The following is a 217,681-nucleotide window of genomic DNA, read 5'->3' on the forward strand; positions in this document are numbered from 1 at the left end:
CCACCAATGTCACGCCATCAGCAGGGTCTGCGCTGCGCTAGGCGGATGGCTCCGCGCAGACCCTGCTGCTATAAATGGTGTCATTTCTATCTAGCGGAGATAGTGTCTTTTCTAAGCAGCTCAAACATTACGACTTTCAAAAATGCGTAAAACCTGTGGTCCTCACTCTGGAAATTACCACGCCTTCCAACCCCTTAAGCCTTTATATCGATCGTCGCGATCAGCCCGCCATCCTCGGCATTGCGCAATCGCACCGACGCCTCGAAACTCAACGCCAGCGCCCGCGCGATGGTCAGCCCGATGCCGGTCCCATGCCGTCCGCCCGGCTGGCTGCTCACGCCCCGCGTAAAGGGTTCGAACATCTGATCCAGCTGATCGACCGGGATGCCCGGACCATGATCGCGCACATGGATCAGCATCCTGCCTCCCACCCGCGCGCAACTCATGTCCGCGCTGCCGCCATAGCGGACGGCGTTGTCGACCAGATTGGCGATGCACCGGGTCAGCGCGTTGGGCTTGACCCGCACCGTCCCGCCGCACCCCGACAGGAACCGCACCGGTGCGCCCAGTTCCTCGGCATCCTCGGCCATGCTGGCCAGCAGGGAGTCGATGTCGAGCGCAGACCATTCCTCCCGCGCCTCGGTGCTGCTCGCCAGGTCCAGCCCTTCGCGCACCAGCCGTTGCATCGCTTCATGATCCTGGATCAGGCGCGACCGCAACTCGACATTCTCGACCAGTTCGAGCCGCAACCGCAACCGCGTCAGCGGCGTTTGCAGATCATGGCTGATCGCCGCAAGCAACTGCGTGCGTTCGGCAAAGCCCGCCCGCGCCCGCCGCTGCATCAGGTTGAAAGTGGACAGTGCCGCCCGCACTTCCTCCGGCCCGCTTTCCGGTATCTCTTCAGGATCGAGCGATACCGAAAACGCCTCCGCCGCCCGCTCCAGCCGCCGCAGCGGCTTCGACACGAACCGCGCGACCAATATGGCGAGACCCGCTGACGCTGCGACGATGACGATCAGGTAAAGCGGGTTGAACAATGTGCTCGACGGCTTGACCATGCGCGGGAAGGTCAGCGCCATCGCCCGCCTTTGCCCGTGACGATCCGTAAAGCGTACGACCCAGCAGTCCGGCCGTGGCGCCCCCACCAAACCGGCCGCCTTTTCCCTGTCAAATCTGTTTGGGAAGCACAGGCCCACCGGCACCTGCCCCGCTTCCGGCTGCGCGCCCATACCGAAACGTTCGGTCAATATTGCCTGAACGGCGGAATCGGGATCGCTCAATGCCACACCGTCGGGCGCTGGCCCTGCGCCCATGATCGCGTGCGTGGCCATCATCTTTTCGATGCGGCGGGGATCGCGATGAAAACGGTCGGCGATATCCACGGCGCTGGCGACGACTCGCTGACGCCGGACCCGTTCGAAATCATGGCGCCGCGTCTGTTCGGCCACGAGCAGGGCGATGATCGCGGCGGTCGACATGCCCAGCGTCAGGATGACGAAAATCTGCCCCGCCATCGACCGCGAAAAAGCGCGTACCCGATCGACCCCGCGCGCGATCATGAATAAGCCACGCTGCTTGCCAGAACATAGCCTTCGCCCCGCACTGTCAGGATCAACTCGCTGCCCCCCGGCGCATCGGCCAGCTTCTGCCGCAATCGGCTGACCTGAAGATCAATCGAACGATCAAAGGCGGCAGTAGCGCGGCGTTCGGGCAGCAGGGCTTCGCGGCCCAGCACGACATTGGGTTCATCAATGAATCGGCACAGCAGCCGATATTCGGCCGACGACAGCATGACCAGCCGGTCGTCCGGGGCCAGTAAGCGCCGCTGGACCAGATCCAGCCGCCATGGCCCGAAATGGGCGTAGCGCGTCGCACCCGCGCGACCGCCGCCACGTATGACGGTCTCACTGCGCGACCGTCGCAGCAGGTTGCGAATGCGCACCAGCAACTCGCGTGGTTCGAACGGCTTGGTCAGATAATCGTCCGCACCCAGTTCCAGCCCCAGAACCCGGTCGATGGCGCTGCCCCGCGCCGTCACCATGATGATCTGTACCTCGGTGCCGTCTGCCCGTAATTCACGACACAGGGTCAGTCCGTCGCCATCGGGCAGGTTGAGGTCGAGGACGATGAGATCCACCGCCGTCGCACTCAATATCTGCCGCAACTCCCCCAGCGTCGACGCAGACAGCAGGTGATAATTTTCCTGCGCCAACTGCCCGACGATCAGTTCGCGAATATCCGCGTCGTCATCCACCACTACGATGGTTGCGGCGCTGGACGGCGTGGGTTGGGAAGAGGCTGGATCGGGCATGAAACACCCTTTTAGCGGTAGGAACGCAAAGAGTCTGCCTCCCTTGGCAGCATGTTACAGGGTGATACAAAGCGATACGAAGCCGGGTCATGCGGACAGATAGTTGGCCTAGAATGTTGTCGGCATTGCCGCGAAGAGGAAGACGTCGGCAGCCCCCTTGCCGACGCCAAGTGGAGTCCATGCGACGCGCGCTCGATCCTTCCCGGATCGATCGGCAAAGCCGGTCCCGCCGTCAGCGCACGTCCCCCCTCCCCCGTGCGCCTGGTCGGTTTCCTCTGTAATGCCACGCCGCGCGTCGCATGGCTCCGCTTGGTAAACTGCATCTGCCCGGACGAGCCTGCCAAGGAATGCGTATCGCCATGACCCCGCCCTCTTCTTTCTCGCCTGCCTCCTTCGGGCGATCGAGCGTCCGTTTGACGGGCGTCGCTGCGCTGGCGCTGAGTCTGTTGATCGCGGGATGCGGTGAAAAGAAGCCCCCGCAAAAGGGACCGGTCGAGATTGGCGTCGTCACGCTCATGACGCAGGACGTGACGGTCGCCAGCGAACTGCCGGGCCGCACGGTATCGACCCTGATGTCGGAAGTGCGTCCGCAGGTGGCGGGCATCATCCAGAAGCGGCTGTTCACGGAAGGCCAGATGGTGACCGCTGGCCAGCCGCTCTACCAGATCGACCAGCGCCTGTACCAGGCATCGCGCGACGAGGCGGCGGCCAACCTTGCCAATGCGCAGGCGACGGCGGTCGCTGCGCAGGCCAAGGCGAAACGCTATCAGACACTGGTGGACAGCGAAGCCGTCAGTGCGCAGGATCGCGACGACGTGATCGCTACCGCCCGTCAGGCCAGCGCCGCCGTGCAGCAAGCCCGCGCCAGCCTTCAGACCAGCAACGTCAATCTGCAATTCACGCTGGTTCGCGCACCGATCAGCGGACGGATCGGCCGCACTCTCTTCACGCCCGGCGCGCTGGTGACCGCCAGCCAGACCGATCCGCTGACGACGATCCAGCGGCTCGACCCCATCTATGTCGATATCACCCAATCCAGCACGCAGATCATGGCTCTGCGCCGATCGCTGGCGGCGGGCAAGACGCTGGCGGCCAGCGCGACCATCCGCCTGAAACTCGACGATGGCAGCGATTATCCGCAGGCAGGCCGGATCGAGTTCGCCGAACCCATCGTCGATGTCAACAGCGGCACGGTAACCTTGCGTGCGCAATTCCCCAATCCTGACGGACTGTTGATGCCCGGCATGTTCGTACGTGTCGTCGCCCCGCAGGCGGTCGTTCCGCGCGCCATCCTGGCCCCGCAGCAAGGCATCAACCGCGATCCCAAGGGTGACGCCACCGCGCTCGTCCTGAACAAAGGGAACAAGGTCGAACGGCGGATCGTGACGGCGGGTCAGGCGATCGGCGACAAATGGCTGATCACCGCAGGGCTGAAAGCTGGCGACAGGCTGATCGTGGAGGGCACTGACAAGGTGAAGCCCAACGACGTCGTAAAGCCCGTCGCGATTCCGGCCACGAAGTAGGAGCGCCGCCTTGCTCAGTCGCTTTTTCATCGACCGGCCGATTTTCGCCTGGGTCATCGCTATCGGCATCATGCTCGCAGGCGCTGGAGCAATGCGGTCGTTGCCGATCGCGCAATATCCCGACATCGCGCCCCCTTCCGTCGGGATCAGCGCAACCTATCCCGGCGCGGCGGCCGATACCGTTGAGACCAGCGTCACACAGGTGATCGAGCAGCAGCTCACCGGCATCGACGGGCTGATGTATTTCTCTTCATCCTCGTCGGCGACCGGGCAGTCGCGGATCACCGTCACGTTTGAGAAAGGGACCGATCCCGACACGGCGCAGGTACAGGTGCAGAACCGCGTGCAACAGGCGCTCACTCGCCTGCCCAACGCGGTGCAGCAACAAGGGCTGTCCGTCACCAAATCGCAAACCGACTTCCTGATGCTCGTGGGCCTTTACGACGACACCGACACGGCGACGCAGGCCGACATATCGGATTATCTGGTTAACAATTTCCAGGATTCGATCGCCCGCATCGATGGTATCGGTGCGACCCAGATATTCGGGTCGCAATATGCGATGCGCATCTGGCTGGACCCGTATAAACTGGCCACCGTCAAGCTCATGCCGTCCGACGTCCAAAGTGCGATCTCGGCGCAAAATGTCGAAGTATCTGCCGGTCAGATCGGTGCCGATCCTGCCCCGAAGGGGCAACAGATCAACGCCACGGTCACGGCCCGCGCCCGGCTCCAGACGCCCGAACAGTTCCGCAACATCGTCGTCAAGACGCAGAGTGATGGGTCGATCGTCCATCTGTCTGATGTCGCACGCGTCGAACTGGGGAATGAAAGCTACACCACTGCGGCGCGCCTGAACGGCCATCCCGCGTCTGGCATGGCGCTGCAACTGTCGCCCGGTGCCGATGCGCTGAAAACCGCCGAACTGGTCAAGGCGCGGGTGGCCGAACTGTCGTCAAACCTGCCTCATGGCTACAAGGTCGTCTATCCCCGCGACACCACCCCCTTCATCAAACTGTCGGTGGAGGAGGTCATCAAGACGCTGATCGAGGCGGTCGTCCTGGTCGTCATCGTTATGTTCCTGTTCCTGCAAAGCTGGCGCGCCACGCTGGTGCCCGCGGTCGCCGTGCCGGTGGTGTTGATGGGGACGTTTGGCGTGCTGGCGCTGTTTGGCTATTCCATCAATACGCTGACCCTGTTCGGCATGGTCTTGTCGATCGGCCTGTTGGTGGATGACGCCATCGTCGTGGTCGAAAATGTCGAACGCATCATGGAGGAGGAAGGGCTTTCCCCGCGCGATGCGACGATCAAGTCCATGCAGGAGATTGGCAGCGCTCTGGTAGGCATCGCGCTGGTCCTGTCCGCCGTTCTGTTGCCCATGGCCTTTTTCGGCGGCTCCACCGGCGTCATCTACCGCCAGTTTTCGATCACCATCGTATCGTCCATGCTGCTGTCCGTGCTGGTCGCGCTGATCCTCTCGCCCGCTCTGTGCGCGACGATCCTCAAACCGATTGCCGAAGAACAGCGCACCAGGGGCTGGTCGGGCAAGTTCAACCGCTGGTTCGAACGGCTGACCAATGGCTATATCCGCCGCACCGAAACGGTGCTGAACCGGCGTAAATTCTATTGGATCGGCTATGTCGCGATCCTGGCCATATTGGTCCTCCTGTTCGTGCGCCTCCCCTCCTCCTTCCTGCCGGTGGAGGATCAGGGACAGGTGATGGTGCAGATAACGCTGCCCGCCGGCGCGAAATCCAGCCGCACGGCCGCCGCGACCGACCGGGTGCAGAATTATTTCCTGACCGATGAAAAGGATAACGTCTCCTTCGCCTTCATCATGGTCGGCTTCAGTTTTCAGGGTTCGGGCGAAAATACCGCGCAGGGCTTCATCAACCTTGCGCCATGGGATGATCGCAAGGGCGCGGATAACAGCGCCAACGGCATCGTGGGACGCGCAACCAAACAGCTTTCGGCCATCCGCGACGCGCAGGTTCTGGCGATGACGCCGCCTGCGATTCGTGGCCTTGGCCAGTCGAACGGATTCACCTTCGAACTGCTCAACAGCGGTGGCCTCAGCCGTGAGCGCTTCCTGGAACTGCGCAATCAACTGATCGCCGCCGCTCAAAAGGATTCGACACTCGCAGGCGTTCGCGCCGCCACGCTGGAGGACACGCCGCAGCTCAAGGTTGACATCGACTCCGAAAAGCTGGCGGTATTGGGCCTGACCCAAAGCGATGTGGACAATGTGCTGACATCCGCCTGGGGCAGCCGATACGTCAATGATTTCGTCGATCGCGGACGGGTCAAGCGCGTCTATATGCAGGCCGACGCCCCCTATCGCGCGCTCCCGACTGATCTCGACAACTGGATGGTCCGGTCCGGCAGCACGGGCGCGATGGTGCCATTTTCCGCCTTTGCCACGACGCATTGGACGATGGGACCAACGACATTGTCCCGCTTCAATGGCCAGTCCTCCTATGAAATTCAGGGACAGGCCGGGGCAGGCGCAAGTTCGGGCGACGCGATGGACCGGATCGTCGCCCTGCAGAAGCAACTGCCCGCAGGAACCACCTACGCCTGGAGCGGCCTGTCCTATCAGGAACAATTGTCTGGCGGACAAGCGCCGCTGCTCTACGGCCTGTCGATACTGGTCGTGTTCCTGTGCCTCGCCGCTCTTTATGAAAGCTGGTCGATTCCGCTGGCGGTGTTGCTGGTCATTCCCCTGGGTCTGGTCGGTGCGGTCATCGCCGTCTGGGCGCGCGGATTGGAAAATAACATCTATTTTCAGGTTGGCTTGCTGACCACCATGGGCCTTGCGGCCAAGAATGCGATCCTGATCGTGGAGTTTGCGGAACTCGCGCACAGAGAGGGCAAGGATGCCATGTCCGCAGCACTGGAAGCTGCAAAACTGCGGTTCCGCCCAATCCTGATGACCAGCCTCGCCTTTATCGCTGGCGTTATCCCGCTCGCCATCGCCACGGGCGCTGGCGCGCAAAGCCGGGTCGCGATCGGCACGGCGGTGGTCGGTGGTATGTTGACCGCGACATTACTGGCCATTTTCCTCGTGCCGCTCTTCTTCGTCACGATCGCCCGTCTGTTCGGCAACGACAAGGGTGACGAGGCCGAACCCGTCGAGCCGGGCACTGGAGTGCTTGCATGACCCGCTCAATTCCACCGCTGACGGCCGCAATCCTGCTGACCGGCTGCAACATGGCCCCGACCTACGTGCGCCCTGCCCCTCCGGTCCCCGCGACGCTGCCGACGGGTGAAGCCTATGCACCAGCCACCCCGGTCGCGATGCCAGGCCTGCCATGGACCACATTGGTCAGCGACACGCGCCTGCGCACCGTCATCGAACGCGCGCTGGCCAACAACCGCGACCTGCGCGCGGCGCTGGCCAATGTGCAGGCGGCCCGCGCGCAATATCGTGTCCAGCGTGCCGCCCAGTTGCCAACCATAACCGGCGACGCATCGGCCAGCTTTGCGCGACAGGACGACACCCGCCGCAACAGCTACAGCGCGGATGTCGGTTTCAGCGCATTTGAAATCGACCTGTTCGGGCGCCTGCGCAACCTCAGTCAATCAGCGCTGGAATCCTATCTCGCAACGGAAGAAGGCGCGCGATCGACGCGGATCGCCCTGATCGCGGAAACCGCGAATGCCTATGCGACGCTGGCGGCGGATCAGGAATTGCTTGCCGTGGCGCGCGACACGCTGGCGAACGCACAGCGGACCCTGGCCTTGAACAATTCGCTCAACGGCGCTGGCCTGTCCGGCAAGCTGGACGTGTATCAGGCGCAGACGATAGTCGAACAGGCCGCGTCCGACGTCGCAGCCAACGTGACGCAGGTCGCGCAGGATCGCAATGCCATCGACCTGCTGGTCGGCGCCCCGGTGGAAGCCGCATTGCTGCCGATATCGCTGAACGCTCTGGCCGCTGGCATTGGCAAGGCACCCGTCGGCCTGTCATCGGACATGCTGCTGCTGCGCCCCGACGTGTTGCAGGCCGAACATCAACTCAAAGCCGCCAATGCGGATATCGGCGCAGCCCGCGCGGCGATGTTTCCCCGCATCAGCCTGACCTCGGCGATCGGACTGGCCAGTTCGGCGTTATCTTCCCTATTCACCGGCAATGGCTTTGCCTGGTCCGCCTCTCCCTCGGCCAGCCTGCCGATTTTCGGTGGCCCGGCACGCGGCAATCTGGAATTTAGCAAGGCGCAACGCGACCTGTACGTCGCACAATATGAAAAGGCGGTGCAGACCGCGTTTCGCGAAGTTGCAGACGCGCTCGCCCGCGAAGGGACCATTGATGCGCAAAGTCAGGCGCAGGCGCGATTGCTGATTGCCAGCCAGCGGGCCTATGATCTGGCGCAGCAGCGCTATCGGTCAGGCATCGATACATTTCTGACCGCCCTGACCAGCCAGCGCTCGCTCTATTCCGCCCGGCAATCCGCGATCGCGACTCAGCTAGCGCTCGTCAGCAACCGGGTTTCACTCTACCGCGCCATCGCCGCCGATCAGTAGGATTTTGCGCACTATCTCTTGCGCAAAAGCCCCTCTTCTCTCCCGGCGCAAATATGATAGGATGAGTGAATAATAAGAGGAGAGGATGCCATGCTGTTTTTCATGCGATGGCTGGATTGGCTATGCGAAGCCTTTGCGGCAGGGGTGCAGGATGAGACGCGGATCAATCAATTGCTGCTGATCGTGCGCCGTCACGATCAGGAACCCTGACGCCTTTCCCGGCTCCAGCCTGACTTAAGGCTTTTTGCGTTCCGAGATGTTCAGCCTCTTGGCCGTGCTGAGCGTCTGAATGATGAACAACAGCACCAGCAGCGCCGCGATGATGCCGACGAACAGGTCAAAGCCCGACACTGCGCCGAAATAACCCGGTTTTGACCCCAGCATCATCATTGCCAGCGTCATGCCGATCAACAGCAGGCGCAGTTCGGTGGGGCCAGCCGAAAGATAGGATAATTTGAACTCCCCCATGACCCGCGCGGCCAGGTAGGCGTGGATCGACAACAGCAGATAGCCCGCCAATGCCACCAGCGCCACGTCCATGCGGATGTAGGGGCTGGCCCCCATCCCCGCCAGGATCAGCAATGTGGCCAGACCGTCGCAGCTATGGTCCAGGAAATAGCCATAGGATGGCCGTTCGATATGGCGAAAACGCGCAAGGCTGCCATCCATCGAGTCGCCGAACCATTGCATGCCATAACCGGCGATCGCCAGCCACAGCCAGCCAACGTGCAGGCCGCTGGCAGCATAGCCTGCAAAAATCGCCGCTGCGCCGACCATGCCAACGCCAGTCAGCAGATCCGGCGTGACCCAGGCAGGCATTCGGGCGCACAACCAATTGAGGAGTTTGCGTTCCGAAGCGGCAAGCACGTTCTGCTGGATGCGGTCGATCGGTGGTGAAGATGGGCCAGAGGGCAATGTCATGGCGTCTTATGACGAAATCATGACTAATAGACAATCGTCCGTTGGATCATGTCGTCGATAAAGATATTGCATTGCACCGGCTTGCCCGCGCAAAGCGCCCGATGGCAGCGCGACGGGCGGGAGTATCGGAATTGACCAAGCAACCGCCACAGCAGGTGCGCGACATCGTCGATCGGATCGAGCAGCGCCCTGCCAATCCTATCAGGCGAGCGCGCATGATGGTCGAACAGGAAGTGCCGGTCTCGCGCCGTGGCCCCGGATGGGACCGACACTGGCGTGAACTGGAGGCTTATCTCGATGAAGGCTGCGAATGGCGCGGCAGGCCTGCTGAATCCTCCGCTGACGAAGATTAAAAAAAAGGGCCGGTCGAATGACCAGCCCTGAAAAGTTTAGGAGAGGATGCCTGAAAGGCACGCTCCTTCTGACCGGGATTGCATGATGCTGCAAGTGCGAACGAAGTCGTTGCAGTTGCAAATATTGCATCCGTAGCAAAAGGCTACGCATCCCTAAGGGAAATTCTCACGCAACGATCTGACTTTTTTCGTTGGTGTCGCTTAAACCAGTTCGATCGCCATAGCCGTCGCTTCTCCGCCGCCGATGCAGAGGCTTGCGACGCCGCGCTTCAGGCCACGTGCCTCCAGCGCGGCGATCAACGTTGCCACGATCCTTGCGCCTGATGCGCCGATAGGATGACCCAGCGCCGTCGCCCCTCCATTGACGTTCAACTTGTCTGCCGGGATGCCCAGTTCCTGCGCTGCAATCATCGCGACGACGGCAAAGGCTTCGTTGACCTCGAACAGATCGACATCCTCCACCGCCCATCCCGCCTTGGCCAGCACCTTTCGCATCGCGGGAACTGGCGCGGTCGCAAATTTGGCTGGTTCATGCGCATGGGCCGCCGTCGCTACCACCTTTGCCACAACCTGCATCCCACGATCCGCCGCGATGCTGGCGCGCGTCATCACCAGCGCGGCCGCACCGTCGGAAATGGACGATGCGTTCGCCGCCGTGATCGTACCATCCTTGACGAAGGCAGGTTTCAGAGTCGGTATCTTATCTGGCCGGGCCTTGCCCGGCTGTTCGTCGGTATCCACAATCGTGTCGCCGCTTCGGCCTTTGACGGTTACCGGCGTAATTTCACGAACGAACGCGCCACTGCTGATCGCCGCATTGGCCCGCTCCAGCGATCGTATCGCATAGTCATCCTGATCGGCCCTGCTGAACTGATACTCGCGCACCGCGTCCTCGGCGAATACGCCCATCGCCTTGCCCGGTTCATAGGCATCCTCCAGCCCGTCCATCATCATCGTGTCGATGATGCGATCATGGCCGATCCGCGCGCCCGACCTGTGCTTGGGCAGCGCGTAGGGCGCGTTGGTCATGCTCTCCATCCCGCCTGCAATCACGACATCCGCCGTGCCAGCGACCAGCGACTCATGCGCCATGATCGCGGCCTGCATGCCTGATCCGCACATCTTGTTGACCGTAGTCGCTTCGGTATTGAGGCCAAGTCCCGCACCAATCGCCACCTGCCGCGCAGGCGCTTGCCCCAATCCGGCTGGCAGCACGCACCCCATATAGATGCGATCCACACCCTGCGGGTCCACGCCAGCACGCTCGACCGCCGCCCTTACCGCCGCCGCGCCAAGCTGCGTCGCTGTCATCCCCGACAATATTCCCTGAAACCCGCCCATCGGCGTGCGGGCGTAGCTGGCGATAACCACTGGGTCGTCCTGCATCATATTCTCCCTGTCCATCGGCGCTATATCAGCGTTCCCGGCGCGCATATCAACTGCACGCGTCCGACCGGGGGGGGCTGGACACATCGCGCGTCCGCACTATATACTGACCGGTATGGAAATAGCACCCGCTCCTGCAAGAGGTCGCCCGCGCGAGTTCGACCCTGAAGAAGCCCTGGCCGCCGCGCTGGAGGTTTTCTGGCGGCGCGGCTATGAAGGCGCGTCCCTGGCCGAACTGACTGAAGCCATGGGCATCACCAAACCCAGCCTATACGCCTGTTTCGGCAACAAGGAATCCCTGTTCCGCAAAGCGCTCGACCTCTATGAGCGCGACAAGCTATGCTATGTCCAATCCGCGATGCAAGCGCCCACAGCCAAGGGCGTTGCTGAACGTCTGCTGCGTGGCGCGCTCGCGATCCAGACCGGTGGCAAGGATCCGCTTGGCTGCATGGGCGTCATTTCCTCAGTCGGCGGCACTGCCCATGCCGAATGTATCCGCGACGAAATCCTGCTGCGCCGCGCCTCGTCCGACCGCGCCATGGTCGAGCGGCTGGAGCGCGCCAGGCAGGAGGGCGACCTGCCCCCCGGTGTCGAGCCGCAGGCGCTGGCCTGTTATCTTTCCACCGTCATGCAGGGCATGGCCGTTCAGGCAGGCGCGGGCGTTCCGGCCGAACGCCTGACCCAGCTGATCGACACGACCCTTGCCATGTGGCCAGGAAAATAATCGCCCTTTTCTCATGCTTTGTTTCGGTATTGATAAAAAAATACCGACCGGTATGAAATAGCTGTTGACGCATCGCAGCATTGCTTTACATACCGATGGGTAGTTAATTCTGCGGGGTTCCCCCAAGGGAGGTTTAATGCATCTTCATCTCAAGATCGGCCGTCACTGACGGTCGCAACGCGATAGCCTGCGTATAAGCGGCCTCGCTCATCGACATTGCCAACGCACGAAGCCATGCGGCGCAGCCTGTGCCGCAGCCGCTTTCATTCGTCTCGACATCAGTCGGACCGGCGGTTCGGCGGCACATTTGCCTGCGCCGTCCACCCGGTCATGCCTTAAAGACAGGGGTTATATCATGGTCTATCTTCCATGGAACGACATGGCCGAAGGGGGCGCCGCTGGCGTCGCGGCCACCATCGCAATCGACGCCGAAGCCGATTTCACCGCCCTCGAATGGCAGGTGATCCACCTCGCCCGGCAGGACGCGCTTGCCTCGCTGCACGCGCGCGGCCGCTGGGCCTGGCTCTACCGCCTGTTCAACGGTGAACGATCCACACCCGAACTGGCCAGCGACCGTCTGGAAATCCTGCGCCAGGTCGCTGTGGAGGCCTGGTATCGTGGATACGCCCTGCATCCCGCCCGCATCGCCGCCTTCCTCTCCAGCGGCTTCACCGACAACCATCTCGAACGTCTGCTCGCTACCATCAGCGCCGTGCGCGGCAGCCCGAAGGCCCGGAGTTTCGCATGAACATGCTCGCCCCCATCCCCACCGACAGCGGCCACGCCCTGTCCCCGACGCCCATTTCCCGGCGCAAGCGTCAGAGCGGCATCGCACTGATCGCCATCGTCGTGCTGGGCGGCATCGGCTGGAAAATGCTTGACCACCCACAGGCACAGGCCGCTGCCGCCCCGATCGCCGCCGTCGGCGTGTCAGCGCCGCTGATGCGCGCCGTCACTCAGTGGGACGATTATGCCGGTCGCTTCGCCCCCAGCCAGAGCGTGGACATCCGCCCGCGCGTATCGGGCGCCGTCACCGCTATCCATTTCCACGACGGCGACATGGTGCGGCAGGGGCAATTGCTCTTCACCATCGACCAGCGCCCGTTTCAGGCCGCCTTCGCCGAAGCCCGCGCCAATGTCGCCAGCGCCCGCAGCGCGCTCCTTCTCGCTCAGAACGACTATGCCCGTGTCCAGCGCCTGACCGGCGACGAAGCCGTATCCGCCAGTGAAGTCGATATGCTGCGCTCCCGCCTGCAAGCCGCGCAGGCATCGCTGGCCGGTGCGCAGGCGCGCGAACGGCAACGCGGCCTCGACGTCGAATTTACCCATATCCGCGCGCCGATCTCCGGCCGCGTATCGGATCGCCGCGTCGATATCGGCAATTTGGTGTCATCGGCCGATGGCTCTGGCGCGACCCTGCTCACCACGGTCAACCGCGTCGATCCCATCTACTTCACCTTCGACGCGTCCGAAGCGCTCTATCTCAAGTCGCAGCGGGACAAGGCAGCAGGTGGCGCCGTCGAAGTCCGCTTGCAGGATGAAGCCGATTATCGATGGAAGGGGAAACTCGACTTCACCGATAACGGCCTCGATCCCCGGTCCGGCACCATCCGCGTGCGCGCTATCTTCGACAATCCCGGCCAGTTCCTCACCCCCGGCCTTTTCGGCAACATGCGCCTCGCCAATGGCGGCAAGGTCAATGCCCTGCTGGTCCCGGATGAAGCGATCCAGTCGGATCAGGCGCGCAAGACCGTGCTGGTCGTGGGCAAGGATGACAGCGTGACCGCCAAGCCAGTCGAACTCGGCCCGCTGGTCGATGGCCTGCGCATTATCCGTTCGGGCCTCTCGCCACAGGATCGGGTCATCGTCTCCAATCTTCAGGCCGCCATGCCCGGCGCAAAAGTCGCCACCCGCCCCGCCCGCATCGCCCCCCTGCCCGCGCAAGTCACGGCCACCGACGCTGCGGCCCCCGCCGCCGCACAAGCCACCTTCGCAGGCCAGTAAGTTGCTTCCCTCCCTTTCAAGGGAGGGGCCGGGGGTGGGTGCGCGCCGAATAAAGCCGCGCCAGTAGGAAACGCCCCATCCCAACCCCTCCCATAAAAGAGGAGGGGCCACCAATCCCATCCCGCAATCCGCCCCCACCGGATTGCGCACCCTTTGCCACGCCATCCAGGAAGCTCCATCCGATGCGCCTCTCCCGCTTCTTTATCGACCGGCCGATCTTCGCCGCCGTCATCGCGGTGGTCATCACCGTGGTCGGCGCGATCGCCTTTTTCGGCCTGCCCGTGTCCCAATATCCCGACATCGTGCCACCCACCGTCACCGTGTCCGCCCAATACCCCGGCGCATCGGCTGAAACAGTGGCGTCCACCGTCGCCGCGCCGATCGAACAGGAAATCAACGGCGTCGATGACATGCTTTATCAAAGCAGCCAGTCGACCGGCGACGGCAAAGTCGTCGTCACCGTAACGTTCAAAGTCGGCACCGACCTCGACGCCGCACAGGTGCTGGTGCAAAATCGCGTCGCCGTCGCCACCCCCCGCCTGCCGGAGGAGGTGCAGCGCCTGGGTGTCGTCACGCGCAAGACGACGCCCGAATTTCTGATGGTCGTGAACCTGCAATCACCCGACGGTTCGCTCGGCCGCGATTATCTGTCCAACTATGCCCTGACGCAGGTGCGTGACCGGCTGGCGCGCCTCGACGGCGTTGGCGACGTGCAACTGTTCGGATCGCGCGACTATGCGATGCGCATCTGGATCGACCCGGATCGCGCCGCTGCGCGCGACCTGACGGCAGGCGAAATCGTCGCCGCCCTGCGCGCCCAGAATGTGCAGGTGTCGGCAGGCTCCATTGGCCAACCGCCCTATGATCGGGGCGAAGCCTTCCAGCTTGGCGTGGAAATGCAGGGCCGCCTCACCGAACCCCAGCAATTCGCCGATATCGTCATTCGCACCGACGCCGACGGCCGTCAGGTCCGCGTGTCCGATGTCGCCCGCGTGGAACTGGGCGCGCAGGATTATGGCATCAACACCTACCTGTCGAACAAGCCTACCGTGGTCATCGCGGTCATGCAGCGCCCCGGTTCCAATGCGCTCGACGCGGCGGAAAAGGTGAAGGCGGAAATGGACCAACTGTCCACCCGCTTCCCCAAGGGGCTGGAATATAGCGTCATCTATAACCCCACCGAATTTATCAGCCAGTCGATCGACGCGGTGTATCAAACCCTGATCGAAGCGGTGCTGCTCGTCGTCCTCGTCATCCTCGTCTTCCTGCAAAACTGGCGCGCCGCCATCATCCCGATCATCGCCATCCCCGTCTCGCTCATCGGCACGGCGGCGATCCTGGCCGGGCTTGGCTATTCTCTCAACGCACTGTCGCTGTTCGGCATGGTGCTCGCGATCGGCATCGTGGTCGATGACGCCATCGTCGTCGTCGAAAATGTCGAACGCAATATCGAACAGGGCATGTCCCCGCTCGAAGCCGCGCGCACGTCCATGGACGAAGTGTCGACCGCGCTGGTCGCGATCGTGCTGGTGCTATGCGCCGTGTTCGTGCCGACGCTGTTCATCACCGGCATTTCCGGTGCATTCTACCAACAGTTCGCCGTCACCATTTCCACCGCGACGATCATCTCCCTCATTCTCTCGCTCACCCTATCGCCTGCCGCCGCCGCTTTGCTGCTCAAGGCCAAGCATGGCCCGCGCGACCGCAGCGGCGATCCGCGCTGGCGGCAATGGGCGGGCGGCGCGGCGGATCGCTTCAATCACGGCTTTGATCGGATGAGCGCAGCCTATGGCCGCCTGACCCGCTTCCTCGTCGCTCGACCCAAAAAGATGCTGCTGACCTATGCAGGCCTGATCGCGGCAACCATCGCCCTCTTCTGGGTCACGCCCAGCGGCTTCATCCCCGCGCAGGATCAGGGCTATTTTCTGGCCGTCATCCAACTGCCATCGGGCGCATCGCTCGAACGCACGGACAAGGTGACGCGTGACGTCGCGCAGAAAATTCTGCCGATCAAGGGGTTGCGCGGGGCGGTCATGTTCGCCGGACTCCACGGCCCTTCACAAACGCAGGCACCCAACAGCGCCGCCATCTACTTCCCCTTCAACAGCTTCGCTGATCGCAAGAAGGAAGGCGCGACCTATGCCGGCATCATGGCGCAGGCCAATCAGGCGGTTGCCGGTTATGACAAGGCGCGCATCCTGATCGTGCCGCCCCCGCTCATCCAGGGCATCGGCTCCGCTGGCGGATACAGAATGATGGTGCAGGATCGCGAAGATCGTGGCTATGATGCGCTTAATAAGGTCGGGCAGGATTTCATTGCCAAGGCGAACCAGACGCCCGGTCTGGCGCAGATCTACACCCTGTTCGATGTCGGCACGCCGCGCATCTATGCCGACGTGGACCGGCGCAAGGCCGACCTGCTGGGCGTCCCGCCACAGCGTGTTTTCGAAGCGATGCAGGTCTATCTCGGCTCTGCCTTCGTCAATGATTTCAATCTGTTGGGACGCACTTATCGCGTAACGGCACAGGCGGATGCCAATCATCGCGGATCGGTGGCCGACATCGCAAATCTCAAGACCCGCTCGAACAGCGGCCAGATGGTGCCGATCGGTTCCGTCTCGACCTTCCGCGACAAGACCGGACCCTATCGCGTCGTTCGCTACAATCTGCTGCCTGCCGTCGAAATCGACGGTGACACCGCACCGGGCTATTCCTCGGGTCAGTCGCTGGCGACGATGGAAAAGCTCGCCGCCGATACATTACCATCGGGTTATGCCAGCGAATGGACCGGCGTCGCCTATCAGCAGGTGATGGCGGGCAACACCGCAGGCATCGTGTTCGGCATGGCGGTCTTCTTCGTCTTCCTCGTGCTCGCCGCCCAATATGAAAGCCTGACCCTGCCCCTGTCGATCATCCTGATCGTCCCCATGTGCCTGTTCGCCGCCATGCTGGGCGTCAACCTGCGCGGCATGGACAATAATATCCTCACGCAAATCGGTCTGGTCGTGCTGATCGCACTGGCGGCAAAAAACGCGATCCTCGTGGTCGAATTTGCCAAGCAGGCAGAAGAAGAACGCGGATTGTCCGCGATCGAGGCCGCCGTGGAAGCCGCACAAACCCGCCTGCGGCCGATCCTGATGACCAGCTTCGCCTTTATATTGGGCGCAGTACCTCTGGTGATCGCTCAGGGAGCAGGCGCTGAACTGCGACAGGCCTTAGGCACCGCCGTCTTCTTCGGCATGGCTGGCGTCACTGCATTCGGCCTGCTTTTCACCCCCACCTTCTACGTCGTGTGCCGCGCACTGGGCGATCGCTTCTCCCGCCGTCGTCCGGCGAGCGAAAGCTCCCCCGCGCTGCAACCCGCCGAATAGGACCATAGCATGACACGCAATCTCCTCGCTCTCCTCCTTGGCGCAACGGCCCTCACCGCCTGCGCCGCCGGGCCGGACTATCGCCCACCCGTAACCCCCACGACTGCGGCAGGCGCCTTCATCGGCGCGACTACGCCTGCTGTCAGCACGGCTCCTGCCGACGATCACTGGTGGCGGCTCTACAACGACCCACTGCTCGACGGACTGGTGACCGACGCCCTGCGCGCCAACACCGACATCCGCGTTGCAGTCGCCCGGCTGGAACGCGCCCGCGCCATGGTGCGCGGTACTCGCGCCAACCGCCTGCCCAGCACGACGCTCGGCGGTTCGCCTACCTATGGCCGCGTATCGGAAGGCCAGACCCTGCCGGGCATGGACAGGGATAACTGGACCATCGATGCGGGATTGGATGTAGCCTATGAACTCGACCTGTTCGGCCGGGTAAAGCGCGGCATAGAGGCCGCAAGGGGCGACGCGAACGCTGCCGCCGCCGACGCCGATGCTGTTCGGGTCGCGGTGGTCTCCGACACCGTCCGCGCCTATGTCGATGCCACCACATCTGCAAAACGTCTGGTAGTGACTCAGGAAACAGTGGATCTGCTCGACCGATCAATCCGCATCACCGGCGCGCGATTTGACGCTGGCCGGTCGGATCGTCTGGACGTCATCCGCGTCACCAGCCTGCGCGATCAGCAAAAGGCATTGATCCCCTCACTCACGGCAGATCGCAATGCCGCCCTGCTGCGCCTCGCCACACTCACCGGGCGCACCCCACACGACTTGCCGACACAGGTCGCGGCGCAGACGGTGACGCCGGATCTTGCTCAGCCGATCCCGGTCGGCGATGGCCGCGCCCTCCTCGCGAGGCGACCCGACGTGCGCGCGGCGGAACGGCGACTAGCGGCAGATACCGCACGAATCGGCGTGGCAACCGCTGATCTCTATCCCCGCATCACGCTGGGCGGATCGATCGGCACCACGGCGATCGGCGGCGGCAATATTTTGGGTGGTGGACCGCTCAACTTCCTGCTGGGGCCGCTCATCAACTGGGCCTTCCCCAATCAGGAGGCGAACCGCGCCCGTATCGCGGCGGCGCAGGCCGATGGCGCTGCTTCGCTGGCGACGTTCGACGGCACGGTGCTGGTGGCGCTGGAAGAAACGGAAAGGGCGCTGTCAAACTACGCTAATGCGCTGGATCGCCGCCAGCTACTCAGGTCAGCACGAGACGAGGCAGCACGCGCGGCGCGCATCAGCCTGGCCCGTCAACGGGAAGGAAGAATAGATTTCCTGACCGTGCTGGACGCCCTACGCAGTCAAGCCGCAGCACAGGCGGATCTGGCCAGTGCGGATCGGGCCGTCGCTTTTGCGCAGGTCGATCTGTTCCGGGCTTTAGGTGGGCGATGGGATAGCGCCTGACCCTGAGGGTCCCGGCAAACGGTCCGTCGCATCGCAAGAAACACAGGCGACCGGCGCTGCTCGAAAGTAGCGCCGGTCCGTGCCGGATCAGCCGTTCAGCTTGTCCTTGATCGCCTTGGCAGGCGTGAAGGCAATCTTCTTGGCAGCCGCGATCTGGATGGTCGCGCCTGTTGCGGGGTTGCGGCCTTCGCGGGCCGGGGTGTCCTTGACCTTGAACTTGCCAAAGCCGTTCAGCGACACTTCTTCGCCCTTTGCAGCGGCGTCGGCGATGGCAGCGAACACGCCATCGACGATCTTGCGGGCATCTGCCTTGGAGATGTCGTGGGCCGAGGCTACGCTGTCGGCCAGATCGCTATTGTTCATGAAGAGCCTTTCTCATGCGGTTATTGTTTTGCACGCATAACCAACGATGCGGCGCGGGTCTATATCTCCCGTGCATCTTCCTATAACGTTAAAAGCCAGTAGAACAGTGGTTTCGCACCTGCCTACAGCCTGCCACGCATCATCCCTATCACCTCGTCGAGAAAATCGACCGTCGCGCGCACCCGTGGCAACCGCTGAAGATCGGACGGCATGACCAGCCAGTAACTGCGCCACACCTCAACATCGTCGGCCAGCAAACGCACCAGCCGCGGATCCTGTCCGGCGGCAAAGATGTGCAACATCCCGATCCCCATGCCCGCCGCGACCGCCGCCTGCTGCGCCGCTGCGGATGACGAGCGAAAGGCGATCGTAGCGCCGGGCATGATCTGATCCAGCGCGATCATTTCAGGAAAACCGGCCAGTTCCTCGATATAGGAAATGAAGCGATGGTGCGTCAGTTCGGCCTGCGTCCCCGGCATTCCATGCCGTTCGATATAATCATGCGAAGCATAAAGCCCCAGCCGATAATCGGTCAGCTTGCGCGCCACTAACCGGCCCTTTGGCGGCATCGTCAGCATGACGGCGATATCCGCCTCCCGCTTGGCCAGGCTGTTGGATCTGCTCTCCGTCGCCAGTTCCAGCGTCAGGCCGGGATGGCGCGCATGCAGTTGCGTTACATGGGGCGCGATAAGGTAAGTGCCGAACATTTCCGTCGTCGCCAGCCGCACGAACCCTTCGACCGCACTATCCTGCACGGCGACGCTGGCCGCCGCCGCCATTAATTCGCTCTCAATCCGTTCGGCATGGGGCTGGAGTGCGAAGGCAGCGGGCGTCGGCGTCACGCCGCGCGGCGACCGGTCGAAGAGCCGCGCACCCAATATCGCCTCCAGCGCGGTCAGTCGGCGTGCGACCGTACTATGGTCCATATCCGCTCGCCGTCCTGCCGCGACCATGTTGCCTTCACGCAGGATCGCAAGGAATAGCTGGAGGTCGGCGGAATTGAGCATGGGCATGCCTACAAAGCTGATGTGCGCGCCTACACCTATCGTCGCCAAGCTACCCTGTCTATAAAGCGTCCCATACCCGGCAATTGGGAGAGGATGACGACATGCGTTCAATCAGCCATTTCATTCATGGAAAAGCCGCGCCGCTCGCAGGCGCGCGCTTGGCCGACATACTCGATCCATCGACAGGCGCGGTGCAGGCGCAGGTGGAACTCGCCACCCCTGCCCATCTTGAAACCGCGATGGAATCCGCCCGCTCCGCCCAACCCGCTTGGGCGGCGATGAACCCGCAACGCCGCGCCCGCGTCATGTTCCGGTACAAGGAACTGATCGAAGCCAACATGGACCAACTGGCCGCCCTGCTTTCGTCCGAACACGGCAAGGTGATCGCCGATGCGAAGGGCGATATCCAGCGCGGTCTGGAAGTCGTGGAGTTCGCCTGCGGTATCCCGCACTTGCTGAAGGGCGAATATACGCAGAACGCTGGTCCGGGCATCGACGTCTATTCCATGCGCCAGCCGCTGGGTATCGTTGCTGGCATCACGCCGTTCAACTTCCCTGCGATGATTCCCCTGTGGATGAGTGCGATGGCCATCGCCTGCGGTAACGCCTTCATCCTCAAACCATCGGAGCGCGATCCATCCGTGCCGGTGCGTCTGGCCGAACTGGCGCTGGAGGCAGGCCTGCCAGCGGGCATCCTTAACGTCGTGCATGGCGACAAGGAAATCGTCGATGCTATCCTCGACCATCCCGACATCAAGGCGGTCAGCTTCGTTGGCTCGTCCGACATTGCCAATTACGTCTATCAAAGGGCTGCCGCCAACGGCAAGCGTGCGCAGTGCATGGGCGGCGCGAAGAACCACGGCATTATCTTGCCCGACGCGGATATGGACCAGGCCGTCGCGGATATCGTTGGCGCGGCCTACGGATCGGCGGGCGAACGATGCATGGCACTGCCGGTCGTGACGCCGGTCGGCAAAGAAACGGCGGAAATCTTTCGCACCAAACTGATCGCGGCGATCGAAACGCTACGTCCCGGCATCCCTTCGGATCCCGATGCGCAATATGGCCCGCTTGTCACTGGCCAGCACAAGGCGCGGGTTGAAAGCTACATCCAGATGGCCGCTGACGAAGGCGCAGAAATCGTCGTCGATGGCCGCGGCTTTCAGCTCCAGGGCTATGAGGATGGCTTCTACCTTGCCCCGACGCTGATCGATCATGTCACGCCGCAGATGAAAAGCTATCAGGACGAGATTTTCGGTCCGGTGCTTCAGATCCTGCGCGCCGAAACATTCGAAGAAGCGCTCAGTTATCCGTCCAATCATCAATATGGCAACGGCGTCGCCATCTTCACCCGCAATGGCGACTATGCGCGCAATTTCGCGGCGCAAGTCGAAGTCGGCATGGTCGGTATCAACGTGCCCATCCCCGTGCCAGTCGCCTATCACAGCTTTGGCGGCTGGAAACGGTCCGGCTTCGGTGACCTCGACCAATATGGCATGGACGGCGTGCGCTTCTACACCCGCACCAAGAAGATTACGCAGCGCTGGCCATCGGGCGGCGCAGTGATCGACCAGAGCTTCGTCATTCCCACGATGAAATAGACTTGAGGGAGACCTTTTCCTCTCTAAGGGGCCGCGATTGATGAGTTGATCGCGGCCCTGATGCTTTTCGGGGGTTTGCATATCGGGGTGCGCTCGCTCTAAGGAGGGGCACACCCCAAAGAGTATCCGCATGTCCCCCCTTCGCGATCGCGCTTCTGCCTCTGTCCTCTACGCCCTTCTTGCGCTGCTATTGGTGCTGCCTTTCGTCGCCGACCTGATTTTTCCGCTCGGCACGGCGGTTTGGGTGGCGTATCTTTTACCCGTCGTCCTCGCCTATTTGGCTGGGCGTCCGCAGACACCGCTGGTCGTCGCTGCGCTCGTAACCCTGCTGACGATCGCCGGTTTTACGATGGCGCCTGCGGGCATCGATCCCGCGGTCGCTGCGATGAACCGGATACTGGGTGCAGGCGTCACATGGATATTGGCGGGTGTTGGCTTCTTCTTCATCCGCAACCGCAATGCCATTCGACGGGAGGAGTGGTTGCAGGCCGGGCAAGTCGGCCTGAGCGACGCAGTTGGCGGGGAGCAGCCGCTAGATCAACTCAGCCGCAACGCCTTGGCCTTTCTCACCGACTATATGGGTGCCAGTGTCGGTGCATTTTTCATCCGTACCGACGATGGTTTTTACCGTCATGCCAGTTATGGCGTACCGACCGATGCTGGGGTGCCGGACCGGTTTGGTCCCAACGACGGGCTGCTTGCAGAAGCCGCACGCGATGGACGCAGCCGATTGCTGGAGACCGTGCCCGAAGGCTATCTTTATTATGGATCGGGCCTTGGCCGGAGCAAACCGCATCAGCTGCTGATCGCCACGGCCAGTGCGGACGGCATGGTCAACGCTGTAATTGAACTGGGTCTGGACGCGGGCGACGCGACACTGGCGCAGGAACTGCTGGCGCGCGTCGGCACTCAGCTGGGCGTCACCATCCGGTCGGGCAAATATCGCGCACGCCTGCGTGAACTGCTGGAGGAAACCCAGCAGCAGGCCGAAGAGCTTCAGGCGCAGAGCGAGGAGCTGCTTGCGAATAATGATGAACTGGAAACCCAGAGCCGTCAGTTGCAGGACACCGCCGCCCGGCTGGAAGTGCAGCAAGGCGAACTGGAACAGAGCAATGCCCAGCTGGAGGAACAGGCGCGGCAGCTGGAAATCCAGCGCGACGACCTGACCCGCGCGCAGACTTCGCTCCAGCACCAGGCAAGCGATCTGGAGCAGGCAAGCCGTTACAAGTCGGAATTTCTTGCCAATATGAGCCATGAGCTGCGCACGCCGCTCAACTCACTGCTCATCATGGCGCGCCTTTTGGCAGAAAACCGCGCGGGCAACCTGTCCGCCGAGCAGGTCCGTCATGCCGAAACGATCGAAACCTCCGGCAACGACCTGCTGACCCTGATCAACGACATTCTCGACATTTCGAAGATCGAGGCGGGCAAACTGGAACTGCAACCCCGCCGCGTGGCGATCGCGCCGATGTTCGACAAGCTGAAAGCGATCTTCGGCGCGTCCACACAGGCCAAGCGGCTCGCTTTCGAGATCGAGACCCACGCAGACACGACGCATATCGAAACCGACCCCCAGCGAGTCGAACAGGTACTCAAGAACTTCCTGTCCAACGCGATAAAATTCACCGATCGTGGTACAATAGCCCTGTCTGCCGCTCCCCATGTCGATGGCCGCATAGCCTTCACCGTGCGCGACACCGGCGTCGGAATCCCCGAAGAGCAGCAGCAAGTGATCTTCGAAGCTTTTCGTCAGGCAGACGGGACGGTCAGCCGGAAATATGGCGGCACTGGCCTTGGCCTTTCTATCTCGCGCGAACTGGCCCGACTGCTAGGCGGTGAAGTGATGGTGGAAAGCGTCGCGGGCGAAGGCAGCGCTTTCTCGCTGGTCCTGCCGCAGACTTTCGATGCAACGCTTGCCTCGCAGCCGGCCGTTGCGCCCGCCGAGCCGACCCGATCGCGTCCGTCCAACCCGACCCCGCCCCGATTGCGCACCGCCATCGCTGCGCAAGACGATCGCGAAAGCCTGGCTGGCGATGCGCGTATCATCCTGATCGTGGAAGACGATCCAATCTTCGCAGGCATTTTGTGCGACATTGCCCATGAACAGGGATTCCAATGCCTGATCGCCGGGACCGCCGATGAAGGCGCTCTGATGGCGCGGCAATATGTGCCGCACGCAGTCATTCTTGATATGAACCTGCCCGATCATACCGGACTGTCGGTATTGGACCGGATCAAGCGGGACGTGCGCACGCGCCACATCCCCGTCCATGTCGTGTCGGTCGATGACGACAGCCGCGCTGCCATGTCCAGCGGCGCCATCGGTTATCTGTTCAAACCGGTACGGCGCGAGCAACTGGTCGATATGCTCGAAGGACTGGAAGCACGCATGGCGCAACGGATGCGTCGTGTGCTGGTGGTGGAGGATGATGCACAACAGGCGCAAAGCATCAAGCTGCTACTCGCTTCGCGCGACGTGGAGACACTGGAGGCTCATTCCGCCGCCCAATGTTTCGATATGCTGGGGCGTGAGACGTTTGACTGCATGGTGCTGGACCTTAACCTGCCTGACGCATCCGGCCTGGACTTGCTTGAGTGGCTGAGCGTCGATGAAAGCGTCGGTTTCCCGCCGGTCATCGTCTACACCGGGCGCGACCTGTCGCCCGACGAGGAATTGCGTCTGCGCAAATATTCCAAGTCGATCATCGTGAAGGGCGCGAAATCGCCCGAACGGCTGCTGGATGAAGTCACGCTGTTCCTGCACCAGATTGTTTCCGAACTGCCCGAACCGCAGCAACAGCTGATTGCCAGGTCAATCAACCGCGATGAGGCGCTGGCCGGTCGCAATATCTTGGTCGTAGAAGACGATATTCGGAACGTTTATGCCCTGACGAGCATTTTTGAACCCCATGGGGTTCATGTTCGTATCGCTCGCAATGGTCGGGAAGCGCTGTCCGCGCTCGACGAATCGGCGCGCTCGCTCGCTGCGCCTGTCGATCTTGTATTGATGGACGTGATGATGCCGGAGATGGACGGGCTGACGGCTACACGGGAAATCCGCGCCCAACCTTGGGGCAAATCAATGCCGATCATCGCACTGACTGCCAAGGCGATGGCGCGCGATCAGCAGGATTGCCTGAACGCTGGCGCGAACGACTATCTGGCCAAGCCGCTGGACGTCGATAAACTGCTTAGCTTGGTACGCGTATGGATGCCGCGCTGATGGAAGATATCGTCTTCGCCGCGCATGAAGAGATCGAGCTGGATTTGCTGCTGGAAGCGGTCTGGCGGCATTATCATTATGACTTTCGCAGCTATTCGCGCGGATCGCTGAGACGACGAATGGTTCGCGCGCAACAGCATTTTGGGTGTGGCAGCCTGTCGGAACTGCAACATCGGATGCTGCGCGACGCCGGCGCCTTTACCGAACTGATGGGCTTCCTGACGATACAGGTAAGCGAAATGTTTCGCGACCCGGCCTATTTTCGCTCTTTGCGGGAAAAGGTCATCCCGCATCTGCGGACCTACCCCTCGCTGAAAATCTGGATCGCAGGCTGTGCCAATGGGGAGGAATTTTATTCGCTGGCCATCCTGTTCCGGGAAGAGGGGCTGGAGGATCGCACGATATTCTATTGCACAGACATCAGCCCCGCCGCGTTAGAGCGGGCGCAGGCTGGCATCTATAGCCAGGATCACATCGCCCACTTCACCGACAATCACCGACAGTCTGGCGGCAAGACGTCCCTGTCTGATTATTACACCGCAGCCTATGGAGCAGCCGTGTTCGACAAGTCGCTGCGTCGCCGTGCCGTGTTTGCCGAACATAATCTGGCCAGCGATGAGGTATTTTCCGAGGTGCATCTGGTGTCCAGCCGTAACGTGCTGATCTATTTCGATCGCGACCTGCAGGATCGAGCGCTTGGCCTGTTCGGGCAATCGCTGGTGCGCGGCGGCTTCCTGGGACTTGGCTCGCGTGAAACGTTGCGCTTTTCATCCCATGCAGACGGCTTTGCTGATTTCGACGCGAGCGAAAAAATTTTCCGGCGCAACAGCTGCTCGCTCGTGGAGGCAAGCCATGCAGCCTGAGCCGATTAAAATTCTGGCCGTCGATGATGTGCCGGAAAATCTCTATGCCCTTGAAGCGCTGCTGCGCCGGGAGGACGTGGAACTGTTGCAGGCGCGGTCGGGGATCGAAGCGCTCGAACTGCTGCTGGTCCACGACGTCGCGCTGGCGCTGCTGGACGTGCAGATGCCGGGTATGGACGGATTTGAGCTGGCCGAACTGATGCGTGGGACCGACCGCACCCGCCGCGTGCCTATCATCTTTTTGACCGCCGTAGCGACTGATGAACGGCGGCGATTCCGCGGCTATGAAACCGGCGCTGTCGATTATCTGCTCAAGCCCGTGGAAGCACAGATCGTCCGCAGCAAGGTCGATATTTTTGTCGAACTGGCGCGGCAGCGGCAGGAACTGGCGCGCCAGCGCGACGATCACGCTGCCGCTCTGGCGCGATTGACCGCGCATAGCGATAACTCTCCACTCGCGCTGGTCGAACTGGATGCGCAGCAGCATATCATTTCCTGGTCGAAAGGCGCGGAGCGGATCTTCGGGTGGCGTTCGGTTGAGGTCGAAGGCTTCGGCGCGAGCGAGGTCAAATGGCTCGACGCCGATCAGTCGATGGATTTCGCCACGCTGATGAACGACATGATTTGCGGCACCCTGCCCCGCGCCACGCGAACGTTGCGCTTCCACACCGCCGAAGGGATGGCGCTCGATTGTGAATGCTACTGCTCCGCGCTGCGCGACACGGCGGAGCGGCTGATTTCCATCAACCTGCAAATTCTGGATATTACCGATCGCAAACGGGCCGAGGATATGCAGAAGCTGCTGATCGGCGAACTCAACCATCGGGTGAAAAATACGCTGGCGTCGGTGCAGGCGATCGCAACCCAGACGCTGCGCCATTCTGCCGGTCCTTCGGACTTTGCGCCGACCTTCATCGGGCGCATCCATGCCCTTGCCAGCGCCCATTCTCTGTTGAGCGGGGCGACATGGCAAGTGGCCAGCCTGCGCGAACTGATCGAAGGGCAATTGTCGATCGGCGCAGTGGATGCGGACCGCTTCGCCTTTGTCGGCCCCGCTCTCGACCTGCCGCCCGAACCGGCGCTGCATCTTGCCCTCGTGCTGCATGAACTGGTGACAAACGCTCATAAATATGGCGCGCTGTCGGCGCCGAACGGTCGGGTCCGGCTGGAATGGCAAGTGGTGGATGACCGGCTGGTGCTTGAGTGGAGCGAACATGGTGGTGTGCCTGTTGCACCGCCGTCCCGACGTGGGTTCGGTACAGCGCTCATCGAACGAAGCCTTCGGGCTGATGGCGGTAGCGCGCAGCCCCATTATACGGATGAGGGCATGGGCTGGACGCTGACCCTGCCCTATCTATCCGGCTCGCGCCATCGCGGGCCTCGGATACGGCCCAAGGTCACGTCGCGCGCCACGCCTGCGGCAAGCGAGATTTCCGCTCTGACCGGTAAGCGTATCCTTCTGATCGAGGACGAACCGCTCATAGCCTTTGAACTGGCGGCGATATTGGAGGATGCGGGCGTGACGCTGGTCGGCCCGGCCCCCACTGTGGCCAGCGCACTGGAAATGATCGCCGCAATGGATGTCGATGGTGCACTGCTCGATGGCAATCTTCAGGGTGATACGGTCGATCCCGTTGCCGTAGCGCTCACCCGCCGCAGCATTCCATTCTTGTTCGTGACTGGTTATGGCAGCGAAAACCTGCCCATTGGGTTTGAGCATGTCGGGATTGTAGGTAAGCCTTTCGATACGCATCATTTGCTGGCCGCCGTCAGTGCGATGTGGGACAGCACGCCGTCCCACATCAGCGATGCGGACAGTTCACGGACTGCCTGATTCCAGCACGTCCCGAATTTTGCGCGCCAGTCCGGCATAGGTGAACGGCTTGGCGATCAACTCCACCCCCGGCTCCAGTCGACCGCCCTGGTCGATGGCGTTACGGGTATAGCCGCTGGTGTAGAGCACCCGCAGCGCAGGTTGCGCCACCCGTGCCCGATCCGCCAGTTCGCTGCCCGACATGCCGGGCATCACGACGTCGGTGAACAGCAGGTCGATCGGCACATCCTGCCTTTCCAGCAGGCGCAGTGCGGACATGCCGTCATGCGCCTCCAGCACGCGGTAGCCGATTTCGCGCAGCGTCTCCACGGTATAGGCGCGCACGTCATCGTCATCCTCGACTACCAAAATAGTCTCCGTACGAGGCAGGACTTCGGTGGCGGCAATGCTGGCTGCTTCGACATCCAGTTCGTCCTGTATCGCGACCTTGGGTAGGTAGAGGCGAACATGAGTCCCGACGCCCAACTCGGAGCAGATGAGGACATGGCCGCCTGATTGTTTGACGAAACCATAGACCTGGCTGAGGCCAAGACCGGTGCCTTTGCCCACCTCCTTGGTGGTGAAGAAGGGTTCGAATACACGCGCCAAAGTCTCGCGGCTCATCCCTTCTCCCGTGTCCGACACGGTAATCACGACATAGTCGCCCGGCACCAGTTCGAACTCGGCAGCAGCTTCCTTGGCATCGACGGTGGCGTTGGCCGTTTCCACCGTCAACCGACCACCGCCGGGCATCGCGTCACGCGCGTTGACGGCGAGGTTGAGGATGGTGTTTTCCAACTGGTTGGGGTCTGCCTCCGCCCGCCACAGGTCCGGCGCGGCTACCACGTCCAAAGCAATCGTTTCCCCCAGCGCGCGACCGATCAGGTCTGACATGCCCGCCACCAGCACGCCTGCATCAATCGCCTTGGGAGCGAGTGGCTGGCGGCGTGAAAAGGCGAGTAGGCGCTGCGTCAGCGCGGCGGCGCGCTCTGCGCCCTTTTGCGCATTGTCGAGCGAACGGGCGATCCGGCTGGTTTCCCCTGCTTCCAATGCACGGCGCGCGATGTCCGTGCTACCCATGATAATGGTCAACAGGTTGTTGAAGTCATGCGCGATGCCGCCGGTCAATTGACCGACCGCTTCCATCTTCTGCGACTGGCGCAACGCCTCCTCCGCTTCCAGCAACTGACGGGTGCGTTCTTCCACCCGCTGTTCCAGACTGGCGTTGAGGTCGGCCAGCGCCAGTACGGCGCGCACCCGCTCCACATGCGCCCATGACCGTTCGGCAACTGCATTGATGAGCCGCAGTTCCGCCTCGCCCCACATATAAGGCACATGATGGTGGATCGCCATCAGCGCAGTCAGTCGCCCCGCCTTGACCAGCGGTATGCAGATGGTCGCGGCAATCCCCATCGCCTGAAAAATGGCCGATTCATGCGGCGCAATCTCGGTCGCATTGTCGTTGAGGATTAGCGGTTGGCCTGCGCGCAGCCGTTCCACGGCCAGCACACCGAAATCGGTCAGGCGATAGTGGCCCACAATCGATGGCGATCCAGGAGCGGCCCAGTCGCCACGAATCGTAAAGCCGTTCGCATCGCTGTCCATGTCGGCATAGGCGCAGTTGGAAATATCCAGATGCGTCACAACCATGCGCGTCGTGATGGCCATGATCTCGTCCGGGCTGGTGGCCAGCGAAATCTGGCGCGTCAGGTCGTCCAGGAATAGCAGGCGGCTTTCATTGGCCTGGATCGTTTCTTCCTGCCGCCGCCGTTCGGTCACGTCAGTATGGATGCCGACCCATTCGGAAATGCCGCCCGCCCCATCCATCATCGGCACGGCGCGGATGGAATAGCGCCGCCACTGGCCATCGGCGCAGCGCACACGATGTTCGAACATGAACATCTGGCGCTGTTCCACCGCCCGTTGCCAGGCGTCGATCGTTGCCTGGGCATCGTCGGGGTGGACCGCATCGGCCCATCCATAGCCCTGATAATCGGCCTCACTCTGACCCGTCAGCGCGGCCCACCCCGGCTGCGGACCGTGCATGTGCCCGTCCGCGCTGTTGGTCCAGACATGACCGTCGATCGCTGCCACGGCGGCGCGGAAACGATCGTTGCTGACGGATAATGCCTGTTCGCGCTCATGCCGTTCGGTCAGGTCGAGCATCGCGCCGATCATTCGCGACGCCTGCCCTTCCGCGTCACGGATGATGAAGCCGCGATCCAGCACCGGGGCATAGCGGCCATCGGCGCAGAGGAAGCGATATTCGGCGGTCCATTTGACGCCACCGCCATCGATCGCGGCATGGATGCTGCGGTCGATCCGGTCGCGGTCGTCGGGATGGATATGCCCGATCCACCACGCGCCATCGGGACCGACCGTGGCGAGTTCGTGGCCATAAGCGCTGTGGATGGCGGCGTTCCACTGCACGGCGTCGGTGGCGAAATTCCAGTCCCAGATCGCGTCGTTGGTCGCGCGTCCGACCAGCAGATAGCGTTCCTCTATCCCGCGCAGCGCCTGCGCCTGCGCTTCACTTTGCCGGATCGTCTTGCGCAGTTCGAGCAGGGTCATCACCTGCCGCGCGAGCACTTCGAGCACCAGTCGCTGATGTTCGGTGATGCCATCGGGACGGGGTGAGCGGTCCAGCACGCATACGGTGCCGATCGGCAAGCCCTGCGGACTGCGCAGCAATGCCCCGGCGTAGAAGCGCAGGCCATTGTTCGGCGTCACCAGCGGGTTGCAGACGAAACGCGGGTCGTCGCGCGTGTCGGGCACGACCATCAGTTCGTCCTGAAGGATCGCATGCGCGCAGATCGACACGTCGATCGGCAGTTCGCGCGCGCCGATGCCGACTTCCGCCTTGAACCATTGGCGGTTACCCGCGATCAAGTTGACGACGGAAATCGGCGCGCCGAAGGTTTCGGACGCAAGCCGCACGATATCCTCGAAATCCGCCTCCGTCGGGGTATCGAGAATGGCGTAGCTGTCCAGCGCCGCGAGCCGGTCGCTTTCCGACCAGGGACGGCCAATGGGCGCTGAAGGGGAATCTGAATGCATCACCCCCGATTAGCAGCGCGGGACGGACGCATCACGATAATCTTTGCACGCTTCGTCGTTATTTGGTCGCTTTGCGATCAGGGCATATATCGGGCGGCGGTGGGACAGGAAGCAGTTTGACGGCTGAACCGATTGTGCCAAAAGCGGCACGAGGATGATCGACGGCCCGCGCCAATGGCCGCACAGGAAGAAACAGACACTTTATGAGCTTTGCCATTCCCGTCGCGGAACAGACGTTCCTGCTGGACCATGTTGCCGACCTGCCAGCGCTGATCGCGTCAGGACGATGGCCCGACCTGTCGGCGGATGTCGTCGCGGCGATCGTGGAGGGTGGCGCGGCTTTTGCGGAGAGCGAATATGCGCCGCTCAACCGGATCGGCGACAGCCAGGGCGCACAGTGGCATGACGGCAAGGTCATGATGCCCGCTGGCTTTCGCGATGCCTATCAGGCGTTCGTCGCCAATGGATGGGGCACATTGTCCGGCGCGGTGGAGCATGGCGGACAGGGGTTGCCCGCGACACTGGCGCTGGTGATGATGGAAAATCTGGGCACGGCCAATATGGGCTTTTCCCTGATCAACATGCTGACGCCCGGCGCGGTCGAGGCGCTCAGCGCGCATGGCAGTGCGGACCAGCAGGCGCGGTGGTTGCCCAAGCTGATTACGGGCGAATGGTCGGGCACGATGAACCTGACGGAATCGCAGGCGGGGTCCGATGTGGGCGCTCTGATTTCCAGAGTGAGGACCACAGATAATGGACTTTATGCAATTAAGGGGCAGAAGATATTCATTACCTTTGGCGACCATGACCTGACCGACAATATCGTCCATCTGGTGTTGGCGCGCACCCCCGGCGCACCAGCCGGGCCAAAAGGTATCTCTTTGTTTTTAGTGCCTAAATTCTGGCCGGATGCGGATGGAAATCCTACGCAGGACAATGACGTGCGGTGCGTGTCGATCGAGCATAAGCTGGGCATCCATGCGTCGCCCACCTGCGTCATGGTATTTGGCGATGAAGACCGGTGTCTGGGCGAACTGGTGGGCGCGGAGAATGGCGGACTGGCCGCGATGTTCACGATGATGAACAATGCGCGGCTGAACGTCGCAAGCCAGGGCGTGCAGATCGGCGAGCGGGCGATGCAGCAGGCCGTCGCCTTTGCCGCCGAGCGCGTCCAGTCGGCCCGCGCGGACGGATCGTCAGGCCGCAGCCCTGTGCCAATCATCGAGCATCCCGATGTGCAACGCATGCTGTTGCGCATGAAGGCGCTGGTGCAGGCGGCGCGCGCGCTGACCTATTATGCAGCGGGGCAGATCGACCGAGGGCATCAGGGCGACGCGCAAGCGGCCAGCCGCGCCGCGCTGCTGATCCCGCTAGCAAAAGCCTATTGCACCGACATCGGATGCGAGGTCGCGTCGATCGGCATTCAGGTGCATGGCGGGGTCGGCTATGTCGAGGAAACCGGCGCGGCGCAGCATCTGCGCGACGCGCGCATCGCCCCGATCTACGAAGGCACCAACGGGATTCAGGCGATCGATTTCGTGTCGCGCAAGCTGATGGCGGACAATGGCGCGGCGATGGCGGCGTTGATCGCCGACATACGTGCCGATCGGGCTGTGACGCCCACGCTGCTGGCGCTGGCGGATGCGGTCGAGGCCTGCGTTGCCAAGGCGCTGGCAGCCGAGACCAATGCGCGGCTTTCGGTCGCCTATCCGCTGCTGACGATGAGCGCGGTGATGGTCTGCGGCTGGCTTATGGCGCGCCAGACGTCTGCTGCGCAGGCACAGGCGGAGGCAGGCGATAGTGCGCCTTTCCTGCGGATGAAGCAGGCGGTGGCGGCATTCTATCTGGACCTGATCGTGCCCGAAGCGGCAGGATTGCAGGCGGCAGCGACGGCGCGCGCACAACCCTATAGCGCGCTGACCAGCGAGGATCTGCTATTGTGAGGGAACGATTGCGCGCATGCGGCGTCCATCGCCCATGACAGCACCCACAATCATCGACATTCCCCATCAATTAGGTCGCGAGGAAGCCAAGCGGCGCATGGCGGCGGGCGTCGGCAAGCTGGCGTCGCATATACCCGGCGGCGCGGCGAGGGTCACATCGTCCTGGCCGAGCGCCGACCGATTGGCGCTGACCGTGGCGACGATGGGCGTGGAAGTGCCCTGCACGGTCGATGCCGAAGACAGCCGGTTGCGCGTAACGCTTCAGTTGCCGGGGATGCTGGGCCTGATGGCGGGGCCGATCGCAGGGATCGTGCAAAAGCAGGGCGAGCGATTGATGCTGGAAGACAAGAGCGCCGATAAGACGGCTTAGCCGAGGCGTCCGGCGTGCGATTTCCATTTACCGGCTTTGAACGGGATGCGATAATCGGCGTGTTAGACGGAAAAGGCGACACTGGTGGAAGTGGAAGTCAGTGCAGAGGCGAAAGATAAGCGCCTCAACCGGATGGTGGCGATCACGGTCGTCATCCTGTCGGTCTTTACCGGGGTTTGTAACATCAAGGACGGTAATCTGGTCCAGGCGATGCAGCAGGCCCAATCGGATTCGGTCGATAGCTGGAACGAGTATCAGGCGACCAAGACCAAATTGCATATCGCCCAGACGGCGCGCGAGCAGATTGCCGTTTTCGTCAATGGCGAGAGGGCGGCGCAGGCCCAGGCGGTCGAGCACAAGCTGGATGGCGAAATCGCGAAATATCAGGGGGAAATCCCCAAGCTGCTTCGGCAGGCGAAGGGCTATTCCGACCAATATGATGCCCTTAACGTGCATGACGATCAGTTCGATGCGAGCGAGGCTTTGATTTCGACGGCTATCTCACTGGCGGCGGTCGCCGCGCTTTGCGAAAGCGCGTGGCTGCTGTCGGCTAGCTGGATTTTCGGGGCGTTCGGGATGTTTCTGGGCGTCTGCGGTTTTGCGCGCTGGGCCTTTCACCCCGATATATTGAGCAACTTTCTGGGGTAAGCGTCAGGTGATCCGCCAGATCGCGCAGAGCAGGCCGACGATGACTGCTGGCGCGAGTGCGAGGTAGAGACGGCGGCGCGGAACCGCAGCGCCACCCATGATGTCCGCGATCAGAAATGCGGCTGCGATGGCGGTGCCCGTGACCGTCCAGAGGTGATAGCGCAGTTCGGACGATACGCTGAAGACCAGATAGCCCATCCCATATGCGAAGGTCGAAGCGGTCAGCGGGACGATCAGCCAGCGTGAAGGCAGCGTGGATGACGGGGCCGATGACAGGGCCAGCAGGCCGCCGGACAAGGCGATCCACCAGATCGGCCAGCCCAGCGGGCTATGCGTGCTCCCGTTCGCCAAATGGGTAATAGTCCGCAATCCGGCGTTGGAAGGAACGACGAAGCCCCAGTCATTGTCGATGGCCCTGTCCGGGGCCGGTCCCTGCACTTCGTCGTGGACGAGGAAGCGGGTGTTGATGTTGAAATGGGCAAGCCGGTGCTGCGCATAGGCAATGGGATGAGCGATGATCGCGCGCGCTAGCAGAACGTAGGCGTTGACGCCTGTCTCGGTGACTTTGGCGTCGATCCGGTCGAAACTGATCGGGCAAGGCGGATCGGCCCAGGATGAGTAGAAGTCCCATTTTTCCGGACGATAGCAGCATGCATTGACGGCAACGGGATTGGCGACGCCGATCGCGGGGAACATATCGACGCCGCTGTGCAGGGTGATACCGCCCAGGTCGAAGATGACCAGCGAGAGACGGACGTCGCTGTCGTCGGCGCCGATCGCTTTATTGGCGAGCGGCATGGATGCCATGACCGCGATAGTCGCGATCACGGACGTCATCGCCATGCGGAGCGGGGATCGCCGCCAGTGGATCGGTAACAGCGCGACCAGCAGCGGCACCGTCGCGAGAAACGCATTGAAGCGCAGCAGTCCGGCGCAGAACAGCAGCAGCATAGCGATGAGCCGGACGCCCCAGCGCCGGTCCGGGCCGCTCCATGCGTAAAGGCCGACTGCGGTGAGCAGCAGTCCCTGCATCAGGCAATCCTTGAGCACCGCGCCCATGATCGCGAGCGGAAAGGGCATCACGGCGCAAAGGGCGACGAGGATAGCCGCCCTGCGTCGGCGCAGGCGGATCGCGCTGGCGATGAGAAGGGCGTAGCCCGTCCAGTAGAGGCCAAGCTGGATCAGGTACATGGGTGCGGCACCGGGATGGATGCGAATCAATTGCCGCCACAGCCACGCCATCGCCGGGGGATGCCAGTCGTCGTAAACGCCCGACAAGGCCTGCTCATATTGGTTGATAGCGTCCCAGGTGATGATGCCGGGCCAATAGGATGATCCCTGTATGAGGGCGGCGGCCAGCATGAGGATGGCGATGACCGCCAGCATGCGCCATGACGTCGATAGGGGTTGGGGTCGGGGTTGGGCAGGAGGCGCTTTTGTCACTGTGCGCAATTAGCCGACCATGACGATAGTGGATAGACAAATGAACGCAGGGCGCAGGCCGCCCGGCTTTTCATCGCGCCAGTGCCACAGTCACGACGGCCTGCAATCCACCCAGCCTGCTTTCCTGCAACTCCAGCCTGCCGCCGTGCAGGGTGACAAGATCGCGCACGATGGCGAGGCCAAAGCCATGGCCGCCAAGACCTTCGTCGAGGCGTACGCCGGATGTCATGGCCGCTTCGCGCTGGTCGGGCGGGATGCCGGGGCCGTCGTCATCTATGGCGATGGCGACATGGTCAGCCTGCACTATCATGGTCACGGTGACGATGGTTCGAGCGTGTCGCGCCGCATTGTCGAGCAGGTTGCCGATGATTTCGGTGAGGTCATGGGCATCGACTGCGACCATGAGGTCGACTGCTATGTCAGCGTCGATCGTGACGTCGCGGTGCAGTGTGCCGATCGTTGCGGTGAGGTCGGCGATAACGGGGGCGGCGCGGGTCGTCGCACGGCGACCGATGGCTGCTGTCCGGGCGCGGGCCAGATGGTGGCGGATAACGCCGTCGATCCGCTGCACCTGCGCCGACGCAGATGGATCATGCCCGACCGTCAGCGCCAGCGTCGCGACGGGCGTCTTGAGCGCATGGGCGAGGTTTGCGGCGGAGGCGCGGGCAGACGTCAGCGCAGCGGCGCTGTCGGTGGCCAAGGCGTTGAGTTCGATCGCCAAGGGTCTGAGTTCGGCGGGCTGATCTTCGTCCACTGCGCCACGCGTGCCATTGCGGATGCCCGCCACCTGATCCCGCAGGGCCAACACCGGGCGTAGTCCGAGGCGGAGTTGCACAAGGGCCGCGATCGCGAAGATGATGGCCAGCACCAGTATGACCGTCAGTAGCGGTATGAGCGCAGATCGGATCGGGCGCGCGACGACATCAGCAGGCGCGGCGGCGGATAGCGTAACGGAGCCAGCGGACGTGTCGATCGTGACACGGCGCGCGTGGATCGGGCCTTGCCCATCCGTGCCTTCCAAGGGTGTGGGGGACTGGCGATCGGGCGGTGCGCCCGGTGGGTGCGGTGGCGCGGGGGTCAGTGTTGGGAAATCCGCTGACCCTGTCGCCCCTTGCGGCCCGGCGATCTGCCAGCGCCAACCCGGACCGCCACCCAGCACGGCCAGCCGCTGTTCGAGGCGCGTCCGGTCGACCGAGCCATCGTCGCGCACCGCGCTGGCCATGACGGCGAGCTGCGCGTCGAGACGCTGGTCAAGACCTTGCGTCACGAAGCGTTCGAGGATGCCCAGCATTGCCCAGCCAGCGATGGCAAGCGCAACAAGCGTGGCGAGTGCGGCCATCGCCAGCATCCGCGCGCGCAGCGACCAGCGCGTCATGCGTTGGCCCCGCATTGGAGGCGATAGCCGCGTCCACGCACGGTTTCGATCAGGTGCGCGCCGATTTTGCGACGCAGGCGACCGATGATGACTTCCAGACTGTTGGAATCGACGTCCGCATCCCCTTCATAGACATGATCGAGCAGATCGAGCCGTTCCACCACCACGTCCCGCCGCAGGGTGAGTAGCGAGAGGACGCGCCATTCGAAGGCGGTGAGCCTGAGCGGCAGTCCATCCAGTTCGAATTGTCCGGTCTGGCTTTCGAAGACCAGCGGGCCGCAGGCGATCCGCGATTGCGCATGGCCCGCCGCGCGGCGGACGAGCGCGCGCAGGCGCATCATCAGTTCCTCGACGCGGAATGGTTTGATGAGATAATCGTCCGCGCCTGCCTTGAACGCGGACACTTTGTCGGCCCATGCATCGCGCGCGGTCAGGACCAGAACGGGCATGTCGCGTCCGGCTTCACGCCAGGCAGTCAGCACCTTACCGCCATCCTGCCCCGGCAGGCCGAGGTCGAGCACGGCGGCGTCATAGGGTTCGGTATCGCCCAGATGCTGAGCATCGATGCCGTCGCGCACCAGATCGACCGCGCAATTTTCCGACCGCAGCGCGCGGGCGATGGCTTCGCCCAGATCATGATCGTCTTCCACCAGCAATATGCGCATCCGTTCGCTCCTAGCTTCCCCAGCTAAACCGAAACTGAACCGACAGGTTCAGCGGGGGTCGGGCACGACTCGCTAGGGTGATGCCATCGACAATCAAGGAGAATGACTATGGTCGAGTGGAAACGCCCTACAATAGAAGTATCGCGGCGGACGCGCATCATCACCGGGGCGGCGGCCCTGCTGGCGCTGGGCGCAGCAGGTGGCGCAGGGGCGGTGTCGCTGACACGACCCACCGTAGAGATGGCGCCGACCGTGCCGACCGCGATCGCGCGGCTGGCGCAGACGAGCGGTATCGTCACCGTGAAGGGGCGCGTGGCGGAAGTGTACGGCGACCGCTTCGTGATGCAGGATGGTAGCGGGCGCATATTGGTCGACGCTGGGCGGGGATCGTCGGGCGCGATCAGCACGGGTAGTGGGGTGATGGTGCAGGGTCGTTATGATCAGGGGCAGTTGCGTGCATCCTATCTGGTCGATCCGCAGGGGCAGATCGAGGAGGTCGGCGGACGGCCGCCCCATGGTGGTCCCGGTGGTCCGCGAGGTCCGCGTGGCGACGGCCCGCCGCCTCCTCCTCCACCGCCGCCCGCTGCTGGTCCGGCTGAAGCAGCTCCACCTCCGCCTCCGCCACCCCCGGCGCCGGGTGGGAATGGAGCCGTTCCCCCGCCGCCACCGCCGCCCGCTGCCGACGGCACGCCGTCACCTGCGCCCGTCGCCACGACGCGACGCTGAACGAAAAGACCGCCGCGCCTTACAGGGGGCGCGGCGGTTTGCGTGCTTCAGATATCGGGAAGACGCTGGTCGGCGATGCCCCAGCCTGCCAGTGCGCGCGACGATGCGCGTTCCAGCAGAGTGTCCGCATCCTTGAGTGTGAAGATGTTTGCGCGATCGATGTCACGCAGTTCGTCCCAGCTGACTGGAGCGGCAACCGGGGCAGTGTCGCGTGCGCGCACGCTGTAGGGCAGGATTGCGGTGGCGCCGCGCTGGTTGCGTAGCCAGTCGATGAAGATTTTTCCCTTGCGCTTCGCCTTTGCCATGGTGGCGACGAACCGATCCGGTTCATTCTGTGCCAGCGCCGTGGCGAAACGGTTGGCGAAATCCTTTACCTGCGGCCATTGCGCGTCGGGCGTGAGTGGCACGACGACATGAACGCCCTTTCCCCCCGACAGCATCGCAAAGCTGACCAGGCCCACATCCTCCAGCATCTGATGAATGTCGATAGCGGCGCTTCGCACGGCGGCAAAGTCCAGTCCTTCGTCGGGGTCGAGATCGAAGATCAGCCGATCGGGGCGCTCGACATCCGCGACGCGGCTGCCCCAGCCATGAAATTCGATGCTGCCCATCTGGACGCAGGCCACCAGCCCGTCAATGTCGCGGACATATAGATAGTCGGCATCGCTGCCATCCTTTTCACGGATAGGGACATGCGCGACATGATCGCCAAAACTGCCACTGTCATGTTTCTGGAAGAAGCATTTTTTGGCGCGCCCCTGCGGACATCGGACCAGGCTGATGGGACGATCGATCACCCAAGGCAGCATGATAGTGCCGATCTGCGCATAATAGTCAGCCAGCGCGCCCTTCGTGATGTTGGATTCAGGAAAGAGCAGTCTGTCGCGATTGCTGACGACGACGTCGCTTTCCACCGGAGTTGGAACGGCGATGGCTGCTTCAGGCTTTACCATATCGGCGGCCTTATCCTCACGCAGGCCCAGAAAGCTGGCGTGGCGCAGCACATGGTCACTGGTAAATTCGGCATAGGCGATTTCGGCGACGAGTTTGGGCCTGACCCATGTCGCGTCCCGAACCTGCGCGTCCGGCGCGTCGAGCGGGGCTGTCTGGCGCTCCAGACGCTTGAGCTTTTGCAGCAGCATGGCGATGGTATCACCATCGAAGCCCGTGCCGACCTTTCCCGCATAGGTTAAAGTCCCGTCGCGATACTGGCCCAGCAGCAGGCTTTTCAACGCACGCCCGCGCGCGGCGCTCGGCAGCCAGCCGACGATGACGAATTCCTCCCGGCGCGTGCATTTGACCTTGAGCCAGTTCTTCGTCCGCTTGCCGCGATAGGGCGCATCGGCCCGCTTGGCGATGATGCCCTCCTGCCCCGCCTCGCACATAGCCCGGAACAGTTTTTCGCCCGCTCCCGTCACATGATCGGCCACGTGAATGATGTCCGTACCATTGCCGAGCAGCGCAGCCAGACGCTGCTTGCGCTCGATATTGGTGAGCGCCGTCACGTCCTGACCATTGGCTTCGAGCAGGTCGAAGGCGAAAAGATGGAGGTCGCCTGTCCGTTCACCCTTTAATATTTTTTGCAGTGTCGAAAAATCGGGATTGCCGCGATCGTCCATCGCCACGATTTCGCCATCGATCAAGGCTGGTGGCAGATCCATGCCCTCCGCACTAAGCGCGATGGCGGAAAAACGGTCGGTCCAGTCCAGCCCGGTTCGGGTGAATATCCGCGCCTTGTCCCCTGCCACACTCAAAAGGCAGCGATAGCCGTCATATTTGATTTCATGCAGCCAGCCATTACCGGTCGGAACATCATCGACCAGCGTGGCAAGTTGTGGATCACGGAAAGCTGGCGGCTGGGCGTTACGCTGTCTGGTCGCCCTGCTGGACCGTGGCGTGCTGGACGGTCGAGCGGAAGCAGCCTGCTGCATCGCCTGATCGAAGGCCTTGCCCCGTTTGCCCTTCAACGAGATCGGGGGGGCATCGGCCGTGATCTGCGCCATAGTGCGGCCAGTCTGGACACTGGTCAGCGCGCGCTCGACCAGAGCGTCCCCGGTGCCAGCATGGTCGTCGGCAATCTTGCGCAGCAGCCAGTTTTCGCGCTTTTCCTTTCCTCGCGGTTTCAGGCGGATCAAAAGCCAGTCGCCCTTCATCCGCTCCCCCTGCAATGTGAAATGGAGGTGGCCCTTGTCGAGATCGCTTGCGCTCTTGCCCGCAATCGGCGCCCATGTCCCTTCGTCCCATAGCATGACCGTGCCGCCGCCATATTCGCCCTTGGGAATGACCCCCTCGAACGTGGCATAGGACAGGGGATGGTCTTCGGTCCTTACCGCAAGGCGTTTGTCTTCGGGATCCGGGCTGGGGCCGCGCGTCACCGCCCAGCTTTTGAGAACACCATCGATTTCCAGCCGGAAATCATAATGGAGTCGCGTTGCGTCGTGCTTCTGGACAATGAAGCGATTGCCCTTTCCCGCTGCCGTCCTGCCATGCGGTTCCTTCGTTTTGGCAAAGTCCCTCTTGCGATTATAGTCCGCCAGTGGATCGACGCGGGCCATGGATCAGGCCTGCTTCCGGGCGGAGGCTTTCCTGGCGGGGGCTTTTTTCGTCGGCTTTTTCGCGGCAGGGTTATCGGCGCCACCAGTGCCGACCGATTTTTTAAGCGCCGCCATCAGATCGATAACGTTGCTACCCTTCTTTGCCGGCTCGCTGTCATCGTCTTCGATGATCTTGCCGCCTTTGGCCTTTTTCTTTTTCTCGATCAGCCGTTCCAGCGCATCGACATAACGGTCGTGGAACGCGTCCGCCTTGAACGGCTTGCTCTTCTTTTCGATCAGCGCTTCGGCCAGTTCCAGCAAGTCCGCGTCCGGTTCTCCGTCATCTATGTCGCGGAAATAGCCCTGGGCGCGGTTGACCTCGTCAGCATAACGCAACGTTTCAAGGATCAGGCCGCGCCCGCATGGCTTTAAGGATATGATATATTCGCGGCCGCGCATTGCCAATTGGCCAAGGCCCACCTTCCTGGTGCGTCGCAAGGCTTCGCGGAGGACGACAAAGGCCTCTTCCGCCAGATCGTCGGCAGGAACGACATAATAGGGACGTTCATAATAGAGAACGTCGATTTCACCGGCATCGACGAATTGCGTCAATTCCAGGGTCTTCTTACTCTCCAGCTTAACAGATTCAATTTCATCCTGCGCAAGCAGGACATGCTTGCCCTTTTCATATTCATAGCCTTTGACGATGTCGTCGGCATCGACTTCGCCAAGACCGGGCACAACTTTTTTATAGCGGATACGTTTGCCGGTCGGTTCATGTATCTGGTGAAAGGCGATTTGTGCGCCGCTTTTCGTCGCGGCATAGATTTCTACCGGGATCGACACCAGCGCCAGCCTGATCTGTCCCTGCCAATATGCGCGCGCCGCCACGTCATGTCTCCTTCGATAATATGCAGTAAACGACGGGATTTACACGACAGTTCCGGGACCGTTCCTGGCGTGTCCAGTCCGACGGGCGGGGCGTTTGGAATTTCTCTGCGTCGGGCATCGATGACGCCGGATATAAATGCGTCGGGCAGCGTTTATTTGCCGCAGCAAGGTTCACGCGGACCGGGGTGCGGGGTCAAAGAAATATGTTGTAAATCCAGTATTTTATTTTTATCGTCCGCAGTAGCCACAGCGTTAACTTTCGCACTGCTCATTTGTTTTGGGTGCGCAGTAACTGAAACGCGATGGCGGTCGTTGGGGGAATTATTACAAAGATGCAGTCATAGATATTTTAATCTATTTTGTTATCTGGTGATGCTTTCCTAGTGAAAGATGTCCGAAAATTTCCTGTATAATGGTAAACCAATTATTGCCTGACGATGCCGATCTCGACAATCACATCACCGTTGGTGGTATCCTCAATTCACGATTGACGCGGGCCGAACTGACTGTGTTGATGTGCGAAGATACGCGCCGTGCGCGAAGTGGCGAATTGCCTGAGCCGCGCGTAGTCGTGTCTTCCAACGGGCTGGTCATTGCCAAATATCATCAGGATACTGCATTCAAGCGTTCGATAGACGGCGCGGATATTGTCGATGTCGATGGCATGCCCCTCGTCTTTGCGACACGTTTATTATGCAAGACGCCATTGCGGGAACGCGTCGCGACCACCGATTTCGTGAAAGACGCGAGCGAAATGGCCGCGAAAGAGGGCATCCGCTTCTATTTCCTCGGCGCGCAGGGCGATGTTGCCCAAATCGCAGCCAGAAATTTACAGAGGGCTTACCCCGGTCTTCAGATTGTCGGGACGCGGAACGGTTATTTCTCGCTGGAGGAAGAGGCCGCGCTTTGCGATGAGATTGTCCAATCCGGCGCGGACATATTGTGGCTGGGTCTTGGCAGTCCCAAGCAGGAGGCATTTGCCCTTCGCAATCGCCACCGGCTCGCCGGGCTGGCCTGGATCCGCACTTGCGGTGGGCTGTTCGATTTTTATTCCGAGCGGTTGCCGCGCGCCCCGCAATGGATGCAGGGCGTCGGGCTGGAATGGCTGTTCCGGGTATTGCAGGAACCCAAGCGGCTTGGGGGACGATATATGCTGACCAACCCGGTCGCGCTATATCACCTCATGACCAAGACGCACGACTGAAACGATTGGCCGCGATCCAGCGGCGCTGGCCTATGGCTCAATATTATTCCATGATTCGGTGCTGCAGGGAGCGATCAATGCTCATCCCCGGAAAGCAGTGTGAAAAGCCGAGGTCGCCATCCGTTATGATTGGGATGAGGCCGATGCCGGTGTTCCGATGCGAGTCCAACGCATCGGATCTTGCGGGGATTGGGCGCGAAGCCAGACATAGGGCGTCTTCGACCAGCGCACGACGTCGGGGGTAGCGCTGTCCAGCACATAGTCGCCATCGTTCAGGCGGGTGACCAGCACCGTGTGCAGACCAAACCGCGCCTTATATACGACAGCGAAGAACATTCGGTCTGGCGGGAAACCGGCATCGATCAGACGCATGCGCTTTTCGATCGCGAAATCCTCACAATCGCCGGGCGGACGCCCGATCTTGCCGGGCCGATCCCATTCTTCATCAACGCCCTTGCTGACAGAATCGGACACGCGCACGACCTGCCGGTTAACTTGCTTGTTAATGGCGCGAACCATGAGCGCTTCATCCCCGATATTCGCTGGCATCGCGATTTCGCGGGTCGAATATCGACCCAGGGACCGTGAGGCGGCACCCGTTGCCGCGGTGCCCAGCCCCGTGCTGCGATCCAGCGGCATGCCGATGACGGGTGCCGAAGCATAAGCGGGACTGTTGATAGCCGCGCTTGTTGCCGATGTCGCGAACGTTGCGGGGCTGGATAGGGCACAAGGTTGCAGGCGATCTTCATTTTCGCTCCACAGCTCGGTGGATCGCTTGGTGGGCGCTGTCGAAAAGCCGTGCAGGGATGCGGCGCCTGGGCCACAGTCAGTGACTTGCATGGCGACTGCCCGGCTTGACGCGCCAGCAGGTGAAATACCCGCGCGACACAGAAGCTGATCCCGCAGGCACATGGCGATGAACCCGGCCGGCGCGTCGGCAACCTCTCCGTTCGGCACGAAATAGTCGGGCGCGGGGGCCGCAAGGGCCATGCCTGGCGATATTGTCAGGCAGACGGCCATGAATGCCAGCAGCCGTTGATACGAACGCTTCATCGTTATCGTTTCCCAGTGCCCCGAGGAAACAATCGCATCAAACTACCAATATTTTGCGCCCAGCTATGGTTGAGATTCCGTGAATCGGCAGGCTTTGCTTTGCCTGTCCTTCTTTTATGCTAGTCGGGGAGCATGACACACGCCCACGGCTCATCGCGATCGGAACCACAGGGCATGTCTGAGCAACCGCTTTTGCCGGATTATGTGTTGGCCGTGATACTTTCGCTCGGCATGGCGGTGCGCGGTTTCGACAGTACGGCCGGACAGGCGATGTCGTGCATTGCCAACGCCGCCATGCTCGTCTGGCTATTGCATCGCGCCGCACTGGACATGGATTTCTGGCGAAGGGCCAGCCCTGTGCTGGCGCTCATATTCACTGCAATGGGCTGGGGCTTGCTGGCGTCGCTCCAGTTCGACGGAAGCTTGCCCGACTATGTGCCGGGCAAGCTCCTTTCCCTGTTGTCCGGGCTTGCGGCGCTGTTGTGCGGAGCGATCATCGGCCACAGGTCTCACCGGCTCAAAGGCATATTGGACTGGCTGCTGCTGATCAACTGCCTGATCCTGCTGGGAGGGCTGGTGGTGCGACAGATCGGCACCGACGGCATGTTAAGCTATTGGACGATCGAGCGGGAGGACCGTTTTACGGGGCTGATCGGCAACGCGAATGTTACTGCAGCAATGGCGGGATGCTTTGCGATCATCGCCTTCGCCCGGCTGACCGATTTGCGAGGCGCGCCGGTTTGGGCCGGGGACTGGCGACCTGGGCATATTATCAATCTGCCTATGTTCGTCATCAGCTTTGGCGTCGTCATGCTGACAGCGGCGCGATTGACGGCTGTTTTGCTGGGGATCATTTTGACCCTGTTTGCACTCCACTGGCTCCTGCGCAGGACAATATTTGTCTATACCCGGCTGACCGCCATCATCGCGGGGATTACGATCGCCACGCTCATTCTGGCTTTTGCCGGGATATTGTTCGAACGCTTTGGGGTGCTGGGCACCGCCTATCAGAACCGGGTCATGAACTGGTCGCATCTGGCAGGGGTGGTGAGCGAAAGCCCGACCTATGGCTATGGGCTGGGCGCTTTTTCGACGATCAATGCGCATTCCCTGTCAACGCCGCGCTACGCTCAGGCCAACTGGACATTGAATTCTGCGCATAATATTATTTTGCAGCTCATGCTTCAGGGCGGATGGCCCTATCTGGTGGCTATCTGCGGCGCGGCGGCGCTGATCGTGAAGCAAACTATATCGGCGTTGCGCAATCACTGGTCTCGCGATGAAGCAATCATAGCGGCCATCCTGTGCCTCATCATGGGCAATGCGATGATCGACGTCGTGCTCGACATGCCCGCACCGGTGACAATATTCCTGTTTTTGTCCGGCCTGCTATGGGGCCGTGCGTTGCAGGGGCCGAAAGTCGATGTCGCCCTGTCGCGCCGCCATCCAATGCACGACATAGGCACGATAGGCGGGTGACTGGCGGGCGAGTGTCAGGACAGAATCCAACATGACCGGGCTGGACCGCGCCAGCCATACAGCTTCATTCAACACCCTATCCTGCGTCAGATCGTTCAGGTCATTCCAATATGCAAAGCCATAGGCGATCCGCCACGCCCCGGCCCGACTGAGATAAGGGGCATCGCGATAGCTACGATTGAGCGACTCGCGGACTTTGGTCGCGCGAGGGCCAAGGCGCATGCTTTGCGCAAAAGCTCTGGTCGACCAAAACTCCCCCCAATAAGGCCGCGTGTTGCCGATCGACTGGAGGCGAGCCAAAGCGCTATCGAGCAGGGCTGTGCGTTCTTGGGTATCGTCCAAGGTAAACTGAGCCGCACGCGAGAGGGCCAGCGCATCGGCAAGCCTGGCGCGTGGCGGGGCGTCGAGTGCCATGTCACGCACGGATATGTTCGGCGCAGCGCCAGACGCGATCGCGGCGTTCAGGCGAACGAGCCGATCCTCAGCCTTCGCAACAGTGGCTTCCTGAGAAAGCACATGCAGCGATAAGGCCATAGCCAAAGCACAGACAGCCGTCGCGCCCCACATCATGCGTCGTGAAGCGCGATCCCCGCCCTGCCCGCGACTGGAGCGCGGTCGATTATCCCGCTTCGTAATAGCCCGCATATTTTTTGGAGTAATATTTGCCACCAATGGCTTCGGAATTGGTGTCGACCATCGTGAACATGACGCCCACGACATTCGCCCCGTCACTTTGAAGCGAGGTGAGAGCCAAGGAGGCCGCCTGCGCAGGCGTGGAATTCCAGCGCAATACCATGGCCACCGCATCGGCCATGACTGCGATGAAGCGACCGTCAGCCAACCCCAGAATCGGCGGCAGATCGAGCACGATCAGCTCATAGCGTCCACGCAGTCCGGCAAGCAGCCGTTCCATGCGCCCGTCGCCAAACAGATTGCCCGAACTGAAATGGGTTTCACGAACCAGCAGATGATCGAGATTATCGACGTCCCCCGGATTGATCGCCTGTTCCACCGACGCTTCGCCCTGAAGCACTTCGACGAGACCGGGACCAGTGCTGGGATTGCGCACCGATTCACGCATGACGGCCCGGCGAACGTCGCAGTCGATCAACAGCGTTTTCTGCCCGTTCATTGCCAGCGTGCGGGCAAAAGCCACGGCGGTCGTCGTCTTGCCTTCACTCGGCATCGCAGAGGTGATTGCGATGACCTTGATCTGCTTGCCAGATTTGACACCCAGTATCGATGCCCGCGCTATACGCAGCGATTCAGCGAAGAGCGAGGTTGGTTTCTCCATCAGAATGTCGGCCGGGAGAGCAGATTTCTCCCGTGGAATGGCCGCAAGCATGGGAAGGCCCAGCTTGTCTTCAAGATCGCTGGATGATTTGATGCCCGAAACCATCAACTCCTGGACCGTGATCGTTCCGGTGCCTGCCGCAAGGGCGACAAGGAAGCCAAGCGCCAGCAGGATCGGCTTGTTGGGCGAAGTCGGCGCCAAGGGCGGCTTAGCGGCATCTACTACTTCCGCCGAAGAGATGGAGTTGCTGGCGGCCTGACTGGATTCCTGCAATGCCTGTGACAGCTTCTCATATTGCGTGCGCTTGCTTTCGATGTCGGCTTCCAGACCCTTGGCCAAAACGCCCGAACGGGCGTTGGCGGCCTGACTGCTGCCCAGACGATCCATGTCGGACTGAAGGCTGCCCACGCGGGCGGCCGCGGCGGCGGCATTGGCGCGCAGCGAGGCGGTGATACGATCCGTCTCTGCCTTCAACTGAGCGTCGATTTCCGCAAGCTGACCACGAACACGAAGGGTTTCGGGGTGACGTTCGCCATAGCGGGCCATGACTTCGCCCATATTCTGCAACAGGGTGGCGCGCTGCGCACGAAGATTGCCGATCACGGGCGAGGCGAGCACGCCGGCAACTGTATCGGAACCGCCCCGTGCAGACTGGCCGTTGGCAGCGGCCAGAGTCGCTGATGCGGCGGCAGATTCGGAGCGCGCTTGCGCCAAAGCGCTGGATAGCGGTGCAATCTGTTGATCGACGATGGTCAGGGTGCTGGCACCGCTGGACGCGATCGTGCCTGCAAGGCCCGAAGCCGCCTGATAATTGGCAAGTTGGGCTTCGGATGCGCGGATTTCATCCGCAAGCTTCGTCACCTGTGCCTGAAGGAAAGATGCCTTGGTCGCAGCGGTGTCGGACTTCGACCCAACCTTGGCGTAGATATAGGCCTGCGCAAAGGCGTTGGCGACATCGGCGGCCTTCTGCCGGTCCTTCGACGTAAATCCGACGTTGAGGATATAGCTCAGCTTGTCGCGATCCACGCTCACGCGTTGGAGGACATTATTGGCAACGGCAGTTTCGCGATCCGCCGCCGTCATGCCGGCAGCGGCGGGCTGGTCGAGACCCTTGTTAAATTCCTCGTCATTTCCAAGATTCAGCTTGCGCACGACGTCCCGCGCAATCCGTTCGGACTTGAGGAGCGTCACTTCGGTCTCGATCGCTTCCGGGCTGAGCGACTGGGCGGTCTGCTGCTGCTCGTTAGCCATCGGCGTCCGGCTGGGATCGATTCGGACATTCGCATAGGCGGTATATTTCGGCGTCATCATCAGCACGAGGACAACCGCGACTGCGAACACCAGCACTGTGACGACGGCCAGGGTCAGCCAGCGCTGGCGCACCACATCCCGTGCGCGCGTGATGAGACCGGCAAATCCATCTTCTTCAGCTTCGGATTCGTGAGAGATTTTCATGTGTTACCGATTGCCCTTAAATGCTGAAGCGAAGAATCTACCCAGACCTACCGCCGGAATATAATGCCGATCTGAGCACGGAGATCGTCAAGCTTTCCCCCAAAATCCGTGCTCGAGTCACGTTTATTATAGGTGACCTGCCCGTTGAGCGACACGAAACGCGACGATAGATACCGCGCATTTGCTGCAATGCGGTAGTAATTATTTACGGTCGAATCATCCACATATTTCTGACGGCCATATTCGGCGCTGGAGCCGACGATGAGATTGTTCAGCAATTCGTGATCCACACGCATCTGGACGCGGTTCTGGAAGAATGCACCGATATTACCCACGCTTGAATCTTCAATCGTGCGGCTAAGCGTCAGTCCAAATGTCGTCAGGACACTGGGGAAATATTCGACCACAGCTTCAGCAGATAGGCCATGCGTGTCCCGAAACACGGGAGATTTATAGTTACGGTCTATATAGCCGACGCCGACCTTGCCGCGCATGAAGCCTGCAAGATCGAAATTCACGCCGCCGATAGCCCGCCAGCCCACAGAATCGCGGTTTTGAGTACCATCGAACAAGGTGCGACTATATTTGGTTTCGCCATAACCTGCCTGGCCATAGAGCGAGATACTGGGCGATAAGGCGTGCTGATATTCGCCCGTGCCGCGCGTGATCACGCGGTCGCGATCCGCCTGACTGACGTCACCTGTACTCAGGTTAATGTCGGCAAAGGTGAAGGCCGTGCGGTCAATCGCCAGAATGGCACGGCTTTGCCCGGAGCGATATTGGGCGCGGCCCGAGAAATAGCTGCGGTTATAGCTGGAAAGCACTGCGAGCGTTGAATCGATCGCGCCAGAATCGAAGGATTCGAAAATCTTGGCATAATGTGCTTCGCCGGTCAGGGAGAAGCTGTCGCCGATATCCTTGCGGCCAAGCGCACGAAGATTGAACGATGATTCGTTGCGGCGATCCTGTTTGAAGAAGCGGCGAAGCATGCCGGTGCCGGAAAGCTGCACCATGTCCTGCGACCAGTCCGACCGGGCCAATATGCTGGGCGCCAGATAGGCATAGCCATCACTCTTCTTATCCGCTGAAGACAGATAAACGTTGCTTGTCGCGCCAAGTCCGGTTTCGGCCTGCGGCAGGATGAGAAAACCGCCACGCCGAATACCAAGCTGGTCATAATCGGGCCGGGGCCGTTCCAGAACGCTGACGTTCCTGTCGCGGTCGTAATTTTCAGGGATCGCCGTATCGACCAGCACCGTGGTGTCCGAGGATTGGGCGTGGGCAAGCGTTGCTGCGAACGGCATGCTCGCGAGCAAGGTCGCCGTCGCCAGATGGAAACGACTCATCGCTGGATACTCGCTAAGGGAGTGAAAGACATGAGCGGCACAGGCACCGCTCCCGTTACAGATTGGGGGTCAGTTCGTGTAATTGGATGAGCCTCCGCCACCCGTGCTGACACCCGGCGCGGTGAAGCCACCACCGCCGCCGCCGCCGGTTCCAGCTCCGCTGCCATAGCCGCCGCCGCCAAGGGCGGCGGTGCCGCGCTTAAGCTTCTTGCCGAGCAATGCGATGCGAACGTTGGCAATCGCCGTGGCCAGCTTTTCTGAAGCGCCGACGCTCAATATATCGAGCGCCGCCGATATTGTGGGGTCATTATAAGCGCCCTGGCTGACATCGAACACGATGATGCCTTCATAATCTTCCGCCGAAGCGGTGTCAGGTTGCCCTGCGATATCGGCGCGGATCGCTGCGGCAAGTTTAGCCGCCGCTTCGGTGTCCACGGCAGAGTCGGCGGAAAAACTGGCAAGAGTCGCGGCGTCTGTGGCGTTTCCCGTCGTCTGGAAAGCCAGCGTCGGAGCGATCGTCCCCGCCAATAGCGGCACGACCATTACCATTGCAGCCCGATATATCCCTGGCATTTCCCTGTTTCCTCAACCCACATTGTTATCGCTAGCCCCCCGGCTTTATTGATCAAAAATATTTTTCGCCCAATCGGATCGTATCGCCCGGCCAGACACGCAGATCAGGACTGAGGCGATAAGCCTCCTCACTGCTGGAACCAGCCCGCCGGATATAGACAACCTTACGCTCTGCGCGTGGCGTAAACCCCTGAGCCACGGCGATGGCATTCAGCGCCGTCAGGCCGCTGGCGTAAGGATATTGGCCCGGCGTCTTGACTTCGCCCAGAATGAAAAACGGACGATAGCCAATGATTTCAAGGCTGACCTTGGGATCGCGCAGATAGCCATTGGCCAGTTGCTTTTGAATATCGACGGCGACGTCGGACGATTTCTTGCCCACGACAGCCATATCACCGAGCAGCGGCAGGGACAGCGAGCCATCGGCGCTGACCGAGAAGTCACCAGACAATGTCGGTTCGTTGAAGACCGTCAGCTTGACCTTGTCCCCTGCACCCAGGCGATAATCTTCGACTCCGCCACTCATCGAGGAATAGCGCTCGCCCGTATCCACGACATTGGCCGGAGTCGTGGCGCACCCAGCGAGCGACAATCCAAGACAGACCAATAATCCCCACAAGCGCATTCGCAAATCTCCGAACATCTATTCAAAACAGGCTATAAACTGATTTTTCAGCATCTAGCTACAATAATACGGTAAACGCGCCGCGCATCGTATCAGAATGGCATGGATCATCGTTAACACGCCATTTTTTCCGTGCTGCAATACGAATCGTGCGGCAGCGACGGTTTTCTTTACACAGTATAAACCGCTGTGCAAAGGCGACCGACTCGGGCAATGGAGCCGTTCAGCGCGAGTTAACGGCCGATCGGGCAGTTGCATGCGGGAATATACGATCTGACTTGACGGTCGATATATTTTTATAATGTGATGCTGCAGTGCAATAATATGAAGCAGAGCTGCTTCAGGGAGACAGAGTTTAGTGGCGCTGGGTAGAGCAGCATTAATCACGAACAAGCCGCCGAGCACGCAGCGAGGCGAGCGCATTTACGTCGTTGGCGACGTGCATGGTCGTGTCGATCTCATGCGCGCCCTGTTTGAGCGGATCGAGAATCACCTGTCGGCCTTGCCGGGCAACCGCACGGTCCATCTGGTGCTGCTGGGCGATCTGATCGATCGTGGCCCCGATTCGGCGGGCGTGCTGCGTTTCCTATATAATGCCCAGAAACATACCGACATGCTCGTTATCCTGCGCGGCAATCATGAGGATATGATGTTGCGCGCCATCGAAGGCGAACCCGGCGTCATGCGGGCGTGGATGCGCATGGGTGGAGACGCGACGTTGCGCAGTTTTGGCATAGAACCGCCCGAGAGCGATGCCGACATCATGCCTGCGGCCCGTGCGCTGGCGACGGCGATCCCGCGCCCGATGCTCGATTGGCTGCGCAGCCTGCCATTGACGGCCCAGTCGGGCGATTATCTGTTCTGCCATGCTGGCATCCGCCCAGGCGTCGCGATCAAACGGCAATCGCGCGAAGACCTGCTCTGGATTCGTGAGGAATTTCTGAGCGATACGACCAATCATGGTGTGGTGGTCGTACATGGACATAGTATTGCGACCAAAGTCGAGATGCGCCCAAACCGGATCGGTATCGACACCGGTGCATATCGAACCGGGGTCCTGACCGCCCTGTATCTGGAAGACGCGGTGCGCGAAATCATTGCTGTAGGACCAGCGGACGCTGCGCCTGCCGTCCAGTCCAGCCACGGAGGCTGATGTGATCGCAGCGCTGCTGATGCTCGCCGAAGTGGCGAAGGGACCAATAGCTGGTCCGATGCCGGTGAAACCAGCACCGATTGGTTATCTTTCAGCCGGGGAGCTGGCGATTCGTTGCGCGGACGCTTCGCCCAGTTCTTCATCCTATTGTTTCGCTTTCATCGCTGGTGTGCATGACACCGTGCAAGCCTATGAATTATGGCTCAATCAACGGGAATTTTGTCCGCCACCGGGGACGGTTCAGGCCGACCTGCGGCGGGCATTCCTGACTTATACATCCGCCTATCCGCAAAGCCGCACAGGCGTAGCCGCGTCAGTGGTGGTGGTGGCATTGAAGGAAACCTATCCCTGTTGAGCGGCTGGTCTGACCGTATGATCGCCTGTATGGCGTCCGTCGGCAGGCGAGGCGAACAGACAAGGAAAAGCTGTGCGATGCCAGATAAGGGACGGCGTATCGCATGAAGGTGCATGTAACGGAGGCGGAAAAAGAAACTCGCCCTGCCAGGCACCGGCCCGCCATCAAGCCGGGACTGATCGTCGGGATCGTCGCTGTCCTGATCGTCGTGGGAGCGATCGTTGCGCTGGGGATGTCCGGCGGCGGCAGACATTCGGCCACCGTTTCAGCGCCGATCCGGGCTTCTTCGCTGGATTTCAATCCGGCATCGATCACTGCGACCGACCCGTCGCAGTTGCAACCGGTATCGGCCGAGGACGCAGAGGCGATCAACGCCGCCATCCCGATTTCGAAGCAGGCCAATCCGGCCGCCGCCGCCCTGTTTGTGCCGACCGCAAATATGAGCGACCTGTCGCGCAGTCTGGAATGCCTGACCACCGCTGTCTATTATGAAGCCGCCAGCGAGCCGATCGATGGCCAACGCGCCGTGGCGCAGGTCATCCTCAACCGCGTGCGTCACCCCTCCTTCCCTCATTCGGTGTGCGACGTCGTGTTTCAGGGTTCCGAACGCGTGACCGGATGCCAGTTCAGCTTCACCTGCGACGGGGCGATGGCACGACGACCTCTGGCCGCATTATGGAAACAGGCGCGGCTGGTCGCTGCCGATGCGCTGACGGGCACGGTCTATAAACCGGTGGGATGGGCCACCCATTATCATGCTGATTATGTGTCGCCCTATTGGGCGCCCACGCTGACCAAGCTGGCGGTGGTGGGACGACATATATTTTACCGGCTGCCTGGAGCGGCCGGTGGGCCGTCCAGCTTTTCCGTGCGCTATGCAGGCGGCGAGCCGGATATGGCGGCGATTATCGAGGCGGCGCTGGAGGCGACGGACGGGCTGGACGGCAATGTCGCTGGCGCGATCCCTACGATCGCGCCGCTGGCGGAGCGGCCGATCCTGAACCAGGCAGGCGACATCGTGGGCAAGTCGGTCAGCGTTGGTCCGGCTGCCTCCGCTCCAAAAACGCCTGAAGCTGCGCCCTCATCACCAGCGCCGGTCGCGCGGCGTTGGATATTGAGCCGGGAGCAGCCCCTGCCGCCCGCTAATGCTCCGGCGACTTCTGCACCGCCTGTAGTTGCGCCAACCCAGCGATGATATGAGAACGACGGCGTTGCGGAGAGCGCCACGGTTCGTCGCGTTTTTTCTTTAGAGTTAACGCCATTTTTACGTAGATTTGATGATGGTGGCATCAGGACGTCCGGCGGCGTCCGGGAGCCGAAATCATCATGTCCTCTGACCGCGATCACATCCGCGAAAATCCTGTGCGCACGGCGCTTGCCCGGTGCCGTCCGCATTTCGTGGCTGCGGCATTGTTCAGCGCGGCCAGCAGTCTGCTGCTGCTGACCCCTGCAATCTACATGATGCAGGTCTATGACCGCGTCATCCCGACAGGCGGGCTGGCGACGCTGGCTGCCGTCAGTCTGGTCGCGGCCTTTGCCCTTGCTCTGATGAGCGTGTTCGACTGGCTGCGCAGCCGCCTGCTAGTGCGTGCGGGCGCTTCGCTCGACGATGCGCTGGCGGGACCGACGCTGCACATGATTATGTCACAACCGGCGCTGGATCAGTTGCAGCGCGCCGAAGCGATGCGCTATCTCGACACGCTGCGGCAGGGCGTGTCCAGCCCGGCGATGAACGCGCTGTTCGATGCGCCATGGGCACCGATCTACATCATTGTCGCCTACCTGCTCCATCCTGCTCTTGGCGCGCTGGCGCTGGGCGCGTCGCTGACGATGATCGCGCTGGCCTGGTATAATGAGCGGCAAATCGGAAAGCCGCTGCGCACGGCAAACGAAGCCGCCAACGCTGCCTATGCGCGTCAGCTACAGATTTCCGCCCATGCGTCCGAAGTGCGTGCGCTGGGCATGGCCACCGCTTTGACGACGCGGCAACTAGGCGACCGCGCGCAGGTGAACCGGCTTCAGATGGAGGCGAGCTTTACCAGCGCGAATCAGGCGAGCTGGCTGAAATTCATTCGGCTTGCCCTGCAATCGGGCGCGCTCGCCGTGGGTGCGATCCTGGTGGTGGAGGGCAGCGTGTCGGGTGGCGCGGTGTTCGCCAGTTCGCTGCTGCTGTCGCGCGCCTTGCAACCGATCGAGCAATTGGTGGCGTCGTGGAAGTCGATCCTCCAGTCGCGCATCGCCTACGCCAAGCTGGGCGAATTGTTCATCGACGATCCCAAGCGCAGCTTCACCCGGCTGCCCAACCCGACCGGCGCGCTACTCGTGGAGCGGCTGACCGTCGCCAACCCTTCGAGCGGACGCGTGGCACTGGCGGAGGCCAGCTTTGCCCTGGCCGCTGGCGACGTGGTGGGCGTGGTGGGCCTGAGCGGAGCGGGCAAGTCGACACTGCTGCGCGCCATTGCAGGTGCCGTCGCAATCACGCGGGGCAATATCCGCATCGACGGCGCGTCGATCGCTGATTGGGATCCCGAGCAGCTTTCGCGGCATATCGGCTTCCTGCCGCAGAATTTCATCCTGTTCCCCGGAACGGTGCGGGACAATATCTCCCGCTTTCGTGCGTCATTGGGCGAGAATCCTGCCCGGTTGGACGAAGCCGTCGTAGCCGCTGCCCGGCAGATCGGCGCGCATGAGATGATCCTGCGCCTGCCCGATGGCTACGACACGCTGATCGGCACTGGCGGCATCGGCCTGTCGGCCGGGCAGACCCAGCGTATCGCCATTGCGCGTGCATTGTTCGGCGATCCTGCGCTGCTGTTGCTGGACGAGCCGACCGCGCATCTCGACACCCAGGCGCAGGGGGAGTTCATCAAGACGCTGGCCAGCCTGCGCATGCGCGGCGCGACGATCCTGTTCGCGACGCACAGCACGGATATGTTGGCCGCCGCCAGCAAGGTGCTGATCCTGAAAGACGGCCGGGCCGAACGGCTCAGCCCCATCGCCGAAGCGCTCGCCCCTACCCAGCCTGTTTCGCACACGCCCCAGAAAGCCCACTCATGAACGCCCTCCCCCAGTTCAGTCCGCCTTTCACGGCCATCGATGTTCCGGTTCCAGCGCATGACCCGCGCCGGGAAATTCGCATCGGCGCAGCGTTGATCGGCATTTTCTTCGTCGGCTTTGCTGGTTGGGCAGCAGTCGCGCGGCTCGACTCGGCGGTCCATGCAGGCGGCGTCGTGCGCGTCATGGGCAGTCGGCAGGCAGTACAGAGCCAGACCGGCGGCGTCGTTACCGCCATATACACACGCGAAGGCGCACGGGTGCGCGCAGGCGAGCCACTGGTCAATTTCGCCAGCGTGGATGTGCTGGCGCAGGAGCGCTCGCTCGCCAGCCGGGTCATCGGATTGCAGGCCGAGATCGCGCGGATCGAAGCCGATATGCAGCACCGAACAACGATCGTCGCGCCAGCCGCCTGGGCCACGCTCAATCCAGAGGAACATGTGATCGCCGACCGGGCGCTGGCGGGGGAACAGGCCAATCTGGTCGCCCGACGTGCGCTGATTGCTTCGGAACAGGCCGTTCTGCGGGAACGCCTGACTCAGGTCCGCAATCAGGTGGAGGGCTATCAGCGTCGCCGCAGTTCCAGCGTGCGGCAGGGTGCGATCAACGTCGATGAGCTGACCGGGGTCGATGAACTGTATAAAAAGGGATTTGCGACCAAGAGCCGTGTGCTGGCGCTGCAACGCTCCGCTGCGTCCATCGATGGCGATGTCGGCGCGATCGATGCGGAAATCGGACGACTGGGCGCATCGTCCGGGGAAACCCGCATGCAGATGTTGCAAATGCTGGATCAGCGGGACCGCGAAAATGCCGACCGGATGCGGTCGGCGCAAACCGAATTGCAGACCGTGCTGCCGCAATGGAAAGCGGCGCGGGAGCAGATGGCGCAGGCCGTCGCACGGGCGCCGGTGTCCGGCACGGTCATGGGGCTAGTCGCCAATACCGTCGGTGGCGTGTCGCCGCGTGGCGAAAAATTGATGGACATCATTCCCGACAAGCGTGCGTTGGAGATAGAGGCACGGATCGCATTGAACGACGCCAACGACCTGCGCGTCGGTCAGAAGGCGGATGTCCGCATCGGTGGAATGCGCGGGCGCGACCTGCCGCTGCTGCATGGCAAGGTCAGCCGGGTATCGGCAGACAGCGTGACCGATGAAAAGACTGGGCTATCCTACTTCACATCGACGGTCAGCATTCCCGAAGCTGAAATGAAGACATTGACGCGTATTTCGGGCATGGGCGACAGTATAAGGCCGGGCACACCGGTTGAGGTGATCGTGCCGCTGCAACGGCGGACGGCGCTGGAATATTGGCTCAGCCCGCTGCTGCATCGTTTCAGCCCCGCGATGGCGGAGCGATGATGCGGTTTGATCAGCGTGACATGCAAGAGACGGCGATGCAGATGCATGCTATGCAATCGCCCTTGTGCGGCATTTTGATACGCAAGTCGTTCTGATAGGGGAACGACATGTTTGCGGCTTATCATGGCATGATCGAAGAGGTTCTGGCAGTATCGGGCATGCCGGACAAGCTGGTGCATGTGCATGTCGGCCTGGCGATCTATGTCATAGCTCAGCTCATTCTCCCAACGCGCCGCGCTTCTTTTCAGGCGCTGGGGGTCTTGCTGGCCGCCGAACTGTTCAACGAAGTGATGGATCGCCTGTACAGCGGGTCATGGAACTGGCCCGATACCTGGACCGACTTCATCGCCACGATGTTCTGGCCGGTCGTGTTGGTACTTGTCGGGCGCCATCGCCGCAAACGATGGAACCGCGTCATGCAGGACCGGGCAGGCATAGAGAGCCTGCTGGCGCTACCATCGAACCACCATGATATCGAAGCCGAAGGACGAAGCGCGCGCCCGGCAGGACGCGCGCTCGCCTGACACGGATCAGAAGATGAAGTCGCTCGCGACGAGCGGTGCGCTCGATACGCTGTTCACCTTCATCATATAGTCGGCCTTGCCGTCGCCATCGATGTCCATATGGACCATCGTTACGTTACCGGTCTGCATCATCCACAGCGAACCGGCGCCATGGCTTTGGCCATCGGTGTAGAGTGTGAACGCGCCATCCCCTGCGACATTCACATTGGCGTCGATGTTGACCAGGCTGATCTTGTCACCCTGCGCATGGGAGAAGTCGGAAATGACATCCGCCGTTGCGGCCGTCCTGCCGGTGTCACCATCGTTGAACAGGAAGGTATCCGCCCCTGCCCCGCCAATCAGGGTATCAATACCCCGTCCGCCGATGAGGATGTCGTCGCCTGCGCCGCCGTTCAGCACATTGTTGCCCGCATTGCCGGTCAAAATATTGTTCAGGATGTTGCCGGTCAGGTTGAGCGCAGCCGTACCGTTGGAATCGACGGTCTGCATATTTTCGACGTCACCGCTGTTGGCGATCGAATAGCTGACGCTGGTCCTGACAGTATCTATACCCTCGCCCGCCAGCTCCTTTATGATGTCGCCAGCATTATCGACGAAATAGGTGTCGTCGCCCTTGGCACCGCGCATAAGGTCGGCGCCAGCACCGCCATCCAGAATGTTGTTCCCACCATTACCCCACAAGGTGTTGGCAAATTCGTTGCCGGTCAGGTTGAGCGATGCGTTTCCAACGCCCGAGCCGAACTGAAGCGTTTCGACTTCCTGCCCGGCAGCCAGCGTGTAGCTGCACAACGCCACGATCGTGTCTTTGCCGCCACCCACTGCCTCGATCACCTTATCGCCCGCGCTGTCCACGATATAGATATCGTTGCCCGCTCCACCAATCATGGTGTCGTTGCCCAACCCGCCGGTCAGCACGTTGTTGCCCGCATTGCCGACCAGAATATTATCCAGATTATTGCCGGTCAGTTCGAGCGGCGCTGTGCCGTTAGGATCGAGCGCACGGAGATTTTCGACAAAACCCATGCCCGACAAGGACAGGTTGATGCTGGTCAAGATCGTGTCGTTGCCCTCATTCTCCAGCTCCTTCACCACATCGCCGATATTATCGACGATATAGGTGTCATCGCCCTTTCCACCGCGCATAAGGTCAGCACCTGCGCCGCCGTCCAGGATGTTGTTCCCGTCATTGCCCCATAGCGTGTTGGCAAATTCGTTGCCGGTCAGGTTGATCGGCGCCTTGCCCGCGCCCGACCCGATCTGAAGCGTCTCGATCTCCTGTCCGGCCCCCAGCTTATAGCTGGCGAGCGTGATGACCGTATCCTTGCCGCCGCCGACAGCTTCGATCACCTGATCGTTGGCGCTATCGACGATATAATAGTCGTCGCCTGCACCACCGGTCATGATGTCGTCGCCCATACCACCGTCCAATATGTTGCTGCCCGCATTGCCGGTCAGAATATTGTTCAGTGCGTTGCCGGTCAGGTTGATCGCGGTCAGTCCGGTAGCGTTGGACGTGCGCATGTTTTCGACATTGGCGACCGCAGCAATCGAGTAGCTCACGCTAGTCACGATCGTGTCGTTGCCTTCGCCTGCCGCTTCGATCACGACATCGCTGACATTATCGACATAATAAATGTCGTCGCCAGCACCGCCCGACATGGTATCCGCACCAGCGCCCCCGTCGATGATGTTGTCGCCTGCATTACCGGTCAGCACGTTATTGAGCGCGTTACCCGTCAGCTTAAGCGGCGTTTTGATGGTGCGATCGGCCGCCTGAAGATTTTCGACATTCGCCACCGTCGCCAGCGAAAAATCGATCGTGGTGGCGATGGTGTCATTGCCCTCGCCCGCCGCTTCGATCACGACGTCGCCGACATTATCGACATAATAGGTGTCGTCGCCCTTGCCGCCGCGCATGGAGTCTGCCCCAGCGCCGCCGTCCAATATGTTGTTGCCGCCATTGCCGATCAGCGTGTTGGCAAATTCATTGCCCGTCAGATTGAGCGATGCACTGCCAGCCCCCGAGCCGAACTGGAGCGTTTCGACCTCTTGGCCCGCGGCCAGCGTGTAGCTGACCATGGAGACGATCGTGTCCTTGCCACCGCCGACGGCTTCGATCACCTGATCGTCGGCGCTGTTGACGATATAGGCATCGTCGCCTTTGCCGCCGATCATGATGTCGTCGCCAGCACCACCATCCAATATGTTGTTCCCGGCATTAGCGGTCAGGATGTTGTTCAGGCTGTTGCCGGTCAGGTTGAACGCACCCGTCCCATTGGCATCAGCCAGGGTCAGATTTTCGACGTTCATGATCGACGCCAGCGAATAGGTCATGTTGGTAATGATCGTGTCATTACCTTCGCCCGTCTGCTCCTTTACCACGTCGCTGGCATTATCGACATAATAGGTGTCGTCGCCTTTGCCGCCGTTCATGGTGTCCGCGCCAGCGCCGCCATCGAGGATATTGTTGCCGTCATTGCCGATCAGCGTGTTGACGAATTCATTGCCGGTCAGGTTCAGATTTTGCGCGGTCGCTTCGCCAACTGCCGTAACGCTCATATCCTTGAAATTGGCGGAGAATGTTTCCGAAGCCGCGCTGCGGTATATGCCTTCCTTAAGATAAGGTCCGACCTGATCATTGAAGCCCAGAGCGCCGGTATAGCTGACCAATGTCTTCCCATCGCGGACGACTTCAAGCGTACCGGTGCCCGAGGGATCCAGCTTGACCACGATCTTGAAGTCATACCACTGGCCGCGGTTGATGTCGGTCGCGTCGGTATATTGGATGATCGTGTTGATGTCGTCGGCCGTCGACAGGGCAGCGGCGGAATCGCGCGTCACGATCCGCATGCGATCGCCCACCATTTCCAGCGCGAACGCCGGGCTGTGACCGGCTTCTCCGGTGTCCAGCGTGGACGGCAATTGGATCAGCGTCATCCATTTGGCAGTGTTTTTGGCACCCGGATCGATCATTACGGAGAAGCTGATCTCGTAGCTTTCGCCATTGACCAGCTTTTGCGAGCTGTAGGATTCCGACCGTTCCCGCGAATAGTCGGAGCCTTCGCCCGACCAATGGTCGCCCGCGCGCACTTCGTAGCGGGTAACGTCACCTGTCGACTTGCTGCTCCAGGTCGCGCCCGAACTCTGGTTCTTGAAGTTAAGGTCCAGCTTTCCGGCGGTGGCCGCCAGACGCAGCGTTTCGATTTCCTGCCCGGCCGCCAGCGTATAGCTGACCGAGGAAATGATCGTATCGCGACCGCCGCCGACATCTTCCTTCACGACATCCTTGACGTTGTCGACATAATAGAGGTCGTCGCCTGCGCCGCCGATCATCGTGTCCGCGCCACCGCGCCCGTCGAGCGTGTTGGCCGCCGCGTTGCCGGTGATGACATTGGCAAGATCGTTGCCGACGCCGCCGATCGCCGCCGTGCCGGTCAACGTCAGTTTTTCTACATGGTCGGGCAATTTATAGGTAATGCTGGCCATCACGGTATCGACGCCTTCACCGGCCATTTCCACCACGATGTCCTTGGGGGAGGACACGATATAGGTGTCGCTGCCCTTGCCGCCGATCAACATGTCATCACCCGCGCCGCCGTCCAGGCGGTCGTCGCCGTCAAAGCCGTGGAGAGTGTTGTTGCCCGCATTGCCAAGCAGCGTGTCGTCGCCAGCGGTGCCATCCATCAGGTTGGTCTTGCCGTCGGTGACGCTCTTGAACTCGCCATCGACCGCAAATTCCTGCACGCCGTTCACCGTCCGGCTGACGGTTTCGCTGTTGGCGTAGGCGCGGACATAATCGACCTTGAGCGATCCGGTCAGATCCGACGCAGGCGTGCCGCCCCAGCCGCCCACGGCCAGATTGAGCATCATGAAGAATTCGCCATTCTTGTTGAGCAGATCAGGCGTTTTCTGGGTCGCGACGGCAGTGCCATCGACATACCAGGTCAGCGTTTCCTTGGTCCAGTTCAGGCCATAGGTATGCATGGCCGTGGGATCGAGGACGCGGAAAGTGTCTGTCGTGGTTACGCCCTTGCCATCAACGATGTCGTGGGCGCTCATGAGCAGATTGCCTGCATCCCCGCCGAGCGATTCAAACACGTCGATTTCGCCGCCCTTCAGGTTGGTGGGCAGCAGCCAGAATGCGGGCCAGAAGCCCTGCCCTTCCGGTAGCGAGGCGCGGACTTCGAAATAGCCATATTGTTGCGAGAAGGAACCTTCCGTCGAAATTACACCCGACGTGAAACCCTTATTGTTCAGATATTGCTTCGTTTCAGACGTAGTGGGTGTCGCGGTGATAGACAGGATGCCATCGTTGCTGACCGCAAAAGGATTGATGCCCAGAGCCTTGCCCGACGTGCCGGCATAGCTTGCATCGACGTAGATTTCGGACTCGCCTTCAAATCCGCGCGCCGATCCGCCAGCGAACTGGTAGAATGGCGTCCAGACACCGCCGTCATCCTTCAGCGTCAGCGACGAAAATTCATCGGCGAAGCTGAGGGATAGCTGTTGCTTGTCGATCGGGATCGCGAAGTCGTCGGACTTAAGGCTCGAAAGCGTCGTGTTGCGGATGACAAGCGATTCATTGTTCGAGAAGGTGAAGCGCACATCTGAACCGACCTGCGTCCCGCTCGCAATCAAATCCTTGAAGTTGTTGACCGCATAGCCTTGCAGACGAATGGTGTCGGACCCGGACGTAAAGTTGACAATCGCATCCGAGCCATTGCCAGCCCTGATCTGGAACGTGTCGGTGCCCGACCCGCCAACCAGCACGTCATCGCCCGCACCGCCATCCAGCAATATGCCGACCGAACCTGCAACGATAATATTGTCGAGTGCATTGCCGACACCGGCCGTGGCACCAGCGCTGTTGAGAAACAGATTTTCGACATTGGCCGCCAATGTCGTCACGCCCCAGCTATAGCTGTAAACCGTGTCGATACCCGCCCCTGCATCTTCGTTTATCGTGTAATTTGGCGTGTAAATATAGTAATGATCATCACCTTGACCACCGTTCATGGTGTCGCCATCGATGGCGTAGAATACATCATTCTGTTTCGTGCCGGTAATGACTTTCGCAGTGCTATGATCCGGCATCCAGTTGCCAGGGTTCTTGGACAAGGTGAGCTGAATACCTTTGGCGTTGGTGTACATGCGATGAAATTCCCCTGATGGTTGACACGGGAGTAACATCGACAATTTAAAGTTAGGCTGGTGTAGATGGTTGACAGGACGATAAGGATAAAATCTATTGCAGTTGCGAGATAAGACTTTGGTCGAAAATTGCGCGCCCTGACTGGGCCTAGCCGCGTCCCCTTTTGCGCCCGCCAAAAATCGCTTTCCTACATGCGCATCGCAAGCATAAGAACAAAAAGCGAACATGAGGAGGATGGAATATATGGCACCCAGTAATATCATCGACGCGCCAGCCGGTTTCGTGCCTGAACTGGCCGTGGCCTTCAAATCGCCCGACGGCACGGCGACGCTGGTGACGCAGACCAGCCCCCTGCCCATCGCGGTCGCTGCGTTGGCGAGCGCGCAATCGACACCATTGTCGGGGAGCAGCGCGACGTCGAGCAGCTTTGGCCCATTCACGCCACAACTGGGCCGAGCGATCTGGCTGACATTGTCGGGCGTGTGGGCAGGCACGGTGCAACTTTTGCGGTCGACCAATGGCGGCGTCACGCGATTGCCGCTGACCTTTGCGGACGGTTCGGTCAAGGCCATCGCGACTACCAATATCAACGCTCCGGTGGCGGAAGAAACGGTGCAGGGCGCGACCTATTATCTGTCCGCCACACTTTCCAGCGGTACGCTGGCTTATCGGGTGGAGCAATGAGCATGGATATTATCGCACAGGATCTTGCGGCACAGGCGCGCAGTTTCGCGACGACCGCCATGGCGGCGCTTATGGAAAAACGGTCTGCGCATCTCTCTCCCGCCAATATGACCGCGTGGAACCGCGCCAAGGCACGGGTACGCGCTGGAGTCGCCGATGCGACCGTCGCTTTCGTCGGCGACAGCACGACGGTGGGACATGGAGCGGGGGACGACCCGATCAACAATTTCAACAATGCGCGCAATCGATCCATGCCGTCACGAGCGGCCCAGCAATTGGTCGCAATGGGATTGCCCGCCAATGCCGAAGCGGTATTCGGCGGGGGCACGATCGACAGCGCATCGACCACCCTGACGAAGTTGCAACTCTACAATCCGCAGCTCAACATAGCATCGAGCGGTACGAGCAAATGGTTCACCGCGAACGAATATACGCTGGGGGGCCGAATGATGCGCAGCGCTGGCGTGGCCACGGACTTGTATTCGCTGACGCCATCGATGCCGTTCGATACGATGGACCTCTATTATGCGGGCGGCTTTGCAAGCACGACCTTCACCGTGGATGTCGGCGGCGAGGCGTTGCAGACATTCAGCACGACCGGTTCGGCGGGACTGACCAAGGCCACGGTCTCGACGGGCGCGGCGGCGGCAGTCAGCACCATCAACCTTAAGAACACAGGCGGCCAGATGTTCCGGCTGATCGGCATCATCCTGCGCAATACGCAGGTTCGGCAGGTGCAGATGCTCAACCTGGGCTGGGAAGGTGCGCGGACGGGGGACTGGGCTTCTGCATCGGGTAGCGCAGGCTATGCGCCGACCTCCGCAAATAGTTGGGCACCGGACAAGGCGCTGGCCAGCCTGGCTCCCGACCTGACAATCGTCAAGCTGGGCGCGAACGACGTGGCGGCTTCGATCCCGGTGGCGACATGCCAGGCCAACCTCCAGACGATCATCGCTGCGGCAAAGACGGGCGGCGGGTCCGTCATTCTGGTCACCCCGACACCGCAGAATCCGGCGACCCGCGATCCAGCTGGCCTGACGACCGCTTATAATGCCATGTTACACGACGTTGCAGGCAGCAATGGTTGCGGACTGATTGATCTTCATACGCGTTATATGTCCTGGGCGTCGGCCAATGGGCAGGGCTATTTTTCCGACGACGTACATTCCCTGCCCGTGGGTTATGCCAACGAAGGCGATATCGTCGCGCGCGCCTTGTTCGACAGCTAAGGCGAGGGGCGCGGCTCATCCATAGGCTTGCTCAGCATGTCGCGGCACGCGATCACGGCAGGGACGCTTCGGGTAACGGGCGTTCCTGCCGCAATCCCAGACGGACGGTGATGATCCGCCTGACGCGCTGGTCGAAAAACCTGTCGAGCATAAGGCCAAGCAGAATCAGGCCAACTACAAAGAGGATTGCAGCCACCAGCGGCGGGATCTGCAGCTTTTCAACGACCGGCGTGATGATGTCGATCAACGGACGGTGAATGGCATAGACCGGGTAGGACACCAGCCCCACGCGTGCAGACACGCCCATCAACCGGGGCGAAGGCCTGCTGGATGCGCCAACCGCCACCAGCACTGGTGACAGGATTAGAACGAAGACAATATCATAGATCGCGCGCCAGCCCGACGGCACCGGACAGATTAACAACAGCGTCACGATGGCCGCGAGCATGGGGACTGGCAGGGCAAAGGGACGCCATCGCTTGCGATAAATGAGCAGGCCCACTGCAAAGGAAAAGGCCGTTCGCGCTACGCCGCCTGCCAGTGTACCGATCGTCGCGCCAAGATCCGCCGATCCGTGACGCAGGCACAGAATTGCAAACCCCAGGCCGCCGATAACGGCAATCACGCCCAGCACACGCGCCGTCAGTTTCGGAAATGCGATTGCGTAAGCGGCATTGGCGATCAACTCCATGAAAAGCGACCAGGACGGCGCATTGAGTGGATACAGATTGCCGCCATGGCGCACCGGCCCAGGCACGAAAATCAGCGCCAGAAACGACGCCAAAGCCAGCACGCCAAAACTCATGGCATGGTCATTGTGGGTCAGGATCAACAAAAGCTGATGCAGAATACCCAGCGAAAGGCCAAGGACATACAGCGGCCAGAACCGAATTGCCCGCAACGTCACGAAACGTAAGGACGAAAGTCCCGCCGCGATGCGGGCGTCATAGCTGTGCGCAATGACGAATCCGCTCAGCGCAAAAAACATGTCGACGGCCAGATAGCCACCCGGCGCCCATTGCCCCTGCAACATGCGTTCGGAATGCAGGATGACGACAAGCAGCGCGGCAACACCACGCATGGCGTCCAGGGCGACATAACGCTCTGCCCTTCCCGCCGTCTCTGTCGCCATCATGTTATCCTCTTATCATCGCGTGAAGCCGCCGATAGCCTTTTCCCACCAATCTCAATGGCGCGGTTTTTACAAGTGCGAAGATGTTCATCGAACCGGCGTTGATTTCAGTTGCGATACGAGTTTGCATGCGCGAAGAGCAGCTCTCTCATTCGGGGACTTTTATGGCGCTTCTGGTTACCGGTGTTGCGGGGTTTATCGGGTCTTATGTCGCAAGACTGCTGCTCGCCCGAGGTGAGCATGTCATTGGCATCGACAATCTCGACCCCTATTACCCCGTGCAGATCAAACGCGACAGGCTGGCATGGATTGCCGGGTCGGCCGGTGGCGAGAATTTCCGGTTTCATGAGGTCGATTTTGCCGATGAACAGGCACTCGACGCCGCGCTGGCCGGGGAAGATATAGACCGGATTGTCCATGTCGGGGCACAGGCTGGCGTCCGCTACTCCCTGCAAAATCCGCGCGCCTACATCCGTTCCAATATTGCGGGCCATGTCAACATGCTGGAACTGGCGCGGGCGCGGCAGGTGAAGCATCTGGTCTACGCATCGTCGTCATCGGTTTATGGCGCGACCAAATCGCTGCCGTTCAGGGTGGAAGACCGGACCGACTGGCCGATATCCCTCTATGCCGCGACCAAAAGGTCGGACGAGCTTATGAGTGAAACCTACGCCCATCTTTTCCGTATTCCCCAGACCGGCCTGCGCTTCTTCACGGTCTATGGTCCATGGGGTCGCCCGGACATGGCGGTATGGCTGTTCACCGACGCCATCCTGAACGAACGACCGATCACGGTATTCAACGAAGGCCGGATGCAGCGCGACTTCACCTATATCGACGATATCGTAGCAGGCGTGATCGCGTGCCTGGACAATCCCCCACCCGACGACGGGCTGGAAAAGGCCGGAGGCAGTTTCTCGCCGCACCGTGTGTATAATATCGGCAATCATCGGTCAGAAGAACTCGATACGCTGATCTCCACAATCGAAGAGGCCTGCGGGCGCAAGGCAGTGCGCGATTACCAGCCGATGCAGCCGGGCGACGTACCGGCCACCTATGCGGATATCTCGGCCATTTCGGGCGATCTGGGCTTCAAGCCTTCGACACCCATAAGCGTTGGCATTCCGCGCTGGGTAGAATGGTATCGTCAATACACCGGCCTATAGCATCAGCGTCGGTAATCGCGGCCATTGTCAGCTATAGGATGGTCCGTGCTTTATTCACCGTGCAATTGGGCAATAGCGGGGCATTGGATGCGCATTGATCTTGTGCGGTGCAGCAATATTTGTCATCTTATCCTGATGGGCAACGGGACTTTTTGATTAATGACCTACCAGACAGCAGCATCGGGCAATGCGCCTGCACAAAGCGTCCCGGCATCAAGTGGCCGCATCGTCATGGTGGTCGGCGCGCGTGGGATTCCGGGTGTCGAGGGTGGTGCGGAGAAGAATGCGGAAATGCTGTTTCCTATCGCCGCCGCTGCGGGATACCGCGTCGTGCTGCTGGGACTTTCTGGCCTTATGAAGGACGGCAATTATCGCGGCGTGGAATTGCGCGCAGCGCCCAACCGGCGAATCTTCAATACCGACAAGCTATTTTATTATATCCACGCGCTGGGCGTTGCCCGGCGGTTGAAGCCCGACATCGTCCATCTTCAGGGATTGGGCGCATCCCTGTTCCTGCTGGCATATAAGGCGATGGGTGCAAAGACGGTGGTCCGTTACGGATCGGCGGACTATCTCGTATCGAAATGGGGCTGGATCGGACGCGCCGGCTTTCGCCTGGCCGAATTTCAGACGCGTTTCGCCGATGCCGTCATCGCTGTAGCACCTTCGCTCGCCAGCCGACTGGCCCGCAAAGGCATCGCATCCAACGTTCATATTATTGCCAACGCGCTGGACGAAGCCCAACCATCAGGCAACCATTATCCCGAGGCAGCCAAGGGCGATACGCCTTTCATCCTGGCCGTGGGGCGCGTTACTGCGCAAAAGAATGTCCACAGCATGATAGCTGGCTTCAACAGGTTTCGGGAGAATACAGGTTCGAACCACCGGTTGCTGATCGCAGGCGGGCTGGATGAAATACGCTATGTGGAAAGCCTTGCGCCGCTCATGACAGATCATGTGACGTTGCTGGGCCGCTGCTCGCGCGAGCAGCTCAATACGCTCTACAAGGATTGCGCGCTCTATATCAACGGTTCGGTGCATGAGGGCAGTTCCAACGCCGTTCTGGAAGCGGTCAGCCGGGAATGTCCGATCGTCCTGAGCGGAATACCCGAAAATCGGGATTTTCCGGTGGACGATCTGGTCTTCTTCGACCCGTTGGACCCGGACGCGATCGCGCGGACGATGGAAGCCGCGCTACGCGACCCCGACCATTATCGGGCCGATAGATCGCGTTTCATGAACTGGTCCAGCGTAGGAGCCAAAACGCTCGAAATCTATCGCAAGATTCTGGCCTGACCCGCCCCCTGTGCTGATCCGCCACACGCTGCTTTACCTGCCTGCGCAGGTGCTGGCGCCCGCCATCGCGCTCGTCACCATCCTTGTCTGGGCGTATCTTTTGCCGACCAGTGACGTCGGTATGGCAACGCTGGTCGTGGCGGCGCAGGAAATCAGCTATACAATCTTTTACCTGTGGTGGTCACACTTTGCGCTACGCCATCTGCCCCGTTTCAGGCGCGAGGGCGTGCATCATTTCCTTCAGACCGAAACACCCGCCATCGCCTTGGCAGTGCTGGTACAGATCGCGGTGTTCGCACCGCTCGCCTTTTTCTATTTTCCCGGCATTGGCGTCGGAACCGTCCTGTCCATCACGATCTACGTCGTCACGCGCTCGCTGCTCCGCTATTTCGCCGAACGTGCGCGGTCCGATACATGCATTGGTCTATATACGCTCATCCAGGTCGGCGGGCCTGCGATCGGTCTGGCGCTCAACTTCCTGCTTGTGCCGATTTATGGCGCGCATGCCAGCGTCGTTCTAGCCGGATTTTCGATTGGGCAGGCCATCGTCGTCCTGATCGGCATCATCAAGAGCGACTTCGGCCGCGAAGCCATCCGCCCACGCCGCGCCATCCTGCGCGAGGCGACCAGTTTTGGCGGCCCCATCGCGCTCGCCAACAGTCAGGCGATGATTGCGTTGAATGCACCGCGCTTCATCGTCGATTGGACACTGGGATTAGCGGCGGCTGGCCAGTTCGCGGTCAGCTATGGTCTGGGGATGCGCGCAGCCAGCTTTGCCACCATGCTGGTGACGGCCGGCGCTTTCCCGCTGGTCGTCAAACGGATGGAAACGGAGGGGCTAGCTGCTGCCTATGCGCAATTGCGGCAGAATATCCTGCTTGTCGCTACGGTGCTGCTGCCCGTGGGCTTTGGGCTGTTTGCGTTGACTCATTCGACGGTCGATACGATCTTGCCGCCGCAATTTCGCGAGACTGCCTATTGGGTACTACCGTTGGCGACGATAGGCGGCATGCTGCGTTCCATGCGCTTCGACACCACCGACCAGGTGTTCCAGATTCGATCCCGAACCCTGTTCATCAGCTTCCTGGGGGCATGCGATCTCGTCATATGCTGTATTCTGGCGTGGGTTGGCGCCATGCAGTTCGGCGCGACCGGCGCAGTTCTGGGGCCACTTTTTGCCGCGATCGTCAGCTTCATCGCCAGCCAGCTTCTTGCGCGGCTGGTGCTCGATTTTTCCTTTCCGACAGGCGACGTCCTGCGCGTCACATTGGCGGCTGCGGTCATGGCAGGCTTTGTGTCTCTGGTGCCCAACACTCACAAGCTGCCGATATTGATCGGCATCGTGATCGGAGGGGCGATCATCTATATCGTGGCACTGGCGGCTTTCCTGCCTGCTGGATACAGACAGCAGGTCTTCCGCATGATGGGCAAGTTCCGGCGCTCCTCCAAACCTGTCGGAGACTGATGTGGCCAGAGTCGTTTTTGTCGTCAATTCGCTGGCAGGCGGTGGAGCGGAACGCGCTGTCGTCAACATATTGGCGCAATCGCGCGCGATGACCGATCGCCACGACATTCACCTTGTCCTGCTGGACCGGGAGACGGAGGCGTATGCGCCGCCCGATTTCGTCACCGTGCATCGGCTCGACTGCGCGGGATCGCTCATCCGCTCGATCCGCATGCTTGGCGTAACATTGAAGGCTCTCAAACCTGCGGTCGTCGTCAGCGCCCTGTCCCGCGCCAACGTCGCTAATGTCGTCAATGGCGCGGTCCAACGGTATCGTACGATCCTGTGCGAACATAATTATACCAGCGGCAAGCATAAAGGTCTGTCGGGCCGGATCGCCAAGTTGCTGGTCCGTATCTTTTATCCACGGGCCGATGCGGTCATCGGCGTATCGCAAGGCATCAGGGAAGACCTGATCGCCCATTATGGCGTCCGGCGCGAACGGGTGACGGCGGTGGCCAATCCCATCGATGTCGATAACATTCGCCGCAATGGACAAGCCCCGCTCGGACTGGACATCGCGCAACCCTATCTGCTGGGAATGGGGCGTTTCGCGTCCCACAAGAATTTCGCCCTGCTGATCGAGGCCTTTGCCCAATCGCGCTTTACTGGATCGCTGCTGTTGCTAGGTCAGGGGCCGGAACAGGAACGGCTGGCCGCTCTCGCTGCGCAACTGGGCGTTGCCGATCGCTTGGCAATGCCCGGTTTCCTGTCCAACCCATTTCCAGCCGTCCGTCAGGCGAGCGCCTATATCCTGCCCTCCAATGGCGAAGGGCTGCCCACCGCGATCATAGAGGCGCTGGTGTTGGGCACCCCGGTCATCTCGACCAATTGCCGCACGGGGCCATCTGAAATTCTCGATGACCAAGTCGATATGCAAGTCAGCGGCGTTGTCGATGCGAAATTTGGCGTGCTGGTCCCCACCGAGGATGTCGCGGCCATGGCGCTGGCCATCGACCAGTTGACCGACCCCACCCGCTTAGCAGACATGCAGTCACGCGCGGCCAGCGGCGCGGCACGCTATAGTTTCGACGGGCCGGTCGCGGAATATTGGCGCCGCATAGAGGCTTTCGTGTGATCGATCTGCTCTAAGCAGGCATGATCGACAGTTTTCCTGGTCCAACAGCCGCTTTTAACGCCGCAACTGTCGTTTCCAACATGGCCTTGGGTCTGAACTCAATGTCGAACAAAGTGGGCCGTTGTTTGCCACCATTGGCTCGATTCCATTTGGGATTGTGAACAAGCCAATTGTAGCGATCCGTCAAATCCCAGAAAATGATGCCAAGGCAGGTGGGTTGCGCCAGAGCGACATCCAACAGATCGCGTACAAGGGATGCGGCGGCGATATCGCGTTGAGTGGGGCATTCCGGCAAGTCGCGATCGTCAACGTCGATTTCCGAAAGGAAGAAGGTCAGGCCGATCGAACGAAGATCCAGAATGAATTTTTCCAATCCGGCTTGATCGACCCTCCCGTTTCGAATGTGCCCTTCGATACCGACGCTGCTGATGTCCACGCCCCGCTTGCGAAGTCGCTCGACCAAAAGAAAGAGAGCGTCGCGCGTTTTGCGTTCATAACTCATTTCCATCTCGATCAGATTCTGATTGAGGTTGAGCCGGACCTTATCATCGGCGCTTCGCGTGGTTGCGAAAGCCAAATCGATATATTCTTCGCCAAGCTTGGGGAACCACGGGTTTTTGGGGCAGACGGTTCCGCATACGGGTTCGTTCATGACATTCCAGTCCAGAAACCGGCCCTTCCAATGCGTTGCCAGCCGTTGGACATGATCGACCAGCAACGATTCAGTATCCTGCCTGCTCAGGCTCGCGACACGATCGTAAAATCCTTTCGGCAGGCCGTTCCAGTCAAGCATCATATGACCCCGGAAGGGCGTGCCAAAATGTTTGCCGAAAGCGTAAACATCTTCCGCTCGACTGAAATCATACGGATCGTTGGGCAGGGGCTGTAGCTCGTGCCACATCAGTTCCGACGCATGCACGAACAGATTACATTCCTGCGCATTGATCGCGCGGTAACGTGCATCTTTGCGCAACGCATCGACTCCGATGCAGGAACCGAAAAACAAACCTTTGGATGATGCAATCCTGCGTGCCGTGCCCGGCGTATAATCAAAGGTGGCGGCGGGCGCGCAACTGTCGGCCGCCAACGCTGGAAAAGGCATGAGTCCCGCCGCAGCCGCGCCACCGATTAATTGGCGCCTGTTCAGATTCAGATCGAAAGACATAGCGGGTTATCCCATCGCCATTCGGGCATTGCTGCGGTTGATCCAACGTTTGCGGGCATAGGCCAGGAATGGCTTTTCGATCATCAGATGCACTGCGATCGATGCCGCTACTGTAATCGCCACCATCGCTACAAAGATAGGCAGATTGGGGATGTGCCGCAGCGCGCCAACCTTGGATATGCGAATGAGGACTGAGCCCAGCGGTGCATGGATGAGGTAAAGACAATAGGAGCAGCCACCCAGCAACTTCAACAGATCAGGTATCGGCAACCGCCCAACGCGTTCATATTGGGTTACACCAAATATGATGAGGGCGGAACACGCCATGAATATCGCGGGACTGGCGATGTCGCCAAGCGGGAGGATGCCTTCTTCCATATGACGGCCAATTTTCCATTCCAGCCACATCGCGATAATGAAGCCAAGCAGACCGACCACACCGAGCCAGCTTGCGCGTGGCACGTGCCACCGCTCGACGCACCACGCCGTCGCAACGCCGATGCCGAAACCCAGATTATAGATGTAGAAAAATGGCTTGATGAGCGGTCCTAGATCATTGGGGTGAAGCAAACCGATGATCAGGCAACCGATTTGCCAGGCGATGAACGTCGCTACGCCGATCCTCCTGTTCATAATAGCCAAGCCGAATATCGCGTAGAATATGAGTTCGTGCCGAAGCGACCAGGATTGCAGAACGATGATGTCGCCGGGGGTCGGAAGCAGCGCAGCATCAGGAATCAGATTGAACAAATCGAATTCACGTCCGCGGCCCAATGAAGGCATGATCAGGAACATCGTTAACATTGCCGCGAATATTGCCCAATATAGCGGATATATCCTGAAAAACCGCTTCAGCAAAAATGGGCGGAGTTTGTCTTTTATCCCCAGGTCAAGCCGGTGAACATGGAAGATGATGAAGCCGCTCAACACGAAAAAATAATCGACGCCCGCATGGCCGCCATGAAATGCCATATCGAGAATGTCGCCGTCGCGCAGGTTATGAAAGGCCAGAGAGAAATGGTAGCAGCAGACCAGCAAGGCCGCCATGAAACGACCCGCTTCCAGACCCAGAAGGTGAGTTTTTGCTCTTAGGGGCTGGTCTGACATTGCATTGCTCCAAACTCGCTCGAACCCGCAATATGCCGGGAAGATTTTAATTATGACGTCGCTTGAGATGCCAAGACAGTATCGAATACTGCCTCAGTTTCCCGCGCGGCCTTTTCCCAGGAAAATCGCTGGACATTGGTGATCGACCGTTCGGCCAGATCATCGCGCACCGCATCATTTCCTGCCACCAGCATGATGGCCTCCGCCACGCGCGAAGGATTGCGTGGATCGACGAACAAAGCACCCTCCCCCGCGACTTCGCGCAGCACCGGCAGGTCGGAACAGATGACTGGCGTACCGAAGGCCTGGGCCTCCAGCACGGGCAGGCAAAAGCCTTCCATCAGGGATGTGTTGATGAACATTCGCGCATGCGCATAGTAAGCGCTTAATTCCGCATCGCTCACCCCCTCGACCCGCACCATGTCGATGTCGGTCCGACCATCCAGCATCGCGGCCAGCGCGCCGCCCGGATCGCGACCGACCAGACAGACGGTCGGACATTCTCCTCGATCGGCAAGCAGTTTGAGTGCGTCCACTACGACCCGTACATTCTTATTGGGGCTGAGATTGGCGACCATCAGGGCATAGGGCCGTTCGATCGGGCGAACGGGCGAGACATTGGCGGGGCCGATCGGCGGGGCTTCATGCACGACGGATACGCGGGGCGGCGTTTCTCGATAAGCGGCGCGCACGTCTCGGGCGGTCGCGTCTGATACGGCGATGATGGCGGCGGCGCGGCGAAATGTGCGAGCGGTGAAATGATGCCACTGTAATCGTTGCGCCAGACTGTAGAGCGCGGGGCTGGTTACGCGATACATGTCGTGAATGACGACGACGCTGCGGTCGTAACCACCCCACATGGATGTCGGGCCGGTATGGAAAATCAGGTCGCTATTGGTTTGCCGCTTGAGCGCAGGCAGTCGGCGGGCCGCTTCGAAAAGTTCGAGCGTTTCGTTCTTCACCGCGCGGCGACCGATGATTTCGCACGGCAGGGACACGATCTGCGGTGGCAGGCGATCGATGTCCCAGTCAGTGACGAATACATAATCATGACGACCGTGCCGAACCAGCGCCTCTGCGATGGCAAAGGAATAGACGGTTATCCCGGTGATCTTGTTCGGCACCGCCGTATAATGATTGATCAGGATCCGGGCCAAGGTGACTTCACTCCATGTTCGGCTGACGGGGGATTTCAATCATTGTCGCGTTTTACCAAGATCGTCAGGGTCCGATATTGCTGGATCAGGAAGGGGCCAGTGGTGCGGGCGAATGCGCCTCTTCTCCTGTGGGAACGCGGAAGAACAAGGCGCTCCTGACCTGCTTCTGACAAAGCGCGAGCATCATTGTCAGCAATTGCGAAATCAGCATGGTTTTCGAGCCGAGGGACAGGGATCCGGCTGTGACCACGATGAACAGTAACGCCATGTAAAGAGCCGAGCGATCCAACCGGCGTGCTGTCAACATAAGCATCAGTGGCATGGTGACGGCATAGAAAGCTGCCAAAATGGCACCATAGATCATGATGAGGGCAATCCAGGCGATTTCGATTCCACGTTCGCTGTGAAAAAATGCCATGATGATCGTGCGCCGATTGGCATCTGCACCCCACAATAATTGCGCCGGGTCGAGCGCCGTCAGCATCTGGAAGGCCGCGTTGCGCGTCTCGGAACTCGCATTATCGTTGGAGAAACGTGCCAATGTCGCTTCGACAAAGGGAATAGGCAGGAATATCAGCGCGACGCCAGCGATCAGAATGGCAATCGGCAAGAAGCGTTGCAGCGGCCCGATCTTGTTCTGACTACGATCCTGCCGCACCACGACCGCACTGAAGATGAGGACGATCGTGGTAAAGACCAGCGCGGATCTCCCACCAAAGGCAAACATGGCCATGCCGTGCAGCAATATTTCGGGCACGCGCATCCAGACCGGCAAGGATTTCTTGCGCGCCGAAACCAGAAATACGATCATGATCCCGGTCAGCAGCGACGCGTCGAGCGGGTGGGATAGAAGCGCCGCCGCCCGTAACTCTTTGCCCTCCGCATCTATAAAGCTGGGGATGAAGCGATGGCCGGCCAGTCGTTCCGCTAGACCCATTAGCGAATTGAAGATGAAGAAGAAGCGAAGGCCCACGCCGATCCTGTCGAAATCGGTACGCGACAAACTTTGGGCAGCCACAAGGAGGAAGGCCGGCATGAGAAATGTGACCATCGCGGCGGACAACTCGCCCTGGGTCACACCGGTCGATGCAATCGCCACCGCCCTGGCGACGAGCAGGATGGCGCACAGCGTATAAGCCAGGAACCAGGGCTTGCGCATCTGTTGCCAATAGCGATCCTTGCCAGACAGCAAGGCGACCCCTGCAGCCAGGAATAGAATGAAAAAGGACGGATGGATTTTCGTGACGAAGGAACCGCCCGCCGACGTATAAGTCCAGCCGATCATATCGAGCATAGGTCCGCCAAGCAGGAAAAGCATGACGATGCCGGCGAGCGTAAGTTGGCGAACCACTGTAGACATGTTTACGCCTTAGCAACGACGTTGCGCCACGTCACGCCCGTTCAGAATAATTTGTGTGCGATGCAGCAAAACGGGCGGTGAGCCGTTGTTGGTGTGATGGGGTCACGTCGTTTGAAGACAGAACGGACCATCAAGTGAGATTTCGTGATACGACCATCAGTCACATCAGATGTCAGGCATCGCATTTTCAACGCAAGTAATCGTTCGAATCGCCCCTAAATCAGACGTTAACCAATTGGAACGATCCTACGATCGACTTGCTGCATTGATTGGCTTGGGGTATCGCCTATCAGATTGTAATCCAACACATTCACCGGATTGTTGCCCTTATTTTGCCAGGAGAATGAATTAAGTGCCGATCACGCCTGTGGAGCCAGGCCGTTCAACCTTAAAGACCGTTCTCGCTGTCGCATCTAAAGGAGGGCATTGGGAACAGCTATTGTTGATGAGGCCGACGCTCGATCAGTTTGATACCGTTTATGCGACGACCGGTGCGGGCTACGCAGCGCGCGACGGGCTAAACGTGCATGTGCTGCCCGATGCCAACCGCTTCAGTGGCATTGGCGTGGTGCAATGCTATTTGGCGGCACGAAAGCTGGTACAGACGGTCAGGCCTGACGTTGTGATCTCCACCGGTGCGATGCCAGGTCTGTTTTGCCTGATCGCGGCCCGGCGTATCGGCGCACGCACCATCTGGATCGACAGCATCGCCAATTCCGAAAACTCTTCGTTCAGCGGGAAGCTGGCGCGCTGGTGCGCGACACTTTGGCTGACACAGTGGGAACATCTCGCGAAGCCGGGAGGCCCGCACTACAGGGGCGCAGTGTTTTGATTCTGCTCACCGTCGGGACACAGCTTCCATTCGACCGGCTGATCAAAATCGTGGACGATGCCGCGCCTCAGGTGCAGGAAGACATCGTGGCCCAGATCGGCAAGGGGCGCTATATTCCCAAAAATCTCCGGTTCCAGGCATCTTTTGATCCGACCGCATTCGACGCGTTGCTCAAACAAGCGCGAGTCGTGGTCGGCCATGCGGGCATTGGCACCGTTCTGAAGGCGCAGGAATATAGGCTCCCCATCATCCTGTTCCCGCGCCGCGCCGCGTTCAAGGAACATCGCAACGAGCATCAGTTAGCGACCGCTTCCGTGCTGGAGGGTCGATCGGGCATCTACGTCGCCCATACTGGCGAGCAACTGGTCGATTTTCTGTCCCGTCCTCTGGAACCGCCCGTCCCTCAACTCATGCACCCCGACCGCACTCGGCTCAATCAGGCTTTGTTTGATTATATCATGCAGGCATAGCGCCGGATCGACAGGATCAGCTCTGTGCGCCATGATAACATGCGCGTGAACATATCCACATCACACGTTCTCGCGTCGGAGCTTTTGCAAATATGACGAAGCCTTCCATCGTATTTTTCGTGTCCCACGCGGCGGGTGGCATTCGGGAATTATGGTCCGATCTGGCAGCGGGATTTGCGGAGCGCGGGCATGCGGTCGAATTGGCCGGTCTCTATCCCCACGGACCGGACGACGTCGCAGATGAACAGCGCTGGACGTATATGCTGCCCAATCGACCGGGCGGACTGCTGGCCAAATTCGCCATGCTACGCAATCTCGCAGGATGGCTGCGCCGAACCCGGCCTGATGTCATCATCACGGCTATGCCAGCCGCCAACGTGCTCCTGCCGATCTTTGCAAAGTTGTTCAATCCCCGGACACGGCTGATCGTCACCCATCACAGTCCGGTCGGGACGCATAATCGCTTGCTTGACGCGATGGACGGGCTGACCGGGCGCTTGCCCAACGTCTGCGCGATTGTCGGCGTATCCGACGCGGTCACGCAGTCGCTGGCCGGAAAGGCCCAGGCTTATCGCGCCAAAAGTCTAACCATCCACAACGCCCTCCCCCGGCGCGTCGATGACATGCTGGCGAGGCTTGCGCCACGGGGACCGCGACAAGCATTGGGCAGGACGGTGATCGCTGCCGGGCGACTGGCGGAACAGAAAAATTACCCGATGCTGATCAATGCGGCGCCCGCCATGCCGGACGTTCGAGTGGAAATTCTGGGCAGCGGCCCGGACGAGGCCGCCCTTCGCAAGCTGATCGCACGGCACGGCGTGGCCAATCATGTTCATCTTTTGGGACATTGTGACAGGGCGAGCGCCCTGGCACGGGTTTCGAAGGCCGACATATTTGTTCAGGTAAGCCTGTTCGAGGGACACAGCCTCGCCTTGCTGGAAGCTGCGACGCTGGGCTTGCCATTGATCGTCTCCAATGTCCCCTCCCAGGTCGAAGGGATCACCGCCAGGGATGGCAGCGCCTGCGGCTTGGTCATTGATTTGGGCGATACAGACGGGCTGGCGCATGCCATCACTATGGTCCTCGATGACCCACAGCATTATGCGCTATGGTCATCCCGCGCTCTGATACTCGCGCAGGAAGCGAAATTCGACACGATGATGGCGCGCTATGACTCGCTGGCGACTTGTATCCCTGCGAAATCGAACTAAGCCGGAACCATGGCCCTAGACAGCAGCAGAAAAGACACGCGCTCCGCGCGGCCCGCCAGGAACGGCATAATGCAGGCGGCGCTGGCCGCGCTGTTGATCCTGACCATGCTCGGCCCGTTCATGACCTTCGCCAGCACGCAGACGACCGGCGAAGGCAGTCCCGTGCGACAGGTGGCCTATATATTGGTCTTCGGGCTGCTGATCTTCGGCACTCGGCCTTTCGATCATCCGCGCCGCCTGCTGGTAATACCGATGACGATGCTGCTGGCGCTGGGATGGTGCTGGCTCAGTATCGGGTGGGCGATCGATCCGGGGATCGCAGTGCGGCGCCTCATCCTGACGAGCGTGATCATATGGAGCCTGTTCATCGCGATAGACCAATTGGGCTATGAACGCCCGGTCAAGCTGCTGCGCAATTTGCTCATCGCCATATTGGTTGCCAACTTCATCACGGTTTTCCTGTTTCCCGACTTTGGCGTTCATCCGATGGACGAAATCGGCGACAAGCGGTTGATCGGCGACTGGCGCGGCGTGTTGATGCACAAGAATGTGGCGGGTGCCGTCTGTGCGATCACCATCATCACCTTTCTGTTCGACGCGGACCGCTATCCCAAGCTGTTGCGGGGCGCGGTCATCGCCGCCTCGCTCCTGTTTCTGATTCTTACACAATCTAAAACGTCGTTGGGCCTGCTCGGTTTCTGTATTGCCGTTGGCTTCCTGTTCGAGCGATATAATGCGAAATACCGCCTTTTCGTCATTTCCGCGCTTTGCATGGTCGGCATTGCTGGAATGTTGCTCCTCAATCTCTATCGCAATCCCCTGGCTATGCAGTTTTCCGACCCGGACGCCTTCACCGGACGTGCCTTCATATGGGAATCATTGCTAACCTTTGCCGCCGATCACCCTCTATTAGGCGCCGGTTTTGGATCATTCTGGAATATCGGCCCGGCAAGCCCGATATTTAAATATGGGAACGGCTGGGTCCAGCTAGTGACCACGGGACATAACGGATTTCTCGATCTGCTGGCGACGATCGGTCTGCCGGGCCTTGTCCTTGCCATGGTTGCCGCTTTCATTGCGCCGGTGGCCCGGCTTTTGACCAGGACGTCGATCAACCCGGCGCGCGGCGCCCTCGTACTTGCGATCATGCTATTCTGCTTCGGTCATAATTTCACCGAATCCAGCCTGCTGGATCGTGACAGCATCGTCGAGGTCGCCTTGATCTTCGCCATTGCCCTGATCCGCCCGCTGTCCTCGACCAGGGGCAGCCGTATGAGCAAGATATGGGGCGACCAGACGGGGTCGAGATCGGCCTGAACCGATTTCTGGACCGGAAGGAAGGACGAGAGGTGCAGCCAGCCGATGCCTTAGCGCAGCATGCCGCCAATCCGATCGTTACGATCGTCATTCCCGCCTATGCAGTAACAGGCCATCTGTCCGTTGCTGTCCGTTCTGTACTGGCACAGACAATGCCGGATTTCGAACTACTGGTGATTGACGATTGTTCGCCAGATTCGGTGAGCGATGAACTGGCGCAGGCAGGCGAGGATTCGCGCGTCCGGCTCATCCGCCACGATCGTAACGGTGGCGCCACCGCCGCGCGTAATACGGGACTGGCTCAGGCACGCGGACGGTTCGTGGCGTTCCTGGATGCCGACGACCAGTGGATGCCGGCCAAACTGGAACGCCAGTTGGACGCCATAATGGCCCGGCCAGATCCCGAACGCATATTCTGCGTGACCAGCACGATCGTGACCCTGCCGGAGGGGCGCCATATCGTGCGCCCGTCACGCGCCAAACGCACGGACGAGCGGCTGGACGAATTTATCTTCGTGACCGGCGGCTTTTGCCAGACGAGCAGCTTCCTCGTTGCCACCGCGCTCGCACGGCAGGTGGGATGGCGTGAACTGCCGACGGGCGAGGATCATATGTTCGCCATCGATTGCTGCGCTCTTGGCACGGACTATGTGCTGATCGCAGAACCGCTGACGATCTATAATAACGACCTGCGGCCGGGCCGCCTGAGCAACGACAAGACGCTCGCTACCGGCCAACGCTTTCTGATGGCCGTTGGCAACGCCCTTTCGCTCAAGGCGCGGCGTGGCTATGAGATACGCTATCTGGGGCCAGCGATCCTGCGTGAAACACCGTTGCAAGGTCTGGCGAAGATCGTTCGGGCCGTTGCAACCGGCGCGATGCCGCCTCGCTTTGCAGCATCCCTGCTTGTGCGAACCGTGATGCCGCATGATCTGTACCAGCGTATTCGCGCATCGATTCTGGGAAAGCGCCAGTCGAATGACCGATGATCTCCCCCGATCATCCCCTATCTGACGGAGATACAGCCCATGTATGACCTGACCCGCCGAACGTTCGTTGGCTCCGCTCTGGCCTGTGTGGCATGTAGCGACGGTTCTACTGCTAATCCGGTTGAGCGAGCGACCGTTCCCCTGCGCAGCGTCGCACCATTTCCGATCGGCTGCGCTCTGAACAGCGCGGACCTCAATGATCCGGGCCTGATGACGCTGTTCAAACGGAATTTTTCGCAAGTTACGGCTGGCTATGAAATGAAAATGGGGTTGATTGCCATGCGCAATGGCAGCTTCAACTATCAGCGCGGCGATATCATCGCGGATTTCGCGTCCCAGAATAAGATGGACCTGCATGGCCATACGCTCGTCTGGTATAAAAGCGAGCCGGACGCTTTCAAGAATCTGGCGGGCAATCCATCCGCCTTCGCCGATCTGTATAAGCGCTATATTGTCGAGACCGTCACTCATTATCGCCATCGCGCGCGCGGATGGGACGTCATCAACGAGCCTGTGATGCACAAGGGCGAAGGCATGCGCGACAGCCTGTGGAGCCGCATGCTGGGGCCGGACGATTATATGATCGAAGCGCTGGCCCATGCTGCGGAAGCTGCGCCGGAGATACCGCGTTTCATCAACGAATATAGTCTGGAAGAGCCGGGTAAGCGGCGTATTTTCATGGATATGATCGAACGATTGCTCAAGCGCGGCGCAAAGATCAGCGGTATCGGTACGCAGACGCACATCAAGATCGATCTGGCCAAGGGTGCATTGACGGATACGATAAAAGATCTGGCCAGCTTCGGCTTGCCGGTCCATGTGTCGGAACTGGATATTTCCTACGGCCATCGCCGTGTCGACACCCGGTCCGACGCTGACAGGCAAGCGCTCCAGGCGGAACGGGCCGCCGAACTGGTGCATGCTTATGTGAAGCTGCCCGCCAAGCAGCAATATGGCATGACCATATGGGGCGTGCGCGACAAGGATAGCTGGCTGCGGCATGCCCCGTTTCCGACGACGGGCGACGCACCGCTGCCTTTCGATGATGACGGTCATGCCAAACCGATGTTACGCGCAATGCTGGACGCATTTCGGGGCGTCGCGTAGTATCTGACAATGAAAGTAATGCGATGGTAAGTTCCGTTTCAGAGGCATATGACATGAACGGCCGGACCATGCTGCCACGATCGGATGACGAAGGCATTACGCCGGATTACGTTTACGATTTCGCGCCAGACGAACCCCCAAGTTATGAGATATGGTTTTGGGGCCTTTGCATATTCCTCCTGACCAGTCCTTTCGTCTATCAACTAACCGGGCTAGACCCTTCGCAACAAATCGCTCGTGACATGTCGACCATGCGTCGAACCGAAGGATCGGGCGTCTTGCTCTACGCCTTACGCATGTCCGTTGCGCTCGTTGCAGTCGCAAGCATTACGCCTTACTGGCGCATGGCGTTGCCGCGACTGAACCGTATGACGCCAATCCTGCTATTCATGGGCTGGGCTGCGACTTCACTGATTTGGACGGATACGTTCAGTTCATCCCTGAACGGCTTGCTAGCTCTGCTGCCTTTGATCGTGACGGGCTATTGCCTTGCCCTGCGTCTCCCGCCGCACCTTTTTGCTCGCAGCTTCGTCTACGCAGGCGCCATCATGGCAGCTTTCTCGTTACTTTACATTTTTGCGCTCCCGCATTTCGGCGTTCATCAGCAAAGTGATGCCGCGCAATCCGTTCATGCGGGCGCTTGGCGCGGCGTATATCCGCACAAGAATATTTTCGGTGGCATATGCGCGGCATATGCAACTATGACGTTGCTGTCTGGACGCACCGTTCTACCCTCCATGTTAATGCGTGGAGGACTGATAGCGCTTTTGCTGATCATGATCGTCCGAAGCCATTCGGCCACAGCACTGGCTATCGTCATCATCACCCCACCGGTACTTTGGGCGATCATTGGTCTCAATCTTGTCCAACGTACGATCGCAATCCTGATCTTCGTCCCCACCACAATCCTGGTTTATTCGCAACTGGAAGCGATTTTCGGGCTGTTTGGGCGAGACCTGACACTGACGGGTCGCACGTCGATCTGGGAAATAGCGCCCAGTGCGATCGCGAAGCGACCCCTGACGGGCTATGGTTACGCCTCGACAACCTATGGCGATTTCATGTTGGAACTCTGGCGACGATTCTCGCTGTTCGACCCCCATAATGGGTATCTCAATATCCTGCTTAGCACCGGCTTCGTCGGGATGATTCTATTCATTGGGACATTCATCACCGCCGCAATGACTGCCCGGCGTATGTTCGTGATCGGTGGGCCAACGCGTGCTGCGGCACTAACTGTCTTCGGTCTGACAACGGCGTGGCTGATCGCGATGTTCACCGAATCACAAGACAAGCCACTGGGCGCATTTGCAGGGCTGGCCTACACTTCGCTCGGCTTGCTGGTATATCGGCACAAGATAGCGACGGTCGCATCGACAGCTCCGCTTTCACAGGGCACGGTGCAAGAGTCGCAGTTTCACGGCAAATCCGACCCAGCGTAACGACATTGCCGACGGTTAACTCCGAATTTTCACCGACCCTTCTGCCGCAACGCCGTCCAGCCGATGATCATACAGCCATTGCCGATCCGCTACACCGTCGCGGACCCAGTGGCTGATAATATCGCCCCATTTCACCGGATTTTGCATCCGCAACCACGCTGTTCTGCCATTGAGCGAAAGCGCCGCGTAAAGGGCAGGATCGTCCAGCAATTCCGCGATCCGATCTGCCAGTTCCGCGGGACGGCGCGCTTTGTAAATCAGCGCGGTTTCACCGTTCACCAGATGCCCGGCGAACATCGGATGGTCGGACGCAATGATCGGCGTGCGGGCGCATAGCCCTTCATAAATGGTGAGCGGCAGGCCTTCGGGATAGCCATGGCGGCTGGGTACGATGATCGCCGACGCTTCGCGCATCATGTTGAATACCTGCGCATTGGTCACCAGCCCGACAAAATCGATGAGATCGGCTACCCCCCGCTTTTCCGCCAGAGCCTGAAACCGCGCCACCTTACCCGCGCCGACTATGCGCAGCCGCACTGGACGCCCGCGCCGTTTCAACTGCGCCACTGCCTCGATCGCGTCGCCCACGCCCTTGCTTGGTTGGATCGTCCCGACATAGAGCAGATCACCCGGCGCGGTTAAATCCAGCGTTCGCACGGATACGGCATCCGGGTGTCGGACATGCGGGAAGTCCCACGGCAATATCTTGTCCCGTGCCACGCCGATACGCACGAGCGAACGACAGGCGTTCACGCCGTGATTGGATATCCATTCCACGCCGGGGTGATTGAGCATTTTGGCAATGCGACCATATTTGCGCAGTCGGTTGAGCGGGTCGACATCAAATGAGTCGGCCAGTTGGCACATCACTCGCCGACGATCGCCGACCGCCCAGCGTATCAGCGGATTGAGCGGTCCCAGCACGACGACATGAGTGGGTTGCCATTCCGCCATCTGCGCGATGATGGCTTTCGCGCCCCAACGCGGATGCGCCGCTGCGCCCATTACCGTGACGCCGTTCGGCAGCTTTTCGACATAGCGCTCGCGCGTCGTGCAACACATCAACGCGACTTCGCCATGCACGAGCAGCCCTTCCAGGATACTCAGAACATAGCGGTGGCCGTAATAGGTTTCGGCACCGGTTTCGACCAGACGTTGATAGGCCTCGCGATAATCGCCGCCTGGCTGCACCAGCAGGATGCGCATTGTGCCGTTTCCCCGTTCGATCATGATTTCAGCGCAAGCCCTAACATATCCCATGGCGCGCCCAGCCCGAGCGCATGGCGCATTGCGATCCACACAGCCGACGCGCCAATCATGACCAGCGTGGCCAGCGCATCCTGCCTGAAAAAGGACAGGTTCATTCGCCGCTGGCCAATCGCCACGAACAAATAGCGGCCAAATTCGCTGGCGATCAACGCGCAGATCGCGCCCGCAAACCCGGCAACCCGATAACCAAACCATAAACCCAGGGCCAGGATCACGAAGCGCAGGACATTGGCTCCGCTTTCATAGGATGGCCGTCCCGACCCCATCAACAGCCCTTCGTTGAGGTTCGACAGGATCGAGATCCAGCTTGCGAACAGCAGCAGCGACAGCATCCAGCCCGCCTGCGCATAACGCGGATCATAGAGGATGGCGATCGGCCAGTCCGCCGACGCCGCGCCCAACCCCATGATCATCGCGCCAGCCAGAACCAGACGCAACCGCTGCGGCCCGATATTTGCCAGCAAGCTGTCATCGCCCTTCGACCGCGCCGCGGCCAGCATCGGGAAAATGATCTGATAGGTCAGCCTTCGCGCCATCAAGGCCGGAATATCGGCGATCGCGCGGGCCAGCCCATAGATGCCCAGCAACGCGAGCGGCGCGACCTTGCCCAGCGTCAGGCGATCCAGATTGCCCGCCGCGAACATCACCAGCGACGAAATCATGATCCAGCGACCGAAAATCATGATCTCCTTCACATAGCCGCGATCCAGCATCAACTTGTGGGGAGGGTGCGGCAAGCGGTAGCTGAGTGCCGATCGCGTCGCGATGGCGATCAGGGTGCCGAATACCATCGCCCAGACGCTCGGACTGATCAGCGCCAATGTAACTGCCGCGACGAAACCGGTAAATTCCGCCTTGAACTCGAACAGCGTCCGTTTCTTGACCTCCAGATTCTTCACTAGGGCGAAGATCGAGGTGGAATGGAGCGAATTGATAAGCGGCGCGAAGGCGATCGCCATGAATATACGCACATCGATGTCGTAAAAACGCGCAAATAGCGGCGAAAGCGCCATAAACAGCGCCGACAGCCCCACGCCGCGAATGATCTGCATCGTCCAGGCCGTGTTGAAGAAGCGTGGCTCCAGCCCTTCTTCATGTCGCACGATATTCTGCTCGATACCGACATCGGTCAACAGTTCGATACCCAGCCGCATCGCCTGCACCACGACCATGATGCCAAAAATATGTGGGTCGAGCAGCCGGGTAAGGACGACGTTAGACAGCAGCCGGAAGCCATAGGACGACACGAAGCTGCCCAGCGACCAGAACAGCCGATTCAGCATCGCCGACAGGTCGGATCGCGTGCGCGGAGGGGGCAGAGCCAGTGCCGCCTCCAGGCGGTCGTCTACAGCGGCTAATTCTTCTTCCGACGCCATAGGATCAGGCCGCGACGGCGCGGGTGCGTCTTGTCGAAATACGGACTTTCAGGAGCCGCAGGCAAGGCTGTTCGAACAACCGATAGAAGATGACCGAAGCGGCCGTGGCGCTGATGAAGGTCACGATCATGAACAGCGCCGGTGGAGGTGGATTGAACAGCCGCAGCATAATCCACAGGACGGCGTTCACTACGAACGTATGGCAAAGATAAAGGGCATAGGAGGCGTTGCCGAGCAACACCGGAAGCGAGCCGCCCATCATCCGTTCGCCCACACTGCCAAGCAGCAGAACTCCGCCAACGATCATCGCCGCAGGCAACCCAGCGAAAAGCGCGCGGGAAGGCACTTCGGTATCGATCGGCACCAACGCGATATAGAGCAGCGCCAAGGCGATTAGCCCGCCCCCCCATAAAGGCTGGTCCGATACCCTCCGGAAAACCAGGCTGAGCAAGACGCCATAGATAAATTCCGCAATCACTGGATGGGAATAGAAAGCGAGCGGCTGGGGCAGATGCCACATCTGTCCCGCCGCGACCAATATCCCGCCAGCGCAGCATAGGAGAGCCGCGCGCCAACGCGGCGGCAGCAACAGTGTCAGGGCAAAGGACAGATAGAAGAACATTTCATAATTGAGCGTCCACCCTTGCCCCAGCAACGGATAATAACGCCCATCATCGGGGCGCGGCCATGGGAGGAATGCGAATGACGCCGCAATATGCTCAACATCAAGGCGGGCGTGCTTCAGGAAGCTCGGAACGGCCAGCACCGCAATCAGCATCAGCGCTGTAAAAAACGCATAAGGCGGCCAGACACGTATGAACCGATTCAGGATGAATTTGCTCGTCACGCCGGGCGCGGACGGAAGCTCCAGCGACGCATGGGCAATAATGAACCCACTGATAACGAAAAATATATCGACGCCCATGCCCCATGGCAAACTGCCGAGCGCCGCCAACATATTCCGGCCGATATTGTGCTGGGCAAGCTCCATCAAGGAATGCCCGACCAGCACCGCTGCCGCCGCCACAAACCGCAGCGTTTGCAAACGCCTGATCATCGCGCGCCGTCATTCTGTCGATTGGCCATATATTTGTCGCCAACAAGCATGCGACCCATGACGATCATGTGTAATAGGCTTTCATGCTCTGGAAATAGGCGCTCGGATCGTTACGGCTCCATTGCGGCTGTTTATCCAGATCGACATGCGACAGCGCAGCGCCAACCAGTGGCGCTTCGGCGGCCTGCAGCAGTTGGACGGCGGTTTGCGCTGCGTCGGACGGCGTCTTGCCCCAGCGCACGATCAGGCACACCGCGTCGGCCTTTGCGGCGATACGCCGGGTTTCGGCAATCGCCAGAACGGGTGCCGTATCGATGACGATCAGGTCGAACCGGCGGCGCAGATCGGCCAGCATGGCATCCATCGACGCGCCACCGACATCATCGGATGGACGCAACGTCTGGCGCGACAACGGCAGCACGACCAGCCCGGATCGTTCGTCCTGCAACAAAACCGACTCCAGCGTCGCATCGCCGCTCAAGACCTCCAGCAACCCGGCTTCAGGCCGTTGCGTTGCAGCTAGACCTACGCCGCGACGCGTATCGCACTGAAGCAGCACGACTCGTTCGCCACCGATCGCCGCAACATGCGACAGGCATTCCGAAATCGTCGTCTTGCCCTCACCGGGCAGGGCAGATGCGATGACCACGACCTTCGCGTCTCCATCCGGTCCGGCGATCGCGGTGCGCAACATTCGCAGGCTTTCGGTAAAGGCGGAAAAAGGATTGTCGATGATCAGGTCGCGCGGCGACAAATGTCCTGACGCCGCCCGACCCAAAGCCGATTTGAAACTGGGAACGCTGGCCAGCAGGCGCAGTCCGGTTTCCTTGGCTATGCCATCAGGCGTGCGCAGCGTATTGTCCAATATCTCGCGGATCGCCACGGCCGCCACGGCTGCACCCAAAGCGGCCGTCACTGCGATCATCAGGAAGATGCTGAGCTTAGGCTCGCTCGGCCTCGTCGGGACGACGGCGTTGGACAGGACGCGCGCGTCGCTGCTTTCCAGCCCCTCCTGCGTGCTGGTCTGGCGATAACGGGCTAGATAGGTTTCATACAAAGTGCGCACGGCATCGGCATTGCGCTGCAATTCGTTCAGTTTGACGCTGGCGGTGCCATTCTGGGCCAGTCGCCCGCGCATTTGGTTAACCGACGCCTGCAATGAGGCCACCCGGCCTGCGGATGAACCGGCGTTGCCCTGCACGCCCGAAATGATGCGGTTCACTTCCGCGCTAATCTGTCGATCAATATCCGACAACTGGTTCTTGGCTGCCGCCAATGCAGGATATTTATCGCCATAGCGATCCTGCATCTGGGCGACATTGGCGCTGATTTCCGCACGCTGGCGACGAAGCTGAACGATGACGTCGGACGAGAGCGCCTGACTGCTGTCCTGCCCCGAATTGACACCACGCGATTGCGCCATGGCGGTCGATGCGGCGGACCGCTTTTCGGCCAGATCAGCCTGCGCCGTGGCCAGTTCGCTGGTCAGCCGATCCAATTCCTGCTGGGTACTGGTTTCGCTGGTAGAACTGTCCAGCAGGCCGTTGGCGTTGCGATATTGCTGCACCGCGGCTTCGGCAGCCAGCACCTGCCCGCGCAACTCGTTGATGCGCGCGCCTAGCCATTGCGTAGCCGATTGGGTCGTGTCCGTTTTGAACGCTAGTTGACTATCGAGATATTGCGTGACCAGCGCATTGGCGATCGCCGCCGACGTGCTCGCATCCCGCGAAGTGGCAGTAATGTCGATGGCGAAAGCCGTACCCGAACGGCTGATCTTGACGTTGCTCTGAAGCGCATCGGTGGCGGCCTGAATGGCACCCGGTCCCGAACCCAACAGCGCAGGCTTGACGAATTCAGGGTTGCGATTCAGGCCCAGGCTTTTGACCACGGCGAGCGCCAGGTCACGGGATCGGAGCACTTCGACCTGGGTATCAATGGCGAAGGTCGTCGGCTGATCCTCGGTCAACGCTTCGGTCCTTGCGTCCACGACGTTGGCGCGCTGGGTATTGATCGCGATCTGGGATGTGGCCGAATACATCGGCTTGCGCGTGGCATAGAAAGCCATCACCGCCACGACCACCACAGCCGCCACGATCAGCGCGATACGCATACGGCGGCGCAGGATCATCCAGAGCACTGACGGTTCGAAAGACGTCGCGTTGCTCCATTCCCCGGCCAGCCCCGATTGAGCGAAGGGACGACGCTGTAACTTAACCATTACGGCAAGACACTCCCATTAATTTCCACCGGCCACATCCGGTAATACGCTCATCATTCGTTCCTGCCGCCTTCGGCTGTCAAAACGCAATAGCCTAATGCCATGATAGCACGCTATAGCTGGTCCGCCTCTGTTCGGGAAGTTGCTTACTGCGCTGCACAAAACATCTCAATGGCGTGTGACCCGCGATGGGACGATCCGCGTTTTTATCGAGCGGGATGCCGCCAATGGTAGCATATGCATTTGTATCAGTGTGTTATGTGGGTAAAGCCTGATAGACGGCCGTGGTTCAAGGGATAGCGGGGCATGGCAGATAGCAGAAGGATGACGAACCGCGATACCGCCATGCACATAACAATGCCCGCAAGAGCCATGCTGACAGGGCGGCCCACGGTCCATATCATTCTGCACGAAGCGATCTCATGAGCGATACGTTCGTTCATCACAAAATCGCGGCGAACCCGAACATGTTTGCCTATCGACCCGATATCGACGGGTTACGGACGGTCGCGGTCACGTCCGTCGTGCTGTTTCATGCGGGCATTGGCGGGGTCGCGGGCGGCTTTACCGGGGTCGATATCTTCTTCGTCATCTCTGGATATCTGATCGGCGGGCATATTTTTGCCGAACTGGTCGCCGGGAAATTCTCCTTCGCCACTTTCTACACCCGTCGCGTCCGGCGCATCCTGCCAGCACTGTTTGCGATGTTGACGGCCTGCTACCTCGTCGGCGCACTGGTGATGACGCCGGAGGAATATCGCGAGCTTGGCAAGGAGGCCGTCGCCGCGATTTACGCGACGTCCAACATCCTGTTCTACACGGGAGGGGGATATTTCGCGCCCGCTGCGGATTTCAAGCCGCTGCTGATGACCTGGTCATTGGGCGTGGAAGAGCAGTTCTACATCCTTTTTCCATTCGTCATGATCGCCCTGCTGCGATTTCGCCGTGATCAGGCGCTGCCGATTCTTCTGGGGATCGCAGCACTGTCTTTCGTCGGGTCGATCATTCTACAGCATCGCGATCCGACCGCTGCTTTCTATCTGCTGCCCACGCGCGCATGGGAACTGGCCCTCGGCGCGGCACTGGCCCTGCGTGAACGACGCCCTGGATTCGTGCCACCCGCAGGTGCGGCGACACAGAGTTTCGCTATGGTCGGACTGGCGATGCTGGCCGCAGCCATCATCCTGTACCGGCCAGCATATGATTTCCCCGGATCGTTCGTGCTGCTGCCGACGCTCGGCACGGTAATTCTGATCGCGACGCGGACCAGCCTGGTCAACCGGTGGATGCTTTCACCCCGACCGATGCAATTTGTCGGCCGCGTCTCCTATAGCTGGTATCTGTGGCACTGGCCGCTCTTCTATCTCAACCGGATCGCAGCGGGAGAAGGTAGCGGTGTCAATCCCGTCATCCTCGTCCTTACCTCCCTGTTGCTCGGTATAGTGTCATGGCGCTTCATCGAGCAGCCTTTGCGCAGACGAGTGCTGAGCGATCGGGTTGTGCTCGTCCGCTATTTTTTCGCGGCGGGCGTGGTGGCGGGGGCCGGGGCGCTCCTCTATCTCGCGGACGGCATGCCCATGCGCCTCTCGCCGCAGGCGCGCAGTTTTGCCGCCGAGGCGCGGGAGGCCAAATCCAGCCGCTGCCTTGCCCCTTATGGCATGGCGGAACTGCGCAATCTCGATACATGCGTGCCCCTCGCGCCCGGCAAGCCCCGAATGCTGCTGGTCGGCGACAGCCATGCCAGTTCGATCGCGCCGGGCATCGCAGCAAGAGCGGCCGCGCAGGGCATGGCGTTCGGCCAACTCACCAAATCCTCCTGCCCGGCTCTCAACGGCTATGCCACCGACCCGGCGGATCGTCGGGCGCACAAGCCCGAATGTCTGGCGTGGCAGGCGCGATTGTTCGCCTATATCGCGGCGCAGCCTGACGTGGAGGTGGTGGCGCTCGCGGGTTTCTGGTCATCGGATCTCGACATGATCAGCGCCGATGGAAGCGCGACGCACCTGTCCACCGCGCTCGACGCTACTGTCCGCTGGCTTCAGGCGCATCGCAAGCAGGTGATCCTGATTCAGGACGTGCCGACATTGCGCTTCGATGGCTACGCCCGCGTGATCGGTGACATGATCCCGGCCCGCCGCGCACTGGCCGATGCGCTGGGCGGTTATCGGGGCGATGGCTTCGTCGCGCCGTCAAAGCAGGTGATCCCCGACCCTGCTCGTCCCATCGTCGCAGCGGTGGCCAAGGCGCGATCGACCATGCTGCTCGATCCGCACGCCCGGCTCTGCGCACCCGCAGGATGCGCGTATCGCGACAAGGCGCATCTCTATTATTTCGACTTTCAGCATCTGACCGCATCGGGCGCGCTGGTGGCGATGCGCTAAGACTGCTTGCGAGCGTCACCACATTGTTGCATCTGCGCGGGTGCTGAAAAAATGTCAGCAGGACATAGCTGATGACCAAACCGATTTTCTTCGATTCGACCGGACGACGCGGCATTTGGGCACGGCGCGCTGTCGCCGCGCTGTTGCTGGTCATCATCATAGGCGCGGTCGCGTTCGCGACCACATTGATCCGCGTGACGCCCGACGCTGATCTCGCTTTGCCCCTGCGACAGACGCATGCCGCCCATTTGACCCTGTCCTCCCGCCTGCGCCAGGATATCAAGAACTGGCTGCCCGTATTGAAGCGCCACCACAGCCAAAAGCCGCTGAACGTCGGCTTCTATGTCCCCGATGATGAGGCGAGCATCGCATCGCTGCGCCGTCATGTCGGTGAACTCAACTGGGTCGTGCCGGCGATGATCTCCGTGACAGGGCCGGGTCATAAAGTGCAGATCGTATCCGATCCCCATTTTGATCGCATGATCTCTGCCATGCGGCGTCCGCCCAAAATCCTGCCCATGGTCCAGAATATCGGTGGCAGTGGCAATTGGGATGGCGCAAACACCGCCCGGCTGTTTGCAAATACCGCCGCCAGCCAGCGCCTCGCCCAGTCGCTTGCCAATAGGATCACTGCGCAGCGCCAAGCCGGTGTCGTCCTCGACTTCGAATCGCTGCCGCCACAGGCGATGCCCGGCTATCTCCGCTTCATGCGCATGCTGCGCGCCACTTTGCCAGCAGGCGCCAAATTAGCCGTCACTGCCCCGGTCGGCGAAGAGGCATGGCCCCTGCCGGCATTGGCCAAGATCGCCGATCACGTCATCTTGATGGCTTATGACCAGCATTGGCAGGGCGGCGAAGCTGGGCCGATTGCGTCGCAGGACTGGTTCGTGCGGCAAGTGGAAAAGGGCCAGCAGCAGATCGGGCGGGACAAGATCATCGTTGCGCTCGGCAGCTACGGCTATGACTGGCATGGCGACGGCACGGACGCACTGTCCATCGAGGAAGCATGGCTTGCCGCCCATGACAGCGATGCGCCCGTGACTTTCGATCCTGTCAGCGGCAACGCTGGCTTTGCCTATGATGATGGCGACAAGCATCATCAGGTCTGGATGCTGGACGCAGCGACAAGCTGGAACCAGCTTCAGGCGCTCCATCGCCTCGGCATACAAAGCGTCGCGCTGTGGCGCCTCGGCAGTGAAGATCCCGGTTTTTGGACCGGCCTTTCCGCTTTCCGGTCAGGCACCCGCCCTGATCTCAGCCGCATCGCCAGTTCGCTCAATACCGATGTCGAAGGATCGGGCGAGATACTGCGCATCACCGCGACGCCGACCGATGGACGACGGGAAACCTTGTTCGACCGTCAAGGGATGATCGAACGCGAAACTTATCGTTTGCTGCCAACACCCTATCAGGTCCAGCGGACGGGCGCGCAGCCAAAGATGCTGGCGCTGACATTCGACGACGGTCCTGACGCGACCTGGACGCCCAAAATTCTCGACGTGCTGGAGCGCGCCGGCGTGCCTGCGACATTCTTCGTCATCGGCGAAAACGCGCTTCAGCATCCCCAGCTCTTGCGCCGCATGATGGCCCATGGCGATGAGATCGGCAATCACACCTATCTGCACCCCAATCTCGCCAACGCCTCAGCCACCGAAACCAATCTGGAACTCAACGCCACCCAACGACTGGTGCAAGCCTATGTCGGGCGCAGCATGCGGTTCTTCCGCGCGCCCTATTTCGGGGACGCCGAACCCACGACGGCAGATGAATTGCTGCCCGCGCTGGCAGCACAGCAGGCGGGCTACACTGTGGTCGGTTTGCATGTCGACCCCAATGACTGGCAACAGCCCGGCGTGGACGCCATCGTCCGCCAGGTGGTGGATCAGGTGCATGCGGCGACGCCGGATCGATCAGCCAACATCATCCTGCTCCATGACGGCGGCGGCAATCGGGAGCAGACCGTGGCCGCGCTGCCGCAGATCATCACGCGCCTGCGCGCCGAGGGATATAGCTTCGTGCCCGTGTCCCGGCTGGCTGGACTGTCCCCCGCTCAGGCGATGCCGCCGGTCAAGCCGGGCGACCTGATGGCCGTGCGCATCGATGTGGGCGTTTTCATCGTTCTTGCGATCGTGATGGGCCTGTTCGTCTGGATCTTCTATGTCGCCATCGCGCTGGGCATCGCGCGCGCCATATTGATGGCCGGGCTGGCCTGGTTCCAGTCGCGCAGAGATCGCGTGCCCCCGCCCGTCTACCAACCCAGCGTATCGGTCATCATCCCCGCCTATAATGAGGAGCGGGTGATCGAGGCATCGGTGCGGCTCGTCCTGGCCAGTGATTATCCCGATCTTCAGGTCATCGTCGCCGACGATGGTTCGAAGGACGGCACCAGCGCGATCGTGACGCAGGCCTTCGCCGACGACCCGCGCGTTACTCTGCTCACGCTCCACAATGGTGGCAAGGCCAGCGCCCTCAACCGGGCTTTGACGCATGCGAAGGGCGACGTCATCATCGCCCTCGACGCCGACACGCAGTTCGAAGCGCATACCATCCGCAGGCTCGCGCGCTGGTTTGCCGACCCTGCTATCGGCGCCGTCGCGGGTGACGCGCGCGTCGGCAATCGCGTCAATCTGGTCACGCGCTGGCAGGCGATCGAATATATCACTGCCCAAAATCTGGAGCGTAAGGCGCTGGCCGGATTCGATGCGATGACCGTCGTGCCCGGCGCTGTCGGGGCATGGCGTCGCGCGGCGCTGGACGATGTGGGCGGATACCCCGAAGATACGCTGGCGGAGGATCAGGATCTGACCATCGCTATCCAGCGCGCCGACTGGCGCGTAACCTATGATCCGCAGGCGGTCGCCTGGACCGAAGCACCCGAAGGTTTCCGCGCTCTTGCCAAACAGCGCTACCGCTGGGCATTCGGCACGCTGCAATGTCTGTGGAAACATGCCGCGATCCTGCGCCGTGGCCGTCCCACCGGACTGGCGCTCGTGGGACTACCACAGGCCTGGCTGTTCCAGATCGCCTTTGCCGCCATTTCGCCGCTCATCGATCTGGCCCTGCTGATCTCGATCGGCACCACGATCCTGCAAATCCAGCAGCATGGCTGGGCGCAAACCAGCGGCGATGTCGCAACGATGGCGATCTACTGGCTGGTCTTCACGGCGATCGACGTCGCCTGCGGATGGGTGGCCTACCGCCTCGACGGGCGCAAACTCCCCTATCCCGCGCATCTGCTGGTGGCGCAGCGCTTCGTCTACCGCCAGATCATGTATTGGGTGGTGATCCGCGCCATCGCGTCCGCGATCGGCGGATGGGTGGTCGGCTGGGGCAAGCTGGAACGTTCCGGCCGGGTCGCCGGGAACGAGTCAGCTACGACGTCGGCCCCAGAACGGTCCTGATCTTGCCTGCAAGCACATCGGCAACCGCACCGGCGTCGCGATGAAGCGGATGACCGCCAGGTAGGGCGACGCGCTCCACATTGGGCTGGCGCAGCAGCGGACAAAGACTGTTGGTCTCATCCCGGCCCTGAATGCACAGCGCAGGCACCCAGTCCAGTCGCCGTGCGGTGTCGATGGCCATCGCGTCCGGCGCATCCCATTCGAACGTCTCACCCGGCGATATGTCATAATAGACCGTGTCAGTCGGCACCACCAGAGCTGCCAGTGCGACCTTCTGGCGCAAGGCAGGCGACAGGGTGGTCAGACCCACATGCAGCATGTCGGCGCCATAAGACTGGCCGATCAGGATCAATCGTCGCGCGCCCGTAACCGCCGTCGCATGGGCCATGGCATCCGCGACGAAGCGGGTGATTTTAGCAGGGGTGCGGGCTTTACGAAAATGAACGAGCGAACTGACGCCGGTCACGGCATAGCCTTTGGCGGCAAGCCGTTCGGCGACTTGTGGCCCCATCCCGATCCTGAAACCCATGTCGCCAGACAGCAGCACGATCGCGACATCGGATCGCGGCTGATCGCGGACCTTCTGCGCGGGCAGGTCGAAATAGAGCTGGCCGCCAAACGCGCCGATGTAAGTCAGCCATATCGCAAACAGTCCAGTCGCGACTATCATGAAAGTCAGCAATCCTGCCACCAGTCGCCGGGGGCGTGCCACGCGCATCTTCATGCCAACCACCCCGCCCCTGTAGCAGCCATCATCAAATTCTCCTTCGACTCGCACCGATATTTCACTGTGCCACCATGACCTATGGTTATCCGCTAAGACATCGTTATGTGTGTGGCCGGGTCCAGGAATCGGGCGCGTGGGGAGTGGGTAATGGAGTTGCTGTCGAACCGTCGGCACCGGACTTTGGTGACGGTGTCGGTCGTGGTCGTCCTCGCCATATTGGGTTTCTGGGCGCTCGCGCATCTGCTGCGCGAAGTCCATTTGCAGGACATCCGCCTGTCCTTTTCCCAGATCGGACCGGCGCGATTCCTGATCGCCATCGGCCTGACGATCGTCAGCTATCTGGCGCTTACCCTGTACGATGTGCTGGCGCTACGCGTCATCGGCCGCCCCCTGCCCTATGCCACTGCGGCGCTGGCGTCCTTTACCAGCTATACGCTCAGCCATAATCTGGGCCTGTCAATGCTGACCGGCGGGTCGGCGCGATACCGTGTCTATAGCGCGGCAGGACTTGGTCTGGCCGACGTCGTGCGGGTCGTCGCGATAGCAGGCATGGCCTTCTGGGGCGGCGTCCTGGCGGTCGCGGGACTGATGCTGGCGATCGGGTCGGGGCAGATCGCGGTGGCGGGCGTTACCGCGCGGCCATGGGTGTGGCAGGCGACGGGCGTCGCGATGCTCGCCATCATCGCCGGGATCATCCTGCTGGGTGGGCGCAGGGGACGCAACCTGCGTATAGCGCGCTGGACCTTTCCGGTGCCGGGATACCGGCTTGCAATGACGCAGATCGCCGTTGCCGCGCTCGATCTGGCGGCGGCCAGCGCCGCGCTGTTCATCCTCGCCCCCGGCGTGATGATCCACGCCTGGCCTGCTTTCTTCGTTGGCTATGTGCTGGCGATCATAGCGGTGCTGATAACCCATGTGCCGGGCGGCGTCGGTGTGTTCGAAGCGGTGATGATCGCCGCCCTGCCTGCCACGCCACGGCCCGAACTGGTCGCGGCGCTGCTTGCCTATCGCCTGATCTATTATGTCATTCCGCTGCTGATTGCCGGGACCATCGTAGCGGCGCAGGAAGGACATCGGTGGCGACATCCCATTGGACGGACGTTGCGCGGCGCCCACGCCGTTGCATCGGGCATTGCGCCGACCATGGTGTCGGCACTGGTGTTCGTCGGCGGGATGGTGCTCCTGATCTCCGGCTCGCTGCCTGCGGTGCCTGGCCGCATGGCGATGCTTTACGACGTCCTGCCTCTGCCCTTTGTCGAATCATCCCATCTGGCGGCCAGCGTCGTCGGCGCGGCACTGCTGGTGCTGTCGTCCGGCCTGTACCGGCGGCTGGACGGTGCGTTCTGGCTGACGCGCATGTTGCTGCTCGCAGGCGCTGCCTTCTCTATCATGAAGGGCCTGGATTATGAGGAAGCGAGCGCCATGCTGTTGCTGGCCGCCTTGCTCCAATGGACAAAGGCGTCCTTCTACCGCCACACCCGGCTGACGCGCGAGATATTGTCGCCCGGCTGGCTGACCACTGTCACGGCCATGATCGGCCTGTCCATCTGGGTGGGCTTCTTCGCATTCAAGCATGTCGCCTATCGCAGCGATCTGTGGTGGCATTTTGGCGAGCATGGCGATGCATCGCGATTCCTGCGCGCCAGCGTCACCATCTCCGTGCTTCTGGTTGGCCTTGCAATCTGGCGACTGCTCAGCCCCGCGCCACCGTCCGACCATGGCGAAACGAGCCTGACCCCACCGGAAGGCGAAGCCATGGCGCTCACTGCCCGGACGGAGGCAAATCTTGCCTATACGGGGGACAAGCGGTTCCTGCGCTCGCCATCGGGACGCAGCTTCCTGATGTATCAGATCAGGGGGCATAGCTGGATCGTGATGGGCGATCCGGTCGGCGACATGGCGGAATGGAATGACCTGCTCTGGACCCTGCGCGAAGACGCAGACGCCGCGCAGGTCAGGATCCTCCTCTACCAGATCAGCCTTCAGGCCCTGCCCGCCGCCATCGACCTGGGCCTCCAGATCGTCAAATATGGCGAAGAAGCTCTGGTCGATCTCAAGACATTCTCGCTCGAAGGACCCGCCGCGAAATCGCTGCGCTACGCCGTGCGTCGGGCGGAACGGGACGGCGCGACATTCGAGATCATGGCCGCAGCCGACGTGCCTGCGATTCTGAGCGAGTTGCAGGGCATTTCCGATCGCTGGCTCAAGGAAAAGGGGCATAAGGAAAAAGGATTCAGCGTCGGCCGCTTCGATCCCGCCTATATTGCCCGTTTCGATTGCGCAGTGGTGCGGCAGGAGGGCCGGATCGTTGCCTTCGCCAATGTCTGGACCACGGCTTGCAAGACCGAGCTATCCATCGACCTGATGCGCCATGATGCCGACATGCCTTATGGCACCATGGACTATCTCTTCGTACAGTTGATGCTCTGGGGGGCAGATCAAGGCTATCGCTGGTTCACGCTTGGTCTGGCGCCACTTTCAGGTCTTGAGGCGCGCCGCCTCGCGCCCTTGTGGGTGCGTCTTGGCTCGCTCCTTTATCAGCATGGCGAATCTTTTTACGGCTTTGAAGGACTGCGCAGCTATAAGGACAAATTCTCACCCGTCTGGGAACCGCGCTTCATCGCCGGACCGCAGGGGCTTGGGCTGGGGCGCGCGCTGATCGATCTGCAGGCGCTGATCGGCGCGAAGCCATGATCGGGAAAGGCATGGAAAAAATGTGGCGGTGGCTGGCTCCCCTCGCTCTCCTCATCACCATCGTTCCGCTCATCGGCGCAAGCCAGAGCGCTGCCCCCCTTCCCCAAGCGCCAGCCGCATTATCCTATGCCTTTGCGACTTTGGGCACCGTGCATGTCTATCGCCCCGCGCGCGATCCGGCGGGCGTCGTGCTTTTCCTATCGGACAGCAACGGCATATCGGCGGCGGAGACGGGAATTGCCAAGGTCCTTGCCGGTAATGGCATGCTGGTCGCCCTGCTCTCGACACCCGACATGATGAAGGGACAGAAGGCAGCGGGCGGACGCTGCCTTAACCTCAACTATCCCCTGGTCGACCTGTCGAACGATGTGCAGCATCGCATGGGCGTCAAAGCCTATATGAAGCCACTGCTGATCGGCATGGGGGAAGGTGGCACGCTGGCTTATGCCACCCTGTCGCAATGGGCCAATGGCTCCTATACGGGCGCGATCTCCATCGGGTTTCAGCCAAGGGTGGCGACCGTCAAACCCTGGTGTACGGCACCGGGCTTTTCCGCCGAACGCGACAAGGACCAGATCGACTGGAAATTCGGCCCCAACCGCATGATCCGCCTGCCGTGGATCGTCATGAATCCAGCCGATGTCCCTGTCCGTCAAAGCAAGAGTATGGAGAATTTCGTAAAAGCCGTGCCGGGCGCGCGGCTGGTTTCCCTTCCATCTGACAATCCTCTGTGGCCCGATCCGGTCATGAAGGCGGCGCTGGCGATGCTGCCGCGCGCACCAAGCCGGGCGCAGACGGGACCACTGCCTATCCCTCCGATGCCCCTTTCCGTGATGCCCGTGTCGGCGCGTGCCGGGGGCGGCAACAACGACCTGATGGCGATCATCTATTCCGGCGACGGTGGTTGGGTGGGCATAGACCGCGACGTGGCGGACCAGCTGGTGGCCAAGGGCATACCCGTCGTGGGTGTCGACAGCCTTTCCTATTTCTGGACCGCCCGAACCCCCGATGGCGCCAGTCGCGACATGGGCGCCTTGATCAATGCGTTCAGCCGTCATTGGGGACGGTCCCGCGTGCTGCTGGTAGGTTACAGCTTTGGCGCGGACGCGATGCCCTATATGGTGGACCGGCTGGATCCGGCAACCCGCGCGAAAGTCGCCCGCATCTCCCTGCTCGGTCTGAGCAGCACGGCGGATTTCCAGTTCCATCTCAGCAGCTGGCTCAATGTCAGTTCCGACACGTCGCTGCCGACGATCCCGGCGATCCAGCGCCTGCGTGGCGTATCCATCCAGTGCGTTCGTGGAGAGGATGAGGATGACAGCGCCTGCGGCGATATTCCGGGCGGGCTGGCCCAGCAATATCTGGTGCCCGGCGGCCATCATTTCGGCCGCAACGCCCCTCTCCTGGCCAGCATCATCATGGGCCAGCATCGCCCCGGCACCATCTCCGAATGAGGGGCGATACTTTCCGATAAGCCCCGATCAGAAGGAACGCGATGTCTCAGCGTCGGGATGTCGGCCTGCTGCCAAGCTGGTCCAGTGCATCCGCATTGGCATGGCCCCAGGCATAAAGCAGTTCGATCGGCTCGACGAAACGCAAGCCCAGCGGCGTCAGCCGATATTCCACCGCAGGTGGAATGGTGCCCTGCACATGCCGCGTGACAAGGCCGCTGCCTTCCATGTCGCGCAACGTCTGGGTCAGCATCTTCTTGGAGATGCCCGGCAGGCTTCGATGCAGCACACCGATACGCGCGGCACCGTCCAGGCGAGCGTGCAGAACATGCACGATCATGCTCGTCCATTTCGTCGCAAACAGTTCCAGCACGCGGCGCGGCGCGCAATCCTCGCGCCAGTCATCGCTGATAAAATTCTGTTCCATGCTGGTTACCTGACAGTGCCTATGTCCCCTGAAGGTGCCGTCTAGCACCGGGACATCGCAATACCTAGCTGGGGACGAAGCAAACAGGAGTTTTCGCAATGAGTGGTACAGCGTTGGTAGTTGGAGCGAGCGGTATCGTAGGAAGTGCGACTGCCGCATTGCTGGTCGAGCAGGGATGGACGGTCAAAGGCCTTGCCCGCCGTCCGCCCGCTCAAGATGGCGTACTGCCGGTCGCCGCCGACCTTCAGGATGCGCAAGCCACCGCCGCTGCGCTGGCCGACGTGCATGCCGATGCCGTCTTCATCACCACCTGGCTTCGGCAGGATAGCGAGGCGGAAAATATCCGCGTCAATGCCGCCATGGTGCGTAACCTGCTGGATGGACTGCGCAGTTCGGGGAAGACGCCGCGCCACGTCGCACTGGTGACCGGTCTCAAACATTATCTCGGTCCGTTCGAAGCCTATGGCAAAGGCGTGCTGCCACAGACGCCATTTCGTGAGGAACAGGGCAGGCTCGACGTTGAGAATTTTTACTATGCCCAAGAGGATGAAGTCTTCGCCGCCGCGGCCCGTGACGGATTTACGTGGAGCGTGCATCGCCCGCATACGGTGATCGGCAAAGCGGTCGGGAACACGATGAACATGGGCACGACGCTGGCCGTCTATGCCACGCTATGCCGTGAAAAGGGGCGTCCATTCCGCTTCCCCGGCTCCGCAGCGCAGTGGAATGGCCTGACGGACATGACGGACGCAGGCATGCTGGCACGGCACCTGCTCTGGGCCACCCAAACGCCTGCGGCCGCCAATCAGGTGTTCAATATCGTCAATGGCGACGTTTTCCGCTGGAGTTGGATGTGGGGACGGATCGCCGCATGGTTCGGCCTGGACCCGGCCCCTTTCGATGGCAGCATCCAGCCACTCGAACAGCAGATGGCGAATGATGCGCCCCTGTGGCGCACCATCGCGGAGCGAGAGGGGCTGGTGGAGGAGGATCTGGGCCGTCTCGCATCCCCCTGGCACACCGATGCCGATCTGGGTCGGCCCATCGAGGTCATCACCGACATGTCCAGAAGCCGACGGTTGGGGTTTGCGGAATATCAGCCATCCGACGATGCATTCATCGCCCTGTTCGAACGGTTGCGCGCAGATCGCCTGATCCCCTGATCGCCACTTTCTTGTAACGGGATGAGTCAGCCCCATCTTGCGCATGTCATGAACCAGCGGAGACTATCATGCGCTTTACCGGACGCGAGTTGCGATCGAAGATCGACGAGGATGGAACGCTCTCGCTGTCGTTGGAACAGGTCGAGGTGGGCGATCCGGCGGACGACGAGATTGTCGTGCGTATCGAGGCGGCTCCGATAAACCCGAGCGACCTTGGCATGTTGCTGGGGCCAGCGGATGTGTCCACGCTGGCGACCCGCAACGGTGTGGGACTGACGTTTAGCGTGCCCGAAAGCCGACGCGCCGCCGTTGCGGGCAGGATCGGCCAGTCCGAACCCGTCGGCAATGAAGGGGCCGGTCTGGTCGTTGCCACGGGGAAGGATGCATCCTTTCTGGATGGCAAGCGGGTCGGGATGATCGGCGGGGCGATGTATGCCGACTATCGCGCGATCAAGGCACGCGACGTGATCCCGCTGCCCGACGGCGCCACCTCTGCGGATGGGGCGTCGATGTTCGTCAATCCGCTGACCGCGCTGGGTTTCGTGGAGACGGCACGGCGCGGCGGACATCAGGCGATCGTCCATACAGCGGCGGCATCCAACCTTGGGCAAATGCTGCAGAGGCTTTGCCTTGCCGATGGCATCCCGCTGGTCAACATCGTCCGATCGCAGGCGCAGGCTGATATCTTGCGCGGCATCGGCGCAACCCATGTCGTCAACAGTAAGGACGCTGATTTCGGCGCCCGACTGGCTCAGGCGATCGAGGAAACCGGCGCGACCGTTGCATTCGACGCGATCGGCGGCGGCACGTTGGGGAGCGAGATCGTGCAGGCCATGGAGCGCGCCGCGATCAACCGGATGACGGAATATAACCGCTATGGCTCCACGGTCCTGAAACAACTGTATATCTATGGCGCCCTTGATCCGTCGCCGACGATGTTGAACCGGATGGCGTTCGGCTTTCAGTGGGGTGTTTCGGGGTGGCTGCTTTTCCCCTTTCTGCAAAGCGCCGGGGCCGAGACGGTGCAGCGGATGCGGGCGCGGGTGGTGGAGGAACTGACGACGACATTTGCCAGTCGCTACACCCGTGTCATCGGGCTGGCCGAAGCGCTCGATCCCGATGTGCTGCGCGCTTATGAGCGCAAGGCGACGGGGGAAAAATTCCTGATCGACCCGACCAAGGGGTGAAAAAGCTGCGGTCAATTTCCAGAGTGAGCACCACAGCTTTTGCACGATGGTGATAAATCATGACCCCGGAAAGGTCGCGATTCATCGTCTATACTATTGATATATTTATATATTTTCTATATCTCGTCAGCGCGCCGGTTATTGGCCAGCGGTAGAGTTTTGTCTCACCAACCGAACGCATATCGTTCTCTGCGCACATCAGCGCCGCCGCGCAACGTGCCGCTGCCCGGAACAACCCCCGCCGCGACGATGCCCGTCGATACGCCATATGGGCCTAGCACGTCCAACTTGTGGCCCCGCGCGGCCAGATTATCCAGCACGGCCTGAGGCACTCTATTTTCCACTTCCAACACCCCCGGTTCATCTTTCTTGATCGCGAAGGAACCGTGGAAATGATTGGAATTGATGCGTGGCGCTTCTATCGCCGACTGTAGCGGTTGCCCAAAGGCAAGAACACGCAGCAATACGTTCATGATCTGCTGGTCCTGATTGTCGCCCCCCGGCGTACCGATCGCAAGGAAGGGCGCGCCGTTTTTCGTGACGATGGAGGGAGAGAGCGTCGTACGCGGTCTTTTCCCAGGTGCCAGAAGGTTTGGACTTTGCGGGTCGAGGTCAAATACGGTCAGGCGATTGCTCATCGGCACGCCAGTGTCCCCCGGAATATAGGCACCCCCCAGCATCCAGCCGGAGCTGGGCGTGCAACTGAACAGATTGCCGTGCCTGTCGACCACTTCGATCGCCGTAGTGTCGGCCGTTGGGCGCGGCGGAGCCTTGAGCATATGCGGTGTAAAGACGGGGGTGCTGCGCGCTTTCCCTTCATAGGCCCATGGATCGCCATAGCGATGATCGAGCGACGCCTTTGCTCCGATCAGCTTGGCGCGCTTGACGGCATAGGCTTTCGAAAGCAGCCCTTTCATAGGTACTGTCGCATGATCCGGATCGCCAAAATAGGCATTGCGATCATCGAAGGCGAGCTTGATCGATTCTGCAAGAATGTGAAGATAGTCCGCCGACCCCGGTTCCAGCGACGCAATCCCGGCGGCTTCGGCAATGTTGAGCGCCATCAGCATGGCCGGTCCCTGACTCCAGAAACCGCCTTTATGTACGTCATAGCCAAAGACGCTGGTTGTTGCAGATGGCTCTACCTTGCCCTTGTAACCAGCCAGGTCGCCATAGCGCATGAGGCCGCCGTCCCGTTCCATCGCCGCGCCGATGCGCCTGGCAATATCGTCTTTGTAGAAAGCGTCACGCCCAGCCTGAATCGCTGCCTTGCGATCCCTGGACCTGGCAAAGGCGGTGCCATCGGCATCGGCGATAATCCGCATGGTGCGCGCCAGATTGGGCTGGCGGAATATCTCACCCGTCCGGGGTGGCTGGCCGCCGGGATAATAAGCGGCATAGGCGTCTGCCCATTTCGACGTGGCCTTCTGCTGACTGACGAATATCTCCGCCAGAAAATTATACATGACAAACCCGTCGGCGAGTTCGATTGCAGGCTGCATCACCTGGTTCAACGTCATCGTGCCATTCAGTTGCAATGCAAGCGCCATCGCGTCCACCATCGCGGGAATGGTCCCGCCATTGGGACCATTGCCGGGGATGACGCCCGCAGCCTTGAACCTGTCAGGCGTTGCAAGCGCGGGGGCGGTCCCCTGCCCGTTCACCACCGACACTTTTTTCGTTTTTGCGTCATAGATGATCGTGGGGGCTTCGCCGCCAAAGCCGAAATGCGATATTTCGGTAACCGCTGCCGCGAACACTGCCGCCACGCCCGCATCGGTGGCATTGCCGCCTGCCAGCAATATCCGCGTTCCCGCCGCCACGGCATAATGTCGCCCTGCCGCGACGATACCGAAATTTCCGACTATCTCTGGACGCAGCGTCTCACCTGCACTCACGAGCCTTGTCGGCTCGATAGCCGGCTTAAGCGGCGCTGTGGCCTGCGCGATCGCCGCACCCTCTGCTCCGGCAGCAAATGCACCGCCGACTGCTAGCAAGCCTAGATCGCGACGAGACAATCGGTTTGTTGGCAAATCGCTCATGATATAAAGTCCCCTGTCATGCGCTCACCTGCGCGGACTAGTCACGGGCCATAGCTGCCCCAGTGATAGATCAACGACCAACAGCCCCAATTCCGCCACCGCAAAAGAAATTCATGAAAACTTCATATAAAAACCATGTCCGATAGCGGATATTGTGCCCTCGTTAGTTATAGTTGTTGAAGTACGCAGCGAAGCGGGGCGATGCGCACCTGATGTCGTGACCAGCAAGTCCGGTCCGATGATGCCCGCGATTGGGGAAGATGCCGACTTCCAGTTTGCGGGAGTTCGCTGATTTTAGACCTGGACGATCAACGATAGCGTACCACCGCCCGCCATTGGCGCGGGCGCACGGTCGCACATGTCCAGTTGTCCTGATGACAGCGATCTCGCTGACGAAAAGCCCCGACCTGGGGATAGGCTCGCCGATGTCAGCAGGGGAACAGCGTCATGAGGGTCAAAGTCGACAGCAAGCATCTATGGATATTCGCAGGAGCCAGTCTCTGCGCACTGATCGCAGGGAATGCGACCGCGCAGACGAGTAAAGATGTCGCTCCGCAGGCCGACGAACAGCCAATGGCGGAAATCGTCGTCATCGGTTCGCAGATCAAGGGTGCGGCCACGACGGGCGCTCTGCCGGTCAGCATCATAGGCGAGCAGCAGATCGAGGCGGTTGCTGCGGTTTCAGGCGCAGATCTCTACCGCTCCATCCCACAGTTGGGCGGCGTCACTTTCAATGAACAGGTGCTGGGCGGCGGCAACGCCAATGCCGCACGCGGCGACGTGTCCACCGTTTCGCTTCGGGGTTTAGGCCAGGGCAATACGCTGCTGCTGATCAACGGCCGCCGCACGGTTTTGCATCCGACATCGCAGGCAATCACGGGCGTCATCGATTCCGGCGTCCCAACCTTTGGATACAACGCGAATACCATTCCGGTGGGTAACATCATGCGTGTGGAAGTGTTGCGCGACGGCGCGGCGGCACTGTACGGATCGGATGCCGTCGCAGGCGTCGTCAACAATGTGCTCAATACCGACTATAAAGGCGCCAAGTTCGATGTCCAATATGGCGGCGCGGAAGGCACGAACCTGCGCGAACTGGCGGTCAACGGCCTGGTGGGCACGGACTTTGCCGAAGGTCGTGGCAATATCTCGCTCTTCGCCAGTTATGCGCGCAAGTCCAAACTCTATCTCGCCGATCAGGACTATACTGCCAGCGCTGATCGCCGACCCTATGTCGCTGGCACATCCTTCGCGAACGTCACCGCCTTCAATGGCACCAGCACCTCCACCCCTTGGGGCACATTCCGCGCGCTCGGCACGACGCCCAGCGCCAATGGTGTCGTCAGCTTCCTGAACCGAAGCATTGCCAGCGGTACGACGGCCTTTACCAACGCTTCGGGTCAGTTTCACATCCAGCCCAATGCAAATAGCGGCTGTCGTATTGGCTCCGGCACGCCCGGCATGTGCTATGACGACGGTAATGGCGTCACTGAAATGGCGACAGTGGATTCCAACCTGCGTTTTAATTCCCCTGCAACGTTCAACGATCTGACGACCCAGCCATCGGTTCGACGCATCAACCTTTTTGCCAATGCGCATTTCGATTTGAACGACAGTCTGACGCTGTTCGGCGAAGCAGGCTTCTATCGTGGCATCACGCATGCGACAATCGGCGCGCCAGGATCGCTGGCGAACATCCCGATCACGGTCGCCGCCAATGCCTATTGGAACCCGCTCGGACCGGTGGGATCGCCTAACCGGATAGCAGGTCTTTCTACAGCGGTCGTGCCGGCGACCGGCCTGCCTGTCCAGATCACCGCGCTCAGCTATGTCGATGTGGGTTCGCGCTCCGTCGACGTCACCAACTATCAATATCGGTTCCTAGGGGGACTGCGCGGCAATTTCGGCGACTGGGATTTCGACAGCGCGGCACTTTATACCTGGGCCACGGCCGCAGACACGCAGGAGAATTTTTCCAACACCCTGCTGCAGGCCGCGATCAACCGGACCACGCCTGACGCCTATAATCCATTCAACGGCGGCTGCATCGACACGCCGTCGACTGGCGACTGCACGCCCAATAGCCAGGCGACCATCGACAGCTTCATGATCGAAGCGACACGCAAAACCCGCACAAGCCTGGCGCTGGCCGACTTCAAGATTTCCAACAATGCGCTGCTGGATTTATGGGGTGGCAACAGTATCGGCATTGCCGCAGGCATCGAATTTCGCCGGGAAACCTATCACGACAACCGGTCTACCTATCAGGGGGGCATTGCGGGCGTCGATACGACCTATACCGATGCCGTTACCGGCATATTCTATGGATCTGATCTCGGCGGTGCCAGCCCGTCGCCAGACGTGCGCGGAAAACGAAACGTCAAGTCTGCCTATGCCGAACTTGCAATCCCGATTTTCAGCCCGGAGATGGAGGTTCCCTTCTTCCGCTCATTGGAGTTTCAGATCGCTGGACGATATGAGGATTATAGCGACGTCGGATCGGTCGCGAAGCCCAAGGTTTCAGGATCATGGGAATTGCTTCAGGGTATGCGGCTACGCGGATCCTGGTCACAAGGATTTCGCGCACCGAACCTGGAAGTTATCAACACATCTACACTCGATCGCGTCAATACAGGAACCGATTATGTCCTGTGCGAGGCCGACGTGCGGGCCGGACGTATCAATAATTTCTCGCAATGCGCGCGCAACATCTCTGTCCTACGCCGCAGCGGCGGCAATCCAAACCTGAAGCCTGAACAGTCCACAAGCTGGAGCTTTGGTGCAGCCTTCACCCCGCCGCTTGGCGAAGGATGGGGAAAAGTCACGTTCACGGTCGACCGCTGGAAGATCCAGCAGAAGAATGTCGTTGGTCTGCTCGACTATCAGAATGCGCTGAACCTCGATTATCTTCTGCGCACGCAGGGGACCACCAATCCAAACGTCGTGCGCCGCGCGCCTACGCAGACCGACATTGATCTTGCTGCCGGGACTGGCCTCGCGCCGGTCGGTGAACTTCTCTATGTCGTCGCCAATTTTCAGAACCTGTTGCCAGTAACAGTCCAGGGCATCGACTTTGGCTTCGACTATTATCTGGCCACCGACAGGATCGGCACCTTCTCGTTCAACGTCAACGCTTCACGCCTTATCAGCTATTATGTCGCTGCACCCGGCGCTGTGCAGCAGGTGATCGATGCGCAGGCCGCTGGCGATATCAGCGCGTCGGTGCCGGTGCAGGGCGGCGGGGATGTGATCGGGCGCGACGGACAGCCACGCTGGCGCATCTCGGCAACGCTCGACTGGACTTTGGGGCCAGTCAAGATTGGCGCCTTCACTCAGTTCATCGACGATGTCTATGAAAATGCAGTGTTCAACGCGAGCAATAGCAAGTTCGTGGTGAAGGGCCAGACGACGGTCAATCTCTACGCTCAATATACATTCAAAAATGATGGGCCGCTCAACGGCACATCGGTTCAGGTCGGCGCGCGCAACATCTTCGACAAGGATCCACCACTGTCGTCGGCTGGCTATCTTTCGAGCGTCTACACGCCACAGGCGCGCTATTGGTACACGAGCATTAAAAAGACCTTCTGAAATTGCGGGAGGGTGGCAAATGGCACCCTCCCCCTTCTTTCAAGACGACCAGAGGATGTCCATGTCCAATCCCGATCCCCAGCATCGCTTTGCACTCGATCGTCGCGAGATGCTGGCCGCTGGCCTTGCTGGAATAGCCATCGCCGCTGCACCGGTCCGCGCGCTTGCCCAATCCGGCGCGCAGGCGCCAGACGCACCCAGATCGGGCAGCAGCAATGTGGCTGCACATCGTGTCGAAGTGGCGATGCCGCATGGTGGCGTCACGGCGGGACACCCGCTTGCCGCCATGGCAGGCACGCGCATGCTGATCCAGGGCGGTACAGCCGCCGACGCGGTGGTCGCGGCGATGGCAGTCATGAATGTCGTCGAACCCTGGGCATCGAGCGCCGGTGGGAACGGCTTTGCGACCTGCCTCGACCGCAAGTCCGGGCAAGTCCACTCGCTCGCTTTTACTGGCGGCGCGCCTCGCCTGCTCGACCCGGATGGCGACCCTGCAGCGCTGGATCACGGGCCAAAGGCGTTGACGGTCCCCGGCGCGTTTGGCGGTTGGATCGCGCTCGCCCGCCGCTTCGGCACGCTGCCGCTGTCGACGCTGCTGGAACCGGCGATCGGCTATGCACGGGATGGTCATCCGCTCGATCCCTCCATCGCGACCTTCATCACTCGGGCGCAGAAAAGGCTGGCGCTCTATCCGACGAGCGCGGCCATCTTCCTGCCCGATGGCAAGCCGCCCCAGCCGCGATCAGTTTTTCGCAATCCCGATCTCGCCCGCACGCTCCAATCGCTCGCCGATGCCGAGACGCGCGCGCTCAAGGGCGGCGCGGATCGCGACCGCGCTCTTCAGGCGGCCCATAATTTTTTCTACACTGGTCCCATAGCGCAGGAATTTGCGCGTTTCTCGATCGAGACAGGCGGCTGGCTGCGGCTGGACGACCTTAAAGCCTATCAGCCGCACTGGGACACACCGGTGAGCACCAGTTATCGCGGCCTCGATGTCTATTCCAGCCCACTCACCTCACGCACGGGCCTTGAACTGTGCGAGCAATTGAACCTGGTCGAAGGGTTCGATCTGGCCGCATTGTCAGCGGACGATCCGCGCTTCACGCACCTGTTGATCGAGGCGATCAAGGTCGCCAAGGCAGACGTCTATAAATATGCCGCCGATCCACGCTTCGCCCACATCCCTGTCGAAGGCTTGCTGTCGAAACGCTTTGCGGCCGAACGGCGCAAGCTGATCGATCCGGCCAGAGCGGGCCTCTATCGCGAAGGCGGCAGCGCCGACATCTTTGCCCGGACGATGGTAGATCGGCAACGACAATGGGCGGCACTTGGCGATGAACGCACACGCGGTGGCGACACGACCAGCCTGTCGGCGGTTGATGCCGATGGGAATGCCATCGCAGTCACAACGACGGTCGGCGGCGGTTTTGGCACCTTCATGGTCATGGGCAAAACCGGCATCCTGTTCAACAACGGACTGCGCCTGGGTTCGACTGCTCCCTATGCAGGCCATCCCAACAAGGTCGCGCCGGGCAAGATTCCGTTGCTTGGCAATGGCCCAACGATCGTCCTCGACAAAGGGCGGCTAAAGCTCGTCTTTGGCTCTCCCGGCGGCGAAACGATCGGCCAGACCCAGTTTCAGTTCCTCGTCAATATCGTCGATCGGCACATGCCTATCCAGGCTGCGATTGAAGCGCCGCGCTTCGCGCTGGACGCGGAACCCAATTTCTACAAGCCAGGCGCCGCTATCACCGTGCAGGCGGAAGGGCGTTTCCCTCCAGTGGTGCTGCAAGGTCTGAGCGCCATGGGCCACCGGATCGACACGGTCGGTCCCTACGCCATCGGCAGCGTGCAGGGCATTTTGGTCGATCCGTCCGGCGCGCGCATGGCCGGCGCCGACCCGCGCCGCATGGGGTATGCCGTGGGATATTGACGCACTATTTGCCCGGCATGTTGGAATCGCTCCATGCCGGGTTCGACAGGAACAGCGCATGCGCTTGGTACATAGGATTTCAGGGGAAGCACGGCATGTATTCACCACTCAGGACGATCATCGGCGCGCTGCTGCTGGGTGGCGCTGCGCAGGCCCATGCTGCCCCCGCCAACCTGCCCCCACCCGGTGGCGAAAAGCCGATAGCCATCGACGTCCATGAAGGAACGTCGATGGCGGTCTCCGTCTCGCCGGACGGCAAATGGCTCGCCATGGATTTGCAGGGTAGTCTCTGGATCGTTCCGGCCAAGGGCGGAAAGGCGGTGCGAATCACCGATTATTTCAACGATGCGCGTCAGCCCGTCTGGGCACCGGACGGCAAATCGCTCGTCTATTTCGCCTATCGAGAGGGCGGCTATGATCTATGGACCATCAAGCCGGACGGCAGCGACGCACGCAAGTTGACGCAAGGTGCCTATGACGACCGGGAACCCGCTTTCTCTGCCGATGGCCGAATGCTTGCTTTCTCCTCCGATCGCAGCGGCAATTACGATATATGGACGCTGGACATCGCGTCTGGCGCGCTCATGCAGATAAGCAGCAATCCGCGGGAAGACAGGATGCCTACCTGGTCGCCCGATGGCGCGCGCATTGCCTATTCGGGCACGGACGGCGCAAAGACCGCGCTTTTCGCAACGACGCTATCGACTGGAACAGAGAGCCAACTAGCACAGGTCAAGGGCAAGGTTGACGCCCCGTCCTTCGGACCCAAGGGCGAACTGGCCTATGTCGTGCAGGATGCAACGGGCAGCCGTCTGGAGATTGACGGCGTGACTGTCAGCGCCACGGAGAATGTCTTCCCCTTCCGCATATCGTGGGGAAAGAGCGGCTATTATTATGTGTCCGACGGCAAGCTGCGCCACCGCATCGGCGCGAAGATGACCACGGTGCCGTTTACCGCGACATTGGAAGTCGTCAAACCCGTCTATACCCGCATGCGCCGCGACTGGGACAGCACTTCGCCGCGCAAGGCGCTGGGCATCGTGCATCCTACCATATCGCCCGACGGTAGCCGGATCGCTTTTGCCGCGCTAGGCGATCTTTATCTGATGTCGGCAAAGGGGGGAACGCCAGAAAATCTGACAAAGGACAGCGCGCTAGACGCCGATCCGGCCTGGTCGCCTGATGGGCAAAGCATTGCCTATACCTCCGACAAAAGCGGCGGCCTGCCCCAATTGTGGATCCGCGATCTCAAAAGCGGCAAGGATCGCAAACTTACTGACATCGATACGCAGCCGCTAGGCGCTGCATGGTCGCCGGACGGCAAGCGCATCGCCTATATCGACGTCGATGGCCGATGGGGCGTGGCTGGCGTGTGCATCATCGACGTCGCGACGGGCAAGATCACTCGCCTGCAAGGTTCGCTTGGCCAACCGGGAAGCCCCAGCTGGTCGGCAGACGGCAAATATGTCGCCATCAGCCTGTCCTATAAATATTCCAACAGTTTCCGCGAAGGCACCAATCAGGTGTACGTCATCCCCGCCGATGGTAAGGGTGAACCATTCTGGCAGATACCCGAAGCGAACATGTCGATGGACACGCGCGGCGGCGGCGGCCCGACCTGGTCGCCTGACGGTACGAAGATGGCGGCGATCTACGAAGGACTGCTGAAAATCTGGCCAGTCGCCGCCGACGGCAAACCGATGGGGCCGCCGCGCAGCTATAGTTCGGACATTGCTTATTTTCCGACATGGACGGCGGATTCCAAAACCATCCTCTACCAATCGTCCGACAGGATGAAGACCGTCGATTTGGAAACCGGCCTTGTCACCGATGTGCCGGTCGACCTGACCTACCGCCTCGCCAAGCCAACGGGGCGCGTCATCGTGCATGTCAGCAATCTGGTCGATTCCGTGCAGGACGTGACCCAGCATGACAAGGACATCGTGATAGAGGGCAATCGCATCGTCGCGATCCAGAACCATGATGCGGCACTGCATAGTTCGGGCAAGCTGGTCGATGGCACCGGCCTGACCGCCATCCCCGGTCTCATCGAACATCACAGCCATGTGCAGAAGGATTTCGGCGCTAACCAGCACAAGGCCTGGCTGGCCTATGGCATCACGACCGTGCGCGATCCGGGCGCGCAGGTCTATGATGGACTGGAGGATCGTGAGGCGAGCGAAGCGGGTGTCCGGATCGGCCCGCGTATCTATACCGGCAGTCCGTTGATGGAATGGCAGCGCGTCTATTATAAAATGGGCATTGCCGTCTCCAGCCCGGCACATCTGGAACGCGAGTTGGAACGGATCAGGCTCCTCAAATATGACCTGATGAAAAGCTATGTCCGCATGCCTGACCTCTATCAGCGGCGCATCGTTCAGGCGGCGCATGCAATGGGCATTCCCGTGTCAGGCCACGAAATCTACCCCGCCGCCTATACAGGCGTCGATGCCACCGAGCATCTGGGCGCGACCAGCCGGCGCGGCTATTCGCCCAAGCAAGGGCCGATGGGCATGGCGTACGAGGATGTGATCCAGCTTTTCGCGCGCAGCGGCCGGACGCTGACGCCGACCATGTTCGGATCGCTCACAGGCTATCTGGAACGTCACCCCGCCTATCGCGATGATCAGCGCGTCAATCTTTATCCCATTTGGGCGCAAAAGTCGGTGCGCGAGCAAGACCCAATGGCGACAATGATCCGCCCCTTGATGGCAGGGAGCCTAAAATCATTGAAAGCCATGTATGATGCAGGAACATTCGTGACGGCGGGGACCGACACTATCATCGCCACCAATCTTCACGCGGAAATCGCATCCTATGTCGATGCGGGTTTAACATCTTTCCAGGCGCTCCAGACCGCGACCGTCAATAGCGCCAACGCGCTGCTGCTCGACGCGGGAACTCTGGAAGTCGGTAAGCTCGCCGACATTGTCCTGCTCAACGGCGACCCGCGCGCCGACATCGCCAACACCTTTAAGGTTCAGAAAGTCATCACAAATGGCGTCGCTTACGACATTGCGGACCTGATGAAGCCGTGATGATAGCCTTATCCCTTTAGCTGGAATATTTTCATGAGCGAGGAGCAGCCGAACACCCACCTGTATCGACAGGCGTCGAAATGAAACCCCATCTTATTGCGATGGAATTTGGCGACTTGCCCTGACCATTCAAACTCCGTATCGCGAATCACTATCATTAGCGAATCTACGGGGGTTGTCTTGTCCATATTCCGCGCGACGCTGTTTGCGTCTGTTTCCTTCTGGGTGTCGGTGGCTTGCGCGCAGGAAGCGCCTGCGTCGGCACCGGATGGGGCCATAGGCGAAGGCGATCAGATCATCGTGACGGGCCGCGCCCAGCGCCTCTACCGCACCGAAACCACAACCGTCGGCAAAAGCGCCGAAGATCCGCTCGACATTCCGCAGGCGTTGCAGGTGATCAACAAGGATCTCTTTGCCGATCAGGGCGCGCGCGACGCGACCGACATCTATCGCAACATCTCCGGCGTCAGCTTCTTCAGCTATGCCGGCGTCACCTTCCGCGGGTTTCGCCAGGACCAGTCTTTCTACGATGGTATGCGGGGCAACCCGTTCATCGGCTTTTCCGTGCCCCAGCTTTTCAATATCGAACGGGTGGAAGTGTTGAAGGGACCGGCTGGTCTCTTCTTTGGACCAGGATCGCCCGGCGGCATCATCAATTATGTGTCGAAGGTGCCCGGCGACACCAGCGCCATGCGTCTGGTGGCGACGGCGGGCAATTATGACCGGCGTGGCATATCGGCCGAAGCGACCGGTCCGATCGACAAGGACGGAATCGTCACTTACCGCCTTGGCGGCTTTTACGAGGCGATGAACCCCTATCGCCGCAATACCAAGAATGTGTCGCTGATCGGTGACGGCGGCCTTGCCATCAAGACCAACGAAGGCGGCAAGCTGACGTTGCAGGCGACGGTCTACGACAATGATCTTCAGGCGAACCGCCTGCGGGGCGTATTGACCGACAATGACGGCAATTTCCTGACCGACATTCGATGGAATGCCAACGAACCCACCGATTTTCTGCATTTGAAGTCGCAAGCCTATCAGGCGCGCTATGCGACCGCGATCGGGGAGCGGGTCACGTTCGATGCGGGTGTCCGCTATTTCAAGGCGACCGAGACGCAGCAATATCATGAGCCGCGCGGATTGGTGGCTGGTAGCACCGATCTGGTCGCACGCGAGTTTCGTGACCAGATCCGCGATGTCGATGGCCTGTCCTTTTCCGCGAACCTGACGGCGCGGGTCGATCTGCTCGGCATGGAGCATAAATTCCAGACCGGGGCGGATTGGTATGACGAGACGAGCGTGCTTAATTCACGTATCCTGCGGGCGGGCGTGACACCGCTCAGCCTGAGCAATCCCGTCTATACCAACAGCGCCCGCGACGTGGCGCGGGCCGCTTTGCTGCCGTTCACCGTCACGGATACGCGCACGAAGCGTCAGGGTGCTTATCTGCAGGATCAGATCAGCCTGAGCGATGCCTTCATGCTGGTCGGAGGCGTGCGCTACGACAAGTTCGAGGATCGCGTGGTCAACGCTGCCTCCTATAAGGATGACGATATCACCTTCCGCACCGGCGCGATTTACAAGCCGCGCAAGGATGTGTCTGTCTATCTGAGCTGGTCGCAAAGTTTCGAGCCGCAGACGGCCGCAAGTCAAAATGGCGACGTGGGTGGTCCATTCGCACCCGTCACTGGCGACCAGTTCGAGGGCGGTATCAAGACCGACCTGTTCGACGGCCGGTTGCAGGCCAATCTGGCCGCCTACCGCATCGTGCGCAAGAATATCCTTCAGGCCGATACCAGCCTGCCGCCCGTCAACGGACAGGACCAGTTGCGCCCGATCGGCGAGGTGACGAGCAAGGGGTTCGAAATCGACCTGTCGACCGACATTACCGCCAACTGGGTGGCGCTGGTCAACTATGGCTATAACGACACGAAGATCACCGGCACGATTGCGGGACAGGCGATCACCAATGCCGTCGGCAATCGCTTTGCCAATGCGCCCAAGCATAAGGTCGGTTTCTGGACCCGCTATCAGGTGCCAGCGATCGACGCCGCCTTTGCGGTGGGCGGCGAACATGTGTCGAAACGCATCAGCCTGTCGGGGCAGACCGTGAAAACCTACACGATCTTCGACGCATCGATCACCAAGGGGCTTGGCTTTGCCGAACTGATGCTGCGGGTCGATAATATCTTCGACAAGGTCTATGCCGCATCGGGCTTTTCGGCGCAGAGCGGGCATTTTCCGGGCGAGCCGCGCACATTTCTGGCCGAACTCCGCTTCCAATTCTGACCATGGATCAGGTGCGCGCAAAAAAGGGCCGATCGCTCTGGTGGGTGGTGCACAGCTGGATAGGCCTGAAACTGTCGATCTTCCTGACCTTCATCCTGGCAACGGGCAGCTTCGCCGTGTTCGCGCATGAAATCGACTGGCTGGCGACGCCCGCCATGCGGGTATCGCCCCGGTCGGAGCCGGTCGCGTCATGGGGGGCGTTGGCGCAGGCCGCCGCCCGCGCTGCGCCCGATGCCCGGCTCCAGACGCTCTATGCGCCCATAGACCCCTGGTTCACGGTCGAGGCTTGGGTCAGTCGCGGCAAGGGCGCACCGGAGCGTGTCTATGTCGATCCATGGACGGCACAGGTTACCGGCAGGCATGGCTGGGCCAATGTCCACCGCTTCCTGCGGCAGGCCCATCGCCACCTGATGCTGCCAACGAAGATCGGCATACCGATCGTCTGCTCGCTTGCCCTGTTGCTCGCGGCGTCGCTGGTGTCGGGCATCGTCACCTACAAGAAATGGTGGCGCGGCTTTTTCCGAGCGCCGCGCGGTGGGGACGGGCGGCGGATGACGGGCGACCTGCATCGCCTGATGGGTTTGTGGAGCCTGTGGTTCGTGGCTCTGATCGCGCTCACAGGCCTGTGGTATCTGGTGGAGACATTGGGCGGGAACGCCAAGGTGCCCAAATTGCCGGAGGTGGCGGCTGGTCCGATGCCGACCGGTGTCGAGTTGGACCGGCTGGTTGCCATAGCGCGCCGCGCCGATCCTGCGCTCGATATTCGGGAAATCCGCTTCACGCCCGACAATGGCGTGATTTTCCTCGGCCAATCCTCCGCCTGGCTGGTGCGGGATCGCGCCAATGCAGTGGTTGTCGATCCGGCTACGTCGCGGGTCGTGGCGCGGCTGGACGGACGCACACTGAGCGCGCATCAGCGCATTTCCGAAATGGCCGATCCGCTGCATTTCGGCACGTTCGGCGGCCTGTGGACGAAGGCTATCTGGTTCCTGTTCGGCGCGCTGCTGACGGGAATGGCTGTCACCGGCACGATGATCTACGCGATGCGGCTGGCCAGATCGTCGCGATCCGACACTGGCGGCATGAAGATCGCCTGGCAGGGAATGGGTGCATGGGGATATATTGGCGTTGCCCTCATCCTGCTCACCCTGATCCTGACGCCGGGTGCGATTGGGGGAGCGAGTTGAAGGTTGAGTCGAGCAAATGGTCGCACTCCGCTTGACCACCGGATGCATTTGCTCAATCCTGCGAGGGTGAACGAAGTCATCGTCGATCCAGCCCCTTCCCGTTCCGGCCCTTCTGCGGTGCTCCCGGCGCGGCCTGAAGCGATCCGTCTCGATGCCGCCACGACGGCGGTAATCGTCGTGGATATGCAGAACGCCTATGCCAGCGAGGGCGGCTATGTGGACGAGGCTGGTTTCGATATCGGCTCGGCGGTCGGTGTGATTCCAAAGATTGCCGAAGTCGTCGATATGGCGCGCACAGCGGGTATGCCCGTGGTGTTTCTGCAGAATGGCTGGGATTCCCACTATGTCGAGGCAGGGACGGCGCTCTCGCCAAACTGGCATAAATCCAATGCGCTCAAGACCATGCGGGCACGTCCCGAGCTTGCCGGTAAGTTCCTGGCGCGCGGTGGATGGGACTATGACCTTGTGGATGGCTTGCATGTGCAGGAGGGCGACCTGCGCGTACACAAGCCGCGCTATTCCGCCTTCTTCAACTCGCAGCTCGATTCCGTGCTGCGGGCGCGCGGCATCCGCACGCTGATCTTCACCGGCATCGCCACCAATGTCTGTGTCGAATCGACCTTGCGCGACGGCTTCCACCTGGAATATTTCGGCGTGCTGCTGGAGGACGCCGTGCATCATCTGGGGCCGGACTTCATCCGCGAAGCCAGCCTCTACAATGTCGAGACATTCTTCGGCTGGGTAAGCAGTGTCGCCGATTTCCGCGCCGCTGTCGGCCAACTGCCCAAGAAGGAGGCCTGATGCCTTTCGAACCGATCAATCCGTCGCAGTTCCCCAAGCCCATCGCTCCCTATTCAGCCGGTGCCAGGGCGGGCAACACTGTGTATATCTCGGGCGTATTAGCGCTGGGAGAGGGCGGCGCAGTGCTGCATATCGGCGATGCCGCCGCGCAGACGCGTCATGTGCTGGACGTCATCAAAACCACGATCGAGGCTGCGGGCGGCACGATGGCGGACATCGCGATGAACCACATCTTCCTGGCCGACCTTAATGACTATGCCGCCTTCAATACGGTCTATGCCGAATATTTTCCGGGCGACAAACCTGCGCGCTACTGCATCAAGTGCGAACTGGTGAAGTCGGATTGCCTGGTCGAGATCGCCTCGGTCGCCCATCTTGGCTAAGGTGGCAGGGCTTTACTACGAGATCCATGGGAGCGCGGATGCGCCACCGCTGATATTGTCGAGCGGCCTTGGCGGTTCGGCGACCTACTGGGCGCCGAACCTGCCGGCGCTGGCTGCGCATTTCCGCGTCGTTGCCTATGACCATCGCGGCACTGGCCGCAGCGACCGCGCGCTTGCCGACACCCTATCGGTCGAGGATATGGCGAGCGACGTGATCGCACTGATGGATGCCATCGGCATCGCGCGCGCCCATTGTATCGGCCATGCGCTGGGCGGGGCCATCGGCGTCGAAACCGCCATCCGCACAGGGCGGATCGACCGGCTGGTCGTCATCAACGGCTGGCGTTCACTCTCGCCCCATACACGGCGCTGCTTCGCCACCCGCCTCGCGCTGCTGCATGGCGCAGGCGAGAGGGCCTTTCTCGAAGCGCAGCCGCTTTTCCTCTACCCACCCGACTGGATCGCCGATCACGACGAAGAGTTGGCGGCTGACCTCGAACAGCATCTCGCGGCATTCCCAGGCGTCGAGACGACGGCCCGGCGCATCGCCGCCGTACAGGCCTATACGCCCGATCCGGCGGGGCTGGCGGCGCTCGAAAAGCTGCTCGTCATCGCCACCCGCGACGACTTCCTCGTGCCATTCGCCACCGCGCTCGATCTCGCCCAGCCGGTTGCGCACGCCCGGACCGCCACGTTCAATTGGGGCGGTCATGCCTGCAACGTGACCGATCCAGACAATTTCAACAGCGTCGTTCTCGCATTCCTCAGGAGTTGAAGTCCATGCAGGTCGGCGTTTTCATTCCCATCAACAATAATGGCTGGCTCATCAGCGAAAATGCTCCGCAATATTTGCCGAGCTTCGATCTCAACAAGGAGATCGCCCTGCGCGCCGAGAAATACGGCCTCGATTTCCTGCTATCGATGATAAAACTGCGCGGCTTTGGTGGCAAAACGCAGTTTTGGGAATATGGTCTGGAAAGCTTTACACTGATGGCGGGACTCGCTGCAGTGACGGATAAGATCAAGATCTTCGCCACCTGCCCTACGCTGATCATTCCGCCCGCCTTCGCCGCGCGCATGGCCAATACCATCGACAGCATCAGTCATGGCCGTTTCGGGCTGAACCTTATCACCGGCTGGCAGCCGCCCGAATATACCCAGATGGGCCTTTGGCCGGGCGACGAGCATTTTCGCAATCGCTACGACGTGCTCGACGAATATGCCCGCATATTGCGCGAGTTGTGGGAAAGCGGGCGCTCCGACTTCAAGGGCCGATATTATCAGATGGACGATTGCCTCGTCCGGCCCCAACCGCAAGCGGACATGAAGATCATCTGCGCGGGATCGTCCGATGCGGGACTGGCGTTCTCGGCCAAGTGGGCGGACTATGCCTTCTGCCTTGGCAAGGGCGTCAACACGCCGACCGCTTTCGCTTCCAATAACGACCGGCTGGGGAATTTCACAGCGGAGACAGGCCGCGACGTCTCGGTCTTCGTCCTGATCATGATCATCGCTGCCGAGACGGACGAAGAAGCCATGGCCAAATGGCGGTGCTATAATGACGGCGTCGATCTCGAAGCCATCGCATGGCTGGTCGATCAGGGCGCCAGGGACACGGTCAACACCGACACCAACGTCCGCCAACTCGCCGCGCCGGAAGGGGCCGTGAACATCAACATGGGCACACTGGTCGGCAGCTACGAAAGCGTGGCGCGCATGCTCGACGAAATGGCGCAAGTGCCGAACACCGGTGGCGTGCTGCTGACCTTCGACGATTTCCTGGAAGGCGTGGAAGCGTTCGGAACACGCATACAGCCGCTGATGAAGAGCCGGGCCAGCATATCGCCACTTTGAGCGGGTTTCTCAATGGAAGCGGGGGTTCCACAGCGGGATGTACGACGGCGGCCAAAGGATGACGCCCAGCAGTCGTGACCACACGACAGACGATGCTCAGGCGGGTTGCAGAAAATCGGTGACGGCCTGCGCGAAGGCGTCCGGCTGTTCGACATTGGACAAATGCGCCGCGTCCAGCATGACGAGCCGTGCGCCAGCGATGCTGCGGGCCAGCGCTTCGCTATGGGCAGGCGGCGTGGCGGGGTCCAGCGTGCCGCCGATGACCAAAGTCGGTGCAGCGATCAACCCAACCATCCGACGCATGTCCATATCGCGGATCGCCGCGCAGGTGCCTGCATAGCCCTGCGGCGCATTGGCGAGCAGCATCTGCGCGATCGGCGCTATGGCGTCCGGGGCCGATGCGGCAAAGGCGGCGGTGAACCATCGATCGACCGACGCCTGCGCCAGCGGGGCCATGCCATGTTCGTTGACGGACTTGATGCGCGCGTCCCACCCGCCCGGCGGCCCCATATAGCTGGACGTATTGGCCAGGATCAGGCGGCGCAGACGGCCCGGCTCGCGAATGCCCAGCCACTGCCCGATCATCCCGCCCAGCGACAGGCCGCAAAAATCGACCTGTTCGATCCCCAGCGCATCTAGCAATTCGATCACGTCCCGGCCCAACCGGTCGATCGAATAGGCGCCCGTCGGCGCGCCCGATGTGCCATGGCCGCGCTGGTCGTAGCGCAACACCCTGAACTGGCGGGCCAGCGCCGCCATCTGTGGCTCCCACATCGCCATGGACGTGCCCAGCGAACTGGATAGCAGCAGGACCGGCAGGTCGGCTCCGCCATCGAACCTGTAGGCAATCCGGCAGCCATCGCCGGTCATGATCTCACTGTCCATCACACCCGCTCCACGATCAGGGCAATGCCCTGCCCCACGCCGATGCACATGAAGGCAAGGGCAAAGCGGCCACCGGTGCGCTGCAGTTCTTCGACCGCCGTCATCGTAATACGTGCGCCGGACATGCCGAGCGGATGGCCCAGCGCGATCGCGCCGCCATTGGGATTGACGCGCGGATCGCGAAAATCGACGCCCAGGTCGCGCAACGTCGCGATTGCCTGACTGGCAAAGGCTTCGTTGAGTTCGATCACATCCATCTGCGCGATGGACAGGCCCGTGCGTGCGAACAGCCGCCGGGCCGCCGCCACGGGACCAACGCCCATGACCCGTGGCGCGACGCCCGCCGACGCCATGGCCAATATGCGCGCGCGGGGCGTCAGCCCATGGGCCTTGGCTCCCGCTTCCGACGCGACCAGCAGCGCCGCCGCGCCATCGTTGAGACCCGAAGCATTGCCCGCCGTTACCGTGCCGTCCGGCGAGACGACTGGCTTCAGCTTCGCCAGCGCCTCCAGGCTCGTCGCGCGGGGGTGTTCGTCGGCGCTGAACAGGATCGGATCGCCCTTTTTCTGCGGGATCGACACCGGCACGATTTCGGCGGCCAGACGGCCCGACGCCTGCGCAGCGGCGGCCTTTTCCTGACTGGCGAGCGCGAAACTGTCCTGATCGGCACGGCTGATGCCCCATTCGACCGCCACATTTTCCCCGGTCTGCGGCATGCTGTCCACGCCATAGGCTGCCTTCATCGCCGGATTGACGAAGCGCCAGCCCAGCGTCGTATCCTCTATCTTCTGATCCCGGCCGAACGCGCCGCCTGCCTTGCCCAGCACATAGGGCGCACGGGTCATGCTCTCGACGCCGCCTGCGATGATGAGGTCTGCGTCGCCCGAACGGATCGCCTGCGCCGCAACGCCAATGGCGTTCAGGCCCGACCCGCACAGGCGGTTGATCGTCGTGCCCGGCACATCGGTCGGCAGACCCGCCAGCAGCGCCGCCATGCGCGCGACGTTGCGATTGTCCTCGCCCGCCTGATTGGCGCAGCCCAGGATCATGTCGTCCACCGCCGCCCAGTCCACGCCCGGATTGCGATCCATCAGGGCGCGGACGGGCAGCGCGGCCAGATCGTCGGCACGTATGGTCGACAGTGATCCGTTCAGACAACCAATGGGGGTGCGGATCGCGTCGCAGATGAAGGCGTCGATCATGCTGCGACCGCCGCGATGGCAAGCGGCGCGCCCGTTTTGGCGATCACATCGTCCACGCTGACGCCGGGGGCCGTTTCGATCAGCGTCAGGCCGCCTGCCCTGCGATCGACCGCGATCACGGCCAGATCGGTGATGATGAGGTCCACGACCGCCTTGCCGGTGAGCGGCAGGGAGCAGGTCGGCAATATCTTGGGCGTGCCGTTTTTCGACACATGGTCCATCACCACGATCACGCGCTTGACGCCCGCGACCAGATCCATCGCGCCACCCATGCCCTTCACCATCTTGCCCGGAATGGTCCAGTTGGCCAGATCGCCATTGGCGGCTACCTCCATCGCGCCCAGCACGGCCATGTCGATATGCCCGCCCCGGATCATCGCGAAACTGTCGGCGGACGAAAAGAAGCTGGACGTGGGCAAAGCCGTGATCGTCTGCTTCCCCGCGTTGATGAGATCGGGATCAGCTTCCCCCTCCAACGGAAAGGGGCCAATGCCCAGCATGCCGTTTTCCGACTGAAGCGTCACGTTCATGCCTTTGGGCACATGGTTCGCGACCAGCGTAGGAATACCGATGCCCAGATTCACATAATAGCCCTCGCGCAATTCCCGTGCTGCGCGCGCGGCTATCTCGTCGCGGGTCCAGGCCATCAGATGTCCTCCCTTTCGCGCGTGGTCAGCTTTTCGATCCGCTTCTCATTGATGGTCGACAGGACGATGCGGTCGACATAGATGCCCGGCGTGTGGATGCAGTCGGGGTCGAACGATCCGGCCTCCACAATCTCTTCCACCTCGACCACCGTCACCTTGCCCGCCGTCGCCATGTTGGGATTGAAATTGCGCGCGGTCTTGCGGAACATCAGGTTCCCGGCCGGGTCCGCCCGCCACGCCTTGATGATGGAAAGGTCCGCGCGCAGCCATGTCTCCCGCACATAATCCTCGCCCTCAAACGTCTCGACCGGCTTGCCGTCCGCCACAACAGTCCCGACGCCGGTTTTGGTATAAAAGGCCGGGATGCCTGCACCGCCCGCGCGGATCCGTTCGGCCAGCGTCCCTTGCGGACTGAGTTCCAGTTCGAGTTCCCCCGACAGATACTGGCTTTCGAACAGCTTATTCTCTCCGACATAAGAGGAGATCATTTTGCGGACCTGACGACTTTCCAGCAGCATCCACAGGCCAAAACCGTCCGCGCCGGCATTGTTGGAAATGACGGTCAGGTTGCGCACGCCCGCCGCCCTTATTTCGGGGATCAGGCTTTCGGGATTACCCGACAGGCCAAAGCCGCCCGACATGATCGACATGCCATCGACCAAAAGCCCTTCAAGCGCTGCGGCGGGTGTGGGGAAAATCTTGTCCATCGGGCGTTCAGACCGCCAATCGGGCGCGTGCGGAAAAGCGCTCATCATCTGACGCCGCCGCCCGCTGGAGGCGGAAGTCGAAACCGATATAGGCGCTTTCGCCCTGACGGTTGGGGACCGGCAACAAGCCTTCGCGCGTGCCGAATGCGAAATCGTCCGCCGCGAACGGATCATCGCCGAAATTGATCTGCGTCGTCAGCGTCCGATAGCCAGGCGCTTCCACAAAGAAATGCACATGAGCGGGGCGATTGCCATGACGGCCAAGCGCCTTCATCAGCCGATCGGTCGCGCCTTCGGGCGGCACGCTGTAGCCATGCGGCATCTTGGAATGAAAGGCATAGCGGCCATCGTCGCCCAGCTTGATGCGGCGGCGGTTGTTGAAGGGGGTTTGTTCGCAGGTCGGGTCGAAATGGGAATACCATCCCTTTGAATTGGCGTGCCAGACATGGACGATGGCGTCCTTGACCGCTTCGCCGTCAGGCCCGGTGATGATACCCGACATGTAAAGCATATCGGTATCGTCGGGGTCTTCGGACAGGTTGACATCGCCTTCGACCAGCGGCGCGCCTTCGACATAGAGTGGCCCTTCGATCGTGCGTGGCGTGCCGCCGGACATGCCGGCTTCGGCATCCTTGGCGTCCATGTAGAGATCGAGAAAATGCTCCAGCCCCGTGCCCGGCACGATCAGGCCATATTCGTCCGCCCCCTGCTGAAAGAAAGTGACTGCGCGCCAGAACTCGCTTTCGCTGACGTCATATTTGACGATGACCGTCATGATCGCTTCGAACAGGTCGCGCGCAATCCCTTTCAGCCGGGGATCGCCGCCCTCGGCGGTCAGGCCGCTGGCGCGATCCAGCAGGTCCTGGACGGGGACGCTCTTTACAAAATCGGGGGTCATGATCCTCTCCTTCGGGATATATATGTCGCCTGGCTCAGCGATCGTCGTCGTGGGTGGACGAAGGATGACGGCACAGGGCCATCACCCGTACATCCATGAATGGATAGAGCGGCAGCGTAGTGAGGATGTCGTGCAGTTCCGCATTGTCGGCGACGTCGAAGATGCTGATGTTGGAATATTGCCCGACCACGCGCCAGATATGCCGCCATGTTCCCGCACGCTGCAATTCCTGAAAGCGCGCCTTTTCAGCCACTTTGAGCGCTTCGAATTTGGCCGGATCATAGTCCCGTGGAACGTTGACATCCATTTCGACTTTAAAAAGCATCGGTCAGCCCGTCCGTGTTGCAGGGATGGAAATGGTGGCGCGCGCCGCGTCCCGGCGCAGAAAAGCGATGCGATCTTCGTCCAGCGCGATGCCCAGACCCGGCGTGTCCGGCACGCGCAGCGTGAAGTCCCGATAGACGAGCGGCTCCTCCAGTATCTCCTCGGTCAACAGGAGCGGGCCGAACAATTCCGTGCCGAACGCGATCTGGGGAAAGGTCGCAAAGACATGGGCGGATGCGACAGTGCCGACCGCCGCCTCCAACATCGTGCCGCCGTACAGCGCCACGCCCGCTGCATCAGCGATGCCCTGCACCTGTTTGGCGGCGAACAATCCGCCCGACTGTTCGATCTTGACCGCGAACACGTCCGCCGCCGCATGCACCGCATAGTCGTAGGCGCTGGCAGGGCCGGTCAACGCCTCGTCCGCCATGATGGGAATGCGCGCCCTGGCAGCCAGACGCGCCATGCCCTCGCGGTTGTGACGGATGATCGGCTGTTCCACCAGATCGCATCCAACGTCGGCGAGCATATCGATCCCCGCCCGCGCCGTCGTTTCGTCCCACGCCATGTTGACGTCCACGCGCACGCTCGCCCGGTCGCCCAGCGCCCGCTTGATCGCGCCGACATGGGCGACATCGTCGGCCACGGACCGCTTGCCGATCTTCAGCTTGAAGACATTGTGGCGACGGATCGCGATCATCTGCTCGGCTTCGGCGATGTCCTTGTCCGTATCGCCGCTGGCCAGCGTCCACAGCACGCCCAGCGCATCATGGACGCGCCCGCCCAGCAATTCGCTGACCGGCAGGCCCGTCCGCTTCCCCTGCGCATCGAGCAGCGCCGTTTCCACCGCGCATTTGGCGAAATAGTTGCCGACCACGAACTTCCCGATCCGCGCCATCGCTTCGGCCGGTCGCGACGCATCGCAGGCTTGCAGGATCGGCGCGAAATAGGTGTCGATGGTCAGCTTGATGCTTTCGGGGCTTTCCGGGCCATAGGACAGGCCGCCGATCGTCGTCGCTTCGCCAATGCCGATGATACCGTCAGCGCAATGCAGCCGCACGATACACAAAGTCTGGCATTCCATGGTCGTCATGGCCAGCACGTGCGGACGGATGGTGGGAACATCGACAATGACTGTCTCGATGCGGTCGATCACTACCATCACGGCTCCTTTTCCTGACCCCGTTTAGCCGCTTGCGTCCGCTGATAAAAAGACTTAGTCAATCTATACTATACTTGAGAGGTATCATGGAACTGCGCCACCTGCGCTATTTCGCCGCCGTCGCCAAGGAACGGAATTTCACCCGCGCGGCGGAAAAGCTGGGCGTTGCGCAACCACCGCTCAGCCGCCAGATCAACGACCTCGAACTGGAACTGGGCGTCATATTGTTCGATCGGTCGGTGCGCCCGATCATGCTGACGCAGGCAGGCCGGTTGCTGCTGGAAAAGGTGACGCAGATTCTGGGCAGCATCGACCAGATTGCCGGAATGATGGAAAATTTCGCCGCGACCCGGCAACGCCGCTTCGTCATCGGCGTGGTCGGATCGATCATGCACGGCGACCTGCCCGAAATGATCCGCCGTTTCCGCAGCCATATGCCCGACATGGATGTCGAACTGGTCGAACTCACGACGCTGGAACAGGTCATGGCGCTGAAGGCGGGTCGCATCGACGCGGGTCTGGGCCGGGTCCGTGTCGACGATCCGGCGATAGCGCGGCGGATATTGTGCAATGAAGCACTGATCGCCGCCCTGCCCTCGTCCGATCCACTGGCGCGCGACACCGCCCCGTTGCCCCTGACGGCGCTCGCCGGTCGATCGATGATCGTCTATCCGCGCGAACCGCGGCCCAGCTATGCCGATCAGGTGCTTGCGCTGTTCCACGAACAGGGCACATTGCCGGGCAGGGTGACAGAAGTGCGCGAAATCCAGACTGCCCTCGGCCTCGTCGCCGCCCATTCAGGCATAGCCATCGTCCCCCGATCGACGCAATATATCCAGCGCCACGACATCGTGTATCGCCCCCTGTCCGACGCGCAGGCCGTGTCCCCCATCATCCTGAGCCAAAGGCTGAACGACCTGACAGCTGAATCGGAAGCATTTCGCGCGATCGGGATGGAATTGTTCGGATAAGGGACGTGACATAAGACTGCCTGCCCTCCCCGAGGTCAGATAGCTGAAACGCGCGCCTGCTGTGCCGCACGGAATGTACAGAGATCCACCATCATCCGTGTATTGGCCATGTCGAACCCAACATGATCCGCCAGCTCAAGAACGGAATGGGCGATCGCCCCCAATTCGAGCGGGAGCCCATTGGCATAATCCTGCGCCATCGACGTGTAGACATGCCCGGCCTGCCGCCCCTTGGCCAGCATCTGTTCGAGCGAAAGCCGGGGTTCCACCTGATAGGCGCGGGCAAGACCGATGACCTCGCCAAGCACATTGGCGACGAGCCGGGCCAACCCTTCATCATGGAACTGATCGTGCAAAGTCGCATCGGCGACGACCGACAGCGGATTGGTCGCGATGTTGAGTGCGACCTTCGACCACATATCCCGTCGGATGTCAGGCACCAGATCAATCGATATGGGCGTGCCATCAAACAACGTGCGTAACTGTTCCGTCACAGCATCGTCCCACGCCGCGATCGGACCCATGACGATATGTTCACGCCCTTGCATGGAAGCGACGCCGTTCCGTGCGAGCGATGCGGTGAGATAGAGCACAGCCCCGACCACATGATGTGGATCGATCGCGGCGGAGACGTGCGCCTGCGGATCGACGGCACCGACCGATCGCGTCCCGTGCGGCTGGAAATACCACCAGGGGATGCCATTGACGAGGGGAACGACGACAGTGTCGGGGCCGATCCATGTGCCAAGATCGGGCAAGGCGGCGGGAATGGCCTGCCCCTTGAGCGCCAGAAAGACGATATCCTGCGGGGTGCCTTCCCAAGGAGCCGCAGTTGCAACGTCGTAGCGCAGCGTGTCGCCATCACCGTTCCGCAACAGCAGGCCGTCCACGCGCAGCCGGTCCAGCCGATCGCCACGCGCCACCAGGTGAAAGGGCTTTCCTGCTTGCGCCAGACGCGCCGCCACCACCGATCCGACCGCCCCTGCTCCAAAAATGACGATGCGGGGCGAAACCCGATCGCCTTCGCCAGATGCTGTCGTCATTGTGCGGGTGCGGCATCCGACGTGTCGGCATTATGGCTGAACGCCGCATCGAACCGGGTTGTGGGAAGCGGCCAGAGGAGCGAGCGGACGAAGCCCACCGCTTCCGCCGCGCCGTGAAGGCGATCCATCCCGGCATCTTCCCACTCGATCGAGATCGGCCCGGCATAGCCAATGGACCGCAGCGCGCGTAAACTATCCTCCCACGGCACGTCGCCGTGCCCCGTCGATACGAAATCCCAGCCGCGTCGCGGATCGCCCCAGCTCAGATGTGATCCCAATATGCCTGCCCGCCCGTTGCGGGGCCGCAAGCGCGTATCCTTGCAATCGACATGATAGATGCGGTCCCGAAAGTCCCAGATGAACCCGACGGGATCGATATTCTGCCACATCATGTGCGAAGGATCCCAGTTGAACCCGAACGCCTTGCGATGATCCAGCGCCTCCAGCGTGCGCACGCTGGACCAATAATCATAGGCGATCTCGCCGGGATGCACTTCATGGGCGAAGCGCACGCCTTCATCATCGAACACGTCCAATATAGGGTTCCAACGTGCGGCGAAATCTTCGTAGCCCGCATCGATCACGGAGTCCGGGACCGGAGGAAACATCGCGACATAGGGCCAGATTTTCGAGCCGGTAAACCCGACGACCGTATCGACGCCCAGCTTGCGCGCGACGCGGGCGGTCAGTTGCATTTCCTGCGCGGCGCGCTGGCGCACCCCTTCGCCCTCGCCATCGCCCCAGACACGCCCGCGCACGATCGCCTGATGGCGGAAATCGATGGGATCGTCGCACACCGCTTGTCCGGCCAGATGGTTGGAAATGGCATAGAGCTGCAATCCATGACGATCGAGAATGGCGCGGCGGCCATCGAGATAGGCGTCATCCTCCGCCGCGCGCCACACGTCCAGATGCTCGCCCGAACAGGCGATCTCCAGCCCGTCATAGCCCCATTGGGCGGCGAGCGCGGCGACCTCCTCCAGCGGAAGGTCGGCCCATTGCCCGGTGAACAGCGTGACAGGGGGGGAAGCCAGAACCATATTCGTCTCTTTCCAATTGCCGTGAATGGAGGGCCGATCAGGCTGCCGCGCCGTCCGCAGATGCGGCGACATCGACCCATCGTCCCGTAGCGGCCGCTTGCATCACCGCGTCGATGATGTCGGCGGATCGAGCGCCGTCAGCAAAGGTCGGCAGGCCGTCGCGCAGTTCGCCGCGCACGGCAGCGTACGTGTCGGCGACATAATTTTCGAAACATTGAGCATAGCCCTGCGCATGGCCGGGCGGCAGGCTGGACAGGCGGCGCTGGTCCGCCGAACCGCGCCCCGGATCACGCTGGACAATTTCGATCGACCCCTCCGATCCCAACCACATGGTTTCGGGCGTTTCCTGATCGAAGACGGCGGATTTGAACGCGCCGTCAAATTCGAACCACAACCGGTTCTTGCGCCCTGCCGATACCTGCGAAATGACGGCGGTGCCCAGCACGCCCGATTGCGTGCGAAACATGATCGTCGCGGCGTCTTCCGTATCGACCGTAATAAGCGGGCCTGCGCTGGCCCCGCTGCTGAAACTTTGTTGCGATGTCGCCGGGCGTTGCGGCACAGTGATCGTCGCTGCTGCGGCAACGGATGCGATCCGTTCGCCGGTCACAAACTCCATGAGGTCGCACCAGTGCGAGCCGATGTCAGCGAATGCGCGGGAAGGACCGCCCCGGCTGGAATCCACGCGCCAGCTGGTCGCGTGGGGCGATAACAGCCAATCCTGAAGATAGCTGCCGTGCAACAGTTGCCAGCGCCCGAACTCGCCATCCTGCGCCCGCGCCCTGATTTCCCGCACCAGCGGATGAAAGCGATAGACGAAGGGCACCGTCGCGATGCGTCCATGATCCTGCGCCAGCGTCATCAGCCGTCTGGCAGTCTGGCTATTGGTCGCCAGAGGCTTTTCACAGATGACATGCGCGCCGCTGGTGATGGCGGCTTCGACATGATCGGCGTGCAGATTATTGGGCGAGCAGACATGGACCACGTCGGGCGCAAGGGCTGCGAGCGCGTCCAGTGTTGCTATGGGTTGCGTATGCCACCTTTGCGCGGCCGCCAGGGAACGTTCGGGGGTGGACGCCATCGCGCCGACAACCTGCGCGCCTGCCAGCATGGCGGCACGGCGATGCACCTCGGCAATCATGCCGGTGCCCAATATCGCGACACGAAGCCCGCCCGGCGCGCTGCCGTCATTATTGCATATCATTTGTGCAACACTCTCCAAAAGCGGCCTTTCCAGTCCTGCCTATTTCAATCCGAGCAGATAGGTCACGATCTCGTCCGTCTTACGCGGATCGGTGTGACCGGCGAAACCCATTTTCGTGCCGGGGACTTTGCGCGACGGTGATTTCAAAAAATCGGTCAGGCTGGCACGGCTCCACACGATTCCGGATTTCTGCATGGCAGGCGAGTAGCTATAGCCCGGCAGAGTGCCAGCCCTGCGACCGGCGACCTTGAACAGGTTGGGACCAAGGGTGGACTTCTCGCCCGCCTTGATCTTGTGGCAGACCCCGCAGGTCGCAAACGAGACGGGCGGCTTGCCAGCCTGCGCCTGCGCAAATTGCGGCGATGCGACGGTGATAATGGCGGACGCGATCATGAGATATTTGCGCATAGTCATCTTTCCATAGTCAATAGTCCAGTTTGCAGCAGATCACAGCTTGATGGGCGGACGGCCCGTCACGATACAGTCGATCTGCCCGAATTCAGCGAAATCGGCGACGCAGGTCTGCCCCTGCTCCACAGGGTTCATCCCTGTCACCGCGCCGGTCGTGACGAACTGACCGGGTTGCAGCGGAAAACCCAGACGTGCCGTTTCCACCACCGCAAAGGCAAAGGCCGCCATCGGCCCGCCTGGCAGGGCGTCAGCGGTTCGGGAAACAGGATCGTTCGTCCCGACTCTGGTTTCACAAGCAAGAGACGATGGCGCGTGGATGCTGTCGAGCGGAACGGGCGCGCCGATGATCTGGCCGGCATTATTACCCAGATCCGCGATCGTCGCCAGCGAGCCTAAGGCAGGCAGATCGGCGATCGGGCTGGCCGCGACTTCTACGCCTGTGGTCGCATGGTCCACGACGATAACGCCATCATCATCATGGCCCGCAAACAGCATATATTCCGCTTCGAACATCGCCGATCCACCGCATAGGAGGCATAATCGACGGTCGTGCCGGGATCAGCACTACGCACGGCGGCCTGAAAAACCGGGCCGACGAAGCGATCCTGCCCGAAGCGCTGCGCCAGGTCGGGGCTTAATCGTCCGACCTTCCAGCCCGCGATCCTGTCGGGCCAAAGGGCAATGGCCAGCCGCTGGATAGCGTAGGCATCCTCCAGCGTCGCAGGCACCGTGCCGGGAAAGGTCGGGATGGCGCTGGCCTGCAGACGGGCCGTGACAAGCGCCTGCGCAATATGTTCGAAGGAAGCAGCCATATTCACGCAGCGGGCGCTGATGTCAGGCGGTGATAGCTGCGGCCGAAATAGACCAGCCCATGCCCTTCAGGTCCCATGCGAATATCTTCCACGCGGCAGAAGAACATAGTGTGCGTTCCTATTTCGCTGACCGACATCACGCTGCACGCCAGATTGCACAGCGCGCCCAGCAGGCCCGGCGTGCCGTTGGCCAACCGTTCCCATTGCGCATTTGCAAAACGCTCAGCCATGGACAGGCCCGACCGTGCGAAGAGGCCGGACAGTTCCTCATGTTCGCCATTGAGGACATTGACGCACAGCGCTCCGTTCTCTTCGATAGCTGCATGAATCCGCGAGTTGCGATTGATGCACACGGCCAGCGAGGCCGGTTCGTCGGTCAGGCTACACACTGCAGAGGCGGTCATGCCATGGCGACCACCCGGACCGTCAGTCGTGATGATGTTCACCGCAGCGCCGAGCCGGGCCATCGCGTCGCGGAAATCCGCTTTTCTGGTAACAGGCGCGCGACGCTTGTCCGATGCGCGGACAGAGGCGTGACCCCAACTGCCCTCATGCTGCTCGTCGATCAGGATATGGTGTTCGATCAAGGGGAAAGAGGATGCGGAAAAGACTTTGGGCCGTGTTGGGTGCGATGATTATGACGCCCGCCGTCTCAGCGCAAACACTGCCGCAGGACCAAGCGCTGCGGGCGCGCTATGCCCTGCCCGCGTCGCAGTTTGCCATAATTGACGGCGAGCCGATCCATTATGTGGATGAAGGCAAGGGGCCGACGATCCTGCTGCTCCATGGCTCCTTCGGTAGCCTGCTGCAATGGAACCGGTGGGCCGCGCGTTTGAAGATGCACTATCGCGTCGTTCGGATCGACCTGCCGCCTGCTGGCCTGTCCGGCCCTTCGCCGGACGCCAATTATACGGTGGAGCGCAAGATCGCGATCATCGAGGGGCTGCGGGCGCGGCTGGGTCTCGATCGCTTCCTGCTCGTATCGACATCCAGTTCAGGGATCGTCGGGGCCGCCTATGCTGCGCTACACTCAGAGCATCTCACGGGCCTCATCTACAGCAATGCGCCGGTCGGCAAGCTGGTGATGGACGCCAGCCAGTTTCCCGATGCGCTGAAGCAGGCCGTGGCGGAGGACGCCACGCACAAAGGCTATCACAAGCCGAACTATTGGCGGCAGATCATCCTCCATAATGTGGAGGACAAGCGGCGGGTGACGCCAAAGCTGGTGCGCGAATGGACCGATCTCAATAATCGTTACCTCACGATGCCGCCAATGCGCGTCGATAAAGGCGCGACGTCGCACGAACGCACGCCCGACGACTTGCCCAAAATCACGGCACCGACTCTGTTCCTGTGGAGCGCACAGGATCATGAAGCCAGTGTCGAGGGCGACGCCAGGCGAGGCATGGCGCTGCTGACAACCAAGGACAAGCAACTAGCCGTCATCCCCCGTTGCGGCCATATGCTGCCCATCGATTGCGACGATCGCGCACTGGATGGCGCAATGCCCTTCATCCGCCGCGTGACGAAGCGATCGCAATGACCTTGCTGGGTCGCCGCGATCTGCTGGCAGGCATCGCCATGACGGCCATGGCTGGGCAGGTCGCGCAGGCGGGCGGGAGCATGCATCTGGCCGAAGAGGCAGCGATCGAGCCGGATCTGCCGATCGTCGATCCCCATCATCACATCCGCGACTATCGTGGGGCGGATGCGGGCCGGGAACGCTATCTCGCGGCGGATTTCCTCTCGGACATCGCGCGGAGCGGACACCGGGTGGTCCAGACGATGTTCGTGGAATGCGGGATCATGTACCGTCCCGACGGCCCCGCCGAGCGGCGATCGATCGGCGAAACCGACTATGTCCGCCGCATGGCCGATGCAGTCGCGGCACGCCGTCCGCAAACATGCGCGATCGCTGCAGGGATGGTCGGCAAGGTGGACCTGCGCATCGGCGCGCGCGCCGATGCCGTGTTGCGCGCCCATGTCGAGGCGGGTGGCGGACGGTTGAAGGGGATACGCAACAGCATCGCGTGGGACGCCTATCCGCCGCTCGCGGCCATGGGTCTCAACCGGGATCTGCTGAACGACGCGGATTTCCTCGAAGGGTTCAAGGCGCTCGAACCGCTTGGCCTCAGCTTCGACATCTGGCTGTTTCATCCGCAAATCCCGTCGCTGACGGCGCTCGCACGGCGCTTTCCGGGCACGCGGATCATCCTCAATCATTGCGGCAATCCGCTGGGCATCGGTCCCCATGCAGCGCGCCAACGGGATGTGCGCAAGGCGTGGGACAGCGCGATGCGCGAACTGGCGACCTGTCCCAATGTCTGCCTAAAGCTGGGCGGCCTTGGTCCCTTCGGCCCCGTGCCGGACGAGGGCACTGAAGGGCATGGATCGGCCCGACTGGCGGCGCAGTGGCGGCCCTTCGTCGAACGCAGCATCGACCTCTTCGGCGTCCAGCGATGCATGTTCGAAAGCAACTGGCCCGCCAATGCGGGGATCGCCAGCTATGGCGCGACATGGAATGCGTTCAAGCGGATCGCGCGGGGGTCGTCGGCGGACGAGAAGGACTGGCTGTTTCGCCGGACCGCGCGGACCGTATATGCGCTGCCGGACGGGCCGGACAGCGGCGCGCGCTGACATACAGGCCCGGCGCTACTGGCTTCCCGACTGCGCGCGCTACCGCATGGCAGCGGCGAGTTCATGTTGCAGGCTATCGACAACGCCCTGAATCTTGGGGAGCAGGTGGCGGCGTTGCGGATAGACGGCCCATATCGGTTCGTCGTCCGGCTGAACATCGGTCAGGATCCGCACGAGCATGCCATGTTTGAGATAGGGCAGGATGTAGAAGTCGGGCAGCTGGCATATACCCAGCCCGGCAATGCACGCCTCCACCACCGCCTGACCGCTGTTGCAGCGAAAGCGGCCCTTGGGATGATAGGTTTGTTCGACGCCGCCTTCGGAAAAATGCCACGACCCGCTGGTCCCGCCGATACATTCATGGCGCGCCAGATCCGCCACCATTTGGGGCGTGCCCGCCTGCGCGAGATAGCTGGGCGCGGCGCATGTGTAGAGGGTGCGGGACGCGACCCGCGCCGCGATCAACCGGGGATCGACGACGATGCCCGTGCGTATCCCCAGATCATAGCCCTCCGCCACCAGATCCACGACCCGGTTGGACAGGTCGATCGTCACATTAAGTTTGGGATGCGGCATCGCAAAGCGCCGGATGATCGGCGCCACGAACCGTTCGCCCATCGCCGTGGAGCAGGTGACGCGCAGTTCTCCCTGCGGCTCGCCCTTTTCCCCGATCAGCGCGATCGCCTCGTCCCGTTCCTGCGCGATGCGTTCGCACCGTTCGAAGAACACCCGCCCGGTATCGGTCAGGCGCACCGTGCGCGTCGTGCGGTGAAACAGCTGCGCCTGAACCCGCTGTTCCAGTGCGATGATCGAACGGCTGACATGGGTCGGCGACATGCCGATCGCCTTGGCAGCGCGCGTGAACGAACCGGTCGTGGCGACCGCTATGAATTCGTCAATCCCGTCCCAATGCGACATATTATCCCTGCAAACGACCTGCTGCCTTGACCTATGCCCCTATTAGCCCCCCTCCGGCTTAATGGTCGAGCATATTCATGGACCCGTGGATGATCGTCAGAACGGGATATTGGCGATCCGCGCGACCATGCTGGTCACGCAGGACTGACGCCTCCCCTTCAGTAGTCGCCCGCCCGCATGGCTGTGGGGACGTCATATCCCCAGTCGGTATATTTACGCGCGATCACTTCGATCATCAGCGCGATTTCCGGCGATCGGTCGTCGGGTCGGTGGCTCATGATGATCGGCGACGTCGCAGGTTCGACCAGTTCGCGATACGCGACATCATGGCTGCGGGCGCGGCGCACGGATTCCGGCACGATCGCCATGCCTTCTTCCGCCGCGACCAGCCCGATCGCGATTTGCAACTCGCGTGCTTCGTGCGCGATGCGCGGTTCCAGTCCATGGTCGTGGAACAGCGAAATGACCTGATCGGCATAGCTGGGTCGCGGCATGCGCGGGTAGATGATCTGCGGCTCGGCGGCCAGTTCCCGCAGTGAAACCGGGCCGTCCAGCTGGGCCAGCGGATGGCCGATCGGAAATGCGGCAACAAGTTTTTCGTTACGCAGGACGATGCGGCGAACCGCAGTATCGTCCAGCCGGATACGCCCGAAGCCAATGTCGATCCGCCCATCCTTCAGCGCCGCGATCTGTTCGACCGTGCTGCTTTCCACCAGAATCAATTCGACCTGATCCGCCGCTTGCCGAAATCCCCGGATCAGTTCGGGCAGCCGCGCGTAAATGGTCGACGCGACGAAGCCGATGACGAGTTGGCGACGTTGGCTGACGGCCGCCGCCTTCACCATCATATCGACATCCTCCATCCGGGCCAGCAGCTGCAGGGCTTGCGCATAGAGCAGCTTGCCCACTTCGGTCAGCCGCAGCGGGCGGGTCGCGCGGTCGAGCAGCGGCGCGCCGACATGCGCCTCAAGCTGCTGGATGGCGCGGGACAGCGGGGGCTGCGCGACGTGAAGCCGGGCGGCGGCGCGATTGAAATTGCCCTCGTCCGCGACCGCGACGAAGTAACGAAGAAGGCGCAGATCCATCATCTCAATACCCTACAGGTATAGACCCATTACCGCAACGGTCTTTGCCATGCCGCATCGGCTGGCATAGCCCCGTGCGGAGCGTTCCGCCTCCAAACGGGCGGATCGACCGTCTTCGCCCCGCTTAGGTGGAGGCGAACCATATAATAGCCTGAGGAGACAGGATCATGCCCGACCATCTGATGCAGCGTGTCGCAACAGCCGTGGTCGATGATCGGGAAAATGGCCTGTTCCGCTGTCGGCGGGACGTGTTCACCGACCCGGACCTGTTCGCTCTGGAAATGAAATATATCTTTGAAAATAACTGGGTCTATCTGGCCCATGAAAGCCAGGTCGAACAGAAGAACGATTATTTCGCGACCTGGATCGGCCACACCCCGGTAATCCTGACACGGGCCAAAGATGGCGGCCTGAACTGCGTCGTCAACGCCTGCGCCCATCGCGGGGCCAAGCTGTGCCGTCGCAAGCGTGGCAACCAGCCGTTGTTCGTCTGCCCCTTCCATGGGTGGAGCTTCAAGACAGACGGCACGTTGTTGCGGGCGAAGGATGCGAGCACGGGCGCCTATCCCGACAGTTTCGATCATGACGGGTCGCACGACCTGACCAAAGTGCGGGTGGAAAGCTATCGCGGTTTCATCTTCGGCTCGCTCAATCATGACGTGCTGGACCTTGCCGATCATCTGGGCGAGGCGAAGGTCATTATCGACCAGATGGTGGACCAGGCACCCGACGGGCTGGAGGTGCTGGCGGGCAATTCGACCTATACCTTCCACGGCAACTGGAAGATGCAGATGGAAAATGGATGCGACGGCTATCATGTCAGCTCCGTCCACGAAAATTACCAGTCCACCATGGGGCGACGCGCGGAGGGCGGCACCAAGGCCGTCGACGCGAACGGCTGGTCGAAAGCGCCCGCCAGCGGCGTCTATGGTTTCGACCATGGCCATATCCTGCTGTGGACGCAGTTGTTGAACCCGCAGGTGCGGCCGGTCTGGTCCCTCAAGGACCAGCTTGTCGAACGGCTGGGCGCAGACCGCGCGAAGTTCATTCTGGAACAGACCCGCAATCTGGCGCTCTATCCCAACGTGTTTTTGATGGACCAGTTTTCGACCCAGATTCGCGTCGTGCGGCCGATCGACGTCCACACGACCGAAGTCACCATCTATTGCTACGCCCCAAAGGGGGAAAGTGCGGACATCCGCGCGCATCGAATCCGCCAATATGAGGATTTCTTCAACGTCACGGGCATGGGCACGCCCGACGATCTGGAGGAATTTCGCAGTTGCCAGTCGGCCTATGAAGGCGCGGGCGATCTGTGGAACGACCTTAGCCGTGGCGCGACCCGCTGGATCGCGGGGCCGGATGCCAATGCGACCGCGATGGGCATGAACCCGCTGTTGTCGAGCGAACGCAGCGAGGATGAAGGCCTGTTCGTGCGCCAGCATGAATTTTGGGCGCAGATACTGCTTGACGGCATGGCCAAGGACGCCAGCGCCAACCCGGTGATGGAGACCGCCCTGTGAGCCTGGCCCTCGACACGCAGCGCGCGGCGCTTACCTACAACGACATATGCACCTTCCTCTATCGCGAAGCGCGGCTGCTGGACGACCGCGCGCTTGACGAATGGCTGACATGCTATGCGGACGATTGCGAATATTGGATGCCCGCCTGGACCGACGATGACGCACTGACGACCGATCCGCATCGGGAAATTTCGCTGATCTATTATGGCAATCGCCAAGGGCTGGAGGATCGCGTCTATCGCCTTAAAACCGAACGCTCGTCGGCCAGCACGCCCGAAGCGCGTACGTCGCATTTCATCGCCAATGTCGAAATAATGGACACACGGCCCGAAGCGATCGACCTGCGTTACAACTGGCATACGTTGAGTCACCGTTACCAGCAGACGCAGCAGTTTTTCGGCACCAGCTTCGTAACGCTCGACACGACGGGCGCGACGCCCGCCATCCTGAAGAAGAAGATCGTTCTGAAGGATGATTATATTCATCAGGTGATCGACATCTATCATGTCTGAGGGGCGGGCGATGGTTTTTCAAGGACGGTTTGCAGGCAAGGTGATGGTCGTGACCGGCGCGGCGCAGGGCATAGGTGCTGGCGTCGCCGCCCGCGCGGCGGCCGAGGGGGCGAGCGTCGTCCTGGTCGATCGGGCGGACTGCGTGCGCGATGTCGAGCACGCGATCGTGGCGGCAGGTGGCAAGGCGGTGTCGGTGCAGTGCGACCTCGAAACCTATGACGGCGCGGCGCAGGCCATGGCCGCCGCATGCGCCGCCTTCGGACGCATCGACATACTCATCAACAATGTCGGCGGGGCGATCCGCATGCGGCCCTATGCGCAGTTCGAACCGGCGCAGATCGACGCGGAAATCCGGCGTTCGCTCATGCCCACGCTTTATGGCTGTCACGCGGTATTGCCCACGATGCTGGATCAGGGCGCGGGCACGATCGTCAACCTGTCGTCCAACGCCACGCGCGGCATCCGGCGCGTGCCCTATTCGGCGGCGAAGGGCGGAATCAATGGCCTGACACAGGCTTTGGCGATGGAATATGCGCAGGCCGGTATCCGCGTCGTGGCGACGGCACCGGGCGGCACGCAGGCGCCGCCGCGCCGCATCCCCCGCAATGCGCAAGGCGATACTGCGGAGGAACAGGCCTGGATGGCGCAGGCGGTGGAGCAGGTCACGTCGTCGGCCTTCATGAAGCGCTACGGCACGCTGGACGAACAGATCGCCCCCATCCTCTTCCTGGCGTCGGACGAGGCCAGCTATGTGACGGGATCGGTCCTGCCGGTCGCGGGGGGTGACACCGGCTGAGGCGGACCGGCTCGCTTTTGGACGCCGGGCCGACGGATCAAAGCGCCCGCATCCAGAAGCGCATGCGATGCGGCTCTTCCTCGGGCCTGCCGACTTCTTTCCACCCCATCTCGATTTCGAAGCGGGGGGCGAGCCGATATCCGCGCGCCTGCCAGAAGCTGGACAGATCGCGTGCATCCTTGGGCTTCATCGGATGATCGTCAGGTCGCGCGACGGCGCAAAACAGGCTGTGCGTTGCGCCAGCGGCGCGCGCGGCGGCCTCCCGCTCCTCAAAAAAGCGGTGGCCGATGCCAAGCCCGCGAAATTGCGGCAGCAGTACGGATTCGCCGAAATAGAAATATGCGCCAGGGTCGATCCCTGCGGCGACGAACGGCGCTTTCACGCTGTCCGACTGGCTTGCCAGCCGAGACGCCGTAGCCATGCCCACAGGGATGTGCCCAACCCGCGCGACGATCAGGACGGCTTCGGGATCGTTCAGAAATTCCGCTATATAACCAGCCTCATAATCGATGCTGCCGTCATAGAGATAGGGCCAACTGCGAAAGACCGTCATGCGCAGCGTCGCCAGTGCGCGCAGCGACATGTCGTCGCGACCGATGCGTTCGACGATGACCTGCGCGGCCGGATCCTCAAGGCTGGACGCGGCAGTCGTCATGCGATCTGGGCCAGCCAGTCGGCCAGATTATAATGATTACTGACCCGGACGATCTTGCTGTCCACAATTTCGAAAAACGCCCCGACGCGCAGCCGATATGTTTGGCCGCGCGCGGGCGGCAGGTCGCCATCGGTTGCAAGATAGCTTCCCTCCAGCCAGAATTCGGCCGCGCCGCGCTGCCCATCGGGCGACGCCATGAAGACCGGATCGATCACCTGTTCGCGATAGCGCTGGTTCATATGGTCGAGAAACGCGGCAAAGGCGGCCTTCCCCCTCCGCACCGATCCCTGTGAGGGTTCATGCACAATATCGTCCGCCAACAGATCGAGCATCGCGCCGCTATCGCTGCGATTGAACGCATCATAATAATTTTGCAGCAGTTTCACGTCCCTGTCCCTCTCCGTCTTCGGCTTTAAATCGCGCTTGAAAAACCCCGGTGGCGGCAGGGCGGCTTTGGCTCCTGCCCTGCCGCCGCCCTCGGCTTATTCCTGCGTAAAGCTATAAGCGCAGATCTTGTTACCCGCCGGATCGCGCAGATAGGCGGCATAGGCGCCGGGCAAATTGCCACGCGGCCCCGCTGCGCCTTCACAGGTGCCCCCGGCGGAAAGACCGGCAGCATGGAACGCGTCCACATCCGCCATCGTGGACGCGGCAAAGCCTATGGTCACGCCATTGCTGGACGGCGCATCGCCATTGATGGGCTTGAGCACAAGAAGCGCCGGTTTATCCTTGCCATACAGGACGATATTGTCTCCGAATGGGCCCATGTTCCTGATGCCCAGCGGCGCCAGCGCGGCGTCGTAAAAGGCCGTCGATAGCGACAGATCCGTCGCCCCCAAAGTGGTGTGGGAAAAAACGCCATCGCCAGAAATAATCGCCATAATCCGGTTTCCTTACGATTTTGTTCCATGTCAGGACGGGGCCACGCTGCGGCTGCTACGCCCGGCGCGCCTTCACCAAATCGTCTAGCATTAAGCCAAAGATGCGTTAATATAGTTATATTGAAATATACAATGTCATATGAGGCATAATAGGCAGGGCTTATTTGCTATTTCAGTATGATCGGCAAACCTGCCGCCACGAACACTGCGCTGTCGATGATGGCCGCCACGGCCTGATTGATATCGCCAGCCACGTCGCGAAAGCGGCGGGCCAGCGCATTGTCGGGCACGATTCCCAGCCCCACCTCGTTCGTCACCAATATGATCGTGCCCGGAGCCTGTGCGATGGCGCGGGTCACGCCAGCGATCGCCGCGCCGACATCCTGTTCGCGCAGCACCAGATTGGATGCCCACAGGGTCAGGCAATCGACCAGCAGAACGGTATCGGGGCTGCCATGCGCCATGATAGCGTCGGCGAGCGCCAGCGGCGCATCGACCGTGCGCCAGCGCGGCCCGCGCACGGCGCGATGCCGGGCGATGCGGTCTTCCATCTCGCTATCGAAGGCCTGGGCGGTGGCGATATAGATCAGGTCGCCCGGCAAGGATTCTGCCTGTGCCTGCGCAAAGCGGCTCTTGCCCGAGCGCGCGCCGCCAAGGACCAGAAGCGACTTTTCGAATTTATGGATCATGGGTCTGCCGATGCGTGAGATTTTAGTTGTCCTATAGCGCGCGATTGGCGAACGGCAGCATATGATCGACGAACGCGCACCGATGAATCTGGCGGAATGGACGGTCCATGGCGGCAGGCTGTCGGATGCGCGCAAAGCGTTTGCGACCGCGCAGCTGCCGTGGATCGACCTGTCGACCGGGATCAATCCCGACCCATGGCCGGGCGCGGCGGATGTTGCGATCGACTGGCGGCACCTGCCAGAAGCGGCGGCGCTGGAGGGGCTGGAGGCAAGCGCGGGGCGCTGTTTCGGGGCAGAGGGCAAGCATATTCTGGCGCTGCCCGGCACGGAGATGGGCCTGCGCACCCTTGGCGCGCTGCCTTTGCCGCCGCCGTTCCGCCATGTCAGCCCCGGCTACAGCACGCATGGGCAGGCTCTGCCCGATAGCCGCGCCATCGGGTTCGATCAATTGGCCATAGAGGCGGAGCGCGGCGGCACCATCCTGCTCGCCAATCCGGCGAACCCCGATGGGCGTTTGATCGAACCCGCCGACCTGATCGCCATCGCCGCGACGCTGGCGCGATCGGGTGGGTGGCTGGTCGTCGATGAAGCCTTTATCGATGCGCATGCGGACGCCAGCCTCATCCCCCATATGTCGGGAACTGGGCAGGTCATCGTGCTACGATCCTTCGGTAAGTTTTTCGGTCTGGCGGGCGTGCGGCTGGGGTTCGCGGTGGCTGCCCCCGCCATCATCGCGCAGTGGCGCATTGCGCTGGGCAGTTGGCCGGTCTCCGCAGCGGCCATCGCCATCGGGGCTGCGGCCTATGGCGATGCCGACTGGATCGCGGCGACGCGTATCCGGCTGCGCTTGCGGGCTGATGCGCTGGACGCGGTGCTGCGTCGGCATGGGCTGGAACCGCGTGGCGCATCGCCGCTGTTCCGGCTGGTCGAGTGCGATGCCGCGCGCCTGTTCGAATGGCTGGCGCGGCGCGGCATCCTGACGCGCCCGTTCGATTATGCGCCGCGCTGGCTGCGGCTGGGCGTGCCGTGCGACGCCGAAGGTCTTGCCCGGCTCGATCGCGCACTTGACGATGGTTGAACCGACGGCCCTTGTGGCGCTGGCACTGGATGCCGCGATCGGCTGGCCCGCCGGTCTCTATCGCCGGATCGGGCATCCGGTCGGCCTGTTCGCGCGCGTGATCGACGCCTGCGAGCGGTGGGGCAACCGGCCATCCCATAGCACCGCGCGGCGACAGGTGCAGGGCGTCGCGACGATGACGCTGCTGATTGGGATGGCGGGCGGCGGGGGGTGGCTGCTGCAATGGGGGCTGATCTGGGCGCTTGGCCCGTTCGGCTGGATCGGCGTGGCGCTGCTGGCCTTTCCCGCGCTGGCGCAGCGCAGCCTGTACGATCATGTCGCCCCGGTGGCCGGTGCATTGGAACGCGGCGACCTGCCCGCCGCGCGCCAGGCGGTCGCGATGATCGTGGGGCGAGACGTCGATACGCTGGACGAAGCAGGCGTGAGCCGCGCCGCGATCGAAAGCCTGTCGGAAAGTTTCTGCGACGGAGTGGTGGCCCCGCTCTTCTGGCTGCTCGCGCTCGGCCTGCCGGGCATCTGGGCCTATAAGGCGATCAATACCGCCGACAGCCTGATCGGCCACAGGGAGGAACGATGGCGCGCCTTTGGATGGGCGGCGGCGCGGATCGACGATGGGGCAAACCTTGTTCCGGCGCGGTTGGGTGGCGCGCTCATCTGTCTGGCGGGCGGCGGCTGGGCGATCATGATGCGCGACGCCCGCCTGCATGCATCGCCCAATGCGGGCTGGACCGAAGCAGCGATGGCAGGCGCGTTGGGGGTGAAGCTGGCCGGGCCGGTCAGCTATGACGGCGACAAGCATGACAAGCCATGGATCGGCACGGGTCGTAGCGATACCAACGCCAGCGATATTCGCCGGGCGCTGGCACTCTATCGCCGGGCCTGCCTTTTGTTGTGGATGTTGGCTGGCGCGATGCTGTTGCTTTAGATCAGCAAGGCGGCGAGCAGGCCCGTTTCGATCAGTTCGATCCCTGCGCCATGACAGTCCCCCGATATGCCGCCGACATGGCGTTTGAGCCACAGAACCCAGAGCAAGATGAGCAGCGGCGCCGCCATCATCGCCGGATAGAAGAGCGCGCTGGCTGTCAGCAGCAGCCCCCAGATAATGACGTGTCGGGGCGCGACGCCCTGTCGGAATTGCGCGCCCAATCCGGCATGGAGCGGCGGCAACCACAGCGTCCAAAGCAGCGGTCCGATCCGCGCGGCGAAGGGTATCAGGATCAATCCCAACAGATGACCGGTCTCGGCCAGCCCGTGCAGCAACACCAGCTTGGCGATCAGTTGCAGCACGATCGCCACCACGCCGAAGCTGCCGACATGCGGATCGGCCATCACCGCCAGGAACCTTGCCTTATCCTTATGTCCCGCGCCCCGTGCATCGGCCAGGTCGGACAGGCCGTCGAGATGCAGCCCCCCGGTTACGCCGACCCAGACCAGCAGCGCGCAGAGCGCAGCGGTCCAGCTATCAATACGCAATCCCAGCATGGCAGCGCCAGCAACCAGCGCGCCGATGACCAGCCCGGCGGCGGGAAACCAGCGCATCGACCGGGCGAAGTCGTCGCCCTCTAACTGAACCCGTGGCATGGGCAGGCGTGTGAGGAATTGCAGGGCGATGATCAGCCCCTTCATGCGCGCAGGCCCACGATCTGCGCAGTCGGTCGAGCGCCCGGCGCGCGCCAGATGCGCAGGGACAGCAGGCTGGCATAGGGCAGGTCGAGCGCCCACGCCTGACGCGCATCCAGCCCGCACAGATGCGCCGCCGCCGCCCGCATAGCCCCGGCATGGGTGACGACAATCGTCGTGCGCGCCGCCAGCATGTCGATCGCTTGGGCCACGCGATGCGTAAGCCCCGACCAGCTTTCCCCGTCCGGGGGCGGATGACCGTCGGGATCATCCCAGAATCGCGCCAGTGCGGCGCTGTCGATCTCCGCCGCAAGCAGCCCGTCCCACCCGCCAAAATCCAGTTCGCGCCAGCGGGCGTCCGTGGTGAGGGGCAAGCCAGTCGCTTGGCCGATCGCCTCCCCCGCCCGCCGCGCGCGCCACAGGTCGGAGGATAGCAGCACCTCCATCTGCACGCCGCGCGCACGATCGACGCAGGCGGCGATCCCGGCCTTCGTAGGCAGCGCATCGCTATGGCCGATCAACCGCCCGGCCCCCTCCGGCTCGCCATGACGCAACAGGTGCAGGAGGAAGTCGCTCACAGGCTCTGGGCCACGCCTGCCTGCGCGAAGGTCGCCATGCCATTGTGCGCAGCCAGCGCCGCAAGGATGACACCCACCGCCACCGCCGCGCCGCTGCCTTCGCCCAGCCGCATATCCAGACGCAGCAGGGGTTCAAGGCCGAGCCGATCGAGCAGCCGGGCATGGCCGGGTTCGGCGGAACAATGGCCGGCCAGACAATGATCGGTGATGGCCGGAACCGCCGCTGCCAATGGCGCCAGCGCTGCACAAGTGATGAACCCGTCTAGCACGACCGCTATCCCCAACCGACGCGCCTCCAGCACGGCCCCGCCGATGGCGGCGATTTCTCGCCCGCCCAAGCGGCGCAGAGTTTCGAACGGGCTGTGGGGCGCATCGGCATGGCGGGCGATCGCGCGATCGACCACGCCGATCTTGCGCGCCACTCCGGCAGCGTCCACGCCCGTCCCCGGCCCGACCCATGACGCAACGGTACTGCCAAAGGCCCGCGCACACAGCGCGGCGGCGGCGGTGGAATTGCCGATGCCCATTTCGCCCACGACCAACAGATGGAGGTCCGGATCGACCGCAGCAGCCCCGGCGGACAGTGCTGCTAGGCACTCCGCCTCACTCATGGCTGGCGCCAGCGTAAAGTCCGCCGTGGGCCGATCCAGATCGAGCGCCACCACTTTGAGGTCCAGCCCCGCCATGCCAGCCAGCGCGTTGATCGCCGCGCCGCCCGCTGCAAAATTGGCGACCATTGTCGCGGTCACGCTGGCCGGAAAGGCGCTGACGCCGTGGACCACGCAACCATGATTGCCCGCGAAGATGGCAGCGCGTGCGCGTTCGATCACCGGATGCGGCGTGCCTTGCCATCCTGCCATGAACAGGGCGATCTCCTCCAGCCGTCCCAGCGACCCGGCAGGTTTGGTGAGTTGGTCCTGCCGCGCGCGGGCTGCGGCGATCGCGGCCCTGTCCGGCGCGGACAGGTTGGCGAGCGCACAATCAAATGCAGCTACAGTGGGGAAGCGGCTCATTCCGCGACGAAGCCAGCCGGGGGCGTGCGGGTGATGAAATGCCCCTTCACCCCCTGCGGCCATTGTTTGAACGGCACCCGGCCATGATCACTGGCGACATATTCTATCGCATAGTCGAGGATCGCGGTCGCCGCGTCCTTGTCCGCAGCGAACCGGCCCAGCACATAGCCGACCTTCCCCGGCGCGCGCAGATGTACGGTGCAAAACTCCGCGCAGGCGAACAGGCAGGGCATTTCCTGCACGGCGATTCCCGCATAGCGCGCATCGCTTTCCCGCACCGCCCGTAACGCCGCGACCAGACGCGCGCCGCCGCGTGCGCCGCTGCCATCCTCCTTGTCGGTCGCGCTGTGGCGACATGTGTTGCACGCCACGACGGCGGGGCCGTCATCGACTGGGGTCAGCATGGCAGTTCGTCCTTTGATGTGGGTATTGCGATCAAAACTCGATTCCCGCCTGCGCCTTCACGCCAGAACGGAAGGGATGCTTGACCATCGTCATGTCGGTGACGAGATCGGCGGTATCGATCAGGGCGTCTGGCGCATTGCGGCCGGTCACGATGACATGCTTCATCGGGTCGCGCGCGCGCAGCACCGCCAGCACCTCGTCCAGCGGCAGATAGTCGTAACGCAGCACGATGTTCAGCTCGTCGGCCAGCACCATATGATAGGCCGGATCGGCGATCATCCGCCGCACTTCGTCCCATGCTGTCCGCGCCGCCGCGATATCGCGGGCGCGATCCTGCGTGTCCCAGGTGAAGCCCTCACCCATCTGCCTGAACTCGACATTGTCGGGGAAGGCGTCGAACACGGCCTTTTCACCAGTGGTCATCGCGCCCTTGACGAACTGGACCACGCCGACCTTCATCCCATGGCCGATCGCTCGCACGACCATGCCCAGCGCGGCGCTGGTCTTGCCTTTCCCCTTACCGGTGTGGACGATCAGCAGCCCCTTTTCCTGCGTCTTGTTCGCCATGATCCTGGCCTGCGCCGCCTGTTTCTTGCGCATTTTTTCGGTGTGGCGCGCTTCGTGGGCGCTCTGACTGTCGTCAGCCTGCATCGCTTTGGTCCTTTCGCATGAGATAGACGTCCATGATCCAGCCGTGCCGCGCGCGCAGCGCTGCGCGTTCCGCAGCGATGCGGGGTGCGACATCGGCCAACGGACCATGGATCAAGGCTTCCTGCGCCATGCCCAGATAGGCACCCCACCAGATGCTGATGCGATCGGGCGGCAGCGTGTCGAAGGCGCAACCGCCGTCGAGCATGACGACGACCGTATCCGCGCCCGGCGGCCATCCATGCGCGCGCAGCATCCGGCCCGTGGTGATGACGACCGGTCCCCCCAGCCGGTTGAGCGGGATCGCATGGGCGGCGGTCAGCGCCTGTATGCTGGTGATGCCGGGAATGACGCGCACGGCGACATCCATCCCCGCCTGCGCCAGCCGATCGGCGATCCGCAGGCTGCTGTCATAGAGTGACGGGTCGCCCCAGATGAGCAGCGCCACGCTGCCCCCGTCCGGCAGATGCACGGCGATCTGCGCCCGCCATAGCTCAGCGATGGCGGCGTGCCAGTCCTGCACCGCGCCCAGATAATCGGTGTCCCCGGCATCCCGCACCGGCAGGTCGAACTCCACCACCCGCACGGGCACGGTCAGCACTTGGCCGCATAGCGCGCGGCGCAGGTCGATGAGGTCGGATTTGGCGTCGCCCTTGCGCGGCAGCAGGATGAGGTCGGCGTGGTTCATCGCCCTCGCCGCCTGCGCCGTCAGATGATCGACATTGCCCGTGCCGATGCCGATGAGCGCCAGGTCGATCATGACGCAGGCGCGATCATGTGAAAGAAGCTGCCCGTTATAGGCCCGCGATGGGAGCCGGTCTCTGCCACCGGCACACCATCCGCATCGGTGACATGGGCCAGCGGCGCGTCGGTCTGCGCCACGATGGTCGAATAGTGAAATTCATGGCCCCGCAGTCGCGTCCCGGCGTCCAGCGCTGCGATGGGCGCCAGCAACTGCGCATGGCGATAGCCCAGATGCATCCGCCGCTGCGCATGACTGGTGACGAGGCCTAGCAGACCCGCCATCGCATGATGCTGACCCGCCTTGTCGATCAGCGCATCGCCCAGCACCATATAGCCGCCACATTCGCCATGGACGGGGCGGGATTGCGCATGGTGGCGCAGACCGTCGAGAAACGTCTGCGCACTGGCGATCCTGCCAGCGTGGAGTTCGGGATAGCCCCCCGGCAACCAGACCAGATCCGCGTCGGCGGCGGGCGCTTCGTCGGCCAGTGGGGAGAAGGGCAATATCTGCGCCCCGGCCCGCGCCCATCCCTCCAGCAGATGCGGGTAGAGGAATGAAAAGGCCGCGTCGCGCGCGATGGCGATCCGCTGGGCGGGTGGCGGCGGCAGTTTGCCTGCGTGATGATCCGCCACCTCGCCACGCGCCGCCGCGCGACGGATCGCAGGCAGATCGGCATGATCGCGCAGGAACGTCGCATAATCGGCAATCGCGCGATCCAGATCGGGATGCTCCATCGCCTGCACCAGCCCCAGATGCCGTTCGGGCAGGACCATGTCGCCCCGCCGGGGCAGCGCGCCCAGCACCGGGATGCCGACGCTCTCCAGCCCCCGCCGCACCAGCCGTTCGTGACGCGGGCTGGCGACACGGTTCAGGATGACGCCGGCGAAAGGCACGTCCGGGTCGAGTTGTCGGAAACCCAGCGCAGTGGCGGCGGCCGACTGCGCCTGCCCCGACACGTCGATCACCAATATGACTGGCCAGCCCATGCGGCGTGCAATGTCGGCGCTCGCGCCATTGCCGGTCGCCCCCCGGCTGGCCACGCCATCATACAGGCCCATCGACCCTTCGGCGATCACCATGTCCGCGCCTGCGCCCTCCCGCACGATGGCGTCGATCAGGCCGCCGTCCATCGCCCAGCTGTCGAGGTTGAACGAGGCGCGCCCGCTGGCAGCGCGGTGAAAGGCCGGGTCGATATAGTCCGGCCCGCTTTTGAACGGCTGCACCGCAACGCCATCCTGCGTCAGCGCACGCAGCAGCCCCAGCATCACCGTGGTCTTGCCCGTGCCGGACGCAGGCGCAGCGATCATCAGGCCCGGCGTGGTCATGCGCCCGGCTCCGCAAAGCGCGAGGTGGCATCGCTGGGGCGGAACCGGCGATCATAACCCGGCGCATAAAGGCTGCTCTCGCTGAAATCCGGCGCGCCCAGCACCCGGCCTACCAATATGAGCGCGGTGCGTTCCATGCTCCCCGCCACTCCATCCTCGATCGTCGCGAGAGTGCCACGGACGATGCGCTGGTCGGGCCAGCTGGCGCGCCACACCACCGCGACAGGGCAATCCGCGCCATAGTCAGGCATCAGATCGGCCACCACCTGCGCCAGATTGTGGATCGACAGATGAATGGCCAGCGTCGCCTGCGTGCGGGCGAAATGGGTCAGGCTTTCGGCGGGCGGCATGGTGCTGGCGCGCCCCGGCGTGCGGGTCAGCACGACAGATTGGGTCAGCACGGGTAGCGTCAGTTCGGCCTCCAGCGCAGCGGCGGCAGCGGCGAAGGCCGGGACGCCCGGCGTGATGGTGAAGGGGATGTCCATCGCGCGCAGGCGGCGCAGTTGCTCGCCCATCGCCGACCAGACCGACAGATCGCCCGAATGGAGCCGCGCGACGTCCTGCCCCGCTGCATGAGCAGTGGCGATTGCCGCCATGATCGCGTCCAGATCCATGGGCGCGGTATTGACGATCCGCGCGCCCGGTGGGCAATGCGCCAGCACTTCGGACGGGATCAGCGACCCGGCGTAGAGGCACACCGGACTGGCCGCGATCAGGTCGCGTCCGCGCAGGGTGAGCAGGTCTGGCGCGCCGGGTCCGGCACCGATGAAATGGACGGTCATTGGGGATATCCTTGGGCGATGGCGCAGGTCGCCATACGATCGGGTGAAATCTGGCGTGACAAGAGCAGGCGCGGTGGTGGGCGACCAGACAGCGTGGCAGCGGCTAGCGCGCAGGCTTCCGCCACACTGCCGACGCCCCGCGCCTTCAGGCTGGCGGGCGAGCATGTGTGCGTCGGGGCGGCGACCATCGCGGCAGGCGCGATGGCTGACAGCGGCAATCCCAATGCGTCGGCCAGCGGCCTCAGCGCCGCGATCTTATCCTGCGGCGTGGCCAGATGCGTGATGCGCGGCTGTCCGCGTTGCGCCAGATCGAACAGCCTGCGCAACGCATCCAGATCCGCGCCGCCACGAAAGCCAAAGCCCGCCACGATCATAGCGTGACGCTCCATTGCACGACCGGAAAGCGCGACCGCCATCCGCGCCGGTCGCCCAGCGGCGCGCAATCGGCCAGTTCGATGCGCAGCAGGCTACCGCCGCGCACGCCCTGCCAGTGCGCCAGCAAGGCTTCGGATTCGAGCGTGACGGCATTGGCGACCAGCCGCGTGCCTGCTGGCAAACGCGCCCAAAGACGCTGCAACAAGGCTTCGGACAGCCCACCCCCGACGAACACGACATCGGGCGAAGGGCCATCGGGCAAGGCATCAGGCGCTGCGCCAGTGCGTATGTCGAGCCTGTCCACGCCCAGTGCGACGGCATTGGTCCGTGCGCGGGCCGCGCGGCCCGGATCGGCCTCGATCGCGCAGGCCCGGTTGGCCGGATGCGCCAGCAGCCATTCGATGCCGATCGACCCTGATCCCGCCCCAATGTCCCACAAATATTCGCCCGGACGCGGCGCGAGTGCGGACAGGGTCAGCGCGCGGATCGGGCGCTTGGTGATCTGCCCATCATGATCGAACAGCTCGTCGGGCAACCCGCTGGTCGATGGCAGGGCATAGCCGTCGCCCGCCACGTCGATGCCGACCGCGACGGGGTGCTGGACATCGGCAAGATCGAAACCGTCCGCCGACAGGGTGCGCCGCCGTTCGCGCGGCCCGCCCAGCGCCTCCAGCACATGCAGGGCCGACGCCCCGAAACCATGGGCGGTGAGATAGCGGGCCAGTGCGCCGACCGTCTGCCCGTCCCGCATCAGCACCACTATGCGGCGACCCCGCGCCAGATGCGGGCGCAGCCGCCCCACTGGCGCGGCGTGCAAGCCAAGGCAGGCGATATCCTGAAGCGGCCAGCCCAGTCGCGCCGCCGCGAGCGTGAAGGTGGACGGCGCGGGATGCGCCACCCACTCGCCCGGCGCCAGCAACCGCGTAACGCTCGTCCCCGCACCGAACCAGAAGGGGTCGCCCGACGCCAGCATCACCACGCGCCGTCCGCGTTGCGCCAAAAGCTGCGCGATCCCGTCCGCGAACGGCACTGGCCATTCGATCGCAGGGCCATTAAGCGGGCCAAGCAGGGACAGGTGGCGGGCCGACCCCATGACCAGTTGCGCCCGCGCCAGTGCCGCGCGACTGTCGGCGGACAGGCCATCCGGCCCGTCTTCGCCGATCCCGACGATCGTCAACCAGGGCCATGAACCAGTGTCAGCCATGCACAACATCCTGCTGCTGGGCGGCACATCGCAAGCGAGCGCGCTGGCCCGCTTGCTGGCGGATCAGGGTATCGCGGCGACGCTCAGCTATGCCGGGCGCACGGACAAGCCGATGAGCCAGCCCATTGCCGTGCGCGTCGGTGGCTTTGGAGGCGTGGCCGGGCTGGTCGATTATCTGCTTGGCCATCGCGTCACCCATCTGATCGACGCCACCCACCCCTTTGCCGCGACGATGAGCGCCCATGCGGTCGAGGCCGCGCGCCTGACGGGCGTCGCGCATGTCACCCTGACGCGCCCGGCGTGGCGCGCTGAAGAAGGCGATCGCTGGACCCATGTGCCCGACATCGCAGGCGCGGTCGCAGCGCTGGCCGGTCCGCCGCGCCGCGTCATGCTGGCGCTGGGGCGGATGCATGTGGATGCCTTTGCCGCCCAGCCGCAGCATCACTATCTGCTGCGTTTCGTCGACGCGCCTTCTGAACCGCCCCGGCTCCCCCACCACAGCCTGATCGTCGATCGCGGGCCGTTTGCGCTCGAAGGCGACCGTGAATTGATGCAGGCCCACGCCATAGACCTTGTGGTCACCAAAAATGCAGGCGGCACGGGCGCGCAGGCCAAGATCATCGCCGCCCGCCAACTCAACCTGCCGGTGCTGATGATCGACCGCCCCGCCCTGCCCGCGCGCACCGAACTCCACGCGCCCGACGACGTGATGCACTGGCTCGATCATGCCGCCCCCTCCGTCGCCGATCGCGGCGTGTAGAGGATCGGCCCCGCCGTCCGCGCGATCATGCGCGTGCGGCTGGACCCCAATATCACCATGGTCCGCATGTCGGCCATGTCGGGCGTCGCCTCGCCCAGCGTAACGATCTGCAACTGCTCCTGCGGCGTCGATACAGCACGCGCGAACAGGATCGGGCGATCGTCCCCGCACAGCGCGCGCAACAGGTCCAGCGCGTGCGCGAACCCCTGCGGCCGTGCCTTCGACCGGGGATTATAGAAGGCCATGGCGAAATCCGCCTCCACCGCCAGCCGCAGCCGCTTTTCGATCAGCGCCCAGGGTTTGAGATTATCCGACAGGTTGATGGCGCAAAAATCATGGCCCAGCGGCGCACCCGCCCGCGCGCTTGCCGCCAGCATCGCCGTGATCCCCGGCAACACCCGGATGTCGAGATCACGCCAGCCAAGTGGCCCCGCTTCCAGCGCCTCAAACACCGCCGCCGCCATGGCGAACACGCCCGGATCGCCCGACGAGGCCACGACCACTCTCCGCCCCTGCGCCGCCATGTCCAGCGCATGAACTGCCCGATCCAGCTCCACCCGATTGTCACTCGCGTGCAACGTCAGCCCGGCGCGCGGCGCAATACGCGCGACATAGGGGATATAGCCCACGACATCACTCGCCTCCGCCAGTGCGGCGGTGACTTCCGGCGTGACAAGCCGCTCGTCCCCCGGCCCCAATCCGGCGATCGCCAGCCATCCGCTCATGGCCGCCTCCCCTGACCATGAATCAGCAGGATCGAGAAATAGGGCGTCACGCTCTCCGCATCGGCCAGCCGGGTCACGCGCTGTCCCGGCATGGCGGCATGTTCGACCAGCCAGGCGGCATCCTCCCGCCCGGCGGCCGCCACTGCGCGGCGCAGCTTGGGCAGGTTGCGCCCGATCTTCATCACCACCAGCGCATCGGTATCACGGATGCGCCGCGTCAGTTCCTCTTCCGGCAACGTGGCCATGGCGATGGTCAGGACGTCGTCCCCCCATGTGATCGGCACGCCCGTCGCGTTCCATGCGCCCGCCATGCCGGTGATCCCCGGCACAACCGCCACCGGCACGACGCCCGACAGGCGGCTGTGCAGATGCATGAAGGAGCCGTAGAAAAAGGGATCGCCTTCGCACAGGACGACGACATCTTCGCCCGCCTGCGCCAGCGCAGAAAGGCGCGCGGTACAGTCGGCGTAGAAGGCGGACAGGCAGGCGTTATAGCCCGGATCGGACAGCGGAATTTCGGTCGTGACCGGATATTCCATCGCAATCTCTATGGCATCGGGGCGCAGCATCCCGTCGGCAATGCGCCGCGCCTGTCCGGGCCGTCCGGCCTTACGGAAATAGGCGACATGGCGCGCCCCGCGCACCAGCCGGTCGGCGCGCACGCTGAGCAGATCAGGCGCACCGGGGCCAAGACCGACGCCATGGACGGTTCCGGGAAGCAAAGCATCGGTCATTCCGCGCGGCTCGCCAGCGCGTTGATCGCCGCGACCGTGATCGCGCTGCCACCCAGCCGCCCCTCAACGATGCAGCAGGGGACGGGCTGCACAGCCCACAGCGCATCCTTGGACTCGCGCGCGCCGACAAAGCCCACCGGACAACCGATGATCGCCGCCGGGCGCGGGCAATCAGGGTCTTCCAGCATGTTGAGCAGGTGAAACAGGGCCGTGGGCGCATTGCCGATCGCCACCACCGCACCGGACAGATGCGGCCGCCATAGTTCCAGCGCAGCGGCGGACCGAGTGTTGTCCATCGCCCGCGCCATGTCCGGCACCTGCGGATCGTTCAGCGTGCAGATGATCGGGTTCGCAGCGGGCAGGCGCACCCGCGTAATCCCCACCGACACCATCCGCGCGTCGCACAGCAAAGGTGCGCCAGCGCCAAGCGCGGCGCGGGCGACGGCCACGAAACCGGGCGAGAAACGGATATCGGCCGCCAACTCCACCAGCCCCGCCGCATGGATCATTCGCACCGCCACTGGCTCTTCGTCGGCGGTGAAGCGCGCAAGATCGGCTTCGGCCCGGATCGTCGCGAAGGACTGGCGATAGATGGCCGCGCCATTACGTTCATAGATATGAGGCATCAGGCGGCTCCAAAATGGGCGAGAACCCCGGCGCGGTCGAGCGCGGGACGAACAGGCGGCGCACCGGCGCGCGCATCGAGGGCGAGGTCGTACAGGCCATCGCGGCCCGTCAGGGTGACGGCGGCGGGTTGGGACCGGGCGCACCCTTTGGCGCATCCCGACACATGCAGGCCGCCGGTGACGTGCGGCGCGATCCGCCGCGCCAGATCGCGCGTCTCGACCGTGGCCTGCGGACAGGCTGGCATAGCGGGACAGGCATCGACACGCAGCAGCGGATCATTCAGGTCCGTCAGCAGGCTATCGTCTTCAAGATGGACCGGCACTTCCATCAGCAACATGCGCCATGGTGTTATGCGGATTCCTGCGCCTTCCGGCAGCATCGCCGCGAGCCTAGCCAGCAATGCCGCTTCGATGCGACCGAACGCCAAACCATAGCGCCGCTCAGCCCCCCACTTGGCAAGCAAATGCCCGTCCGGGGCCGTTTGAAGCGAACCTATCGCCCAATCAGGCAGCGGCGCGTCATGCCTCGCCATGCGTCCCACAACCACGCCACCACTATCCACAAACCATCGGGCCAGCGCGATCAGCGCGTCCACTTCCTCGCCGCGCCCGATCGCCACGCCGCACGATCGGCCATCAGCACGCAGCATCAGCCCGCCCGCCTCGCTCCGCTCGATCCGAAAATCGCCGGGCTGGTCGCGCAACATCGGTGCCGCACCAGCGTCGATGACGAAGCCGATCTTGCCGGGCAATGTGGCGGATAGTTCGCCCAGCCGGGCCTCCAACGTACCGGCGATGCGGCAATTATCGTCATCCTGCTGCCAGACCGGCGAGACCATGATGTTGCGCGCCCGTTCGCGCGCCGCATCCTCATCCACCAGATCAAGCGCCAGCAACCGCGCCAGCAACAGCGACCAGCCGCCTTCCGTCACGCCACGCAGTTGCAGATTGGCGCGGCGCGTCATGTCGATCTGGCCATTGCCATACAGGATCGCAGCGTCCGCCAGCCCCAACGCCTGATCGCGCGTCAGGCGACCGAGCCGGGGCTTGACTCGCACCAGCAGCCCGTCGCCCGCCATCATCGGACGCCAGGCATCGGGGCACCAGCCTTTGACGACGCCATCGCTCATGCCGCGTCCCCCAGACTGGCGAGGATCGAATTGCGACGCGTGGTCCACAATCCGGCAGCATGCAGCGCGGCAAAGCGCGCCTCCATCGCCGCCAGCGCTTGCGGATTGGCCTCTGCCAGAAACGCGCGCACGTCCCCCCGCCCCAGCGTCGCGTCATGATAAAGGTCGAACAGGTGGGGCGGCACCGTGCCGGACAGATGGGCAAAAGCACCCAGATGATCCAGCGTCGCGGCCAGTTCCGCCGCGCCGCGAAAGCCGTGCCGCATCATGCCCGCGACCCAACCGGGATGCGCGGCGCGGGCGCGCACGACGCGGGCGATCTCCTCCGTCAGCGTGCGCGCCACGGCACGCGCGGGATCGCGATTGTCGAGATGATAGAGCGCCGCCACGCCTCCGACCCGCGCCTTGGCGGCGGCAAAGCCTGCTTCATGCGCGGCATAATCGGCGGCCAGCAGCAGGTCGGTTTCCGGCAAATCCTGCAAGTGGACAAAAGCGTCCGCCCCCGCGATCCGCAAACGAAGCCCCGCCGGATCATGCACTGCATCAGGCGCATCGAGCGCATGATCGGACGCTGCCAGCCATGCCTCGCCCGCCGCAACGCGCGCTTCATGGGTATAAACCTCCCCCGCGTCGCCCATGCCAAGGCCATAGGCGCCGGGCTGCGGACCATAGACGCGCGGCGCAACGTCCTGCCCCGCGAAGGGATTCCAGTCGGTCGGCTCGTCCCGTCCGCACAACGCGCGCACCGCCTGCCCGAACAGGATCGGCAGCGTCGGAAAGGCATCGCGGAACAGGCCGGACACGCGCAAAGTCACGTCGATGCGCGGACGATCCAGCATCGCCAGCGGCAGGATTTCGACCCCCGTCACTCGCTCCGACGTCATGTCCCATAGCGGCTTGGCACCCAGCAGGTGCAGCGCCATGGCGAACTCCTCCCCCGCCGTGCGCATCGTCGCCGATCCCCACAGATCGACCACCAATCCACGCGGATAATCGCCCTGCTCCTGCAAGTGCCGCCGCACCAGTTCCTCCGCCAGCCGAACGCCCTGCGCATAGGCGGCGCGGGAAGGGACGGCGCGGGGATCGATGGCGTAAAGATTGCGACCGGTGGGCAGCACATCGGCGCGCCCGCGATAGGGGGAACCGGACGGTCCGGGGGCTACGCGTCGTCCATCGAGCGCCGCCAGCAGGCCCGCCCGCTCGCCCGCGCCATGGTCGCCCCGGCCAAAGACATGCAGGCCGTCGCCAAACTGGCTTTCCTTGATATCGCACACGAAGCGATCAATCCGGGTAATCGCTTCGGCCAGCGAAAGCGCGCTATCCAAACCCAGTTCGGCCTCAAGCCCCAGCGCCCGCGCTTCGTCACGGATCGCGCTCTGGAGCCGGTCGCGGCGTGCCGGGTCCAGCCCGTCGGCGTTGGAAAATTCATCCAGCAACGCTTCCAGCCCATGCAATCCGGCACCGCTGGCCGTTTGCGACAGCGGTGGCGGAACATGGCCGATGGTGACGGCGGCGATGCGCCGCTTCGCCTGCGCGGCTTCGCCCGGATCGTTGACGATGAAGGGATAGATGACCGGCGTGTCGCCGATCAGCGCTTCGGGCCAGCAATCGTCCGACAGCGCGACCGACTTGCCCGGCAACCATTCCAGCGTCCCATGCGCGCCAATATGAACGATCGCGTCCATCCCCTTTGCCCGCAGCCACAGATAGAAGGCGACATAGGCATGGCGCGGGCAGCGCGACAGATCGTGATAGTCCGCGTCCCGATCCACCGCCCTGCCGCGCTCGGGCTGAAGCGCGACGAGAATATGGCCCATCGCAATGGCCGCAAAGCGAAACGCGCCATCGCGTACCGCCGGATCATCCTGCGGCGCCCCCCACGTCTGCGCCAGATCGGTGCGCAGCTTTTCCGGCAGGGTGGCCAGCGCCGCGCGATAATCCTCCAGCGGCCAGTCCAGCCAAGCCTGTCCCACTGACGTTACAGGTATCTGAATACCATCACACCTATATCCAGCGTCAGCCAGATCGCCCAATATCGCCTCAGCCGAAGCCATCGCGTCCAGCCCGACGGCATGGGCCATCTGCCAGGCTTTGCCCGGATAAGTGGACAGCAGCAACGCCACTTTCCGGGCGCTGGCAGGCTTGCGGGCAAGCCCCACCCACGCCGCCACCCGAGTGGCAATGGCGTCGATCCGATTGCAAAAGCCGTGGTGCTCATTCAGGGAAAATTGGAGCGCGGCATCCCTCTCCCGCGCCTGCTTGAAGCTGGCGACACCAGCGAAAATCCGCCCGTCCACCTCCGGCAGCACCACATGCATGGCTAGGTCGGCGGGCGACAGACCACGCGACGCTGCCTGCCAATCCTCCCGCCGCGATGTCCCGAGCGCGATCTGAAACACCGGCACCCCTGCCCCATCGAGCGGGGTGTTGCCCCCCTCCCCCCGCGCAGAAAAGGCCGTCGCGTTGATGATGGCGGCCGGGCCAAGGTCGTCGATCCACCGCGCCACCTGATCCCGAGCTTCGGGCGCCTTGAGCGATGGCACGAAGATCGACAGCGCATCGAAGCCTTGGCGGACAAGCGCCTCATGCAGCTTCACGAAGGGATCGAGATCATGCGCGGTCAGGTAGGATCGGTAGAAGACGATCATAACGAGCGGACGGTCGGGGTTTCGTGCGATAGCTGCGGGATCGACTACCCCTGCGTCAGGCTGCCAGCCGCCCATCATCGGCAGCGGCACATCGTCCGATCCAAAACTATTGTCCAAGCCCGTCGCGCTGGCCAGCATCCCAAGCGCAGCCCGTGCCGCCGACACCCCACCCCTGTCGCAATGGCCTGCCAGTTCGCGCAGGAGCGATGCGGGCAAGGTGGATGCCGCGTCCAATCGCTGATCCGCCCGCCCGTCAGCGGGCAGCACCGCCAATGCAATACCGTTGGATCGCGCCAATGCCTCGACCTGTTGCAGGCCGTAACTCCAATAGGATGTGCCACCGATCAGGCGGATCAATATCCCCTTCGCTTGACGCAGGGTGCGTTCGACATAGGTATCGACAGACAGCGGATGGGTGAGCGCGGCCAGATTGGCGAGCCGCAGGGACGGCACGGCCACGCCCCTATCCCCCGCCTGACGCCAGGCAGCGGCGAACGCGCCCAGATCGCTATCCGAAAAAGACAGCACCACAAGGTCTGCGGCACTCTGCCCCATATCCTGCGGCACGGCGCTTTCCTCCAGCCCGTGCGTTTCACGAAAGATGATATGCATGGTGGCCGCTCAGCCCAGCAACACCGCGCGAATAGCACCCGGATCAATATCGGCCCGTTCGGCAATGACGACCAGCGAGGTGGCGCGCGCCTCCCCGGCTCGCCACGGCCTGTCATAATGGTGGCGCACCCGCGCACCCACCGCCTGGACGAGCAGTCGCATCGGCTTGCCTGCGACGACGGCATAGCCCTTGACCCGCAGGATGCGATGGTCGCGGGCCAGCACCTCTATCCGGGCAACAAGGTCGGCTGGATCGGCGATCTCACCCAGTACGATGACCAGACTGTCAAAGTCGTCATGTTCATGATCCTCCTCACCATCATGATGCGACGGGCGAGCGGCGATGTCGTCTTCCGCTGCGGCGTCCAGCCCCAGGATCAGGCGCGGATCGACCACGCCATCGACCAGTTCGATCACCGGCACCGGGCGGCGCGCTTCGGCTGCGATCACGGCCCGCGCGGCGGCAATGCCGTCCGCCCCGGCCAGATCGCATTTGGTCAGCAGCACCATGTCGGCGCAGGCCAGTTGGTCCTCGAACACTTCGGATAGCGGCGTTTCATGATCGACACTGGGATCGGCAGCGCGCTGCGCGTCGATGGCGGCGAGATCGGGAGTGAATCGCCCTGCCGCGACCGCCTCCGCGTCCGACAGCGCCAGCACGCCGTCCACAGTGATCCGGCTGCGGATCGCTGGCCAGTCGAACGCCTTGAGCAAAGGCTTGGGTAGCGCCAGACCCGACGTCTCGATCAGGATATGGTCGGGACGCGGGTCGAGCGCGAGCAGTCTTTCAACCGTGGGAATGAAGTCGTCGGCCACGGTGCAGCAGATGCAGCCATTAGCCAGTTCGACGATATTGTCGGCCGGGCAATCGGGAATCGCGCAGGATTTTAGGATATCGCCATCCACGCCCAGCGTTCCAAATTCATTGACCACCACGGCCAGACGACGGCCACCGGCATGGCGGATCAGATGGCTGATGAGCGTGGTTTTCCCCGCGCCCAGAAAACCGGTGATGATGGTGACGGGCACCTTGGACAGGTCGGACATGAACATCCCCGCGCGCCGAACGACGAATGGCGGGGCGTGCCGGCACATGCCGGTCGATGCGCGACGACGGGCGGGCGCGACTATGCGTCCGTTACCACGCACCGATGCGGCCCCAGCCGCACAAGTTCGTCGCTCAGACGGAGAGTTACCGTGCCATGACCATCCCCTGGACCAAGGCAAGAGCGACCAAGCGCCGGCAGGTCTCCTGGCTCACGGGTCACAGCTTGATGCACGCCTTCCCAGACTGACGCAGCTGCGCTTGTCCAGTGGCTGCCCCTTTCGAAAAAGGAGCATGTGCATCGCGCTATCCGCTTACAGTTGCAGGGACAGCCGTGGATTTGGGAGAAACCTCCCGCACCACATTCCCGATTAAGCCTCTTGCGAGGCACCGGCGCGATCATCGAAGGAATGGCCAAGACCCTTCCTTCGATGGCCGCCATAACCGAAACGATGCGTGAAGCCAATCACCCTTGTCGATGGCAATCACGTTCCTGTCAGGCGCTGACCGTCACCTCGATCTCGTCAAAGCGTTTCCAGCGATAGATGGCGAAACTGACGATCCAGCACAGCACGAACAGACCGATGATGGCAAAGCCCAGGCTGTTGAAATTCTCCCCCAGTTCCGCCGCGATCCGCCAGGGCGCGCCGGTGAAGCCCAGCTTGTCGCCGATCAGCGCCATCGCCTCGATCCCGCCGATGCCGATGGCGACCAGCGCTGAAATCAGGGTGATGGTGATGTTGTAGTAGAGCTTGCGGATCGGCTTTACGAAGGCCCATTCATAGGCGCCCAGCATCACGACGCCATCGACCGTGTCGATCAGCGCCATGCCCGCCGCGAATAGTGCTGGAAATACCAGCACTGTCCCGATCGACAGGCCATCGGCGGCCTGAGACGCAGAGAGGCCAAGGATGGCGACTTCTGTAGCGGTATCGAAGCCAAGCCCGAACAGGAAGCCGAGCGGGGCCATGTGCCAGCTACGACTGATCAGTCGGAAAACCGGCCGGAACAATCGCGCGAGCAGCCCGCGATTGCCCAGCAACAGGTCCAGATCCTCCTCGACATAAGTGCCCCCCGCACGGACATGGGCGAACGTCTTCCACACCGATTGGAGGATGATGAGGTTCATCGCCGCGATGGTAAACAGGAACAGCGCCGACACGCCGGTCGCAACCACGCCGCCGACCTGCTTGAAGGAGTCGAATTGCGACAGCGCGCTGGCCGTCAGGGCGATCGCTACGGCGGCGATGGTGATGATCCCCGAATGGCCGATCGCGAACCAGAAGCCGACGGTGATCGGACGCTGACCATCCTGCATCAGCTTGCGCGTTACATTGTCGATCGCCGCGATATGGTCGGCATCCACCGCATGGCGCAGCCCCAGCCCCCAGGCGAGCAGCGCCGTGCCAAGCATCAATGGCTGGTCATGAAACAGCGTCACCGCCCAGGCCCAGGCCGCGACATTGGCGGCGATAAGAGCGCCCAGCAGCCAGGTGATACGGATTTTGAGCGGCTGTCGTACGGATAAAGTTTCGGTCATAGTTCGTCCCCCGGCGTCGTGCGACAGGGCGGGGGCGTGCCGTTCAGGACATGAACGGTCGGCACGCGCGGCGGCCGGACGCCAAGAGCGACCGACGCACGTATCCGATGCGGCCCCGGCCGCTCGTTCGTCGCTCAGACGGAGTATACCGTGCCACGGCCATCCCCTGGGCCAAGGCAAGAGCGACCAGACGCCGGCAGGTCTCCTGGCTCGCGGGTCACAGCTTGATGCACGCCTTCCCAGACCTCGCATGATTGTGCGTGCGGCCCAGTGGCTGACCTCCCTTGAAAGGAGGCCGGTGTGCATCGCGCTATCCGCTTACAGTTGCAGGGACAGCCACGGATTTGGGAAAGATTCCCGCACCGCATTCCCGATTAAGCCCCTTTCGGGGCACCGGCGCGATCAGTCGGAAGCCAACATCGCTGGCATCCGAGAAGAGGGATAATGGAACAAGAACGCCATGCCAAGCCGTCGTTCAGCGCCGGCCGTCAGCGCGCACGGCGAGATTTGCGAGAATGCCGTCGATTGCTGCGCAAATAATTGAAATCAGGCGCGTCTCTAAAGGCCGTTTGCACGAGCAATTCGGGCTAATATCAATGCCGAATCCTTTGGCGATCGTTTGAACGTAGAACGATCGACCGCCACTAAGCCGAATTTGGGCTCATATCCGAATATCCATTCGAAATTGTCCAGCAGGGACCAGTGGATGTAACCAATAACCGGAATACCCTCACCCATCGCACCTTTAAGGTGGCGCAGGGCTTCGGGGATCAAGGCAGCGCGTTGCCTGTCGTCCGACGTCCCGATGCCATGTTCGGTGACGAGGATCGGGACGCCTGCGACCTGCCAGGCATAACGTACCGCGCCAGCCAGCGATGCCGGATAGATTTCGGCCCCGCGCGTGCTTAACGGCGCGTCCGCAGGCGGTTTCATCTGCCCCTTATTATCGATGCGCGCGCGTTCGTAATTCTGGACGCCCACAAAATCATTGGATCGCGCTTCGCGAAGCCATGCATCATAGCATCGTGCGCGCTTGTCGGCGATCCGGCTGTCCATGCCGTAGGGCTGGTCGTCTTCCATCGCCAGGCTGAACCCGATCGGAAGATCACTGCGGACGGCCTTGATCGCCTTGCGCGCTTCACGATGCGCCGCGATCATAATGGGCAGCATCGCATCGGTCTGTGCTGATGTCTCGATAAACTGGGCGACGAAATGGTCGGACCCGGTGGCGTGCGCAGCCGCCGCCATGATCGCTTCATTGCGGGCGAATGCCTGGGTCGGCAGTTTGTAGCGCAGCAGTGACATGAGATTAGGCTCATTGAGCGTGACGACGCTGTGGATGCCCTGAGCAAGGTGTCGCGCTGCCTTGTCACAATAACGCGCGAACAATGCGGGTGCTTGCGGGTTCGTCCATCCGCCCTGCATCGCGAACCAGCGTGGACAGGTGAAGTGGCTGAAGGTGACGACAGGATGCAATCCGCGCCGCCGACAGCCTTCGATCATCGCCTTATAATGATCGAGCATGGCCAGAGAAAACTGGCCAGGCTCCGGCTCTATGCGCGCCCATTCGATCGAGAAGCGATAGGTGTTGAGGTGCAGATCGCGGACGATGTCCATGTCCAATGGCCAGCGATGCAGGGTGTCGCAGGCATCGCCGGACGGTTCTGTGAAGGACGTGGGTGATACATGCTCGATCACCCATGTGTCGCTGGACAGGTTGTTGCCTTCGACCTGATGCCCGGCGGTCGCCACGCCCCACAGGAAGCCGGAAGGGAACCGCTCCTTCTTTCCTGTGGCCGCAGTGGCGGTCGGCGCGTGTGCTAACCCCGCTGCGGCGCTGGCGATAAGAAGCTCCCGCCGTTTGACAGGGAACGAAGAACGCGTGTCCGGCATCCGTTGCTCCCCAAAACCTGGCTTAGAAATCGAAGCCGAAGTTGAGACCGATGGTCCGCACTGAATCCAGACCCCATTGCTGCGTGTAGGATAGTTTCGGCGTCGGCGCGCCACGAGGACTGCGGGCGTTGGTGTCGCCGGAATCGATGCCGATCGCGGTTGGATTAATCTTGTTCGTGCAATTTTTGCAGAATATCGACAGGCGCATGCCGTCCCCGATCTTCGCGCCCAGACTCGCCCCGAAGATGTCGATCGCACCTATGCCTGCGCCGGGTGCCTGATTGACCACATAATTGATCGACGAGCGGTGATACCAGTTACCCTGGATAAAGGGTTTGATGCTTCCGTCGGTCTGGACCTCATACTGCACTTGCACGGTGGACGTGAATTTCGGCGCGGCCGGAAGCGTCATGCCTGATGCGTCGAAGGTGCTGACCGTCGAAGAACAACCCTTGCTGGTCTGCGTCGGATAGCATTGCGCGCCCGCGAAACTGTCGAATTTCGATGACAGCAGCGACGCCGACCCGTTGATCGTCAGGCCAGCGAACGGAGCGGCAATGATCTGCGCCTCGATCCCCTTCGATATGACCTTGGCCGCATTTTGCACGACAAAGGTCGCCAGCGAAGGCTCAAAGGACTGCACCTGGAAATTGTTGAAATTGGTATGGAATGCCGAGATGTTGAGGGTCAGGCGACGGTCGAGGAAGCTGGACTTGATGCCGATCTCGCCAGTTTTCGACGTTTCCTCCCGGACGACGACGTTTGCCGTCGCGGTGGGGAAGCTGTCGTTGAAGCCCGGCCCCTTATAGCCACGGCCATAAAAGCCGTAGAACATGACGTCGCGCGTCGCCTGATACTGACCACCAAACTTCCAGCTGAAATCGGTGTTCTTGTAATCGGCCGCGTAAGTGCCGCGTGGGCCGCTCAGCGTCTGGAAATAGTTGAGCTGATTCTGCGTCAGATCGAGTTGAATCTTGTCCTGCGTCACGCGGCCACCTGCGATCAGCTTGAGCGAGTCGGTAACATCATAGGTCAGCTGACCGAAGGCCGCATAGCTTTCCGTGTCGAGTACATAGTTCCGGTCGCTGCCGACCTGCGCCACGTTGACGCGGGCGCATGACGCGGCGACATTTGGTCCAACGCAGAATGGCGACGCTGCAGCGGCTGCTTCGCTCAGATAGCTGTTGCCGCCAAGCTGGCGCGCGGTGTCCAGTTTGGACTTGAACCAGTAAAGACCAGCCTGACCGCTCAGACGGTTCCCGGCAGGCAGCGCCACGCGCAGTTCGTTGGAATATTGTTCATAGCGGCCCTGGGTTGCGTTGATATTCAGGCCGTTGGATGAGGTATAATCGCCATCGACCGCCTGATCCTGCGTATAAAAGCGCCAGGCGAAGATGTTGCTGATCTCGATGCCGGAATCGAGCAGATAGTTCAGCTGCCCCTGCGCGCCGCCTGTCTTGATGTCGCGAAACTGGTCGGCATCGCCACCGAACAGCAAGGTTTTCCGGCCTGCCGTGATCCCGTCGGCAGCAAGCGGCCCGATGTTCAGGCTGGTTGGGTCGAGCTGGCGGTAGCTATTGTCGAAGATACCGGCGATGCCGTGATTTTCGTTATAGTCGCCGATCATATAGAGGGTCAGCTTTTCGGTCAGTTCCGCCAGATATTTGGCCTTGAGCGAATAGCTGCGCGCGTTGAGATCATGGCGCGTGCCTGCGTCCGGTGTGCCGACATAGGTCGTGCCCGGCTCCTGATAGGAATAAAGTCCGCTCAGGCGCAGCGCCGAGGTTGCCGTCACTGGAATATTCAAGGTTTCGCGCAGGATAACGCCAGGCGCATTGCGATCGGATCCAGGCGTGGAGCGCATTGCAGCTTCGATGTTCGTCGAACTGGAATATTCGCCGATCTTGGGACGCGTGGTGACAATGCTAAGCAGACCAGCCGACGCATTCTTGCCGAACAACAGACCTTGCGGTCCGTTCAACACTTCGACACGCGCCACGTCGTTGAGCATCGGGCTGTTCAGCAACGGGCGGCCAAGATTGACCTCATCGATGGCCAGCGCGACGCTGCTGTCGATCGTGCCGGCAAAGGCCAGCGTGCCGACGCCCCGGACAGCGAACGAGTTGTCTGTGCCCACCTGAAGCGAAGGCGCGGCGCGCGACACTTGCGTCAGGTCATTGAGGTTTTGTGAGCGGATCACTTCCTGCGAGACCGCAGTGACGCTGACCGGCACGCGTTGCAGGCTTTCTGCACGCCGTTGGGCCGTGACGACGATTTCCGTTGGGCCGGGACCGGCATCAGCGCTGCGATCGACAGATTGCGCCATCGCTGGCGCGGTAAACATCGTGGATGACATTATAAAAATTGCAACGTGTCGACGCATGGATACCCGCCCCTAAAAGTGGCCATTAGCGGCCTTACCAATTTGCGATAGACGGTCATATATGTTTTGATAAATTAATTCATTCGTTGAAAATCCATCAATTTTATTGATGACTAAATGTCATGGCCTATGTCTTGGTTCTACTGCGAACCCGATCGCTGTCGATGTAACGCATACGTTTGCAACGGGAACCTACCGTTACGCGCGCCATCGCCAGCCTCAAAAATATTTGAGCCAGGCTATGTCACGGCGGCGTTTCTTCAGGCGGGAATACCAAGCCGTCGGTATGTAGAGCGGGACGATCAGGGCAAAGTACCAGACGAGCACCCAGCCGTAGCTATCGACGCCGAACATTATCCCATGATTGGGACCCCAGATCGCCAGAGCGGTATGATAGAGGATACGCAGAACGCTCAGGTGAAAAATGTAGAAGAACATCGGCGCGCCACCGAACACGGACAGCCGGTCGATCAGCATGCTCCCCTGCATCCGTCCGAACAGGACGAGCAGAAGCGTCCCGATACCCAATGTCGGCAGCAAAAAGAGCAGCGAGGCCGGATATTTGGTCATCGACATGAAGCTGAAAAACGTTCGCATCGGATCGCCTTCAACCGTGAACCATGGCTTGTCGCCATAGATGTTGAGCAGGCGTAACAGGACAAAGGCGATCAGCATGCCGCAGCCCAGCATCAGCAGGCGGCGCTCCCTGGCCCTGGGATCAACGCTGGGAAGAAACCAGGCACCCACGCCATAACCCAGGACCATCACACCGATCCAGACCAGGATCGGATAGGTCGTCTTGACGAGAAGTCCGAATGGCAGGGCAAATGTGTCGCGCTGATGGATCATCGCCCAGAGCGGGAACAGGGCATCGCCGTCCTGAAGCCGGATGGGATCGAGTAGATTGTGGCCGCAGACGATGACCAGCCCGATCGCGATGAGCAGCGATTTTGGCAGGCGAATGAGCGCCGCCAGAATGATCATGCTCAGGCCGATGCACCAGATGACCTGAAGCCACAGGGTCGGCACCGTGATGCCCCAATAGAGGGGCGAGAGGAAAAACACCTCTATCGCCATCAGCAGCAGGCCGCGCTTGACGAGGAACTCGGTCGTTTCCCCGATCGTGTGATTGCTGTGGAACAGATAGACGCCAAGGCCCGTCAGCGCGACAAAGATGGGCGCGCACAGGCTGACCAGGAAGCGGGCCATGATGAGCAGCGGCATGGCGGTGCGCGCGTCGATCGGGTCAGCTATGGGTATATAGACGAACCATGTTTCCCGAATATGGTCCAGCAGCATGAGTATCATGACAAATCCACGCAGGGCGTCGATATTCTGCAAGCGGGCGCCGGTTTTAGCCCTCGCCACGAGGGACGGAGCATGGCTTTGGCTGACAGAGGGATATGTGGTTCCGATGGCCATGCCTTGCTCCTTCATATCGTTGTTCGATTATCCGCACATTCGTGCCATCACGCATCGCCGATGACGGCGTGCACTCAGAGCGCGCCGACCTCGATCTTCGTCCCGTCCGATAGTCGGGACAGGCGGAAGGGGTGCGGATCGACGCTGGTTTTTTTCTGTGCGATCATTTCAGCGGCGAGAAACCCGATGCCTGGGCCAAGCCCGAAGCCATGCCCCGAGCAGCCTGCGGCCAGATAGAAGCCACTCACCTTGTCCACGGGGGAAATGACCGGCACGGCGTCGGGTGTGGAATCGACATAGGCGCCCCACGATTCCGCCACGTCTATGTCGACAAGCGCGGGAAAATTCTCCCGAACATTGGCCAGAATAGCCGCAATGAATTTCGGATTTGGATCAGGATCGAGCACGCGGACGGTGGAGAAACGCTTTTCCGGGGTCGAAAACAGCGTGGACAGGGATTCCGGGCCAGTGAAGAAGGATTTGCCGATACCGACCTGTACAGCGCGCAGGCGTTTGATGAACATCGGCATGAACGGCTTGGCATAGCGGATGCTTTGCGGCGTCAGTTCCAGCGTCGCCTTGCCGCTGATGGTCATGGTATAGCTGCCGTCCAGCCGCCGGGTCAGCGCGCAATCGGGTGTATAGAGCACCTCGCCGACATTGGGCGCCGGTCGCGAACGAAGGGCCGTCTGCCGCACGCATGCCTGCGGGAAACGCACGTCGGCCTCATGGCAAAAGGCCGATGCCCAGGCACCGGCCGCGCACAGGACGGCGTTGGCGGCGATATAGCCTTTTTCCGTGTGTACGCCGGTCACCGCGCCATTGGTGATGTCCAGCCCATAGGCAGCGCAGTGCTGGTGGATGGATGCCCCCAATGCGCGCGCACCCTCTGCCAGGACGGGTGCGGCCAGTTCCGGTTCCGCCTTGCCGTCGCGGGCGGCGTGGACGCCACCGCGCCATTGTCGCTTCGTCTGCGGAAATTTTTCCGCGGCTTCACGGGCGGACAACATGCGCGTTTCGACATCGAACAGCTTTGCGGTTTCCTGCCACTTTTCCCACAGCGCCAATTGTTTATCGTCGTCGCTGGCATAGAGCAGGCCGCAGCGGCGAAAGCCAAGATCCTGGCCGATCTCCTTGGCCAGATCATCCCACAGCCGCATCGACAGGATCGAAAGCGGCATTTCGCGGGCATCGCGATTTTGTTGACGGCACCAGCCCCAATTTCGGCTGGACTGTTCGCATCCTACATAACCCTTTTCCAGCAAGGCCACGGACACGCCCTGCCTGGCGAGATAATAAGCGGTCGCCGCACCGACGATGCCGCCACCGATGATCACGACATCGGCGGATGGCGGAAGCTGCTCGTCACTCTGGATTTTCTTGGCTCTGGGCGACATGGGTTATTTCCAAACTGGTCCTTGATGATCCTGGCGTCGGGATAGGCTTTTCAGCCGTCTCGCCAGACTCCGTGATGCTGCCCCCCAGCATGGATCGCCTTGCGCCGAATTTCGTCCCGTTCTGCCGCGATTTCCAGCAACAATCGGCCGAAGCGCGGCTTGCGCCAGCGGGATTCATGGTCCTGGAACCCGGCAGCCTCGATCATGGGAAATATCCCAATATGGCCTTGGTTTCGAGGCATTCCTCCAGCCCGAACACGCCATATTCGCGGCCGTTGCCGGACTGTTTGTAACCGCCAAAGGCCGCATGGGCATCCCAGGCGGGATGATTGATATGGACCTGCCCAGACCGGATCTGCCGCGCGACCCGGCGCGCGCGCTCCAGATCGGCAGACTGGACGTGGGCGCCAAGACCATAAACGGTGTCGTTGGCGATCGCGATTGCCTCCGCCTCCGTGCTGTAGGGCAGGATACACAGAACCGGCCCGAAGATTTCCTCCTGCGCTATACGCATGGCGCTGTTCACGCCCGAAAATATGGTGGGGCGCAGGAAATAGCCCTGTTCGAGTCCCTCGACATGGCCGGGGCCGCCGCAGATCAGTCGCGCGCCTTCATCGATGCCCACGGCGATCATCTGTTGCACCCGGTCGAACTGCGCCTTGTTGGCGACTGGGCCCATCGTCGTGCTTTCCACCAGCGGATCGCCCACGACGATGGTCTCGACATGGCGGCGGGCAAGCGCTTCAACCTCCTCCAGCCGGTCGGCGGGTACGATCATGCGCGTGGGCGCGCTGCATGACTGACCGACATTGCGGAATGCCGACGCGATGCCCAGCGGCACCACGGTGTCGAAGTCAGCGTCGGGCAACAGGATATTGGGTGACTTGCCGCCCAGTTCCTGCACCACGCGCTTGACCGTCGCCGCCGCCGCCTGCGCCACCAGCACTCCCGCGCGCACCGACCCGGTGATGGACACCATGTCGATGCCGGGGTGCGCGGCAATGGCCGCGCCGACATCTTCACCGGTGCCGTTCACCAGATTGAAGACACCCGGCGGCGTCCCCGCGTCGTGCATGATCTGCGCGAACAGCAGCGCGCTCAACGGGGACAATTCGCTTGGTTTGAGCACGATGGTGCAGCCCGCCGCGATGGCGGGCGCAACCTTGGCCGTGATCTGGTAAAGCGGCCAGTTCCAGGGCGTAATCAGACCGCACACGCCAATCGGTTCCCGCACGATCGCCGTCGATCCTTGCTGGGTGACGAACGGATAATGGCCCAATATCTCGGCCGCAGCCCGCACATGCGCGATCCCGAACGGCACCTGCGCGCTGCGGGCAAAGCTGATGGCGGTGCCCATTTCCGTGGTCATCGCCAACGCCAGTTCTTCGGCCCGCGCTTCCATCAACGTCTGGATACGCACCAGCAGCGCCCGTCGTTCTTCGACTGGCGTGGTGGAGAAGGACAGGAATGCCCGGCGTGCCGCCGCGACCGCCTGATCGACGTCGGCGGCGGTGCCCATGGACAGGGTGTCGATCACCGCCTGCGTCGCCGGGTTGACGACTGCGACAGCCGCGTTCGAGGCAGACGCGACCCACTGACCGTCGATGTAGAATTGATTGAATTTTTCGACGTCCACTTGGCTGTCCTTATGCTGCTACGCATCGTTCCGGAATGGTCGGGGCTGCGCTCAATGCAGGATATCCTGCAACTTATAATAGGCACCTACGAACGGCAGGAACCATGTCGGGCCGAAATGGCCCGGAATGGCCGGCCAGTGAAAATCCCGCCATGGATTGGCCGCCATGTTGCCGTCCATCACCTGGGCCATGATCTGGCCCATATAGGTCGACATCTGGGTGCCATGACCGCTATATCCCATGGAATAGAACAGGCCGTCATGCTCGCCAGCGCGGGGCAGTCGATCGGCTGTCATGTCCACCATGCCGCCCCAGCAATAGTCGATCCGGGCGTCGGACAGGCTGGGAAATATGTCGAGCATGGAACGCTGGAGGATGGCGCCGCTCTTGACGTCCGATCGGGCGTTGGATTGCGCGAAGCGCGCCCGTCCGCCAAATAGCAGGCGATTGTCCGGCGTGACACGAAAATAGCTGACGAAATTTCTGGTGTCGGTCGCGTTGCGGCGGCGCGGCAGCAGGCTATCGAGCCGTGCGGGCGACAAGGGTTCGGTGACGATCAGGAATGCGCCGACCGGTACGATACGACGGCGAAAATAGGCGAGCGGCCCTACCGCCGACGTGCCTGTCGCCAGCAACACCTGCCTGGCCGTTACATGGCCCGTGGGTGTCGACAGGCGGTGCGCATAGCCGTTCAGCCGCTTGATGCCCGTGACTGGACTATGCTCATGCAGCCTGACGCCACGGCGCGCCGCTGCCTTGGCCAGACCATGCACGAACTTACCCATATGCATCTGGGCGCTGCGCGGGAAGACAAGCCCGCCAAAATAGCGATCCGTCCCCACCTCCAACGGCATGTCCTGACGCGAGACCAGATAGGCGTCTGGGTCCGCCCCCTCGACCATCAGCGCCTGCGATCGTGCCAGCTTGTCATAATGGGCAGGCTTGACTGCCATCTTCAGCTTGCCGACGCGATGGAAGTCGCAGTCGATGCCTTCGTCGCGGATGATCGTTTCGACCGTATCGACCGCCATGTTGAAACTCTGATAAAGGCGTCTGGTCATTTCGGCACCCAGGCGCCCGACCATGCCTGCATAGTCCTGCGCAAAGCCGTTGTTACACATGCCACCATTACGGCCGGACGCGCATCCGCCCACCTGCCCGGCTTCGAGAAGGACCACGCTCGCCCCTTTCCTTGCCAGCGCGATTGCTGCGGAAAGGCCTGTGAAGCCGCCTCCCACCACGGCGACGTCATAGTCGCCTTCCACAGGCCCGTCATGAGCGCTGCGGAAAGAAGGGGCTGTGTCGAGCCAATAGGGCGTAAGTTTCATGGGGTAAGCCTCAACCAAAGGACTGGCTTGCCAAGGCGAAAATCCGGCCCTGCCCTGTCAGGTGCGGCGCTTGCCCCCGGATCATCGTGGTGACATCGCCAACCTCGGGCAGGCCCAGCGCCGCCAGCCAATCGCCCAACCCGCTATCGCCGGTCACGTCGATCCGAAGAAACTCGCCAGCCTTCATTGCAAGGAAATAGCGGATCAGTGCCTTGGCATCATCGGCGGTTCGCGCGATGACGGGACCGATCGCATGACCATGGCCGAAGCGACGGCATAGGGCGAAGCCCTGAATGACGCCATCGCGCTCCATCACCGCGCCGACGCCGACAAGGCTGAACATTTCTATCAAACGCGTGCGTTCTGCGCCAAATGCATCCTGATCCATCTGCAATATATCGGGCAGGTCGCCTGGCGTAGCGCGCCGTACCGGCGCGTTCTTTATCGCAGCGTTTTGGAATGCGTCGGGCAGTGTTTGCGCCTGATGCTGGTGTACCGTGCCAATCTCGCTAAAGCCGATGCTTTCGTACAAACGGCGGCCTTCAAGAGTGGAATTGAGCAAAGCCGTCCGGTCGCCGATCGCATCCATCATCCCACGCATCAGCGTTCGCCCAAGGCCAAGACCTTGCCGGTCGGGCGACACGATGATGATCCCACACGTCGCCAGCGTAGCGCCATATGTCCACCAAAGCGCGGACCCGACGATGTCATCGCCCTGTTGGCCAAGCAAACCATGGCCAAGCGACAAGGCCAGGTTCCAATCGTCCCGCCGATAAGGCCACCCGACAGCCTGGGATAATCCCAGCGCACCATCCAGATCGCCGATATTGTCAGTCATGGAGCGGACATTGAAGGCGGGAGCAGGCATGGCGCGATCAATCGGCCAGAGCTGCGATGGCGTCGATTTCGACCAGATAGCCATAATGGAGTTCAGGCACCGGAACGACCGATCGGGCCGGGCGAACATCGCCGAGCATTTCGGCGTAGATACGGTTGAACAGCGGCCAATTTTCGATGCCGACGATATAGACCGTCACCTTGAGCAGTCTGTCCGGCGCGCTGCCAGCCGCTTGCGCCACGGCCAGCATGTTACGGATCGCCAGGCGCGCCTGATCGGCGAAATCGGCGTCCGGGCGATGGGTGCCATCCGGCTCGACGGGCAACTGGCCGGACACATAGACCAGCCCCTGATGCGCGATCGCCTGCGCATAATGGCCCCCCGCTGCCGGGGCATTGGGCGTGGATATAGGACGTATCATTGTGTTCATGCCGTCGATCCCCTGCATCGATCTGTCATCACCATCCGCTGAAACGCGGCCATATGGCGTCGATCCTGTCGCTGCCGCTGCGGACGACATGATAGCTGTCATGCTGCGCACCCGTCGCGCAGGCATGGTTGGGCAGGATGCGCAGGCGGGTGCCGATCGGCAGATCGGGCAGCGCCGCCGTCGAACCGCGCCTGACCGTGATGATGCCATGTTCCTGGTTGGCGTCCGACAGGATAAGGTCTTCCAGCGGCCGACCGTCAACATCGCAGACCAAGCCATAGCCCTGGTCGATCGCCTGCTTGGCCGTGCCGCGGTCGCGCGACATCGCCATCCATCCTGCATCGACCAGAATCCAGCCCTTGTCGGGTTGATGTCCGATGACCGTGGCAAGCACCGAAACCGCAATATCGTCTATGGCGCAGACACCGATGCCCGCCATGACGAGATCGAAGAAAACGAATACACCGGCGCGCATTTCAGTCACGCCGTCCAGCTTTTCCGCAAAATGGGCGGTGGGCGTGGACCCGACGCTCACGACGGGACAGGCGAAGCCAGCCTCGCGTAAAATGGTCGCAGCCTGCACCACGCTGACCCGTTCGACTTCTGCGCAGGCGCGCAGCGCGTCATCGCCGATCGCGTTGTAGCTATCACCAGCATGAGTCAACACGCCGCGCAGGCTGGCACCGTTCCCCAGTGCCTCGGCTATTGCGACAAGATGGAGGCGATCGTCGGGCAGAACGCCGGAGCGATGGCCGTCGCAGTCGATTTCGATCAGCGCAGGTATGGCGTCCCCCGCCGCGCGGGAAGCGTGGGCAACCATCCTTGCCTGTTCCACCGTATCCAGCGTGATGGCAAGGTCGATCCCGGCCGCACGAAGGGCAAGAACCCGTTCGATCTTGTCCGGCGAAATCCCCACCGCATAGATCAGGTCTGTCACCCCCGCCGACGCGAAACGCTCGGCTTCCTTCAGGGTAGATACCGTCGCCGGCCCGCTTGGCGAGGTCATGACCTGCCGCGCAGCATCGACCGACTTGGCAGTCTTGAGATGCGGCCGCAGTTGAACGCCGAGCCTGTCCAGCCTGTCTCGTAGGCGCATCACGTTACGCTGCATGCGATCCTGATCGAGAACAAGGCACGGCGTTCCCACCGTCTGCAGGCTTTGGTCGATGGCGGGTGCATCGCCTTGGGTCATTTCATGCAGCAAGGCGAACTCCGTTTCCCGAAAACTACGTGACTTCGGGAGCAGCTTATGGAAAATCTGCCATTTCGCAATTAATCAATTCGTCATATAGCAGTAAGGTTGAGATTAATGCTTTCGAGCGAAGACCTTATTTTCTTTGGTGCCGTCATTGCCTCGCCATCGCTGGCGGATGCGGCCCGCAGGCTGAACGTGTCGGCTCCCGCCGTCACCCAGCGTCTCAAGGCATTGGAGGAACGCGCTGGCGTTCGATTGATCGATCGGTCGCTGCGCGGTCTTACCCTCACCGACGAAGGCGAACTGGTGGCGGCCGAAGGTGCCGCGATCATCGCTGCGATTGAACAACTTGATGAGCGCCTGAATCGCAGGTCCACCGCGGTCAGGGGCAAGCTGCGGATTGCGGCCCCCTATGGCTTTGGACGCGAATATGTCGCGCCCGTGGTCAGCGACTTTGTTCAGGCCCATGCGGAAGCGACCGTCGTGCTGGAACTGTCGGACCATCCTGCGACGCTGTCGTCGGACAGTTGGGACGTGGTGATTCACATCGGTGCGTTGCATTCGGTTGGCCGAGTGATGACAACGCTTGCGCCTAACCGCCGCATTCTCTGCGCCTCCCCATCCTATCTGGAGATGAATCCACCGATCCGCCAACCCGAAGATCTGCAAGGCCATCGGTGTCTGGCGTTGCGAGAGAATGATGAGGACGTGACGCTATGGCGCTTCACTCATTCCAAGCGAGATGCAACGACGGTTCGTATCAAGCCTGCCATGTCCACCAATGACGGCGCCATCATGCGAAGCTGGGCCTTGGCGGGTTCAGGAGTAATCATGCGATCGGAATGGGACATTGCCGATGATCTGGCGGTTGGTCGCCTATTGCCGATATTGTCCGATTGGCAATGCCCGGATGCTGATGTCGTTGCCCTGCTCAACGGGCGACAGGGGCGCAGTCGCCGGGCGACGGTGTTCCTGGATATGATGCGCAGCCGACTGAAGCCCATACCCTGGCGGATGATCGATCCGTAAGTCACCAGCCCATCATGCTGCGTCACCATGACAGGCGGACGCTCATGGTAGCGTTGATGCCTTCGCCGATGTTGGTCTGAGTCCAATATTTGGCATTGAACAGATTATTCACGTTTCCAGTGAAGGTCACCTTGCGCGCCCCGACCAGCGTGTCGAACTGGAGGCCGGCATTAGCGGTGGTGTAGGCCGGAATGTACAGGCTGTTGCTATCGCTGGTCGGCGCCTTGCCGGTATGGCGAACATTGCCGTGCAGGCTCAGGCCCGGAATCGCGGCAACATGATATTCGGCATGGCCGGTGAGTTGCCATTTCGATGCTCCCGCTGGCACATTGCCGCGCAGATCCTCATTGCCGGGCGAGACGTTCTGAATGCTCGGATCGAGATAGATGACACCCGCACCCAGCTTCAGGTCGTCGCTCAGCCGATAGTTCCCGATCGCCTCGATACCTTCGTACAGTGTCAGGCCGTCCTGCGTGAGGCGGCGCTCACCCTCGACGAGCCGGTCGATCATATTGGCGCGCTCGATGCGAAAGCCAGCGAGCGTGAGGCTCAGCCGCTCATGCTCATATTTGGCGCCGACTTCATATTGGCGGCTGAGCGTCGCTTTGAGCACTTCGCCGACATTGGCATATTCGCCGCCCACCCGGCTGCCCGGCTCCATTGCCTCGACATAGCTTCCATAGATCGAGACATAGGGCACAGGCTTGTAAATCAGCGCGAGCGTGGGCGTCACCGCTGAGGTGCGATAACCGGAATCGACCGAGGCATCGCCATCGAGATCGGACAGACGGTATTGCGTGTAACGCGCGCCGAGCATGGCCTGCAGATGCTCGCCAAGGTGCAAAGTGTCACTCAGGAACAGGGCTTTCTGCCGCTCGCGTGTCGGCCAGCCATCGGTCCCGAAGCTGATTTCGCGCGTCACCCGAAACGGCTGATCCTCGTAGATATTGCCGTTGAAATCATTGCCCCAATAATAGTCTTCGTCGCTATACCCAAAGGCGCTGTCCGTGATCTGGAATGATGCCCCTGCGACGATCTGATGCCGGATCGGTCCGGTTATGACGTCACCCTGCACCATCGCCTGAACGAAATGATTTTTGTCCAGTTCGGCGAAATTATAGGCATAGCCATCATAGTCCCCGGCATGATTACGCATATAGACGAACATCTTGTTCGAGCCATGAAATTTGCTGGTGTAGCCATAGGTCAGGCGCGCAGACCAGCCATCGGCAAAGCTCCAGTCCAGCCCGGTGGCTGTGGCCAGAGTCCTCCCTTTATAATAGCTGTTGTCGATGTTGAGCTTGTCATAATCATAGGTCGCGCGCGGCAAGGCGGTCCCGTCATAACTTGCCCAATAGAACTGGAACGGCTCATGCTGAAGATTGCTGTCTTCATATGTTCCGGTGGCATACCATTTGAGGTCGGGACTGAAGGCATATTCGAGCGCCAATGACCCGACCAGACGGTTGACCCCGGCCTGATTATAGGCAGTGCCCTTTTCTCCCGCCAGATTGATACGATAGCCAAGCCTGCCATCGCGAGTCAGCGGCCCGCCCGCATCGGCCCGGACATAGAAGACGCTGTTGGTGCGATAGCCGATTTCCGTCGTCAGCATGGGTTCGGCGGTCGGCCTCTTGGTCTGGTAGCTGATCACGCCGCCTGGCGCGCCAAAGCCGTACATAAAGCCGGTAAGGCCCTTCAGCGCCGTGACGCTTTCGATCGGCTCCAGCGGAAAGTCGCCGCCCCAATATAGCAGCAACGGCACATCATCGATATAATAGTTGCGCACGCCCAGCCCCCTGATCTGGGTGCCCCACCAGTTGGTCGATCCTGACGGCGCGGAGGAAAAGACGGACGGATCGTTGGCAAAGATCTGCCCAATGCTGTTGGCTTGCCGTCGGGCGATGTCATCTGCGTCGATGACCGTTACCGAATAGGGAGTATCCAGCAGAGCTTTCGCACCCAGAGCGCCGCCCTGGCTGACCCTGTTCTGGCCCTCGTCCGGCTTTAGACCGGTCACGATGATCGCCTCATTCGCATCGGGACGTGCCGCATCTTCGGCCGCATGGGCATGAGTTGCAAAGACGGCAGGACAGGCCGTCATTCCCGTCATCGTCGTAGCGGACAAGAGCGACAGGACCAATTTGTGCGTCATCGAAGAACCCCCTTTATCATGGCGCGGCCTCTAGAATTTATGCTATTGCGAGTCAATCGCATATATGCTTATAGCGCCCCGACTTTGACGAAGGGGGTGAATGATGAAGGGTCTGAACAGATTGATCGGCGCATTGCTCAGCGCATCCTGCCTAGGCCTTCAGGCAGGCGCGGATGCACAGCAGGCACCCGATGCCGACGGCAAGCGGGACGATATTGTCGTTACCGGGGCCAGGAATCCCGATGTCGCCATGGCGTCGAAAGCCGACATCCCGCTTCTTGAAAATTCCCAGGCGATCTCGATCGTCTCGCGACAAACGCTGATCGATCGCGGGGTTCTGCGGCTCGGCGATGCGCTGGCAGGCGTCGCGGGCGTGTCGCGCAATAACACCTACGGATTCTTCGACGGGTTCAACATTCGCGGGTTCAATGCCTCATCCGGCGCGACCTATCTCGATGGGCTGCTCGATGATACCGGCTATGGCACGTCCGAGATGAGCGGGCTGGAACGGGTTGAGGTAGTGAAGGGGCCAGCATCAGGCCTGTTTGGCCAGGGGCCGCTATCGGGCATCGTGAACCTTGTCAGCAAACGGCCGCAGGAGGATGCGTTTCTCGATCTGGGCGTGAGTGCCGGTTCCTATGATCTGATCGAGGTCCGCGCCGATGCCAACGCACCACTGACAGCGGACGGCACGCTGACCGCGAGTCTGGCAGCGGTCTATCGCGATCAGGATTTCTTCGTCCATTCGTCGGGACAGAAGCGCATCTTCCTCGCACCATCGCTGCGTTGGCAAATGGGAAGCCGGACCAGTCTGACGCTGCTTGGTCGCTATCAGAAGGACGACATCCGCCCCTGGTCGCCTACCACCGCTTACGGCACTGCGCTGCCCAATCCCAACGGACCGCTGCCGATCAGCCTGTCCATCAACGACACCATGTACCCCGCCGTCCAGAAAAATGACTATTGGAATCTGGGCTATGTGTTCGACCATCAGGTCAGCGAGGCCGTCGCGGTCCATCAGTCTCTGCGCTATCAGGATTTCCACAACAGCTGGGACAATTGGCTGTTCATCACCGGCATCAACACCCAGGATATTCCGGCAACCGCGACTAGCCCGCTCATCCCCGCCTACAGTCGGGTCAGCCGCGCATTTTATGGTCCGTACGAGGAGAATGGCACCTATTTCCGCGTCGATACCAACGCCAGCGCCCGTTTCGACACCGGGCCACTGAACCATTATCTGCTAGCCGGAATCGATTATGGCCGACGCCGGTCGGACAACTACAATCTCTACGACACCAGCAATCCCTATTATCTCAACCTTTATGCCCCGGTTTACGGGACGGTCAGCACGCACAATCCGGCCGTTCCCTTCTCGACCGCGGGCAGCCGGACGCGTCAACTCGGGCTGTACGTCCAGGACCATATCAAGCTGGGCGATGTTCTGACGGTGACGGTCGGCGGGCGATGGGACGATGCCTCGGCGATCAACCTGAGCGGCAGCGTGGCAAGTCCAAAGACCAAAGCCACAGCGTTCAGCCCGCGTGCCGGAGCCACGCTTGCCCTTAATGAATGGGCGTCGCTCTATGTGAACTATTCCAAATCCTTCACGCCGCAATTCAGCTACCGCGACGTTGACCAGAAGGTTTTGCCGCCCGAACGCGGGGTCAATTACGAGGGCGGTGTGAAGATCGCCCGATCCGACGGTCGGCTGACCGGGATGATGACGCTTTTCTCTCTGACCCGCGCCAATGTCGCCACGGCCGACGCCGTGCTGCCCAATGTCTATGTGCTGACGGGCGAACAGCGCACGCGCGGCATTGAGGCGGAAATGGCATGGCGTCCCGGCAGCGGCATCGAACTGACGGCCGCCTATACCTATCTCGACGCCAAGGTGACTGCCGACAACCGGCTGCGCGTCGGTTCGCGGCTAGGCAGCGTACCGCGCCATATCGTTGATCTATGGGCACGCTATACGATCCCGTCTGGGCCGCTCGCCAATCTGGGTGCGGGGGCCGGATTCCATCATGAAAGCAGCCGCGCGGCCAGCACGGCGTCGGCGGTCGCGGGCGCGGCGCAGCCCTTCCTGCTCGACGGCTATGTGCTGGTGGATGGCGCCATCTTCTACAGATTCGACGACTGGTCGGTGCAGGCGAATATCCGCAACATCTTCAACGAACGCTATTTCCCCACCGCTTCCCTGACCCGCACGACACCTGGCGAACCGCGAACCTTCAGGGTTTCGCTTCAGCGGCATTTCTGACCCCGTGGCCATTCCACCAACCCGAACGGGCACCAGACGTCAGCGTTTGCATGTGCTGGCCCGTGCAATCGCCGCGATCATCGGCGGCTATGTCGTCACCGCGCTGGCCGTCGCCTGCCTGGCCCGCCTGCTGCCGATGCGCCCCGCCGAGGCGAGCATCGCCGCGACGCTCGCCTCGTTCGCCATCTATGCGGGCATTATCGTCGCCATCTTCTGGGCGAAATCGATGCTGCGCGTCGGCATGGGCCTGGGCAGCGCGCTGCTTTTGCTGGGCGCTGCCCTGTATCTCTCGATACTGACTGGAGGAAGACTGTGAAGGAGAGTTTCCGGCAGTCGATGGCCTGGCTCCATACATGGACCGGCCTGATGTTCGGCTGGCTGTTGTTCGCAATGTTCCTGACTGGCACAGCCGCATATTTCCAACAGGAAATCAGCCGCTGGATGCGGCCGGAACTGGTGACCAATGCCGATCCTGCCAACGCCACACAGGCCGCCATCGATTACCTGCAGGCTAGGCAACCGGACGCAGAAAGCTGGTTCATCACGCCCCCTTCCGCGCGCAACCCGGCCACCGAGATATTCTGGCAACCCAAAAAGGTCGAGGGCAAGCCGCCGACCCGGCGCAAGCGAGGAGAAACCAGCGCGACGCTCGATGGCGGCGGACATCCCGTCACGGTTCGCGAAACGCGCGGTGGCTTCTTCCTCTATCGCTTCCATTTCGACCTGCACTACATGCCGGTCATATGGGCGCGCTACCTGGTTGGCGTGGCGGCCATGTTCATGCTCGTCGCGATCCTTTCGGGGATCGTCACCCATAAAAAGATCTTCGCGGATTTCTTCATGCTGCGTTTTGGCAAGGGGCAACGGAGTTGGCTGGACGCGCATAATGTCACGGCGGTGTTCGCGCTGCCCTTCTATCTGATGATCACCTATACCGGGCTGGTCACGCTGGCGACCCAATATATGCCCTGGGGCGTCATGGCGAACTATGCGTCCACCGACACATTCTTCGAGGAACTTTTCCCCGGCCGGGCGGACGTTCCGCGCAGCGGCGTGGCCGCCCCGTTGGTCTCCGTCAGCCCGTTGATGGCGATCGCGAGCCGGACATGGGGCGGCGCGGCGGTGGGATCGATACAAGTGACCAACCCCGGCGACAGCACGGCCATCATCACGCTGCGCCGTTCGGCCACCACCGCAATCGGTGCGCGCGGAGAGAGCATCGTCTTCGCCGGGCCGAGCGGCAGGCTGCTGGACCGGCACGCGCCGGATGGTGGCGCGCTCGCCACGCAAAGCGTCATGGTGGGCCTGCATGCCGGGCGCTATGCAGGCTGGGGCTTACGCTGGCTCTATTTCCTCTCCGGCGTCGGCGGCACGATCATGGTCGGCAGCGGACTGGTACTGTGGACCGTGAAACGCCGCGCGAAGCTGCCCAATCCGATGCAGCCGCATTTCGGGTTCCGTCTCGTCGAGCGGCTCAATATCGCTGCGATCGCCGGCCTTCCCGCAGGGCTTGCGGCCTACTTCCTGGCCAATCGGCTGCTGCCCATCGCCATGGCCGATCGCGCGGAGTGGGAAATCAACAGCCTGTTTCTGACATGGGCAGGCGGCCTCCTCTGGGCCTGTGCCCGGCCGCAGCGGCGCGCATGGGTCGAAAGCCTGTCATGCGCCGCCGCCCTGTTCTTGGCCGTGCCAATTGTAAACGCCCTGACTGTCCCGCGTAACATGCTAACCGGCCTCATGACTGGCGACTGGCTATTCGTCGCCTTCGACATGGCCATGGTGGCGCTGGCCTTCGCCTTGGGCTGGGCCGCGCGCAAGGCGGCACGCGCTAAGCCGAAAGCGATGCGCGGAACCCGTTTGAACAGAAAGGAACTGATCGCGGCATGATCCATATATTGGCGATTTGCGCGTCCATCCTGGGGTTCGGATGCCTCTGCGCCGCGATGGCGCGACATCAGAAGGATTTGCTAGGCCGCACACTGCCGCGCCAGGCACAGCGGTGGCTTCTCGGGGCGGGTGGCGCTGTCCTACTTGTCGCGCTTGCAACCGACATGGCCGGACTAGGGGCCGATTATGGCGCGATCGCCTGGTTCGGTCATCTGACAATAGGTGCCGCGATGGCAGTGACAGGATTGAAATGGAAGACAGCCTGACGACCTCGCCACATTATGCCATCTGGAGAGAGATAGTCACCTGAGTCTGGGCGCGCCGGTGGATCCCCGAATGATCAATGCGTAATCGACGCATTTCGTAGAAAGTAGCGCATCGTCATAGGCCTTGCCCAAAGTTCCTATCACGGTTTCGACCGCGATCGCCGTCATGTCCACGATGGGCTGTCTGACCGTCGTCAGCGTCGGCCATATTTTTCGGGATATGGGACTGTCGTCGAAGCCCGCGACAGAAAGCTGGTCTGGCACGCGCAGGTCGCGACGATGAGCGACAGATACGACGGCCGCTGCCATGTCGTCGTTGCTGGCGAAAATAGCCGTTGGTGAATCTGCTAAATCTAGCAGCGATTCCGTCGCCGCCAGTCCGGAATCAAAGGTGAGATCGCCATCGACGACAAGATCGTCACTATATTCCAGCCCATGTTCACGCAATGCGATGCAATAGCCCTCAAACCGGGTTCTGCTGATAATGTGATTATGCGCGCCCCGCACAAAACCGATACGACGGTGACCAAGGCCAATCAGATAGCTGGTCATTTCACGGGCGGCGGCAACATCATCGACGCGGACGGACGGCATGTCCGACAATGCGCTGCCAGAACACAGGCCAACCAGCGGAACGCCTAATTTCTCGACCAGTCCCGTACCACTGACGGCTTCGCAATAGGGTGCGGGCAGGATGATGGCATTGGCACCGCTATCGACCATATCGCGCAACGTATCGCCAAGCGCGCGCCCTTCTTCGACCCTTTGGATCATCAAATGCGCCCCAAAGCGGGTGGCGGCATCGAAGGCTCCCACCAGCAATGCACTGACGAACGCACTTTCCGGGCTGTTATACAGCAGCCCGATCCGGATCGATGACGCACTGGCTAACGCGCGCGCGGCGATATTGGGTTTGTAATTGAGGTCGACGATCGCCTGCATCACGGCTTCGCGCGTGCGCAGCGACACCCTGCGACCGTTTATCACATTCGATACCGACATCGGAGACACGCCCGCGCGTTCGGCTACCGTGTGCATGGTGACGCTGCTGGTCGATCGTCGGGTACTGGGGCGGCTGCTCATCAGTCCATTTTAGGATCAAATACGATATAGCGCTACAACATTTCTTTTGACAATGTTTCCATCATCGATCATGTAGCGCTACATATCAGCTCTCAATGTTGAGAGTTGGGACTCGCAGGAGGCAGATCACGCCTTCTTCTGAACAAGCCGACAAGGCTGATAAAAAGGAAAAGGGGAGGATATGAGCGATCTTCGTAGCTTCATTCGACTGTCTGGTGCGACCAGCGCTCTGGCGATCGCATGCACATTGGGTGCGCCAGCATTTGCGCAGCAGACCGGAAGCGATGCTTCTGTCGCGACTCCAGCGACGCTAGAGCCGGATCAGTCGACTGAGATCGTCGTCACTGCCCAAAAGCGCTCTGAACGCCTGCAGGATGTGCCGCTTGCCGTGACCGCCGTCAGCGGCGAGGCGCTGGCGAACCGGCAGGTAAATGACACGACCATGCTCACGCGGGCCGTTCCTTCGCTCACCTTTCAACAAGGTCCAAACCCGACCAACACGACGCTGCGTATCCGTGGTGTCGGCACCGCCCTGTTCGGGCAGGGTGTGGAATCATCCGTATCCGTTGTCGTCGATGGTGTCGTGCAGGCGCGCCAGGCGCAGGGCTTTGCTGATCTTGCCGATATCGAGCGGGTCGAAGTGTTGCGCGGTCCGCAGGGCACCCTGTTCGGCAAGAATGCCAGCGCCGGCGTTATCAGCATTGTAACGGCACGGCCTTCGCAGGATTTTGAAGGCCGCATTGATGGCACGATCGCCGAACATGGCGAATATCGCACGCGTGGTACGGTTTCCGGCCCGCTGACCGATACATTGCGTGCCCGTGTCACCGGCTTTTACAACGATGTACGTGGGATCACCTACAACACCACACGTAAGCAGTGGGTAAATGGGCAGGAAAGCTGGGGCGTTCGCGGCAAGCTGGAATGGGAGCCAACCGACACGCTCACATTCCTGCTGAGCGGTGAATATCGCAAGACCAATTCGGATTGCTGCATTGCTTCTACCATTCAGACGATCAACCCGATCGTTGCCGCACTGGAAGCGCCTGTCGTCGCTTCGCCGACTAACCGGCAGGTTTCCGAAGACACGGCGACATACGCCAACAGCAATCAGAAGACCTTTTCGCTGCAAGCCGATTGGGATCTTGGCCCGGCAACGCTGACCTCGATCACGGCCTATCAGGATTATTATCTGAAGGTGAACCAGCCTATCGACCGCATCAATTCGGACCCCGTCCGCTTTGTCGGGGCTGGCGCGGCCTATGCGTCCTGGAATTTCAACCAGGGGATATTGGACCTGTCGCAATTCTCGCAGGAACTGCGGATTGGCTCGAATGGCAATAGTGACTTCACTTATGTCGCGGGCGTGTTCTACAGCCACACCGATATCAAGCGCCCCTTCTCACGGCGCCGCGCCATCTGTACAGCCGGTGTGATTGGTCAGGCTTGCCCCGCTCCCCGATACCAGTCCTCGTCCAGCTTCGCGGAACTGAAAACCGACAGCATCGCGGCATTCGGCCAAGCCGAATATAAGATCGTCGGCGGCCTCAGCCTGCTGGGCGGTTTGCGCGTGCAATATGAAAAGGGCACCAATTTCGGCGCTCAGCTTGGCACCATCGCTGCAGGCGATGCGCTGTTGCCGGGTGTACCGGCCAATGGCAGCGGCACCCTGTCCGATCATGATACCGCGATCACCGGCAAGGCTGGCCTCAAATATGAATTCAGCCGCAATTTGCAGGCCTATGGCACCTATACCCGTGGCTATAAGGGCATCGGCTATAATATGGAGGCGGGGACCAATTTCACGACCCAGTCCACGCTCAGCCCCGAAAACGTCAACGCCTATGAGTTGGGCCTGAAGGGGCGCACGGCTGACGGCACGCTCAGCCTGGCAATCGCCGCCTATCGGGCGGACTATTCAAACCTGCAGGTTCAGGCCAATCGCAGCGACCCGGTGACTGGCGTCACACAGTTCGTTGCAACCAATGCCGGCAAGTCACGTTCGCAGGGTGTGGAGGTCGAAGCGACCCTGCGGCCAAGCCGCAACTTCAGCGTCGATGCGTCCATTGCCTATACCGAATCGACGGTGGACATCGATGGCCTGAATTGCCCGTTGCAGCTACAGGCCGCCGCGCCCGTGCGGACCGACGCGCCGACAAACCTGTGTTATCGCGCTGCGGCTGGAGCGACGCCGCAGCAGAATCTGCGTAACGCCACTCTGCCCGCATCGCCAAAGGTGCGGATCAGCTTTGCGCCGCGTTGGGACTATGAAATCAGCGAAACGCTGGGCGGTTTCGCGCAGGTCGGCGTCAGCTTCCAGAGCAAGCAGCAATTCGCGATCGAACAGGATCCGTTGCTGGTACAGGAAGCCTATACGCTGGTCGATGCATCGGTCGGCATTCACACGGCAGATCGCCGCTACAGCCTTTCGGTGTTCGTCAAGAACCTGTTCGACGTGAACTATTATACCGCTGTCAGCCATAACTCCCTGCTTGCAACCGCCGCACGGCCCTTCGACCTGTCGGCGAATTACAATAAAGATGCGGATCGCTATTTCGGCGCTACGCTCGGCATGAAGTTCTGATCCATGAGCGCGGCGGCGACGCTGCCGCGCTCATGCACCCGATAAGGAGCGACGAATGAAGAAGCGCTTATTGCTGGCCGCGTCCACGCTGGCGGCGTCCCTTATGTCTTTAGGGGCAACTGCTGCGCCAAATACAAATGTCGCTCCTTCAGCCAAACCCAACATCGTCCTGATCGTTCTGGACGATGTCGGCTTTTCCGATCTGGGCGCGTTTGGTTCCGAAATCCGCACGCCCAACATCGATGCGCTGGCTGCCACCGGCCTGCGCTACAACCGGTTCGACAGCAAGGCGGTCTGCACGCCGACCCGTGCGGCGCTATTGACGGGGCGTAACAACCAGACCGTCCGAATGGCTGATCTGCCTGCGACCGAACGCACCGACGACATGAGCCGGGATCGTGGCGAAATCGCCCATAATGCACAGATGTTGCCTCAGGCGCTCAAGGCTGCGGGATATCGCACCTATGGCGTGGGAAAATGGCATCTTGGTCCTGTCTATGAAGACGGCAAAACCGGCAATAACGCCTCCTGGCCGTTGCAGCGCGGGTTCGATCGCTTCTACGGCTTTTACGAAGGCTGGACCGATCAATATCATCCCAAACTGATAGAGGGGAACAGCACGCTCCCCAAAGTCGATAAGCCCGGCTATCACTTTTCGACGGATATGGCCGATCATGCCATTGCCGATATCGAAGATGCCGCTGGCAAGCCCTTCTTCCTCTATTTCGCGATGGGCACGGCTCACGCCCCCTTGCAGGTGCCCAGCGCCTATATCGACCGCTATCGCGGCGTATATGAAAAGGGGTGGGATGCCATCCGCGCCGAACGCTTCGCCCGGATGCGAAAAAGCGGGATCATCCCGGCCACTGCCAACTTGACAGTTCGGGCACCTGGCGACCGGGCATGGGCGGCGCTGAGCGATGATGAGCGTGCCGTGTTTGCGCGCTACATGGCAACCTATGCAGCCTTTATCGAACATGCCGATGCGCAGATCGGACGGGTCGTTCAGCAGCTCAAAAATGCTGGCCGGTATGACAACAGCATCATCATGCTGATATCCGATAATGGCGCGGCTTCCGAAGCCGGTCAGGACGGCGGCTTTGAAAAAATGTATCGCACCAGCAAATTCAGCGTTGCCGAACAACGGGCGCGCATCGAAGAGATCGGCACCGACAAGCTTCAACCCGAATATCCCCGCCCCTGGGCCTGGGCGGGCGACACACCATTTCAGCGGTACAAGGTGTGGCCCTATGCCGGTGGCGTTCGTACGCCGCTCATCATATCCTGGCCTCATGTCATTCGCGACAGTGGCGCTGTCCGGACGCAATTTGTCGATGCGATCGATCTGGCGCCCACCATATTGGATGCCGCAGGCACCCGCTTTGCGCCTACCATCGACGGGCAAGCGCAAATCCCCGTAGCGGGACAATCCATCCGCACGACTTTCCGCAATCCGTCGGCAACGACACGATCCGTGCAATATTTCGAACTGCGTGGCCAGCGCGCCATCATGTCGGGCAACTGGCGCGCGGTCGCCATGCACAAATATGGCACTGACTTTGCCAAGGATAAATGGGAACTGTTCGACATATCAAAGGACTATTCTGAAAGCACCGACCTGGCCGCCCGTCACCCGGCCAAGCTGGCGGAGATGAAGGCGTTGTGGTGGCGCGAAGCCCGCAAATACAGCACGCCTCCGCTCGCCGAGCCGCTGGAAATCTTTGCCAAGCGGGCGCGCTATGATGATGCCTTTACGGAAACCCCCAAATGAACCCTACTGGATTGGCATCTACGTTCGATATCAGGCAGGGTTCTGGCCCATTGGCGCTTTCGTCGGACGATGCCCGCTGGGTTGAACGCACGCGCGACGCGATGAGCGTCGAGGCGCAGATTGCCCAATTGTTCGTCCTGTCTTCCCGCCATGACAGCGTATCGGAAACGGAGGAACTGCTGTCTTGCGCGCCCGGCGGGATACACCGGTTCCCAACGCGCGATCTGGACGCGGCATGGGCCGCCACCCGCGATGCGCTCGACCGGTCGGAAATACCACTGATCCTTTCGGGTGATATCGAAGGCGGGACGGTAAGCTATCCGTTCACCACTGCCATCCCCAACCAGATGGGCATCGCCGCCTGCGACGATCTCGACCTCAGCGCCGACCTTGCCCGCATCGTCGCGCAGGAAAGCCGCGCTCTGGGCTATAACTGGTCCTTTACACCGGTCGTGGACATCAACCGCGCCTTCCGCAACGCCGTCGTCGGCACGCGGTCTTATGGCTCCGATCCCGAACGCATCCTCGCACAGGCGCGCGCCTATGTGCGGGCGTTGCAGGCCGAAAATATAGCGGCCTGCGCGAAACACTGGCCCGGTGACGGGCTGGATGATCGCGATCAGCATCTGGTCACCACCGTCAACGACATGGACCTTCCCGAATGGGAAACCACCTTCGGCCGCATCTTTGGCACGCTGGTGGACGATGGCGTCATGACCATCATGTCGGCGCATATCGCCCTGCCCGCCTATATTCGCGCAAAAATGCCAAACGTCGGCTCGCAGGCATTTGCGCCAGCTTCGGTGTCGCGCCTGCTCAATGAAGAATTGCTGCGCGGCCAGTTGGGATTCGAAGGGCTGATCGTTTCGGATGCTACGGTCATGGGCGGACTGACGAGCTGTATGGACCGCGAACAGGCCGTTCCTGCTATCATCGAAAATGGCTGCGATATGTTTCTGTTCAGCCGAAATCCCCTCGAAGATATGGGGCTGATGCTGAAGGGTTTGCGCGAAGGACGCCTGTCGGAACGGCGCCTGCACGATGCCGTTACGCGCTGCCTGTCGCTCAAGGCCAGGCTTGGTCTGCACCGTATGTCCATTGACGAGCGGATCGCCCCGCTTGAAACGGTGCGCGAGACATTGCGGCGCCCCGATCACCTGGAACTGGCGAAACGCGCTATGGCCGACAGCCTGACGCTGGTGAAGGACCGTGACGCGCTTTTGCCGCTCGATCCCAAGACACACCCGCGCATCGTGGTCATTGCCGACGAAGGAACCAGCTTCTTTTCAGGGGCACCAGATCGGGATTTCGGCCCGCTCGTACAGGCTTTGGAGAGGCGCGGTTTCAGCGTTCGCAGTTTCGATCCCGATGCCATGCCCACGCGCGAAAGCACCGATCTGATTCTCTATCTGATCGGTCAGGAGGCTACGCCGGGCCTAAGCCACATCTTTCTGGATTTCGCCAAACTTCATGCCGGGCCGCGTAATGCGATGATTCAGTTCAACCGGGAAATTCCGACCCTTCTGGTGTCCTTCGGTCAACCCTATTATCTCTATGATGCGCCCAATTTCTCGACCTATATCAACGCCTATGCCTCCTTGCCTGAGGTGCAGACGGCGTTGGTAGAGCGACTGGTGGGTGAGGCATCTTTTAAGGGCGTCAGTCCTGTCGATGCCTTTTGCGGCAAGGAGCAACTGCGATGCTAGGTTGCCGCCAATGACTGACGGCATGGTCCATTTGCCCGGCGGTACATTTCTAATGGGGTCGGATCGCTTTTACCCAGAGGAAGCCCCGGTGCGCCCTGTGCAGGTCGATGGTTTCCGGATCGACGAAAGCCCCGTCACCAACCGTGATTTTGCGCGCTTCGTGGATGCGACCGGTCATCGCACGCTGGCCGAAATCGCTCCGGACATCGGGGATTATCCCGGCATGGCCCCGGCGATGGCGCAGCCCGGATCGCTGCTATTCCAGCGCACTGGCGGCCCGGTCGCGCTGGACGATGCCAGCCAGTGGTGGACGTTCAGCTTCGGCACCGACTGGCGGCATCCGCATGGGCCAGACAGCCGGATCGAGGGACTGGAGGATCATCCGGTCGTCCATGTCGCCTATGCCGATGCGGAAGCCTATGCGCGCTGGGCGGGCAAAGCGCTACCGACAGAGGCGGAATGGGAATATGCCGCGCGCGGCGGCATGGACGGTGCCGATTATGCCTGGGGCGACGCCCTCGCCCCGGACGGCAGAATGCTGGCCAACTACTGGCAGGGCGCCTTTCCCTACGGCAACACGCTGGAGGACGGCTATGAACGCACGTCGCCGGTCCGCACCTATGCCGCCAACGGCCATGGCCTGTTCGACATGATCGGCAATGTCTGGGAATGGACGACCGACTGGTTCGCCCAACCCCGTATCGAGCGCAAGGCGAAGGGAAGCTGCTGCGTCCCCGCTAACCCGCGCGGCGGCACGAAGCGCGAAAGCCTGGACCCGGCCATGCCCGCCATCCCTATCCCCCGCAAAGTCCTGAAGGGCGGATCGCATCTGTGCGCCCCCAATTATTGCCAACGCTATCGCCCCGCCGCCCGCCATCCGCAGGCTGTGGACAGCGCGACCAGCCATATCGGCTTTCGCTGCATCATCCGGGACAAGAAGGGACCACGCCCATGAAGACCGCCCAACGCGCATTGCGCACCGCCATGATCGCCGCCTGTACGCTATTGGGTCCGGGCGCATTGGCCAAGGCCGTGAACACGCCGCAAAAGCCGACCAACATCATCTTCGTGCTGGTGGACGACCTGCGCTACGACGCGATGGGTTTCCTGACGCCCTGCCTTAAGACCCCTAACATCGACGCGCTGGCAAAGAATGGCGTCTATTTTCCTAACGCCGTCGTCACCTCCTCGCTCTGCTCGCCCAGCCGCGCGACCATCCTGACCGGTCAGACCGCGCGCAATCATGGCGTGGTGGACAATAATAACAGTTCGGAGGAAGGGTTGACCTTCTTCCCCAAATATCTGCAAGACGCAGGTTATCAGACCGGCTTCTTTGGCAAGTGGCATATGGGCTTCGACACCGACGCCCCCCGCCCCGGCTTCGACAAATGGGTCAGCTTCAAGGGGCAGGGCACTTATTTCCCGACCGAGCAGATTGCGCCTGACAGGGTGGCAGCGGGCGACCGCCAGATGCTCAACGTCGATGGCGCGCACGTCAAACGCACTGGCTATATCACCGACGAACTGACCGATTATGCGATGAACTGGCTGGAAAAGGGGCGGGACAAGTCCAAACCCTTCTTCCTCTATCTCAGCCACAAGGCGGTCCATAGCGATCCGCTGCCGCCTGATCGCTACAAGACCCAGTATAGCGATCTGGCCATCAAGCTGCCTGCCAGCATGGCCAACACGCCGGAAAATAATGCGGGCAAGCCGCTATGGGTGCGCAACCAGCGCAATAGCTGGCATGGCGCGGATTTCCCCTATCACACCAACAATCCCATGACGGAGCAGGTGCGCGACTATTACCGTACCCTGTCCCCCGTCGATGAGAGCCTGGGTCGCATCCAGAACTATTTGAAGAAGAACCATCTCGATAAAGATACGATGGTCGTCTTCTATTCCGATAATGGCTTCATGATCGGCGAACATGGCCTGATCGACAAGCGCAACGCCTATGAACCCTCGGTCCGCGTGCCTATGGTCGTCTGGGCGCCGGGCATGCTGCCCAAGGGGGTGACCAACACGGCGGTCGTGCGCAATCTCGACCTCGCGCCGACCTTCCTCGACATCGCCCATGTCGCCAAACCCGCGCAGATGGAGGGCAAGAGCTTCCTGCCCGTTGCGGAAGGGAAGATCGACGAAAAGACCTGGAATCCGGGCGATTTCGTTTATGAATATTATTGGGAATGGAGCTTCCCGCAGACCCCCACCACCTTCGCCATCGAACGCGATCGGGTGAAATATATCCAATATCACGGCGTATGGGATCTGGAAGAACTCTATGATCTCAAGACGGATCCCGATGAAATGCACAATCTGATCGAAGATCCCCAATGGCTGGAAACCAAGATCACATTGCGCAAGGCCTTGTTCGACCAACTCGGCAACAGCAAGGGCCAGCATGTCGTCCCCTATACGCGCAAGACGAGTTCGGGACTGGTCCATCGCAACATCGATGGCACGCACGCCGCCGACTTCCCGGCTGACTGGTATGTAAAGCCCAACCTGCCGACCAAGATGAACGACCTTTTCGCCGACAGCCCCGCCAAGGCAAAGGCCGACGAACAAGGCAAAAGCTATCACCCCTGATCGGCTGACGCCCTTCGCCCCACTGGAAAGCCCATGCCGATGACCCTGTCGCAACCATCCCCGGCAACCCGCCCGCCCGTGTCGATCGGCTTCGTCGCCATCTATGTTCTGGCGCAGTTTGGCATATGGGTCGCACTGCTCACACCTGTGGTCCTCACTCTGGCAATCAGGGTCGGCGATATCGCCAGCGAAGCCGAAAAAGGGCGCTGGCTGGGCATGATTTTGGCGATCGGCGGCTTCGTCGCCCTGGTCGCGACACCGCTCTGCGGCGCGCTGTCCGACCGGACGCGCAGCCGCTTTGGACGGCGGCGGCCCTGGCTGCTGGGCGGCCTTATGGTCGCGGGCGCTGGCCTGCTGCTGCTCGGCCTTGCGCCCAACCTGTGGCTGCTGGGGCTGGGCTGGATCATCTGTCAGGCCGGGCTCAACGCGATGCAGGCGGGGTGCCTGCCGATCCTGCCCGACGTCATCCCCGTCCGCTGGCAGGGCCGGGTTGCGGGCATGCTGGGCATGACATCGACCATGGGAACGTTCGCGGGCAGCTGGATCACCCAGTTTACGCAGGGGTCGTCACTGCTGATGTTCCTCGTCCCCTTCGCCCTCACCGTGGTCAGCATCGGCGCGCTTTGCCTCATCCTGCCCGATCGCCCCGCCCAGGGCGAAGACCTGCGCCGCCTCGGCCCCGTCGCCATGCTGCGTGCGATCGGCCAGCCCTTTCGCGACTGGGATTTTAGCTGGGCCTTCGGCAGCCGCTTCCTCATCATGATGGCCTGGTCGTTCCTGCTGACCTACCAGCTCTTCTTCCTCACCGACCAGTTGTCCCTGCCGCGTGGGGAAGCAACACAGGTCATGGTCAAATCGATGGCGATCATCGCCACCGCCACCATCGCCATCTCCCTGATCGGCGGCTTCATCACCGACTGGACCGGACGTCGCAAACCGCTCGTCTTTCTCGCCGCCACGCTGGAGGCAGCAGGCTTCCTGACGATCGCGCTCGCCCCTTCAGTGCCGCAATTCCTGGTCGGCGTCGCGATGGCGGGCATCGGCAAGGGTCTGTATTTTGCCGTCGACCTTGCCCTGCTCGCCGCCATCCTGCCAAAGCCCGAAGACAGCGCCAAGGACATGGGCGTATTCCAGATCGCCAACAGCCTGCCCCAATCGCTCGCCCCCGCCATAGCGCCGATCATTCTGGTGATCGGCAGCACCAGCGGAAAGGATTATGCCGCCATCTACCTTACCGGCATGGTCTTCGCCCTACTCGGCGCATTCGCCATCTGCCCGGTACGGCGGTCCAGATAATTGCCAAGCCAAACTGAAAATACAGTCTTATTGTGAAGGATAAGAGGATGACCCATAGCCGCCGCGACGCAATCAAGCTGGGGGCCATCGGCCTTGGCGCGGCCGCGGCGCCGCTCGCCGCCGTGCCGGGTAGCGCGCGCCTGCCCAATATCCTCTGGCTAGTGAGCGAGGATAATAATCCCTATATCGGCGCCTATGGCGACAAGCTGGCGCATACGCCGCATATCGACGGGCTTGCAAAGAAGGGTATTTTGTACCGCAACAGCTATTCCAATGCACCCGTCTGCGCACCGTCCCGTTTTGCGATCCTGACCGGCATAAATCCGGAAAGCTGTTCACCCGCCCAGCATATGCGCGCCGACGCCAAACTGCCCAGCCAGTTCAAGACCTATCCCGAACTCATGCGGCAGGCGGGCTATTATTGCATCAACAATCCAAAAACCGACTATAATTGCGACATCGATCCAAAGGCCATCTGGGACGTCCAGGGGATCGATGGACACTGGCGCAATGCGCCTAAGGATAAGCCGTTTTTGTGCGTCCTGAATACCGGGACCAGCCATGAACAGCATATCTGCCAAAAAGACCCCGGACGGGTCAAACTGGAAGACGTTCGCATACCGGCATTTCTGCCCGATACAGCGACAACCCGCCGCGACTTCGCCGAATATCATAATATCATGGAGAATATGGACGGAGAGATCGGCAACTGGCTTTCGCAGCTTAAAAATGATGGCCTGGATGAAGATACGATCGTCTTCTACTATGGAGATAATGGCGGCGTCCTGCCTCGCTCCAAGCGCTATTGCTACGAGGAAGGTCTGCGCGTTCCGCTCATCGTCTATATCCCGCCCAAATGGCAGCATCTTGCCCCTGCTCGGCCTGGCAGCGTCATCGACGCGCCCGTCACCCTGATTGATCTGACCGCGACGTTGCTGTCCATCGCCGGTATCGCGCAGCCTGCACAGATGACCGGCACGCCGCTTGCTGGCCGCAGGATCGGCGCACCCAAATCTTACGCATTTGGCTTCCGCGATCGGATGGACGAGCGGTACGACCTCGTTCGCACAGTGACCGACGGGCGCTGGCGCTATATTCGTAATTATATGCCACATCGCGCGCTGGGCCAGCATGTCGGCTTTGAATGGGAAGTGCAGGCAAGCTATCGCGAATGGAATGCTTTACACCTTGCTGGCAAGCTAACGGCAGAACAGGATCGCTTTTTCCAGCCAAAGGCGTTTGAAGAACTGTACGATTTGCAGGCCGATCCGGATCAAGTGCATAATCTCGTCGAACACCCTGCCGGTCTGACTGCCGCGCAACGCCTGCGAACTGCGCTTGATCGGCATATGCTGGCAATCAACGACAATGGCTTCCTGCCTGAAGGCGCCAAAGGCGAAGGCTATTTCGAAAGCCGCGATCGCAGCCTATACCCCCTGAAAACGCTGATGCTGGTCGCGGCAGCTGCTTCGCGGCGCGATCCACGCAATCTGAAGCGCTTTCAGACATTGCTGAAAAGCCCAGTCCTGGCGATAAGAGTTTGGGCGGCGCGTGGCCTTCTGATTTTGGGCGAAGATGCGCGTCCTGCGACAGAACAGCTTCGCCAGATCATAGCGTCCGATTCTGCCGATCATGTGCGTATTGTGGCGGCCGAAGCGCTGGTCGGACTGGGAGAGCCTGTCAAAGCCGTGACGTTGCTCGCGCAACTTGCCGACGAACATAATGCGCTTCCAATCCGAATGCAGGCTTATGACGCCCTGTCGAACATCGGTCGGGCCGCCATTCCAGCGCTTCCTGTGATCCGCAAGGCGGCCAATGCCAAATTGCGGCGCTTCGTTGATCCCGAATATCCCAAGCGTATGGCGTTGTATCTGGTCGCCACATTGGAGGGTTCCTATGATCCAACCGGCGAAGGATTATCTGAGCAGGCCTGCCAAAACGCCACCAAAAGCCCCAACATGTTCATGGGCCCACCACCAAGCGCTAAATGGCCCTCCTAGGCGGCGGGGACGAATTTGCGCCAGTATCTGGCGGTGGCCAGATGATCGTATCGGGTCGCGATGGCGCGGCGGATCTTGTGCTGGCTAAGCATGCGTTCGATGTGGTTGCGCGATGTTTAGTGAGCAAAGCTGAGAGAAAAGGCAGCCCATTGACATTGTTGGACGGTTTTCTGCGAAAATTATTCGACAAAGCAATGACCGAGGATGGGACCTTCGCGACTGTCGGGTTCGCAGGAGCAACCCAAAGAGTTAGGACTCCCGGCGACACGCAGTGATGACCGCTTCCGCCGACAAAGAATAGCCATCGTGAGCGACAACATGAACGCTGCGTACCCCCAGATCAATGCTCCGAGCACTCCTGGCGATCTACATGCGCATTTTACTATTTTGTGCCAGGGAGCTATTAGTCGGCATATCCTTGCCAATCTGCTCTGCACCGGACACATCGTCGTGGGAGTTGCCACTCGGCCGCTTCGATTTTCCTGAACCCCCGTCGCTCAATTCGATCTGGCGCGGGTATATTGCAAACAAGCGACCAGACCGATCATCTCCGCGACGTCGACACCGTCACGATGACGCTGCTCTGCTGCGCGAACCTGATCTGGACGCCGTTCACGGTGCATCGCAAAAGGTGCGATATGCTGGTGCTAAGCAATCGGGCGTGAAGCGCGCTGTCCCAATTTTGGCCATCAGCGTGCATCCGGGCGTGGCAGTTTTGCCAAGGCGAACCTCCCCGGTGACACGGAAAATGACCAACTATTCCGACATTGACTGGTCAGACTGTCATGGCTCTGTCGCGAAGCGCCCCTAACCGCCTGACATCCAAGCGGGGGAGTCGCACAATGCAACCTACAGTCAAGAAATCCACAGCTGCCATTCTTCTCACGTCGCTCAGCGCACTGGCGCTGTCGACGTCGGGCATTGCTGCCGCGCAAGACGCCGCACCAGCCGCCACACCGGATGTGGGAGAAGAGCCTCAATCGGATATCGTTGTAACGGGCAGCGCACGCGCCCAACGCCGCTTTGACGTATCTTATGCAGTCAACTCGCTTGGCGAGGCCGAAGTCCAGAAGATCGCACCCAAGAATTTCGCCGATCTGCTCGGGACGGTTCCGGGCATCCAGGTGGAAGCGACTGGCGGTGAAGTGCAGAACATCACCCGCGTGCGCGGTATTCCAACGGACCGTGGTTACCTGATTTTTCAGCAGGACGGACTGCCGCTGTATCACGAAATCGACGGCGTATTCTTCAACTCCGGCGACGGCATGAACCGCTACGATTTGATGACTGAGCGTGTCGAAATTGTCCGTGGTGGCCCTGCACCGGTTTATGCGAGCAGCGCCGCCGCCATCGCCAACAATATCACGGTGACTGGCGGACCTGAATCGCGTGGCAAGGCGCAGATCACCCTGGGCGATACCGGACTGTACCGGCTGGATGCCATGCAGTCCGGCCCGATTGGCGAGAGCACCTATTATGCGATTGGCGGCTTCCTGCGCCAACATGATGGCTATCGCGACGCCGGATTTCCCAACGACAAGGGTGGTCAGATCCGCGCCAATCTGAAACACGATCTGGGCAACGGCTTCGTCAAGGTGACGATGCAGTATACGAACGACCATAACCTGTTTTATCTGCCGATCCCGATCGCCGATCCGCGCAATCCGTCAGTCTCGCTCGATCCCTATATCGACTATCACACCGGCACGATGAACTCGCCGTCGCTGCGCAACGTGAACATCAAATATCGTGATGGCGCAGGCGTGACGCAGGGCTTGACTCGCGATTTGGCCGATGGTCGCCATATCCGCTTCTTCAATGCTGGCATCCAGTATGAAGGCGATTTCGACGGCTGGCTCGTATCTGCCAAGGGCGGGTTCACCAAAGGCAAGAACAGCTTCGACGCTTTCTATTCGACCACCAATCCGGTCGATGGCAATGCCTTTATCGCCAGCAATCTGGCGGCCGCGCGCACAGCTTTTGGTGCGGACGTAGCGCGCCTGGGTTACGCGATCGCTGGCACAAACGGCGCGACGGCCTATGATCCCTATTCCGCTTCCGGCCTGGTCATGTCCGGCCAGTATCGCGTTTCGGAATCCAAATTCTATTCGGGACAAGCCGATCTGAGCGTGACCCGCAAATTCGAAACAGGCTTTGGCACGCACGACGTGCGGGTCGGCACCTATGGGTCATTTTACGGCAATACGCTGTTCCAGGTCTATCAGGACATGCTGATCGAGGTTCAGAACCGGCCACGCACGCTCGATCTCGTCGCTTATTCGGCTACGGGCGCGGTGCTGGGTTCGGTCACGCAGAATGGCGTTTTGCGCTACACGACCACGCTTAATCAGGGGAAAGCCGATGCGAAGATGATCGCCATCTACGCAAACGACACCTGGGAGGTGACCGACGGATTGAAGATCGACGGCGGTATCCGCAAGGAATGGTATGATTATGAAGGCTATTCGCTGCTGTCGGCCAGCGCCAATTTGGGCGACGCCGCCACGATAGCCGACAATAATACGCGGGCCTTCACCGGCGCGATCGTCACCCAGACGCTCAAGCCTTCGGCGACCAACTGGACACTCGGCGCCAATTACGATTTCAACGGCAATCTGGGCGCTTATGGCCGTGTCTCCAATCTTGAAGTGCCGCCACAGATGGGCGTGGTATCGAACCCTGCGCCCACCATCATCAAGACGAAGGCGCGTCAATATGAACTGGGCGTCAAGGCAAGCTATGGCCCTGCCTATGTCTATGTCACGGGTTTCTATACGAAATTCGATCCGTTCAACGCATCGTTCATTGCCTTCAACCCCGTGACCGGCCGCAACGACCAGTCCGTACCATTCATCGGCGAAGCTGTGGTGAAGGGTGTGGAAATCGACGGAAAGATCACGCCGGTTCGCTGGTTCGAACTGGCCGGATCGGTCACCTATTCGGACGCGCAGTATCGCAACCTGCAAAACTCGTCGGGTGCCGACCCCAGCGCCGTGAACGGCAACCAAATCATCCGTGAACCCAAATTCTTCGGCAATGTGCGCCCATCGGTCACATTCCCGGTGGGCGAGGGCGAACTGCAGATCGCGGGGCGTTATGAATGGGTCGGTCGTCGCTACGTCGATCTCTTCAATCTGACCGCGCTGCCAGCCTATCAGACGATCGGGGCCAGTGCGGCGATGACCTATGGCAACTGGCGCTTTCAGGTGGTCGGCGACAATCTGACCAACGCGAAGGGGCTGACCGAAGGCAACCCCCGCACCGATCAGCTGGCCGGACAGGGCGCAAGCGATGCGATCTATGGTCGTCCGGTGTTCGGCCGCAACTTCCGCTTCATCCTCAGCCGGAGCTGGTAATTTGCGATCGATGCGTGCCCCTTTTGCCTTCCCAGCTTGCGTGGCGGCTGCTCTGTCGCTGGCGTCGGCAACGACAGCGGCGCAGGAACCTGCGGGGTACGCATCACCTTTCGCCGATAATGTGCCCACGCGTGCCTTTCCGCTGTTCGCGATGATGCGGACAGCGGATGGCTGGGCGCAGGCATTGCGGGACGACAGCGTGCTTCAAACGCTGACAGCCGATCGCGCGGCACGCATTCCCACAGGTCCATGCACGCCTTCGCCGCAATGCCTGGCCGATGCGTGGGTATGGACCGATGCGGACATCGCTTTGGTTGAGGGGCGCTTGCGGCGCTTGGTGGAAAATCCGAAATTGGGTAAGGCGCTGGTCGCACAGCAGATGCGCCCATCGGGACGTTTTGCGCGATATACAGCTTTGTCCGACGCCGATCTGGTGGCCGCAGCCTGGGCCGAAACAGCGGCCGCGACCAATCGCGTGATCGCTGTCTATGCCAAGGGTGCGGCACCGCGCTATCCCGTCATAGATGCGACCACGTTCAATATGGCCCTGCCACAGATGACCGACATTTTGAGCGCGCATGGCGTTGCCACCGTCGCGCAGGCGAAGGGCACCGACCTGTTTTTCGATCCCGCTTTGCGTTATGCGGCCGGTCTGCTGCAAATGAACGAACGCATTGACGCAGGAAATTTCCGGCCATTGCTCGGCGGAGACAATGCCGGAACCAACCGTGCCATCGGCAGCATGAACTGGCGTGGAAAGCCCTACACTGCACTATTGGTATTTGGTCACGGACCGGAGGATGCGCAATCGCGCACCGGCGTGATGGGCCATATCCGCTTGTCGATCGCTGCCGATATGTTCGCACGGGGCGTCGCGCCGTTCATCATCGTATCCGGCGGCAACGTGCATCCCAACCGCACACCGTTCAACGAAGCGGTGGAGATGAAGCGGCTGCTCATCACGCAATATGGCGTGCCCGCCGACCGCATCCTGATCGAACCTCATGCTCGCCACACTACTACCAACCTGCGCAATTGCGCGCGACTGCTGCTGGCCGCGAAATTCCCGACCGATCGACCCGCTTTGGTCGTGTCGGATCATCGCACGATCCAATATATCGGCAGCGATGTGCTGGCCCAGCGCAATCTTGCCGAAATGGGCGTCCAGCCCGGTCGCCTGACACCGGGACCCGACCAGTTCACACTGGTGTTTACGCCAGATCCGATCGCTTTCCATGCCGAAGCCATCGACCCGCTCGATCCATGAGCCGCATAGTCATCACCATAATGGCAATCTTGGCATATGGCGCGGTTGCGGAGACTGCGGCAGCGCGCGAGCCGGGGCTGCTGGTCGATCCGTTCGTGGGCACGCTTGCCGATTATGGGCAACTCAGCCCCGCGGCGGTTGCGCCTTTTGGCATGGTCCAGCTTGGCCCGGATACCACGCCCGCCAATCATGCCGGCTATGACCATGCCGCCACTCAGCTCACCGGATTTTCGCACACGCGCGGCGTCGGTGTCGGTTGCGGCGGGGCAGGCGGCGACGTCAAGGTCATGCTCGCCTATGATGATACGACACGTCCCGAGCGGATCGACAAGCGCCGCGAGCGCGCCCATGCGGGCTATTACAGCGTTAGTTATGGTCCGGGTATCGTCGCGGACATGACTGCCACACGCGGCGCGGGCAGCCTGCGCTTCACCGTGCCGAAGTCCGGGCAGGTCAACGTCATCGTCGCCTTCGATCGTGGCTATTCCAAGCGCATGGCCGCCCATTGGCAGGCGCAACCGGACGGCGATCTGCGCGCCAGTTTTTCGGCCGGCACCGTCTGTGACGCAGGCGTCTATCATCTCCATTCCGCGACCCGCCTCACCCATAATGGCAAGTCAGTGGCAGCCACTTGGCGAGGTGGGGCGGCACAGGATGCGCGGCTGGCGCTCAGCGTGCGCAGCGGCGATATTGTCGAGCTTCGCACCGGCCTTTCCTCGGTCGATCCCGCTGCCGCTGCAACAGTACGTGACACCGAACTGGGCAACCGCCCTTTCCACGCGGTTGCCGCGCAAACATTGGCCGACTGGAACCGGCAACTGTCCCGCGCCCGTATCGGCGGCTCCCCAAAGCAGCAGGCGCTCTTCTATACCTCGCTGTTTCGGGTGATGCAGTCACCCGTCGCCATCACCGACCCGGATGGGCGCTTTCGCAGCAGCGATGGCACAGTTCAACGGCTTTCGCCCGGCGAGCAGCATTATACGAGCTGGGCGCTGTGGGACAATTATCGGACGCAGATGCCGCTGCTCGCATTGATCGACCCGGAGCGCGCCGGGCAGATCGCGCGCTCACTTGTGAGGCTCTACCAGAGTGGCAAGGCGCGCTGGGCGACGCCAACTGAGCCCTTTCTGACTGTGCGCACAGAACATGCGGGAATTGCCCTGCTCGACTTCCGACGCAGAGGCATTACCGATTTCGACGCGAAGGCGGCGCTGGCCGGGATGGTTGCCGAAAGCGCCACGCTCGCCCGCGATACGCCGGACGAACAGATCGAGGCTGCATATGATGATTGGGCGACTGCCGAATTGGCGTCGGACCTGGGCGAAGCCGCCACCGCGCAGGCGTTTCGGGCAAAGGCGCTCAGCTATCGTCCAATGTGGCTGGCTACCTTCCGCCACCTTGGCGACGATGCCGATGTCGTGAAGGCGCGAGGGCTGTATCAGGGCACATTGGCGCAATATCGCTGGGCACCGGTGTTCGATCTGCCATGGCTGGCGCAGATGCTAGGCCCACGGTTCCAGCCGGAGCTGAAGCGCTTCTTCGTCGACAATCTGTTCAACATGACGAACCAGCCCGACATTCATACGCCCTATCTTTTCGCTTGGGCGGGCGACAAGGCTGCCACCGAACGGGTGGTGCGCCGCTACATCACTCAGTCCGTACCCCATCGCTATGTCAATTCCGGCGTCAGGCCACAGCCTTGGGTAGGACGCAGCTTTGCCTTGTCGCCGCAGGGATTTGCCGACGGCATGGATGATGACGCAGGCACCATGTCTGCCTGGTACATCTGGGCCATGCTCGGCCTCTATCCCATAACGCCAGGCGATCCGCGCTATGTCGTCACGACGCCGATGGCCAGGAACATTCGGATCAACGGCCGGGCCTTGATGGACATGCCGGTTCGATCGGCACAGCAGGAGACAGGTCTGTGAAACGGTTTGTTATGGGGGCCTGCTTTGCTGCCGCCCTATGTGGAGCGATGGCTGCGGCACAGCCTATGTCGAACCTCGACGCCCTGCCGATCAATGCAATACAAGTGGTCGGCACGCACAACAGCTACGCAATGCCCGCCGATCCGCGTGTCATGGCGCTGATGGCACCACGTCTGTCCGCACTCATGGCAAAGGCGGGCGAAACAATGCTCCCCGCCCAGCGCGCGCAGATGCTGGATGAGCATCCCGGTCGCCTTACTGACATGGCCGCCAGCCTCGACTATGTGCAAATGCCATTGCAGGCGCAGTTGCGCAGCGGCGTTCGTAGTATAGAAATCGATCTGCAACCCGATCCCAAGGGTGGCGCCTACGCCGATCCGCTTGCCTATCGCCAGTTGCGAGAGCAGGGTGTGACCGATCTTGCGCCCATCTATCGCGACGAACTGACAAAGCCGGGGATGAAGGTGCTGCATGTTGCCGACCTGGATTTTCGCAGCCAGTGCCCGACTTTCCGATACTGCCTGACACTGATGAAGCAATGGTCGGATGCCACGCCGGACCACAGCCCTGTATTCGTGCTGTTGGAACCCAAGCTTTCAGGCCTGGATAAGGCGATCCCCGGTGCGACAGCGATCCCGCCCTTCGACAAAGCGGCGTTCGACGAAGTGGATGACAGCGTTCGAACTGTTCTTGGCCGCGACAAGCTGTTTACGCCCGACGATCTTCGGGGTGACTTGCCGACACTGGAAGCTGCCGCACGGGCAAAACGCTGGCCAACGCTGGGGCAGGCCCGTGGAAAATTCCTGTTTCTGTTTCTCGTACCAGGAATGAATCTCAAAACCTTTGCGCCCTATCTGAACGGACGCCCGTCACTCCAGGGACGTGTCGCGTTCGTGCAGGGTCAGGCGGGCATGGCGCACACTGCCTTCATGCTGTTCGACAATGCGCTGACGCGCGGCGCGGAAATAGGCGAGGCTGTCCGCAACGGGTATCTGGTGCGGACACGAGCCGACATTGATACCGTTGATGCGCGCGATGGTTCAGGCAAGCGCCGTGACGCAGCGCTTGCCAGCGGCGCACAGATCATATCGACCGATTATTTAAGTGCTCCCAATATTTACGCGAACGACTACAATCTTGCCCCCTTTGCACAGGGATGGCGTTGCAACGAAGTGGTGTACCGTTGCAGCAAAGCTCGATAGTTTTTGCCTGCCTCCCCTATGGCGAAGTGTTCCGCAATGTTGTTTTAACAGATCGACGTTGATGCCCACAATTTTCCAGTGGGCAATCGGAATACCTGCTTGCGAAAGTTCAGAATTATCGTTGAAAAGACGGATCTGGGACATTCGAGCTTTTGTCAGCTTTACCGACCTATTGTATTCCTTCATTATTAGACCAAGTCTGATGGGATATTCAGAGTTTTATCCTGCCGCCAAAGAGCTGCCAGCATGGAATGCGGGACGCGAGATGTTGTCCCGGCCCGGCGAAACTGGTGGTCTATCGGCAGCCCGCCTTGCGAAGGGAATTGAAGTGCGAAATCTTCCGACCTTCGACACCTCCACGCCCCGCGTGTAGCCACATGGGTTTGATATATCTCACTTTTTAGATCGGGAAATCTCCAGCTTGCGTCTCAATTGTTATCCAACGCAATTCGGTAAAGGCGTCGATGCCCGCCTTCCCGCCGAAACGGCCATAGCCCGATGCCTTGGTTCCGCCGAAGGGCATTTGCGCTTCGTCATGCACAGTCGGGCCATTGATGTGACAAATTCCCGATTTGATACGCCGCGCGATCCTAAGGCCTCTTGCCGTGTCCCGCGTGAAGACAGCGGCTGACAGGCCATATTCGGTATTATTGGCCAATATCACGGCTTCATCTTCGTCAGCCGCCCGAATAATGGCGACGACCGGACCGAAGCTTTCGTCATGGAAAAGCTTCATGTCGGGCGTTACCCGGTCCACGACGTGCGGAGGCATCAGTACGCCTGCCGCTTCGCCGCCGATGACAAGATCCGCGCCTTTGCCCGTCGCGTCCGTGACCAGCATGTCAACATGGGCGACCGTTCGCCTGTCCACGACCGCGCCCAATGCCGTATTCCCGTCGCGCGGGTCTCCGACCTTCATCGATGCGACCTTGGACTTGAACCGCGCCACAAAAGCGTCGGCCACCGCGTCGACCACAATGATACGTTCGGTGGACATGCAAATCTGCCCCTGATTCATGAAGGCGCCAAATGCAGCCGCTTTGACCGCCTCCTCCAGGTCGGCATCCTCCAGAATGAGCATCGGCGCCTTGCCGCCCAGTTCAAGCAGGCAGGGCTTGAGATGGTCCGCCGCGCGCCGTGCGATGATCTTGCCCACCTTGGTCGAGCCGGTGAAGTTGATGCGCCGAATGGCAGGATGATCGATCAGCGCCCCGACGACTTCCTCGGCATGGTCGGGCGCATTGGTCACGACCGTGAGCGCGCCGTCCGGCAGCCCCGCTTCGGCAAAGGCTTCTCCGATCAGACTATGCGTTCGGGGACATTGTTCACTCGCCTTGAGGACGACGGTGTTTCCGCAGGCAAGCGGAACGGCCACGGCCCGCACGCCCAGAATGATCGGCGCATTCCACGGGGCGATGCCAAGCAGGACACCAACGGGCTCGCGCACGGCCATGGCGATACAGCCGGGCTTGTCGGATGGAATGACCTCCCCGGCAATCTGGGTCGTCAGCGAAGCCGCTTCGCGGACCATGCTTGCGGCAAGCTAGGTTTGAGCTTCGTGACGGGCACGGGCGTCGGGCCTTTCACACAGGGTGCGTTCGTCGGCGAGCATGGCAGCTGGAACCGGCAGGACCCGTCGGGTTATAAGGTGGTGTGGATACCCTTCGTCAATGGCCGCCCGGCCAGCAAGCCGGTCGATTTCCTGACTGGCTTCCTGAAGGACGGACATGCGCGGGGGCGGCCGGTTGGCGTCACCTATGATCCGGTCCGTGGCAGCGTGATCGTCGCTGATGACGTGTCGAACACGGTGTGGCGAGTTGCGCCGGATCGGCCTGCATCAGCGCAATGACATCGCCTTTACAGTGACGTGGGCCTGTGGAACTCACGACGAACCCCGGATGGCAGCAACTCGCCATTTACGCCTTGGCGGCTGCTATCCTGCTGATCCTATTGTTCAATACTCCCTTTACCGGGCGGGCATTGCATGCCCTATTTTGACGGAATTGCTGGCCATCTGTCTGTTCATCCTGTTCCAACAAGCGCCGGACGAACCTAAGCTTACCAGAGTGAAATCCAGGCTCGGCCTCGACGACCAGATCGTATCTGGCAAAGATGTGCGCATCGCGATGAGCCGGGACGGTCATTTCTGGGCGCGGGTCAACATCAATGGCGTGGAACGGCGTATGCTCGTCGATAGTGGCGCGACCATGACCGCCCTATCACAGGCCACCGCGGATAGCGCGTCGGTCGAGCGTACCGCTAATATGATGCCCGTTGTTATGCAGACCGCCAACGGCGCGGTTCGCGTAGAAACCGGCTCGATTGATCGATTGCTCATCGGGTCTATCCAGGCCCGCAATCTCAAGGTGGTCATCTCGCCGGCGCTTAGCCCGATCGATATATTAGGGATGAACTTCCTGTCGCAGCTTGCCAGCTGGCTTGTGGAAGGCCGAACATTGATCCTCGTGCCATCAATCATATCAGAAGAATCCTAGCGGAAAGCTTTCTCCAAGTGACGTCATAACGCGTTCAAGCCGCCGATCCGGCTTACGACGAATCCATAAGTTTGCCCGCTGGTCGGCGACTGGGGAGTGCGTCTCACCAAACGAGTCGGATCGAAAAAGGCGCGCGTGGTTGTCCCGCGCAAGATCGCGGTGATCCTGCCCTGTATCTGGGTCGATGGCACTGAGTTCGAATGGGGCACGCCGATCGCGGCGTGAAGACAAGATATTGAGCTCCCCTCGACTGAGCGGTTCATCCGGCCGGAATGATGGGGCCGGTGACCTCTTAGCGATCGTTGCGGCTTTGACCGCGCGGGTAACGCTGAGGCATCGCACCGACGAAGCGCATGGTAAGGCGGCTTGCCGACCTGAGAAAGAACGACGCGCCCGGCGGCGATAATGCGACGGCTGATGCCGGATCTCGATGCTCTCTCGACGAGAGCCCCTGTTAAAGAACGATCGCTGACACGGGCTTGAAGCCTCGCGCAGAAGTGCGTTGAAGGTTGCCGCCTGACTTTTATACTAGGATTGGTTTCTTCAATCGCTTCGCGCTCGGCAACTGCGCCCGGCGCATGTGTAAAAGTAGATCGTTAGGATTTTTGAGTCGTAATGAATTATCGTCATTCCTTCCATGCTGGCAATAGCGCCGACGTCGTGAAGCACTGCCTGCTGATCGCCCTCGTGCGGGCATTGCAGCAAAAGCCGGGCGCACTGACCCTGATCGACACCCATGCCGGCTGCGGGCTATACGACCTCGACGGCGAGGAAGCCCAACGGACTGGCGAGTCTACCCAGGGCGTGCTGCAGGCCCTTGCCGCCCCGAGCCCCTTGCTGGACGACTACCGCGCCGTCGTACAAGCCGTAAATACCGAGGCCGAGCCGCACTTCTACCCCGGCTCGCCCCGGATTCTGGCGCAGCTTCTGCGCCCGCAGGATTTTTTGATCCTGAACGAAAAACATCCCGCAGACGCTTATACCCTGCGCGGTGTGATGCGCGATACATCGGCTGCCGTGCACGAGCGCGACGCCTATGAACTGTGGCTGGCGATGCTGCCGCCCCGCACCGCTCGTGGCGTGGTGCTGGTCGATCCGCCATACGAGCAGTTGGACGAACGCGCACGGATCACGGCCACCCTCGCCGCCGCTCATCGCAAATGGGCGCATGGCGTAATGGTCATCTGGTATCCGCTGAAAGACCGCGCCGCGCATTGGCGCTGGAGGGAGCAGTTACGCCAGCTCGGCATCCCGAAATTGCTGCGGGTGGAGCATTGGGTGTACGATGGCGATCAGCCCGGCATCTATAATGGCGCGGGCCTTTATATCGTCAATCCGCCCTACGCCTTCACGCAGGCGCTGCCGCCCCTGCTGGAAGCCCTGCGTGCCGCGCTCGCGCCAGTGGGGCATAAGGGCGAAATCACAACCGATTGGTTGGGCAATTAGCCTTCAGCGCCCCCTCCAAGGAGAAATTGCTGCGCTGCAGGTCGCAAACAAAGCCTCTCCCGAGATAGGCTCGTTGTCAGCGGACGCGCTCTCGATTTTGCGCTAGGTAAAGATCTTGTCCAGCGCAGAACGCGTTTCATCGAGGATGCGCTGCGACCATCGCACACGAACGAATTCCGCGTCGGCCAAGGTGAGAAGCAGGTCACGCCGCAGAGCGCTGACCAGGGTGCAGGCATCAACCAGTGCGGTGTATCGATTGGCGAACATGGTTGAGTCAGATCAATAGAGGTCTTCGCCGTCTGCGATCAGTTCGTCCATCGCCTTCGATCGGATTTTGTCGCGCGCAGTTTTGCAGGCGAATACGTCCTCAGCCTTAAGACGCCGGTGTCGCCCCACCATGCTGTGCGGGATATCGCCTTTCTCGATGAGCTTGATAGGGTACGGGCGGGACATGCTGAGCAGGTCTGCTGCTTGCTGCGTCGTCAGCATCTACTGGATCGGCACCAGCCTAACGGCATCACCACTACCGATGTGACGTAGCAATTCCAGGAACAGGTCCGACATCGCCGGAGTCAGCGTGATCTCCACTGGCTTCCTAGTCTTCGGATCGCGCACGCCAGCGGCAGTGCCATTTCACATCGCGATCATCCAAATTGCCATCCCGATCATCATTACATTTTCGGTCAGCGATACGAAGCCCAACGGCACTTTGGTCGCGCCGCCGACGCAGGCGCACTTGATGTCGCGTTTGTCGATATAGACCGCCTTGAACACGGACACCGCGCCGGTGGTGCCGATAAACAGCGCGATCGGCACGGACAGCCAGGTGAGATGGCCAGAGACCATCAACACCCCGGCCAAGCCCTCCGCGAACGGATAGAGATAGGCATAGGGAACCCAGCGCCTGGCCAGCAGGTCGTAGCCCAGGAACATGCTGGTGAAGCTCTCAATATCCTGGAGCTTTAGGAGTGCGAGCACGCACATGCTAAATGCGATGAACCATTCGCCAGCCCGCAAAGTCAGCGGCGTGCCGAGTACCGCCCAGGACGCCGCCAGCGCCATCAACGCGGTCATCGCGAACACCGCGACCACAGGTGTGTAACTGGCCGCGCCAGGATCGGAAACGGCCTTGCCAAAGAACCGGCGGAGATCGTCATAGCCGCCGACCCGCTTGGCTTCGATGAAGGTCTGCGGAGTGGTCTTGACGCCATGCTTGACCTTAAACGCATCTGCTTCCTCGCGCGTGATGAGCAAATGATCTTCGACCGCATAGCCCTGGCTTTCGAGCAGATGCTTCGCTTTGATGCCGTAAGGACAGACATGTGTCGGCATCACCATGCGGTGGATCGTGGCGCGCTTCTGCGGGGCAATGATCATATTCCGGTCCTCGACTTTACGTCAGTCCCGTCTATATAAGGTCCGTACCATAATACGGAGTCAAGGCATGAATGCGCTGACCATTTCCAAGCTCGCGAACGAGGGGAACGTCGGCGTCGAGACGGTGCGTTATTATCAGCGCCGCGGCCTTCTCAACGAGCCATCGCGCAACGCGGGCATCCGGCGCTATGGCGACGAAGACGTTCGTCGCCTGCGCTTCATCCGCGCGGCGCAAGCTGCGGGCTTCACTCTGGAAGAGATCAACGTTTTACTCAATCTCGACACCATTGATGACCGCAGGCAGGTCCGCGAGATGGCCGAAGCGAGGATTGCGATCCTCGACGCCAAAATTGCGGAAATGCAGGCAGCAAGAGCCGCACTGTCGCGGTTGGCGACGGAGTGTAAGAGATCGAAAGCACAAGCCTGCCCGATCATCACCGCCTTCGAGCTATGAGAATATCCACGCGGCCCAAAGGGATGCAGGGTTGTTAACACAAAAGAGTATTCTATTCAGTGTCACTCGTACCGAATGTCGGGATCGGACAAGAGTTGGCATCCAACACTTATCGGCTGTTGGATGCCAGCCGAATATCCCGTCAACGATGCGTTCTCAAATAGACCCTTACGCGTTCCGCAACGTTGGCGCGGATGTCTGCGTAGAAGACGCCCATGTCATGAAAATGCATACTGCCGCCCGGTAGCGGCTTCATGTCCAGCGCAGGATCGACATCAACCACCAGGAAATCATCACGGCACGCGGCAGCTACCAGGCCCTTGCGCAATGGGGCGACCGGAGATGCATCTGGTTCCCCCTGCACCGCGCCAAGGCTGGCTGATCTGGGCGCGGCCGGCTTGCGGCGATCGAAGGTGAGCGGGTTAATGCACAACAAAGCCTTGCCCGCATCGTCGCCATGCAGTTTGACATAGCGCTGCTCCATCATGCCGCCCAGCATCGCCCGGTCCGCATCGCGAGTGACCGTATTCCAGCCCACGACGCAGCCTGTTTGGGTGGCGCGATCGCAGGTCTTCAGGCTGTGGTACGTCTTGCCAAAGTCGCCGTCCGACAAATTATAGCCGATAACATAGGCCGCGATCATCCGTTCAGCAAGCGGCGTGCCGTCGATGCGCCGGGCAAGCAGCGTCGCGATATGCGCGCCGCCCTGGCTGTGCCCTGCCACTATAAAAGGCTTGCTTTCGATCGCGATCAGAAACGCATCGAATGCCCGTTCGACGTCGGAATAGGCGAGGGCGAAGGCCTTCCCCCCTTCCCCGTCCAGCGCCCCGACCGATCGGGCCACGGCCTGCCGGTAGCGCGGTGCATAGACGTCGCAGCAGCCGTTGAAGATCGATGCCTGGCGCGCGATGACGCTGGCGTCGGTCCAGCGGTTGGTGGCGGCGTCCGCAATGTCCTGGTTCCATTGGACATCGTGGCGGAATGTTGTGGGATGCACATAGAATACTGCCGCAGCGGCGTGCTTGACGGCAGGCGTTGCGCTTGACGGCACGATGGCGGCGGCACCCGGCGCATCAGGATGCGCTGCCCAGCTGAGCGGCTGCGCATAATCCGGGGCGGGCGGCGACGGCGTCGTATCGAACGTCCCGGCCTGCGCATAACAGGGAGTAGCGACGACCGCCGCCAGAATGAGCAAGGCGCGCATAGGGACATCCTGTATCTTTGATTTCATAACGAAAGAATCTCGATCGCGACCCGCTCGGAAGATTCGAGCGCGCCTTCCAGTCCGCGGGCATTGACGGCGGTATGTTCGCCGCAAAAATGCAGTCGCCCGGTCGGGTTGGCGATGGTCGGGGCAAAGGCCGCGATCTGGCCGGGACCGAAATAGGAAATGTCGCCCATATTGAACCGCTCCGCAGTCCAGCTATGGAGATAAGCCCCTTTGACTTTACCTTTGGCTGCCGGGCGTAGGGTTTCAAGTCGCTGGACGGCAAAGGCAAGTGCCCCTTCCTTGCCAAGGCGATCCCAATATTGTGCCAGGTGCCCGCGCGCCTGGATCATCAGGCCCGTGATCTGCTTGGGATCTGCTCCAAAACGCTGCGGCATTACGACGCCCATAGGATCGTCGGTCCACATCGCTGGTGACAGGCCGTCCTGATCCCAGAAGGGTTGGGTCACGGTCAGGAAAGCGATGCTGATAGGCTGATATTTCAACTCTGCGACCGCCATCGCCTGCGGACCATTAAGGCCTGGGCGAATGGCGATATTACGTAACGTCGAAAAGGGCAGCGAACAAATCACGCGCGGCGCGGCATAGACGGATCCGTCCGCGCAACGCACTTCGGCCTTGTCCGCCAGATTGTCGATCGCAACGACTTCCTTGCCAAGCAGGATATCGCCTTTAAGCAGTTCTGCCATCCCCTTGGGCAGTTGGATATTGCCGCCCTTCACTGCTAGCGATCGTGGTCCCACCGCCATCTGCCCCTTGATGAACCCGTCATTATATTCAAGCATCAGTGCCGACACGTCATAGCCCGACGTGCCGTAATAAGGCGACACGGTAGCAAGCTGGATCGCCGCGTCGCTTAATCCCTGCGCCTGCAGAAAGCTGTAGAGCGAGATATCCAGTCCGGCGTGAGACGGGTCGTTCCACAGGTTGAAATCGGCCAATCGGTTATGATCCGACACCATCTTGTTGATAACCTCCCACGGCATCGTTCTTTTCAGCCGATCGGGGAACGGGTTGATTGGCGCTGTCGCCCACGCTTCCCGCGTGATCCGTTTGCCATCCAGATAGAGTTCTTGCAGCGGCCCGCCGTAAAAGCGTGGCGCGACATTTTCCAGTTCGACCCCGGCCCGCTTCGCCGCATCGATGCCGCGGCCATAGCCTTCGCCCATTGAGTTGAAGCCCATTTCGGGATAGCCAGGCTGATCCATCAGCGTGAACACGCGCCCCCCAACCCGATCACGCCCTTCGAGCAACAAGACCTTCAGCCCCTGCTGCTCCAGCAACCAGGCCGCGTTCAGACCCGACATGCCCGCGCCAAGGATGATGACATCGACGTCCTTGGGCCTGCCGACCTTTGCGCTGGCCCGCTTAGCCATCAGCGTCACGCCCAGCGCCGCTGCTCCCATGCCGAAATCGCGCCGTGTTAAACCCACGATATTCTCCTTGCAACTACAGGTCGTCATTGGCGACGCGCAGACCAGATCGATTTCCGCCGTCCTCTGCTGGGCGCAGGGGGCGACAACATCTCGTGTCATTCGCGCGTCTCCGGTCGCTTATTTCTTCGCGTCTTCCAGCGTCTTCTGACGCTGCTTCGCCAATGCCGAAACATAGCCCGGCGTTTCGGGCGGCACGTCCTCGGCATAAGCCTCCAGCGTACCGCGAACGCCTTCGTCCGGCCCATCGGTCGGCTCTTCCAGCAGATCGGGGCGATCGCGCTCGATACGCTTTAACACCACCTTGGGGATGTCATCGACGGTGCCGGTGATCTTGTAGCTGAACATCCGGCCCATCAGCACGCCCTGCACGCCGCTCTGGCCCATCTTCATCCACGGCCACCATGGTCCCTGCCGGGTAAAGCCCGCATGGAATCGGGCCGATGGCAGGGATCGATCGTCAATCTCGTCCGTCGGCGTGAACACCACGAAATGTTCGGACGGATTGGCACGCACGCCGCTGGACGCCTTGGGCCAGCCTTCGGGCGTTACCGGGTTGGTATATTCATGCGCATAATCCCAGCCCAGCAGATATTGGTCGCCGACCCGGTTCCAGGGCAGCCGGAACGGCGCGCCCTTGGCGCTTGCTCCCTTGCCCATGTCGTTGTTGACCGTCTCGCCGTCGCCGACCTTGAAGACTTTCTGCTCCAGCCCCAACGTGCCGCGCCAGCGGTCATTAAGGAACGGAAAGACTTCGACACGCTCGCCGGTCCAGGGATTGTCCCAATAATCGATGATTTCACCGGTCGCTAGGTCCGTGAAATAGCCGCATTCCTTACCCAGCACCTTCACCGATCCATCGGGCTGAATGATATTGCGGTTATTGCCGAAGCCATAATAGCCGAACACCGGCATCGCCCGCTTCGACCCGACAATGGCATATTGCACGCCATAATAGCCCGACTTCACCGCCTTGGGACCGATCGTGCCCCACAGCTTGGCAAAGCCGTAGAGATTATCGCGCGGGTCCATGATGTCCAGCGGACGAACATTCGGGTTGGCGCTAGCCTGCGCCGCGAATGCAGGCGCCATCCCGGCCGCCGCGCCAAGGCCGATCAGGCCGCCCAGCGCGCTCCGTCTAGACACTGCATTCTGGATCGAATCGAACAACATCCTCTATTCTCCAAAAAAAAATGGGGCCGGTTTCCCGACCCCTGATCCATCTGCGACGATCAGAACTTCGCGCCGACCGTAAGCCCGACCCGGCGACCTTCGCCCTGATAGATTTCGGGCACGCTGAACGCGAAGGGAACGCCCGCGCGCGGCTGCGCGATCGAATTGGCCGCATAGAGCTTATCGAAGATGTTATTGGCCCACAGCGCGATGCTGAATCGGCTGTCTTCCACCGCGATCCGCGCATTGGTAAGCGTGCGCTTGCCGAAATAGGCGGTGTTGGGCAGGTTCAACGGCGCATCGCCGCTATGATTTACGTCCACGCGGGTGAACAGCTTCCAATCGTCCGACAACGGCACGTCCATGCTGGCGTGGAGGTTCCACGACAGCTTGACTGCGCGCTGCGGCCGCTTGCCTTCCAGTGATGTCACTGCACGCGTGCCGCTCGGCGTCGTGATCAGGATGACATCCGGGCAACCAGGTGCTGCCGTCGCCGCAGCGCCGGTGCCGATGACGCATTGGGTAATGATCGATGCGTCATAGGCGCCTGCCTGGAACTTGGGGTCGGTATAGACCACGCTACCACCGACCTTGAAATAATCGGCCAGCGTCAGTTCGCTCTGCACTTCGAACCCGGTGGTCTTGATGTTGCCTGCATTGCGCACGATCCGCGTCGGGTTCACCGTCGTAGGGTTAAGCGTGTAGGCGGAAACCTGCGCATTGGACCAATCGACATGGAAGACAGATGCATTCAATAGCAGCGCCCGGTTGAAGAGGCGGCTCTTGACGCCCGCTTCATAGGTCCAGTTGGTTTCCTCCTCATAGGATACTTCGTCGGCCAGGATGCCAGTGGGGCTGACCGGATTGGCCGTGTTGAACCCGCCCGACCGGATGCCCTTGGCCGCCGTCGCGTAGAAAAACATGTCCGGCATAGCCTGGTAATCCACCGTGAAGCGGGGAGCGAAGCTCTCGAATGTCCGAGCGAAATGCGCGCTGGCGACTGGGAACTGCCCAGCGTCCGGTGTGGACGTGTCCGAAATGCCCTTGAGCAGGCCCGGCTGGCTCAGCGGGTTAGCGATGGAAAAGCTCTGCGCGCGCTTGCGGTCGATATTATACCGCCCTTCCGCACCGATGCGCAGGTCGCCGAAGCGATAGCCCAGCGATCCAAAGATCGACATCGTCTGGGTGCTGGCCGTCGTGTAGGTGCTGTAGAGCGAATTGGACAGGCTAGACGACAGGAATGGGTTGGCGGTGAAGTCATAGGCGCCGATGCCCGTGGCCGCCGGAGTCGTCGTCTGGCTCACTTGTACCAGCCGTTCGTTCGGGGCCAGATTGGACCCGTCCGTCGCGATGCCCAGGCCAGCAAGGGGGATGCGCGAATTGAAGTAGCTGCCGCCGACGATCCACTGGAAGGGGGACCTGTTGTCGGACTGCAACCGGATTTCCTGGCTGAACGTGCGCACGCGCTCACGATTGGAACTCAGCAGGTTGACACGCTGCAGGCGGCTGTAGGCGCCGTTCGTCAGGCAACTGGCGCCCAACGTACAGACACCGAACAACGTGCCTTCGGCCGTTATGTCATAATCATTATAGGTGCGGTTTTCCGCTTCGGTATAGCCGGTGATACTGGTCACCGACACGCCATCATGCGCCCAGTTGAGGTTCAGGGCGATCTGGCGCGCATCCGCCACCGTGTCGGGCGCATCGGCCGTGATCGAACTGGTTTTCCTGGCCTTCAACTCACCGCAATACATCGTGCGCAGCCCGGTCGCGGCATTCAACGACCCGCAGTTGAAATCGCCAAGCGGCAAACCGCTGACCGCCGACATTTCCGTTTCGGAATGCGATACGAAGCCGGAAAGGCGCGCCGTTAGTTCCTCGGTAGGACGAAACTCCAGCGAACCGGTGAACGCATATTTCTTGGTGCCCCCCAGATTGTCGTCCGGATCAGCCGAATTTTTGCCGAAACCATCATAGGTCATGTAACCTCCGCCGACGCGCAGCGCGATCTTGTCGCTGATCGGCACGGACAGCGAACCACGCAGGCGATAGTCTTCGTCGATGCCGACAGTGGCCTGGACATTGCCCTCCATCTTATTAGCTGGGCGACGGGTGGAGATGGACATGGCGCCGGCAAAGGTCGATCGGCCGAACAGCGCGCTTTGCGGACCTTTGGCAATTTCGATCTGACCAACGTCGAGTACCGAAATGATGTCGATCGTATTACGGCTCGTCTGGTAGATATCGTCTATGAACACGCCGACATTAGCTTCGACGTTCAAATCGTTGGTCGTATTGGCAGGCGCCTGTCCGCGAATATAGATATTGGTTAGTGTGCCGCCAGAAATATTGGTGATAGCAACGCCAGGTGTCGAATTGGACAGGTCGCTCAGGCTATTGATGTTGCGTTCGGCCAAATCTTCGGCCGTCAGGGCTGTGATAGCAATGGGCACCGTTTGGACGCTTTCAGCTCGTCGGCGCGCAGTGACGACGATTTCGCCAGAAGCGCTGCCTTGCTGGGCCGACATGTCGATCTGCGCTGCAGCGCCGGGCCAGGCAAGCCCCGCCATCATGATACCGCTGAGCGACGCCGCCCCCAGGCCAGTCTTTGCTATCTTCATATATCGTCTTCCCCATTAATGACGCTTGAGTATCGTTTTTGATATTGCCCCTGACCGCGTCGCAGAATAATGGCGCGCCTTAACGAACAGCCGTTGGACATGTCGTATCGGTGCGAGCATTCACGCAGCAACTTGGTCATTTATATGTTCGAGCGCCAAATTCGGCATATGGACTCTATATTCTGGCGATTGATCGCATGGTGGACATTTACGCTGAGCGATTTGTTCTGCGGACAGCGTCGTGAACACAAGGGACAACTGATTTTGTAGGGGATATTCGATGGCGACGGTGTTTCGAGTTGGCATATCTTTGAAAGCCGGCTTGGCCGTCGGCGCGCTCTTCCTTGCCAGTGCTGCCGTCACCCAATCGAATCAAACAGGACCAACCTCGCTCCGCAATCTGGCCTCCACGCCCGAATGGGAAGCGCTGTACAAGCAACGTTTCGAAGCGCTGATGCGCGATCGTGGCGTCATGACCAGCTATGATCCGATGGAACCGGTAGCAGGGGCAAAGGCCTATCGCCCGATCCCCGCCGCGTCGCCATCGCGGGGAACGATCGCGGGGCAAGCGCTGGACCAGGCCGCCGCCTATGCCGCTGCGAGTAACGCCCGCGCCTTCCTAGTCTGGCGCGACGGCAAGATGGAGCGGGCTGACTATTTCCGGGGCAGCGATAGCAAGACGCAGATAGTGTCCAAGTCGCTTTCCAAACCGCTGACCGCGATCGCAGTCGGTCGGGCGATCGCGCTCGGCAAAATCAATTCGGTCGATCAGCCGATGACGGACTTCATCCCGGAATGGCGCGGCACGCCAAAGGCGGCGATGAAATTGCGCCACCTGCTCGACATGCGTTCGGGATTTCTGGAGCAGAACTATAGTTCGGACCCGGACCATCCGCTGAACCGCGCCTATATCGACGCCGATCATGGCTGGCAGATCGTTCATAATTATCCGCTCACGCATAAACCCGGCACTTATTATGGCTATTCCAACGCTGTGTCGGAACTGATCGCACTGGTGATCGAACGGGCGACCGGAACCCGCTACGGCTCGTTCGTCAGCCAGCAGATCCTCCAACCGATCGGGGCTATGGGCGGCGAAATCTGGGTCGATCGTCCAGGCGGTCTGGCGCATTCAGGATGTTGCATGACATTGCCAGCCGAAAGCTGGTTGCGCCTGGGCATATTATTGCTGGACGATGGCGTCGCAAACGGCAAGCGCTTGCTGCCCAAGGGCTATGTCGATAGCATGACGAGCGGCACGCCGCAAAATCCGCACTATGGCATGGGTGTTTGGGTGGCCGGCCCTTATAAGGAGCGTCGCGGCTTCGGCGCGCCGGGTCGTCCGGGACCGCAAGTGCTGCATTCGGTCCCCTATCGCGACAAGGATCTGTTCCTGTTCGACGGCAATTCCGACCAGGTCGTTTATATCTCCCGCGCGGCGAAGCTGGTCGCCCTGCGCATTGGCGACAGTCCGCCCGCAAAACCGGAATGGGACAACAGCATCCTCCCTAATCTGCTGATTGACGGGATCAAGTGGAAGGCAGGCGAACCGCGTCCTGTTCCCCAACCCAAGCCCTAACAACAGGTGAAAGCGACCGCCCCGACGACAGGACGGCCGCATGACACCCGTTATGCTACATCGTCTTCCATAATGGCTCGACCAATTCTGAAGGATTGTCGAGGATATGGGGCCATTTCGCTCGGGTAGCGCGGGTCCATTTTTCCGGCAGCAAATCCATCGCCACGCCAAATCGACCGCTACCCGTCGCCATCAGATGGCCCGGATGGTCACTCATCTGCATCCACGGCCGCCACGCCACGACATTGGCAAAACTGGCCTCACACGGGACACGCGGCAAGCCGGGCTTTTCCAGATCGCTGACGCGGGCGTGCATCGTGATCATCTCGCTGTAACGGAAGGGATGGGCCGCGCCGGGCGCCTGTATGGCGACCCGGCTGACTTCCTTGAACCAGATATCGTCGCCGCGCACTTCGGGCGTACGAATGTCATGATCCATCACCGTTCCCGGCATCATCTTGGGCACTTCCATGTGCAGCGACGGCTTGAGGATGATGCGGTTGGGCGGCAGGTTGGTGCGCGGATCGACCACCGTCTTGCCCGTATATGGAATGAGGAACTCGCCAGGCGCCTCACCTGTCTTTGGGTCCAGGAAATGCGCGATCTCGCCTGTCACCGCATCGAATCCGCCGTCGTTCCGCTGCTTGAAGCGGGCGAAGGTGACACCGATCACGTCCCAAAGCGGCGTGACCTCTGACCCGACGACCCCGAAATAGCTGCCGCTGATATAGCTGATCACCAGTCGCTCATCGAGCGAACCGCGCATCTTCATATAGGCCAGGAACTGATCATGCGGCGACGTGAAATCCAGGTCGCCGCCCTCTACCGCCGCTGGCAATCCTGCGCCCACGATCATGGCGCTTGCACCTAATAGGCCAAGAGCCTGGCGGCGTTCGATAATCGGCATCTTCATCATAAGCCTCCCCATGTGACGGAAGCCTATGAACATGATCAATCAAGAGGATGATGAAACAGTGACTATCCGCCACGCAGTCATTCTTTGTCATCGTCGCGTTGCGGTTGGTAACCGGAATGTTCCCGCCCGCAGGTGTTCAAATCACGTCACGGAAGCTCTTCAGGCGCGGCAGCCCGAAAGGCGTGATGATGACGGCCAGCAGCCAGAGCAACGGCCCAGCGATCGTCGGAAGGTTGAGCGCGATGGTGCCCGAGGTCACCTGCAGGAAGGTGAAGCTAAGGTCACACAGGCCGATGAGGATCAGAGCCATGAAGTAGGCCGTCCATGATGCGCGCTTGTAGAGCATCGCTGCGACAAGGAGGCCGAGCAGTCCGTAGCCTGCAACGTCGAGGCAGAAGTTGAGGATAAGGTTGGCGTGGACGTGCGCGGTCACCGGATCGACCGGGAACTGAAACGCCGAGAACGGCGCCTCGGTCCCGCCGATGAACATGCGCCATTGATCCTGCGCCGGGCTGGAAAAATAGAGCCTCAGCCCCTCCCCGCCAACCCATAGGTGCAAGATACCCCAGAAGGCGAACAGCGCTGCGCCGATCTTGCCGGCAAGGGTGAGCTTGTGCGGCCCTTTGGCAGGGTCGGCAGGGAATGTGGTAGCCATTGTCTATCTCCTTCGATCACTTTGTTTCACGCCCTTGCGTGCAAGCGGCGCGTTCTCGCCATCGAAGGCGGCTCCAGTCTCGGGTAGATGTTCCAGCAAGCCTGGTATCTCGCCCGAGTCATTCCGCATCGTCAGCGCGATCCTTATTTGACCCTTGCGACACATATGTAGAGACGTTCATACGGGACTGATCGTCTCATGGATGGAACGATGATAGATCTGCATGCCTTGTCTGATTTTGTTCTGGTCGCGACGCATGGGGGTATCACCCAGGCGGCGCGAGCGAGCAGACGACCAAAAGCCAGCCTGTCGCGAAGGGTTATGGAGTTGGAAGCATATCTGGGTGTGCGTCTGCTCGACCGTGGCTCACGCTCCGTAAGGCTTACCGAGTATGGCGAAACGCTATTCTCCCGTACCGCAGGTCCGCTCTCGGAAATATACGAAACTGCTGAACTTCTGCGGGACGGCCGGGCGCAACCTAGAGGGCGGCTTCGGATCAACCTGCCTTCCGTATTCGGGCAGCTCCTTCTTGGGCGCCTCGCCGCAGAATTTACTATTGCCTATCCAGAGGTACAACTGGATGTCACGATGGAAGATCGCAAGATTGATCCGCTGGCGGAAGGCTACGACATCGTAGTGCGGGTCAACCCCAGACCCGACACCGCATTGGTCGGGCGTCGCTTCGCACGCGACCGCCTGGTAATGGTGGCATCCCCCCAACTCCCCATGCCGACCGGAGCAATAGGGGAAACGGTGCCGATCGTAGTTCGAAGCCGCATCAACAGTGATGCTGTTTGGAGCTTGGCGGGGCTAAACAGTCAGGACGTTCCGACCCGGATCGTCCTGACATTGCCGACATTCCCTACCGTGCGCGATGCTGTATTGACCGGCATTGGCGCCGCGCGCCTGCCAAATATGCTCATTTCCGACGACCTTGCGGCCGGCCGCCTCGTTTCGTGGGGCGATGTTCCTGGTGGCGAAGCCGAACTTTGGGCGCTCCATACCTCCAGTCGCCTCCCGAGCGCCAAGGTAAAGGTTTTCATGGCGTATCTGGAAACAGCATTCCCGGGTGGGTGGCTATGACCTCGAAAGTCGACCGGAACGCGACGCTGCAAAACCTGCCATGTCGGTCCTGGGGATTTCAAGAGAAGATGTCGTCGGCCAGCGTGCTGTTGCTCCCGTCGTTGCAGCAACAGAAACCACGCCGCCCAAGCCATCACCACCCCCGTTACGGATTCTCTCTCGTGCAATTTAACCGGGGGGAGGCTCCGACTACTTCAACGTAGCTCCGGGATTGTAAACCCACCGTCAAGGAGGATTGTCTGACCCGTGGCATCTTCTGCGCGACATCCAGATTTAAGGATTTTGTGGAAAACCTCTGCCTTCCAGTGCAGCGCATGCCACCCGAGCTTTTCAATTGCCTCTTCCAGCGACGCAACGGGTAGGTCAGTGATCAGCTTCCAGTCGATAGGAGAGCGGTTTTCCGAGACATCCTGTTCCTGAGCGTGGACGATGGTAAGCTCCAGAGCTGGATAGCGCTTCTGCTTGCCGATCGGGGATAATACTCGGATCCGCTAATATTTTGACTGTCTGGTTGCGACACATCATTGGCATAATATAATACGTCATCGACGCTAGCCATAAAGTTGTCCTGCGCCGCCGGCTTGTAAAGGGGGTTGGCGAGAGCAGGGTTGAGTTGGATCCGTTCATCTACCTTTTGGCTAGGCGAACCACCCTGGAAGACACGCTGTCGTCGTCGATTGTAGGCACGATTAAAGCCGGTCAGCAGGATTTCGAGATCTGCGTGGCCAGCAACATTGATCCCGAGCACCTCGCTGGCGATGCGGCCATTGGAGCGCTCGACCATGCCGTTCGTCTGGGGCTATAGGGCCGGGTCGTGCGATGGCTGGCCTTGATTTTCGCGCAGGCGCGTTCAAAATCATCAGCGGTGAAGCAGGAACCCCGATCCGTCAGCACATGGGTGATGCGGGAAGGCCTTCCTGGCGGCCTTGAGGAAGGCAACCGCATTGGTGGCGTTCTCGGCGTCGTAGACGTCGAGAGTGAGCAGCGATCGATTGCGACATAGAGGAAGCGCTTACGGATATCGCCGTCCGCGGTACGCAACTTGGGCAAATGTTTAACGTCGATGTGGACAAAGCCGAGATCATAGGCGTGGAAGTGTCCCTGCCCCTTGCGGGGCTGCACCGTCTGTCAATCGGCGTGCAAACGGGACCCCCTGTCAGGATGCTCGCAGGAGGTCGGTCAGTATGTCCATGGTGGTGCGCTGGCGCTGAAGGCCGGTGGTGACGGCATCGTCGAACGCGCCCGCCATGCCCTTGAGTCCAAGCCCGCGCATGGCCTCGATCATATCATGCCGCTGCATCGAAGGTCCTCAGC

General features: G+C 61.3%; 174 protein-coding genes, 4 pseudogenes and 2 riboswitches. Of the genes and pseudogenes, 86 read left to right on the forward strand and 92 right to left on the reverse strand.

Annotated features, from left to right (window positions below; genetic code table 11):
* Positions 1-194: 194 nt before the first annotated feature.
* Both WA070_RS00495 and WA070_RS00500 read right to left on the reverse strand, forming a co-directional pair.
* Entirely contained in the window at positions 195-1,559 is a 1,365-nt protein-coding gene (locus WA070_RS00495) for an ATP-binding protein (protein WP_422632265.1), read from the reverse strand.
* The gene (locus WA070_RS00500; protein ID WP_422632266.1) at positions 1,556-2,311 is read right to left on the reverse strand and encodes a response regulator; all 756 of its coding nucleotides are present in this window, start codon (positions 2,309-2,311) and stop codon (positions 1,556-1,558) included. Before WA070_RS00500 ends, WA070_RS00495 begins: the two co-directional genes overlap by 4 nt.
* Positions 2,312-2,670: 359 nt before the next feature.
* On the opposite strand from WA070_RS00500, the gene WA070_RS00505 reads away from it, so the two are divergent.
* The 3 genes from WA070_RS00505 to WA070_RS00515 are packed head-to-tail and all read left to right on the forward strand — an operon-like array spanning position 2,671 to position 8,358.
* Positions 2,671-3,834, forward strand: a complete 1,164-nt coding sequence (locus WA070_RS00505; protein WP_422632267.1) for an efflux RND transporter periplasmic adaptor subunit — start codon at positions 2,671-2,673, stop codon at positions 3,832-3,834.
* Positions 3,835-3,844: 10 nt separating this feature from the next.
* Positions 3,845-6,994, forward strand: coding sequence for an efflux RND transporter permease subunit (locus WA070_RS00510; RefSeq protein WP_422632268.1), 3,150 nt, complete (start codon positions 3,845-3,847; stop codon positions 6,992-6,994).
* Positions 6,991-8,358 carry an efflux transporter outer membrane subunit gene (locus WA070_RS00515; protein ID WP_422632269.1) on the forward strand — a complete coding sequence of 456 codons (1,368 nt, stop codon included), beginning with the start codon at positions 6,991-6,993 and terminating at the stop codon, positions 8,356-8,358. Before WA070_RS00510 ends, WA070_RS00515 begins: the two co-directional genes overlap by 4 nt.
* A gap of 234 nt (positions 8,359-8,592) precedes the next feature.
* Here WA070_RS00515 and WA070_RS00520 read toward each other — a convergent pair whose 3' ends face one another.
* The gene (locus WA070_RS00520; protein ID WP_422632270.1) at positions 8,593-9,279 is read right to left on the reverse strand and encodes a CDP-alcohol phosphatidyltransferase family protein; all 687 of its coding nucleotides are present in this window, start codon (positions 9,277-9,279) and stop codon (positions 8,593-8,595) included.
* 101 nt (positions 9,280-9,380) lie between these two features.
* On the opposite strand from WA070_RS00520, the gene WA070_RS00525 reads away from it, so the two are divergent.
* Positions 9,381-9,632 carry a hypothetical protein gene (locus tag WA070_RS00525; RefSeq protein ID WP_422632271.1) on the forward strand — a complete coding sequence of 84 codons (252 nt, stop codon included), beginning with the start codon at positions 9,381-9,383 and terminating at the stop codon, positions 9,630-9,632.
* 201 nt (positions 9,633-9,833) lie between these two features.
* On the opposite strand, the gene WA070_RS00530 is transcribed toward WA070_RS00525, so the two are convergent.
* Positions 9,834-11,018, reverse strand: a complete 1,185-nt coding sequence (locus tag WA070_RS00530; RefSeq protein WP_422632433.1) for an acetyl-CoA C-acyltransferase — start codon at positions 11,016-11,018, stop codon at positions 9,834-9,836.
* A gap of 115 nt (positions 11,019-11,133) precedes the next feature.
* Here WA070_RS00530 and WA070_RS00535 point away from each other — a divergent pair, with 115 nt between their 5' ends.
* The 5 genes from WA070_RS00535 (at position 11,134) to WA070_RS00555 (ending at position 18,533) form a co-directional block, all read left to right on the forward strand.
* Positions 11,134-11,742, forward strand: coding sequence for a TetR/AcrR family transcriptional regulator (locus WA070_RS00535; RefSeq protein WP_422632272.1), 609 nt, complete (start codon positions 11,134-11,136; stop codon positions 11,740-11,742).
* Positions 11,743-12,097: 355 nt separating this feature from the next.
* A complete protein-coding gene (locus WA070_RS00540; protein ID WP_422632273.1) occupies positions 12,098-12,490 on the forward strand; it encodes a hypothetical protein in 393 nt (130 codons plus the stop codon).
* Positions 12,487-13,746 carry an efflux RND transporter periplasmic adaptor subunit gene (locus WA070_RS00545; RefSeq protein WP_422632274.1) on the forward strand — a complete coding sequence of 420 codons (1,260 nt, stop codon included), beginning with the start codon at positions 12,487-12,489 and terminating at the stop codon, positions 13,744-13,746. The genes WA070_RS00540 and WA070_RS00545 overlap by 4 nt, the downstream gene beginning before the upstream one ends.
* Positions 13,747-13,928: 182 nt before the next feature.
* Positions 13,929-17,117 carry an efflux RND transporter permease subunit gene (locus WA070_RS00550; RefSeq protein ID WP_422632275.1) on the forward strand — a complete coding sequence of 1,063 codons (3,189 nt, stop codon included), beginning with the start codon at positions 13,929-13,931 and terminating at the stop codon, positions 17,115-17,117.
* Positions 17,118-17,126: 9 nt separating this feature from the next.
* Positions 17,127-18,533, forward strand: coding sequence for an efflux transporter outer membrane subunit (locus WA070_RS00555; RefSeq protein ID WP_422632276.1), 1,407 nt, complete (start codon positions 17,127-17,129; stop codon positions 18,531-18,533).
* 87 nt (positions 18,534-18,620) lie between these two features.
* On the opposite strand, the gene WA070_RS00560 is transcribed toward WA070_RS00555, so the two are convergent.
* Entirely contained in the window at positions 18,621-18,896 is a 276-nt protein-coding gene (locus tag WA070_RS00560; RefSeq protein WP_422632277.1) for an HU family DNA-binding protein, read from the reverse strand.
* Between the two features lie 122 nt (positions 18,897-19,018).
* The gene (locus WA070_RS00565; protein ID WP_422632278.1) at positions 19,019-19,951 is read right to left on the reverse strand and encodes a LysR family transcriptional regulator; all 933 of its coding nucleotides are present in this window, start codon (positions 19,949-19,951) and stop codon (positions 19,019-19,021) included.
* Between the two features lie 53 nt (positions 19,952-20,004).
* Here WA070_RS00565 and WA070_RS00570 point away from each other — a divergent pair, with 53 nt between their 5' ends.
* The 4 genes from WA070_RS00570 to WA070_RS00585 all read left to right on the forward strand — a co-directional run bounded on the left by WA070_RS00570 (position 20,005) and on the right by WA070_RS00585 (position 27,424).
* Positions 20,005-21,504, forward strand: a complete 1,500-nt coding sequence (locus tag WA070_RS00570; protein WP_422632279.1) for a CoA-acylating methylmalonate-semialdehyde dehydrogenase — start codon at positions 20,005-20,007, stop codon at positions 21,502-21,504.
* A gap of 130 nt (positions 21,505-21,634) precedes the next feature.
* Positions 21,635-24,727 carry a response regulator gene (locus WA070_RS00575; protein WP_422632280.1) on the forward strand — a complete coding sequence of 1,031 codons (3,093 nt, stop codon included), beginning with the start codon at positions 21,635-21,637 and terminating at the stop codon, positions 24,725-24,727.
* Positions 24,712-25,590: a CheR family methyltransferase gene (locus tag WA070_RS00580; protein ID WP_422632281.1), complete on the forward strand. Its 879-nt coding sequence runs from the start codon at positions 24,712-24,714 to the stop codon at positions 25,588-25,590. The genes WA070_RS00575 and WA070_RS00580 overlap by 16 nt, the downstream gene beginning before the upstream one ends.
* Positions 25,580-27,424, forward strand: coding sequence for a response regulator (locus tag WA070_RS00585; protein WP_422632282.1), 1,845 nt, complete (start codon positions 25,580-25,582; stop codon positions 27,422-27,424). The genes WA070_RS00580 and WA070_RS00585 overlap by 11 nt, the downstream gene beginning before the upstream one ends.
* Here WA070_RS00585 and WA070_RS00590 read toward each other — a convergent pair.
* Complete coding sequence (locus WA070_RS00590) at positions 27,410-30,460, reverse strand: PAS domain-containing protein (RefSeq protein ID WP_422632283.1); 3,051 nt, start codon at positions 30,458-30,460, stop codon at positions 27,410-27,412. The genes WA070_RS00585 and WA070_RS00590 overlap by 15 nt on opposite strands.
* A gap of 203 nt (positions 30,461-30,663) precedes the next feature.
* Between WA070_RS00590 and WA070_RS00595 the strand changes: the two genes are divergently transcribed.
* From WA070_RS00595 to WA070_RS00605, 3 genes are all read left to right on the forward strand, one after another.
* Positions 30,664-32,403 (forward strand): acyl-CoA dehydrogenase, encoded by a 1,740-nt coding sequence (locus WA070_RS00595; protein WP_422632284.1) that lies wholly within the window; start codon positions 30,664-30,666, stop codon positions 32,401-32,403.
* Between the two features lie 34 nt (positions 32,404-32,437).
* Entirely contained in the window at positions 32,438-32,773 is a 336-nt protein-coding gene (locus WA070_RS00600) for a polyhydroxyalkanoic acid system family protein (protein WP_422632285.1), read from the forward strand.
* A gap of 84 nt (positions 32,774-32,857) precedes the next feature.
* Positions 32,858-33,421, forward strand: coding sequence for a DUF4337 domain-containing protein (locus WA070_RS00605; protein WP_422632286.1), 564 nt, complete (start codon positions 32,858-32,860; stop codon positions 33,419-33,421).
* 3 nt (positions 33,422-33,424) lie between these two features.
* On the opposite strand, the gene WA070_RS00610 is transcribed toward WA070_RS00605, so the two are convergent.
* From WA070_RS00610 to WA070_RS00620, 3 genes are all read right to left on the reverse strand, one after another.
* Complete coding sequence (locus WA070_RS00610; RefSeq protein WP_422632287.1) at positions 33,425-34,807, reverse strand: hypothetical protein; 1,383 nt, start codon at positions 34,805-34,807, stop codon at positions 33,425-33,427.
* Between the two features lie 127 nt (positions 34,808-34,934).
* A complete protein-coding gene (locus WA070_RS00615; protein ID WP_422632288.1) occupies positions 34,935-36,239 on the reverse strand; it encodes an ATP-binding protein in 1,305 nt (434 codons plus the stop codon).
* Entirely contained in the window at positions 36,236-36,904 is a 669-nt protein-coding gene (locus WA070_RS00620) for a response regulator (RefSeq protein ID WP_422632289.1), read from the reverse strand. The genes WA070_RS00615 and WA070_RS00620 overlap by 4 nt, the downstream gene beginning before the upstream one ends.
* A gap of 108 nt (positions 36,905-37,012) precedes the next feature.
* Here WA070_RS00620 and WA070_RS00625 point away from each other — a divergent pair, with 108 nt between their 5' ends.
* Positions 37,013-37,630, forward strand: a complete 618-nt coding sequence (locus tag WA070_RS00625; RefSeq protein WP_422632290.1) for a hypothetical protein — start codon at positions 37,013-37,015, stop codon at positions 37,628-37,630.
* 47 nt (positions 37,631-37,677) lie between these two features.
* Here WA070_RS00625 and ligD read toward each other — a convergent pair whose 3' ends face one another.
* Both ligD and WA070_RS00635 read right to left on the reverse strand, forming a co-directional pair.
* Positions 37,678-40,185 (reverse strand): DNA ligase D, encoded by a 2,508-nt coding sequence (gene ligD, locus WA070_RS00630; RefSeq protein ID WP_422632291.1) that lies wholly within the window; start codon positions 40,183-40,185, stop codon positions 37,678-37,680.
* 3 nt (positions 40,186-40,188) lie between these two features.
* Positions 40,189-41,055: a Ku protein gene (locus WA070_RS00635; protein WP_422632292.1), complete on the reverse strand. Its 867-nt coding sequence runs from the start codon at positions 41,053-41,055 to the stop codon at positions 40,189-40,191.
* Positions 41,056-41,467: 412 nt separating this feature from the next.
* Here WA070_RS00635 and WA070_RS00640 point away from each other — a divergent pair, with 412 nt between their 5' ends.
* Complete coding sequence (locus WA070_RS00640) at positions 41,468-42,259, forward strand: WecB/TagA/CpsF family glycosyltransferase (protein ID WP_422632293.1); 792 nt, start codon at positions 41,468-41,470, stop codon at positions 42,257-42,259.
* A 123-nt stretch (positions 42,260-42,382) separates the two neighbouring features.
* On the opposite strand, the gene WA070_RS00645 is transcribed toward WA070_RS00640, so the two are convergent.
* Positions 42,383-43,249 carry a transglutaminase-like cysteine peptidase gene (locus tag WA070_RS00645; protein WP_422632294.1) on the reverse strand — a complete coding sequence of 289 codons (867 nt, stop codon included), beginning with the start codon at positions 43,247-43,249 and terminating at the stop codon, positions 42,383-42,385.
* Positions 43,250-43,486: 237 nt separating this feature from the next.
* Between WA070_RS00645 and WA070_RS00650 the strand changes: the two genes are divergently transcribed.
* Positions 43,487-44,791, forward strand: a complete 1,305-nt coding sequence (locus WA070_RS00650; protein ID WP_422632295.1) for an O-antigen ligase family protein — start codon at positions 43,487-43,489, stop codon at positions 44,789-44,791.
* On the opposite strand, the gene WA070_RS00655 is transcribed toward WA070_RS00650, so the two are convergent.
* From WA070_RS00655 to WA070_RS00675, 5 genes are all read right to left on the reverse strand, one after another.
* Positions 44,702-45,307: a hypothetical protein gene (locus tag WA070_RS00655; RefSeq protein WP_422632296.1), complete on the reverse strand. Its 606-nt coding sequence runs from the start codon at positions 45,305-45,307 to the stop codon at positions 44,702-44,704. The two genes, WA070_RS00650 and WA070_RS00655, sit on opposite strands and share 90 nt — an antisense overlap.
* Positions 45,308-45,410: 103 nt before the next feature.
* A complete protein-coding gene (locus tag WA070_RS00660) occupies positions 45,411-47,540 on the reverse strand; it encodes a GumC family protein (RefSeq protein ID WP_422632297.1) in 2,130 nt (709 codons plus the stop codon).
* Between the two features lie 47 nt (positions 47,541-47,587).
* Positions 47,588-48,886: an outer membrane beta-barrel protein gene (locus WA070_RS00665; RefSeq protein WP_422632298.1), complete on the reverse strand. Its 1,299-nt coding sequence runs from the start codon at positions 48,884-48,886 to the stop codon at positions 47,588-47,590.
* 69 nt (positions 48,887-48,955) lie between these two features.
* Positions 48,956-49,459 carry a hypothetical protein gene (locus WA070_RS00670; protein WP_422632299.1) on the reverse strand — a complete coding sequence of 168 codons (504 nt, stop codon included), beginning with the start codon at positions 49,457-49,459 and terminating at the stop codon, positions 48,956-48,958.
* A gap of 52 nt (positions 49,460-49,511) precedes the next feature.
* Positions 49,512-50,084, reverse strand: coding sequence for a polysaccharide biosynthesis/export family protein (locus WA070_RS00675; RefSeq protein WP_422632300.1), 573 nt, complete (start codon positions 50,082-50,084; stop codon positions 49,512-49,514).
* Between the two features lie 358 nt (positions 50,085-50,442).
* On the opposite strand from WA070_RS00675, the gene WA070_RS00680 reads away from it, so the two are divergent.
* The 6 genes from WA070_RS00680 (at position 50,443) to WA070_RS00705 (ending at position 56,531) form a co-directional block, all read left to right on the forward strand.
* Positions 50,443-51,237, forward strand: coding sequence for a metallophosphoesterase family protein (locus WA070_RS00680; RefSeq protein WP_422632301.1), 795 nt, complete (start codon positions 50,443-50,445; stop codon positions 51,235-51,237).
* 1 nt (position 51,238) lies between these two features.
* Positions 51,239-51,592 carry a Rap1a/Tai family immunity protein gene (locus tag WA070_RS00685; protein ID WP_422632302.1) on the forward strand — a complete coding sequence of 118 codons (354 nt, stop codon included), beginning with the start codon at positions 51,239-51,241 and terminating at the stop codon, positions 51,590-51,592.
* 103 nt (positions 51,593-51,695) lie between these two features.
* Positions 51,696-52,787, forward strand: coding sequence for a cell wall hydrolase (locus tag WA070_RS00690; protein WP_422632303.1), 1,092 nt, complete (start codon positions 51,696-51,698; stop codon positions 52,785-52,787).
* Positions 52,788-52,918: 131 nt separating this feature from the next.
* A complete protein-coding gene (locus WA070_RS00695) occupies positions 52,919-54,649 on the forward strand; it encodes a type I secretion system permease/ATPase (protein ID WP_422632304.1) in 1,731 nt (576 codons plus the stop codon).
* Positions 54,646-56,007, forward strand: a complete 1,362-nt coding sequence (locus tag WA070_RS00700) for an HlyD family type I secretion periplasmic adaptor subunit (RefSeq protein WP_422632305.1) — start codon at positions 54,646-54,648, stop codon at positions 56,005-56,007. The genes WA070_RS00695 and WA070_RS00700 overlap by 4 nt, the downstream gene beginning before the upstream one ends.
* Before the next feature lie 107 nt (positions 56,008-56,114).
* Entirely contained in the window at positions 56,115-56,531 is a 417-nt protein-coding gene (locus WA070_RS00705; RefSeq protein ID WP_422632306.1) for a hypothetical protein, read from the forward strand.
* A 6-nt stretch (positions 56,532-56,537) separates the two neighbouring features.
* On the opposite strand, the gene WA070_RS00710 is transcribed toward WA070_RS00705, so the two are convergent.
* Positions 56,538-61,682, reverse strand: coding sequence for a family 16 glycosylhydrolase (locus WA070_RS00710; RefSeq protein ID WP_422632307.1), 5,145 nt, complete (start codon positions 61,680-61,682; stop codon positions 56,538-56,540).
* Between the two features lie 244 nt (positions 61,683-61,926).
* Between WA070_RS00710 and WA070_RS00715 the strand changes: the two genes are divergently transcribed.
* A complete protein-coding gene (locus WA070_RS00715) occupies positions 61,927-62,367 on the forward strand; it encodes a hypothetical protein (protein ID WP_422632308.1) in 441 nt (146 codons plus the stop codon).
* A gap of 2 nt (positions 62,368-62,369) precedes the next feature.
* Positions 62,370-63,596 (forward strand): SGNH/GDSL hydrolase family protein, encoded by a 1,227-nt coding sequence (locus tag WA070_RS00720; RefSeq protein ID WP_422632309.1) that lies wholly within the window; start codon positions 62,370-62,372, stop codon positions 63,594-63,596.
* A gap of 52 nt (positions 63,597-63,648) precedes the next feature.
* Here WA070_RS00720 and WA070_RS00725 read toward each other — a convergent pair whose 3' ends face one another.
* Positions 63,649-64,731: an acyltransferase family protein gene (locus tag WA070_RS00725; protein ID WP_422632310.1), complete on the reverse strand. Its 1,083-nt coding sequence runs from the start codon at positions 64,729-64,731 to the stop codon at positions 63,649-63,651.
* Positions 64,732-64,892: 161 nt separating this feature from the next.
* On the opposite strand from WA070_RS00725, the gene WA070_RS00730 reads away from it, so the two are divergent.
* From WA070_RS00730 to WA070_RS00745, 4 genes are all read left to right on the forward strand, one after another.
* Positions 64,893-65,894 carry an NAD-dependent epimerase/dehydratase family protein gene (locus WA070_RS00730; protein ID WP_422632434.1) on the forward strand — a complete coding sequence of 334 codons (1,002 nt, stop codon included), beginning with the start codon at positions 64,893-64,895 and terminating at the stop codon, positions 65,892-65,894.
* Between the two features lie 159 nt (positions 65,895-66,053).
* Positions 66,054-67,190, forward strand: coding sequence for a glycosyltransferase family 4 protein (locus WA070_RS00735; protein WP_422632311.1), 1,137 nt, complete (start codon positions 66,054-66,056; stop codon positions 67,188-67,190).
* A gap of 10 nt (positions 67,191-67,200) precedes the next feature.
* Positions 67,201-68,655, forward strand: a complete 1,455-nt coding sequence (locus tag WA070_RS00740) for a lipopolysaccharide biosynthesis protein (RefSeq protein ID WP_422632312.1) — start codon at positions 67,201-67,203, stop codon at positions 68,653-68,655.
* Between the two features lies 1 nt (position 68,656).
* Positions 68,657-69,772 (forward strand): glycosyltransferase, encoded by a 1,116-nt coding sequence (locus tag WA070_RS00745; RefSeq protein WP_422632313.1) that lies wholly within the window; start codon positions 68,657-68,659, stop codon positions 69,770-69,772.
* Between the two features lie 10 nt (positions 69,773-69,782).
* Here WA070_RS00745 and WA070_RS00750 read toward each other — a convergent pair whose 3' ends face one another.
* The 4 genes from WA070_RS00750 to WA070_RS00765 form a co-directional block, all read right to left on the reverse strand.
* Positions 69,783-70,937 carry an endo-1,4-beta-xylanase gene (locus tag WA070_RS00750; RefSeq protein WP_422632314.1) on the reverse strand — a complete coding sequence of 385 codons (1,155 nt, stop codon included), beginning with the start codon at positions 70,935-70,937 and terminating at the stop codon, positions 69,783-69,785.
* A 6-nt stretch (positions 70,938-70,943) separates the two neighbouring features.
* Positions 70,944-72,044: an acyltransferase family protein gene (locus WA070_RS00755; RefSeq protein WP_422632315.1), complete on the reverse strand. Its 1,101-nt coding sequence runs from the start codon at positions 72,042-72,044 to the stop codon at positions 70,944-70,946.
* A gap of 50 nt (positions 72,045-72,094) precedes the next feature.
* Positions 72,095-73,201 carry a glycosyltransferase family 4 protein gene (locus tag WA070_RS00760; protein ID WP_422632316.1) on the reverse strand — a complete coding sequence of 369 codons (1,107 nt, stop codon included), beginning with the start codon at positions 73,199-73,201 and terminating at the stop codon, positions 72,095-72,097.
* A gap of 85 nt (positions 73,202-73,286) precedes the next feature.
* Entirely contained in the window at positions 73,287-74,561 is a 1,275-nt protein-coding gene (locus WA070_RS00765; RefSeq protein ID WP_422632317.1) for a VpsF family polysaccharide biosynthesis protein, read from the reverse strand.
* A 352-nt stretch (positions 74,562-74,913) separates the two neighbouring features.
* On the opposite strand from WA070_RS00765, the gene WA070_RS00770 reads away from it, so the two are divergent.
* From WA070_RS00770 to WA070_RS00800, 7 genes are all read left to right on the forward strand, one after another.
* Positions 74,914-75,393 (forward strand): glucuronosyltransferase, encoded by a 480-nt coding sequence (locus WA070_RS00770; protein ID WP_422632318.1) that lies wholly within the window; start codon positions 74,914-74,916, stop codon positions 75,391-75,393.
* On the forward strand, positions 75,390-75,863 hold the full coding sequence (locus WA070_RS00775) for a glycosyltransferase (protein WP_422632319.1): 474 nt from the start codon (positions 75,390-75,392) through the stop codon (positions 75,861-75,863). The genes WA070_RS00770 and WA070_RS00775 overlap by 4 nt, the downstream gene beginning before the upstream one ends.
* A 92-nt stretch (positions 75,864-75,955) precedes the next feature.
* Positions 75,956-77,074 carry a glycosyltransferase gene (locus WA070_RS00780; RefSeq protein WP_422632320.1) on the forward strand — a complete coding sequence of 373 codons (1,119 nt, stop codon included), beginning with the start codon at positions 75,956-75,958 and terminating at the stop codon, positions 77,072-77,074.
* A gap of 69 nt (positions 77,075-77,143) precedes the next feature.
* Positions 77,144-78,391: an O-antigen ligase family protein gene (locus WA070_RS00785; protein WP_422632321.1), complete on the forward strand. Its 1,248-nt coding sequence runs from the start codon at positions 77,144-77,146 to the stop codon at positions 78,389-78,391.
* Positions 78,358-79,380, forward strand: coding sequence for a glycosyltransferase family 2 protein (locus tag WA070_RS00790; RefSeq protein ID WP_422632322.1), 1,023 nt, complete (start codon positions 78,358-78,360; stop codon positions 79,378-79,380). The genes WA070_RS00785 and WA070_RS00790 overlap by 34 nt, the downstream gene beginning before the upstream one ends.
* A 39-nt stretch (positions 79,381-79,419) precedes the next feature.
* A complete protein-coding gene (locus WA070_RS00795; protein ID WP_422632323.1) occupies positions 79,420-80,487 on the forward strand; it encodes an endo-1,4-beta-xylanase in 1,068 nt (355 codons plus the stop codon).
* Positions 80,488-80,540: 53 nt separating this feature from the next.
* A complete protein-coding gene (locus WA070_RS00800; RefSeq protein ID WP_422632324.1) occupies positions 80,541-81,929 on the forward strand; it encodes an O-antigen ligase family protein in 1,389 nt (462 codons plus the stop codon).
* Positions 81,930-81,944: 15 nt separating this feature from the next.
* On the opposite strand, the gene WA070_RS00805 is transcribed toward WA070_RS00800, so the two are convergent.
* The 4 genes from WA070_RS00805 to WA070_RS00820 form a co-directional block, all read right to left on the reverse strand.
* Positions 81,945-83,159: a glycosyltransferase gene (locus WA070_RS00805; RefSeq protein ID WP_422632325.1), complete on the reverse strand. Its 1,215-nt coding sequence runs from the start codon at positions 83,157-83,159 to the stop codon at positions 81,945-81,947.
* Positions 83,156-84,574, reverse strand: coding sequence for an oligosaccharide flippase family protein (locus WA070_RS00810; RefSeq protein ID WP_422632326.1), 1,419 nt, complete (start codon positions 84,572-84,574; stop codon positions 83,156-83,158). The genes WA070_RS00805 and WA070_RS00810 overlap by 4 nt, the downstream gene beginning before the upstream one ends.
* A 4-nt stretch (positions 84,575-84,578) precedes the next feature.
* A complete protein-coding gene (locus WA070_RS00815; protein ID WP_422632327.1) occupies positions 84,579-85,631 on the reverse strand; it encodes an acyltransferase family protein in 1,053 nt (350 codons plus the stop codon).
* 64 nt (positions 85,632-85,695) lie between these two features.
* The gene (locus WA070_RS00820) at positions 85,696-87,849 is read right to left on the reverse strand and encodes a GumC family protein (RefSeq protein WP_422632328.1); all 2,154 of its coding nucleotides are present in this window, start codon (positions 87,847-87,849) and stop codon (positions 85,696-85,698) included.
* A gap of 422 nt (positions 87,850-88,271) precedes the next feature.
* Between WA070_RS00820 and WA070_RS00825 the strand changes: the two genes are divergently transcribed.
* Entirely contained in the window at positions 88,272-90,230 is a 1,959-nt protein-coding gene (locus WA070_RS00825; protein WP_422632329.1) for an acyltransferase family protein, read from the forward strand.
* Between the two features lie 71 nt (positions 90,231-90,301).
* Complete coding sequence (locus tag WA070_RS00830) at positions 90,302-93,631, forward strand: glycosyltransferase (protein WP_422632330.1); 3,330 nt, start codon at positions 90,302-90,304, stop codon at positions 93,629-93,631.
* Here the strand turns inward: WA070_RS00830 and WA070_RS00835 are convergent.
* The gene (locus WA070_RS00835; RefSeq protein ID WP_422632331.1) at positions 93,603-94,355 is read right to left on the reverse strand and encodes an AcvB/VirJ family lysyl-phosphatidylglycerol hydrolase; all 753 of its coding nucleotides are present in this window, start codon (positions 94,353-94,355) and stop codon (positions 93,603-93,605) included. The genes WA070_RS00830 and WA070_RS00835 overlap by 29 nt on opposite strands.
* Positions 94,356-94,505: 150 nt before the next feature.
* Here WA070_RS00835 and mprF point away from each other — a divergent pair, with 150 nt between their 5' ends.
* Positions 94,506-97,052 (forward strand): bifunctional lysylphosphatidylglycerol flippase/synthetase MprF, encoded by a 2,547-nt coding sequence (gene mprF / locus WA070_RS00840; RefSeq protein WP_422632332.1) that lies wholly within the window; start codon positions 94,506-94,508, stop codon positions 97,050-97,052.
* The gene (locus WA070_RS00845; protein WP_422632333.1) at positions 97,049-98,506 is read left to right on the forward strand and encodes an AcvB/VirJ family lysyl-phosphatidylglycerol hydrolase; all 1,458 of its coding nucleotides are present in this window, start codon (positions 97,049-97,051) and stop codon (positions 98,504-98,506) included. The genes mprF and WA070_RS00845 overlap by 4 nt, the downstream gene beginning before the upstream one ends.
* A gap of 46 nt (positions 98,507-98,552) precedes the next feature.
* Here the strand turns inward: WA070_RS00845 and WA070_RS00850 are convergent, their stop codons facing one another.
* A complete protein-coding gene (locus WA070_RS00850) occupies positions 98,553-98,930 on the reverse strand; it encodes a winged helix-turn-helix transcriptional regulator (RefSeq protein ID WP_422632334.1) in 378 nt (125 codons plus the stop codon).
* A gap of 98 nt (positions 98,931-99,028) precedes the next feature.
* Here WA070_RS00850 and WA070_RS00855 point away from each other — a divergent pair, with 98 nt between their 5' ends.
* A complete protein-coding gene (locus tag WA070_RS00855; RefSeq protein WP_422632335.1) occupies positions 99,029-100,093 on the forward strand; it encodes an SDR family oxidoreductase in 1,065 nt (354 codons plus the stop codon).
* Positions 100,094-100,161: 68 nt separating this feature from the next.
* The gene (locus WA070_RS00860) at positions 100,162-101,280 is read left to right on the forward strand and encodes a zinc-binding dehydrogenase (protein ID WP_422632336.1); all 1,119 of its coding nucleotides are present in this window, start codon (positions 100,162-100,164) and stop codon (positions 101,278-101,280) included.
* Between the two features lie 164 nt (positions 101,281-101,444).
* On the opposite strand, the gene WA070_RS00865 is transcribed toward WA070_RS00860, so the two are convergent.
* Positions 101,445-103,322 (reverse strand): gamma-glutamyltransferase family protein, encoded by a 1,878-nt coding sequence (locus WA070_RS00865; RefSeq protein WP_422632337.1) that lies wholly within the window; start codon positions 103,320-103,322, stop codon positions 101,445-101,447.
* Positions 103,323-103,769: 447 nt separating this feature from the next.
* Here WA070_RS00865 and WA070_RS00870 point away from each other — a divergent pair, with 447 nt between their 5' ends.
* The 9 genes from WA070_RS00870 to rutA all read left to right on the forward strand — a co-directional run bounded on the left by WA070_RS00870 (position 103,770) and on the right by rutA (position 118,401).
* Positions 103,770-106,913 carry a TonB-dependent receptor domain-containing protein gene (locus WA070_RS00870; protein ID WP_422632338.1) on the forward strand — a complete coding sequence of 1,048 codons (3,144 nt, stop codon included), beginning with the start codon at positions 103,770-103,772 and terminating at the stop codon, positions 106,911-106,913.
* Positions 106,914-106,974: 61 nt separating this feature from the next.
* Positions 106,975-108,846, forward strand: a complete 1,872-nt coding sequence (locus tag WA070_RS00875; RefSeq protein WP_422632435.1) for a gamma-glutamyltransferase family protein — start codon at positions 106,975-106,977, stop codon at positions 108,844-108,846.
* Between the two features lie 95 nt (positions 108,847-108,941).
* Positions 108,942-111,884 (forward strand): amidohydrolase family protein, encoded by a 2,943-nt coding sequence (locus WA070_RS00880; RefSeq protein WP_422632339.1) that lies wholly within the window; start codon positions 108,942-108,944, stop codon positions 111,882-111,884.
* 180 nt (positions 111,885-112,064) lie between these two features.
* Complete coding sequence (locus WA070_RS00885; protein ID WP_422632340.1) at positions 112,065-114,176, forward strand: TonB-dependent siderophore receptor; 2,112 nt, start codon at positions 112,065-112,067, stop codon at positions 114,174-114,176.
* Between the two features lie 11 nt (positions 114,177-114,187).
* Positions 114,188-115,363 carry a PepSY-associated TM helix domain-containing protein gene (locus WA070_RS00890; protein WP_422632341.1) on the forward strand — a complete coding sequence of 392 codons (1,176 nt, stop codon included), beginning with the start codon at positions 114,188-114,190 and terminating at the stop codon, positions 115,361-115,363.
* A gap of 42 nt (positions 115,364-115,405) precedes the next feature.
* Complete coding sequence (gene rutB, locus WA070_RS00895; RefSeq protein WP_422632342.1) at positions 115,406-116,164, forward strand: pyrimidine utilization protein B; 759 nt, start codon at positions 115,406-115,408, stop codon at positions 116,162-116,164.
* Complete coding sequence (rutC, locus tag WA070_RS00900) at positions 116,164-116,547, forward strand: pyrimidine utilization protein C (RefSeq protein WP_422632343.1); 384 nt, start codon at positions 116,164-116,166, stop codon at positions 116,545-116,547. Before rutB ends, rutC begins: the two co-directional genes overlap by 1 nt.
* Positions 116,540-117,322, forward strand: a complete 783-nt coding sequence (gene rutD, locus WA070_RS00905; protein WP_422632344.1) for a pyrimidine utilization protein D — start codon at positions 116,540-116,542, stop codon at positions 117,320-117,322. The genes rutC and rutD overlap by 8 nt, the downstream gene beginning before the upstream one ends.
* Positions 117,323-117,327: 5 nt before the next feature.
* The gene (gene rutA, locus WA070_RS00910) at positions 117,328-118,401 is read left to right on the forward strand and encodes a pyrimidine utilization protein A (RefSeq protein ID WP_422632345.1); all 1,074 of its coding nucleotides are present in this window, start codon (positions 117,328-117,330) and stop codon (positions 118,399-118,401) included.
* Positions 118,402-118,497: 96 nt separating this feature from the next.
* On the opposite strand, the gene pcaD is transcribed toward rutA, so the two are convergent.
* Genes pcaD through WA070_RS00945 form a run of 7 tightly spaced genes read right to left on the reverse strand, consistent with a single transcriptional unit; the run spans position 118,498 to position 124,226 of the window.
* Positions 118,498-119,286, reverse strand: coding sequence for a 3-oxoadipate enol-lactonase (pcaD, locus tag WA070_RS00915; RefSeq protein ID WP_422632346.1), 789 nt, complete (start codon positions 119,284-119,286; stop codon positions 118,498-118,500).
* Positions 119,286-120,488, reverse strand: a complete 1,203-nt coding sequence (pcaF, locus tag WA070_RS00920; RefSeq protein WP_422632347.1) for a 3-oxoadipyl-CoA thiolase — start codon at positions 120,486-120,488, stop codon at positions 119,286-119,288. Before pcaF ends, pcaD begins: the two co-directional genes overlap by 1 nt.
* On the reverse strand, positions 120,485-121,135 hold the full coding sequence (locus WA070_RS00925; protein ID WP_422632348.1) for a 3-oxoacid CoA-transferase subunit B: 651 nt from the start codon (positions 121,133-121,135) through the stop codon (positions 120,485-120,487). The genes pcaF and WA070_RS00925 overlap by 4 nt, the downstream gene beginning before the upstream one ends.
* Positions 121,135-121,842, reverse strand: coding sequence for a CoA transferase subunit A (locus tag WA070_RS00930; protein ID WP_422632349.1), 708 nt, complete (start codon positions 121,840-121,842; stop codon positions 121,135-121,137). The genes WA070_RS00925 and WA070_RS00930 overlap by 1 nt, the downstream gene beginning before the upstream one ends.
* A gap of 7 nt (positions 121,843-121,849) precedes the next feature.
* On the reverse strand, positions 121,850-122,740 hold the full coding sequence (locus tag WA070_RS00935; protein WP_422632350.1) for a dioxygenase: 891 nt from the start codon (positions 122,738-122,740) through the stop codon (positions 121,850-121,852).
* 34 nt (positions 122,741-122,774) lie between these two features.
* Complete coding sequence (gene catC / locus WA070_RS00940; protein WP_422632351.1) at positions 122,775-123,065, reverse strand: muconolactone Delta-isomerase; 291 nt, start codon at positions 123,063-123,065, stop codon at positions 122,775-122,777.
* 3 nt (positions 123,066-123,068) lie between these two features.
* Entirely contained in the window at positions 123,069-124,226 is a 1,158-nt protein-coding gene (locus WA070_RS00945; protein ID WP_422632352.1) for a muconate/chloromuconate family cycloisomerase, read from the reverse strand.
* Between the two features lie 86 nt (positions 124,227-124,312).
* Between WA070_RS00945 and WA070_RS00950 the strand changes: the two genes are divergently transcribed.
* Positions 124,313-125,197 (forward strand): LysR substrate-binding domain-containing protein, encoded by an 885-nt coding sequence (locus tag WA070_RS00950; protein ID WP_422632353.1) that lies wholly within the window; start codon positions 124,313-124,315, stop codon positions 125,195-125,197.
* 35 nt (positions 125,198-125,232) lie between these two features.
* Here WA070_RS00950 and WA070_RS00955 read toward each other — a convergent pair whose 3' ends face one another.
* Genes WA070_RS00955 through WA070_RS00985 form a run of 7 tightly spaced genes read right to left on the reverse strand, consistent with a single transcriptional unit; the run spans position 125,233 to position 130,294 of the window.
* Positions 125,233-126,240 (reverse strand): ketopantoate reductase family protein, encoded by a 1,008-nt coding sequence (locus WA070_RS00955; RefSeq protein ID WP_422632354.1) that lies wholly within the window; start codon positions 126,238-126,240, stop codon positions 125,233-125,235.
* Positions 126,237-127,280: a sugar phosphate isomerase/epimerase family protein gene (locus WA070_RS00960; protein ID WP_422632355.1), complete on the reverse strand. Its 1,044-nt coding sequence runs from the start codon at positions 127,278-127,280 to the stop codon at positions 126,237-126,239. The genes WA070_RS00955 and WA070_RS00960 overlap by 4 nt, the downstream gene beginning before the upstream one ends.
* 37 nt (positions 127,281-127,317) lie before the next feature.
* A complete protein-coding gene (locus WA070_RS00965; protein ID WP_422632356.1) occupies positions 127,318-128,484 on the reverse strand; it encodes a Gfo/Idh/MocA family protein in 1,167 nt (388 codons plus the stop codon).
* Between the two features lie 39 nt (positions 128,485-128,523).
* Positions 128,524-128,892: a c-type cytochrome gene (locus tag WA070_RS00970; RefSeq protein ID WP_422632357.1), complete on the reverse strand. Its 369-nt coding sequence runs from the start codon at positions 128,890-128,892 to the stop codon at positions 128,524-128,526.
* Positions 128,893-128,931: 39 nt separating this feature from the next.
* Positions 128,932-129,408, reverse strand: a complete 477-nt coding sequence (locus tag WA070_RS00975) for a hypothetical protein (RefSeq protein ID WP_422632358.1) — start codon at positions 129,406-129,408, stop codon at positions 128,932-128,934.
* Complete coding sequence (locus tag WA070_RS00980) at positions 129,327-129,707, reverse strand: hypothetical protein (protein ID WP_422632359.1); 381 nt, start codon at positions 129,705-129,707, stop codon at positions 129,327-129,329. The genes WA070_RS00975 and WA070_RS00980 overlap by 82 nt, the downstream gene beginning before the upstream one ends.
* A gap of 2 nt (positions 129,708-129,709) precedes the next feature.
* On the reverse strand, positions 129,710-130,294 hold the full coding sequence (locus WA070_RS00985; RefSeq protein WP_422632360.1) for a flavin reductase: 585 nt from the start codon (positions 130,292-130,294) through the stop codon (positions 129,710-129,712).
* 11 nt (positions 130,295-130,305) lie between these two features.
* Here WA070_RS00985 and WA070_RS00990 point away from each other — a divergent pair, with 11 nt between their 5' ends.
* Together WA070_RS00990 and WA070_RS00995 are read left to right on the forward strand one after the other, a co-directional pair.
* Positions 130,306-131,250, forward strand: a complete 945-nt coding sequence (locus WA070_RS00990) for an alpha/beta fold hydrolase (RefSeq protein ID WP_422632361.1) — start codon at positions 130,306-130,308, stop codon at positions 131,248-131,250.
* A complete protein-coding gene (locus WA070_RS00995; protein WP_422632362.1) occupies positions 131,247-132,344 on the forward strand; it encodes an amidohydrolase family protein in 1,098 nt (365 codons plus the stop codon). Before WA070_RS00990 ends, WA070_RS00995 begins: the two co-directional genes overlap by 4 nt.
* A gap of 39 nt (positions 132,345-132,383) precedes the next feature.
* Here WA070_RS00995 and WA070_RS01000 read toward each other — a convergent pair whose 3' ends face one another.
* Entirely contained in the window at positions 132,384-133,262 is an 879-nt protein-coding gene (locus WA070_RS01000; protein ID WP_422632363.1) for a LysR family transcriptional regulator, read from the reverse strand.
* 158 nt (positions 133,263-133,420) lie between these two features.
* Positions 133,421-134,347 carry a LysR family transcriptional regulator gene (locus WA070_RS01005; RefSeq protein ID WP_422632436.1) on the reverse strand — a complete coding sequence of 309 codons (927 nt, stop codon included), beginning with the start codon at positions 134,345-134,347 and terminating at the stop codon, positions 133,421-133,423.
* 167 nt (positions 134,348-134,514) lie between these two features.
* Here WA070_RS01005 and WA070_RS01010 point away from each other — a divergent pair, with 167 nt between their 5' ends.
* The 3 genes from WA070_RS01010 to benD are packed head-to-tail and all read left to right on the forward strand — an operon-like array spanning position 134,515 to position 137,178.
* Positions 134,515-135,870: a Rieske 2Fe-2S domain-containing protein gene (locus WA070_RS01010; protein ID WP_422632364.1), complete on the forward strand. Its 1,356-nt coding sequence runs from the start codon at positions 134,515-134,517 to the stop codon at positions 135,868-135,870.
* Positions 135,867-136,382, forward strand: a complete 516-nt coding sequence (gene benB / locus WA070_RS01015; RefSeq protein ID WP_422632365.1) for a benzoate 1,2-dioxygenase small subunit — start codon at positions 135,867-135,869, stop codon at positions 136,380-136,382. Before WA070_RS01010 ends, benB begins: the two co-directional genes overlap by 4 nt.
* A gap of 10 nt (positions 136,383-136,392) precedes the next feature.
* On the forward strand, positions 136,393-137,178 hold the full coding sequence (gene benD / locus WA070_RS01020; RefSeq protein ID WP_422632366.1) for a benzoate diol dehydrogenase BenD: 786 nt from the start codon (positions 136,393-136,395) through the stop codon (positions 137,176-137,178).
* 37 nt (positions 137,179-137,215) lie between these two features.
* Here the strand turns inward: benD and WA070_RS01025 are convergent, their stop codons facing one another.
* From WA070_RS01025 to cobU, 4 genes are all read right to left on the reverse strand, one after another.
* Positions 137,216-137,833 carry a GNAT family N-acetyltransferase gene (locus WA070_RS01025; protein WP_422632367.1) on the reverse strand — a complete coding sequence of 206 codons (618 nt, stop codon included), beginning with the start codon at positions 137,831-137,833 and terminating at the stop codon, positions 137,216-137,218.
* Positions 137,830-138,219: a ketosteroid isomerase-related protein gene (locus WA070_RS01030; protein ID WP_422632368.1), complete on the reverse strand. Its 390-nt coding sequence runs from the start codon at positions 138,217-138,219 to the stop codon at positions 137,830-137,832. The genes WA070_RS01025 and WA070_RS01030 overlap by 4 nt, the downstream gene beginning before the upstream one ends.
* Before the next feature lie 96 nt (positions 138,220-138,315).
* Positions 138,316-138,714: a VOC family protein gene (locus WA070_RS01035; protein ID WP_422632369.1), complete on the reverse strand. Its 399-nt coding sequence runs from the start codon at positions 138,712-138,714 to the stop codon at positions 138,316-138,318.
* A 167-nt stretch (positions 138,715-138,881) separates the two neighbouring features.
* Positions 138,882-139,403: a bifunctional adenosylcobinamide kinase/adenosylcobinamide-phosphate guanylyltransferase gene (gene cobU / locus WA070_RS01040; RefSeq protein ID WP_422632370.1), complete on the reverse strand. Its 522-nt coding sequence runs from the start codon at positions 139,401-139,403 to the stop codon at positions 138,882-138,884.
* Between the two features lie 61 nt (positions 139,404-139,464).
* Here cobU and WA070_RS01045 point away from each other — a divergent pair, with 61 nt between their 5' ends.
* Together WA070_RS01045 and cbiB are read left to right on the forward strand one after the other, a co-directional pair.
* Positions 139,465-140,481, forward strand: a complete 1,017-nt coding sequence (locus tag WA070_RS01045) for a threonine-phosphate decarboxylase (RefSeq protein WP_422632371.1) — start codon at positions 139,465-139,467, stop codon at positions 140,479-140,481.
* A complete protein-coding gene (gene cbiB, locus WA070_RS01050; protein ID WP_422632372.1) occupies positions 140,474-141,406 on the forward strand; it encodes an adenosylcobinamide-phosphate synthase CbiB in 933 nt (310 codons plus the stop codon). The genes WA070_RS01045 and cbiB overlap by 8 nt, the downstream gene beginning before the upstream one ends.
* Here the strand turns inward: cbiB and cobS are convergent.
* Genes cobS through cbiE form a run of 10 tightly spaced genes read right to left on the reverse strand, consistent with a single transcriptional unit; the run spans position 141,403 to position 149,176 of the window.
* On the reverse strand, positions 141,403-142,107 hold the full coding sequence (gene cobS, locus WA070_RS01055; protein ID WP_422632373.1) for an adenosylcobinamide-GDP ribazoletransferase: 705 nt from the start codon (positions 142,105-142,107) through the stop codon (positions 141,403-141,405). The genes cbiB and cobS overlap by 4 nt on opposite strands.
* On the reverse strand, positions 142,104-142,679 hold the full coding sequence (locus tag WA070_RS01060) for a histidine phosphatase family protein (protein WP_422632374.1): 576 nt from the start codon (positions 142,677-142,679) through the stop codon (positions 142,104-142,106). The genes cobS and WA070_RS01060 overlap by 4 nt, the downstream gene beginning before the upstream one ends.
* A complete protein-coding gene (gene cobT, locus WA070_RS01065) occupies positions 142,676-143,692 on the reverse strand; it encodes a nicotinate-nucleotide--dimethylbenzimidazole phosphoribosyltransferase (RefSeq protein WP_422632375.1) in 1,017 nt (338 codons plus the stop codon). Before cobT ends, WA070_RS01060 begins: the two co-directional genes overlap by 4 nt.
* Entirely contained in the window at positions 143,689-144,096 is a 408-nt protein-coding gene (locus tag WA070_RS01070; protein ID WP_422632376.1) for a DUF1636 domain-containing protein, read from the reverse strand. The genes cobT and WA070_RS01070 overlap by 4 nt, the downstream gene beginning before the upstream one ends.
* A 31-nt stretch (positions 144,097-144,127) precedes the next feature.
* Positions 144,128-144,748, reverse strand: a complete 621-nt coding sequence (gene cobO / locus WA070_RS01075; protein WP_422632377.1) for a cob(I)yrinic acid a,c-diamide adenosyltransferase — start codon at positions 144,746-144,748, stop codon at positions 144,128-144,130.
* Positions 144,738-145,505 carry a precorrin-6A synthase (deacetylating) gene (gene cobF, locus WA070_RS01080; RefSeq protein WP_422632378.1) on the reverse strand — a complete coding sequence of 256 codons (768 nt, stop codon included), beginning with the start codon at positions 145,503-145,505 and terminating at the stop codon, positions 144,738-144,740. Before cobF ends, cobO begins: the two co-directional genes overlap by 11 nt.
* Complete coding sequence (locus tag WA070_RS01085) at positions 145,502-146,815, reverse strand: cobyrinate a,c-diamide synthase (protein WP_422632379.1); 1,314 nt, start codon at positions 146,813-146,815, stop codon at positions 145,502-145,504. Before WA070_RS01085 ends, cobF begins: the two co-directional genes overlap by 4 nt.
* Positions 146,812-147,597: a precorrin-4 C(11)-methyltransferase gene (cobM, locus tag WA070_RS01090; protein WP_422632380.1), complete on the reverse strand. Its 786-nt coding sequence runs from the start codon at positions 147,595-147,597 to the stop codon at positions 146,812-146,814. The genes WA070_RS01085 and cobM overlap by 4 nt, the downstream gene beginning before the upstream one ends.
* A complete protein-coding gene (locus WA070_RS01095) occupies positions 147,594-147,971 on the reverse strand; it encodes a cobalamin biosynthesis protein (RefSeq protein WP_422632381.1) in 378 nt (125 codons plus the stop codon). Before WA070_RS01095 ends, cobM begins: the two co-directional genes overlap by 4 nt.
* A complete protein-coding gene (cbiE, locus tag WA070_RS01100; protein ID WP_422632382.1) occupies positions 147,968-149,176 on the reverse strand; it encodes a precorrin-6y C5,15-methyltransferase (decarboxylating) subunit CbiE in 1,209 nt (402 codons plus the stop codon). Before cbiE ends, WA070_RS01095 begins: the two co-directional genes overlap by 4 nt.
* On the opposite strand from cbiE, the gene WA070_RS01105 reads away from it, so the two are divergent.
* Complete coding sequence (locus WA070_RS01105; protein WP_422632383.1) at positions 149,175-149,936, forward strand: cobalt-precorrin-6A reductase; 762 nt, start codon at positions 149,175-149,177, stop codon at positions 149,934-149,936. The genes cbiE and WA070_RS01105 overlap by 2 nt on opposite strands.
* Here WA070_RS01105 and cobJ read toward each other — a convergent pair.
* The 17 genes from cobJ to WA070_RS01190 all read right to left on the reverse strand — a co-directional run bounded on the left by cobJ (position 149,900) and on the right by WA070_RS01190 (position 171,516).
* The gene (gene cobJ / locus WA070_RS01110; protein ID WP_422632384.1) at positions 149,900-150,661 is read right to left on the reverse strand and encodes a precorrin-3B C(17)-methyltransferase; all 762 of its coding nucleotides are present in this window, start codon (positions 150,659-150,661) and stop codon (positions 149,900-149,902) included. The two genes, WA070_RS01105 and cobJ, sit on opposite strands and share 37 nt — an antisense overlap.
* Positions 150,658-151,395 (reverse strand): precorrin-2 C(20)-methyltransferase, encoded by a 738-nt coding sequence (cobI, locus tag WA070_RS01115; RefSeq protein ID WP_422632385.1) that lies wholly within the window; start codon positions 151,393-151,395, stop codon positions 150,658-150,660. The genes cobJ and cobI overlap by 4 nt, the downstream gene beginning before the upstream one ends.
* Positions 151,392-152,021 carry a precorrin-8X methylmutase gene (locus tag WA070_RS01120; RefSeq protein WP_422632386.1) on the reverse strand — a complete coding sequence of 210 codons (630 nt, stop codon included), beginning with the start codon at positions 152,019-152,021 and terminating at the stop codon, positions 151,392-151,394. The genes cobI and WA070_RS01120 overlap by 4 nt, the downstream gene beginning before the upstream one ends.
* The gene (locus tag WA070_RS01125; RefSeq protein ID WP_422632387.1) at positions 152,021-153,151 is read right to left on the reverse strand and encodes a cobalamin biosynthesis protein CobG; all 1,131 of its coding nucleotides are present in this window, start codon (positions 153,149-153,151) and stop codon (positions 152,021-152,023) included. Before WA070_RS01125 ends, WA070_RS01120 begins: the two co-directional genes overlap by 1 nt.
* Entirely contained in the window at positions 153,148-156,411 is a 3,264-nt protein-coding gene (gene cobN, locus WA070_RS01130; protein ID WP_422632388.1) for a cobaltochelatase subunit CobN, read from the reverse strand. Before cobN ends, WA070_RS01125 begins: the two co-directional genes overlap by 4 nt.
* 9 nt (positions 156,412-156,420) lie before the next feature.
* Positions 156,421-157,458: a cobalamin biosynthesis protein CobW gene (gene cobW / locus WA070_RS01135; protein ID WP_422632389.1), complete on the reverse strand. Its 1,038-nt coding sequence runs from the start codon at positions 157,456-157,458 to the stop codon at positions 156,421-156,423.
* Positions 157,459-157,636: 178 nt separating this feature from the next.
* Positions 157,637-157,866, reverse strand: a riboswitch (cobalamin riboswitch).
* 86 nt (positions 157,867-157,952) lie between these two features.
* Complete coding sequence (locus tag WA070_RS01140; RefSeq protein WP_422632390.1) at positions 157,953-158,996, reverse strand: HoxN/HupN/NixA family nickel/cobalt transporter; 1,044 nt, start codon at positions 158,994-158,996, stop codon at positions 157,953-157,955.
* Between the two features lie 178 nt (positions 158,997-159,174).
* Positions 159,175-159,409: riboswitch (cobalamin riboswitch) on the reverse strand.
* A 145-nt stretch (positions 159,410-159,554) separates the two neighbouring features.
* The gene (locus tag WA070_RS01145) at positions 159,555-160,889 is read right to left on the reverse strand and encodes a glycoside hydrolase family 1 protein (RefSeq protein ID WP_422632391.1); all 1,335 of its coding nucleotides are present in this window, start codon (positions 160,887-160,889) and stop codon (positions 159,555-159,557) included.
* 22 nt (positions 160,890-160,911) lie between these two features.
* Positions 160,912-163,245: a TonB-dependent receptor gene (locus WA070_RS01150; protein WP_422632392.1), complete on the reverse strand. Its 2,334-nt coding sequence runs from the start codon at positions 163,243-163,245 to the stop codon at positions 160,912-160,914.
* A 246-nt stretch (positions 163,246-163,491) separates the two neighbouring features.
* Positions 163,492-164,694 carry a DUF1624 domain-containing protein gene (locus tag WA070_RS01155; RefSeq protein ID WP_422632393.1) on the reverse strand — a complete coding sequence of 401 codons (1,203 nt, stop codon included), beginning with the start codon at positions 164,692-164,694 and terminating at the stop codon, positions 163,492-163,494.
* Between the two features lie 74 nt (positions 164,695-164,768).
* Positions 164,769-166,091 carry an NAD(P)/FAD-dependent oxidoreductase gene (locus tag WA070_RS01160; protein WP_422632394.1) on the reverse strand — a complete coding sequence of 441 codons (1,323 nt, stop codon included), beginning with the start codon at positions 166,089-166,091 and terminating at the stop codon, positions 164,769-164,771.
* Positions 166,092-166,141: 50 nt separating this feature from the next.
* On the reverse strand, positions 166,142-166,297 hold the full coding sequence (locus WA070_RS01165; RefSeq protein ID WP_422632395.1) for a hypothetical protein: 156 nt from the start codon (positions 166,295-166,297) through the stop codon (positions 166,142-166,144).
* Positions 166,294-167,727, reverse strand: a complete 1,434-nt coding sequence (locus WA070_RS01170; protein ID WP_422632396.1) for an aldehyde dehydrogenase family protein — start codon at positions 167,725-167,727, stop codon at positions 166,294-166,296. Before WA070_RS01170 ends, WA070_RS01165 begins: the two co-directional genes overlap by 4 nt.
* Before the next feature lie 51 nt (positions 167,728-167,778).
* Positions 167,779-169,056: an NAD(P)/FAD-dependent oxidoreductase gene (locus WA070_RS01175; RefSeq protein WP_422632397.1), complete on the reverse strand. Its 1,278-nt coding sequence runs from the start codon at positions 169,054-169,056 to the stop codon at positions 167,779-167,781.
* 10 nt (positions 169,057-169,066) lie between these two features.
* The gene (locus tag WA070_RS01180) at positions 169,067-169,894 is read right to left on the reverse strand and encodes a GNAT family N-acetyltransferase (protein WP_422632398.1); all 828 of its coding nucleotides are present in this window, start codon (positions 169,892-169,894) and stop codon (positions 169,067-169,069) included.
* 37 nt (positions 169,895-169,931) lie between these two features.
* The gene (locus WA070_RS01185) at positions 169,932-170,324 is read right to left on the reverse strand and encodes a RidA family protein (RefSeq protein WP_422632399.1); all 393 of its coding nucleotides are present in this window, start codon (positions 170,322-170,324) and stop codon (positions 169,932-169,934) included.
* Positions 170,325-170,352: 28 nt separating this feature from the next.
* The gene (locus WA070_RS01190) at positions 170,353-171,516 is read right to left on the reverse strand and encodes a DSD1 family PLP-dependent enzyme (protein ID WP_422632437.1); all 1,164 of its coding nucleotides are present in this window, start codon (positions 171,514-171,516) and stop codon (positions 170,353-170,355) included.
* Between the two features lie 117 nt (positions 171,517-171,633).
* Here WA070_RS01190 and WA070_RS01195 point away from each other — a divergent pair, with 117 nt between their 5' ends.
* Positions 171,634-172,548, forward strand: coding sequence for a LysR family transcriptional regulator (locus tag WA070_RS01195; protein ID WP_422632400.1), 915 nt, complete (start codon positions 171,634-171,636; stop codon positions 172,546-172,548).
* Between the two features lie 22 nt (positions 172,549-172,570).
* Here WA070_RS01195 and WA070_RS01200 read toward each other — a convergent pair whose 3' ends face one another.
* Positions 172,571-174,703 (reverse strand): TonB-dependent siderophore receptor, encoded by a 2,133-nt coding sequence (locus WA070_RS01200; RefSeq protein ID WP_422632401.1) that lies wholly within the window; start codon positions 174,701-174,703, stop codon positions 172,571-172,573.
* 100 nt (positions 174,704-174,803) lie between these two features.
* Between WA070_RS01200 and WA070_RS01205 the strand changes: the two genes are divergently transcribed.
* From WA070_RS01205 to WA070_RS01220, 4 genes are read left to right on the forward strand one after another with little or no spacing between them, the layout of a single operon-like run.
* Complete coding sequence (locus WA070_RS01205; protein WP_422632402.1) at positions 174,804-176,966, forward strand: TonB-dependent siderophore receptor; 2,163 nt, start codon at positions 174,804-174,806, stop codon at positions 176,964-176,966.
* Between the two features lie 4 nt (positions 176,967-176,970).
* The gene (locus WA070_RS01210) at positions 176,971-177,282 is read left to right on the forward strand and encodes a hypothetical protein (protein ID WP_422632403.1); all 312 of its coding nucleotides are present in this window, start codon (positions 176,971-176,973) and stop codon (positions 177,280-177,282) included.
* A complete protein-coding gene (locus tag WA070_RS01215; protein WP_422632404.1) occupies positions 177,279-178,853 on the forward strand; it encodes a PepSY-associated TM helix domain-containing protein in 1,575 nt (524 codons plus the stop codon). Before WA070_RS01210 ends, WA070_RS01215 begins: the two co-directional genes overlap by 4 nt.
* A complete protein-coding gene (locus tag WA070_RS01220) occupies positions 178,850-179,119 on the forward strand; it encodes a DUF3325 domain-containing protein (RefSeq protein ID WP_422632405.1) in 270 nt (89 codons plus the stop codon). Before WA070_RS01215 ends, WA070_RS01220 begins: the two co-directional genes overlap by 4 nt.
* A gap of 36 nt (positions 179,120-179,155) precedes the next feature.
* On the opposite strand, the gene WA070_RS01225 is transcribed toward WA070_RS01220, so the two are convergent.
* Entirely contained in the window at positions 179,156-180,202 is a 1,047-nt protein-coding gene (locus WA070_RS01225; protein ID WP_422632406.1) for a LacI family DNA-binding transcriptional regulator, read from the reverse strand.
* Between the two features lie 181 nt (positions 180,203-180,383).
* Between WA070_RS01225 and WA070_RS01230 the strand changes: the two genes are divergently transcribed.
* From WA070_RS01230 to WA070_RS01285, 12 genes are all read left to right on the forward strand, one after another.
* Positions 180,384-182,786, forward strand: coding sequence for a TonB-dependent receptor (locus WA070_RS01230; RefSeq protein WP_422632407.1), 2,403 nt, complete (start codon positions 180,384-180,386; stop codon positions 182,784-182,786).
* Between the two features lie 55 nt (positions 182,787-182,841).
* Positions 182,842-184,557 (forward strand): arylsulfatase, encoded by a 1,716-nt coding sequence (locus WA070_RS01235; protein WP_422632408.1) that lies wholly within the window; start codon positions 182,842-182,844, stop codon positions 184,555-184,557.
* Positions 184,554-186,263, forward strand: a complete 1,710-nt coding sequence (locus tag WA070_RS01240) for a glycoside hydrolase family 3 protein (RefSeq protein WP_422632409.1) — start codon at positions 184,554-184,556, stop codon at positions 186,261-186,263. The genes WA070_RS01235 and WA070_RS01240 overlap by 4 nt, the downstream gene beginning before the upstream one ends.
* A gap of 22 nt (positions 186,264-186,285) precedes the next feature.
* Positions 186,286-187,218 (forward strand): formylglycine-generating enzyme family protein, encoded by a 933-nt coding sequence (locus tag WA070_RS01245; RefSeq protein WP_422632438.1) that lies wholly within the window; start codon positions 186,286-186,288, stop codon positions 187,216-187,218.
* Positions 187,215-188,855: a sulfatase gene (locus WA070_RS01250; protein WP_422632410.1), complete on the forward strand. Its 1,641-nt coding sequence runs from the start codon at positions 187,215-187,217 to the stop codon at positions 188,853-188,855. Before WA070_RS01245 ends, WA070_RS01250 begins: the two co-directional genes overlap by 4 nt.
* 39 nt (positions 188,856-188,894) lie before the next feature.
* Entirely contained in the window at positions 188,895-190,151 is a 1,257-nt protein-coding gene (locus tag WA070_RS01255; RefSeq protein ID WP_422632411.1) for an MFS transporter, read from the forward strand.
* 47 nt (positions 190,152-190,198) lie between these two features.
* On the forward strand, positions 190,199-192,151 hold the full coding sequence (locus WA070_RS01260) for a sulfatase-like hydrolase/transferase (protein WP_422632412.1): 1,953 nt from the start codon (positions 190,199-190,201) through the stop codon (positions 192,149-192,151).
* 842 nt (positions 192,152-192,993) lie between these two features.
* Positions 192,994-195,507: a TonB-dependent receptor gene (locus tag WA070_RS01265; protein WP_422632413.1), complete on the forward strand. Its 2,514-nt coding sequence runs from the start codon at positions 192,994-192,996 to the stop codon at positions 195,505-195,507.
* A gap of 40 nt (positions 195,508-195,547) precedes the next feature.
* Complete coding sequence (locus tag WA070_RS01270) at positions 195,548-196,774, forward strand: YdcF family protein (RefSeq protein ID WP_422632414.1); 1,227 nt, start codon at positions 195,548-195,550, stop codon at positions 196,772-196,774.
* Between the two features lie 20 nt (positions 196,775-196,794).
* Positions 196,795-198,705 (forward strand): glycoside hydrolase domain-containing protein, encoded by a 1,911-nt coding sequence (locus WA070_RS01275; protein ID WP_422632415.1) that lies wholly within the window; start codon positions 196,795-196,797, stop codon positions 198,703-198,705.
* Entirely contained in the window at positions 198,702-199,907 is a 1,206-nt protein-coding gene (locus tag WA070_RS01280) for a Ca2+-dependent phosphoinositide-specific phospholipase C (RefSeq protein ID WP_422632416.1), read from the forward strand. Before WA070_RS01275 ends, WA070_RS01280 begins: the two co-directional genes overlap by 4 nt.
* Before the next feature lie 61 nt (positions 199,908-199,968).
* Positions 199,969-200,280 (forward strand): hypothetical protein, encoded by a 312-nt coding sequence (locus WA070_RS01285; RefSeq protein ID WP_422632417.1) that lies wholly within the window; start codon positions 199,969-199,971, stop codon positions 200,278-200,280.
* 27 nt (positions 200,281-200,307) lie between these two features.
* Here WA070_RS01285 and WA070_RS01290 read toward each other — a convergent pair.
* Positions 200,308-201,450 (reverse strand): annotated as a pseudogene (locus WA070_RS01290) (aldehyde dehydrogenase); the annotation flags it as partial.
* On the opposite strand from WA070_RS01290, the pseudogene WA070_RS01295 reads away from it, so the two are divergent.
* The 4 genes and pseudogenes from WA070_RS01295 to WA070_RS01310 all read left to right on the forward strand — a co-directional run.
* A pseudogene (locus tag WA070_RS01295) lies at positions 201,433-201,756 on the forward strand (sorbosone dehydrogenase family protein); the annotation flags it as partial. The pseudogenes WA070_RS01290 and WA070_RS01295 overlap by 18 nt on opposite strands.
* Positions 201,725-202,402 (forward strand): retropepsin-like aspartic protease family protein, encoded by a 678-nt coding sequence (locus WA070_RS01300; protein ID WP_422632418.1) that lies wholly within the window; start codon positions 201,725-201,727, stop codon positions 202,400-202,402. The pseudogene WA070_RS01295 and the gene WA070_RS01300, both read left to right, overlap by 32 nt.
* A gap of 96 nt (positions 202,403-202,498) precedes the next feature.
* Complete coding sequence (locus tag WA070_RS01305; RefSeq protein ID WP_422632419.1) at positions 202,499-202,627, forward strand: hypothetical protein; 129 nt, start codon at positions 202,499-202,501, stop codon at positions 202,625-202,627.
* Positions 202,628-203,017: 390 nt separating this feature from the next.
* On the forward strand, positions 203,018-203,848 hold the full coding sequence (locus WA070_RS01310) for a 23S rRNA (adenine(2030)-N(6))-methyltransferase RlmJ (RefSeq protein WP_422632420.1): 831 nt from the start codon (positions 203,018-203,020) through the stop codon (positions 203,846-203,848).
* Positions 203,849-203,950: 102 nt separating this feature from the next.
* On the opposite strand, the gene WA070_RS01315 is transcribed toward WA070_RS01310, so the two are convergent.
* The 3 genes from WA070_RS01315 to WA070_RS01325 form a co-directional block, all read right to left on the reverse strand.
* On the reverse strand, positions 203,951-204,115 hold the full coding sequence (locus tag WA070_RS01315) for a hypothetical protein (RefSeq protein ID WP_422632421.1): 165 nt from the start codon (positions 204,113-204,115) through the stop codon (positions 203,951-203,953).
* 12 nt (positions 204,116-204,127) lie between these two features.
* Positions 204,128-204,337 carry an excisionase family DNA-binding protein gene (locus WA070_RS01320; protein ID WP_422632422.1) on the reverse strand — a complete coding sequence of 70 codons (210 nt, stop codon included), beginning with the start codon at positions 204,335-204,337 and terminating at the stop codon, positions 204,128-204,130.
* A gap of 144 nt (positions 204,338-204,481) precedes the next feature.
* Complete coding sequence (locus tag WA070_RS01325; RefSeq protein WP_422632423.1) at positions 204,482-205,225, reverse strand: MauE/DoxX family redox-associated membrane protein; 744 nt, start codon at positions 205,223-205,225, stop codon at positions 204,482-204,484.
* Between the two features lie 67 nt (positions 205,226-205,292).
* Between WA070_RS01325 and WA070_RS01330 the strand changes: the two genes are divergently transcribed.
* On the forward strand, positions 205,293-205,679 hold the full coding sequence (locus tag WA070_RS01330) for a MerR family transcriptional regulator (RefSeq protein WP_422632424.1): 387 nt from the start codon (positions 205,293-205,295) through the stop codon (positions 205,677-205,679).
* A 142-nt stretch (positions 205,680-205,821) separates the two neighbouring features.
* Here the strand turns inward: WA070_RS01330 and WA070_RS01335 are convergent, their stop codons facing one another.
* The 4 genes from WA070_RS01335 to WA070_RS01350 form a co-directional block, all read right to left on the reverse strand.
* Positions 205,822-206,883 (reverse strand): DUF3089 domain-containing protein, encoded by a 1,062-nt coding sequence (locus tag WA070_RS01335; protein WP_422632425.1) that lies wholly within the window; start codon positions 206,881-206,883, stop codon positions 205,822-205,824.
* A 23-nt stretch (positions 206,884-206,906) separates the two neighbouring features.
* The gene (locus tag WA070_RS01340; protein WP_422632426.1) at positions 206,907-208,340 is read right to left on the reverse strand and encodes a flavin monoamine oxidase family protein; all 1,434 of its coding nucleotides are present in this window, start codon (positions 208,338-208,340) and stop codon (positions 206,907-206,909) included.
* A 120-nt stretch (positions 208,341-208,460) separates the two neighbouring features.
* Positions 208,461-209,513 (reverse strand): DUF1838 family protein, encoded by a 1,053-nt coding sequence (locus tag WA070_RS01345; RefSeq protein ID WP_422632427.1) that lies wholly within the window; start codon positions 209,511-209,513, stop codon positions 208,461-208,463.
* A 59-nt stretch (positions 209,514-209,572) separates the two neighbouring features.
* Entirely contained in the window at positions 209,573-212,134 is a 2,562-nt protein-coding gene (locus WA070_RS01350; RefSeq protein ID WP_422632428.1) for a TonB-dependent receptor, read from the reverse strand.
* A 310-nt stretch (positions 212,135-212,444) separates the two neighbouring features.
* Here WA070_RS01350 and WA070_RS01355 point away from each other — a divergent pair, with 310 nt between their 5' ends.
* Positions 212,445-213,713, forward strand: coding sequence for a serine hydrolase domain-containing protein (locus WA070_RS01355; RefSeq protein WP_422632429.1), 1,269 nt, complete (start codon positions 212,445-212,447; stop codon positions 213,711-213,713).
* A gap of 55 nt (positions 213,714-213,768) precedes the next feature.
* Here WA070_RS01355 and WA070_RS01360 read toward each other — a convergent pair whose 3' ends face one another.
* Together WA070_RS01360 and WA070_RS01365 are read right to left on the reverse strand one after the other, a co-directional pair.
* On the reverse strand, positions 213,769-214,629 hold the full coding sequence (locus WA070_RS01360; protein WP_422632430.1) for a DUF1838 family protein: 861 nt from the start codon (positions 214,627-214,629) through the stop codon (positions 213,769-213,771).
* A gap of 136 nt (positions 214,630-214,765) precedes the next feature.
* A complete protein-coding gene (locus tag WA070_RS01365; protein ID WP_422632431.1) occupies positions 214,766-215,284 on the reverse strand; it encodes a hypothetical protein in 519 nt (172 codons plus the stop codon).
* Between the two features lie 210 nt (positions 215,285-215,494).
* Between WA070_RS01365 and WA070_RS01370 the strand changes: the two genes are divergently transcribed.
* On the forward strand, positions 215,495-216,367 hold the full coding sequence (locus WA070_RS01370; RefSeq protein ID WP_422632432.1) for a LysR family transcriptional regulator: 873 nt from the start codon (positions 215,495-215,497) through the stop codon (positions 216,365-216,367).
* 505 nt (positions 216,368-216,872) lie between these two features.
* Here WA070_RS01370 and WA070_RS01375 read toward each other — a convergent pair.
* Positions 216,873-217,492: pseudogene (locus WA070_RS01375) on the reverse strand (DDE-type integrase/transposase/recombinase); the annotation flags it as partial.
* 37 nt (positions 217,493-217,529) lie between these two features.
* A pseudogene (locus tag WA070_RS01380) lies at positions 217,530-217,667 on the reverse strand (ATPase); the annotation flags it as partial.
* Positions 217,668-217,681 lie beyond the last annotated feature (14 nt).

Origin of the sequence: Sphingobium sp. (assembly GCF_049304695.1) — a bacterium.
In the GTDB taxonomy this organism is placed as follows: domain Bacteria; phylum Pseudomonadota; class Alphaproteobacteria; order Sphingomonadales; family Sphingomonadaceae; genus Sphingobium.

Coding starts and splice junctions, on each gene's coding strand:
- WA070_RS00495 (WP_422632265.1), bottom strand. CDS start 1,559: ATGATCGCGCGCGGGGTCGATCGGGTACGCGCTTTTTCGCGGTCGATG.
- WA070_RS00500 (WP_422632266.1), bottom strand. CDS start 2,311: ATGCCCGATCCAGCCTCTTCCCAACCCACGCCGTCCAGCGCCGCAACC.
- WA070_RS00505 (WP_422632267.1), top strand. CDS start 2,671: ATGACCCCGCCCTCTTCTTTCTCGCCTGCCTCCTTCGGGCGATCGAGC.
- WA070_RS00515 (WP_422632269.1), top strand. CDS start 6,991: ATGACCCGCTCAATTCCACCGCTGACGGCCGCAATCCTGCTGACCGGC.
- WA070_RS00520 (WP_422632270.1), bottom strand. CDS start 9,279: ATGACATTGCCCTCTGGCCCATCTTCACCACCGATCGACCGCATCCAG.
- WA070_RS00525 (WP_422632271.1), top strand. CDS start 9,381: ATGGCAGCGCGACGGGCGGGAGTATCGGAATTGACCAAGCAACCGCCA.
- WA070_RS00530 (WP_422632433.1), bottom strand. CDS start 11,018: ATGCAGGACGACCCAGTGGTTATCGCCAGCTACGCCCGCACGCCGATG.
- WA070_RS00535 (WP_422632272.1), top strand. CDS start 11,134: ATGGAAATAGCACCCGCTCCTGCAAGAGGTCGCCCGCGCGAGTTCGAC.
- WA070_RS00540 (WP_422632273.1), top strand. CDS start 12,098: ATGGTCTATCTTCCATGGAACGACATGGCCGAAGGGGGCGCCGCTGGC.
- WA070_RS00545 (WP_422632274.1), top strand. CDS start 12,487: ATGAACATGCTCGCCCCCATCCCCACCGACAGCGGCCACGCCCTGTCC.
- WA070_RS00550 (WP_422632275.1), top strand. CDS start 13,929: ATGCGCCTCTCCCGCTTCTTTATCGACCGGCCGATCTTCGCCGCCGTC.
- WA070_RS00555 (WP_422632276.1), top strand. CDS start 17,127: ATGACACGCAATCTCCTCGCTCTCCTCCTTGGCGCAACGGCCCTCACC.
- WA070_RS00560 (WP_422632277.1), bottom strand. CDS start 18,896: ATGAACAATAGCGATCTGGCCGACAGCGTAGCCTCGGCCCACGACATC.
- WA070_RS00570 (WP_422632279.1), top strand. CDS start 20,005: ATGCGTTCAATCAGCCATTTCATTCATGGAAAAGCCGCGCCGCTCGCA.
- WA070_RS00575 (WP_422632280.1), top strand. CDS start 21,635: ATGTCCCCCCTTCGCGATCGCGCTTCTGCCTCTGTCCTCTACGCCCTT.
- WA070_RS00580 (WP_422632281.1), top strand. CDS start 24,712: ATGGATGCCGCGCTGATGGAAGATATCGTCTTCGCCGCGCATGAAGAG.
- WA070_RS00585 (WP_422632282.1), top strand. CDS start 25,580: ATGCAGCCTGAGCCGATTAAAATTCTGGCCGTCGATGATGTGCCGGAA.
- WA070_RS00590 (WP_422632283.1), bottom strand. CDS start 30,460: ATGCATTCAGATTCCCCTTCAGCGCCCATTGGCCGTCCCTGGTCGGAA.
- WA070_RS00595 (WP_422632284.1), top strand. CDS start 30,664: ATGAGCTTTGCCATTCCCGTCGCGGAACAGACGTTCCTGCTGGACCAT.
- WA070_RS00600 (WP_422632285.1), top strand. CDS start 32,438: ATGACAGCACCCACAATCATCGACATTCCCCATCAATTAGGTCGCGAG.
- WA070_RS00610 (WP_422632287.1), bottom strand. CDS start 34,807: ATGCTGGCGGTCATCGCCATCCTCATGCTGGCCGCCGCCCTCATACAG.
- WA070_RS00615 (WP_422632288.1), bottom strand. CDS start 36,239: ATGACGCGCTGGTCGCTGCGCGCGCGGATGCTGGCGATGGCCGCACTC.
- WA070_RS00620 (WP_422632289.1), bottom strand. CDS start 36,904: ATGCGCATATTGCTGGTGGAAGACGATCATGATCTGGGCGAAGCCATC.
- WA070_RS00625 (WP_422632290.1), top strand. CDS start 37,013: ATGGTCGAGTGGAAACGCCCTACAATAGAAGTATCGCGGCGGACGCGC.
- ligD (WP_422632291.1), bottom strand. CDS start 40,185: ATGGCCCGCGTCGATCCACTGGCGGACTATAATCGCAAGAGGGACTTT.
- WA070_RS00640 (WP_422632293.1), top strand. CDS start 41,468: ATGGTAAACCAATTATTGCCTGACGATGCCGATCTCGACAATCACATC.
- WA070_RS00645 (WP_422632294.1), bottom strand. CDS start 43,249: ATGGCCCTTGCGGCCCCCGCGCCCGACTATTTCGTGCCGAACGGAGAG.
- WA070_RS00650 (WP_422632295.1), top strand. CDS start 43,487: ATGTCTGAGCAACCGCTTTTGCCGGATTATGTGTTGGCCGTGATACTT.
- WA070_RS00660 (WP_422632297.1), bottom strand. CDS start 47,540: ATGAAAATCTCTCACGAATCCGAAGCTGAAGAAGATGGATTTGCCGGT.
- WA070_RS00665 (WP_422632298.1), bottom strand. CDS start 48,886: ATGAGTCGTTTCCATCTGGCGACGGCGACCTTGCTCGCGAGCATGCCG.
- WA070_RS00670 (WP_422632299.1), bottom strand. CDS start 49,459: ATGCCAGGGATATATCGGGCTGCAATGGTAATGGTCGTGCCGCTATTG.
- WA070_RS00675 (WP_422632300.1), bottom strand. CDS start 50,084: ATGCGCTTGTGGGGATTATTGGTCTGTCTTGGATTGTCGCTCGCTGGG.
- WA070_RS00690 (WP_422632303.1), top strand. CDS start 51,696: ATGAAGGTGCATGTAACGGAGGCGGAAAAAGAAACTCGCCCTGCCAGG.
- WA070_RS00695 (WP_422632304.1), top strand. CDS start 52,919: ATGTCCTCTGACCGCGATCACATCCGCGAAAATCCTGTGCGCACGGCG.
- WA070_RS00700 (WP_422632305.1), top strand. CDS start 54,646: ATGAACGCCCTCCCCCAGTTCAGTCCGCCTTTCACGGCCATCGATGTT.
- WA070_RS00705 (WP_422632306.1), top strand. CDS start 56,115: ATGTTTGCGGCTTATCATGGCATGATCGAAGAGGTTCTGGCAGTATCG.
- WA070_RS00710 (WP_422632307.1), bottom strand. CDS start 61,682: ATGTACACCAACGCCAAAGGTATTCAGCTCACCTTGTCCAAGAACCCT.
- WA070_RS00715 (WP_422632308.1), top strand. CDS start 61,927: ATGGCACCCAGTAATATCATCGACGCGCCAGCCGGTTTCGTGCCTGAA.
- WA070_RS00720 (WP_422632309.1), top strand. CDS start 62,370: ATGGATATTATCGCACAGGATCTTGCGGCACAGGCGCGCAGTTTCGCG.
- WA070_RS00725 (WP_422632310.1), bottom strand. CDS start 64,731: ATGATGGCGACAGAGACGGCGGGAAGGGCAGAGCGTTATGTCGCCCTG.
- WA070_RS00730 (WP_422632434.1), top strand. CDS start 64,893: ATGGCGCTTCTGGTTACCGGTGTTGCGGGGTTTATCGGGTCTTATGTC.
- WA070_RS00735 (WP_422632311.1), top strand. CDS start 66,054: ATGACCTACCAGACAGCAGCATCGGGCAATGCGCCTGCACAAAGCGTC.
- WA070_RS00750 (WP_422632314.1), bottom strand. CDS start 70,937: ATGTCTTTCGATCTGAATCTGAACAGGCGCCAATTAATCGGTGGCGCG.
- WA070_RS00755 (WP_422632315.1), bottom strand. CDS start 72,044: ATGTCAGACCAGCCCCTAAGAGCAAAAACTCACCTTCTGGGTCTGGAA.
- WA070_RS00765 (WP_422632317.1), bottom strand. CDS start 74,561: ATGTCTACAGTGGTTCGCCAACTTACGCTCGCCGGCATCGTCATGCTT.
- WA070_RS00780 (WP_422632320.1), top strand. CDS start 75,956: ATGACGAAGCCTTCCATCGTATTTTTCGTGTCCCACGCGGCGGGTGGC.
- WA070_RS00785 (WP_422632321.1), top strand. CDS start 77,144: ATGCAGGCGGCGCTGGCCGCGCTGTTGATCCTGACCATGCTCGGCCCG.
- WA070_RS00790 (WP_422632322.1), top strand. CDS start 78,358: ATGGGGCGACCAGACGGGGTCGAGATCGGCCTGAACCGATTTCTGGAC.
- WA070_RS00795 (WP_422632323.1), top strand. CDS start 79,420: ATGTATGACCTGACCCGCCGAACGTTCGTTGGCTCCGCTCTGGCCTGT.
- WA070_RS00800 (WP_422632324.1), top strand. CDS start 80,541: ATGAACGGCCGGACCATGCTGCCACGATCGGATGACGAAGGCATTACG.
- WA070_RS00805 (WP_422632325.1), bottom strand. CDS start 83,159: ATGATCGAACGGGGAAACGGCACAATGCGCATCCTGCTGGTGCAGCCA.
- WA070_RS00810 (WP_422632326.1), bottom strand. CDS start 84,574: ATGGCGTCGGAAGAAGAATTAGCCGCTGTAGACGACCGCCTGGAGGCG.
- WA070_RS00815 (WP_422632327.1), bottom strand. CDS start 85,631: ATGATCAGGCGTTTGCAAACGCTGCGGTTTGTGGCGGCGGCAGCGGTG.
- WA070_RS00820 (WP_422632328.1), bottom strand. CDS start 87,849: ATGGTTAAGTTACAGCGTCGTCCCTTCGCTCAATCGGGGCTGGCCGGG.
- WA070_RS00825 (WP_422632329.1), top strand. CDS start 88,272: ATGAGCGATACGTTCGTTCATCACAAAATCGCGGCGAACCCGAACATG.
- WA070_RS00830 (WP_422632330.1), top strand. CDS start 90,302: ATGACCAAACCGATTTTCTTCGATTCGACCGGACGACGCGGCATTTGG.
- WA070_RS00835 (WP_422632331.1), bottom strand. CDS start 94,355: ATGAAGATGCGCGTGGCACGCCCCCGGCGACTGGTGGCAGGATTGCTG.
- mprF (WP_422632332.1), top strand. CDS start 94,506: ATGGAGTTGCTGTCGAACCGTCGGCACCGGACTTTGGTGACGGTGTCG.
- WA070_RS00845 (WP_422632333.1), top strand. CDS start 97,049: ATGATCGGGAAAGGCATGGAAAAAATGTGGCGGTGGCTGGCTCCCCTC.
- WA070_RS00850 (WP_422632334.1), bottom strand. CDS start 98,930: ATGGAACAGAATTTTATCAGCGATGACTGGCGCGAGGATTGCGCGCCG.
- WA070_RS00855 (WP_422632335.1), top strand. CDS start 99,029: ATGAGTGGTACAGCGTTGGTAGTTGGAGCGAGCGGTATCGTAGGAAGT.
- WA070_RS00860 (WP_422632336.1), top strand. CDS start 100,162: ATGCGCTTTACCGGACGCGAGTTGCGATCGAAGATCGACGAGGATGGA.
- WA070_RS00865 (WP_422632337.1), bottom strand. CDS start 103,322: ATGAGCGATTTGCCAACAAACCGATTGTCTCGTCGCGATCTAGGCTTG.
- WA070_RS00870 (WP_422632338.1), top strand. CDS start 103,770: ATGAGGGTCAAAGTCGACAGCAAGCATCTATGGATATTCGCAGGAGCC.
- WA070_RS00875 (WP_422632435.1), top strand. CDS start 106,975: ATGTCCAATCCCGATCCCCAGCATCGCTTTGCACTCGATCGTCGCGAG.
- WA070_RS00880 (WP_422632339.1), top strand. CDS start 108,942: ATGTATTCACCACTCAGGACGATCATCGGCGCGCTGCTGCTGGGTGGC.
- rutB (WP_422632342.1), top strand. CDS start 115,406: ATGCATTTGCTCAATCCTGCGAGGGTGAACGAAGTCATCGTCGATCCA.
- rutC (WP_422632343.1), top strand. CDS start 116,164: ATGCCTTTCGAACCGATCAATCCGTCGCAGTTCCCCAAGCCCATCGCT.
- rutA (WP_422632345.1), top strand. CDS start 117,328: ATGCAGGTCGGCGTTTTCATTCCCATCAACAATAATGGCTGGCTCATC.
- pcaD (WP_422632346.1), bottom strand. CDS start 119,286: ATGGACAGTGAGATCATGACCGGCGATGGCTGCCGGATTGCCTACAGG.
- pcaF (WP_422632347.1), bottom strand. CDS start 120,488: ATGATCGACGCCTTCATCTGCGACGCGATCCGCACCCCCATTGGTTGT.
- WA070_RS00925 (WP_422632348.1), bottom strand. CDS start 121,135: ATGGCCTGGACCCGCGACGAGATAGCCGCGCGCGCAGCACGGGAATTG.
- WA070_RS00930 (WP_422632349.1), bottom strand. CDS start 121,842: ATGGACAAGATTTTCCCCACACCCGCCGCAGCGCTTGAAGGGCTTTTG.
- WA070_RS00935 (WP_422632350.1), bottom strand. CDS start 122,740: ATGACCCCCGATTTTGTAAAGAGCGTCCCCGTCCAGGACCTGCTGGAT.
- catC (WP_422632351.1), bottom strand. CDS start 123,065: ATGCTTTTTAAAGTCGAAATGGATGTCAACGTTCCACGGGACTATGAT.
- WA070_RS00945 (WP_422632352.1), bottom strand. CDS start 124,226: ATGGTAGTGATCGACCGCATCGAGACAGTCATTGTCGATGTTCCCACC.
- WA070_RS00950 (WP_422632353.1), top strand. CDS start 124,313: ATGGAACTGCGCCACCTGCGCTATTTCGCCGCCGTCGCCAAGGAACGG.
- WA070_RS00955 (WP_422632354.1), bottom strand. CDS start 126,240: ATGACGACAGCATCTGGCGAAGGCGATCGGGTTTCGCCCCGCATCGTC.
- WA070_RS00960 (WP_422632355.1), bottom strand. CDS start 127,280: ATGGTTCTGGCTTCCCCCCCTGTCACGCTGTTCACCGGGCAATGGGCC.
- WA070_RS00965 (WP_422632356.1), bottom strand. CDS start 128,484: ATGATATGCAATAATGACGGCAGCGCGCCGGGCGGGCTTCGTGTCGCG.
- WA070_RS00970 (WP_422632357.1), bottom strand. CDS start 128,892: ATGCGCAAATATCTCATGATCGCGTCCGCCATTATCACCGTCGCATCG.
- WA070_RS00975 (WP_422632358.1), bottom strand. CDS start 129,408: ATGTTCGAAGCGGAATATATGCTGTTTGCGGGCCATGATGATGATGGC.
- WA070_RS00980 (WP_422632359.1), bottom strand. CDS start 129,707: ATGGCTGCTTCCTTCGAACATATTGCGCAGGCGCTTGTCACGGCCCGT.
- WA070_RS00990 (WP_422632361.1), top strand. CDS start 130,306: ATGCGGAAAAGACTTTGGGCCGTGTTGGGTGCGATGATTATGACGCCC.
- WA070_RS00995 (WP_422632362.1), top strand. CDS start 131,247: ATGACCTTGCTGGGTCGCCGCGATCTGCTGGCAGGCATCGCCATGACG.
- WA070_RS01000 (WP_422632363.1), bottom strand. CDS start 133,262: ATGTCGCATTGGGACGGGATTGACGAATTCATAGCGGTCGCCACGACC.
- WA070_RS01005 (WP_422632436.1), bottom strand. CDS start 134,347: ATGGATCTGCGCCTTCTTCGTTACTTCGTCGCGGTCGCGGACGAGGGC.
- WA070_RS01010 (WP_422632364.1), top strand. CDS start 134,515: ATGCCCGACCATCTGATGCAGCGTGTCGCAACAGCCGTGGTCGATGAT.
- benD (WP_422632366.1), top strand. CDS start 136,393: ATGGTTTTTCAAGGACGGTTTGCAGGCAAGGTGATGGTCGTGACCGGC.
- WA070_RS01025 (WP_422632367.1), bottom strand. CDS start 137,833: ATGACGACTGCCGCGTCCAGCCTTGAGGATCCGGCCGCGCAGGTCATC.
- WA070_RS01035 (WP_422632369.1), bottom strand. CDS start 138,714: ATGGCGATTATTTCTGGCGATGGCGTTTTTTCCCACACCACTTTGGGG.
- cobU (WP_422632370.1), bottom strand. CDS start 139,403: ATGATCCATAAATTCGAAAAGTCGCTTCTGGTCCTTGGCGGCGCGCGC.
- WA070_RS01045 (WP_422632371.1), top strand. CDS start 139,465: ATGATCGACGAACGCGCACCGATGAATCTGGCGGAATGGACGGTCCAT.
- cbiB (WP_422632372.1), top strand. CDS start 140,474: ATGGTTGAACCGACGGCCCTTGTGGCGCTGGCACTGGATGCCGCGATC.
- cobS (WP_422632373.1), bottom strand. CDS start 142,107: ATGAAGGGGCTGATCATCGCCCTGCAATTCCTCACACGCCTGCCCATG.
- cobT (WP_422632375.1), bottom strand. CDS start 143,692: ATGAGCCGCTTCCCCACTGTAGCTGCATTTGATTGTGCGCTCGCCAAC.
- WA070_RS01070 (WP_422632376.1), bottom strand. CDS start 144,096: ATGCTGACCCCAGTCGATGACGGCCCCGCCGTCGTGGCGTGCAACACA.
- cobO (WP_422632377.1), bottom strand. CDS start 144,748: ATGCAGGCTGACGACAGTCAGAGCGCCCACGAAGCGCGCCACACCGAA.
- cobF (WP_422632378.1), bottom strand. CDS start 145,505: ATGATCGACCTGGCGCTCATCGGCATCGGCACGGGCAATGTCGATCAT.
- WA070_RS01085 (WP_422632379.1), bottom strand. CDS start 146,815: ATGACCACGCCGGGCCTGATGATCGCTGCGCCTGCGTCCGGCACGGGC.
- cobM (WP_422632380.1), bottom strand. CDS start 147,597: ATGACCGTCCATTTCATCGGTGCCGGACCCGGCGCGCCAGACCTGCTC.
- WA070_RS01095 (WP_422632381.1), bottom strand. CDS start 147,971: ATGATCGTGGCGGGCTTTGGCTTTCGTGGCGGCGCGGATCTGGATGCG.
- WA070_RS01105 (WP_422632383.1), top strand. CDS start 149,175: ATGCACAACATCCTGCTGCTGGGCGGCACATCGCAAGCGAGCGCGCTG.
- cbiE (WP_422632382.1), bottom strand. CDS start 149,176: ATGGCTGACACTGGTTCATGGCCCTGGTTGACGATCGTCGGGATCGGC.
- cobJ (WP_422632384.1), bottom strand. CDS start 150,661: ATGAGCGGATGGCTGGCGATCGCCGGATTGGGGCCGGGGGACGAGCGG.
- cobI (WP_422632385.1), bottom strand. CDS start 151,395: ATGACCGATGCTTTGCTTCCCGGAACCGTCCATGGCGTCGGTCTTGGC.
- WA070_RS01120 (WP_422632386.1), bottom strand. CDS start 152,021: ATGCCTCATATCTATGAACGTAATGGCGCGGCCATCTATCGCCAGTCC.
- WA070_RS01125 (WP_422632387.1), bottom strand. CDS start 153,151: ATGAGCGATGGCGTCGTCAAAGGCTGGTGCCCCGATGCCTGGCGTCCG.
- cobN (WP_422632388.1), bottom strand. CDS start 156,411: ATGCATATCATCTTTCGTGAAACGCACGGGCTGGAGGAAAGCGCCGTG.
- cobW (WP_422632389.1), bottom strand. CDS start 157,458: ATGTCCGACCTGTCCAAGGTGCCCGTCACCATCATCACCGGTTTTCTG.
- WA070_RS01140 (WP_422632390.1), bottom strand. CDS start 158,996: ATGACCGAAACTTTATCCGTACGACAGCCGCTCAAAATCCGTATCACC.
- WA070_RS01145 (WP_422632391.1), bottom strand. CDS start 160,889: ATGCCGGACACGCGTTCTTCGTTCCCTGTCAAACGGCGGGAGCTTCTT.
- WA070_RS01150 (WP_422632392.1), bottom strand. CDS start 163,245: ATGTCATCCACGATGTTTACCGCGCCAGCGATGGCGCAATCTGTCGAT.
- WA070_RS01155 (WP_422632393.1), bottom strand. CDS start 164,694: ATGGCCATCGGAACCACATATCCCTCTGTCAGCCAAAGCCATGCTCCG.
- WA070_RS01160 (WP_422632394.1), bottom strand. CDS start 166,091: ATGTCGCCCAGAGCCAAGAAAATCCAGAGTGACGAGCAGCTTCCGCCA.
- WA070_RS01165 (WP_422632395.1), bottom strand. CDS start 166,297: ATGATCGAGGCTGCCGGGTTCCAGGACCATGAATCCCGCTGGCGCAAG.
- WA070_RS01175 (WP_422632397.1), bottom strand. CDS start 169,056: ATGAAACTTACGCCCTATTGGCTCGACACAGCCCCTTCTTTCCGCAGC.
- WA070_RS01180 (WP_422632398.1), bottom strand. CDS start 169,894: ATGACTGACAATATCGGCGATCTGGATGGTGCGCTGGGATTATCCCAG.
- WA070_RS01185 (WP_422632399.1), bottom strand. CDS start 170,324: ATGAACACAATGATACGTCCTATATCCACGCCCAATGCCCCGGCAGCG.
- WA070_RS01190 (WP_422632437.1), bottom strand. CDS start 171,516: ATGACCCAAGGCGATGCACCCGCCATCGACCAAAGCCTGCAGACGGTG.
- WA070_RS01195 (WP_422632400.1), top strand. CDS start 171,634: ATGCTTTCGAGCGAAGACCTTATTTTCTTTGGTGCCGTCATTGCCTCG.
- WA070_RS01200 (WP_422632401.1), bottom strand. CDS start 174,703: ATGACGCACAAATTGGTCCTGTCGCTCTTGTCCGCTACGACGATGACG.
- WA070_RS01205 (WP_422632402.1), top strand. CDS start 174,804: ATGATGAAGGGTCTGAACAGATTGATCGGCGCATTGCTCAGCGCATCC.
- WA070_RS01220 (WP_422632405.1), top strand. CDS start 178,850: ATGATCCATATATTGGCGATTTGCGCGTCCATCCTGGGGTTCGGATGC.
- WA070_RS01225 (WP_422632406.1), bottom strand. CDS start 180,202: ATGAGCAGCCGCCCCAGTACCCGACGATCGACCAGCAGCGTCACCATG.
- WA070_RS01230 (WP_422632407.1), top strand. CDS start 180,384: ATGAGCGATCTTCGTAGCTTCATTCGACTGTCTGGTGCGACCAGCGCT.
- WA070_RS01235 (WP_422632408.1), top strand. CDS start 182,842: ATGAAGAAGCGCTTATTGCTGGCCGCGTCCACGCTGGCGGCGTCCCTT.
- WA070_RS01240 (WP_422632409.1), top strand. CDS start 184,554: ATGAACCCTACTGGATTGGCATCTACGTTCGATATCAGGCAGGGTTCT.
- WA070_RS01245 (WP_422632438.1), top strand. CDS start 186,286: ATGGTCCATTTGCCCGGCGGTACATTTCTAATGGGGTCGGATCGCTTT.
- WA070_RS01250 (WP_422632410.1), top strand. CDS start 187,215: ATGAAGACCGCCCAACGCGCATTGCGCACCGCCATGATCGCCGCCTGT.
- WA070_RS01255 (WP_422632411.1), top strand. CDS start 188,895: ATGACCCTGTCGCAACCATCCCCGGCAACCCGCCCGCCCGTGTCGATC.
- WA070_RS01260 (WP_422632412.1), top strand. CDS start 190,199: ATGACCCATAGCCGCCGCGACGCAATCAAGCTGGGGGCCATCGGCCTT.
- WA070_RS01265 (WP_422632413.1), top strand. CDS start 192,994: ATGCAACCTACAGTCAAGAAATCCACAGCTGCCATTCTTCTCACGTCG.
- WA070_RS01275 (WP_422632415.1), top strand. CDS start 196,795: ATGGCAATCTTGGCATATGGCGCGGTTGCGGAGACTGCGGCAGCGCGC.
- WA070_RS01285 (WP_422632417.1), top strand. CDS start 199,969: ATGCCCACAATTTTCCAGTGGGCAATCGGAATACCTGCTTGCGAAAGT.
- WA070_RS01310 (WP_422632420.1), top strand. CDS start 203,018: ATGAATTATCGTCATTCCTTCCATGCTGGCAATAGCGCCGACGTCGTG.
- WA070_RS01315 (WP_422632421.1), bottom strand. CDS start 204,115: ATGTTCGCCAATCGATACACCGCACTGGTTGATGCCTGCACCCTGGTC.
- WA070_RS01320 (WP_422632422.1), bottom strand. CDS start 204,337: ATGCTGACGACGCAGCAAGCAGCAGACCTGCTCAGCATGTCCCGCCCG.
- WA070_RS01325 (WP_422632423.1), bottom strand. CDS start 205,225: ATGATCATTGCCCCGCAGAAGCGCGCCACGATCCACCGCATGGTGATG.
- WA070_RS01330 (WP_422632424.1), top strand. CDS start 205,293: ATGAATGCGCTGACCATTTCCAAGCTCGCGAACGAGGGGAACGTCGGC.
- WA070_RS01335 (WP_422632425.1), bottom strand. CDS start 206,883: ATGCGCGCCTTGCTCATTCTGGCGGCGGTCGTCGCTACTCCCTGTTAT.
- WA070_RS01345 (WP_422632427.1), bottom strand. CDS start 209,513: ATGTTGTTCGATTCGATCCAGAATGCAGTGTCTAGACGGAGCGCGCTG.
- WA070_RS01350 (WP_422632428.1), bottom strand. CDS start 212,134: ATGAAGATAGCAAAGACTGGCCTGGGGGCGGCGTCGCTCAGCGGTATC.
- WA070_RS01360 (WP_422632430.1), bottom strand. CDS start 214,629: ATGATGAAGATGCCGATTATCGAACGCCGCCAGGCTCTTGGCCTATTA.
- WA070_RS01365 (WP_422632431.1), bottom strand. CDS start 215,284: ATGGCTACCACATTCCCTGCCGACCCTGCCAAAGGGCCGCACAAGCTC.
- WA070_RS01370 (WP_422632432.1), top strand. CDS start 215,495: ATGATAGATCTGCATGCCTTGTCTGATTTTGTTCTGGTCGCGACGCAT.